At 32.3% G+C, this 230,686-nt stretch carries 230 protein-coding genes, 2 tRNA genes, 2 pseudogenes and 2 riboswitches (2 of these 236 cut by a window edge); of the genes and pseudogenes, 49 read left to right on the top strand and 185 right to left on the bottom strand.

Going from position 1 to position 230,686, the window contains the following annotated elements:
- The 16 genes from FVE72_RS04655 to pheA all read right to left on the bottom strand — a co-directional run.
- Positions 1-717: the 5' portion of an MATE family efflux transporter gene (locus FVE72_RS04655; protein WP_026737438.1), read on the bottom strand. Its footprint begins 651 nt before the window's first position; 717 of the gene's 1,368 nt are visible here — the first part of the coding sequence; it begins with the start codon at positions 715-717; the stop codon falls past the left edge of the window.
- Positions 701-1,144: a MarR family winged helix-turn-helix transcriptional regulator gene (locus FVE72_RS04650; protein WP_051411744.1), complete on the bottom strand. Its 444-nt coding sequence runs from the start codon at positions 1,142-1,144 to the stop codon at positions 701-703. The genes FVE72_RS04655 and FVE72_RS04650 overlap by 17 nt, the downstream gene beginning before the upstream one ends.
- Positions 1,145-1,410: 266 nt before the next feature.
- Positions 1,411-1,932, bottom strand: coding sequence for a GNAT family N-acetyltransferase (locus tag FVE72_RS04645; protein WP_197734927.1), 522 nt, complete (start codon positions 1,930-1,932; stop codon positions 1,411-1,413).
- 31 nt (positions 1,933-1,963) lie between these two features.
- Positions 1,964-3,349, bottom strand: a complete 1,386-nt coding sequence (locus FVE72_RS04640; RefSeq protein ID WP_026737436.1) for a glycogen synthase — start codon at positions 3,347-3,349, stop codon at positions 1,964-1,966.
- Between the two features lie 14 nt (positions 3,350-3,363).
- Positions 3,364-4,617 (bottom strand): glucose-1-phosphate adenylyltransferase, encoded by a 1,254-nt coding sequence (locus FVE72_RS04635; RefSeq protein ID WP_026737435.1) that lies wholly within the window; start codon positions 4,615-4,617, stop codon positions 3,364-3,366.
- An 88-nt stretch (positions 4,618-4,705) separates the two neighbouring features.
- On the bottom strand, positions 4,706-5,641 hold the full coding sequence (locus FVE72_RS04630; RefSeq protein WP_051411743.1) for a CBASS cGAMP-activated phospholipase: 936 nt from the start codon (positions 5,639-5,641) through the stop codon (positions 4,706-4,708).
- Positions 5,642-5,671: 30 nt separating this feature from the next.
- Complete coding sequence (locus FVE72_RS04625; protein WP_026737434.1) at positions 5,672-6,340, bottom strand: HAD family hydrolase; 669 nt, start codon at positions 6,338-6,340, stop codon at positions 5,672-5,674.
- Positions 6,341-6,355: 15 nt separating this feature from the next.
- Entirely contained in the window at positions 6,356-6,805 is a 450-nt protein-coding gene (locus FVE72_RS04620; protein ID WP_006806655.1) for a HutP family protein, read from the bottom strand.
- Positions 6,806-6,817: 12 nt separating this feature from the next.
- Complete coding sequence (gene aroQ, locus FVE72_RS04615) at positions 6,818-7,264, bottom strand: type II 3-dehydroquinate dehydratase (protein ID WP_026737433.1); 447 nt, start codon at positions 7,262-7,264, stop codon at positions 6,818-6,820.
- On the bottom strand, positions 7,261-7,779 hold the full coding sequence (locus tag FVE72_RS04610) for a shikimate kinase (protein ID WP_026737432.1): 519 nt from the start codon (positions 7,777-7,779) through the stop codon (positions 7,261-7,263). The genes aroQ and FVE72_RS04610 overlap by 4 nt, the downstream gene beginning before the upstream one ends.
- Positions 7,780-7,789: 10 nt before the next feature.
- The gene (locus FVE72_RS04605; protein WP_006806667.1) at positions 7,790-7,978 is read right to left on the bottom strand and encodes a DUF4250 domain-containing protein; all 189 of its coding nucleotides are present in this window, start codon (positions 7,976-7,978) and stop codon (positions 7,790-7,792) included.
- 15 nt (positions 7,979-7,993) lie between these two features.
- Positions 7,994-8,695, bottom strand: a complete 702-nt coding sequence (locus FVE72_RS04600) for a hypothetical protein (protein WP_026737431.1) — start codon at positions 8,693-8,695, stop codon at positions 7,994-7,996.
- Positions 8,682-9,548, bottom strand: coding sequence for a hypothetical protein (locus FVE72_RS04595; RefSeq protein ID WP_026737430.1), 867 nt, complete (start codon positions 9,546-9,548; stop codon positions 8,682-8,684). Before FVE72_RS04595 ends, FVE72_RS04600 begins: the two co-directional genes overlap by 14 nt.
- 18 nt (positions 9,549-9,566) lie before the next feature.
- The gene (gene aroE / locus FVE72_RS04590; RefSeq protein ID WP_026737429.1) at positions 9,567-10,382 is read right to left on the bottom strand and encodes a shikimate dehydrogenase; all 816 of its coding nucleotides are present in this window, start codon (positions 10,380-10,382) and stop codon (positions 9,567-9,569) included.
- A gap of 79 nt (positions 10,383-10,461) precedes the next feature.
- Positions 10,462-11,169, bottom strand: coding sequence for a pseudouridine synthase (locus tag FVE72_RS04585; protein ID WP_026737428.1), 708 nt, complete (start codon positions 11,167-11,169; stop codon positions 10,462-10,464).
- Positions 11,170-11,200: 31 nt separating this feature from the next.
- Positions 11,201-12,373, bottom strand: a complete 1,173-nt coding sequence (gene pheA / locus FVE72_RS04580) for a prephenate dehydratase (protein ID WP_026737427.1) — start codon at positions 12,371-12,373, stop codon at positions 11,201-11,203.
- Between the two features lie 146 nt (positions 12,374-12,519).
- Here pheA and FVE72_RS04575 point away from each other — a divergent pair, with 146 nt between their 5' ends.
- Positions 12,520-13,254, top strand: coding sequence for a gamma-glutamyl-gamma-aminobutyrate hydrolase family protein (locus tag FVE72_RS04575; RefSeq protein WP_026737426.1), 735 nt, complete (start codon positions 12,520-12,522; stop codon positions 13,252-13,254).
- A 201-nt stretch (positions 13,255-13,455) separates the two neighbouring features.
- Here FVE72_RS04575 and FVE72_RS04570 read toward each other — a convergent pair whose 3' ends face one another.
- Positions 13,456-13,959, bottom strand: a complete 504-nt coding sequence (locus tag FVE72_RS04570) for a flavin reductase family protein (RefSeq protein WP_026737425.1) — start codon at positions 13,957-13,959, stop codon at positions 13,456-13,458.
- Between the two features lie 135 nt (positions 13,960-14,094).
- On the opposite strand from FVE72_RS04570, the gene FVE72_RS04565 reads away from it, so the two are divergent.
- Together FVE72_RS04565 and FVE72_RS04560 are read left to right on the top strand one after the other, a co-directional pair.
- Positions 14,095-16,200, top strand: coding sequence for a glutamine synthetase III family protein (locus FVE72_RS04565; RefSeq protein WP_026737424.1), 2,106 nt, complete (start codon positions 14,095-14,097; stop codon positions 16,198-16,200).
- A 95-nt stretch (positions 16,201-16,295) separates the two neighbouring features.
- Positions 16,296-16,634: an MliC family protein gene (locus FVE72_RS04560; RefSeq protein ID WP_026737423.1), complete on the top strand. Its 339-nt coding sequence runs from the start codon at positions 16,296-16,298 to the stop codon at positions 16,632-16,634.
- A 154-nt stretch (positions 16,635-16,788) separates the two neighbouring features.
- Here FVE72_RS04560 and FVE72_RS11435 read toward each other — a convergent pair whose 3' ends face one another.
- From FVE72_RS11435 to FVE72_RS04520, 11 genes are all read right to left on the bottom strand, one after another.
- On the bottom strand, positions 16,789-17,616 hold the full coding sequence (locus tag FVE72_RS11435; protein ID WP_232049481.1) for an autotransporter outer membrane beta-barrel domain-containing protein: 828 nt from the start codon (positions 17,614-17,616) through the stop codon (positions 16,789-16,791).
- Positions 17,532-19,841, bottom strand: coding sequence for a S8 family serine peptidase (locus tag FVE72_RS04555; RefSeq protein WP_232049480.1), 2,310 nt, complete (start codon positions 19,839-19,841; stop codon positions 17,532-17,534). Before FVE72_RS04555 ends, FVE72_RS11435 begins: the two co-directional genes overlap by 85 nt.
- Positions 19,842-20,210: 369 nt before the next feature.
- The gene (locus tag FVE72_RS04550; protein WP_026737421.1) at positions 20,211-21,761 is read right to left on the bottom strand and encodes an AbgT family transporter; all 1,551 of its coding nucleotides are present in this window, start codon (positions 21,759-21,761) and stop codon (positions 20,211-20,213) included.
- Positions 21,762-22,031: 270 nt separating this feature from the next.
- Complete coding sequence (locus FVE72_RS04545; protein ID WP_036056080.1) at positions 22,032-23,369, bottom strand: APC family permease; 1,338 nt, start codon at positions 23,367-23,369, stop codon at positions 22,032-22,034.
- 289 nt (positions 23,370-23,658) lie between these two features.
- On the bottom strand, positions 23,659-24,555 hold the full coding sequence (locus FVE72_RS04540) for a hypothetical protein (protein WP_026737419.1): 897 nt from the start codon (positions 24,553-24,555) through the stop codon (positions 23,659-23,661).
- A 27-nt stretch (positions 24,556-24,582) separates the two neighbouring features.
- Entirely contained in the window at positions 24,583-25,068 is a 486-nt protein-coding gene (locus FVE72_RS04535) for a hypothetical protein (protein ID WP_026737418.1), read from the bottom strand.
- A complete protein-coding gene (locus tag FVE72_RS11560) occupies positions 25,058-25,180 on the bottom strand; it encodes a hypothetical protein (protein WP_258454643.1) in 123 nt (40 codons plus the stop codon). The genes FVE72_RS04535 and FVE72_RS11560 overlap by 11 nt, the downstream gene beginning before the upstream one ends.
- A 17-nt stretch (positions 25,181-25,197) precedes the next feature.
- A complete protein-coding gene (locus FVE72_RS04530) occupies positions 25,198-25,677 on the bottom strand; it encodes a hypothetical protein (protein WP_026737417.1) in 480 nt (159 codons plus the stop codon).
- Positions 25,674-26,165: a hypothetical protein gene (locus FVE72_RS04525; RefSeq protein WP_026737416.1), complete on the bottom strand. Its 492-nt coding sequence runs from the start codon at positions 26,163-26,165 to the stop codon at positions 25,674-25,676. Before FVE72_RS04525 ends, FVE72_RS04530 begins: the two co-directional genes overlap by 4 nt.
- Positions 26,162-26,293 carry a hypothetical protein gene (locus FVE72_RS11555; RefSeq protein WP_258454642.1) on the bottom strand — a complete coding sequence of 44 codons (132 nt, stop codon included), beginning with the start codon at positions 26,291-26,293 and terminating at the stop codon, positions 26,162-26,164. Before FVE72_RS11555 ends, FVE72_RS04525 begins: the two co-directional genes overlap by 4 nt.
- A gap of 13 nt (positions 26,294-26,306) precedes the next feature.
- Positions 26,307-26,759 (bottom strand): hypothetical protein, encoded by a 453-nt coding sequence (locus FVE72_RS04520; RefSeq protein WP_026737415.1) that lies wholly within the window; start codon positions 26,757-26,759, stop codon positions 26,307-26,309.
- A 432-nt stretch (positions 26,760-27,191) separates the two neighbouring features.
- On the opposite strand from FVE72_RS04520, the pseudogene FVE72_RS11430 reads away from it, so the two are divergent.
- Both FVE72_RS11430 and FVE72_RS11255 read left to right on the top strand, forming a co-directional pair.
- Positions 27,192-27,467: pseudogene (locus tag FVE72_RS11430) on the top strand (transposase zinc-binding domain-containing protein); the annotation flags it as partial.
- A 68-nt stretch (positions 27,468-27,535) separates the two neighbouring features.
- Positions 27,536-28,339 (top strand): IS91 family transposase, encoded by an 804-nt coding sequence (locus FVE72_RS11255; RefSeq protein WP_232049479.1) that lies wholly within the window; start codon positions 27,536-27,538, stop codon positions 28,337-28,339.
- Between the two features lie 417 nt (positions 28,340-28,756).
- On the opposite strand, the gene FVE72_RS04505 is transcribed toward FVE72_RS11255, so the two are convergent.
- A tRNA-Leu gene (locus FVE72_RS04505) sits at positions 28,757-28,840 on the bottom strand.
- A gap of 176 nt (positions 28,841-29,016) precedes the next feature.
- Here FVE72_RS04505 and FVE72_RS04500 point away from each other — a divergent pair.
- Positions 29,017-29,742, top strand: a complete 726-nt coding sequence (locus FVE72_RS04500) for a vWA domain-containing protein (protein ID WP_026737414.1) — start codon at positions 29,017-29,019, stop codon at positions 29,740-29,742.
- Between the two features lie 124 nt (positions 29,743-29,866).
- On the opposite strand, the gene FVE72_RS04495 is transcribed toward FVE72_RS04500, so the two are convergent.
- Together FVE72_RS04495 and FVE72_RS04490 are read right to left on the bottom strand one after the other, a co-directional pair.
- Entirely contained in the window at positions 29,867-32,086 is a 2,220-nt protein-coding gene (locus FVE72_RS04495) for a heavy metal translocating P-type ATPase (RefSeq protein WP_036056078.1), read from the bottom strand.
- A 47-nt stretch (positions 32,087-32,133) separates the two neighbouring features.
- Positions 32,134-32,619 (bottom strand): CopY/TcrY family copper transport repressor, encoded by a 486-nt coding sequence (locus FVE72_RS04490; RefSeq protein WP_026737413.1) that lies wholly within the window; start codon positions 32,617-32,619, stop codon positions 32,134-32,136.
- Between the two features lie 239 nt (positions 32,620-32,858).
- Between FVE72_RS04490 and FVE72_RS04485 the strand changes: the two genes are divergently transcribed.
- On the top strand, positions 32,859-33,749 hold the full coding sequence (locus tag FVE72_RS04485; RefSeq protein WP_373920379.1) for a hypothetical protein: 891 nt from the start codon (positions 32,859-32,861) through the stop codon (positions 33,747-33,749).
- Positions 33,750-33,844: 95 nt separating this feature from the next.
- Here the strand turns inward: FVE72_RS04485 and FVE72_RS04480 are convergent, their stop codons facing one another.
- The 11 genes from FVE72_RS04480 to FVE72_RS04430 form a co-directional block, all read right to left on the bottom strand.
- On the bottom strand, positions 33,845-34,657 hold the full coding sequence (locus tag FVE72_RS04480; protein WP_026737411.1) for a hypothetical protein: 813 nt from the start codon (positions 34,655-34,657) through the stop codon (positions 33,845-33,847).
- A 29-nt stretch (positions 34,658-34,686) separates the two neighbouring features.
- Positions 34,687-35,196: an MgtC/SapB family protein gene (locus FVE72_RS04475; protein WP_006807460.1), complete on the bottom strand. Its 510-nt coding sequence runs from the start codon at positions 35,194-35,196 to the stop codon at positions 34,687-34,689.
- Positions 35,193-36,515, bottom strand: coding sequence for a hemolysin family protein (locus tag FVE72_RS04470; RefSeq protein ID WP_026737410.1), 1,323 nt, complete (start codon positions 36,513-36,515; stop codon positions 35,193-35,195). The genes FVE72_RS04475 and FVE72_RS04470 overlap by 4 nt, the downstream gene beginning before the upstream one ends.
- 20 nt (positions 36,516-36,535) lie before the next feature.
- Positions 36,536-37,486 carry an ROK family protein gene (locus tag FVE72_RS04465; RefSeq protein ID WP_026737409.1) on the bottom strand — a complete coding sequence of 317 codons (951 nt, stop codon included), beginning with the start codon at positions 37,484-37,486 and terminating at the stop codon, positions 36,536-36,538.
- A gap of 109 nt (positions 37,487-37,595) precedes the next feature.
- Positions 37,596-37,904 (bottom strand): type 1 periplasmic-binding domain-containing protein, encoded by a 309-nt coding sequence (locus tag FVE72_RS04460; RefSeq protein WP_026737408.1) that lies wholly within the window; start codon positions 37,902-37,904, stop codon positions 37,596-37,598.
- Positions 37,905-37,939: 35 nt separating this feature from the next.
- A complete protein-coding gene (locus FVE72_RS04455) occupies positions 37,940-38,527 on the bottom strand; it encodes a glycerophosphodiester phosphodiesterase family protein (RefSeq protein ID WP_258454740.1) in 588 nt (195 codons plus the stop codon).
- A gap of 251 nt (positions 38,528-38,778) precedes the next feature.
- Positions 38,779-39,465: an MBL fold metallo-hydrolase gene (locus tag FVE72_RS04450; RefSeq protein WP_006807506.1), complete on the bottom strand. Its 687-nt coding sequence runs from the start codon at positions 39,463-39,465 to the stop codon at positions 38,779-38,781.
- A gap of 12 nt (positions 39,466-39,477) precedes the next feature.
- On the bottom strand, positions 39,478-40,302 hold the full coding sequence (locus FVE72_RS04445) for a carbohydrate ABC transporter permease (RefSeq protein ID WP_197734922.1): 825 nt from the start codon (positions 40,300-40,302) through the stop codon (positions 39,478-39,480).
- Positions 40,303-40,325: 23 nt separating this feature from the next.
- A complete protein-coding gene (locus tag FVE72_RS04440; RefSeq protein WP_036056075.1) occupies positions 40,326-41,216 on the bottom strand; it encodes a carbohydrate ABC transporter permease in 891 nt (296 codons plus the stop codon).
- A 22-nt stretch (positions 41,217-41,238) separates the two neighbouring features.
- Positions 41,239-42,540 carry an ABC transporter substrate-binding protein gene (locus tag FVE72_RS04435; protein ID WP_026737404.1) on the bottom strand — a complete coding sequence of 434 codons (1,302 nt, stop codon included), beginning with the start codon at positions 42,538-42,540 and terminating at the stop codon, positions 41,239-41,241.
- Positions 42,541-42,645: 105 nt separating this feature from the next.
- On the bottom strand, positions 42,646-43,647 hold the full coding sequence (locus FVE72_RS04430) for a LacI family DNA-binding transcriptional regulator (protein ID WP_026737403.1): 1,002 nt from the start codon (positions 43,645-43,647) through the stop codon (positions 42,646-42,648).
- 350 nt (positions 43,648-43,997) lie between these two features.
- Between FVE72_RS04430 and trpS the strand changes: the two genes are divergently transcribed.
- Positions 43,998-44,966 (top strand): tryptophan--tRNA ligase, encoded by a 969-nt coding sequence (gene trpS / locus FVE72_RS04425; RefSeq protein WP_026737402.1) that lies wholly within the window; start codon positions 43,998-44,000, stop codon positions 44,964-44,966.
- Between the two features lie 25 nt (positions 44,967-44,991).
- A complete protein-coding gene (locus FVE72_RS04420; RefSeq protein WP_026737401.1) occupies positions 44,992-45,789 on the top strand; it encodes a YdcF family protein in 798 nt (265 codons plus the stop codon).
- A gap of 301 nt (positions 45,790-46,090) precedes the next feature.
- Here FVE72_RS04420 and FVE72_RS04415 read toward each other — a convergent pair whose 3' ends face one another.
- The 6 genes from FVE72_RS04415 to FVE72_RS04390 all read right to left on the bottom strand — a co-directional run bounded on the left by FVE72_RS04415 (position 46,091) and on the right by FVE72_RS04390 (position 49,319).
- Positions 46,091-46,321: a hypothetical protein gene (locus tag FVE72_RS04415; protein WP_026737400.1), complete on the bottom strand. Its 231-nt coding sequence runs from the start codon at positions 46,319-46,321 to the stop codon at positions 46,091-46,093.
- Positions 46,322-46,526: 205 nt separating this feature from the next.
- Positions 46,527-47,048 carry a gamma carbonic anhydrase family protein gene (locus FVE72_RS04410; protein WP_026737399.1) on the bottom strand — a complete coding sequence of 174 codons (522 nt, stop codon included), beginning with the start codon at positions 47,046-47,048 and terminating at the stop codon, positions 46,527-46,529.
- Between the two features lie 5 nt (positions 47,049-47,053).
- Complete coding sequence (trmD, locus tag FVE72_RS04405) at positions 47,054-47,797, bottom strand: tRNA (guanosine(37)-N1)-methyltransferase TrmD (protein WP_026737398.1); 744 nt, start codon at positions 47,795-47,797, stop codon at positions 47,054-47,056.
- The gene (gene rimM, locus FVE72_RS04400) at positions 47,798-48,307 is read right to left on the bottom strand and encodes a ribosome maturation factor RimM (protein ID WP_026737397.1); all 510 of its coding nucleotides are present in this window, start codon (positions 48,305-48,307) and stop codon (positions 47,798-47,800) included.
- Positions 48,308-48,316: 9 nt separating this feature from the next.
- Complete coding sequence (locus FVE72_RS04395) at positions 48,317-48,733, bottom strand: PTS-dependent dihydroxyacetone kinase phosphotransferase subunit DhaM (protein ID WP_051411741.1); 417 nt, start codon at positions 48,731-48,733, stop codon at positions 48,317-48,319.
- Between the two features lie 22 nt (positions 48,734-48,755).
- The gene (locus FVE72_RS04390; RefSeq protein WP_026737395.1) at positions 48,756-49,319 is read right to left on the bottom strand and encodes an RNA methyltransferase; all 564 of its coding nucleotides are present in this window, start codon (positions 49,317-49,319) and stop codon (positions 48,756-48,758) included.
- A 175-nt stretch (positions 49,320-49,494) separates the two neighbouring features.
- Between FVE72_RS04390 and FVE72_RS04385 the strand changes: the two genes are divergently transcribed.
- Positions 49,495-50,058, top strand: a complete 564-nt coding sequence (locus FVE72_RS04385; RefSeq protein ID WP_146966392.1) for a hypothetical protein — start codon at positions 49,495-49,497, stop codon at positions 50,056-50,058.
- Between the two features lie 102 nt (positions 50,059-50,160).
- Here the strand turns inward: FVE72_RS04385 and lgt are convergent, their stop codons facing one another.
- The 4 genes from lgt to kdsA are packed head-to-tail and all read right to left on the bottom strand — an operon-like array spanning position 50,161 to position 54,471.
- Positions 50,161-51,042 (bottom strand): prolipoprotein diacylglyceryl transferase, encoded by an 882-nt coding sequence (gene lgt / locus FVE72_RS04380; protein WP_026737393.1) that lies wholly within the window; start codon positions 51,040-51,042, stop codon positions 50,161-50,163.
- A complete protein-coding gene (locus FVE72_RS04375) occupies positions 51,043-52,134 on the bottom strand; it encodes a pyridoxal-phosphate-dependent aminotransferase family protein (RefSeq protein WP_026737392.1) in 1,092 nt (363 codons plus the stop codon). It abuts the gene before it with no gap.
- Between the two features lie 49 nt (positions 52,135-52,183).
- Positions 52,184-53,602 carry an NADP-dependent glyceraldehyde-3-phosphate dehydrogenase gene (locus FVE72_RS04370; RefSeq protein ID WP_026737391.1) on the bottom strand — a complete coding sequence of 473 codons (1,419 nt, stop codon included), beginning with the start codon at positions 53,600-53,602 and terminating at the stop codon, positions 52,184-52,186.
- Positions 53,603-53,634: 32 nt separating this feature from the next.
- Positions 53,635-54,471 carry a 3-deoxy-8-phosphooctulonate synthase gene (gene kdsA, locus FVE72_RS04365; protein WP_006807428.1) on the bottom strand — a complete coding sequence of 279 codons (837 nt, stop codon included), beginning with the start codon at positions 54,469-54,471 and terminating at the stop codon, positions 53,635-53,637.
- A gap of 223 nt (positions 54,472-54,694) precedes the next feature.
- Between kdsA and FVE72_RS04360 the strand changes: the two genes are divergently transcribed.
- Both FVE72_RS04360 and FVE72_RS04355 read left to right on the top strand, forming a co-directional pair.
- Positions 54,695-55,945 (top strand): Glu/Leu/Phe/Val family dehydrogenase, encoded by a 1,251-nt coding sequence (locus FVE72_RS04360; protein ID WP_026737390.1) that lies wholly within the window; start codon positions 54,695-54,697, stop codon positions 55,943-55,945.
- A gap of 35 nt (positions 55,946-55,980) precedes the next feature.
- Positions 55,981-56,277 carry a YciI family protein gene (locus tag FVE72_RS04355; RefSeq protein WP_026737389.1) on the top strand — a complete coding sequence of 99 codons (297 nt, stop codon included), beginning with the start codon at positions 55,981-55,983 and terminating at the stop codon, positions 56,275-56,277.
- Between the two features lie 53 nt (positions 56,278-56,330).
- On the opposite strand, the gene FVE72_RS04350 is transcribed toward FVE72_RS04355, so the two are convergent.
- From FVE72_RS04350 to FVE72_RS04210, 29 genes are all read right to left on the bottom strand, one after another.
- The gene (locus FVE72_RS04350) at positions 56,331-57,155 is read right to left on the bottom strand and encodes an alpha/beta fold hydrolase (RefSeq protein WP_026737388.1); all 825 of its coding nucleotides are present in this window, start codon (positions 57,153-57,155) and stop codon (positions 56,331-56,333) included.
- A 17-nt stretch (positions 57,156-57,172) separates the two neighbouring features.
- Positions 57,173-57,763, bottom strand: coding sequence for an XTP/dITP diphosphatase (locus tag FVE72_RS04345; protein WP_036056073.1), 591 nt, complete (start codon positions 57,761-57,763; stop codon positions 57,173-57,175).
- Positions 57,764-57,781: 18 nt separating this feature from the next.
- Complete coding sequence (locus FVE72_RS04340) at positions 57,782-58,528, bottom strand: lysophospholipid acyltransferase family protein (protein WP_026737387.1); 747 nt, start codon at positions 58,526-58,528, stop codon at positions 57,782-57,784.
- A 13-nt stretch (positions 58,529-58,541) separates the two neighbouring features.
- Positions 58,542-59,129, bottom strand: coding sequence for a regulatory protein RecX (locus FVE72_RS04335; RefSeq protein ID WP_026737386.1), 588 nt, complete (start codon positions 59,127-59,129; stop codon positions 58,542-58,544).
- Complete coding sequence (gene recA / locus FVE72_RS04330) at positions 59,126-60,274, bottom strand: recombinase RecA (RefSeq protein ID WP_006807472.1); 1,149 nt, start codon at positions 60,272-60,274, stop codon at positions 59,126-59,128. The genes FVE72_RS04335 and recA overlap by 4 nt, the downstream gene beginning before the upstream one ends.
- Before the next feature lie 199 nt (positions 60,275-60,473).
- Entirely contained in the window at positions 60,474-61,625 is a 1,152-nt protein-coding gene (locus FVE72_RS04325; RefSeq protein ID WP_006807560.1) for a tetratricopeptide repeat protein, read from the bottom strand.
- A 34-nt stretch (positions 61,626-61,659) separates the two neighbouring features.
- Positions 61,660-62,355: a 2,3,4,5-tetrahydropyridine-2,6-dicarboxylate N-acetyltransferase gene (dapD, locus tag FVE72_RS04320; RefSeq protein ID WP_026737385.1), complete on the bottom strand. Its 696-nt coding sequence runs from the start codon at positions 62,353-62,355 to the stop codon at positions 61,660-61,662.
- Between the two features lie 37 nt (positions 62,356-62,392).
- Positions 62,393-63,121, bottom strand: coding sequence for a 4-hydroxy-tetrahydrodipicolinate reductase (gene dapB, locus FVE72_RS04315; protein WP_026737384.1), 729 nt, complete (start codon positions 63,119-63,121; stop codon positions 62,393-62,395).
- Positions 63,122-63,255: 134 nt separating this feature from the next.
- Positions 63,256-63,807, bottom strand: a complete 552-nt coding sequence (locus tag FVE72_RS04310) for an RNA 2'-phosphotransferase (protein ID WP_026737383.1) — start codon at positions 63,805-63,807, stop codon at positions 63,256-63,258.
- Between the two features lie 169 nt (positions 63,808-63,976).
- Positions 63,977-65,143 (bottom strand): DUF4912 domain-containing protein, encoded by a 1,167-nt coding sequence (locus FVE72_RS04305; protein WP_006807514.1) that lies wholly within the window; start codon positions 65,141-65,143, stop codon positions 63,977-63,979.
- 72 nt (positions 65,144-65,215) lie between these two features.
- Positions 65,216-65,605 carry an ATP synthase F1 subunit epsilon gene (gene atpC, locus FVE72_RS04300; RefSeq protein ID WP_026737382.1) on the bottom strand — a complete coding sequence of 130 codons (390 nt, stop codon included), beginning with the start codon at positions 65,603-65,605 and terminating at the stop codon, positions 65,216-65,218.
- An 18-nt stretch (positions 65,606-65,623) separates the two neighbouring features.
- Positions 65,624-67,021, bottom strand: coding sequence for a F0F1 ATP synthase subunit beta (atpD, locus tag FVE72_RS04295; protein ID WP_026737381.1), 1,398 nt, complete (start codon positions 67,019-67,021; stop codon positions 65,624-65,626).
- 69 nt (positions 67,022-67,090) lie between these two features.
- On the bottom strand, positions 67,091-67,900 hold the full coding sequence (atpG, locus tag FVE72_RS04290; RefSeq protein ID WP_051411740.1) for an ATP synthase F1 subunit gamma: 810 nt from the start codon (positions 67,898-67,900) through the stop codon (positions 67,091-67,093).
- A 13-nt stretch (positions 67,901-67,913) separates the two neighbouring features.
- Complete coding sequence (gene atpA, locus FVE72_RS04285; RefSeq protein WP_006807482.1) at positions 67,914-69,419, bottom strand: F0F1 ATP synthase subunit alpha; 1,506 nt, start codon at positions 69,417-69,419, stop codon at positions 67,914-67,916.
- A gap of 19 nt (positions 69,420-69,438) precedes the next feature.
- Positions 69,439-69,966 carry an ATP synthase F1 subunit delta gene (gene atpH, locus FVE72_RS04280; protein ID WP_006807465.1) on the bottom strand — a complete coding sequence of 176 codons (528 nt, stop codon included), beginning with the start codon at positions 69,964-69,966 and terminating at the stop codon, positions 69,439-69,441.
- 4 nt (positions 69,967-69,970) lie between these two features.
- Complete coding sequence (atpF, locus tag FVE72_RS04275) at positions 69,971-70,465, bottom strand: F0F1 ATP synthase subunit B (protein WP_006807463.1); 495 nt, start codon at positions 70,463-70,465, stop codon at positions 69,971-69,973.
- Between the two features lie 63 nt (positions 70,466-70,528).
- A complete protein-coding gene (gene atpE / locus FVE72_RS04270) occupies positions 70,529-70,765 on the bottom strand; it encodes an ATP synthase F0 subunit C (RefSeq protein WP_006807556.1) in 237 nt (78 codons plus the stop codon).
- 40 nt (positions 70,766-70,805) lie between these two features.
- The gene (atpB, locus tag FVE72_RS04265) at positions 70,806-71,678 is read right to left on the bottom strand and encodes a F0F1 ATP synthase subunit A (RefSeq protein ID WP_026737380.1); all 873 of its coding nucleotides are present in this window, start codon (positions 71,676-71,678) and stop codon (positions 70,806-70,808) included.
- 100 nt (positions 71,679-71,778) lie between these two features.
- On the bottom strand, positions 71,779-72,222 hold the full coding sequence (locus tag FVE72_RS04260; protein ID WP_146966391.1) for an ATP synthase subunit I: 444 nt from the start codon (positions 72,220-72,222) through the stop codon (positions 71,779-71,781).
- Positions 72,186-72,512 (bottom strand): AtpZ/AtpI family protein, encoded by a 327-nt coding sequence (locus FVE72_RS04255; protein ID WP_026737378.1) that lies wholly within the window; start codon positions 72,510-72,512, stop codon positions 72,186-72,188. The genes FVE72_RS04260 and FVE72_RS04255 overlap by 37 nt, the downstream gene beginning before the upstream one ends.
- A gap of 22 nt (positions 72,513-72,534) precedes the next feature.
- Entirely contained in the window at positions 72,535-73,428 is an 894-nt protein-coding gene (locus FVE72_RS04250; RefSeq protein ID WP_026737377.1) for a hypothetical protein, read from the bottom strand.
- A gap of 18 nt (positions 73,429-73,446) precedes the next feature.
- Positions 73,447-74,172 carry a class I SAM-dependent DNA methyltransferase gene (locus FVE72_RS04245; protein WP_026737376.1) on the bottom strand — a complete coding sequence of 242 codons (726 nt, stop codon included), beginning with the start codon at positions 74,170-74,172 and terminating at the stop codon, positions 73,447-73,449.
- A gap of 27 nt (positions 74,173-74,199) precedes the next feature.
- A complete protein-coding gene (gene selA / locus FVE72_RS04240; RefSeq protein ID WP_026737375.1) occupies positions 74,200-75,573 on the bottom strand; it encodes an L-seryl-tRNA(Sec) selenium transferase in 1,374 nt (457 codons plus the stop codon).
- Between the two features lie 16 nt (positions 75,574-75,589).
- A complete protein-coding gene (gene selB / locus FVE72_RS04235) occupies positions 75,590-77,467 on the bottom strand; it encodes a selenocysteine-specific translation elongation factor (RefSeq protein ID WP_026737374.1) in 1,878 nt (625 codons plus the stop codon).
- A 28-nt stretch (positions 77,468-77,495) separates the two neighbouring features.
- Positions 77,496-77,795, bottom strand: coding sequence for a DUF3343 domain-containing protein (locus FVE72_RS04230; protein WP_026737373.1), 300 nt, complete (start codon positions 77,793-77,795; stop codon positions 77,496-77,498).
- Between the two features lie 7 nt (positions 77,796-77,802).
- Positions 77,803-78,390, bottom strand: coding sequence for a sulfurtransferase-like selenium metabolism protein YedF (gene yedF / locus FVE72_RS04225; RefSeq protein ID WP_026737372.1), 588 nt, complete (start codon positions 78,388-78,390; stop codon positions 77,803-77,805).
- A 38-nt stretch (positions 78,391-78,428) separates the two neighbouring features.
- The gene (gene selD, locus FVE72_RS04220; protein ID WP_197734925.1) at positions 78,429-79,403 is read right to left on the bottom strand and encodes a selenide, water dikinase SelD; all 975 of its coding nucleotides are present in this window, start codon (positions 79,401-79,403) and stop codon (positions 78,429-78,431) included.
- Between the two features lie 219 nt (positions 79,404-79,622).
- Positions 79,623-79,719 (bottom strand) — tRNA-Sec (locus FVE72_RS04215).
- A gap of 53 nt (positions 79,720-79,772) precedes the next feature.
- Positions 79,773-80,396 (bottom strand): DUF3841 domain-containing protein, encoded by a 624-nt coding sequence (locus tag FVE72_RS04210; protein ID WP_006807455.1) that lies wholly within the window; start codon positions 80,394-80,396, stop codon positions 79,773-79,775.
- A 176-nt stretch (positions 80,397-80,572) separates the two neighbouring features.
- Between FVE72_RS04210 and FVE72_RS04205 the strand changes: the two genes are divergently transcribed.
- From FVE72_RS04205 to FVE72_RS04185, 6 genes are all read left to right on the top strand, one after another.
- The gene (locus FVE72_RS04205; RefSeq protein WP_232049478.1) at positions 80,573-81,721 is read left to right on the top strand and encodes an MFS transporter; all 1,149 of its coding nucleotides are present in this window, start codon (positions 80,573-80,575) and stop codon (positions 81,719-81,721) included.
- A 272-nt stretch (positions 81,722-81,993) separates the two neighbouring features.
- Entirely contained in the window at positions 81,994-82,575 is a 582-nt protein-coding gene (locus tag FVE72_RS11355) for a substrate-binding domain-containing protein (protein WP_197734921.1), read from the top strand.
- A 9-nt stretch (positions 82,576-82,584) separates the two neighbouring features.
- Positions 82,585-82,914 (top strand): type 2 periplasmic-binding domain-containing protein, encoded by a 330-nt coding sequence (locus FVE72_RS11350; protein ID WP_197734920.1) that lies wholly within the window; start codon positions 82,585-82,587, stop codon positions 82,912-82,914.
- Positions 82,915-82,930: 16 nt separating this feature from the next.
- Entirely contained in the window at positions 82,931-83,794 is an 864-nt protein-coding gene (pstC, locus tag FVE72_RS04195; protein WP_026737370.1) for a phosphate ABC transporter permease subunit PstC, read from the top strand.
- Complete coding sequence (locus tag FVE72_RS04190) at positions 83,784-84,641, top strand: PstA family ABC transporter permease (protein ID WP_197734919.1); 858 nt, start codon at positions 83,784-83,786, stop codon at positions 84,639-84,641. The genes pstC and FVE72_RS04190 overlap by 11 nt, the downstream gene beginning before the upstream one ends.
- On the top strand, positions 84,613-85,263 hold the full coding sequence (locus tag FVE72_RS04185) for a phosphate ABC transporter ATP-binding protein (RefSeq protein ID WP_026737368.1): 651 nt from the start codon (positions 84,613-84,615) through the stop codon (positions 85,261-85,263). The genes FVE72_RS04190 and FVE72_RS04185 overlap by 29 nt, the downstream gene beginning before the upstream one ends.
- Before the next feature lie 122 nt (positions 85,264-85,385).
- On the opposite strand, the gene FVE72_RS11675 is transcribed toward FVE72_RS04185, so the two are convergent.
- Genes FVE72_RS11675 through FVE72_RS04175 form a run of 3 tightly spaced genes read right to left on the bottom strand, consistent with a single transcriptional unit; the run spans position 85,386 to position 87,599 of the window.
- Positions 85,386-85,658: a GNAT family N-acetyltransferase gene (locus FVE72_RS11675; protein WP_332069764.1), complete on the bottom strand. Its 273-nt coding sequence runs from the start codon at positions 85,656-85,658 to the stop codon at positions 85,386-85,388.
- 11 nt (positions 85,659-85,669) lie between these two features.
- Positions 85,670-85,858: a hypothetical protein gene (locus FVE72_RS11670; RefSeq protein WP_232049476.1), complete on the bottom strand. Its 189-nt coding sequence runs from the start codon at positions 85,856-85,858 to the stop codon at positions 85,670-85,672.
- Positions 85,859-85,895: 37 nt separating this feature from the next.
- The gene (locus FVE72_RS04175) at positions 85,896-87,599 is read right to left on the bottom strand and encodes a DUF4091 domain-containing protein (RefSeq protein WP_051411739.1); all 1,704 of its coding nucleotides are present in this window, start codon (positions 87,597-87,599) and stop codon (positions 85,896-85,898) included.
- Positions 87,600-88,201: 602 nt separating this feature from the next.
- On the opposite strand from FVE72_RS04175, the gene FVE72_RS04170 reads away from it, so the two are divergent.
- Genes FVE72_RS04170 through FVE72_RS04155 form a run of 4 tightly spaced genes read left to right on the top strand, consistent with a single transcriptional unit; the run spans position 88,202 to position 91,948 of the window.
- Positions 88,202-89,062 (top strand): carbohydrate ABC transporter permease, encoded by an 861-nt coding sequence (locus FVE72_RS04170; protein ID WP_006807442.1) that lies wholly within the window; start codon positions 88,202-88,204, stop codon positions 89,060-89,062.
- A gap of 14 nt (positions 89,063-89,076) precedes the next feature.
- Positions 89,077-89,922: a carbohydrate ABC transporter permease gene (locus FVE72_RS04165; protein WP_026737367.1), complete on the top strand. Its 846-nt coding sequence runs from the start codon at positions 89,077-89,079 to the stop codon at positions 89,920-89,922.
- 17 nt (positions 89,923-89,939) lie between these two features.
- Positions 89,940-90,647 carry a hypothetical protein gene (locus tag FVE72_RS04160; RefSeq protein ID WP_146966389.1) on the top strand — a complete coding sequence of 236 codons (708 nt, stop codon included), beginning with the start codon at positions 89,940-89,942 and terminating at the stop codon, positions 90,645-90,647.
- A gap of 26 nt (positions 90,648-90,673) precedes the next feature.
- Positions 90,674-91,948, top strand: a complete 1,275-nt coding sequence (locus tag FVE72_RS04155; protein WP_026737365.1) for an ABC transporter substrate-binding protein — start codon at positions 90,674-90,676, stop codon at positions 91,946-91,948.
- Between the two features lie 135 nt (positions 91,949-92,083).
- On the opposite strand, the gene FVE72_RS04150 is transcribed toward FVE72_RS04155, so the two are convergent.
- The 7 genes from FVE72_RS04150 to fdrA form a co-directional block, all read right to left on the bottom strand.
- Positions 92,084-92,530, bottom strand: coding sequence for a DUF2335 domain-containing protein (locus FVE72_RS04150; protein ID WP_026737364.1), 447 nt, complete (start codon positions 92,528-92,530; stop codon positions 92,084-92,086).
- Complete coding sequence (locus FVE72_RS04145) at positions 92,499-92,708, bottom strand: hypothetical protein (RefSeq protein ID WP_006807426.1); 210 nt, start codon at positions 92,706-92,708, stop codon at positions 92,499-92,501. The genes FVE72_RS04150 and FVE72_RS04145 overlap by 32 nt, the downstream gene beginning before the upstream one ends.
- Positions 92,709-92,958: 250 nt before the next feature.
- Complete coding sequence (locus FVE72_RS04140) at positions 92,959-94,218, bottom strand: dicarboxylate/amino acid:cation symporter (protein WP_026737363.1); 1,260 nt, start codon at positions 94,216-94,218, stop codon at positions 92,959-92,961.
- Positions 94,219-94,273: 55 nt separating this feature from the next.
- Positions 94,274-95,341: an ureidoglycolate dehydrogenase gene (allD, locus tag FVE72_RS04135; protein WP_006807464.1), complete on the bottom strand. Its 1,068-nt coding sequence runs from the start codon at positions 95,339-95,341 to the stop codon at positions 94,274-94,276.
- A gap of 57 nt (positions 95,342-95,398) precedes the next feature.
- On the bottom strand, positions 95,399-96,658 hold the full coding sequence (locus FVE72_RS04130) for an MFS transporter (protein ID WP_006807477.1): 1,260 nt from the start codon (positions 96,656-96,658) through the stop codon (positions 95,399-95,401).
- 1 nt (position 96,659) lies between these two features.
- On the bottom strand, positions 96,660-97,439 hold the full coding sequence (locus FVE72_RS04125; protein ID WP_026737361.1) for a DUF2877 domain-containing protein: 780 nt from the start codon (positions 97,437-97,439) through the stop codon (positions 96,660-96,662).
- Positions 97,439-100,438, bottom strand: a complete 3,000-nt coding sequence (gene fdrA / locus FVE72_RS04120) for a bifunctional FdrA/YlbE family protein (protein WP_036056070.1) — start codon at positions 100,436-100,438, stop codon at positions 97,439-97,441. The genes FVE72_RS04125 and fdrA overlap by 1 nt, the downstream gene beginning before the upstream one ends.
- A gap of 331 nt (positions 100,439-100,769) precedes the next feature.
- On the opposite strand from fdrA, the gene FVE72_RS04115 reads away from it, so the two are divergent.
- Together FVE72_RS04115 and FVE72_RS04110 are read left to right on the top strand one after the other, a co-directional pair.
- Complete coding sequence (locus FVE72_RS04115; RefSeq protein ID WP_026737360.1) at positions 100,770-101,432, top strand: GntR family transcriptional regulator; 663 nt, start codon at positions 100,770-100,772, stop codon at positions 101,430-101,432.
- A 40-nt stretch (positions 101,433-101,472) separates the two neighbouring features.
- Positions 101,473-101,964 (top strand): acetyltransferase, encoded by a 492-nt coding sequence (locus FVE72_RS04110; RefSeq protein ID WP_026737359.1) that lies wholly within the window; start codon positions 101,473-101,475, stop codon positions 101,962-101,964.
- Between the two features lie 56 nt (positions 101,965-102,020).
- Here FVE72_RS04110 and FVE72_RS04105 read toward each other — a convergent pair whose 3' ends face one another.
- The 23 genes from FVE72_RS04105 to FVE72_RS03995 all read right to left on the bottom strand — a co-directional run bounded on the left by FVE72_RS04105 (position 102,021) and on the right by FVE72_RS03995 (position 128,966).
- Positions 102,021-102,929: a selenium metabolism-associated LysR family transcriptional regulator gene (locus FVE72_RS04105; protein ID WP_036056341.1), complete on the bottom strand. Its 909-nt coding sequence runs from the start codon at positions 102,927-102,929 to the stop codon at positions 102,021-102,023.
- 185 nt (positions 102,930-103,114) lie between these two features.
- Positions 103,115-103,351: a DUF3343 domain-containing protein gene (locus FVE72_RS04100; RefSeq protein WP_026737358.1), complete on the bottom strand. Its 237-nt coding sequence runs from the start codon at positions 103,349-103,351 to the stop codon at positions 103,115-103,117.
- Positions 103,348-104,442, bottom strand: a complete 1,095-nt coding sequence (gene yedE, locus FVE72_RS04095; RefSeq protein ID WP_026737357.1) for a YedE family putative selenium transporter — start codon at positions 104,440-104,442, stop codon at positions 103,348-103,350. Before yedE ends, FVE72_RS04100 begins: the two co-directional genes overlap by 4 nt.
- A gap of 42 nt (positions 104,443-104,484) precedes the next feature.
- Entirely contained in the window at positions 104,485-105,639 is a 1,155-nt protein-coding gene (locus FVE72_RS04090) for an aminotransferase class V-fold PLP-dependent enzyme (protein WP_026737356.1), read from the bottom strand.
- A 217-nt stretch (positions 105,640-105,856) separates the two neighbouring features.
- Positions 105,857-107,164: a betaine reductase selenoprotein B gene (grdH, locus tag FVE72_RS04085; protein ID WP_081724175.1), complete on the bottom strand. Its 1,308-nt coding sequence runs from the start codon at positions 107,162-107,164 to the stop codon at positions 105,857-105,859.
- Positions 107,165-107,201: 37 nt separating this feature from the next.
- A complete protein-coding gene (locus FVE72_RS04080) occupies positions 107,202-108,530 on the bottom strand; it encodes a glycine/sarcosine/betaine reductase component B subunit (protein ID WP_026737353.1) in 1,329 nt (442 codons plus the stop codon).
- Between the two features lie 15 nt (positions 108,531-108,545).
- The gene (locus FVE72_RS04075) at positions 108,546-110,045 is read right to left on the bottom strand and encodes a BCCT family transporter (RefSeq protein WP_026737352.1); all 1,500 of its coding nucleotides are present in this window, start codon (positions 110,043-110,045) and stop codon (positions 108,546-108,548) included.
- Positions 110,046-110,592: 547 nt separating this feature from the next.
- Entirely contained in the window at positions 110,593-110,982 is a 390-nt protein-coding gene (locus FVE72_RS04070; protein ID WP_026737351.1) for a GrdX family protein, read from the bottom strand.
- Between the two features lie 100 nt (positions 110,983-111,082).
- Positions 111,083-112,216, bottom strand: coding sequence for a YkvI family membrane protein (locus tag FVE72_RS04065; protein WP_006807435.1), 1,134 nt, complete (start codon positions 112,214-112,216; stop codon positions 111,083-111,085).
- A 30-nt stretch (positions 112,217-112,246) separates the two neighbouring features.
- Entirely contained in the window at positions 112,247-113,566 is a 1,320-nt protein-coding gene (gene grdF, locus FVE72_RS04060) for a sarcosine reductase complex component B subunit beta (protein ID WP_081724174.1), read from the bottom strand.
- A gap of 12 nt (positions 113,567-113,578) precedes the next feature.
- Complete coding sequence (gene grdG, locus FVE72_RS04055) at positions 113,579-114,865, bottom strand: sarcosine reductase complex component B subunit alpha (protein WP_026737348.1); 1,287 nt, start codon at positions 114,863-114,865, stop codon at positions 113,579-113,581.
- Between the two features lie 585 nt (positions 114,866-115,450).
- Entirely contained in the window at positions 115,451-116,875 is a 1,425-nt protein-coding gene (locus FVE72_RS04050) for an alanine/glycine:cation symporter family protein (RefSeq protein WP_026737347.1), read from the bottom strand.
- A 313-nt stretch (positions 116,876-117,188) separates the two neighbouring features.
- The gene (grdD, locus tag FVE72_RS04045; protein ID WP_026737346.1) at positions 117,189-118,334 is read right to left on the bottom strand and encodes a glycine/sarcosine/betaine reductase complex component C subunit alpha; all 1,146 of its coding nucleotides are present in this window, start codon (positions 118,332-118,334) and stop codon (positions 117,189-117,191) included.
- Between the two features lie 15 nt (positions 118,335-118,349).
- Positions 118,350-119,876 (bottom strand): glycine/sarcosine/betaine reductase complex component C subunit beta, encoded by a 1,527-nt coding sequence (gene grdC / locus FVE72_RS04040; protein WP_026737345.1) that lies wholly within the window; start codon positions 119,874-119,876, stop codon positions 118,350-118,352.
- Positions 119,877-119,957: 81 nt separating this feature from the next.
- On the bottom strand, positions 119,958-121,268 hold the full coding sequence (grdB, locus tag FVE72_RS04035) for a glycine reductase complex selenoprotein B (RefSeq protein ID WP_081724173.1): 1,311 nt from the start codon (positions 121,266-121,268) through the stop codon (positions 119,958-119,960).
- Between the two features lie 30 nt (positions 121,269-121,298).
- The gene (gene grdA / locus FVE72_RS04030; protein ID WP_081453616.1) at positions 121,299-121,760 is read right to left on the bottom strand and encodes a glycine/sarcosine/betaine reductase complex selenoprotein A; all 462 of its coding nucleotides are present in this window, start codon (positions 121,758-121,760) and stop codon (positions 121,299-121,301) included.
- Between the two features lie 63 nt (positions 121,761-121,823).
- Positions 121,824-123,110, bottom strand: a complete 1,287-nt coding sequence (locus FVE72_RS04025) for a glycine/sarcosine/betaine reductase component B subunit (RefSeq protein WP_006807544.1) — start codon at positions 123,108-123,110, stop codon at positions 121,824-121,826.
- 23 nt (positions 123,111-123,133) lie between these two features.
- On the bottom strand, positions 123,134-123,451 hold the full coding sequence (trxA, locus tag FVE72_RS04020) for a thioredoxin TrxA (RefSeq protein WP_006807450.1): 318 nt from the start codon (positions 123,449-123,451) through the stop codon (positions 123,134-123,136).
- A gap of 74 nt (positions 123,452-123,525) precedes the next feature.
- Positions 123,526-124,695: a M20 metallopeptidase family protein gene (locus FVE72_RS04015; RefSeq protein ID WP_026737342.1), complete on the bottom strand. Its 1,170-nt coding sequence runs from the start codon at positions 124,693-124,695 to the stop codon at positions 123,526-123,528.
- A 15-nt stretch (positions 124,696-124,710) separates the two neighbouring features.
- Complete coding sequence (locus FVE72_RS04010; protein WP_026737341.1) at positions 124,711-126,003, bottom strand: MFS transporter; 1,293 nt, start codon at positions 126,001-126,003, stop codon at positions 124,711-124,713.
- Positions 126,004-126,025: 22 nt separating this feature from the next.
- The gene (gene trxB / locus FVE72_RS04005; RefSeq protein WP_006807431.1) at positions 126,026-126,970 is read right to left on the bottom strand and encodes a thioredoxin-disulfide reductase; all 945 of its coding nucleotides are present in this window, start codon (positions 126,968-126,970) and stop codon (positions 126,026-126,028) included.
- A gap of 29 nt (positions 126,971-126,999) precedes the next feature.
- The gene (locus tag FVE72_RS04000) at positions 127,000-127,371 is read right to left on the bottom strand and encodes a GrdX family protein (RefSeq protein ID WP_006807466.1); all 372 of its coding nucleotides are present in this window, start codon (positions 127,369-127,371) and stop codon (positions 127,000-127,002) included.
- 87 nt (positions 127,372-127,458) lie between these two features.
- Positions 127,459-127,566, bottom strand: a riboswitch (glycine riboswitch).
- 266 nt (positions 127,567-127,832) lie between these two features.
- Positions 127,833-128,966: an acyl-CoA dehydrogenase family protein gene (locus tag FVE72_RS03995; protein ID WP_026737340.1), complete on the bottom strand. Its 1,134-nt coding sequence runs from the start codon at positions 128,964-128,966 to the stop codon at positions 127,833-127,835.
- Positions 128,967-129,226: 260 nt separating this feature from the next.
- On the opposite strand from FVE72_RS03995, the gene FVE72_RS03990 reads away from it, so the two are divergent.
- The 8 genes from FVE72_RS03990 (at position 129,227) to FVE72_RS03960 (ending at position 134,261) form a co-directional block, all read left to right on the top strand.
- Entirely contained in the window at positions 129,227-129,895 is a 669-nt protein-coding gene (locus FVE72_RS03990) for a YeeE/YedE thiosulfate transporter family protein (RefSeq protein WP_026737339.1), read from the top strand.
- A gap of 37 nt (positions 129,896-129,932) precedes the next feature.
- Positions 129,933-130,160, top strand: a complete 228-nt coding sequence (locus FVE72_RS03985; RefSeq protein ID WP_026737338.1) for a sulfurtransferase TusA family protein — start codon at positions 129,933-129,935, stop codon at positions 130,158-130,160.
- 14 nt (positions 130,161-130,174) lie between these two features.
- Positions 130,175-130,381, top strand: a complete 207-nt coding sequence (locus FVE72_RS11415; RefSeq protein ID WP_232049475.1) for a hypothetical protein — start codon at positions 130,175-130,177, stop codon at positions 130,379-130,381.
- A 24-nt stretch (positions 130,382-130,405) separates the two neighbouring features.
- The gene (locus FVE72_RS11410) at positions 130,406-130,729 is read left to right on the top strand and encodes a YeeE/YedE thiosulfate transporter family protein (RefSeq protein ID WP_232049474.1); all 324 of its coding nucleotides are present in this window, start codon (positions 130,406-130,408) and stop codon (positions 130,727-130,729) included.
- Between the two features lie 131 nt (positions 130,730-130,860).
- Positions 130,861-132,258, top strand: a complete 1,398-nt coding sequence (locus tag FVE72_RS03975) for a rhodanese-like domain-containing protein (RefSeq protein ID WP_026737337.1) — start codon at positions 130,861-130,863, stop codon at positions 132,256-132,258.
- Between the two features lie 21 nt (positions 132,259-132,279).
- Positions 132,280-132,834 carry a YeeE/YedE thiosulfate transporter family protein gene (locus FVE72_RS03970; RefSeq protein WP_026737336.1) on the top strand — a complete coding sequence of 185 codons (555 nt, stop codon included), beginning with the start codon at positions 132,280-132,282 and terminating at the stop codon, positions 132,832-132,834.
- Positions 132,835-132,953: 119 nt separating this feature from the next.
- Positions 132,954-133,898: an NAD(P)/FAD-dependent oxidoreductase gene (locus FVE72_RS03965; RefSeq protein ID WP_026737335.1), complete on the top strand. Its 945-nt coding sequence runs from the start codon at positions 132,954-132,956 to the stop codon at positions 133,896-133,898.
- A gap of 147 nt (positions 133,899-134,045) precedes the next feature.
- On the top strand, positions 134,046-134,261 hold the full coding sequence (locus FVE72_RS03960) for a sulfurtransferase TusA family protein (RefSeq protein ID WP_026737334.1): 216 nt from the start codon (positions 134,046-134,048) through the stop codon (positions 134,259-134,261).
- On the opposite strand, the gene FVE72_RS03955 is transcribed toward FVE72_RS03960, so the two are convergent.
- The 8 genes from FVE72_RS03955 to dnaX form a co-directional block, all read right to left on the bottom strand.
- Positions 134,254-135,138, bottom strand: a complete 885-nt coding sequence (locus tag FVE72_RS03955; protein WP_006807427.1) for a LysR family transcriptional regulator — start codon at positions 135,136-135,138, stop codon at positions 134,254-134,256. The genes FVE72_RS03960 and FVE72_RS03955 overlap by 8 nt on opposite strands.
- A gap of 26 nt (positions 135,139-135,164) precedes the next feature.
- Positions 135,165-136,526, bottom strand: a complete 1,362-nt coding sequence (glmM, locus tag FVE72_RS03950) for a phosphoglucosamine mutase (protein ID WP_026737333.1) — start codon at positions 136,524-136,526, stop codon at positions 135,165-135,167.
- Positions 136,527-136,553: 27 nt separating this feature from the next.
- Positions 136,554-138,146: a sensor histidine kinase gene (locus FVE72_RS03945; RefSeq protein WP_006807481.1), complete on the bottom strand. Its 1,593-nt coding sequence runs from the start codon at positions 138,144-138,146 to the stop codon at positions 136,554-136,556.
- 11 nt (positions 138,147-138,157) lie between these two features.
- On the bottom strand, positions 138,158-138,832 hold the full coding sequence (locus FVE72_RS03940; RefSeq protein WP_006807532.1) for a response regulator transcription factor: 675 nt from the start codon (positions 138,830-138,832) through the stop codon (positions 138,158-138,160).
- A 183-nt stretch (positions 138,833-139,015) separates the two neighbouring features.
- Positions 139,016-140,290 (bottom strand): peptidase U32 family protein, encoded by a 1,275-nt coding sequence (locus FVE72_RS03935; protein ID WP_026737332.1) that lies wholly within the window; start codon positions 140,288-140,290, stop codon positions 139,016-139,018.
- Positions 140,291-140,354: 64 nt separating this feature from the next.
- The gene (gene dnaB / locus FVE72_RS03930; protein WP_026737331.1) at positions 140,355-141,806 is read right to left on the bottom strand and encodes a replicative DNA helicase; all 1,452 of its coding nucleotides are present in this window, start codon (positions 141,804-141,806) and stop codon (positions 140,355-140,357) included.
- Between the two features lie 6 nt (positions 141,807-141,812).
- Positions 141,813-142,268, bottom strand: a complete 456-nt coding sequence (gene rplI / locus FVE72_RS03925) for a 50S ribosomal protein L9 (RefSeq protein ID WP_006807522.1) — start codon at positions 142,266-142,268, stop codon at positions 141,813-141,815.
- 38 nt (positions 142,269-142,306) lie between these two features.
- Entirely contained in the window at positions 142,307-143,806 is a 1,500-nt protein-coding gene (dnaX, locus tag FVE72_RS03920) for a DNA polymerase III subunit gamma/tau (protein ID WP_373920387.1), read from the bottom strand.
- A 159-nt stretch (positions 143,807-143,965) separates the two neighbouring features.
- Here dnaX and FVE72_RS03915 point away from each other — a divergent pair, with 159 nt between their 5' ends.
- Complete coding sequence (locus tag FVE72_RS03915) at positions 143,966-144,160, top strand: type II toxin-antitoxin system HicA family toxin (protein ID WP_026737329.1); 195 nt, start codon at positions 143,966-143,968, stop codon at positions 144,158-144,160.
- Positions 144,161-144,200: 40 nt separating this feature from the next.
- Positions 144,201-144,614, top strand: coding sequence for a type II toxin-antitoxin system HicB family antitoxin (locus tag FVE72_RS03910; RefSeq protein WP_026737328.1), 414 nt, complete (start codon positions 144,201-144,203; stop codon positions 144,612-144,614).
- A 140-nt stretch (positions 144,615-144,754) separates the two neighbouring features.
- On the opposite strand, the gene rph is transcribed toward FVE72_RS03910, so the two are convergent.
- The 10 genes from rph to polA all read right to left on the bottom strand — a co-directional run bounded on the left by rph (position 144,755) and on the right by polA (position 154,734).
- Entirely contained in the window at positions 144,755-145,447 is a 693-nt protein-coding gene (gene rph / locus FVE72_RS03905) for a ribonuclease PH (protein ID WP_006807458.1), read from the bottom strand.
- Positions 145,448-145,477: 30 nt separating this feature from the next.
- Positions 145,478-146,710, bottom strand: a complete 1,233-nt coding sequence (glyA, locus tag FVE72_RS03900; RefSeq protein ID WP_026737327.1) for a serine hydroxymethyltransferase — start codon at positions 146,708-146,710, stop codon at positions 145,478-145,480.
- Positions 146,711-146,823: 113 nt separating this feature from the next.
- Entirely contained in the window at positions 146,824-147,597 is a 774-nt protein-coding gene (locus FVE72_RS03895) for a molybdopterin-binding protein (protein ID WP_026737326.1), read from the bottom strand.
- Positions 147,598-147,621: 24 nt separating this feature from the next.
- A complete protein-coding gene (locus tag FVE72_RS03890) occupies positions 147,622-148,062 on the bottom strand; it encodes a VOC family protein (protein ID WP_026737325.1) in 441 nt (146 codons plus the stop codon).
- A 35-nt stretch (positions 148,063-148,097) separates the two neighbouring features.
- Entirely contained in the window at positions 148,098-148,505 is a 408-nt protein-coding gene (locus FVE72_RS03885) for a GNAT family N-acetyltransferase (protein WP_006807480.1), read from the bottom strand.
- 92 nt (positions 148,506-148,597) lie between these two features.
- Complete coding sequence (gene treC, locus FVE72_RS03880; protein ID WP_026737323.1) at positions 148,598-150,298, bottom strand: alpha,alpha-phosphotrehalase; 1,701 nt, start codon at positions 150,296-150,298, stop codon at positions 148,598-148,600.
- A gap of 24 nt (positions 150,299-150,322) precedes the next feature.
- Positions 150,323-150,772, bottom strand: coding sequence for an ASCH domain-containing protein (locus FVE72_RS03875; protein ID WP_026737322.1), 450 nt, complete (start codon positions 150,770-150,772; stop codon positions 150,323-150,325).
- A 21-nt stretch (positions 150,773-150,793) separates the two neighbouring features.
- Entirely contained in the window at positions 150,794-151,123 is a 330-nt protein-coding gene (locus FVE72_RS03870) for an AzlD domain-containing protein (protein ID WP_026737321.1), read from the bottom strand.
- On the bottom strand, positions 151,116-151,808 hold the full coding sequence (locus FVE72_RS03865; protein ID WP_232049473.1) for an AzlC family ABC transporter permease: 693 nt from the start codon (positions 151,806-151,808) through the stop codon (positions 151,116-151,118). The genes FVE72_RS03870 and FVE72_RS03865 overlap by 8 nt, the downstream gene beginning before the upstream one ends.
- A gap of 217 nt (positions 151,809-152,025) precedes the next feature.
- Positions 152,026-154,734, bottom strand: coding sequence for a DNA polymerase I (gene polA / locus FVE72_RS03860; RefSeq protein ID WP_026737319.1), 2,709 nt, complete (start codon positions 154,732-154,734; stop codon positions 152,026-152,028).
- A gap of 321 nt (positions 154,735-155,055) precedes the next feature.
- Here polA and FVE72_RS03855 point away from each other — a divergent pair, with 321 nt between their 5' ends.
- The 6 genes from FVE72_RS03855 (at position 155,056) to FVE72_RS03830 (ending at position 158,752) form a co-directional block, all read left to right on the top strand.
- A complete protein-coding gene (locus tag FVE72_RS03855; protein ID WP_026737318.1) occupies positions 155,056-156,147 on the top strand; it encodes a PfkB family carbohydrate kinase in 1,092 nt (363 codons plus the stop codon).
- On the top strand, positions 156,148-157,071 hold the full coding sequence (locus tag FVE72_RS03850) for a pseudouridine-5'-phosphate glycosidase (protein ID WP_026737317.1): 924 nt from the start codon (positions 156,148-156,150) through the stop codon (positions 157,069-157,071).
- 129 nt (positions 157,072-157,200) lie between these two features.
- A complete protein-coding gene (locus tag FVE72_RS03845) occupies positions 157,201-157,386 on the top strand; it encodes a hypothetical protein (RefSeq protein WP_146966386.1) in 186 nt (61 codons plus the stop codon).
- On the top strand, positions 157,373-157,603 hold the full coding sequence (locus FVE72_RS03840; protein WP_146966384.1) for a hypothetical protein: 231 nt from the start codon (positions 157,373-157,375) through the stop codon (positions 157,601-157,603). The genes FVE72_RS03845 and FVE72_RS03840 overlap by 14 nt, the downstream gene beginning before the upstream one ends.
- A gap of 20 nt (positions 157,604-157,623) precedes the next feature.
- Positions 157,624-157,971: a transposase gene (locus tag FVE72_RS03835; protein ID WP_146966324.1), complete on the top strand. Its 348-nt coding sequence runs from the start codon at positions 157,624-157,626 to the stop codon at positions 157,969-157,971.
- Between the two features lie 544 nt (positions 157,972-158,515).
- Entirely contained in the window at positions 158,516-158,752 is a 237-nt protein-coding gene (locus tag FVE72_RS03830) for a hypothetical protein (RefSeq protein ID WP_146966343.1), read from the top strand.
- Between the two features lie 192 nt (positions 158,753-158,944).
- On the opposite strand, the gene FVE72_RS03825 is transcribed toward FVE72_RS03830, so the two are convergent.
- The 40 genes and pseudogenes from FVE72_RS03825 to FVE72_RS03630 all read right to left on the bottom strand — a co-directional run bounded on the left by FVE72_RS03825 (position 158,945) and on the right by FVE72_RS03630 (position 208,607).
- The gene (locus FVE72_RS03825) at positions 158,945-160,543 is read right to left on the bottom strand and encodes a peptide ABC transporter substrate-binding protein (protein WP_232049472.1); all 1,599 of its coding nucleotides are present in this window, start codon (positions 160,541-160,543) and stop codon (positions 158,945-158,947) included.
- 32 nt (positions 160,544-160,575) lie between these two features.
- On the bottom strand, positions 160,576-161,727 hold the full coding sequence (gene metK, locus FVE72_RS03820) for a methionine adenosyltransferase (RefSeq protein ID WP_026737315.1): 1,152 nt from the start codon (positions 161,725-161,727) through the stop codon (positions 160,576-160,578).
- Positions 161,720-161,902 (bottom strand): hypothetical protein, encoded by a 183-nt coding sequence (locus tag FVE72_RS03815; RefSeq protein WP_026737314.1) that lies wholly within the window; start codon positions 161,900-161,902, stop codon positions 161,720-161,722. Before FVE72_RS03815 ends, metK begins: the two co-directional genes overlap by 8 nt.
- Positions 161,903-161,984: 82 nt before the next feature.
- Positions 161,985-162,090: riboswitch (SAM riboswitch) on the bottom strand.
- 45 nt (positions 162,091-162,135) lie between these two features.
- A complete protein-coding gene (locus FVE72_RS03810; protein ID WP_026737313.1) occupies positions 162,136-163,323 on the bottom strand; it encodes an MFS transporter in 1,188 nt (395 codons plus the stop codon).
- Between the two features lie 45 nt (positions 163,324-163,368).
- Positions 163,369-163,956, bottom strand: a complete 588-nt coding sequence (recR, locus tag FVE72_RS03805; protein WP_026737312.1) for a recombination mediator RecR — start codon at positions 163,954-163,956, stop codon at positions 163,369-163,371.
- Positions 163,957-164,138: 182 nt separating this feature from the next.
- Positions 164,139-165,566 (bottom strand): pyruvate kinase PykF, encoded by a 1,428-nt coding sequence (pykF, locus tag FVE72_RS03800; RefSeq protein WP_146966382.1) that lies wholly within the window; start codon positions 165,564-165,566, stop codon positions 164,139-164,141.
- A 32-nt stretch (positions 165,567-165,598) separates the two neighbouring features.
- Entirely contained in the window at positions 165,599-166,564 is a 966-nt protein-coding gene (gene pfkA / locus FVE72_RS03795; protein ID WP_026737310.1) for a 6-phosphofructokinase, read from the bottom strand.
- Between the two features lie 327 nt (positions 166,565-166,891).
- Positions 166,892-168,145, bottom strand: coding sequence for a dicarboxylate/amino acid:cation symporter (locus FVE72_RS03790; protein WP_026737309.1), 1,254 nt, complete (start codon positions 168,143-168,145; stop codon positions 166,892-166,894).
- A 38-nt stretch (positions 168,146-168,183) separates the two neighbouring features.
- Positions 168,184-169,146 carry an NAD-dependent epimerase/dehydratase family protein gene (locus FVE72_RS03785; RefSeq protein ID WP_006807131.1) on the bottom strand — a complete coding sequence of 321 codons (963 nt, stop codon included), beginning with the start codon at positions 169,144-169,146 and terminating at the stop codon, positions 168,184-168,186.
- Positions 169,147-169,193: 47 nt separating this feature from the next.
- On the bottom strand, positions 169,194-170,384 hold the full coding sequence (locus FVE72_RS03780) for a glycine C-acetyltransferase (protein ID WP_006807128.1): 1,191 nt from the start codon (positions 170,382-170,384) through the stop codon (positions 169,194-169,196).
- A 236-nt stretch (positions 170,385-170,620) separates the two neighbouring features.
- On the bottom strand, positions 170,621-171,595 hold the full coding sequence (locus FVE72_RS03775; protein WP_006807133.1) for an acetyl-CoA carboxylase carboxyltransferase subunit alpha: 975 nt from the start codon (positions 171,593-171,595) through the stop codon (positions 170,621-170,623).
- A 34-nt stretch (positions 171,596-171,629) separates the two neighbouring features.
- Positions 171,630-172,481: an acetyl-CoA carboxylase, carboxyltransferase subunit beta gene (gene accD / locus FVE72_RS03770; protein WP_006807135.1), complete on the bottom strand. Its 852-nt coding sequence runs from the start codon at positions 172,479-172,481 to the stop codon at positions 171,630-171,632.
- A 126-nt stretch (positions 172,482-172,607) separates the two neighbouring features.
- Entirely contained in the window at positions 172,608-173,501 is an 894-nt protein-coding gene (locus FVE72_RS03765) for an RluA family pseudouridine synthase (RefSeq protein ID WP_006807125.1), read from the bottom strand.
- 16 nt (positions 173,502-173,517) lie between these two features.
- Positions 173,518-174,624: a rod shape-determining protein RodA gene (rodA, locus tag FVE72_RS03760; RefSeq protein ID WP_006807136.1), complete on the bottom strand. Its 1,107-nt coding sequence runs from the start codon at positions 174,622-174,624 to the stop codon at positions 173,518-173,520.
- A 1-nt stretch (position 174,625) separates the two neighbouring features.
- Complete coding sequence (locus FVE72_RS03755; RefSeq protein WP_006807123.1) at positions 174,626-175,852, bottom strand: M16 family metallopeptidase; 1,227 nt, start codon at positions 175,850-175,852, stop codon at positions 174,626-174,628.
- A 268-nt stretch (positions 175,853-176,120) separates the two neighbouring features.
- On the bottom strand, positions 176,121-177,197 hold the full coding sequence (locus tag FVE72_RS03750; protein WP_006807132.1) for an LptF/LptG family permease: 1,077 nt from the start codon (positions 177,195-177,197) through the stop codon (positions 176,121-176,123).
- Between the two features lie 4 nt (positions 177,198-177,201).
- Entirely contained in the window at positions 177,202-178,302 is a 1,101-nt protein-coding gene (locus FVE72_RS03745) for an LptF/LptG family permease (protein ID WP_006807141.1), read from the bottom strand.
- Positions 178,286-178,879 (bottom strand): CvpA family protein, encoded by a 594-nt coding sequence (locus tag FVE72_RS03740; RefSeq protein WP_006807140.1) that lies wholly within the window; start codon positions 178,877-178,879, stop codon positions 178,286-178,288. Before FVE72_RS03740 ends, FVE72_RS03745 begins: the two co-directional genes overlap by 17 nt.
- An 18-nt stretch (positions 178,880-178,897) precedes the next feature.
- The gene (alr, locus tag FVE72_RS03735) at positions 178,898-179,989 is read right to left on the bottom strand and encodes an alanine racemase (RefSeq protein ID WP_026737308.1); all 1,092 of its coding nucleotides are present in this window, start codon (positions 179,987-179,989) and stop codon (positions 178,898-178,900) included.
- A gap of 23 nt (positions 179,990-180,012) precedes the next feature.
- Positions 180,013-180,972 carry a protein translocase subunit SecF gene (secF, locus tag FVE72_RS03730; RefSeq protein WP_026737307.1) on the bottom strand — a complete coding sequence of 320 codons (960 nt, stop codon included), beginning with the start codon at positions 180,970-180,972 and terminating at the stop codon, positions 180,013-180,015.
- Entirely contained in the window at positions 180,972-182,174 is a 1,203-nt protein-coding gene (secD, locus tag FVE72_RS03725) for a protein translocase subunit SecD (RefSeq protein WP_026737306.1), read from the bottom strand. Before secD ends, secF begins: the two co-directional genes overlap by 1 nt.
- Positions 182,175-182,227: 53 nt before the next feature.
- Positions 182,228-182,644 (bottom strand): Holliday junction resolvase RuvX, encoded by a 417-nt coding sequence (gene ruvX / locus FVE72_RS03720; protein WP_026737305.1) that lies wholly within the window; start codon positions 182,642-182,644, stop codon positions 182,228-182,230.
- Positions 182,645-182,662: 18 nt separating this feature from the next.
- The gene (gene alaS, locus FVE72_RS03715; protein WP_026737304.1) at positions 182,663-185,275 is read right to left on the bottom strand and encodes an alanine--tRNA ligase; all 2,613 of its coding nucleotides are present in this window, start codon (positions 185,273-185,275) and stop codon (positions 182,663-182,665) included.
- A gap of 211 nt (positions 185,276-185,486) precedes the next feature.
- Entirely contained in the window at positions 185,487-186,221 is a 735-nt protein-coding gene (gene lptB / locus FVE72_RS03710; protein WP_026737303.1) for an LPS export ABC transporter ATP-binding protein, read from the bottom strand.
- A 12-nt stretch (positions 186,222-186,233) separates the two neighbouring features.
- Positions 186,234-188,408, bottom strand: a complete 2,175-nt coding sequence (locus tag FVE72_RS03705) for an LptA/OstA family protein (RefSeq protein WP_026737302.1) — start codon at positions 188,406-188,408, stop codon at positions 186,234-186,236.
- Positions 188,408-191,041 (bottom strand): DNA mismatch repair protein MutS, encoded by a 2,634-nt coding sequence (gene mutS, locus FVE72_RS03700; RefSeq protein ID WP_026737301.1) that lies wholly within the window; start codon positions 191,039-191,041, stop codon positions 188,408-188,410. Before mutS ends, FVE72_RS03705 begins: the two co-directional genes overlap by 1 nt.
- Positions 191,042-191,189: 148 nt before the next feature.
- On the bottom strand, positions 191,190-191,696 hold the full coding sequence (locus FVE72_RS03695) for a hypothetical protein (RefSeq protein WP_146966378.1): 507 nt from the start codon (positions 191,694-191,696) through the stop codon (positions 191,190-191,192).
- A 484-nt stretch (positions 191,697-192,180) separates the two neighbouring features.
- On the bottom strand, positions 192,181-192,681 hold the full coding sequence (locus tag FVE72_RS03690; protein WP_146966376.1) for a hypothetical protein: 501 nt from the start codon (positions 192,679-192,681) through the stop codon (positions 192,181-192,183).
- Positions 192,620-193,648: a hypothetical protein gene (locus tag FVE72_RS03685; RefSeq protein ID WP_026737297.1), complete on the bottom strand. Its 1,029-nt coding sequence runs from the start codon at positions 193,646-193,648 to the stop codon at positions 192,620-192,622. Before FVE72_RS03685 ends, FVE72_RS03690 begins: the two co-directional genes overlap by 62 nt.
- A 100-nt stretch (positions 193,649-193,748) precedes the next feature.
- Complete coding sequence (locus FVE72_RS03680) at positions 193,749-194,513, bottom strand: hypothetical protein (protein ID WP_026737296.1); 765 nt, start codon at positions 194,511-194,513, stop codon at positions 193,749-193,751.
- A 13-nt stretch (positions 194,514-194,526) separates the two neighbouring features.
- The gene (locus FVE72_RS11335; RefSeq protein WP_026737295.1) at positions 194,527-196,824 is read right to left on the bottom strand and encodes a ribonuclease domain-containing protein; all 2,298 of its coding nucleotides are present in this window, start codon (positions 196,822-196,824) and stop codon (positions 194,527-194,529) included.
- 84 nt (positions 196,825-196,908) lie between these two features.
- Positions 196,909-197,034 (bottom strand): hypothetical protein, encoded by a 126-nt coding sequence (locus tag FVE72_RS11550; protein ID WP_269472567.1) that lies wholly within the window; start codon positions 197,032-197,034, stop codon positions 196,909-196,911.
- The gene (locus tag FVE72_RS03670) at positions 197,028-197,603 is read right to left on the bottom strand and encodes a DUF4304 domain-containing protein (protein WP_232049471.1); all 576 of its coding nucleotides are present in this window, start codon (positions 197,601-197,603) and stop codon (positions 197,028-197,030) included. The genes FVE72_RS11550 and FVE72_RS03670 overlap by 7 nt, the downstream gene beginning before the upstream one ends.
- 15 nt (positions 197,604-197,618) lie before the next feature.
- Positions 197,619-197,981, bottom strand: a complete 363-nt coding sequence (locus FVE72_RS03665) for a hypothetical protein (RefSeq protein WP_146966374.1) — start codon at positions 197,979-197,981, stop codon at positions 197,619-197,621.
- A gap of 218 nt (positions 197,982-198,199) precedes the next feature.
- Entirely contained in the window at positions 198,200-198,484 is a 285-nt protein-coding gene (locus FVE72_RS03660; protein ID WP_146966372.1) for a hypothetical protein, read from the bottom strand.
- Between the two features lie 185 nt (positions 198,485-198,669).
- Positions 198,670-205,671, bottom strand: coding sequence for a two-partner secretion domain-containing protein (locus tag FVE72_RS03655; RefSeq protein ID WP_172966386.1), 7,002 nt, complete (start codon positions 205,669-205,671; stop codon positions 198,670-198,672).
- Positions 205,672-205,965: 294 nt separating this feature from the next.
- Positions 205,966-206,933 (bottom strand): annotated as a pseudogene (locus FVE72_RS11405) (ShlB/FhaC/HecB family hemolysin secretion/activation protein).
- A gap of 11 nt (positions 206,934-206,944) precedes the next feature.
- Positions 206,945-207,427, bottom strand: a complete 483-nt coding sequence (locus FVE72_RS11545; protein WP_146966363.1) for a POTRA domain-containing protein — start codon at positions 207,425-207,427, stop codon at positions 206,945-206,947.
- A 2-nt stretch (positions 207,428-207,429) separates the two neighbouring features.
- Complete coding sequence (locus tag FVE72_RS03635; RefSeq protein ID WP_146966361.1) at positions 207,430-207,747, bottom strand: hypothetical protein; 318 nt, start codon at positions 207,745-207,747, stop codon at positions 207,430-207,432.
- Between the two features lie 191 nt (positions 207,748-207,938).
- Positions 207,939-208,607 carry a hypothetical protein gene (locus FVE72_RS03630; RefSeq protein ID WP_026737292.1) on the bottom strand — a complete coding sequence of 223 codons (669 nt, stop codon included), beginning with the start codon at positions 208,605-208,607 and terminating at the stop codon, positions 207,939-207,941.
- 175 nt (positions 208,608-208,782) lie between these two features.
- Here FVE72_RS03630 and FVE72_RS03625 point away from each other — a divergent pair, with 175 nt between their 5' ends.
- The 5 genes from FVE72_RS03625 (at position 208,783) to FVE72_RS03605 (ending at position 213,221) form a co-directional block, all read left to right on the top strand.
- Positions 208,783-210,021, top strand: a complete 1,239-nt coding sequence (locus FVE72_RS03625) for a DUF1576 domain-containing protein (RefSeq protein WP_036056066.1) — start codon at positions 208,783-208,785, stop codon at positions 210,019-210,021.
- Positions 210,018-210,356 carry a hypothetical protein gene (locus tag FVE72_RS03620; protein ID WP_026737291.1) on the top strand — a complete coding sequence of 113 codons (339 nt, stop codon included), beginning with the start codon at positions 210,018-210,020 and terminating at the stop codon, positions 210,354-210,356. The genes FVE72_RS03625 and FVE72_RS03620 overlap by 4 nt, the downstream gene beginning before the upstream one ends.
- A gap of 19 nt (positions 210,357-210,375) precedes the next feature.
- Entirely contained in the window at positions 210,376-211,806 is a 1,431-nt protein-coding gene (locus FVE72_RS03615) for a nicotinate phosphoribosyltransferase (protein ID WP_026737290.1), read from the top strand.
- Positions 211,807-211,995: 189 nt separating this feature from the next.
- The gene (gene ahpC / locus FVE72_RS03610) at positions 211,996-212,562 is read left to right on the top strand and encodes an alkyl hydroperoxide reductase subunit C (RefSeq protein ID WP_026737289.1); all 567 of its coding nucleotides are present in this window, start codon (positions 211,996-211,998) and stop codon (positions 212,560-212,562) included.
- A 26-nt stretch (positions 212,563-212,588) separates the two neighbouring features.
- Positions 212,589-213,221: a thioredoxin family protein gene (locus tag FVE72_RS03605; protein ID WP_026737288.1), complete on the top strand. Its 633-nt coding sequence runs from the start codon at positions 212,589-212,591 to the stop codon at positions 213,219-213,221.
- A 400-nt stretch (positions 213,222-213,621) separates the two neighbouring features.
- Here the strand turns inward: FVE72_RS03605 and FVE72_RS03600 are convergent, their stop codons facing one another.
- From FVE72_RS03600 to FVE72_RS03550, 11 genes are all read right to left on the bottom strand, one after another.
- A complete protein-coding gene (locus tag FVE72_RS03600) occupies positions 213,622-214,698 on the bottom strand; it encodes a MupG family TIM beta-alpha barrel fold protein (RefSeq protein ID WP_026737287.1) in 1,077 nt (358 codons plus the stop codon).
- Between the two features lie 15 nt (positions 214,699-214,713).
- Positions 214,714-216,510, bottom strand: a complete 1,797-nt coding sequence (pbp4b, locus tag FVE72_RS03595) for a penicillin binding protein PBP4B (RefSeq protein ID WP_026737286.1) — start codon at positions 216,508-216,510, stop codon at positions 214,714-214,716.
- Positions 216,511-216,521: 11 nt separating this feature from the next.
- Positions 216,522-217,310, bottom strand: a complete 789-nt coding sequence (locus tag FVE72_RS03590) for an alpha/beta hydrolase (RefSeq protein WP_026737285.1) — start codon at positions 217,308-217,310, stop codon at positions 216,522-216,524.
- A 4-nt stretch (positions 217,311-217,314) separates the two neighbouring features.
- Positions 217,315-218,727, bottom strand: coding sequence for a PTS transporter subunit EIIC (locus FVE72_RS03585; protein ID WP_026737284.1), 1,413 nt, complete (start codon positions 218,725-218,727; stop codon positions 217,315-217,317).
- Positions 218,728-218,745: 18 nt separating this feature from the next.
- A complete protein-coding gene (locus tag FVE72_RS03580; RefSeq protein ID WP_026737283.1) occupies positions 218,746-219,582 on the bottom strand; it encodes a MurR/RpiR family transcriptional regulator in 837 nt (278 codons plus the stop codon).
- Entirely contained in the window at positions 219,551-220,471 is a 921-nt protein-coding gene (murQ, locus tag FVE72_RS03575) for an N-acetylmuramic acid 6-phosphate etherase (RefSeq protein ID WP_036056064.1), read from the bottom strand. The genes FVE72_RS03580 and murQ overlap by 32 nt, the downstream gene beginning before the upstream one ends.
- 181 nt (positions 220,472-220,652) lie before the next feature.
- The gene (locus tag FVE72_RS03570) at positions 220,653-221,420 is read right to left on the bottom strand and encodes a hypothetical protein (RefSeq protein ID WP_006808011.1); all 768 of its coding nucleotides are present in this window, start codon (positions 221,418-221,420) and stop codon (positions 220,653-220,655) included.
- 76 nt (positions 221,421-221,496) lie between these two features.
- Positions 221,497-222,033, bottom strand: a complete 537-nt coding sequence (locus FVE72_RS03565; RefSeq protein ID WP_006807987.1) for a ClbS/DfsB family four-helix bundle protein — start codon at positions 222,031-222,033, stop codon at positions 221,497-221,499.
- A 65-nt stretch (positions 222,034-222,098) separates the two neighbouring features.
- Entirely contained in the window at positions 222,099-222,563 is a 465-nt protein-coding gene (locus FVE72_RS03560; RefSeq protein ID WP_006807988.1) for a GyrI-like domain-containing protein, read from the bottom strand.
- 13 nt (positions 222,564-222,576) lie between these two features.
- Positions 222,577-223,191 carry a DJ-1/PfpI family protein gene (locus FVE72_RS03555; protein WP_036056062.1) on the bottom strand — a complete coding sequence of 205 codons (615 nt, stop codon included), beginning with the start codon at positions 223,189-223,191 and terminating at the stop codon, positions 222,577-222,579.
- Positions 223,192-223,854: 663 nt separating this feature from the next.
- The gene (locus FVE72_RS03550) at positions 223,855-224,745 is read right to left on the bottom strand and encodes a helix-turn-helix transcriptional regulator (protein WP_006808023.1); all 891 of its coding nucleotides are present in this window, start codon (positions 224,743-224,745) and stop codon (positions 223,855-223,857) included.
- A 212-nt stretch (positions 224,746-224,957) separates the two neighbouring features.
- On the opposite strand from FVE72_RS03550, the gene FVE72_RS03545 reads away from it, so the two are divergent.
- From FVE72_RS03545 to FVE72_RS03530, 4 genes are read left to right on the top strand one after another with little or no spacing between them, the layout of a single operon-like run.
- A complete protein-coding gene (locus tag FVE72_RS03545; protein ID WP_006807974.1) occupies positions 224,958-226,688 on the top strand; it encodes an ABC transporter ATP-binding protein in 1,731 nt (576 codons plus the stop codon).
- Complete coding sequence (locus FVE72_RS03540; protein ID WP_026737280.1) at positions 226,682-228,415, top strand: ABC transporter ATP-binding protein; 1,734 nt, start codon at positions 226,682-226,684, stop codon at positions 228,413-228,415. The genes FVE72_RS03545 and FVE72_RS03540 overlap by 7 nt, the downstream gene beginning before the upstream one ends.
- Positions 228,416-228,448: 33 nt before the next feature.
- Positions 228,449-229,024 (top strand): NAD(P)H-dependent oxidoreductase, encoded by a 576-nt coding sequence (locus FVE72_RS03535; protein ID WP_006808007.1) that lies wholly within the window; start codon positions 228,449-228,451, stop codon positions 229,022-229,024.
- 32 nt (positions 229,025-229,056) lie between these two features.
- On the top strand, positions 229,057-229,473 hold the full coding sequence (locus FVE72_RS03530) for a hypothetical protein (RefSeq protein WP_006808024.1): 417 nt from the start codon (positions 229,057-229,059) through the stop codon (positions 229,471-229,473).
- Between the two features lie 151 nt (positions 229,474-229,624).
- Here the strand turns inward: FVE72_RS03530 and FVE72_RS03525 are convergent, their stop codons facing one another.
- Together FVE72_RS03525 and FVE72_RS03520 are read right to left on the bottom strand one after the other, a co-directional pair.
- A complete protein-coding gene (locus FVE72_RS03525; RefSeq protein WP_026737279.1) occupies positions 229,625-230,554 on the bottom strand; it encodes a magnesium transporter CorA family protein in 930 nt (309 codons plus the stop codon).
- A 77-nt stretch (positions 230,555-230,631) separates the two neighbouring features.
- On the bottom strand, positions 230,632-230,686 hold the end of the coding sequence (locus tag FVE72_RS03520) for a DUF6176 family protein (RefSeq protein WP_026737278.1). The gene runs 290 nt beyond the window's last position; the window shows 55 of its 345 coding nt (coding positions 291-345); its start codon lies off the right edge, out of view; the stop codon is at positions 230,632-230,634.

The raw sequence follows: 230,686 nt of genomic DNA, 5'->3' as shown, positions 1-230,686 counted from the left end.
TTTCATTGCACTGAACTGGGGAATAAAGTCTTTCCACTCAAATTTTACCGTCTTAAACTTAGGAAAATATAAAGCCAATACAAGAGCTGAAATAATCTGACTTATTACAGTAGCCCATGCAGCCCCTGCTATTCCCATCCCGAATACAAACATAAATATCGGATCAAGAATTGTATTTAAAACCGCCCCTATTATAATTGACATCATTGAATATTTAGGGCTTCCGTCCGCTCTTACTAAGGGATTTGCACCTATGGAAAACAGTAAAAACGGAACTCCGAATGATGTAATTCCGGTATATTCCATAGCATAATCAAGAATATTGTCTGTAGCCCCGAACGCTATCATCATTGGCTTTAAAAATATCAATATTATAATGCAGAGTAAAACCCCGATAATAACAAGCAGACTTGCCGCCGTCCCTGCAACATGTTTTGCCTTGTCGGGATTTTTTCTTCCCAATTCAAGATTAAAATTTGCAGCAGAACCTACTCCTATCATAAGCCCTATTGCAAGACAAATCGTTACTATGGGAAATGCAATATTCGTAGCGGCATTCCCCAAATATCCTACTCCCTGCCCTATAAAAATCTGATCGACAATATTGTAAAGAGCATTCACAAGATTTGCCACTACCGCCGGAATAGCCAACGAAGCCAGCAACTTTGAAACAGGCTTATATCCCAACGGATTTTGTTCTTTAACAGTATTTTCCATTTAATTTCTCCTTTTGATTTACTAATTTATCCAGTATTTCTAAAAATTTTTTCTTTTCTTTTTCGGATATTTTATTTAAAATCTTCTCTTCTTCTTTTAAAATAATATTCCGATTGTTTTCCACAATTTCTCTTCCCTTTTCAGTTAAATAAAGAGCGTAAACTCTTCTGTCAGTTTTATCCGACTCTCTTTTGACGTACTTTTTTTCTTCCAGTTTATCAATATTTCTACCTACTACATTTTTATCTTTATAGCTGATTTCCGATAATTTCACCTGAGTAATACCCGGATTTTCATAAATATAGCACATAGCCAAATAATTTCCGTATGTCAGCCCCAGATTTTGAAGTCCTTCTTTTGATAACTCGGTTATTTTTTTATGAAACAGCTTTAATTTAAAAGAAACAGAATCTTTTATAGAACACATTTTTCATATACCTCCTATATAGTATATGTAGTATGCTATATTTTTTTCAATTTGTCAAAAGATTTATTTTTTACCTAAAATCGTTAGAACCTGTTACTTCCATATTTCTACTCATATCTTTCAATTTCACATATAAAATGCTCTCTTTCAAAGTAAAAAGTTAATTTCTTATTTACTTATCAGAAAGCACTATATATATTTCATTATATTTAAAATCTGTAAAATTGCATAAAATACGAATTATAATAAAAATACATCCGAATATTTTATATTTCCTTCTCTTCCCATTCTTCTCTTAATACACCGTATTTTATCGAATCAAAATATTCTCCCAAATGATATCTCACTTTTCTTATTTTAGCTTCAAGTTTATATCCCAATTTTTCAGCACATTTCATCATAGGTATATTTCCGCTCCAAGTTGTCAACCCTACATGTTCCAGTTCGAGAAAATCTTTGAAAGTCTTTGTTGTCCACAGCTTTAAAGCTTCACTTCCATAGCCTCCATACCAGTAATCAGAATTATAAATAATAATTCCTACTTCTAACCATCTGGTCTTCTTATTTTCCCAATATCTGCTTACGATACCTATCAAAACTTTGTCAACATATATTCCGTTCACATTATCCGAAAAATAAAAAGATAAATCGGACTTTTCAAATTCCTCATAACTTATAAATTTATAATTATCAAAATAAGGAGCGTCCCACTTTTTCCATCGGGGACTCTCTCCTTGATATTCGGGTGAATAAAGTATTTTTAAATCTTCTTTTTTTAAAGGTTTTATTTCTATTTTTTTCAGCTTAACTCATCTCCGTTTACCAACTTTTTACCAATTCGTATAATTTCAGATATTCTTTTGCAGACCTATCCCATGAAAAGTCAATATCCATATTTCTTTTTACAAGTTTTTCCCATATTTCAGGCTTGTCATAATACATTCCTTCGGCAACTTTAATTGTAAAAAGCATATCATCCGCATTAAAATTAGTAAATGAGAACCCGTTTCCTTCATCGGTATAGATATTATATGGTTTAACAGTATCTTTAAGTCCTCCCGTTTCTCTTACAATAGGTATTGTACCGAATCTCATTGCTATCATTTGACTAAGTCCGCAAGGTTCATATCTCGATGGCATCAGAAACGCATCACTTCCTGCATATAATTCATTAGCAAGATTAGGATTGTATCCCAAATATACTTTAAACTTGTCGGGATATTTCATTGTCAAATAATTGTAATAATCTTCGTAAAACTTATCTCCGCTTCCGAGTATAGCTATTTGAACTGCATCATATTGTAAAAGGTTTTCCAGAACTAAAGATACAAGATCAAGTCCTTTTCCTTCTACAAGCCTTGTTACCATTGATATAAGCATATTATCCGATTTCGGAAGTCCAAGTTTTTCCTGTAACTGATATTTATTTTCTTTTTTCTTTTTAAGTAAATTTTTATTGAAGTGAATAATATCTTCATTAGTTTCAGGATTGAAATAATCTACATCTATACCGTTCAATACACCGTATATATGCTTGCTGTTAGTTATTCCTTCAAGTCCTTCACTGAAATATGGATATTTTATTTCTTCTGCATAAGTAGGACTGACTGTATTTACTATATCTGCATAACCTATTCCTATCTGCATAAAATTCAAATCATATCCGTCTGTAAAATATCCCATTCTTTCAAAAGAATACTTTGAAAACCTTCCCTGATACATAAGATTATGTATTGTGTAAACTGTTCTCATATCCCAGTAAAAAGGATCCTGATTATACCTTACATTCAGAAAATAAGGTACCGGACCTGTCTGCCAATCATTACAATGTAAAATATCAGGCTGTAAATCTATTTCTTTTAAAAATCTTAGAGCCAATTCGGAAAACATTGCATACTGAACATCTTCGTCATTATCTCCGTAAACACGCCCTCTTTCATACAATGCTTTATTTTCAATAAAATAAAAATTTATTTTATCATCAGGATATTTTACAAGATTGAATATATCTCCATGGCTTTCAAGTCTTGCTACCCATTCCATTTTTTCAAGATATTTCAAAGGAACCTTATCATACTTAGGCATTATTATTGAAACTTTATGACCCAACTCCTGCATTTTTTTCGGCAATGCGTACATTACATCTGCCAATCCTCCCGTTTTAAAGAAAGGAAACACTTCAGAAGCTAAATAAACTATTTTCAAATTAATATTCCTCCTTATTTTTCAATTGTTTCTCCACTGTCAACAATTTTATTTCCTTCATTTAATTCAACATTTGCGAAAATTCTTACATTTCTTCCTACAATACTTCCTTCAGGCAAACGGGAGTGTTTTCCTATTACACTTATACCTTTTGAAAGCAAATCAGGTTTTGCTTTATTGGCAGTAAAGTCGTCTCCGTGACCTAATAAAGAATTTTTACCTATATATACTCTCTTATCGAGTATCATTGTATCTAAATGAGTATTTTCATCTATATAACTTCCAGAGAAAATTATACTGTTTTTAATTGTACTTCCTTTTCTCACTGTAACTCCGGGACCTAAAACGGAATTTTCCACTCTACCCTCGATTTTACAACCATTACATATAAGCGAGTTAAGTACACTTCCTGTAACTCCTATTCTGACAGGAGCCAAATCTTCACTTCTTGTATAGATTTTCCAGTCTTTGTCGTATAAATTTATCCCTACTTCTTCAGATTTTTTGATTAAATCAAGGTTTGCTTCCAAATAGGAATCATATGTTCCCACATCCATCCAATAGCTGTCATAAGTATGAACAAAGACTTTTCTGTCATCTTCTATCATAGCCGGTATCACATGATTTCCGAAGTCCAAATCAGGATTTTCAAGGCTTTCAAGATAATCCAACAAAGTATCTGTATTAAAAATATATATTCCCATTGAAGCTAAATTACTCTTAGGCTCTTTCGGTTTTTCTTCAAAATTCAATATTTTTTTATTTTCATCGACTTCAAATATACCGAATCTTCCCGCATCTTCTATAGGAACTTCCTGAACCGCAATAGTCAATTCGGCATTGCTTTTCACATGATCGGCAAGCATCCAGTTGTAATTCATTTTATAAATGTGATCCCCTGACAAAATAAGAACATATTTAGGGTTTTTACTTTTAATAAATTCAATATTCTGTCTTATAGCATCGGCAGTCCCCTGATACCAGTTATTTCCGTCAGGCTTTTCGTGAGGCTGTAACATTGTTATGCTTGAATCTCTCCTGTCAAAATCCCAAGGTTTCCCCGAACCTATATGCTCATTTAATGAAAGCGGCAAATATTGCGTCAATAATGCCACATCGTAAATTCCGGAATTTGAGCAATTACTTAATGCAAAATCTATTATTCTGAATTTACCTGCAAAAGGGACACTCGGTTTAACCCTTTTTTCAGAAAGAATATCCAATCTTGAACCTCTTCCTCCTGCTAAAATCATTGCTAAAATTTCCATAAAACTACCTCCCATTTAATCTCTACATTATAGTATACCTCATTTTTTGAAAATTAAAATAGAATATACAAAATATCAAACATATATTTTATATATTCTTATCTTTCTTTTTAAATATCCTTTGGAATATACTTATTTTTTTTGCCTTTTTTTCAAAAAATTTATCCAATTTTTCTTTATTTTCATTTACAGCTTTTTTACTTTTTTTCTGAACATCTTTATCTACAGTATCTATATCCAAAATACTTTCTGCATGATAATCCAGTCTCACATACTGATCTTCACTCAATAAACCCGAAACAATATTGTGAGTACTTTTACTGTTCAGCTGCAGAACTATTTTAATCAACGGCATTGCCCAATTGACTATTCCCCATTGTTTATTTTCGTACTTATGGTCAAAAATTTCTTCTCCTGTACCTATAGAAAGCATTTTTATATCTTCTATTTTTCTGTTATATCCTGTCTTTGACAAAGCTTCAGATATTGCCGCAAGAGAAGGATTATTTGCCCAAAGTCCTCCGTCTGTAAATATTCTTTTTTCATCCATTACTAAAGGATCGAAAAATACCGGAGCAGCACAGGAAGCAAGTATCGCCTCTACTATTTTTATATTTTTCGTATCTTTATTTTTTATAAGGACAGGCTCTCCGTTCACTATATTTGTAGTAGTTATCATTAAGTCGGTTTTTACATTTTCAAAAGTTTTATTTTTCAAAACTCTTTTTAATACTTTTTCTAAATATTTATTATCGTATTTACTTTGGATAATTCCGTTTTTTAATAAATCTTTTTTGAATATTTTGTCCATTTCTTCAATATACAATTTTTCAACTTCGTCAATATCTATCCCGGAAGAAAGAACAGCAGCAATTATAGAGCCTGTACTTGTTCCTATTATTAAATCAAAATATTCATAATATTTGATATTATAACGTTCTTCTATTTGTTTTAACGTACTTGCAATAAACAGACCTCTTGCTCCACCTCCGTCAAGAGCCAGTATTTTAAAAGAATCATCCATATTTTATCCTCCGATTTTTAAATTCAGACTTTATAACTCAAAATATTTTATCACTTCTGTCAAATCGTTAAATTTTTTATGAAGTATTTTTTTTATTTCCTCATTAGGTTGTATTTTGTCGGGAATCATGATCGGATACATTCCTGCTGAATGAGCTGCTCTTATTCCATTGAAAGAATCTTCAAAAACTGCCGCTTTTTCAGGAGAAATACCCGCTTTATCAGCTGCCAGCAGAAACACTTCGGGATCGGGTTTCCCTTTTTTCACATCATTTGCAGTTATTATATGACTGAAATACTTTTTAAGCCCTTTATTTTCTATTAATGTAGTCGCCATAAGTCTGTCGGCGGAAGTTGCAAGTATAAGAGTTTTCTTATTATTATGTAAACGTTCAAGAAAATCCGCCGCCCCTTTCATAAGAGGAATATTGGCTTTTTCAGCCTGTTCTATTATATATTTGTAAACTTTTCCGCTTATCTCGGCATAAGGAAAATCTTTTCCGAATTCTTCAAAATACATGTTCTTTGCTTCTTCTACAGTCATTCCGGTAGTTTTTTCCACAAATTCATTTGTTATGATATATCCTTTTTCTTCGGATAACTCTCTGCCGTAATTTACATATACAGTTTCCGTATCAAAGAGCAAACCGTCCATATCAAATACGAACAAATCAAGTTCTTCAAATAATTTTCTACTCATATTTATATTTTCTCCTTATTCGATAAAATCGTTTTCATCAGGCAATACCGCAACAGATCTGTGTGCAACAGACGTTATTACTTCGTTAAACTGCAATATTCCCACACTTAAGAAAATAGCTACTCCCAGATGTTCTCCGTTTCTTGCCAAACCTATTTTCCCACCTACACTAAGCCCGTTTATATTCGTTTCTATCTGACTGATAGCTTCTCTCATCGCCCCTATAACCGCTCCGTCATGAACATGCTCGTCCTTTATAATATTATTTCTTTTTGCCGCTACCAATGCACTTTCGATAAACTTAAATCTCGAATTGGGCATTGTACCTCCTACGTCGACAGCTGCGACTCTTATTCCTTTCAACTTATATTCTTTTATAAGTTTTTTTTCTTCTTCCCTTGAAGATATTGCCATTTTTAAGGCAATTCTACAGACATCTACACTTTTATTGTCATAAAATTCCATATTTCTCCCTACTTATTCATTAATTTTATTATTTTCAACTAAAAATTTTATTGCCTCAATATATCCGTCTTTACCTTTTCCATATATTTGTTTTACACATGCAGGAGCTGTAACAGATACTTTCCTGAAATCTTCACGATTGTATATATCACTCAAATGAACTTCCACAGTGGGAATCGAAACCGATTTCAAAGCATCAAAAATCGCATAACTGTAATGAGTATAAGCCCCTGGATTTATTACGATACCGTCTACTTTTTCATAGTAAGCTTTCTGTAAAAAATCTATTATCTGCCCTTCGGAATTTGACTGAAAAATCTCTACTTCAATATTCTTTTCCGAACAGTAATTTTCTATATACTCACACAAACTTTCATAATTTTCACTGCCGTAAACTTCTTTTTCTCTTATACCGAGAAAGTTAAGATTAGGTCCGTTTATTACCGTTATTTTTTTCATTCGGAGTCCCCCTGATATATAAACTTTTTCTCTTTAAGGATTTTTGCAGTTTTATTTACTACATTACTCAACGTGTCATCATTTTCGACCGTAATATCGGCATATTTTCTGTATAATTCTATTCTTTCCCTGTATAATTTATGGATATTTTCTATATTTTGTAAAAGCGGTCTGTATTTATGATTTTCTTTGGCAATATCGTCAACTTTTCTGCTTAAAAAAACTATTATCCCGTTTTTTTTCAATTCTTCCATGTTTTCTTTTCTCTTAACGGCTCCACCACCTGTAGATATTATCACTCCATTTTTTCCCGAAAGTTCTTTCAAATATTTTTCTTCCAAATTTCGGAAATATTCTTCCCCTTTTTCGGAAAAAATCTCTGATATCCGTTTTTCTTCATTTTTTTCTAAATATCTGTCCGCATCGTAATGCTCATAATTTATTTTCTTTGCGAGCAGTTTTCCCACAGTCGTTTTGCCGCTTGCAGGCATTCCGATTAATATTATATTTTTCATACAATCTCCGTTAGATTTTCTTAAACTGATTTATCTCATTATTATAAAAATATCCGTTTTCTTCCATTCTTTTTAATATGACATTTTTATCAGCCGAATAATAATCAGCCAGTCTTTCCAAATCGGAAAACTCATCTCTTAATTTCATATTTAAAAGACTGAGCATCATATTTATATCTCCCTTTTCAAAATCGAACATTCTGTTTCCTTTCTTTTACAATATAAGAATTACTTCGCTTTCATCATCTTCATTGATATTTTTTATAACTACGTTATTTTCCAAAAACAGCGAACGGTATTCCTGACCGTTTTTCTCGATAAAATCTCCGACCTGAAGACCTTTCACCCCTAAATCTCTTTTTACTTCAAAAATTTCGTTATAAATTGTTTCAAGATATTCCAAATCAAATATCGTATATAATTCGGCTTTTCTGTCTATTCTCGTATAAGCATCTTCAGGAACTATAAAATACAATGCCGATTCCAGTCCTATATTCAGTCCGAACATTACAAGTCCATGTTTTTTAAGCTCGTAATTTATCATTGCATACAATATATCAAATAAAGATTCTTTATATTTTTTTTCTTTCGTTTCCATTCCCAACCAGTCTATATCCATTGTCTTAGGGTCTATATCGTGATCTTCAAGAAGTTTTTTGAATTTTTTTGTGAATCCCTTTTCCAAAAAAGTATATAAATAAGTTTTTTCATATTTTGCCAGATAATAATAGAAAAAATCTCCGAAAGTAGCGATTTCTTTCTTGTATTCACTGTCTCCGAAATATTTTTCCACAGCTTCTTCAGGCTCGAAAAAATATTCTTTTCTCACTCTCATATAATTTAATAATCCCTCAGGACTTAAAACTTCCGCACAAAAATTATCCATTTCATCATAAATATCGTTATTGTTGCTCACTTTCTTCTCCTTCCACTTTTTCCAATGATTTTACCATAAATTTCAAACTCGCAATATTCTCAAATTTTACAAGTTTTTTTATTTTTTCTTTATCTTCGTTTTTTAACTCTGAACCGTCTATATACTCTTCAAAACTTTTATCATACTGTCTGTAAAGTTTTTCCAGCTTTTTAAAGCTTGATTTGACACTGTTTCCGCTTTTTTTCTCTGCCTGTGTTCCTTCAGCAATTCTCTTATCCAAAGCATCATTCAGATTCATATACTCTTTATCCACTATAGCAGCCAACTCACGATTAGACATATTCATATAATCTTCCTGGGATTTTTCGTCCCCTTTATAATACAGATAATCAATTACCGTTTTCACATTACTGTCTATTGTTGATGAATTTTTTCTGCCTTCAAGGTAAGTATTCATATTCAAGTTAAAGGCTTCTATGGACAAATAAATATTCGTGTATAAATATGCCTGCAAGTCGTCCTGTTCCTGCAAAAAATTTGAAAAAACATTTCTTGAAAATTTGGAATTTTCCAGTATATAGTCATTAAACTGAACATACATCTTTCTGAATGTAGATTTTCTCTTATGTTCTTTCGCTTCGCCCAATCTGTTAAATTCTTTATCGTAAATTCCTCTGTTTATCCCGTCAAGATTTGTTATTACTTCAGGAAAAACCGAGTTAAGAAGATTACCGTCTTTTCTTGATGTTCCGCTCGGAGTTCTGTTGTAATATTTGTCAAAAATTGCCTTTTGAGTAGCAGCCCCCTGAGCAATAATCTGCTCATTTGTTATTGCAAATCCTGTGCTTGAAACTAACACTGCAAACACAGTCATAATCATTTTTTTTATCATTATTTTGTTCCTTTCTTTTTATTTATATAATTTTTTTACAAGTTTATTATATATTTCCTTTGAAATATTTTCATTATAAATTTTATCATTCCATATTTCTTCGGACTTTATCGCTTGAGAAATAAGCATCATAAAACCGTTTACACATTCTGCTCCTTTTAATCTGTACTTTTTCATCAAGACAGTTTCTTCAGGATTATAAATCAAATCTACCAGATAATCGGTTTGTATCAGATTAACTTCTTCCAAAGGCGACATATTTATCTCCGGATACATTCCCACAGGAGTACAGTTTACTATCAGATTTACACTTTTTATATTTCTTATTTCGGAATAATTCAAGAGTCTGTCGTATTTTCTGACTTTAAAAGGATCATTTTCGGAAATTGTAGCAACATATATATGTTCGGCTCCTTCGTCTATCAAAGCATTGTATACAGACTTTGCAGCTCCTCCCGTTCCTAAAATAAGGACTTTACTGCCTTCGATTTTAATATTTTTTATTTTCAAAGTTTTTATAAATCCGAAATAATCCGTATTATCCCCTATAAGTTTCCCATCTTTAACAGAAACGGTATTTACCGCTCCTATTTCTTTTGCCACGGGAGATATTTCATCAAGATACTGCATAATCTCGACTTTATAAGGAATAGTAACATTTATCCCTTTGTATTCCCCGTTTCTCAATTTTTCAAGAAAATTCGGTATTTCTTCATATTTTTTTTCAATCAGACTGTATTCCGCTTCCTTTTGAATCGTTTTAAAAAAAGCTTTATGTATTTCTTTAGAAAAACTGTGTCCTAATTTTTCTCCGAGCAATCCGAATTTTTCCATATTTCTCCTTTCAATACTTAAAAATTATCAAAGTTTAAAGTTTCTCTCTTTTAAATTTTTATCGGAAAATCCCGATTTTTCAATTATTTTTAAGTATATTTATTTCTTTTTCAGTCAGTTCTCTATATTTTCCTACTTTCAGTTTATCATCCAGTTTCAGATTTCCCATTTGAACTCTTTTCAGATAAAGTACTTTATTATTTACGGCTTTAAACATCCTTTTTACCTGATGATATTTCCCTTCGGTAATTGTAATATAGACTTTATCTTCTGAATTTTCTATAACTTCCACTTTTGCATTTTTTGTAACAAAACCGTTTTCAAGCTCTATCCCATTTTCAAGTTTTTCAATATCGGATTTTAACACGGGATTTTTTAACTCTACATAATATTTTTTATCCACATGTTTGTTGGGAGCTAAAAGATTGTGAGTAAGTATTCCGTCATTAGTGAGTATAAGCAATCCCTCCGTATCAATATCGAGTCTTCCTATAGGAAATACGCTGTAAGTTCTGTATTTATTTTCCAAAAGATCAATTACCGTTCTGTGTTCATCGTCTTCTGTTGCCGATATTACTCCATCAGGTTTATTCATCATTATGTAAATAAAAGGCTTATAAGAAATCTCTTTTTCCTCGTATTTCACGGCATCTTTATTCTCGTCAATATGAATACTTCCGTCTGTTATTATACTATCATTTACTTTAATTTTTCTTTTTTTTAAAATTTCTTTTACTTCTTTTCTTGTTCCCACTCCGGAATTTGCCAAAAATCTGTCTAATCTCATTTTTTCCTCATTTTTAAAAATATTCTTTATATTAAATTTCCGAATTATAAATTTTATAATTTCCCAAAACTTGTAAATATATCGATTTTATTCTTATTTCTTCAAGGGCTTTTTTTACTTTTTCTTCTTTCAGATTTCCTTCAAAATCTATATAAAAATAGTACTCCCAAGGTTTATTCGGCTTAGGTCTGGATTTTAGACTCACCATGTTCAGTCCGTATACGGAAAAAATCTTTAACAGTTCCATTAAAGCTCCCGATTCATTTTTGGTCCCTGTAATAATACTTACTTTTTTACTGTTTTCCGAAATAAGATTTTTATTGGAAATTATAAAAAATCTCGTATAATTTTCTTTTTCATTATTTATATTTTTTTCCAATAGCTCCAAATCGTACATTTCTTTTGCTCTCATATTGGCAATACAGCCGTTTTCCTTACTCTCCGTATCTTTAATATACTTTGCTGCAAGTGCAGTGTTGGCAGTTTTTTCTTTTGTCCAACAGGAATGTTTTTCCAAAAAATCCGAACATTGCATCAGTGCCTGTTCATGAGAATAAATCTTTTTTATATCCTCTATTTTGCTTCCTTTTATTCCGAGAAGATTATGCTCTATTTTGTGGCGTACCTCTCCGACTATATGGATATTCCGCTTATTTATCAAATCTATACTGTCCGTCACTTCTCCCGCTATGGAATTTTCTATGGGTAAAATTCCGAAATCAGCTTTTCCGGCTTCCACAGCTTCTATTAATTCTTTATGAGAATTGAAATTCAGTATATTTTCATCAGCCGTTTTTCCATTTGAGATTTCATTATTTTTCATTAGATTTATCATTACTTCGTAAGCATATGCTCCGGGAACTCCTGTATATCCGAGCTTTTTCCCGTCAAACTCCAAATCGTTTATATATTCTTCGGAAACTCCTATTTTAAACTTCTGATATTCTTTACTCGAGTCCATTATATCCCTTAATATAATTTCCACATAATGTTTCAATTCAGCATTTTTTATATTCAGCAGATTTTTTTCCAATACTTCTTTTTCTCTTTTGCTGTCAAAAATTTTCATATTATTTTCTTTTTTGTAAAGTGCCACTTCTTTTACAATTTCCAGTCTTTTCTCTATTAATTCGACTATTTCTTTATCAATCTTATCTATTTTTTCTCTTATTTCCGACAAATTATATTTTTTTCCGCTATTCACAATAATTTCCCCTTTAGTCTGAATTGTTTATTTTATAGATTATATCATAATTTTTCATATTTATAAATACCATTTGACTAAGAAGATAAATTGTGGTTAAATATAAATACTGGTAAATTTAAAATTTTTTATAAGGAGAATAGCTTATGGACAAAAAGCCTATTATAGGAATATCGGGAAGTATACTTATTGCTGAAGGAGGAGTTTTTACAGGTTATCAGCGTGCATATGTAAATCACGCTTATGTAGAAGCTTTAATAAAAGCCGGAGGGATTCCTTTCATTATCCCTTTCAACACTGACAAAGAGGTTACAAAAGAACAGATTAAATACGTAGACGGATTAATTTTATCAGGAGGACATGATATATTTCCTCAACTTTTCGGAGAAGAGCCTAAACAGCATATAGGAGAAACTTTTTTAGACAGAGATAATTTCGACATTTTACTCTTGAAAACTGCTGTCGATCAGAAAAAACCCGTCTTGGGAATATGCAGAGGACATCAGGTAATAAATGTCGCTTTCGGCGGAACAATGTATCAGGATTTATCGTATAATAAAGATATCTATATAAAACATTCCCAAGTTACAAAATGGGACAGACCTACTCACACTGTCGAAATAAAAGAAAACAGCTTTTTAAGTGAAATTTTCGGAAAAGAAGGACTTGTAAACAGTTTTCATCATCAAGTCGTAAATAAAGTTGCCGACGATTTCAAAGTAACCGCTTTAAGCAAGGACGGTGTCGTTGAAGGAATAGAAAACATTTCCGACGATAAATTTATTTTAGGTGTACAATGGCACCCCGAATCAATGATTCATACTGATGAAAATTCAGCAAAATTATTTAAAAGATTTGTCGAAAGAGTAAAAAAGAATTAGAAAAATATCAAAACTTTTAATTAAAATTTTTCTGCTTTAATATACTTAAAATAAAAACAACCTTCAAATTTTACAACGTGAAAAATGTATCAGTAAGCATTATGAAAATATCCTTTTTATTTTCATAGCGAACGGGCATTTTTGAGTATGTAAAATTTGAGGTTGCAGTGGGGTTTTAGGGGAGAAACTCCCCTAATAACTCTACCCTTTCACATATATCTTTTTAACTCTCCCCGTATAAACTATATGAGCTCCTTCATTATTATACAGTTTTGAAGGTATACTCTCATCTAAAAATTTTTCGGGTTTTATGTCATCTTCGTACAGCTTTTCTGCAACAATTACCAAATCGGCTTCTTCAAAAGCAGGTACTCCGTCAAGAAATACAGGATGAAAATCTACTTCTTTAATTTTATCTCCGTCTCTTCCCGATTTAACTCCCAATGTTCTGAGTGCCGGTCTGTGTTCTTTGCTGAAAAAGCTCAACGAAAAGAATTTCTGCTCATCAACAAACTTTTTAGTATATCTTTCAGGTCTTATATAAACCGAAAGCACCGGTCCGCCCCACAGATAACCCATCATTCCCCAGGTAACAGTCATTGTATTAATACCTTTTTCATCTCCCGCCGTTACCAGACACCATTCTTTTGTGCTTGTAAAAGGATTCAAATTAAAATCCTCTATTTTTATTTCATGAAATTCCATACAACACCTCCATTGATTGAAATTATAACAAATAACGCAAATTTTATCAAATAATATTTGACATATTGAAAAGTTTCATATATTATTACTCTATAATAAATAATAAAAAATTTTTTTTAAGAATGAGAGGAACTTATGGAAAACGCTATGAAAGTTTTCGGTGAAAATGTTTTTACCGAAAGTAATTTAAAAAAAAGAGTGCCTAAATCGGTTTTTAAAGAATTTCAGGCTTCTCAGTTGGGAGAAACGGAATTATCAAAAGAATCTGCCGAAGTTATAGCTAACGCTATGAAAGACTGGGCTACAAAAAGGGGAGCTACTCATTATTGTCACTGGTTTCAGCCTTTGACTGATTTGACTGCCGAAAAACACGAATCATTTTTAGAGCCTACAGGAGATAAAGATATTATTTATAAATTTTCAGGAAGCAGCCTTATAAAAGGCGAATCTGACGCTTCTTCTTTCCCTAACGGCGGATTGAGAAGTACATTTGAAGCAAGAGGTTACACTGTATGGGATACGAGTTCCTATCCTTTTATAAGAGAAAATAAAAACGGCGTTACACTTTATATTCCTACCGCTTTTATTTCTTTTAACGGAGAAGCTCTCGACAAAAAAGTTCCTTTACTAAGAACTATGAAATATATTAATAAACAGTCTTTGAGAATATTGAAAGCCTTAGGAAATGCAGAAGTAAAGCATGTGTTCAACACTTTAGGAATTGAACAGGAATATTTCCTTGTAAATAAAGACTTATTTGAAGCAAGAGATGATTTATTGCTTACAGGAAGAACATTATTCGGAGCTCCTGCACCGAAAGGTCAGGAATTAAGCGACCATTATTACGGAAAAATAAAAGAAAAAGTTATTAATTTTATGAGTGATGTTGATGTAGAATTATGGAAATTGGGAGTTCCCGCTAAAACAAGACATAACGAAGTTGCTCCTAACCAGTTTGAAATAGCACCGCTATTTTCTGTAGCCAATTTAGCTTCAGATCAGAATCAGATAATTATGGAAACCATTGAAAAAATTGCATTAAGACATGGACTTGTAGCTTTACTTCACGAAAAACCTTTCGCCGGAGTAAACGGTTCGGGAAAACATAATAACTGGTCATTAAGTACTGATGACGGAAAAAATCTGTTCAGCCCCGGAAAAGATCCGAAAACAAATAAAAGATTCCTGCTTTTTGTATCTGCAGTAATAGAAGCTATCGACAGATATTATCCGTTATTGAGAGTTACCACTGCCAGTGCCACAAACGATCACAGATTGGGAGGGCATGAAGCTCCGCCGGCTATTATTTCTATTTTTCTCGGCGATGAACTGACATCAATATTTGAAAATATTGCTCTGAAGAAAAAATTACCTGTTTCCGAAATGTCCAAACTTAATTTAGGAGTTGACGTATTGCCTACTCTTAATATGGATTCAGGCGACAGAAACAGAACTTCTCCTTTTGCTTTTACAGGAAACAAATTTGAATTCAGAATGCCGGGTTCGAGTTCCACTCCTGCAACAAGTGCTGCAGCAATCAATGCAGCAGTAGGAAAAGTCTTAAAAGAATATGCCGACAAGCTGGAAAAAGCACAGAAAAAAGATTTGGATAAAACTATTACCGAAATTATAACAAATGCTTACAAAAAACATGGAAGAATTATATTTAACGGAAACGGATACAGTAATGAATGGAAAAAAGAAGCCGAAAAAAGAGGTCTTACAAACGAACTTTCTTCAAATTTGGCTTTAAGAAAACATCTGGATTCGGAAATTCTTCAAATGACAGAAGAAACGGGTATGCTCTCAAAGCAAGAATCTATAGCACGTTACAATGCCTATGCGGAAAGATATGTTACTCATTTGGTAATAGAATCTAAAACTTTGATTGATATTGCAAATAAAGCTATTTTGCCTGCAGGACTGAAGTATGCAAATTTATTGGCTGACAATATCGAAAAAGTTTCAAAATTTGATAAAAACTATGCAAAAGAACAGGAATTCCTTTTAAAAGAAGTTATTCTGAATGTTACGAATCTCAGAAAAGAGATAAAATCTCTTGAAAAGAAAATTGAAAAAGTAAAAACTGAAAAAGATTTAGGCAAAAAAACAGACTTGGCTGCAATGTATCTGGCTACAGGACTTGAATCTTTAAGAGTTCCCTGCGATAATTTGGAAAAAATTATAGATAATTCTATTTGGACTTTGCCTACTTACAAGGATTTGCTGTTCAAACTGTAGCTTCAAATTTTAAATTAAGCAATCTCAAATTTTAAACAAATACAGCAAGAGTATAACTTATTCACAAATATAATTTATAGAAAGAAGGAATACTCATGAAAAAAGCAAAAAGCTTTACTGTTGCATTATCCGTACTTTTATTAACGACAGGGATAAATTCTGTATCTTATACTAAAACAGTTAAAAAAACACAGAAGCAAGTATCTGTAACTGCTTACAACTGTGGAAGTGAAAGTATAAAAGTAACTTATCCTACAAAAAGAACTGCAAAAGTAACTGATAGTGAAGGAAAAGTTTACAATTTAAGACTTGCCAAATCTGCTGGAGGGACAAGATACACAAATGTAAAAGGAATAGAATTTTTTACTGACGGTAGAAATACAGTTTACACAGGATCTTCAGGAATAGAAAATACATGTACTGTTTCTCAATAATTTTTTAAAATAAATACAAATAAAAACGGAGCTTTGATAAGATTAATGAATCTCATCTCAAAAGCTCCTTTTTATTATTTTTTAATACTGTTATAGTTTCCTTCAACTGACAAATCCATGTCATAAATCTGATTACAACAGATTTAAGATCATATTAGAAATTAAATCTGAATCCTGTCGTAAATACATTATTGTTCAATTTATTTTTCTCCATTTTTGCATCATAGTTTACATACCATGCAAATCCAGGATTTACTTCTGTCAATACTCCTATTCCTGCCCATGTACTGTTCTTTGAAAGTCCTATCCCTTCCACTTTAAATCTTGCATTGGACAGTCCGCTATAGGCTGCTTCAAAACTTAAATCCTGTTTCTTAAATCCTATATACTGTGTTACATACCCTTGGAATGTCGTCTTGCTTCCATTGCTCCAGTTTACTGATTTGCCTAATCTCAATCCCAATAACGCTGATGTCTGATTATATCTTTTCTTATCTGCTGTAAGTCCGAACTGACTGTTCTCTTCACTGAACGCTCCTCTTTCCACTGTATCATGACTTAATCCCACATACGGTGTTATTGTCAGACTTCCTATCTTTGCATCATAGCCGCTTTCCAAATATCCCGAGAACACTTTATCTCTATGCTCTATCTTCGCTCTCGATATATCTCCGCTTCCTAACAGTATATCTCTTTCCACATTACTTGTTATAAAGCCTAATCCTATTCTTCCCTGTAAGTAATATGGCACTTCTTTATTTCCAAGTCTTCCGTATAACGATATTCCGAAACCGTCTCCTTTGGATTCTCCTCCGTATCTGTCAAACTTCACATCGGATTTTGAATATGATAATGCCGTTCCCAATATTAAACTGTTTCCGAATGCTTTATCTATTCCTACCTGTCCTCCGTATGTATGTGTTTTCCTACTCCGAAGCCTTCCTGTCTCAATCTTCCGTTTGCTCCTATTCCTGTTACCCATATACCTGCATTATCTCCTACGTTGTCCAATGTTCCAAGCATTACAAGTCTATTGGACAAGTCTTTATTCACTGTTTGTGAATGCTGGAATGTCAATGCCTGTGCAGAAGCATATATTTGACCTGACAAGCTGTCAAGCACTGCTGCAGTATTAGGCAATGAAAGTTTTTGCAGTAATGCCGCACTTTTTGAGAAAGATTTTACATTTTCAGTATTTCCGTTTTCTATTTGACTGTCAAGTTCTTTAAATGATGTTTCAATGTTTTGAGCTACGTTATTTCTCATTGTATCCGATAAACTCAAAGTAGATACATAATCTTCAACATTTTTTCTGCTTACTGTGGAAACTACTTTGTTTCCTTCAACTGTTGCAGAGCCATTTATTAATTCAGGAGTTTCAACTTTATCAAACGTTCCGTTTATTCCTTTTTCCGCCTCAATTACAGTTGAGCTTAAAGGTTTAGCAGTAATATACCCGCTCATAGTTTGTCTTAAAGTATTTCCTCCGTTTAAATTAACTGCACCTTTTACAGTTAATTTTGTTCCGATTTCGGCTTTTGTTACCGAACCGTTTGTTGCTGTATAATTTCCTGTTATAACTGCTCCTGAACCTTTATTTTCAAGAGTTCCTCCGTTATTTTCCACATTTTTCGGTATAACATTTCCATTATAGTTTTTTAATCCTATCATTGTTTTGGGATAAGTGATTAAAGTTCCCTGATTTTTAATAGTTATATTCGAACCGTTATCTCCATATATTTCAAGAGTTCCCTCTTCTATATCGGTGCTTCCCTGATAACTGTTGTTTCCTGTTAAAATCAATTTACCGTTACCGGATTTTTTTAATCCGCCTTCACCATCAATATCATTTTCAAATATAGAAGTCAGGTTATTTGTAATATTGGCATTAAATTGTCCTTTTAATCCTGCATTCACTCCACTTTTTCCTACAAGAAGTTCAGAATTAAATTGAGCAGGTCCTTTCAATGCTTTCTGTTCATCTAAAAGTCCCCAACCGAATATTCCATCTACTCCCGGATCTCCCAAATCTTTAGCTGTTGTCAATAATGTCTGTTTTAATTCATGTCCTGTCATCCAGGGAAATTTTTCTTTTACTTTAGCTGCTGCCGCTGTTACTCTCGGTGCTGCGAAAGATGAGCCGTATTCTGAACATCCCGACAATTCGCAATATCCGTTTGCTGATATTGTCCACATCCTTGCAGCTCCTGCTCTTGCCAAATGAGGTCCGAATTCAGTTCCGTCATCTCTCACTCCTACTACAGCAATCCAACCTTTATAAAGACTTGGTATATATTCCTGTAACCCTGCCTGAATAGTAGGATTATTAAGAGTTACCACATTATTACCTGCTTTTTTTCTGTTTCCTGCTGCCCATACGAACAATGCACCGTCATTTACAGAATCTTTATAAAAATTTATTAATTCATCTGTTTTATGATCTATCTGATCTTGAGTCCAAACTCCAGCAGTTTTTAACGAATTCCATATCTCATTCCGATAATTTATACCCGGCATGTTAAATTCATTCGGTGTTCCAAAAGATTGATTGTATATTTTTACACCTTTATTACGGAGTTCTATATATTTATTAGTATCTATTATTACAGAACCGTTACTTTCTCCGAAACTTGCTCCATAAACTGTAGAGCCTGTAGCTCCTTTTCCACTTTTTCCAGCCATAATTGTAGCAACCATCAAACCGTGATCATCCCGACCAGGAATACCTTGATCTTTAGCTAAAGCTTCAAATCTGTTTCCGAATTCCTGCCTTAAAACTTCATCGAAACGTGTTCCTACAAGAAGAAAAGGATCTTTATAAAATCTTTGCGTAAATGCATCTCCACTGACAAAATCATCATCCAAAACGCCCAGTTTTACTCCTGTACCTGTTGTTTGTCTATTGTCTGTGGGCTTAGGAAATTGATCCGGTACATTAGGATTTTGCGGCATTAATCCTGAACCCGGATTTGAAGGATTTTGAGGATTAATTCCTGAACCCGGATTTTGTCCGTTTCCTATAATTCCACTCCCATTGTTCCCTCCGTTTCCTCCTGAACCGCTATTTCCTCCCGGATTTGTTCCCGGAGAAGGTATTATAGGTGAAGGTCCTCCACTTTGCGGTGCTGCACCTCCTCCACCACCGCCGCCTCCACAGCTTGCCAAGACAGCTATTAATAACGCTAATAATATCGTTTTTTTCTTCATCCCTACTTTCCTTTCATTTTTTAATTTTTTTCATAAATCACAATTTTTCTATCCTACTACGCTGCAGAAAACAAGAAATTTAGATTCTTTTCTTTAAAAATTTCTTTGGCAATTATAACACTTATATAAATAAAATAAAAATATATGTTATATATCGAAAATCCAAATTTCATTTTAATATAAAATTATTACAATAATAAATTATTCAAAAAATATTTCTCAATACATAAAAAACATTAGTTTTTTAATTATTTTATTTTTTCACTAAAAATTTAAAAAGAAGAATTTATTAAATAAAATTATTATGATATTTAATAAAATTTTTATTTATTAATTTATTTCCCGATAAAATTCTATTACTTAACTTAATTATACATGTAAAAAAGCATCCGGACCTATCGGCAATCCTGTAAGATACCATAAAACAAGCATAATAGTCCATCCTATTAAAAAGAACAGTGAATAAGGCAGCATCAAAGAAATTAAATTTCCTACTCCTGCATCTTCGTCATATTTATTCATATAAGCAACAATCAACGGAAAATAGCTCATAAGAGGCATAATTATATTAGTTGATGAATCTCCTATTCTGTATGCAAGCTGAGTCATTGCAGGAGATATATTGAGATTATACATCATAGGAATAAATATAGGTGCCATTATTGCCCATTTTGCAGAAGCAGAAGCCATGAAAAGATTTATAAACGCACATAAAAATACAAAAGTAACTATTAAAGGGAGCCCTGTAAATCCGATATTTCTTAAGAAAATTGCACCCTTAACAGATATTATAAATCCTAATTTTGAATGATTAAAATAACTTATAAATTGTGAAGCGAAAAATACTATAACAAGAAAAACAGACATAGTTTCCATTGATTTATTCATTCCTTTGACTATATCTTTAGTATTTTTTATACTCTTAGTTATCACTCCGTAAATTATACCCGGAATGAGAAAAAATATCATTATTATCGGTACAATTCCGTTATTTAAAAAAGCATTTAATGTATAAGTTGACGTTTTAGGATCCAATGTTTTTAATATTGCATTTTCAGGAAAAATCATGAAACCTAAAGCTATCACGAATATTACCACAACTATTCCTGACCAGAATAATCCTTTATTTTCCAGTTCTGTTAATTGAGAATATTCAAAATTTTGAGTATCTTTTTCATATTTTCCCAATCTCGGTTCAATAATTTTTTCTGTAACTACTGTTCCTATTATTGTTAATAAAATTGTTGAAATTGATAAGAAAAACCAGTTGGCAGTAGGGCTAATTGTTCTATCTATTCCTGCTATTTTAAGTGCTTCATTTGTAATTCCTGATAATTGAGCATCGATAGGTCCTATAAGCAGATTTGCCGAAAATCCTGCAGAAACTCCTGCAAATGCGGCTGCAATACCTGCAAAGGGATGTCTTTTTAAACTTAAAAATATAATCCCTCCTAACGGAATTACTACAAGATATCCAGAATCTGCAGCAATATTCGATATAATACCCACAAATACTATTGTTGCAGTTATATATCTATTTGGTACGGATAATACTATCTTTTTTAAAAAAGCATCGATTAAACCTGAATATTCAGCAACTCCCACTCCAATCATTGCAACAAGGGCTACTCCTAACGGTGCAAAACTCGTAAAGTTTTTAACCATCGAAGTAATCATGTATACAAATCCTTCTCGGTTCATAAGTGAAACCGCACTCACAACTACATTTTCACTTTTCTTGGCATCAAAATAAGATACCGTAATACCCATTCTGTGCACGATCTCTGAAGCAATAATTACAACTACTGCTAAACTTATAAAAATAAATACTGAATTCGGAAGTTTATTCCCTATTTTTTCAATCCAGTCAAAAAAAGATAAAGAATACTTTTTCTTTGATTTTTTCAAATTCGTTTCCATTTTTTACCTCCATATTTTATTTTAAAATTAAATTCACTATATATTTTATTATTCATATTTAATATAACTTATTAAATCTTTATTTTTTTTGTGTTTCAATTACTTTATTTTTCTTAAATTTTTGTATGTAACTTCTATTACTCAAAGTATAGCAAAGATAATTTTAAAAATCAATAAAAAATTTGAATCGTTGTAATATTTTTTTATCAAAAACAAAAAGAGCCAATCCATGAAAAGCTCTTTTCAAATTTTTTATTTTTAAAATTTTCACTATTCTTCTTTTTTCACAAAACGGTTGACTATCATTCCTGAACCTGTTAAAACCAGTCCTATTAATGCCAAATACGTTTGTGTTATTAAAGCACTTAATAAAACTATAATTCCTCCTAAAATAGCAATTATAGGTACCAAAGGATATAACGGAACTTTATACGGTCTTTTTATATCAGGTCTGTCTTTACGGAATTTAATTACAGCTATAAAAGATAAAACATTAAAAATCCACAGACTGAACATTGCCATATCGGATAGTGTATTAAATGAGCCTGACAAAGTCATAATAACTCCTATTACAAACATTAAGAGAAAACTCGCAAAAGAAGTCTTAAACTTCGGATGTAATTTTGCAAATTTTTCACTGTAAGGGATTTCTTTATCAATAGCCATTGTATAAGGTATTCTTGTAGAAATCAGTATTGCTCCGTTCAATGTTCCGAATACTGAAATCAAAATTCCCACTGTTATCAGTTTTGTTCCTATTCCGCTCCCTAATAATGTTAAAGCCACATCTGCCGCAGGAGTTGCCGTTTTCATAAGTACACCTGCAGGCAGTACATATAGATATGCCAGATTAATTATAAAGTAAATAATACATACTCCCGTAATTCCTATTGTTATAGCAAGAGGAAGATCTTTTTCAGGATTTTTCATTTCTCCGGCGACAGTTCCCGCATGCTGCCAGCCGTCATAAGCAAACATACACGATAAGATCGCAGCACCCAATATAGAAAAATTACTCATCGGATTTTCTCCGACAGGCAAAATAGGTGTCAAATTATTGAAAGAGCCTCCTTTAAAGAAAAATGCCGCAATTATTATCACTATTACCGGAATCAATTTAGCAACTGTAAATATATTTGTTATTATTCCCCCTGTTTTTGCACCGAAAAAGTTCATTACAAATAAAAATACTATAAATGTCAATGCAATAATTTTTTGTTGGGATAAATTTATCTGAAACAATTTACATAATTGCAGTGCAATAACATTTGCCTGAGCGGAAATATATGCGGGCCAGAATACAAAAGCATAAGTCCATCCTGCTAAATATCCCGTTTTATTTCCGAAAACTCTTTTCAGCCATATTACCATTCCTCCGGTTTCAGGGATAGCTCCTGAAAGCTCTGCTACTGTAAGCCCTCCGCAAAGATTTATTATCCCTGCAAAAACCCATGCTGCCAAGGCAAATCCCGGCGTTCCTTTAGTGGCTTCCAACACTCCCTGAGCTTTAAAAAATATACCCGAACCGATTATCATGTTAATTACAAGAAACGTAGCTGTAGGTAGCCCCAATACTTTTTTTAATGAATTATCTGCTATTATTTTCATTTTCTGCCTTTCTGAAATACTTATCAAAATTATTAATTTACAAAAAAATGACGGCAAAATTGTCGTCACGTATGCCTTATTTTAAATAATCTATACGCCCCAAAATAGTGAAATAACAATATTAACTTTATCGCTACCCCCTTAAACAATTTTACTGATAAACTGATCAAATTTATTATTCTTAAATATTTTATAATTTATTGAAAAGTAATTTCTTTCTTTTATTTTCAATAATAATATATTTTTTATTCTAATTTGTCAACCTTTTTTCACTTATTTATAGCCTTTTTTATTGAATCGTTCTTTTCATCAATTTTATTACAGATGCAATAATTATTTCTATTACCGAACCAGCTACAACACTATACTCTCTTTCATATTTTATTTCAAAATGACTACTTTCTATTCTGTATACTCTTACTTCCTCTTTTTTATCTCTGTCATCAACGATATAAAGCATAATTTTTTCTTTTTCAGCCCCGACAAGTTTCAAATATCCGATTATTTTTTCCGTCAACAAATTAAGAGAATCATTATCTATGGATGTTTTTAAAGATACAACTATTATTTTATCAGACTTTTCAGAAAACTCTTTTAAATAACTCAAATAATAGCTTACTTCTCCGTAACTTTTTTCAGATTCTCCTTCATTTTCACTTAAATATACCGATGAAACTGCAGGCATTCTTTTTATTATTTCAACCATTTCTTCTTCATCTTTTATCTTTGTTATATGTGTACTGTAAAATATTTTTTTCGATTCCCAATAAAATTTATTTAAAAATTCCAAAAATATCATTCCGATTAAAACAGAAAGTATTATTAATCCTGATATTTTAGTATTTTTCTTTTTTCGATGATAAAAAAACAGGAATATCAAAATCTGAATTATCAAAGATAACATATAAATAAGGATAACTATTCGGTTAAAATTCTTATTTAAATCTCTGTATCCCGAATACTTTGTATAAAATAAAGAAAATCCCAATATCAAGTTTATCACATAAACATTATATCTCTTGGTTTTCAATATTATAAACAGACAGAATATAATACAGGATAATGCATTTGCTAATAAAAGCACCCCTGTCAACTTATTTGAATATCCGTTGGAAAGCAGCTGGATATTTCGCCCTAAAAGTAGTAAGTATATTACATACCATGATTTTCTTATTATTTTTTCCATCTCTTATCTTCCTTTTACTTTATATTTTTAATGTATAATAACTGACATTTGAGTGCTTATTTTCAGCCAGAACAAAATATTTATTATTTCTCCCGAACACAGTAAAAGTAACATATATCCGATTAATATTAGCTTATCTGCTTTACTCATTCTCTCTAAAATCTTTCTTATCACTTTAAATTTAAATTCATATATCAAAATCAACACTGTCATAACTATAAATACTTCTAATTTAAACCCGTTTTCTTTCTTATAAAATGTAAAAAATGAGAAAAATATATTCAAATATGAAAACATCAATATTCCGAAATAATAATAAATCATTTCCTTATTTTTAATTAACTCCACGGCAGCATAAAATACTATGAATATTAGTAATTCCGTTATATAATCATACCTTTTTCCTTTAGTATATATAACCAAAATATCATTCAAAAACTGATTTAAAATAGAAATTGTTTGGAAAATAATTAACATATCAAAAATTTTCAAATATTTTTCACTATTTTTCATATTTCACTATTTCTCCTGTTTTTATAAATATTCTTACTCTTATATAGTTTGCAACGGTTATTAATGTTGAACATATTGCTATTATTAAAATTGTTCTTCTTAATGCTTTCATAATATACTCCTTTTCTGTCATTGATAATTCCCGAAAAACAAAAAATAAACTGCTGTTACAATTCCTGCCAGAACCACTATCTCAATCATTGCAAGTTGGCTCATAACAAACCATATTGCTGTCTCATTCTTTTTCGCTTCCATATCCGATTTTATTATTAATCTGTATTTTAACTCCATAATTATTCCGAGTATAATTAAAATAAATACTTCTTTTTTATATTTAAAATTATAAGAGTAAAAATAAATTTGAATATATCCTATTAGCTTGTAAAATAATGCTCTGTAATAAAATTTCACTATTTCTGTTATGTAAGATTTTTGTTTATAAACAGAGATTATTATAAAATACGATAATACGAATATTATTATTTCCACTATCCCAAATTCTTTAAAACTTTCTAATGATATCAGCATAAATTGATTATATAGTGAAAAAATAGAAATTGTTATAAGACTTTTATCAATTTTGAGTTTATTTTCATACTCCTTTATCATCTTAATATTTCTACTCCTCCCATAGAAAATCTCTGTAACAGCATACCGTAAAATGTGAATATAATCAAAAAAATTCTTAAAAACTGTCCTGTAGCAATCATTAATATAAGTTCCCATTCCGTCGGTTTCATTTTTACCAATATTTTTCGTGTCGGCTTATATTCTATCTCTACTAATAACAACAAAATCAAAATCCCGAAAATCCACGGAACATGTGTATCTCTATCGATAATTTTATAAATTGATACAAATAAATCTCCTGTAATCTGATACACAAGTATTCCATAGTAATAATATACTACCTCGTATTTTTTCCCTGCAATTATTTTCATTATCAAATATAAAAATATATACGTCAATAATAATCCCCATTCGTAAAAATTCTTTCCTGTATCTGAGGGGAAAATTATCTCGTTTAAAAGAATATTTACATAAATTATCATTTGACAAATAATCATCGAAATAATAGATTTTAAATACTTATTCATTTAATCCTCCCCGGATATTCCAATTTCCCTTCGGAAATTTTTCTTTTTGTACTGTAATTATTAAGAAACCCTATTAACAGCACATATATTGTAAGTATAATTATCAATATCTGAAACAACTTCTTCATAACCCTCTCCTCTTTAATTTCCGATTAAATGAAAATGTAACAGTAAAAGAAGTATTATAGTAAATACTATAGATGTTATGATTAATTTTAAAATCAAAATTGTCGATAAAAATGCAAAAAATTCTATTTTTTTTCCTTTGCTGCTTTTTTTCATAAATTTGATTAATTTTTTAAATCTTAATTCCGAAAATATCATAATGATAATTGTTGTAGTAATTTCCCATGTATACTCATATTTGTATGATAATAAATAAATCATTGATAATCCCGAAAATTCATAAAACAAAAAACAGTAATAACAGTACACCATACGTTTATTTTTCAAAATTTCCGAGATTATATAAAAAATCAGAATACCGAATATTGTAACCCAGTTTAAATATCTGTAATCTAAAACAAAAGCTAAAACTGTTTTAATTACTTGAAATATAATTAGCAATTTTATCTGTTCCCCATACTTTTTCATTAAATCTCCTTAATTATTAGTATAATTTATTTCATATATTTTCTCCTCTTCCTAAAACATTATTATTTCTTACTATAAATTTAAAACATTGAATAATTTATCTATTTCAATTTTTATACAATTTAAAATTTTTATTATTATATTAAATTTTACTCTTCTTTCAGAATTTATCAATATTTTTTATTCTTTTCAGCTGTATTTTTTGTTTTTTCTGAAAATTTTCAAATAATATAATTAAAAATTACCCCGCAGGGTTGAGGGAATAAAACTAAAGTAGGAAATATTGTATCAATAAAAACGATACAATAACCCAAAACAATAATTTCATATTCCCTCCTTGTAAAATTGAATTCCAGGCTTGCGACCCGATAAAATAATTATACTAAAAAAAGCCGAATTGAAATTCGGCTGATTTTTTTGTATACTGTATTTATGACTAGTAAACACTTTATACAAAATAAACTGAAAACTATCTTCAGTAATAAAAACATTGTACTAAATTCTTTAAACTTTTGCAAGAAAAATTATCTTAACCCTAAACACCTTCAATATATTAAATTTTCTATCTCTAAATTTCTTGCTTGTAGAGATTTATCCAAAGGCTTTGTTTCTTTCAAATGCCCTAACTGTCCTATTACTTACAAATTCCCTCTTTCCTGTAAATCCAGACTCTGTCCTTCTTGCGGTTACAAATATTCGCAACTTTGGACTGATAATATTCATAAACATATTCTAAACATTCCTCACAGACATGTTCTTTTTACTATTCCTAAAGCATGCAGAATATTTCTAAAAAGAATAAAAGAATTAATAAAATTTCCAAATCTTCTAAATATTACTTCACTGATTCTGATATTCTTCATTATGGTCTTATTTCTGTTATTCATACTTTCGGGCGTGATTTAAAATGGAATCCTCATATTCACGCTATCGTTTCTCTCGGAGGATTTAATAAAAATTTTGATTTTAAAAAACTTGAATACTTTAATGTTGATACTATTGCAGCTCAATGGAAATATCACGTCCTTGATATTATTTCTAAGGGGAACTATCCTAATCAAAAAATTAAAAGATTAGCTAAAATTACTGTCAATAAGCTATATAGTCAAAATGCAAGATTCTTTTTTAATGTCAGAAGCGGTGATGTCAATAACACCAAAGGTATTATCAAATACTTAGGTCGATATCTTGCACGTTCTCCTATTGCTGAGTATAAAATTACTGATATTACTGACAATGAAGTTACTTTCTTTTACAATGATTTAGCTAATGATAAACAAAAAACATTTATTACTATGCCTATTCAAAAATTTATTTCCCAAATTTTAATCCATGTACCTCCTAAAAATTTTAAAATGGTTAATAGATATGGACTATATGCAAGACATATTTCCAATAAGCTAAAAAGAGCTGTTATTCCTTTTAAGAAGAATATTGTCCCTAATAAATTTTCTTTTTATCAAAGACAAACATTTAAAACTTTCGGTATAAATCCTTTCTATTGTCCTATATGTAACATTAGAATGATTGTATGGGAATTTTATCATTATTTATATCCCAAACCTAAAAGATATTATTAAATCTTTTTAATCCAACTATGTTGGATATTTTGTCATACATTTTTTTTGATAAAAAGATAATAAAGAGGCTTACGCCTCTTATATAATTTGCAAAACATATCATTGAATTTGATTTCTAATCATTTATTTAATCATTAAATTTAAATTTACTTTCCTTAGGAATAAAAAAGACTGGAAAATACCAGCCTTCATTCGCAAGTTTTTAATTCAATTCTACAAGTTCCCATTAGGGTTTTACAAAAATATTATAACATAAAACAGAAAAAAGTCAAACGAAAATCAACAATCGAAAACTGCACTATAATTTTGATTACTATATTGACAAAAAAAGAGTATCAATAGACACTGCTTTTTTATTCTTTTCCGAAATTTATTTTCTGTAATTTCAAATTTTTGTATTATATTAGATTTTTAAAGTGGTGCGAGTGACGGGATTTGAACCCGTACAGCTTTTGCCACTACCCCCTCAAGATAGCGTGTCTACCGTTCCACCACACTCGCATTATTTTTATTATTTTACAATATTTAGAATTTTTTTTCAATATAATTTCAAAATTTTTTATTTAAAATATTATTTATATTTTTTCATTTTATTTTAAGTTTTATAGTATATAATGAATTATACAAAAAAACTTAATCAAAATCCCGAAAAACTAAGATAGAATAGGAGGTATATTATGAAAAGAATTTTACCGGGAATTTTTATACTATTAGGAATACTGACTTTTTCAACAGAAATTTTTGCAACTCAAAAAATGAAAGGTGGTGAGAGTATGGAACTTGTATTTATAATGGACAGAAGCGGTTCAATGGGAGGACTCGAATCCGACACTATCGGCGGCTATAATTCAATGCTTAACAGACAGAAAAAAGAAGAAAAAGGAGAAGTTTATGTAACTACTGTTTTATTTGATGATCAGTACGAACTATTACACGACAGAATTTCTATTTCAAAAGTAAAACCGATAACTGATAAAGATTATTATGTAAGAGGCAGCACAGCTCTCTTGGATGCAATAGGAAAAACTGTTGCCAAAGTAAAAGCTGATCAGAATAAGCTAGGAAAAGAAAAATCAAAAAAAGTACTGTTTATAATAATTACCGACGGAATGGAGAATGCAAGTAAAGAATATTCGGTCACTGCAGTAAAAAATTTAATTGAAACTCAAAAAAAGAAAGACAAATGGGAATTTCTGTTTTTAGGTGCCAACATTGATGCCATAGGAACTGCAGAAAGTTTCGGAATAGAATCTTCAAAAGCTGCAAATTACAAATCTGACAGTCAGGGAACGCAGAATAACTATAAAGTTTTAAATGAAGCTATCATGGAAATCCGTTCAGGAAATGAATTAAAAGATACCTGGAAAAAAGAAATTGAAGAAGATTACAATAATAGAAAATAGAAATAATAAATCAGCTGTTTTGATTCAAAATTTACTGCTATTGTTTCAAGTATTATTTTCCTGAAAATTTAAAAAGAGCCGTAGAAATAGAAAAAATTCTGTTTCAAACTGCTCTTTTTTAAATCTATCTTAGTTTCAGTCTCAAAGCATTCAGCAGCACAGATACTGAGCTTAAAGACATTGCAAAAGCCGCAATCATCGGATCAAGTTTAGGTCCATTGAAAAACGCATAGAAAATACCGGCTGCAAAAGGAATTCCTATTATGTTATAGAAAAATGCCCAAAACAGATTTTCTTTAATATTTGTAATCGTTGCTTTACTTAATTCTATTGCTTCGGCTACATCTTTCAAATCACTTCTTATCAATACTATATCTGCTGACTCTATTGCTATATCCGTACCGCTTCCTATTGCAATTCCTACATTTGCCTGTGCCAATGCCGGCGAATCATTTATTCCGTCTCCGACCATTGCCACAAATTTTCCTTGAGATTGGATTTTCTTAATTTCTTCGGACTTCTGAAAAGGAAGAATTTCCGCAATTACTTTATCTATAACTACTTCTTTAGCTATATGCTTCGCCGTTTTTTCATTATCTCCTGTAAGCATTATAACTTCCAGTCCCAATTTATGAAATCTTTCCACTGCTTCTTTACTTGTATCTTTTATTACATCGGCAACTGCCGCCAACCCTGCAAGTTCGTTATTTACGGAAATAAACATTGGAGTTTTTCCTTCGCCTGATAAAATTTCATAATCTTTTTCTGCTTGATGTATATCAATTTTTTTTGAAGCCATTAGTTTTCTGTTTCCTATTTGTATTTCTTTTCCATCTATTTCGGCTCTTATACCGTATCCCGGCATTGCTCTGAATTTTCCACATTTTTCAAATTCTATATTTTTTTCTTCGGATTTATTTACTATAGCTTCAGCCAACGGATGTTCGGACTTATTTTCAGCACTTGCAGCCAATTTTAAAATCTCATTTTCATTATAGTTTCCGTATACTTTCAAATCTGTAAGCATAGGCTTTCCTTTTGTTATCGTCCCCGTTTTATCCAACACTACCGTTTTTATCTTATATACAGTTTCAAGGGCTTCCCCGCTTTTAATAAGAATCCCTTTTTCAGCCCCTTTTCCCGTTCCGACCATTATTGATGTAGGCGTAGCAAGTCCCAATGCACACGGACAGGCTATTACAAGAACAGATATAAAGAAAGTAAGTGCTGTTGTCAATCCTGCTCCACCTATATACCAGACTAACCCTGTTACAACTGCAATAAATATAACCACCGGAACAAAATATCCTGCTACAATATCTGCCATTCTTGAAATAGGAGCTTTTGAGCCTTGTGCTTCTTCCACAAGTCTTATTATTTGAGAAAGAACTGTATCTTTACCTACTTCCGTAGCCTCAAATTCTATACTTCCGTTTTTGTTTATACTTCCTCCTATGACTTTATCCCCTTCGTTTTTAGTCACAGGAATACTCTCTCCCGTAATCACGGACTCGTCTACAGAAGTACTCCCCTTTATTATTCTTCCGTCCACAGGTATTTTCTCTCCGGGTTTTACAATAATTATATTTCCTGTTTTTATATTTTCTATTAACACTTCTTTTTCCTGACCGTTTTCAATAATTTTGGCCTTTTTCGGCTGTAATCCTATTAATTTTTTTATTGCTGAAGAAGTCTGACCTTTTGTTCTTGCTTCAAGGAGTTTCCCAAGTAAAATCAATGTTATAATAGTTCCTGCAGACTCATAATAAAGATTCATATGATATTCGGGATCTGCAGCTATTATCATATATGTAGCATACAGGCTGTAAAGTATTGCCGCCGAAGAGCCTATGGCAATAAGAGAGTCCATAGTCGGAGATTTTCTCAAAAGATTTTTAAATCCGTGAATAAAAAAATCTCTTCCTGCATATACTATGGGTAATGTTACCAATAACTGAACTACTGCATAAATTAAAGCATTTTTCTCAGGATTTACAATATCCGGTAAGGAAATTCCGACCATATGTCCCATAGAAATATAAAATAAAGGAATAATAAATATAACTGACAAAATAAGTCTGTTTCTTAGACTTTTTATTTTATTTTCATATATCTGTATTTTTTCATCTTCACTTAATGTTTCAATTAATCCGTATCCTGAGCTTTCTACTATTTTCTTTATTTTTTCAAAATCATATTTTTTTTCATTATATTTTATATTTACTTTTTCAGTAGCTATATTTACATGAGCTTCTATATCTTCATTTTTATTAAGTGCATTTTCTACAGTTTTTGCACAAGCTGCACAACTCATACCTGTAACACTGTAAATACTTTCTTTCATGTTTTTCCTCCTGTTTTTTATTTTTTACAGTTCTTTTTATAACTCAACTAATTATCCTCACAACAGTTATTTCCCTCATAATGTTTATTTTTTGTATGCTCAGAACAGTTGCACTGTCCTTCAATACACATACATTTTATTTTTTCGGGAGCATTTTTTTTCTTTTCTTTTACGACTTTTTCAATACTTTCCAAATCATTTCGACTTAAAAGATTTTTTTCTATAAGCTCTTTTATCATTTCTCCGAGTTTCGTTTTACAAATTCTGTCAAAAGTTTCGGTAACATATTTTCCGGCTATTTCATGTTCATTGTATTCTGTATAGTAAATATATTTATTACCGTTTTCCCTTTTTTTCAACACATTTTTTTCCAAAAGCCGATTTAATAAAGTCTTTACAGTTGTATGTTTCCACTGCATTTTTCCCCCTAAAATCTGTGAAACAAATTTACTTGTTACTTCTTCATTTGCCCAGACAACTCTCATTATTTCCCATTCTGCTCCTGTTATATGGCAATTATTGTTTTCTTCCATTGTCTTTTCACTCCTTCTGCATAAATAAACTTAATACTTATTTGTTTTCATAGTTTTACTTTCAATAAAAAAACGACTACATTTGTAATTTATATAAATAGTTTACAATAGTAATCGTTTTTTGTCAATAATTTTTTGCATTTTATTTTTTCTTCACAAAAAATTTTTTCTTATTTATACTGAAATTTAATTAATCTATTATATAATAAATTCAAACTTTTTTAAAGGAGGGAAGTACATTGATCGGAAAAATCAAAAAATTTTATATCTTAGTTATTTTATTTATTTCTGTCTTTTCATTATCTTACGGTCAAAAAACAGTTCCGTTATCATCTTATATTTACGGAATTACCGTAGATGACAGCTGGCAAGGAAAAATCAAGACAGAACAGATAATCGAAGCAATTAAAGCAATGTCTGTAAAACCTACAGTCCGTATTGTTATGTCAAAAGACATTTCTCCGCAAGAATATAAAGAACTTTTTTCAAAAATACATAAAGTTGCTTATATTATGGCTACTCCTGTCGATTCTTATGAAATGAAAAAATACAGTGTTTCAAGTTATCTTAAAAGATTTAAAGACTCATATGAAACATTATCAGAATATACCGACATTTGGGAAATAGGAAATGAAGTAAACGGAGAAAACTGGCTCGGAAATAATCCAAAACTGATATCCGAAAAGGTCTATTCTGCTTATAAATATATCCGTAATAACAACGGCAAAACAGCTCTTACAAGTTATTACTTTGCTCCGGGAGAGCAAAAAATCCCTATGAATGATTGGCTTGAAAGATATATTCCGTCAGATATGAAAAACAATCTGGATTATGTTCTCGTCAGCTATTACGAAGACGACAATAACGGCTATCAGCCTGAATGGAAAAAAGTATTTGAAGATTTGGAAGCTATTTTTCCCAATTCCAAATTGGGAATAGGAGAATGCGGAAGCACAAAAAAGGGTGCCGGAATTGTGAGCAAAGTTAAAAAGGCACGTCATTATTATACCATGCCTAAATATGTAAAAAACTATATTGGCGGTTATTTTTGGTGGTACTGGGTTCAGGAAAGTGTTCCTTATAAAAATAACAAAGTTTGGGAAGCCATAAATGACAGTATAAGTAAATGAGGAGGTTAATAGACCTCCTCGCATTTAAAATCTTTAATATTTATCAACATTCAAATTTTATAACATATATAACATAAAAAATACGTCAGTGAGCGTTATGAAAGAATTTCAAGTTTTTTTCGTGCCTCGTTCACTATATATAGCTTATTCCCTTCTCTCACAACTTCCTCGTACAGACTCTTCGCTTCCTTAATTTCTCCTATCCTTTCTTTACACACGGCAAGTTCATGTTTCATTGCTATAACATATCTCTTCACTTTAATTTCTCTTAATATTTTGGAAAGAATTTCTATCATTTTTTCATTATCATCTTTATAAAATAGAAATCCTTCCAAACTGTCGATAAGAGCATTTATTTCATTAATTTTTTTATTATTTGTAAATTTCTTTTTTTCATTCAGAAGATTTTTTTCGTATACTTCTTTTGCTTCCTCTTCTCTTTCCAAACTATCCAGTAATAAAGCCTTATTAAAATAATACATAATCATATCCTGTTTTCTGAAAGCATTTCTTTTTGAAAAATCTATTTCCGAAAGATATTCATAGGCTTTTTCAAATTCTCCCAAAGAAGAATATCCAGCACAAAAATTCATCCTCATATAATTTCTGTAACGTCTGTTTCTATTTTCGCTATATTCTGATTCAGTAAGTTTTATAAATTTTTCAGGATCAAGTTCTTCGTTTAAAACATTCATATATTTACTGTAAAGTCGAAACCACATTTTTTTCTGTATTTTTGTTATGATTCTGTCTATTATTAAAAATACTCCAGCAAATAATAAATAATCAATTATTGAGTATTCTTTTTGCAATACAAAAAACATAATAAATATTACTATACCCAGTAAAATCGAAAGCCCGATTATCATAAAAATATTTATTAATAAAGCTTTTCTTCTTATGCTCATTTATTCTCCTTCCTGTATTTTTACCAAAGTTACTTTTTATCGTCTGTACTGTTATTGGTTTTATCCTCAGAATGATGATTTTCTTCAATTTCCGAAAACAATCCATGTCCCTTTAAGACGTATAAAGCTCCCAACAGAAATATCGCTGTAGGAATTACTATTTCAAAATATCCGAATCCTGCTCCCATTCCCAATCCTGCAGTTATCCATATAGTTGCTGCAGTAGTTATTCCTGATATGGTATTTTTCGAGTGCAATATAACTCCTCCACCTAAAAATCCTACTCCTGAAACGATTTGTGCAGGTATTCTGGCAGTATCGACTTTAAAAGCACCTATTATTTTAGGATTTACCGCAACGGCTTTTAATATATTTTCGTCTATTTTACTTTGTATCATTGCAAGTAAAGCAGCCCCCAGACACACTACACAGTGAGTAGCTATCCCTGCAGGCTTTCCGCTTTTCTTTCTTTCATTTCCTATTAAAGCTCCTATTATCCCCGCCACTAAAATTCTCATAATAATATCTTCTAATGTCATTTTTTCTCTTTATTGAATGTTACCAATATCCTTTCTATTTTTTTATCCTTTACTCTTTGGGGCTTAAATATAATATCATCAATCACTATAGGCTCTATTTCCTGATCATCTTCGGGAATATAACCTAAATGCTCTATAAGTAAACCGCTCAAAGTATCGTAATGCTTGGATTCCAACTCTATATGGAAGTAATCGTTTATATCATTCAAAGACAGTTCTCCACTTATCAGATATTTATTCAAAGCCAGTTTTTTTATTGAATAATCTTCATCGTCAAATTCGTCGGATATATTTCCCATAACTTCCTCTATCAAATCTTCCAGAGTAACTATTCCTGAAAATCCTCCATATTCATCAATAAGTATGGCAATATGTTTTTTTTCTATTTGAAGTTCATTAAAAAGTTCATTTACATTTTTAGTTTCCGGAACAAAGTAAGCCTCCTGAATAATATCCTCTATTTTTATATTTTCAAATCCCTGTTTATAGGCTTCCATCATCAAGTCTTTCATATGAAGTACGCCGACTATATTATCAGCTTCCTTTTCATAGACAGGTATTCTTGAATATTTTCCTGTTTCTTTCTTTTCAAAAAGTTCCTTTACAGAAATATCTTTATCTATTAAAAATACTTTTGTTCTCGGTATCATTATTTCTCTTGCAATTTTTTCATCAAATTCGATTATATTTTCTATCATCTCTTTTTCCGATTCGTTTATAATTCCGTGTTCTCTTCCCACTTCCACAAGGGATCTGATTTCTTCTTTGGATACCTGTTCTTCAAGATTGTCTTCCTTCATTTTCAAAATCGTTAAAACAGAATTTGTAGATAATGTCAAAATTTTTACAAAAGGAGAAAATACTTTGGAAACAAAAACTATCACATTCACTGATGAAAGAGCCATTTTTTCCGATGATCTGAGTGCTATTCTCTTAGGAATAAGTTCTCCGAAAACCAATGTAATATAAGACAATACAAGAGTTATAAGTATCATCGAAAGCTGATTACTGTATGGAATATGCACTTTTTTCATATATAATGACAGATATTGTGCCAATCCCGTAGCTGCCGATGCCGATGCAAAAAATCCCGCAAGAGTGATACCGACCTGTATTGTCGATAAAAATTTACTCGGTTCTTTCAAAAGATTTTCAAGAAGAATGGCCTTTTTATTCCCTTCTTCCACTAACATCTTCAGTTTATTTTTATTAATCGAAACTATTGCCATTTCAGCTCCGGAAAAAAAAGCATTTATTCCAGTCAAAACTATTATTATTAAAAATTGTAAAAATATATTGCTTCCGGTCGTCGTGTCCACGATAAAATTTTCCTCCTAAATTAGTTCATACCTAAATATGCCGCACCTATTATTCCCGCATCATTTCCTAATTGTGCAGGTAATATTTTAAGTCCTTCAATAGTTGAAGACAAAGCATATTTATGAAGTTTTTCATTTATTCTGTCAAAGAGAATATCTCCCGCAAGAGCTACTCCGCCACCGATTACTATTATTTCAGGATCAAGTACATTTAAAAGATTTCCTAATCCCAATGCAATGTATTCAGCTTCGTATTCGACCAGATTTAGCGAAAATTCATCGCCTTCTTTGGCAGCATCAAATATATCTTTTGCTTCCAGTTCTCTTCCCATAGAAGTTATTTTCTCATAAAGTTTATTGTTTTTATGTACTGTCAGCCTGCTTTTTGCTTCTCTTATAAGCCCTGTTGCCGAAGCATAAGCCTCCCAGCAACCGTTTTGTCCGCATCCGCAAAGTTTTCCGTCTTTTTCCACTTTTGTATGTCCGACTTCTCCGCCGCCACCGTTTTTACCGCTCACAAGCCTTGTATCAACAATAATTCCGCCGCCTATTCCTGTTCCTATCGCAAGTCCGAGAACATGTTTATAGCCCTGTGCAGCTCCTTTCCACATTTCTCCTAAAGTTATAACATTGACATCATTATCCACTTTTACTTTTCTGTTTAAGTGTTTTTCAAATTCTCCTGCCAAATCCACTTCTTTCGGCCATGGGAAATTCGCCCACAGTTTTACTACTCTTTCATTGACAACAGGTCCGGGAACTCCCAATCCCACTCCTTTTACATCATCATAGTTAATATTACTTCCTTTAACCTGTTCTATCAATATTTTAGACAGTCTTTCAATAGTTTTTTCAAATCCTTCCATAGATTCTGTTTTAACTATTGTCGTAAATATTATATTTCCCCCTTCATCTACAAGCCCTATCTTTGTATTTGTGCCCCCCAGATCCATTCCTACATAATAATTCATAGAATTATGCCCTCCTTAAATTCCCTTTTTTATTTATTATTATAGTTTACCCCATTTATTCAAAATTTTCAATCAAAAAGAGAAAATTTTCGGGAAAATATATTTTTTATTAAAATGTTTCTTTTTCTTTAACCTCATTTCGATAGTCTTTATCAATTAATTCGTAATTCAAATATCTTTTTTTCTGATATTTTTCCTGATTTATTTTCTTCAAAAGAGTTTCCGCACTTACTTTTCTCATTTCTTCAAAAGGTTGTTTAATATGAATTATATTACCCGAAGACATTTTAAGTAAAGAAGTTCCGTCAAAACTTGCAACATAAATTTTTTTCCCGATTTCATTTGTAATTTTCTTTGCAAACACTGCATAAAAATCACTGTTTAAAATAAGAGCATTTATATTTTGATTTTTTGCCAATGTTCTGCTACTCTTTTTATATCCATAACTTCACCTTATATTTCTTTAATAAACCCGTCATCAAAAAAATCGTCTTTTTCGTCTTTTGCTATAATTTCAAAGCCTACAATATTTACATTATTATATTCCAAAGCCGTTTCTATCTCTTTTTTATCTTTAACTATCAGCATGTACATATATTTTACGTTATGTTTTTCAAAAATATCAAGAAACTCTTTTTTAGGAGAACTTTTTATTACCAATTGTTTTTTTACATTGTATTTATCAAAAAAAGTCAGTAATTCTTCAAAATATTCCCACGCTCTGTCTATATTTATAAGTACATCTTTTCCTTCAAAATATTTCAAAATCGAGTCCAATCTTTCCACTTTATAGCCTGTTCTTTCTCCGATAGAATTAATATACTCTTTTTCTTCTATTTCTTCTGAAGGCATCTCTTTTATATTTTTATCTCTATCAAGGAGTCTTTTTTCATTTCCGTAATGAAAAGCATAATAAATACCGTCTGTAGACTTAATAACATCCACTTCAATCATATCTCCACCCGACTGAACAGAGGCAGTATAATCAGGTATGGTATTTTCAACTATATTTCCTGCCGAAGTACCTCTATGAACTGCTATTAATATTCCTTTTTCATTTATTTTTCTATTTAATAACTCATTTATTTATCCTTTCTTTACATTTCCTTATTTTGATTTTTTATCGGCGTCTCCTTTATAATATATTTTTATCTTAAAATATAATTGATTGCATTTTCTTTCTAAGTGCATTATGCCTCGAAATTTCTGATTTTTAAGAAAAAATTTTATAATTATATCTTTTTAAATATAAATTCCTTTTCTAAATATTTTTAAACTTTATAAGTAACTGTTTAAATATCTTCTATTACACCGAATCCTTTTTCCTGAATTATATCCCGAAAATCTTTATCCAAGTGAATACAGTAAACATTTTTTCTTTTTTCCACAGGAATTATTTCTTCTAAATAAAATATATTTCCGTGAGATGGATTTTCACTGACGTAACTACATGTATCCTGATACATTTCCTTTATTTTTCCCGAAAAATACTTTTGTAATATTTTATCAGGTATTTCAACAGCATCTCCGCTATAGTATACTGTTTCATCAGGAAAAATAATTTCATAAGCATAACATTTCATATCATCCGCATGTTTTACTTCAATTACATCATTTTTTATTTCGGATATTTCAGGCAATTCTTTTTCATATACATAAAATTTTCTTTCTATGCCCACTATATCCAAATATTCTATTATTTTTTTGTTCGGATGGATTACATAAGCAACTTTTCCTAACTTTAAATATAAATATGATATTAGCGAACCTAAACTTCCCACATGATCACAATGGAAATGTGTTATTAAAATAAAAATATTATTACTTTCTGTCATTTCTTTTAAATTCCATATTTTACCAAAAACACTTTCACCGCAATCTATTAAATAAAAATCGTCATTATGAGTAAAATAGGCATTTGTATTACCGAGAATCGGATTGAATGCCGATCCGATTCCCGTAAATTTTAATTTTTTCATCAATTTCACTTCCTATTCCTTTATCCCCGAGCTTATAAAGCTGTTAATAAATCTTTTTTGTAAAATAAAGAATATCACAATTAAAGGGAATACTATTATAAATGTAGCAGCACATACATTTGCCCACTGCATTGTTGCCTCTTTGGATTTTGCAAATAAAGCCAATCCGACTGTTAAAGTTCTGTTTTGTGTAGAATTTGTTACAATTAACGGCCACAAATAATTATTCCAATGATAACTTATAGAAACTACTCCGAATGATAAATATGCAGGTTTTGCACAAGGCATATAAATTTTCCATATTATTTGCCAAGTATTTGCTCCGTCTATTCGTGCAGCTTCCGATAAAGATTTCGGTATAGTTTTAAAATGCTGCCTTAGCAAAAATATTCCGAAAGCCGTTCCTAAAAATGGAATCATAATCCCCAGTTTTGTATTAATCAGATTCAAGTCCTTTAAAGTCATAAAATTAGGTGTTATCAAAACATCATTAGGTATAATTATCTGCATAAATATTATTATAAATACATATTTTGCCCATTTTAAATCCATGACTGCAAGAGCATAGGCAGCCATAGTTGAAGTAAAAATCTGAATTATAAAAGTAACTGTTACTAATATCAATGTATTTATATAGTATGTCTTAAAAGGTACTGCATTCCATACATATATTATATTTTTCAGTGTAAATCCCGTTTTCGGAAATAATGTCATACTGAAAGACGGCTCGGTAAATGCTGTTCCTATCATCCATATTAAAGGAATCAACCATATAAAAGCTATGACAAAAGCTATTACCGTAATAACTGAATCTGTTCCTTTTTTTATTATATTCATTTTTGAACCTTTCCATTCCTGAATTAATTATAATATGCTTCTTTATCTTGCTTGAAAAATCTCGGCAATGAAACAAAAAGAAGTAAAAATAACATTATTACTGTCAATGCCGACGATTTACCGTAATTGAAATTTGTAAATCCCTGCTGATAAATATAATATAATAACATTGTACTCGCATTATTCGGAGCTCCTTCTGTCATTATTACTATATGATCCACAAGTTTGAAACAGTTTGTCAATGCTATTGTCGAAACAAAGATCATTGTAGGTTTCAATAAAGGCAATGTTATATTCTTTAACATTACCCAGAATCCTGCACCGTCTATTCGGGCAGACTCAAATAAATCTTCGGATATTCCCTGTAATCCGGCAAGGAAGAATATCATTAAGTATCCCGATTCTTTCCAGACATACATTATTGCCATAAAAGGTAAAACTGTATTTTTATTTGACAAAACATTTAAAGGTTTAAATCCGAAATGAGACAGCCATTGATCCAGAAGTCCGTTTTTTCCCATATAAATAAACATCCATATACTCGCAACAGCAATCATAGGCATAACAACAGGATAAAAATACACTGTTCTCAATATTCCTACTGCTTTACTTCTTCGATTCACTAAAAAAGCCAAAGCTAAACCTAAAATCATAGACGGCACAACCGTTATTATTGAAAAAAAGATTGTGTTATACATCACTTTCCAAAAAAGTTCACTTTTAAATAGAGCTATATAATTGTTTAATCCTATCAATTTGGGTGATTTCATTCCTAAATTATATTTAGTAAAACTCAAATAAAAACTTTTAAAAACCGGTAAAACTGTAAATCCTGTCATAAATATAATCGAGGGTAGAAGTAAAAGAAAACCTGTTATGTTTTCTTTCACCTTTCTGCTTAATTTTATATTCATTTTTTCTCCTTTTTCAAGAATACTAATTAATATCTTTTAATACTTCCGTTGCCTGATTTTGTGCATTATCCAAAGCATCTTTTGCAGATTTTTCTCCTGTAATTGCAGATTGAATATTATCATTTAATATTCTCCATATTTCCGCTGCATTATAAGTTGTAAGTTCAGGTTTTGCAAATTTTAACTGCTCGAAGGCAACTTTAGCCTGAGGTCTTTCCTGATAATATTTTTTCATTATATCAGTTTCAAATGCACTTTTTCTTGTTGCCACATATCCTGTATCTACGCTCCATTGAGCTGCTCTTTCAGGAGTAGTTAAATATTTTATAAACTTCCATGCAGCTTTTTGTTTTTCTTTGGATATTCCTGATGAGATATAGAAATTTCCTCCGCCTGTGGGTGCACCTTTTCTTTTATGCCCTGGCAAAAAAGCTACTCCGTAATTAAACTTGGCATTTTTAGCTATATTGGATAAATTTCCTGTAGTATGATAAATCATTACAACTTCTCCCGCCAAAAATTGAGTAGGCAAATCTGTCCATTGAACAATACCGTCAGCCATAACTTTGTATTTTTTCTGTAAGTCTATCCAAAATTGTAATGCTTCAATATTTTCAGGAGTGTTAAAGAATACTTTTTTCCCGTCATCACTCATTAAATTTTTACCGTCAACACTGTTTCCCAATGCAAATCCTGTAAATGCCCATTGTGCGGAGCCTGAATTTAATGCTATTCCCACACCTTTTCTTTTATCATTAGTAACTTTTTTGGCAATCTCAACTAATTCTTCCCAAGTTTCAGGTGCTTTTTCAGGATCTAATCCTACTTCTTTAAAAATATCTTTATTGTAATACAAAACCATTGTACTTCTCTGAAACGGTATAGAATATATCTTTCCGTCCACATATGAATCTTCCATAAAACTTTCCAAAAAATCATTTATATATTTTTTACCTTCTTCACCGTCTTCAGCTATCAGTTCATCCAAAGGCATTGCCATTTCACTTGATGCCATTGTAAATCTCTGTGTTGCAAGACTCACAAACAAATCAGGCGGATTTCCTCCTTGAGCTGCAGTTTGAATTTTTATTACCGTATCATCATAGTTTCCTGTATAAACAGCTTCAACTTCTATATCCGGATTCTCTTTATTAAAATCATTTGTCAGTTGCTCTACAATCTTTGCAACAGGACCTCCTACATTTACCGGATAATAAAATACCAGTTTTACTTTTCCGCCTTTCTTTTCTTCTTTATTACCGCTACATCCTGAAATTACTAAGATTAAACTTAAAAATAATAAAACAAAAATCCTCTTTTTCATTTACATCTTCTCCTTTAATAAAATATGATTTTGATAATAAAAACTTTTCTTTTAAAATCTTTGTTCTGAATTTTTTCCTCCTTTCAATTATGAATATTTACTTTACTATTTTCTTACACTTTCTCTTTCCACTATTTCTCCGGGAATTTCTTCAGAATATTCTTTTATCCCGTTAATCATATTAATTAACTTCTCATACACTCTTTCCGATATTTTTTTATAATTTAAAGCTAAAGTAGTCAGACCTGGAGAAAAAAACTCGGAAATCGGAATATTATCCAAACCTAAAACTGAAACTTCATCAGGAATCCTTATTTTCAAATCATTTAAAGCCTTTAAAACAGCTATGGCTTTTTCATCTCCTGAAACAAAAAATGCTTCAGGTAACGACTTTTTATTTTCCAATTCTTTTACTAATTTATATATTTCTTTCTGATTTTTCATTTTTTCCATAACCCTCAAATTCTTCAAGGATTTATTATTATTTCGATAAGCCTCTATAATTCCATTTTTTCTTTCAATATTCATAGGTGTAGGATTGGCTGTAATAAAAACTATATTTTCAATATTTTTCCTGAATAAATATTCAGTAGCTTTAAAAACCGAATTAAAATCATCATTTGACACATAAATATTTTCTTCTGAATAACTTTTTCCCAAAACAATAAAAGGTATCTTTTCTTTTTTCAGAATTTCAATTCTTTTATCTTTTTCCTTTTCATAAAAAATAACCACTCCGTCAATAAATGTGTTAGATGTGTTTAATAAAGAATTTTTTAAATCTTCATCATTATAATATTGTTCCATAAATAACGACACATTCTTATCTTTATTATAAGCAAAGATCTCGCTCACTAATATATTAGTCCATATAGTCGCAGTATGTCCTTTACTTCTTCTTATTGAAACAAGTATATTTTTTGTTTTTCGATTACTTAGATTCTTAGCATATAAATTAGGTTTATATCCCAATTCTTCTATCTTTTTTTTTACAAATTGTCTTGTATTTTCGCTGACATTCTCACTTTCATTTATAACTCTTGAAATAGTTTGAGTTGAAACTCCGCATTTTTCAGCTACATCTTTAATTGTCATATTTTTCTTCATACAATCTTCTCCCTAAAATTTACTATATCCGGTAATCTTTCTATACATTTTAATATTTTCATAATGTTATTATTTATCTTTATATTTACTATTTTTGTTTAATTATCCTTATCAAATCTCATATGTTATCGATAACATTATAATTTTGCCTCGAAATTTCTGATTGTCAAGAGTTGAAAATCTAAAATAAAAGTGTTATAATTTTTTAAAATTTAATAATTACATATATCTTAGAAATATAAAAATAAAATTTCCCGCATTATCGGAATAAACGAAGTCGTTTAAATCGTAGATATCGGGAGTATGTGAGTGGCAATAAGCCCTCATATAATTTATAATGGAGGTTTTTTATGAGAAGTTTATCAGGCATTCAGCCTAGCGGAAATTTACATATAGGAAATTATTTCGGTGCTATAAAACAGTTTGTGGAATTTCAGGACAAATATGAAGGATTTTATTTTTTGGCAAATTATCATGCACTTACTTCTTCACCTAAAGGAGAAGATTTGAAAAAAAATACTGTAAATGCTATTTTGGATTATTTGGCTTTGGGACTTGATCCGGAAAAATCTGTAATTTTTTTACAATCTGATATTCCCGAACATACAGAATTATCGTGGATTCTTGCAAATGTTGCTCCTATGGGATTGCTTGAAAGGGCTCATTCTTACAAAGACAAAACCGCAAAAGGGATAAAACCCAATGTCGGATTATTTACTTATCCCATTTTAATGGCTGCCGATATATTAATGTATGATCCCGATGTTGTGCCTGTGGGAAAAGATCAGAAGCAGCATGTAGAAATTACGAGAGATATTGCGATAAAATTCAACGAAACATACGGAAAAGAAGTTTTTAAACTTCCGGAAGAAAAAATAGTCGAAAATGTTGCCGTAGTTCCGGGAATAGACGGAGATAAAATGAGTAAATCTTATGGAAACGTTATTAATATGTTTATTCCGAAAAAAGAAATCAAAAAGCAGATTATGAGTATTGTTACCGATTCTACACCTCTTGAAGAACCTAAAAATCCTGACAATAACATAACAAAACTGTATTCTCTTTTGGCAACTGAAGCTGAAGTTGAAGAAATGAAAAGAAAGTTTTCCGAAGGAAATTACGGTTACGGACATGCTAAAAACGAATTATTTGAAAAATTTATCGATTATTTCAATCCTTTTATAGAAAAACGTGAAAAACTTGAAAAAAATATCGATTATGTATATGATGTTCTAAAAGAAGGGGCTTCTAAAGCACGTTCCATTGCACAGAAAAAAATGGAAGAAGTGAGAAGCACAGTCGGTCTACTTAAAATTTAAGCTGTCAAAAAACAGGAGAATTATTATGAATAAAAATATTCCGAATTGGATTAATATATTAAATGAGTTTTGCGGGAAAAGAGATATTCCCGCATTAACTTCATATGAACTGAATAAAAAATACGGCTTTTCCCAAGCAGATATTATGGTTCTGTTTGGGGGCACAATTTTATGCGGTGGAGACGTACTCGCTCAGGCAATACAAAATAAAGTCGCCAAAAAATATATTATTGTAGGCGGCATAGGTCACACAACTTCTTTACTGAAAGGAAAAATAAAAGAACTTTTTCCTGAAATTAACACTCAAAGTTTTGAAAATCTTTCCGAAGCTGAAATTTTTTCAAATTATTTAGAACATAGATATAATTTAAAACCCGATCTGCTCGAATGCCGTTCTACAAACTGCGGAAACAATATAACATACATGCTTGATTTGCTTAATGAACATAAAATTCTTTTTAAAAACATTATTATATCCCAGGACGCTACAATGCAACTTCGTATGGATGTCACTCTTCGCAAATATGTTTCAAACAAAATCGAAATTATTAATTTTGCCACTTATTCAGTCAAAGTATCTGAAAAAGACGGCAATTTAACTTACGATAAAAATATACCGGGAATGTGGGATATAAATCATTTTATAACTCTTTTAATGGGAGAAATCCCAAGATTAACCGATGACAAAAACGGCTACGGTCCTAAAGGAAAAAACTATCTCGCTCATATTGATATACCCGATAATGTACAAAATGCCTTTTCTGAATTAAAAAAGATATACGCAAATTCAGTGCGACAGGCTAATCCTTTGTATTCAGGTTAGTAATCTTAGTCTACTTTTTAAAAAAAGTAGCAAAAAATCGGCAATTCAGATTTTACATACTTAAGGTTTTTATTATTATTTTTAATTGTTATTGAAATATTCTATGTATTTTCCATTTACCCGACATTAAAATTTTACTTCGAGAAATATGAAACGGAACGTTATAAAAACAACTGTTTGAGCGAGGATTTTTAATCCGAAGCGAGTTTGTTGTTTTTATAGTAGAGTAAAGCATTTCGAGTTAGTAAAATTTTAGTCGGTCAATTTTTTCACTTCTTTTTTTACAAAAAGGAAGATAATACTAAGCTACTTCTTCTGCCGACTTACTCATTCTTATGTCAATTATTCCTTCATTTTTTGCTATTTTTATATGACTTTGTTTCTTTTTACCTGTACCGTTTGAACTTTTATTTTTTCTTTTCACGATTTTATATTCTTTCTTAAAATTCTCCGAAAGTTCCAATCCTATCATTCCTGCTACCGACAATATAAGTCCTCCTACAGTTACATTAAATAAAAATACTTCCAACATCTTATTTACCTCCATTATATTAATTAATTTTGTCAATTTTTCTTTACACATGGATTTTAACAAAAAAAAACAATATTAACGATGTCGATATAAGACGATGTGAAGTATTTTTAAAACTCTCCCTCTCCGAAATTTTTCCATTTAAAACAATATTTTTAGTTTTTCTTAAAATATCTCGATTTTTCGTTTTTTTATATTTTCCCTTTTACAATACCTTTTTTAAAGTTTTAGCAAACTTTTTCCCATTTTCCACATAATGTGCCGCATTTTTCTTTATGTGTTCGAGTTCTTCTTCAGTCAGTTTTCTTATCACTTTTGCAGGACTTCCTAAAATGAGAACTCCTTCTTCGTAAGGAATCTTATGTGTAACTAGAGAATTTGCACCGATAAGACAGTTAGGAGCTATTTTTGTCCCGTTGAGAACAGTACTTCCCATACCTACTATCACATTATCTCCTATTTCACAACTGTGAAGTATCACATTATGACCTACTGTAACATTTTCTCCTACAATACATGATAATCCGAAATCCGTATGAACTGTGGAATTATCCTGAACATTACTGTTTTTACCTATTGTTATTTTTTCTATATCTCCTCTTAACACTGCCCCGAACCATATATTTACTCCGTCATTAAGCTCGACATTCCCTGCAACATCGGCACTTTCAGCAACAAATACTTCTCCTGTTATTTTCGGCTTAACTCCGTCCAATTCATAAATCATTTTTATCAATCCTTTCCTTTTTCACTTTTCAAAAATTTTTGATAGATTTTTTTAAATTCTTCATCATTTTCCAGTTTTTTTTCCAATAAATCTTTTCTGTTTTCAGAAGTTTTTTCAATAGATTTGAAATATCTGTACTCATTTATTTTAGCATGATTTCCGCTTCTAAGCACTTCCGGTACGCTCATTCCGTCTATTTCCACAGGACGTGTATATTGAGGAAATCCAAGCAATCCGTTATAAAAAGAGTCTGTTTCAAAAGATTCCTTTTTTATGACTCCTTCTTTTATCCTGATTATCGAATCCATGACAATCAAAGCAGGTAAATCTCCGCTACTCAGCACATAGTCTCCGACAGATATTTCCTCATCTACAAACTTATCAATAACTCTCTGATCAAGACCCTCATATCTTCCCGAAATTATTACAATGTTTTCCTTTTCTGTCAGTTCGGTAACTCTCTTGTGAGTGAGAGTTTTCCCTTGGGGCGATACAAATATTACGTAAGGTTTTTCAGTATCGGAACATTTTTTATTGAAAAAATTCCAGTATGCTTCGGGCTTCAGAACCATTCCTGCTCCGCCGCCGAAAGGAATATCATCCATTTGATTATGCTTATTACCGCTATAATCACGAATATTTACAATATCATAATTTACAATTCCCGCATCTGCAGCCCTTTGAATAATCGTTTGAGAAAGGTACATTTCAAAAAGCTCCGGAAACAATGTTAAAACAGTAAATTTCATTTATTCTCTCATTCCTTCTATTAGTTCAACTTCTATTTTATTATTTGCAAAATCAATATTTTTCACAAACTCATCTACTAAAGGAACCATAATTTCCTTTTTATTTACGGCATCCTCTATAATCAGAATATTATGTGCGGCAGTTTCCATAACATCAACAATTTCTCCGATTTTTTCATTTTTTTCAAAAACTTCCACTCCTAAAAGATCCTTTAAGTAAAATTCCTTCTCATTTTTTTCAGGCAGCAAATCTCTTCTTATTTTTATCTGAAATCCGTTTAATTCTTTTGCAGAGTCAATATTATTTATTTCTTCAAATTCCGCAATGACTTTTTTTTCATTCAGACGTTTTATATTTTTTACAGTAAGAATTTTCTTTTTATCTTCTTTTTCAAGTAACACTTTTTCTCCGATTATCAGATCCGTTTCCTGAAAAATAGAATTTATTTTTACATTTCCTGTTAAATGATGTGTTCCTGTTATCGTTCCTATATTTACAAGATTTTCCATTATATCCCCTTATTTATTTTTTATTTTTTTAAAATTTCGGCTTTCTTCGGCTATTTCCTTTAATTCTTTCAATGTCATTCCGTCAAAATTTGCCGCTACGGCAGAAATTACACCTTCAACTAAAGGAGCATCGGCTATTTCAACTTCTATTTCTCCTTTAAGCTCTTCCATTGCTTTCAGTGAATGAAAAAGTGAGCTTCCCATATCTACAAAAATCAAAACTCCATTCCCGTTATCAGCTTTTTTTACAGCTTCTTTTACATTTTCTGCATTTGTTCCGTAAACTTCCTGATTGGCGTTTCCGCCATTTTCAATATTAAATTCTGCCTGTTGCAATACTTTTGAAAAATTTATAACTTCTTCAGCTAACTTATTACTGTGGCTCACTACTACTATTCCCGCCAATCCTTTTTTTCCTTTTCTCATTTTCTTAACAGTTCCTTTCTTTTTAATTTTCTCCGAGTAATCTGTCCAGTATAATAGATACAGCACTTCTTACCGATAAATGATTATATTTTGTTTTGCCTCTTACAGGCTCGAGTATTTTATAGGACATATCCATTATTTCCTCTGTCAGTCCCCAGCCTGTTCCGAATAAAATCAGATACGGACTTTCATCTTCAATGACCTCTTTTCCCAATTCCGCATATGACACGGTGTTCGGAAAGATTTTAGCCGATGTTGTTATAATTTTCGGCATTTTCCCTTCTGCTTTTAAAATCGTTTCGGCAGCCGACTGTACGGAATTCTCCAAATCAGTATTTTCAAAAGCTTCATTTCTGTTTTTATTAAATTCTATTCCGTCGCCTTCGACCCAGTAGTTGATTATTCTGTTCGTTAATTCCTGCTGTGCATCCACAGGAGTTATAATAAAATATTTTTTTATGTCGTATGTTCTGCAAGTTCTCGAAATATCATGTATATCGAAATTTGTAACTGATGTAGCCACAGTTTCGCCATTTCTGTTGTATACAGGATAATGAACAAGCCCGACATAAATATTGTTTCTCATTTAATTTCAAACGCTCCTTTCGGTATTTTCACTTATTTTTATATCATTATACCACTTTTTGTCGGATTTTTTAACCGCCTTGAAAGATATTTCATATTTTTCCCTAATTAAAATAAAAAAATTTCTTTACTATCCCGTAAAATTTATATATAATACTATACAAGAGGTGATAATTGTGAAGATGTCAATAAAGGAGTATATGAAAGAAAAAAACGTGTCAAGGAGAACTATTTACAATCGTATTGAAAAAGGACAACTAGAAGTTATTAAAGAAAAAAATAAAACCTATATTATAAAAGAAAACTTAAATATTAATAATAAAAATGCAAAAATAAATATTCCCGAATTGAAAGAATTAACGGAAATGTTTCAGTTAATACAAAATTCCAATGAGCTTTTAAAAAATTTTGACTATAATTTTTTAAGAGATCGAATTTCTTCTATCGAAAAATCATTGATAAATTTTACTATGGATATAAGCAGAGCAAACATTGATATGAAAGAAAAAATGAACACTTTTTCTGAAAACATCAATGAAAAAACCGAAAATATCCAAAAGAAAAATAACAATTTTATGGAAAATGTTTTACTTATAAATGAACAGAATTCCAATTTTTTCAAGGAAAATATCGAAACTCTTCAAGCAAAAATAGAAAATCTTGAAGCTAAATTTGAAAGTATTGAAAATAAACTTGACGAAATAATAAAAAAACAGGATAAAAAAGGGTTGTTTAGATAACTTGAAAATAAAAGAGGAGCTCAATTAATTTGAAAGCTCCTTTTTCTATTTTTAAAATTTCACAATAAAAATTATATTATAAGCGAATAATTTTCTCAGCTCCTAATTTGTTTTTACTTTATTATTATTCCTATTAAAATACTTAATTCCCGCAAATGCCCCTATCAACATCACGATACTTATAAGATACGGAGCCCTTATCCCGTAAACCATAAGATCTTCCGCTCTGAACATACTCACAAAATATCTGATAACAGCATACATTATAAGATAAATCATACTCAATACTCCCGGATTATATTCCTTTTTTCTGAAATAAAACCAAAGAAGCAAAAACCCTATAAGATTTAAAAATGATTCATAAAGCATTGCCGGATGTAAAGGATAATCAGGAAACTCTATTCCTGCAGCAGTATCTTTAGGAAAAACCAGTCCCCACGGAACAAGTTCTTTAAATTTTGACTGCATTTCAAGGGACATTGACTGATAAGAAGCCCACCATTGTGAGAATTTCCCTGAAAAAATAACACTCCAAGGAGTAAACGTAGGAACTCCATGTATTTCACCGTTTGCCAGATTTCCAAATCTTCCTAAAAACTGTCCGAAAAGCAGAGGTCCTACTCCCATATCGGTCAACACCCATATATTGAGCTTATTTTTCTTTGCGTATAAATATGAGCCTATAAGTCCTCCCAATATTCCGCCGTGTATCGCAAGTCCTCCTTTCCATACTTGGAATATAGAAAGGGGATCTCCTGCATATTCTCCGAATTTAAAGAAAACATAATACAATCTCGCTCCTATAAGTCCTGAAATCATTGCCCAAAAAGCAAAATCTTCTATAATTTTTTTATCTTTTATTCCTCTTTTTTTAGCCACTTCATCTTTTGAAGCTATAAATATTCCCGAAAGGAAAGCTATTATATACATCAGACTGTATATTCTAAGTTCAAACTTTCCTATTTTAAATAAATAAGGTTTCATCTATTCTCCTAACTGTTTTTTTAATTCTTTTTCAAACAGGATAAAGAAATCGTTTATCTGTTCTTTTGTTATTTCTCCTAAGATTCCTATTCTCATCAAACTTTCCCCGTATTTTCCTTTTCCTCCGGTAACTGTATATCCCTGTTCTTCCAATGCGTTTATAATATCTTTTATAATAACGCCTTCTCTATATACCGAAACTAAAGTATTTGTTCTGTTTTTTTCTTCTTTTACAAGTAAATTGAACCCTAAATTTTGAGCTTTTTCTTCAATCAGCTTTCTCAACTCATATTTTTCTTTTATTGTAGTATCAATACCTTTATTTATCAAGTCTTTTAATGACTCATGCAATGCAAGAATCAACGCTATGGCAGGAGTATAAGGTGTTTCCGATGATTCATCGAAATATTTCTGATACTGTTTTATACTGAAATAGTATTTCGGTAAATCGGATTTTTCCATAGCTTTTTTCGCTTTATCGCTTATCGCTATGAAAGATAATCCCGGCGGTATTAAAAAGGCTTTCTGACTTCCCGCAATAGCCACATCCACATGCCATCCGTCAAAATCAAAGTCATTTGCCACAAGTCCGCTTATAGTATCCACAACAAGCAGCATATCCGTATCTTTTGTCAATTCGCCCAATGCTTTTACATCATTAAGTATCCCTACGGAAGTTTCACTGTGAGTTACAAGTATTCCCTTAACATCAGTATTTTCAGCTAATGCTTTTTTCACATCTTCAAGTTTATATCCGTCACCGAATTCATAGCCCAAATTTATTACATTCAGTCCGTATATTTCCGATATTTTTCTGAATCTTTCTCCGAAATATCCCGTATTTATAACTATAACTTTATCTCCTTCGGAAAAAAAGTTCACTATGGCAGCTTCCATAGCCCCTGTTCCCGAAGAAGTTATAACAGCCACATCATTTTTTGTCTTGAATACTTTTTTCAAGTTTTCGTTTGACTCTTTTAATATTCTTCTAAACTCAGGTGTTCTGTGATGAATAATATCCTCTCCGAATATTTTCAAATATCTCTCCGGTATATTTGTAGGTCCCGGAGTAAGTAATAATTTAGAACTCATTTTTCATCCTCCTGCATTATATTTTATTTTTATTATATCCCGAATTTAATTATAAATCAATTACTATGGATTTTACTTTTGTCATACTTTGAATACTGTATTTTATTCCCTGAACTCCTACTCCTGAACCTTTTATTCCCAAGAAAGGAAAATTGTCAGGTCCTCTTTGAGTTTTGTTATTTATCTGAACAGTTCCCACTTCAAGCTTTCCTGCTATATCAAATGCTTTTACTATATCCTTTGTAAATACCGATGTTTGAAGCCCGTATTCCGAACCGTTGCATATTTCTATAGCTTCTTTCATGGATTTTATTCTTATTAACGGCAATACAGGACCGAACGGCTCTTCCCAGGCTATTCTCATATCAAGTGTTACATGGTCAAACAGTACAGGCCATAACAGATTTCTCTCTCTCTTGTATTCTGTGAGCTGTTTCGCTCCTTTTTCTTCCGCATCAATCACCAATCCTTCTATAAAATCTGCAGCCCTGTTATCTATCAATGGTGTTATATCGGCATTATCAAAAGGATCTCCTACTTTCAGTTTTTTTACTTCTTCGGTTATCAGTTCCGCCAGTCTATCTGCAGCATTTTCCATTACAAGAACTCTTTTTATCGCAGTACATCTTTGTCCTGAATAGCTGAATGCTCCGCTCACTATATCTTTTGCCGCTTTTTCCAAATCCGCATCATCCAGTACAATAGCACCGTCTTTTCCTCCCAGTTCAAGCATAATCGGACGCATTCCCGCCAGTTCTCCTATTCTTTTTCCTACAGGGGTACTTCCCGTAAAGTTTATAAAGTCCACTAAAGGATGTCCTATCAGATAATCTCCTATTTCAGAACCTTTTCCTGTTACAGTATTTATAACACCTTCAGGTATTCCTGCCTCATAAAATGCTTTCACAAGAAGAAGTCCGCTTATAGATCCTTGTGTAGGCGGCTTGAATATTACTACATTTCCTCCTATCAGTGCCGGAGCTATTTTCGATGCCGAAAGATTTACAGGGTAGTTAAACGGAGCTATGGCAAGTACAAGTCCCATCGGCTCTTTTCTTACAAGAGCTATCTTATTTTTGCTCGCAGCCTCAAAACTGCCTCCTTCAACTATTTCTCCAACAGTTCTCATTCCTTCTTCTGCAGAATATCTTATTAAATCTGCCGTTCTTGTAACTTCTCCTATTGCAGCTTTTATTCCTTTGGAAACTTCTTTTGCCAATATTTCTCCGATTATTTCTTTATCTCTTTCCAAAATTTCCGCAGCTTTGTACAAATAATTTGCTCTTTCCACTACTGCCATGCTTTTCCATTTGTCCAAAGCGATTTTCGCAGTTTCCATTGCATAATCCACTTCTTCCCTTGTCATTGCGGGAACTGTTCCCAATTTCTCATCATTTATAGGCGAATATATAGTTATCTCTTTTTCAGATTCTTTCCATTCCCCATTCAGTAAATTTTTGTATTTCATTCTTTCTCCTTCTTTATTTATTGTATAATTTTTTAATATCCTTTAGTTAATTCATCGTATTTCAACAAATGTTTCAAGATATTTTCAACATCTTCCAGTTTCAGCATATTCGGTCCGTCAGATTTGGCAACCGAAGGGTCGGGATGGACTTCAGCAAATATTCCGTCTACTCCTACTGCCAGTGCCGCTCTTGCCAAAGGATAAACATAAACGCTGTTTCCTCCGGACGTTTCCCCTTGACCTCCCGGTATCTGTACCGAATGTGTCGCATCGAAAACTACGGGATAACCGAATTTTCTCATTTCAAGCAATCCTCTCATATCCACAACAAGATTATTGTATCCGAACGAAGCTCCTCTTTCACATAACATTATATTTTTATTTCCTATTTCCTCAAACTTTTTCACAACATTTTTCATATCCCAAGGTGCCAAAAACTGACCCTTTTTTATATTGACCGCTTTCCCTGTTTCTCCCGCAGCTATAAGTAGATCCGTCTGTCTTGATAAAAATGCCGGAATTTGAAGCAAATCTATCACTTCCGCAGCCACTTTACAATGCCAAGGTTCATGAATATCGGTAGCCAATGCCACTCCGTATTTTTCTTTTACTCTCGACAATATTTCCAAGCCTTTTTCTATTCCCGGTCCTCTAAACGACGAAATGGAAGATCTGTTTGCCTTATCGAAAGATGCTTTAAACACATACTGTATCCCTAATTTATCGGTTATTTCCTTCATTTTTGCCGCTACTTCATTTACAAGATCCTCCGATTCTATAACGCATGGTCCTGCTATAAGAAACATCTTTCCGTTACCTACTTTAATGTTCTCTGTAATTTTCACTTCATTAACTTTATTTATAATCATATAAAACACCCTTTCTTTAAAAAAATATTGTAATTTTATAAAATAATTTTATCATAATATCGATCGAAAAAAAAGATAAATTTTAAAGTTGACGGGTAGGGAAAAGTTCACTTAAAAAGCACTTTATAGAATATACTTCACAAAAAAACATTGATTTTATAGCTGTTTTGTAGTATAAAATAACTATGGTAAAAATTTTAAAAACTTGAAAGGAGAAACAATTATGCCGAAAGAAACTTTAAACCCTTTTGAAATTGCACAAAAACAAATCAAAACTGCTTGTGACAGATTGAATGCCGATCCTGCAGTATATGAAATTTTAAAAAATCCTATGAGAGTATTGGAAGTATCTTTTTCTGTAAAAATGGATGACGGAACAATAAAATCTTTTACAGGATACCGTTCTCAGCACAACAATGCCGTAGGGCCTTATAAAGGCGGAATCAGATTTCACCAAAATGTAACAAGAGATGAAGTAAAAGCATTATCCACATGGATGACTTTTAAATGTTCTGTAGTCGGGATTCCTTACGGAGGAGGGAAAGGCGGAATAACTATCGATCCTAAAGAATATTCCCAAGCCGAATTGGAAAGAATCTCCAAAGCATATGCAGCAGCTATTTCTCCTTTAATCGGGGAAAAAGTCGACATTCCTGCTCCGGACGTAAACACTAACGGACAAATAATGTCATGGATGATTGATTCTTATGAAAAAATCGCAGGAAAATCCACTCCGGGAGTTTTCACAGGTAAACCTCTGGGATTCGGAGGCTCCCTTGCAAGAACCGAAGCTACAGGTTACGGAGTAAATCTTTCAGCAAAAAAAGCACTTGAAAAAATCGGAAAAAGTATTAAAGGGGCAACTTTTGCAGTACAGGGATTTGGAAACGTAGGTTTTTACACAGCTTATTATGCTCATAAAAGCGGTGCCAAAATAGTCGCTATATCAAATGTTGATACTGCATTTTATAATGAAAACGGAATAGACATGGAAAAAATAATAAAAGAAGTTGAAGAAAAAGAATTTGTTACAAATAACGGATACGGGAAAAAAATCCCTCATAGCGAACTTCTTGAGCTTGAAGTTGACGTACTTGCTCCTTGTGCATTGGAAAATCAGATTACATCTGAAAATGCCGACAGAATTAAAGCGAAAATTGTTGTTGAAGGAGCTAACGGACCTACTACACCTGAGGCTGATGAAGTTTTATTCAAAAAAGGAATTATTGTAGTTCCTGATATTCTTGCAAATTCCGGAGGAGTTGCAGTTTCCTATTTTGAATGGGTACAAAATCTTCAAAATTATTATTGGGAATTTGATGAAGTACAACAAAAAGAAGACGCTTTACTTTCCAAAGCTTTTGAAGAAGTATGGGCTTTATCGGAAAAGTATAAAACTGATTTAAGAAACGCTTCTTACATGAAAAGTATTGAAAGAATTGCAAAAGCAATGAAATTAAGAGGTTGGTACTAATAAAAATATTATTTTGAAAGGAAAAATTCAAAATCATGAAAAATATATTTGTAGCAATATTGACTTATAAAAAACCGTTGGATGAAGTTGTCAAATTTCGTCCGGCACACCTTGATTTTTTAGATGAATACTACAACGCAGGAAAGTTCATTGTTTCAGGTCGTCAAACTCCTCCTGTCGGTGGAGTAATAGTAGCTCACAATGTTACAAAAGACGAATTGGAATCTATTTTAAAAGAAGATCCTTTTTATAAAAATGAATTGGCAGACTTTGAAATAGTTGAATTTACTCCGGCTAAATATGCAGAAAAATTTGAAAATTTTGTAAAATAACGAATACAAAAAGAGGTTGTTTGAAATTTTATTTTCGCAACCTCTTTTTTATTTTAATTTTTTAAGTTTATTTCCACTCTTTTAATCCAGTCCTTAACAAGACACTCAAATATTTCAGGCTGTTCTATCTGCAGATTATGACCTGCTGTATCAATTACCGAATAAGAACCTCTCGGATAATCTTCGGACAATTTTCCTAAATCTCTGTAACCTACAATATTATCCTGTCGTCCTGCAATAAATAAAACAGGATTTTCAAATCTGATTTTCCTCAAAAGTTCATCAGGCTCAAAAGAAAATTTATATTTTTCAAGCAATTTTTTTATAAATTCCATATTTGCAACTTGATTTCCCTCTTTTATATCTTCGACATATCTCTTGTATGTTCTTTCATCAGCAATTACTGCAAGTTCAGAAAATTTTCGTCTTTCTTCTTTATCCAGTTTTTCTAAAAAATTTTCGTCAAAAATCTCAATATTTTTAACAGGTAAATCTCTTTTCCCGTATTCGGGAACTGCTACAGGACAAACTAACAGCATTCCATCTACTCTTTCATGCATTTTAGCAAGAATTCCTCTGGCTATATATCCTCCATATGATTCTCCTACCAATAAAAAATTCTCATCCGTTATAAATTTAATAAACGATATTAAACTTTCCAGAATGAAGTCCGAACTTGGAAAATCCATCTTTACTTCAGATTTTCCCATTTCTGGTAAATCTACATATATTCTTTTATAATTTTTATTTTTAAATACAGGTTCCATACAATTTTCCATAAGTTTCATATGACAGGCTAATCCGTGTAGTAAAATGATCGGTTTACCTTCTCCTATTACTTTATAATGAAGTTTCAGGTTATCTTTTTCATAAAACATTTTTTAATTTCCTTCCTCTACAATTTCTCCAAAATTTCTTTTTTCAGTTTTTGAAAAGCTCTTCCTCTATGACTCACGCTTTTTTTCTCCTCAGGTGTTGCATTTCCAAAAGATTTTTTCAAATCATAAGAGTAAAATATCGGATCATAGCCGAATCCGTTATTTCCTTCTTTTTGAAATAAAATTTCTCCTTCAGTTTCTCCTCTGAAAGATTTCACACTCCCGTCAGGAAAAGCAATACTTACAACAGACACAAAATATGCTTTTCTTTTCTTTTTTTCAGTATTTGATAAATTTTTCAACAGTTTTTCCATATTTGATTCATCAGTTGCGTTTTCTCCCGAATATCTTGCCGAATATATTCCCGGCTCGCCGTTTAATGTGTCAACGCACAATCCCGAATCGTCCGAAACAGTTGTAATCCCTGTATATTCTGCTATTTCTTTCGCTTTTTTTGCCGAATTTTCTTCAAAAGTTTTCCCGTCTTCCACTACATCAGGAAAATCTATATTATCCAAAATCGACAATACTTCTATATTCATTCCTTCTGTCAGTTTTTCAAATTCCTTTATTTTTCCTTCATTTTTTGTTGCCAAAATTATTTTCATTTTACTGCCTCTCCCGATTTATCTGTTTTTATACTCTTCAAAATTATTTTTTATTATGTTATTTACAATTTCATGAACTTCTTTCTGTTCTTCTTTTGACAATTCCTTTAAATCAAGGGGTTTATCTACAATTATTTTTATATCTTTATTAGGTGTGATTTTTAAACTTTTTCTGTTTTGTACGTCATAAGTTCCTACTAAAGTTATAGGCACTATTCTTGCTCCTGTATCTGTTGCCAGTTTAAAGCTCCCTTTTTTAAATTCTCCTATTGTTCCGTCTTTACTTCTGCTCCCTTCAGGAAATATAACATAAGAATGTCCATTTTTTATTTTCGATATGGCTTCTTTCATATCTTTCATTCCCTGACGGACATTTTTTCTGTCCAAAAATATGCAGTCGAAAGATCTCATCCAACGACCTATCATCGGCCATTTTTTCATTTCTTTTTTCGCAATAAAAGAAAATTCCAACGGAAGATAACCTAAAAGAGCAGGAATATCAACATTACTTTGATGATTGGAAATCAAAATCACTGCTTCGCCTGTTTCTCTTATTTTATTTATCTCTTCTTCACTTCCGTTTTTATAAAGAGTTTTTACTTGACTTCCCGAAGCCCAAATAAGATTTTTTCCCCAATTTTTCCCCACTTTACAAACATATCGGTATCTTTTTTCTCCTTTATTCAGTAATAAATACCAATAATGAACAATAGTCCCGTAAATAAACGTTCCTACAATTATAAAATGGTAAAATAATGTTCTCATAATATTCCCCTTTCTATTCTTCAAAGTTTTCAAATCCGTCGAAATCTTTATATTCTTTTAATTTCCTGAATATTTTATCAAGCTCAAATCCCTGTCTTACAAGATATTGAACGAGTTTTTTTTCTTCTTTTTTTATATTTTTCAAAATCGCTTTTTTCAGCTTTTCATCTTCTACATCTTTTTCCGATTCTTCCTGAATGTCCATATATGCCTGTTCTATTTTTTCCTTGCTTATTCCTTTTTGAAGAAGATTGTATGTTATCCTCTGTTTACCGTATTTTCTGCTGTTTATATAAGACACGGCATAATTAAGATCGTCTATATAGCCCAATTCTGCTAACTTTAATACCGCTTTTTCGACCATTTTTTCATTATGGTATTTTTCATTTAATTTCATTTGAAGCTCTTTTTTTGTCCTGTCTTTTAGTGACAATAAAAATATTCCCTTTTCAAGAGAAGCCTCATATGAAATATCATCATAGAGGCTTTCAATATTGTCATTTACTTTTAAACAGTATTTTTGTCTTATTAACGGACTTACGTCCATAATTTCTTCAGTTGATAAATACAATTTATTCTTTTGTATCTTTTCTATTATCATTCTTCAATTTCCACTTCTTCTTTTTCTGCTTTAGCTGCGGATTTTTTAGCGGTTTCCTTTTTCGGTTTTGCTGTTTCTACAACTTCAGGCTCTTTTTCTTCTTCAGTTTTAGGTCTTATAGCATCAAGAACGTCTTTTTCCATTCTTTCGTATAATTCTTTATTTTCCTGCAACATTTTTTCCACGTTTACTCTACCCTGACCGAGTCTTTCATCGCCGTAACTGAACCATGCACCGCTTTTGGAAGCTACTCCCAATTCCAATGCGGCATCAAGTATTTCTCCTATTCTTGATATTCCCATTCCGTACATTACGTTAAATCTCGCTTCTTTAAAAGGAGGAGCTACTTTGTTTTTTGTTACTTTTACAAGAACTTCATTTCCTATAACTTCTTCACCCTGTTTTACCGAACCTACTCTTTTTACCTCCATTCTTACTGTCGAGAAGAATTTCAAAGCTCTTCCCCCTGAAGTAGTAGTTTGAGGTCCCGGAGTAAATGAAAATCCTCCGATTTTCTCTCTTATCTGATTTATGAAAATCATGACCGTACTCGATTTTGAAATATTTGCAGTCAATTTTCTGAGTGCTTTGGACATAAGTCTTGCTTGCAGTCCCATTTGCTGATCTCCCATTTCCCCTTCTATTTCGGCTTTGGGAACAAGTGCTGCAACCGAATCCACAACTATAACGTCCATCGCTCCGCTTCTTACGAGCATATCGGCTATTTCAAGGGCCTGTTCTCCTGTATCAGGTTGTGAAATCAAAAGTTCGTCTATATTTACACCCAACGCTTTGGCATATACAGGATCAAGAGCATGTTCCGCATCTATAAACGCAGCTACTCCCCCTTCTTTTTGAGCTTCGGCTATTACATGAAGTGCCAATGTTGTTTTCCCTGATGACTCGGCACCGTAAATCTCTATAATTCTTCCTCTCGGCACTCCGCCTATACCTAACGCCATATCCAGATTTATACTTCCTGTAGATATGGATTTCACGTTCATTTTCTGATTTTCTCCGAGTTTCATTATAGAACCTTCACCAAATTCTTTTTGAATCTGAGTCAATGCCAAATTCAGAACTCTTTCTTTTTCAGACTGAACTTTATTATCATCTTTTTCTTCTACCGCTTTTTTTCTCGCCATTTCATCTCCTTATTTTATAAATATCCCTTTTATAAATTCGCTTTTCTGTTTTTTAATTATTATCCGATTTAATTAATAAAAACGAACCCCTCAATTAATTTCACCTTCCCTTCTGTTGTATATTATAACAAAATTTTGAAAAAATAAAAAGAGCAAAACCGCCCTTTTTAATTTTTCATTCAGTTATTTTATCTGTTTTTTATTTTCCTGATTCTACCTGTTTTAATACTTCGGCAGCACCTTTTACTTTATTATTTACAGCTTCTTTTAATATTGAAACAGCTTCAGCTTTTTTACCCATTCCGTAATAAACTTGTCCCAATATCAATTTTGATTCGTTATCTTTATCTTCATTTATAGATTTTTTCAAATATTTTTCAGCTGCATTACCGTTTCCTAATTGAGCAAAATAGAATCCGATTTCTTTATTTAATGTCTTTTGATTTATTCCTTTTGTAGATTTTATTTCATTGTACATTGTATTTGCTTTTGCAGTATCATTTTTAGATTCATACAATGCCAATAATAATAATCTTGCATCTGTGTTATCTCTATTTGCTGCAGCCGATTTTTTCAAATAATCTTCAGCTTTAGTCAAATTGTTTACCTGTAAATAATAAGAACCTAACATTCCCAACACTTCAGCATCTTTACTTCCTGTTTTGCTGTTCATTTCCAATAAGATTTTTTCAGCCTGTGCATTGTTTTTTTCAGATAACGCTATTTGTGCCAATAAAAATCCTGCAGGCAATACTGCATTAGGTGATTGATTGTAAGAATCCTGTAAGTATTTTTTAGCTTGTGCAGTATTATTTTTTCCTAAGTAATATTGTCCTATGTTGAAATTCAACTCCGATGTAAATTCTTTATTTGTATTTCTGCTTGCTTCAGCATATTTTGCCTGACCTTTTGATTGCATATTGTTATCAAAATAGAATATTATTAAACTTGAAACAGCATCTACATCTTTTCCGCCTGTTTTATCATTTGCCCAAGTTATATATTTTTCAGCGTCTTTTACATTTTTTTCCTGAAGTGCAACAAGATACAATAATTTTGATGCTTCCAATGCTTCTTCTTTTGCCACGTCATACCCGTTCCATGCCATTGTCAAATATTTTTTTGCATTTGCTTTATTATTATTTTGCAAATAATATGCTCCTAATTGAAAGCTTGCTTTTGCTGAATATGCTTTATCCGAAGAATTTGCAACTCCTTCCAGAACTTTCACAGCTTCATTTATTTTTTTCTGCCCTGCCAATTTCTGTGCATTTTCAAAATCCGATTTTGCATCGGCAAATCCCAACGCACTTATGCTCAAGATTCCTAATACTAATAATAATTTTTTCATTTTATCCTCCTAATTTTTTTTACTTATTTATAAATTATTTTCTTAAATCCTCAACTATTCCCGTTTTGGAAGCCGTCTTATCGTCCACATTTTTTATAATTTTCGCAGGCATTCCCGCTACAACTACTTTTTCAGGAACATTTTCAGTAACTACCGCTCCCGCTGCGACAACCGAGCCTTTTCCGATTTTTACACCTTCCAGTACAACAGCATTTGCTCCTATTACCACATCATCTTCCACAATTACAGGATCTGCCGAAGGCGGCTCTATAACTCCGGCTAACACAGCACCTGCTCCGATATGACAGTTTTTACCGACTTTTGCCCTTCCGCCGAGTACCACGTTCATATCTATCATTGTTCCTTCACCGATTTCAGCTCCGATATTTATTACAGCTCCCATCATAATGACAGCTTTATCTCCTATCGTAACTTTATCCCTTATAATAGCTCCCGGCTCTATTCTTGCATTTATATTTTTTATATCAAGCATAGGAACTCCCGAATTTCTTCTGTCATTTTTCAAATAATAATTTTTCAAATTATTATTTTTAATAACTTCTTCGACATCTTTCCAATCTCCGATTATAAGTTTAAGTCCGTCTTTTCCTATAACTCTGCATAAACCTTTATCTGCTACTTCTTCGTCCGTATAAAGTTCTACCGGTGTTGTTTTTTCGGCACTTGCTATAAATTTTATTATTGCTTCCGACTTTTCAAGCTCAGTCATTATATCCTCCATTATTTATTCTTTCATATATTTTTCTTTATTTTATATTCAACACGTCTTTCATCGTGTATAATCCCGGCTTTTTATCTTTTAAATAAACTGCGGCTCTCACAGCACCTTCTGCAAATATTCTTCTTGATAATGCTTCATGTTTTATTTCTATTATTTCATCATTTTTTGAATATATTACAGTATGTTCTCCTACTATATTTCCTGCTCTTATTGAATGAACACCGATTTCTTTTTCAGTTCTTTTTTTGTGTCCTTCTCTTCCGTAAACAGTTTCATACTTCTCATCAAGATTTTCATTTATAACTTCAATAAGAGTGTTTGCCGTACCGCTCGGAGCATCCAGTTTTCTGTTATGATGTTTTTCTATCACTTCTATGTCAAAGCCTTTTAATAGCCTTGTAGCATAGGCAGTAATTTCGTTCAGAACATTTACTCCTATGGAAGTATTTGTTGCTCTTATTATCGGTATTTTCTCCGATGCTTTTTCTATTTTCTCGATTTGCTCTTTACTGTGACCTGTCGTAGCTATCAAAACAGGCACTCCCTTTTGAATACCCGCTTCCAGTATTTCTTCCAACAAACTGAAATGTGAAAAATCTATAATTGCATCATAATCCCTATTTTCATTTTTCAATGTTTCAAAATTACCTTTTCCCAAAGGATCAACAAATCCCTCAAATTCATTTCCCGAATTTATAATAGCCTCTTTTACATAATTAGCCATTACTCCGGCACCGTAAACAATTATTTTCATATTACTCCCGTTTTTTTATTCGCTTAATTATTATAGAGTTTACCGCTTTGTTTATGCTTTTGTGTCTCTTATAAAAAACTTAGATAACCTATCGTGTGTATTAATTTTATTACTTTTTTTAACATTTCAAATTATTATTCAAATATTAAATATTCACTATTTATGTCCTCACTAAGCCAGACTTTATTTTTTGAAAGATAAAATACATGCCCGTTATCATACATTTTTCCTGACTCGACTTTTATTATATAAGGTTTTCCGTGTCTTTTCCCTACATTGTAAGCAGTTTCATAATCAATAGATAAATGAACATACTGCCTCGATATTTTTCTCAATCCTTCTTTTTTAATAATTTCTACATTTTTCAGAGCAGTACCGTGATAAAGATATTGAGGCGGTTTTACAGGCTTTAAATTCAAATTCACATTTATACTGTGTCCCTGACAAGCCCTTATTTTTTTATAATCATCACTGAACTCATATCTTTTTTTATCGTTGGTTTTTACAATTTCATTCAGTTTAGCAAAATCTATTGCACTACCCGAAAGATTTATCTTATTTATAAGTTCTTCGGTATCTGCCCAGCCATTTTCATCCAACTCCAGATTTACAGCTTCAGGATGATGCCTTAGTATATAACTTATAAATCTTCCTAATTTAACATTTTCATCTTTATGTTTTGCCATTTTTCTCCTAAATATTTTAAATGAGGGCTTTTTTTGCCTCCATAATTTCATTCAACATTCAAATTTTACAACATGAAATGATTTCATTTTCTATTTTTCCGATTTTGAAAAAAGGAAGATGAAATGTTCTTTTCTATTTTTTTCTTAAAAAAGTAAACAATGCAAATAATTAAGAACTTCTTACCCCTGTCATTATAAGTTTTTCAGGCTTTGCTTTTCTTACTTCTCTTTCTATAAGATTTTCCGAAGCTCCTACTTTCAAGAGTCTTTCCAATACTTCTACTGTAAACTCGTCATCATCTGCAACAGGATTTTTCATAAGTTCTATAAACTCACGATTTTCCTCTGTAGGAACAGGGCTATTTACATATTTTATTATCTGATTAGTATTTTTATCTTCTTTAACTGTTCCCCATACCAAATCAAGGTTATTTGACAATTTATCCGACGGAGCTATTGCTTCCGAAGAATGTGCCACTTCAGAGAAATTTCCGTATTTATCTTCATAACCTATAAATACTTCATAATTCTGATTCGTATCCACATCTCCTATATAGTGTGATCCTATTCTTTCATGTCTTATTATTTTTTTATACTCATTTCCGCCTTTGAACAGTTTTATAACAATATTATCAACTATGTCTTTATTTTCTGACAATTTTTCAAAAGTATCATCCCTTATTTCCCAATAAACATAAAGAGTTGTAGGATTTTTAGGCATCAAAACAACTTCGTCTACAAAGTATGCAGCCGGTAAAGGAGCTTTATCAAAATAAATATCTTCTTTGGATTCTCCGTCGTATTCTGCACCTTTAGCAAACTTCAATCTGTTAATTTCAGTTTCTTTTTCTCTTTTTCTTATCTGATCGTCATCTATTCCTTTGTAGTTAAAATCAAACTCTTCCTGAAAATCGCTTTTATATTTTCTGTATTTCTTTCTGAATGTTCTCATTAATTTTTTATTAGGATAATTTCTGTAATAACTTCTTGTTCTGTAATTAAAAATCCCTTCAACTGAAAAATCAATTTCTTCTACTTCACGAATTGCAGTTTCCTCATTTTGACTTTTTCTGTCGATAAATTCTTCTTTAATTTCCTCAAATTTTTCAGCTGCTTTTTCTGCAAATTCCTCTATTTTTTCTACAATGATATTTTTCTTTTCTTCTGTTTCATGATTTTTTTCAATATTTTCACCAAAAGCTTGGCTATATTTATAGCCTTTTTTTTCAAGCTTTTTCATAATTTTTTCTTTATTGAAAGACAACCCCATAAATATTTTCTCTTTTTTAGCACAGTTTATCAATTCTTCCTTTGTCATTTCATCCAAGTATTTCATACACGGCCTCCATTTTTTATTTTTATTTTACTTAATTTAACTGACTGTACTTATGTAAAATTCTGAATTTGATTATTTTCTTCTCAAATTCTCCTGTATTCGTTTTTTAGTTCCTAAAATATCCTGTTCTTCTCTTATTTTATGCTGTTTTGCAAGTTCAATCGCAGCTTTCTTGGCAAGTTTTACAGCTTCGGCTCCGCTTGCCTCCATCATATCTTCACCTAAAATTACGACTTTATCCTGTCTCACTTCTAAAAATCCGCCTTCGAGATAATATGTAGTTTCCACATTGTCTTTTTCCCGAACAAGCATTTCTCCCGCACCTAACGAAGATACAAAATTCGCATGTTTTGCAAGAATTCCTATATCTCCGTTTTCAGTTCTCACTTTTACAAAAAGCACGGGTTTCTCAAAAACAAGACCTTCAGGGGTTACCGCTTTTAATATAAATTCCGTAGCCATATTTTATCTCCTAATAAATTATTCTCCTAATAATTCTCTTGATTTTGCAACAACTTCGTCTATACCGCCTACATACAGGAATGCCTGTTCAGGTAAATCATCATGTAATCCTTCAAGAATTTCCTTAAATCCTCTTATTGTTTCTCTCAAAGGTACATATTTTCCTTTCATACCGGTAAACTGTTCCGCAACAGAGAACGGTTGCGAGAAAAATCTTTGTATTTTTCTGGCTCTGTTTACTATAAGTTTATCTTCGTCGGACAGTTCGTCCATTCCCAATATTGCTATTATATCCTGTAATTCTTTATATCTTTGCAATACTCTCTGAGTTTCCCTTGCAACTTTATAGTGTTCGTTTCCTACTATTTCAGGCTCAAGTATTCTCGATGTGGAATCCAGAGGATCTACTGCCGGATAAATACCTAAAGATGCTATCGATCTTGATAATACCGTTGTCGCATCCAAATGAGCAAAAGTAGTTGCCGGTGCCGGATCTGTCAAGTCATCTGCCGGTACATATACTGCCTGAACAGAAGTTATGGATCCCGAACTTGTGGAAGTTATTCTTTCCTGTAATGTTCCCATTTCAGTAGCAAGGTTAGGCTGATATCCTACTGCCGAAGGCATTCTTCCAAGCAATGCCGACACTTCCGCTCCTGCCTGAGTAAATCTGAATATATTATCTATAAACAATAGAACGTTTTGTCCTTCTTTATCCCTGAAATATTCCGCCATAGTAAGTGCTGTAAGAGCTACTCTAAGTCTTGCTCCCGGCGGCTCGTTCATTTGTCCGTAAACTAATGCAGTTTTATTCAAAACTCCGCTTTCTTTCATTTCGTTATACAAGTCCCGACCTTCTCTCGTTCTTTCTCCGACACCTGCAAATACCGAAAGTCCTCCATGCCCTTTGGCAATATTATTGATAAGTTCCTGTATCAGAACGGTTTTTCCTACTCCCGCTCCTCCAAACAGTCCTATTTTTCCTCCTTTAAGATAAGGAGCCAATAAGTCCACTACTTTTATTCCTGTTTCAAGAATTTCCGAATCAGTTCCCTGACTTTCAAAAGAAGGAGCTTCTTTATGTATGGAATCTACCGCATCAGGAATTAATTCCTCTCCGGCATCCACAGTTTCTCCAAGCACGTTAAATATTCTCCCTAACGTTTTTCTTCCCACAGGCACCTGAATAGGTCCTTCTTTATCTATTACTTCCATACCTCTTCTCAATCCGTCAGTTCCCGACATTGCAATCGCTCTCACAACGTTATTTCCCACGTGAGAATGAACTTCTGCAACAATTTTTTTGCCGTCTTCGGTATGTATTTCCAGTGCATTGTATATATCCGGCAATTTATCCGGAAATCTTACATCTACAACCGGTCCGATTACCTGAACCAGTGTTCCTTTATTTTCCAAGTTATAAACCTCCTTTTTCTACTTTAAGGCTTCAGAGCCTCCGACAATTTCGGACAATTCCTGAGTAATCTATCCCTGTCTTTCTCTGTTATATTGAACTGTCAATTTCTTTATCATTTCGTCGGCATTATCATTTGCCTGTCTCATCGCTCCCATTCTGGCAGAATGTTCACTCGCCGAGCTTTCAAGCAAAGCCTGATACAGTTTTATATTCAAAACTTTAGGAATAAATGCTCTCAACACTTCGTCTTCAGAAGGCTCAAAGATGTATTCCTGTGTAGGAAGCCCTTCTTTTTTCTCTATAGGAAGTATTTTTTCAAGCTGAACATTGTATTCTATTGCCGAAACAAATTTTGAATATAGTAAATACACTTCATCGTAAAAATCATTCAAATAAAATTCAACTATATCTTCACTGATTCTCTTAGCTTTTTCAAACATCGTTTCAGGAATAAGCTGAACATATTCACTGTCTACGGATATATTCTTACTTTTACAGTAATCTCTCGCTTTTTTACCGATAGTTATCACACTGACTTCTTTATTTTCTTTTTTGAAGTCTTTTATCATCTCTTCCATTCTTCTCAGCATATTTGTGTTAAAACTTCCGCAAAGTCCTCTGTCCGAAGTCATTATTACAATTCCTATTCTTTCAACTTCGGGCTTTCCGTCAAATATAACATGCTTTTTCCCCGTCAAACTGGCAACAAGATTGTCAAAGGCTATATCGAGAGTATCCGAATAACTTCTCGATTTCAAAGTCAATTCCTGAAATCTTTTGAATTTCGTAGATGAAACTATATTCATTGCATTGGTAATTTGACTAGTATTTCTTACACTATCGATTCTTTCTTTTATTTCTTTCATATTTGCAGCCATACATCACACCTACTTACCATACATAATCCTGTTTATAGCCTACTATATATTCATCCAGCTCTTTTTTCACTTCATCGTTCAATTTTTCTTCTTCTCTTATTTTATTCAAAATTTCACTGTTTGTTCTCAAACTGTCTATCAAATCATGTTCAAAATTACTTACTTTTTCAGTAGGAACATCATCGAAATATCCGTTAGTTACACAGTAAAACGATACCACTTCTTCTTCGACTTTATATGGATTGTACTGTTTCTGTTTCAACACTTCCATTATTTTCGCTCCTCTGTTTAACTGATCCCTTGTAGCTTTATCAAGATCAGAGCCGAATTGAGCAAAAGCCAGAAGTTCGTTATATTGGGCAAGCTCGATTTTCACTTTTGAAGAAACCTGTTTCATTGCTTTTATTTGTGCACTTCCTCCAACCCTAGACACTGATACTCCCGGATTTATTGCCGGTCTGAATCCTGAATTAAACAAATCCGTTTCAAGGAATATCTGTCCGTCTGTTATAGATATAACATTTGTAGGAATATAAGCGGATATATCTCCCGCTTTTGTTTCAACGATAGGCAATGCAGTAATCGAACCGCCTCCCAATTCATCGCTTAATTTAGCCGCTCTTTCCAATAATCTCGAATGCAGATAGAATACGTCTCCCGGATATGCTTCCCTTCCCGGAGGTCTTCTAAGTAATAACGACATTTCTCTATAAGACACTGCGTGTTTGGATAGATCATCATATACTATCAATACATGTTTTCCCTGTAACATAAAGTATTCAGCCATTGCAACTCCGGCATAAGGTGCCAGGTATTGTAAAGGTGCCGCTTCGGAAGCTGTTGCCGCTACTATTGTAGTATATTCCATAGCCCCTTCTTCTTCAAGCTTTTTATAAATCTGAGCAACAGTAGATCTCTTCTGACCTATCGCAACATAAATACAATATACGTCATTTGATTTCTGATTTATTATTGCATCTATAGCTATTGCCGTTTTTCCTGTCTGTCTGTCGCCTATTATTAACTCCCTCTGTCCTCTACCTATGGGTACCATTCCGTCTATGGCTTTTATACCTGTCTGCAAAGGTTCACTTACAGGTTTTCTGTCAATGATACCGTAAGCAGGACTTTCAATATCCATATATTTTTCGGCAGTTATCGAACCTTTTCCGTCTATAGGTTCTCCCAGTGAGTTTACTACTCTTCCGAGTATTTCTTCTCCTGCGGGAACCTGAGCAATTTTTCCTGTTCCTTTTACAATTCCGCCTTCCTTTATTCCCCTTGTTTCCCCGAAAATCACGGCTCCTATATTATTTTCTTCCAAGTTCAATACCATTCCTGTTGTGCCGTTCTCAAATTCAAGCAACTCTCCCGACATGGCATTATTAAGTCCGTATATTCTTGCTATTCCGTCTCCTACTTCCAGTACTGTTCCTGTATTGGAAATATCAAGAGTTTTTTTATAATTTTCAATTTCTGTACGAATTATTTTACTTACTTCTTCTGGTTTGATCCTCAAGAAAAAGCACCTCCAATTTTTAGATCGTTTTTTTCAAAGCCTCTATCTGATGTTTTATAGAACCGTCTATAACTTCATTTCTTATTTTGACAATCCCGCCTCCTATAAGGCTTTCATCGACTTTAACATTCAAAACTACCTTTTTTTTATATTTTGATTCCAATTTTTTTATTAATTTATCTTTCTGCTCTTCGGACAACTCTTTAGCAAATATTGCAGTTATCGGAAGTTTATCATTTTCAGTATAATATATTTTCAAAAATTCTTCTTTTATATAAGGAATTAAGGATAATCTTCCTTTTTTTACTATGTAATTAACTATTCTCAACGCTTCTTCACTTACAAAATCAAAGGCTCTTTTCAAAAAATCTTCTTTTTCCTCTACTGTTATAACAGGATCGGACAAATATTTTTTAAATTCTTCTTCTTCTTCGTATTTTTCCATCATCAGACTCAAAACTTCACGAATTTCGCTGATTTTATTGGAAGACTTTGCTATATCATAAATAGCCGAAGCATATCTTTTAGCAATTCCGCTTTTGTCCATAATATTAATCTCCTATTTCATCAATAAAATTATCGATTATTTCATCTTCTTTGTCTTTTATATTTTCTTTTATAATTTTTTCTGCAAGCTCAAGTGCCATTTCTCCGACTTCTTTCTGAAGTTCGAATTTAGCATTCTGCCTCATTTTTTCGATATCGGCTTCAGCTTTCATCATCATTCTTTCTCTATTTGTCATTGCAGTGGATATAATCTGCTCTTTTCTCTCATCAGCCTGTCTTTCGGCTTTAATCAGAATTTCATTAGCTCTTCTTTTAGATTCTTTTTTCAATTTTTCCGAAGCGGTTTTTTGCTCTTCAAGTTTCTCTTTTTCCTTTTCTACAATCTCCATTTCGGATAAAGCCAAATGTTTTCTTTCTTCTATTACTTTTTCAATTTTTTTTGCAAAAACTTTCCAAAAAATATACACCAATATTAGAAAATTTATTATTTGGATAGCCATTGTAAAATCTATATTTATTAAGTTTGATCCTTCTGACATCTTTTTCTCCTTAAATATTTTTCGGAATTTCAATTTTTATAATTTTCAATAATTTAATCTTGACTATCCCTTCAAGAATATCAATAAGAACGATATTACTAAAGCATAAATCCCTGTGGACTCTGTAATCGCAAGTCCTATAATCAAAGTCTGCATAATATCCTGTTTTGCTTCAGGCTGTCTTGAAACTGCTTCAACCGCATAAGCTGTAGCCATTCCTTGTCCCAAACCTGCTCCTATTCCCCCTATCGCTGCTATTCCTGCACCTAACAATGCTGCTGCCTGTACTAATCCTTCCATTTTTATCCTCCTAAATTTTAATATTTATTTTTTGTTTTTATTAGTTTTCTTCTTCGACATCTTCGCCTAAAACTTCTCCCACATAAACTGAGGAAAGCACTGTAAATACGAATGCCTGTATCATTCCGACAAAACCGTCAAAATACAATTGTAATATTCCCGGCCAACCTACCGAGAGAGAAAAATGCCCTCTTGCAAGACTGTACATAAGTCCGGCAATTACAAGTCCGGCAAACATATTCCCGAACAATCTCATTGATGTATTAAGCGGTTTTGACAATTCTCCGACTATATTTATCGGAAGCATAAACCATGCGGGGTGCATCAGACTTTTTATATATCCCGTTATTCCGCCTCTTTTTATAGCTATGGACACAAACAAAACTACTACTACAAGAGATAAACCTATTGTCGTATTAGGATCCGCAGTAGGAGTTCTGAAGAAAGGTTTTACGTCAAATCCTCCGTTTTTTCCTTTAGTTACCGTTATAATAAATGGAAATAGGAATAAACTCAAATTGGAAAAAAGTATAAATGCAAACAATGCCGAGAAAAAAGGCATAAATTTTTTCTTATACTTTCCGAACGTTCCCAAAAACATATTTTCTATAAAATGATAATATTCCTCAAGAATAATTTGCAATTTACCCGGATTTGTCGTGCTTAACTTATCCGTTCCTTTCTTTACTATAAATGCAAGTAAAGCCATAATCGCCCACGTATTTAATACTGTCTGACTGATAGATATATTCACGCTTCCTATTACAAAATTGTAATATGTCGGTGCTTCTATTAAACTTTCCGGCATTACAAATTTTACAGGAAGGAAAGTCGAAATTAATGATAATATCAAATTAACGACAAGTGTCAATCCTACCAATAACAATACAAAAACTGTTACTTTTTTAAACATCTTTACCTCCTGTTCCTCTTTAATTTGTCAACAAAATTATAACTCTAAATCTTATTATACTCCAATCATTATCATTTTGCAAATTTTAGTTGGCTGTTTTTTACCGTTTTTTCGTTAAAAAAGCAGATAACAATATAGAAATTTTGAAATTCAAAAAGCCCAATCCTGTAGCTATTATATTTCCTGTAATACGGCTATTGAAATATCTTTTACTTATAAATATAACCAAATACATTCCTGCACAATATATAACTATTCTTTTTAAATATTCAATCATACTTCCTAATCGGCTTTTATTTCTGTGATACACCGCTTTATAGGCTCCTCTGATTGTCAGATAAATATTTACCATGGAAATTACAGAACCTGTAAAAAAACCTAAATACAATTCCGACCTTCTAAATATAATTCCTGCAATTAGAGATATTGCAGTTAAGAATAATGAAGTAACATAAATTTTTTTTATTAATTCGGGTAAATCTTTCAGCATTACTACTCCTAAAATATTTATTTTGTATCCAGTACCTGTCTTATCAGTGTCCAATAACCTGCAAAAGCTCCTAATACCAATAATACAATCAGTACAATCGGCTGCTTATCCTTAAAAACAAATTTTTCAAGCAAAAGGTATAATCCCAACATTAATAATATAGGTCCTGCCAGAGTATAAATCATATTAGTCGCTATAAGAAAATATTTTAACAGCAATCTGTCTTTTTTCTTTTTAGCCTCTTTTTCTTCGTCATGTCTTCCCAACTTTTTTTCCAACTCATAGAGTTTTTTTTCTCTTTCAGTCATTTCCTCCATTTTTTTCTTATTAGATTTATTACTCATAATTTACTCCCGATTTAAAATTTTATTTTACCATTGAATTATACAATGCTTCAAACAACGGAACTCTCGTTATTGCCGTAGTTCTTGACGAAAAAACTGTCTCTTCGTCTTTCGTTTTTATTTCTAAAATTCCTCCATACGTTTTTGATAATTTTACAGGTTGCAGTTTTTCCCATCTGTATGAATTTCCGTTTATTATTAAAGCTTCTTTTTTTATTATTATCCTGTTTTCACTTTCATATAAATTGTTTGCAATTTGCTGAAGTCTTTTAAGAGGAACTGAACCGTTTCTCATTGCACGGTGTACTCTGACCCTGTGTTTTCCGAACACCTCTCTTTTACGATAATCGGCTTTTATATCTTCTTCATCTCTGATATAAAAGACTTCTTCTCCTTCAGAATCTAAATTTCCTTTGGAAACAGGCAATTTATCCATTAAATAATTTTTAAGAAAATTTTTCATCAAACTTGAATTAAAAGCAATCATAGGAATTTTCAGCCAATATCCTTTATAATCTCTGTATGCCAAAAAATCTCCCGAATATGTAGTCAAAATAAAATATTCCAAAGATTTATATTCTCTTTCTTTTTTCTCATCACTGAATATAAAAGTGTGATCTCTAAGTTCTACAGTTTTTATACCGTTAAATAAAATCGTAAGCAATATAGGAATACACATTACTATCGAAAACACTGTAATAAACATACCCCAATCTGTAAAAGGAATCAGAACAAGACCTATCACAATACCTACTATCCACTTAACCATATTTTTATAAGTTACTGTAGAATATTTGACAATTTCTTTTTTACCATCCGAAATATCAACACTGTTTACAATTTCTGTTTCTTCGCTTTTCCATTCGGATTTTTCTCTTTCTTTTTCCAATTCGATATAGCTTTTTTCTTCTTTCATTTTTTAATACACTCCTGTCTATAATTTCTTAAATACAAAAAAGATTCTGCTTTCTCCAAATTCAGGATTTTTCGCTGTATCAAATATTTCAAAGCCTTTTTTCCTTGCAATTTCCACTATCCATTCAGGCTCATATATGTGTTTATTGTGCTGCTCATTATATTTTCTGAATAAATTATCATTTTTATCCTGTCTTATAAATAAATCTATTTCTACAAAATATTTTTTCTCACTTAACTGCTCATATCGCCATATACTTGTATATTCGGGTTCTTCGTCCAAAAATATTCCGTTTTCAAATATTTCCTCAAATACTTCTTCAGTTACAATATCAAATATTAAATATCCATCTTTTTTCAAGTTTTTATTGGACTTTTCAAGAAATTTTTCAAATTCTCTTTCATTTTCCAAATAATTTACAGTATCAAAATTACAAATAATATAATCCGCTTCTGAGTTGTTCTCATAATTCACAATATCTTCTTTTATAAGCTCGTAATTATTATTTTTCAGATTTTTGCTTTCGATTTTTTTCTTGGAAATCCTCAACATATCTTCTGATATATCTACTCCCTTAACAGAAAATCCGTCTTTCAGAAATCTGTAAATAAATTCTCCTGTTCCGCACCCCAAATCAAGAACTTCTCCTTTATTTTTTATATAACTCCTGAGAAATTTGTACCAACCTTTATAATCTACATGTTTCATAAAAACATCATAAATTTCTGCAAATTCTTTATGCATTTTTTCTCCTTTTTTGAAAATGAATTTCTATATTTTATCAAGACTCCCCGCTACCAACCCAAACTCATTTTCTCTCAATGTTCTCATATCCAGAATAATGCTGTTTTCTTTGATACGGGTAATTATCGGAATATCTTCAGAAAGGAGAATCCTTTCTATTTCAGTGGAAGTTTTTTCCCTATGAGTAAGTTTTACCGCAATACTTTCAAGCTGACTTCCAGGATAACTTCCTCCGCCTACTTCAGCCTTATCTTCTATTATTTCCACAACGAATCGGGATCTTTTTATAATTTCCGTAAATTTTTCAGCTTTTTCTCTCAATTTTTCCACAGAAGTCGAAATCATATTCAGCGTAGGTATTTCTTCCAATGCAGTTTTTTCATCAAGATAAAGTTTAAGTGTCGCTTCCAGTGTGGCAATAGTCATTTTATCCACACGCAATGCCCGTGTAAGCTGATTTTTTTTCATTTCTTCTATATATTTCTTTTTCCCTACAATTATTCCCGCCTGAGGTCCTCCGAGAAGTTTATCTCCGCTGAATGTAACTATATCCATACCGCTGTCTAAAACTTCTTTTACAGTAGGCTCATAAGGCAATCCGTAAGGTCGAAAATCCACAAACTGTCCGCTTCCCAGGTCATTTATTGCTATCAGGCCTTTTTCGTGAGCCAAAGCAGCAACTTCCTCGTAAGTTACAGACTTCGTAAATCCTGATATTTTGTAGTTGCTTGTATGCACTTTCAATAATACTCCCGTATTTTCATTAATAGCGTTTTCATAGTCTTTCAAATGTGTTTTATTTGTAGTCCCTATTTCGCAGGAAATTCCTCCGCTTAATTTGATGATCTCGGGAATACGGAAAGCTCCTCCGATTTCCACAAGTTCTCCTCTGGAAACAACAATTTCTTTGCCTTTAGTAAGTGTGTTCAACGTTAAAAGTACAGCAGCCGCGTTATTGTTTACAACAAGTACATCTTCCGCTCCTGTCAGACGTTTTATAATGTCGATTAAATGAGTGTAACGGCTTCCTCTCGCTTTTTCATCAATATTAAATTCCAAATTTGAATAATTAAAAGCTATTTCTGTTAAATTTTCTTTTACATGTTCACTTAAAAGACTACGTCCCAAATTCGTATGCAATATAGTTCCTGTGGCATTTATTACCCGTCTTAAAGAAAGCCTGTCTTTCTTTTTCACTTGAAACGACACTCTTTCAACGATTTCTTCCATTGAGGGAACTTCTTTTATACTTGACATCAAAATGTCATTTTTTATATCTTCCGCTTCTTTTTTTACAATATCTTTTACAAATATTTCAGGATATTCTTCCAATAATTGCTTAAGCTCTTCCGTCAAAAGAATTTTATTTATAGACGGTATTTTTGATAATAATTCGTTCATAATCTTCTCCCGTTTGTTATTTTCCTAAAACCCTGTAATCTTCCACTCTTTTGGTAATTCCCTGTTTATCCATATATTCCAAAATAGGCAGAGAATATTTTCTGCTTGAGCCTGTAAAATCACGAAATTCAGCCAATGTCAATTTTTTATTATTTTCAAAATGCTTTAAGACCTTATTTTTAGCTTCTTCAAAAGTTTTAACATGTATTGCAATATCTTCATTTAATATTATAATTGTATCCCCCGCCAGTGAACTCAGCAGTTCATTAAGTCCTTTATTATTTTTTGTCAGGTCTTTTATATTCGGCGGAGTAAACTTACTTTCCAAAAGTATTTTTTCTATATTATTTTTTTCTTTCAACTGATTCGCGTCATATTTAACTTCAAAATCATATAAAGAAATAAAATTATTTTGAATTTTAAGGACATTATTACTCACAAATAAATCAATTATTACAGCCAATTCTTTTTGATTAATTTTAAATTTTGAAAATAATTCTGCTTTAGATATACCTCTTTTTAATCTGAATTTCTTATGGTAATCTCCTACCAAAGTCGAAACTTTCTCAAGAATATCTTCGTATTTCTTAACATGAATATATCCGGCTTTTGTCTTGTATAATGCTCCGTCCTGAACCAGTTCTGCCAAATCTTTTTCAACATTCTCAAGACTCTGTTCCAGTGTTTTTACGATTTCTTCGGCAGTAATGAGATAAGCATGTCCTGTCAAAATATAATTTGAAATAAGTTCTTTACTATTTCCTTTAGACTGAACTTTAAGTTTATTCAAAATCTCTTCATTAAATCTGCTGTGTTTTTTCGGAGAAACATCCAAAATGACTCCTCCTCCCACAGTAATCATAGGCGAATAAGTCCTTATTATAAATCTGTCGTAATTTTTTACCGAAACTTCCTCTTCCAGACGCAGTTGAGCAAATCCTCCTTTTCCCGATTCAAGTACTTCACTGCCTAACGGCACGATTCTAGCCATTACTTCGGAAGTTCCCGTATAAACACGGACTCTGTCCCATAATTCCAAAGTAAAATCCGAATTATCTATTATTTTTATCTCGGTATCAAGCATATAAGTTTTTGTTAATGTACCGGGAGTCGCCAATGTACGACCTCTCCCGACATCATCTATTTTTACATTTGTCAGACTTATTGCCGTTCTCTGTCCTGTGTGAGCTGTCTTTACGTCCTGTTTATGTACCTGTATATTTCTGACTTTCGTTTTCAGATTTTCAGGATAAATTTCAAGTTCATCTCCTACAGAAACCATACCTTCAGTCAAAGTTCCCGTTACAACAGTTCCGAATCCTTTTACCTGAAAAGCTCTATCTACATTAAGACGTGCATTTTTTCCTTCTTTTATTTCAGCTATATTTTCAATTTTACGATCTATCTCTTTAAGAAGTGTATCTATACCTTTTTTGCTGACAGAGTCCACTTCGATTATAGGACTTCCATCAAGCGGAGTTCCTTTAATATAGCTTTCTATCTCTTCTTTAACGATTTCTCTGTATTCTTTTTCAGCTAAGTCAATCTTTGTCATTACTATTATATAGTTTTCCACTCCCAATAATGACAATATATCCGCATGTTCTTTCGTTTGCGGCATTATTCCCTCACGGGAATCCACTAAAAGCAACACAAGATTAATTCCGCTGACTCCCGCAAGCATATTTTTTATAAATTTTTCATGTCCAGGAACATCTACCACTCCGCATCTTTTTCCACTCGGCAAATCAAAATAAGCAAATCCCAAATTAATGGACATTCCCCTTTCTTTTTCTTCTGCCGTAGTATCCGTTTCTATTCCGCTCAATGCCTTAATCAATGTTGTCTTACCGTGGTCTATGTGTCCCGCAGTCCCTATTATTACATTACTCATAATTTATCTCTTCTCCAGGCAGTATTTTTTATTTTTCTGTCGTTATATCTTCTTTATCTTCATATAACAATTCAACTTCTCTTTTCATACCCCTTTTTTGGGAATAATAAAGAGCCTTGTAATTTATATTTTCATCGTCTAAGGTTTTTATTAAATTACTGAAATCTTTCCATTCGGTTTTCAACATAAAACCGCATCCCAAACTGATAGAAGGATGTACCGGTATCAATCCCGCTTTTATTTGCTTAGACATACATATATTATCAGCTTTTATCGCGTCGTGTGTATTATGAAATACTACTATTCCTTCATCTTTCGTTTTTATCATTTTCCACCTACGGACGCACTACTTTATTTGCATTTCTCATTTCTTCAACTATAAAATACATATTTGAAGGATTTCCCAATGCGAGTTCCACATTATAATAATCTATACATGCTCCGCAGCACATTATTTCCACGCCGTTGTCTTCAAGCTCTTTCAACTCTTCCAATACATGACTTCGGGTTTTATCCACTAATAAAGCCCCTCCGTTATAAAATATAACTTTTTTAGGCAGAACTTTCTGTTCAGTCAAAGTATATAAAAAGGCTTTCATCAGTTTTTTTCCTAATTCTTCGCTTCCGTACCCCATTATCTGTTTATTTATTACAACAATATAACTGTCGTCTTCTGCTTGTGAAGTTTTTTCGGCTTTTTTGCTTTCTTCTTTAGCCGATATTGTTACAACGTATTCTTCTTCACTTACAGTTTTTACATCAATATTATAATCCAACTGTTCAGCCAATTTTGTCAGATTTTGAGTTGCAGTAAAATTATCTACTGTCGTTTCTACTGTATCATATTCTTCCAAAAGTTTTTTAGTTTTTACTACAGGTATGGGACAAGCCAATCCTTTTGCGTTTAATTCATATTTTTTCATTGATGTTTTCTCCTTATCTGTTATTTTTGTCGACAAAATTATACTATTATTATGTCTTTTTCCTGTTTTTTTATTACTTTTCCTACAACGGCACTTTTAATTTCAAGTTTATTAAGTTTTTCAAGTAATTCTTCCGCATATTCTGAAGGTAAACTTATTAAAAGTCCTCCCGATGTTTGCGGATCATACATTATTTCTTCCAAAGGAAAATCCTTAATTTTAAAATCCACTTTATCCTGAAGATAATTTCTGTTCAGCTGTCCGCCTGATGTGATTATAAAATCACCTGCACAACGATAGGCTTCGGGAAGCATGGGAATATCTTTCCCTATAATTTCTGCAGAGTATTTCCCATCCAGCATTTCATACAAATGCCCTAAAAATCCGAATCCTGTTATATCTGTACAGCTGTTTACAGGATAATTTTTCATAATTTCCGCTGCATATTTATTTAACGTCGTCATTTGCTTAATACATTTTGCGAAAGTTTCTTCAGAACATTCACCGATCATATGAGCCGAATTTATAATACTCACTCCCAAAGGTTTCGTAACTATAAGAGCATCTCCTTCTTTACAGTTATTATTCATGAGTATTTTATCGGGATGTATAATTCCCGTAACAGACAGCCCGTATTTCGGTGTAGAATCATGTATAGAATGACCTCCTGCAAGAACTCCTCCCGCTTCATGAACTTTTTCCGCTCCGCCTTTCAATATTTGATGCAATATTTCCATATCCATTTTTTCAGGAAAAGCAACTATATTTAAAGCGGATATTACTTCTCCGCCCATTGCGTAAATATCACTGAGAGCATTAGTTGCAGCTATTTGTCCGTATAAATAAGGATCGTTAATCATCGTTGTAAAGAAGTCCAATGTCTGGATGATTGCTTTATCTTCGGATATTTTGTAAACTGCGGCATCATCCGAAGATTCATATCCCACTATTAAATTTTTATCTTCCTTTTTGGGCAAATCCTTTAATAAACTTGAAAGAGCACCCGGCCCTATTTTCGAGTTTCACCCTCCGCAAACTATCATGTTTAAATCTTTTTTATCCATTCATGTCCTCCTCCCGACTGTACTATAATTTATTTATATTATTATATCATTTATTATCAAAAAATTAAAGTTATGAAATAAAATTTCAGTAAACAAAAAATACCGTTTCAGGCATTAATTATTCCGAAAAACGGTACTATTTATTAAACATTTCTATTTTACGTAATTTGGCGGGAATGTGTGGGAATCGAACCCACCTGAGAGGCTCCTAACCCCTCACGCCGGTTTTGAAGACCGGAGAGAACACCAGAACTCATCCACTCCCATTTACAATGTTATTATTATACACTATAAATCAACGAAAATCAATATATTTTTTTATCTCACATAATATTCTTCAGGCATAGGCTCTCCGGGCTTCAATATACGTTTTACCCACTCTTTTTTTATTTCCCAAAGATTAGCCTGTACCTGTCTTACATTCCAGTTATCTATATCGAAAACTCTTTCCCAGCTGTCTTTTATTTTTCTCTCTTCCATAGGAAACTTTCCGGCATATCTCCCTGTAAGAATTTCATATGTATTAGCAAATCCCTTAGCTTCCATTTCCTGCTCATATTTTTTCAAATCTTCGTTATTTTCAGGCACATAATGATGATTGATTACATAGTCCCATTTATAAGAATTAAAATATATAATTTCTTTATCGGGAACTTCAAGAATGTATACTAACTCAGTTTCAATAGGCTTCATACATACTTCATCTCCTACTGCACACCAAATTTGATACTGCACATCGTCAGGCTTTTTAATCCTTTTACTTGCAGCACTTACAAACCAGTCATAAGATTTCAGTATCATTGGAGCCACATCTTCCAAATGTTCCTGTATATACTCTTTTTTATTTATAAATCTTCCGTCCCGCTCAAGAATGTCGAGCGATTTGGCATTCTGGCAAGTAAAAAGTATGCTTTTTCCGTTTTTTGAATTAGGATTTTTCATAGCTTTGCACCTTCCTTAAATAAATTTTTTTTAAATATATAGAAATAATATCTCAAATCTGTTAAAATTTAATTCTCAAATTCAAAAATAATTTCTATATAATAAAGTATACAAAATATTATAATAAAAAGCAATAAAACGAAAGGAAAAAAATGGATAAAAAAAATATAAACCGAATGGTATTACTAATGTTTCTTTGCATTATAGTTTATAATTTTGCACATCCCGCAACTCCGGGATTGATAGAGTTGAGAAATTGGAAAAAAAGTATTTCGGGAGAATTTCTGGCGGTTATGAGTACTGCAATGTTTATTTCTTCTCCTTACTTAGGAGCCTTGGCTGACAATATCGGAATGAAAAAAATCTTTATATTTATGCCTCTTATGTACGGAACTGCACAACTGTTTTTCGGTTTTGTAAATTACTTGCCGATCATCTTTCTGGCGAGAGCTTTTTCGGGCTTTGCTTCGGGCGGAACCTATGCCGTAGCTTTCGGATATGTAAGCCGATTGTCATCAAAAGAAACAAAAAGTAAAAATATCGCAAAAGTCAGTTCTGCTGCAGTAATAGGCGGAGCAATAGGACAAAAAATCGGAGGAATGGTCGCAAGGATTGATACAAGATACCCTTTTGCACTGCAATTTATATGCGGGACGACTGTTTCCATATTAATACTATTTATTTTGAAAGAAATAGTTACAAAACACGATGAAACAGAGCCAAAAGAAAAGAAAAATCTTAATCCTTTTGCTACATTCAAATATATATTTGAATTGGATAATTATTCCAAATTTTTCTGTTTTATAATATTTTTGTCAAGTGTAGGAATATACTCTTATGCCAGTGCTTTAAATTATTTTTTGAAATTTTACATAAAAGTAAATTCCGATACAATCGGTACATTTGTAATGTTTTCTTCGTTATCGGCATTTTTCGGAACGAGTGTGCTGCTCGTAAGACTTATAGCTAAATACAAAGAAATAACAATTCATAAAACGATGATATTTTTAGGAATTATACTGATGTCCGTTATATTATACAGACTGAATCTCGGAGCAGTGTCTTACGTATTAATGGCTGTTTATACAATGACCTACGAAATAGTCCGTTCTCTCGGAAACAGCATTATCGCCCACAGATATAAAGAAGAACAGGGGAAAATATTGGGAGTAGCTTCAGCTGTAGGATTTTTAGGAAATGCTGTCGGTTCACTATTGTCGGGACATTTGCTCAATGCCGGATCGCATCTGCCTTTTATTGTAAATGTCTGTATAATGTCTGTTGTATTTTTATTGTTGCTGTTAAATTTGAGCAAAAGACTTTAAAGTCCGTTATTTTGATAATTCCGGCGAATATAAAGATTCTATTTACAAAAATTGTGAAATTATTAAAAAAACCGAAAAATCGGAACTCAAATTTCATGAATAATTTGGAGAATTACATTTTAAAAGTATAAATAAGAATAACGATTAATTATTATAACAACTATACTTCTTATAATTATTTTTTTATAAAATAATCAAATAAAACCCTTGCTTTTTTCGATTTATAGAGTAAAATATAAATAATAAACAATTTTTAAGAGGAAGATTTTTAAATGAAAAAAATATTTATGTTAATTGCAGTAGCTGCGTTATTTTTCACAACTGCTATAAGCTGCGGAAACAAAAGTACAGAAGGAAACGGAGGAGAAACCAAGAAAAATTCTGATGTAAATACTCAGATAAGTTTCAGCGGATCATCTACATTAGCCCCTGTTATAAGTAAAATTTCTACAAATTTCATCGAAAAATATACGTCATGGAATAAAGTCGATCCTTCATTACCTGCAGAAAACATCACTATATACGTGTCTTCGGGAGGTTCAGGAGCAGGGGTAAAAGCCGTTATGGACGGTGTCGCAAACTTCGGAATGCTTGCCCGTGATATAAAAGACGGAGAAAAAGAAAAAATAAAAAATTTAAAAGCATTTACATTGGGACTTGACGCATTGACAATTTCAGTAAACCCTCAAAACAAATTCATACAGTTAAAAGGCGGAAATATTACAAAAGAAGAAATTATAAAAATATTTTCAGGAGAATACAAAAAATGGAGCGATTTGGACAAATCTCTGCCTGACGAAGAAATTGTAGTTGTAACTCGTGATTTAAGCGGAGGAGCTCACGAAGTTTTCTAAAAAAATATAATGAAAGACATCAATGTCAGACAGGATACTATTCAGGCACCTACAATGGGAGCATTGGTAGAAAAAATAATTGAAAACAAAAACGCTATAGGATATGCTTCTTTCGGGATAACTAACCAAAATGCCGGAAAACTTACTCCGTTAAAAGTCGACGGTGTTGAACCTACAGAAGCAAACATATTAAATAAATCTTATTATATTTCAAGACCTTTAATAATAATGAAAAAAGGCGAATTGACAAAAACTGAAAAAATTTTCGTTGATTTACTCAAATCCGAAGAAGGAAAAAAAGTTATAAAAAGTATGGGATTCATTCCTGTTTCTGAATAAAATAAAGGGGTAAAAAGTGAAAAACATTTTCAAATACTCGATATATCTTCTGACAACACTGTCTATGTTCATTTTGGCGGTGTTGCTGATATATTTATTTGCGGAAGCTTTGCCTTTCTTTAAAGAAGTCAAAATCCCGGATTTTATATTCGGAAAAGTTTGGAGAGCAAGCGAGCCCAATCAGAGTTTTCAAATATTCAATATTTTATATGCGGGTTTTTATATTTCGATTTTGGCTTGTATAATATCGTTTCCCTTTTCATACGGGATTTCAATGTATATTTGCTTTTATTCCAAAGGTATTTTTAAAAAAATGATTATATGGGCGGTAAATATCCTTTCGGGTATACCGTCCATAGTATACGGATTTTTCGGAATGACGGTTATATTAAAAATACTGGAAAAAACTTTCAGAATGTCCACAGGAGAATCTGTGCTTGCAGGAAGTTTGATTTTATCCGTTATGATAATTCCTTTTTTTGTGGCAAACTGTATAGAACATATTGAAACAATAAAAGAAAAATACGGAAAAGATTCGGATGCAATGGGTATTACAAAGGAGTATTTCATACGAAAAATTGTTTTCAGAGAAACGAGATTTTCTGTATTAACTGCATTTATATTGGCTTTCGCAAGAGCTACAGGGGAAACTATGGCGGTTATGACAGTTATCGGAAACTCTCCGCAATTTCCAAAACTGCTTACCAAAGCGGAAACTGTTCCTGCACTGATAGCATTGGAAATCGGAATGAGCGAGGTGGGAAGTAAACATTACTCGGCATTATTCGCTTCGGCATTTGTCCTGCTTACAACTGTAATGATAATTAATATAATATTTTTTATTTTAAATAAAATGAGGAGAATATATATTGAAAAATAATGACCTGATTATTAAAACATGGATTTATATTTCGACAATTACTGTTATTTCAGTTATTTTCGGTATATTTTATTTTATAATATCTAAAGGTATCGGCAGAGTAAACTTGGATTTTATCTTTAAAAATCCCGAAGGAATGCCTTTGGGAAGTGAGGGCGGAGTTAAAAATGCAATCATCGGATCTATTTTTCTGATGTTTATAGCTATCTTGTTTTCTGTATTATTAGGGGTTGCCTGTGCCATTTACAATACAATTTACTGTAAATCTAAAATAATCGGTACAGTCATAAATCTGACAGTCCAATGTATAGCTTCCATTCCTTCGATAATTATCGGATTGTTTGTATACGGATTTTTCATAGTTACTTTTAATGTGCCGAGAAGTATGCTGACTGCTGGAATTGCACTCGGGATTATGGTTTTTCCTTTTGTAGAAGTGAGGATTGAGAAAGCTGTATTAAACATGGATCGTCAATTTATAAAAGACAGTTATTCTCTAGGAATTGAAAAAGATTATATGTGTCGAAAACTTATACTTCCCGTAATAAAAAAAGAAATCGTTTCTACAGGAATATTGGCAGGAAGTCACGCCATCGGAGCGACAGCACCTCTTCTTTTGACAGGAGCCGTATTTATAGGAGGAACTTCTGATAAATTGCTAAGCCCTGTAATGGCACTGCCTTTTCATCTTCATATGCTTTTGGGACAGACTGCCTTACACGACAAAGCTTATGCGACAGCATTTGTTTTAATATGTATTCTTATTATTTTACATATTTTATCTGAAATTATAATAAGCGGATTGGGAGGAAAGATAATTGAATATATTGGAAATAAAAGATATTAGTATATCTTACGATAATAAAGAAATTTTGAAAAATATAAATATTAATGTCAAAAAGAATGAGATTCTGTGTATTATGGGACAGTCAGGTTGCGGGAAATCTACACTTTTATCGCTTATTAACGGTTTTCTCGAAGAAAATGGCGGAAAATACACAGGAGATGTCTTCCTCAACGGTCAAAATATAAAATCAATAAAACTGCTTAATCTGAGAAGAAAAGTGTCTACTTTATTTCAGGATTCAAAGCCTTTTCCTTTGTCTATAGAAAGTAATATTCTGTATCCTATAGAGTTTTACGAGGGAAAAATAAAAGATAAAAAAGAAAGAGTGGAAAAATATTTAAAAGACGTAAATCTTTACAATGAAGTTAAAGATAATCTTAAAATGTCTGCTGTCAAACTGGCGGGAGGACAGAAACAAAGACTTTGTATAGCAAGAATGCTTACAACAAATCCCGATATTCTTATTTTTGACGAGCCTTGCTCTTCTTTGGACGAAGAAAACTCACTAATAATAGAAAATTTAATAAAAAAACTGTCCGGGAAATATACGATAATCTTAACTACGCATAATCCCGAACAGGCTGAAAGAGTTGCAGACAGAATTTTTATGGTTGGGAAATGATCCTGACAATTTATTTCAACACTCTTATCTATCAACATAATAAAATAGAATATTTCCCGGTACTACTTTTTAATTTTAATCATTTTTTATTTTTAAACTATTTCCGAAAGCCTAATTTTGCACTATAATTCGGCCAACATAATATATTCTTCCTCATTTTCCTTTATAACTTTAAAACCTGCTTTTTTATACATTTTTTGTGCATAATTGTCTTTTTGTACCGATAAGGACACCTTTAGATAACCTCTTATTTTTAATTCCGAAAGTAATTCATTTAAAAGTACCGTTCCGATTCCCAGATTTCTGTATTCTTTAAATAACGACATAGCAAGAGACGGTGTTTCGTTATCAATATGCCCGTAATCGTCCATTATACGAACCCAAGCAGCACCTATAACTTTATCTTTTACATCTGCTGCAAGTGCAATATCATCTTTAAAACTGCCAAAATCTTTATAATATTTTGAAGTTCAGATAAATTTACAATTGACTTATCAGGAATTTTTTCTCCTTCAGGAATATAAATTGCTTCATATAGAAAGTTCTTTAATAAAGGGTACTCATCTTTCTCCATTTCTCTTATCCTATAGTCCATAATTTCACTCCTCAATCTTAAACTTAGCTATATTTAATTATAACAAACTATCCTTAACAATCTCATTTCTTACTTTTCTATATTCATTTATTGCAGAATAAGTTCCCAAATCAATATCTCCACCGTTTCTTTTTATTACCTCATGAATAGCCAATTTTTCTTTTAATTTCCCTTCCAAATTTCCGAATTTTTCTTCCAATTGCTTGAATATATTAAAATCCTGTATTCCGTAAAGCATATTTTTTTCTCTCAAACTATGAACAGGCTTCATATTTTTTCCGGGATAAGCAAAAAACATATCTCCTGCCGACCATTTTTCAGTTTTATAGGAAATATCCGAATAAATATCTTCCACGTATATACCGTAAGCCCAACGTAGCATTCCTTTCATCCTGAACAAATATGTATAAAGTCCTGTTAATCTTGCTTCTATAAGCGGACTTTTTATAAATGTATTGAATGTATCCGGCATACAACAAGCATACCATGTCATTTTCGAGCTGTTTTCTTTATATTTTTTATGAATAATATTTCCGTCTTTGTAAAAATCACTTAAAACAAGTGTAATTACTGAGAAACTCTCAAAATCTCCCTCATATTCTTCAAAAAATTCAGGATGAAGAATAGCATATTTATATTGTAATTTTTCTTCAGTACACGAATTTAAAAAACTCGAATATTCTTCAAATTTTTTTATCGGATTAGGCTCATCGCCTATTATCTTTGTAATCGGCAAATAACCTTTTTCTTTAAAATGTCTAAACAATAATTTTATATAAACCGCCAATTCCTCTTTAGTTCGTATATAATCATTTATTCCTTTATCTTCATCATAAACACTTATTCTTATCGGATCCGAATAATCTGTAAGAGGCGATCCGAAATCAAAGCCATGCCAGTTTCCTATAAGCCCAAAAAGATTAATTTCTTCATTTATTCCCAATTTAAAACAAATATCCACATATCTGTCCAAATATGTAAAATCAAGTTCTAATTCATTGTTTTTTCTATAAACTTTTATAATATTATATTCATAAAGACGGGAAGCATTTTTCTCAACATCAAAACATTTTTGCCCTGCCCATGGGAAATCTGAAACTATAAGGTCTATAACTTTTTGTCCCAGTTTACTCATTGCTTTTAAATAATTTTCTATTACTGTGAAATGTTCTTCGGAAAAATATTTCAGATTATAAACCCTTGCCCAAGAACATGGATGTTGCCATAAATCAAGATAAAAATCATTATTTTTCAAGCAATAATCAATCACATCAATATTTACATTTTTCTCTTCTATTAACTTTTCTTTTTCATAACCATTATTTTTATATAACTTTATATTTATCGAAACACTTTTTCCTTTAAAATCTTCAGGAACGACACCCTGAATAAATACAGGCACCTCTCCCTGAGGATAAACTTTACTTTGTTCCGCCAGTATTATATCAGCTATTTCAGTGCCGTCATCATCTTTCACATAATCTACAAGGCTAGGATAAACACTTGTTAACTGAGAATTTACTTCAAGTCTGTATCTCTTACTTAGCCCCCACCATGGCAAATCCAAATCTTTATTTATATTAAGACAGGATTCACAAGGTAAATCTATCGTAACAAAAAATCCGAATTCTTCGTTTTTGACTACTTCAATTTTTTCAAATTCAGTATTACTATTAAATTTATACAAATTATGTTTTTCATCATCTCTATAAAAATTATGAGTGCTGTTATAAAATTTCATTTTTTACCTCCCAATAAAATATAGTCTTCTTTCCCGATTTTACAAAAGTATAACTTCTAAAATTTAAAAAGTCAATATTGCATTATCCGATTTAATGAGGTATAATTATTGTAAATGTATTTGAAGTATAATTTGAAAAAGGAGGAAAACAATATGAATATCTTGGATTTTAACATAATCTCTTTTAAGAAAAATATAATTGTTTACTTGCTCTGCTCATGATTATCTTATTTTAAAGAGCAGGCTGTTCTTATGAATATAAAGATAAGATATCTGTATTGTTACTCTTTAACTTTTTTAAATCTTTAACTTCTTTCCCTTAATAAAAAGATTTCTGTTCAAAGAGAACTCCAAATTTCTTATCCGAAAACAAATATTTCTTTAAAACTGAAAAATTTTATTTAATTATTTAAAATTAGATTATTTTAAAACACAATTTTTTATATTGTTCTTTCTGAAAATTTTATTTTATCTCATTCTGAGTGCAAAACAAAAAATTTTTAGAAAGGTGTTATTATGATTATAAAAAATAAATGAATTTTTAAAAAACAGATAATAGAGCTTATTGCTCTGAATAATTTATATAGGAGGAAGCAACTCTTATGAAAAAAGACACCAAAGGGATATTTTTATTATTTCCGTCTTTGATTTTATTATTAATCTCGGTAATATTTCCCGTAATTCTGACTTTTCGTTACAGTCTGAAAAATTATAATTTAACGGAGCCTTATAATGAAAAGTTCATTTGGTTTGACAACTACATAAAAATATTTAAAGATGCACATTTTTACAATGCTCTGTATAATAGCGTAATTATACTGATTTTAGTTATGATTATAGGAATGACATTCAGTATAATAATAGGAGTAGTTTTAAATAGAAAATCAAAAATCAATCCTTTACTGACTGCTCTTGTTGTTATTCCTTGGGCTATGCCGCCTATCGTAAACGGAATAATGTGGAAATTCATCTTTTTTCCGGGATACGGATTTATGAATAAAATTTTATTAAAACTACATCTTATAAATACTCCGATTTCATGGACCGACAACAGATATTTATTTTTAATTGTAATATCTATAGTCGTTGCATGGCGTATTATTCCTTTTTCTTCACTTGTTATACTGGCGAATTTACAAAATATTCCTGAAAGTTATTATGACACAGTACAGGTTTTCGGAGGCACTAAATTACAGTCATTCTTTTATGTTACTTTGCCTTTATTGTTACCTTCAATAGGAGTAGTACTTATAAATCTTACAACAACGGCACTCAATATATTTGACGAAGTCATTGCTATATCCGGTTATCAGTTTGAAATTCAGACTTTACTTGTTTATAATTATTCAAATACGTTTAATTTTCTGGATTTTGGATACGGAAGTGCTATTTCTTACGTTATAATGCTTATATCAGGGATTTTCGGATATTTTTATGTAAAAAATATGGCTTATGAAAAATAGGAAAGGATTAATTTATGAAAGAAACAAAAAAAGATAAATTTATTTATTATATTACCGTCTTTTTTATAATTCTTTTTAGTGTAGGACCTATTTTCTGGTGTTTCTTGATAAGTATAACACCCGAAGGGGATCTTCTTAAAAATAATACAAGACTTCTTCCTGAAACAATTACTTTTATTAATTACAAAAATTTGTTCAGTATAGGCAGTAAAGAAAGCGAAACTCTCCTGAACGGGCTTTCCAACAGTATGTATCTGTCTTTTGTTACGGTTTTAATCGGCATGCCGTTATCAGTTATTACAGGCTATACTCTTGCCCGTTATAAGTTTAAATATAAAAATCTGATTATCGGATTTATATTATTAACTATTGTAATTCCGGTATTTACTACAATTATACCTATTTATTCCTTTTTTATGGAGCATTCCATGCTTGACAGTATGTTTTGGACTTCGGTTATATTTATATCGGCTTTCATTCCTCTGAATATTTGGATAATAATGAATTATTTCAGAGAATTGCCCGAAGATTTATGGGAAGCTGCGGCTATCGAAGGAGCAAATGAAAGGCAACTGTTCTTTCAAATTGCTCTTCCTTTAGCAATGCCTATAGTATTGACTTCTTCTCTTATAATATTTCTGATGTCATGGAAACAATATATTATCCCTGTGCTTTTACTGTCCTCTCATAACAATAAAGTCTTAACCCTTATAATGTCCGAATTTATGACAAGAGATGCAGTAAATTACAGTGTTATAGCAATGTCAGGAATAATTGTAATAATCCCGCCGCTACTTGCAAGTATGGTATTCAGAAAATATCTTGTTTCAGGCTTGACAGCAGGCTCCGTAAAAGAATAACTAAAAACGGTGATTTTATGATTAAAACAGAAAATATGAGTGAAAAAGAAATGGATGACTTTGTTTTAAATAAAAGTAAAACTTACACAAAAGAACTTTATAAAAAAGAAAATTTATCAGATGATCTTTATTCGGATAATATGAAAGATATTGATATTTGGACAAATAAATATGAAAATATAAATGGGACTAAAGGACTTTATAAAGAACACTTTAACTGGATAGACAGTATTCTTGAAATGAGAGTTATAAAACTTGATCGATTACAATTTGAATTATTGGATAAAACCGATAAAAATTTTGATTTAATACCTGAAAAACATAAAAAAAATTCTATCTTGGTAAATGTACATATAAGAGAGGACGGAAAATTAACTCCTTCTGCTTGTGAAGCTTCATATAAAACAGCTTGGAATTATTATAAATCAAAAGGACTTTCTTTTGAAGAAATAATTTTTACCTGTTATTCATGGTTATTAAATCCCGATTTGAAGCTTCTCTTACCTGAAAACAGTAATATTATTCAATTTCAGAAAAAATATAAATTTCTTTCTTTTAAAGAAAATGAAGAAAAATCTCAAATTATTGAAAGGGTTTTCGGCTTGGGAAATGAAAAGCTTGAAAATTGCTCTCAAAATACAATTCTGCAAAAAAATTTAAAAAAATTTTGGGAAAAAGGATACAAATTCCCTATGGCAAAAGGATATTTTATTTATAAAATATAAAAATAAATAGAAAAGGAGAAAAAATCATGTTAAAGAAAATGAAATTAATAGCACTGTTAACTTTGATTATGAGTATTTTAATCGGATGTCAGGCTAAAAAAGAAGAAGCAAAAAAGGAAAGCAAGGAAAGTACTGAAATTACTTTGATGATACCTGACTGGGGAGCTCCTACCGAAGAAATGCTTGCCGAGTTCAAAGCTGAAACAGGAATATCCGTAAAAGTATTGCCTACTGCATGGGACGATACTAAAAATAAAATCTCCATTGCAGCAGCAGGAAAAAAAGCAGTAGCCGATGTTGTCGAAGTGGACTGGTCATGGGTAGGAGAATTTCAAAGTGCAGGTTGGCTTGAGCCTCTTGAAGTAGACGATGCCACACAAAAAGATATTCCGTCCATTTCTTATTTTAAAGTTAAAGATAAAATATATGCTGTTCCTTATGCAAACGGACTAAGATTGGCATATATAAACGATGAAATGCTTTCTAAAGCAGGAATTAAGAGAGTTAATGAAGCTTGGAACGGTATAGATGGTATAGAAGAAACTTTTGATAAATTGAAAAAAAGTAAAGTTGTAGATTATCCTATGCTTTTCCCTCTTAATGCTGAAGAAAAAACAACTACATCATTCCTTACTTTAGCATATACAAGAAACGGAAAAATATTCAACGATGATGATACTTTAAATAAAGAAAGTGCCTTGGATGCACTGCAACTTATTAAAAAATTTATTGATAAAGGATATATTAATCCTTCCAGTGTTTCTACTCCGGGAATTGATACATTCAGAGGAATAAATAACGCACAAGGTGCATTTTTAATAGGTCCTACATCATTTATCACAAGTTCAAACGATCCGAAAGTATCTAAAGTTGTAGGAAAAATAACTACTATTCCTGTTCCGGGAAAAGACGGTGCTGCAAAACAGACTATTACATTTACTGAAGCTGTAGGAGTTTCTGCTTATTCTCAAAATAAGGAAGCAGCTAAAAAATTTGTGGAATGGTTCTCAAGACCTGAAACTCAACTAAAATTAAATAAAGCTATCAATAATACACCTACAAGAACAAGCGTTATTGAGCAAATGGTAAAAGAAGGAATTATAAAAACACCGGGTTCAATAGTAGAGCAGTCTAAAATAGTAGCTTCTCCTTTTCCTAACGGTGTTCCTAAATACTATACTAAAATGAGTACGGAAATATTTAACATTATTAATCAGTTAGGACAAGGAAAATTGCCACCTGAAGAAGCTGCAAATAAAATGGAAGAAAAAGTAAACGAATTGGCAAAACAGAATAAATAGTCATAATACAGAAAAAAGATGAGGTTGTTTTAAAATAGAAGTTTTCTATTTCTACAGCCTCTTTTTATTTTATAGTCTTAATTCAATAACAAAAAATCACAATCAAATACTGACTGTGATATATTTATCTCCATATTATTGCTTTTCTTCCTGTTCTTTTTTACTTTTATTATTCCATATAACACTACTTATCCCTAACATAATAGATGCTACAATTGTTCCGTATCCTCCTGCATCTTTTCCAAAAATAATAAGAATAAATCCTCCTATAATCATTGTCAACAATATTACAAATCCTAAAATTTGACCCCTTTTTATATTTTCTACTTCAGATTTTAAAGCTTCTTTTCGACACTCATTTATATTTTCCTGTTCCATTTTAGCCAATTCTTGATTACATTTAAGCTGATTTTCCGTCATAGCCAATATTCTGTCTGTAGCCCCCGGACAATTCCGCTCATACCCTTCGACTATACTCGGATGTGGAATTATCCCTGAATATTGTTCCTGCTTCTGTAATAAAATTTCTCTCATTCCATTATCATTTCGTCTATTTGTTGTCATTTTTGACTTCTTCGGCATATTTATCTATTGCTCCTTTTACGGCTGTTCCGACAGTAATCCAACTATTTTGTAATGCTTCTTTTACATTTTTTCTATGAGTTGTCGGGTACTCTTTAAAAATATTAGATGTATCTACTACTGAAGCACTACTAAAAATACTTGCAACTCCACAAACTATAGCATTTATTTTTTTCATTTTCCCTCTCCTCTCATTTCATTTGTAACAATAGTATACCTTTTTTGAACTAAAAAATCAACAAAAAAATCGAAACAAAGATATTTATCTAAATATGTTTATATCTTATATATAAATAAAATATTTCAAAAAATGTTTAAGTAAAAAAGATATTTTATTTTTGTAATAATTTTAAATCAATAAAATTCTAATAAGATATCTTTTGTTTTTCTCTAAAAAAGAATCTCAGGAGAAATTCTCCCAAGACTCTTTAATATTCAACAACTTTTTTATTGTTATAAACATCTCTGTCAAATTCACCTATTCTGTTAGCTACAAGCATAGCTACAAGAACATCTATATCGACATTATTTAAAGTTCTGAACATTCCTGAAAACCAGTCTATCCCTATGAGTACGACTATACTGTCGAGAGGCAGACCCATTGAAGTCGCAAGGAATGTAAAGACAATAATAGCTCCTCCCGGCACAACTACGCTTCCCATGCACATTAAACAGGAAAGTATAACTGCCATTACCATTTGATAAGGCGTAAGCTGCACTCCTGAAAACTGTGCTATAAAAAATATCGCTGTAACATTACACAAAGCCCAACCTGATGAATTCATAGACATTGTTATAGGACCTGTAAAATCTGATACTTTTCTGCTGACACCGAATTTTATAACTGTATCTTCCATTTTTGTAGGAAGACTTATCGCACTTGAAGTTGTTGTAAGTGCTATAATAGACATTTTTGCAAATTTCTTCGGCATTTTTAAAGGATTCACCTTGCATATAAAAGCTGTTATAAGTCCGTAAATTACTAATTGCAGTATATCTCCTATAATTAATATAATCAAAAATTTTATCATGGGTATTATTACTGTAAAACCTTTACTTCCGGTAACATCGGCAAGTAAACAGAAGATTCCTATAGGTGATACTTTCATTACATTTTTTATTATATTTACAATAATTTCATTTACCGATAAAATCCAGTCTAAAACAATGGTTTTTCCTGTATCTCTTATATGTTGCGACATTGCAATTCCGAAAAACAGAGAAAATATTATACAAGGGACCATTGCACTGCTTGCCATAGATGAGAAAATATTGGTGGTAAAAAAAGCAAGTATAGTATCTTTTAGTGAAGTATCCTGAAGTGCATTGGCAGTTACTGCATTTTTACCGACTTCCGTCATATGAGCAACACCTATTCCGGGTTGGATATAATAAGATAAAACTACTCCCATAAAAGCTGAAGTCAGTGTGAAAAATATAATCCATTTAAATGTATGAAATCCTATTTTTCCTGCATCACCTGTACTCCCTCTGCCGACTGCTACTATAACTGCGGACATTACAAGCATTATAACCGACATTTGTATCAATCTTAGAAAAATATCTCCAAATACTTTTAAATTTGAGGCCCAAGGACCGACAACACCGCCGAATATAATCCCTCCGAAAGTTGCTATTAATATTTGGCTTGTTAATGATAAATTTAATAATTTTTTCTTTTCAGACATCTTCTATCCCTCCTATTCTCTAATTCAGGAGTAAATAACAAATTATTTTCGGCTTTTATTTTTTACTTGCAAAAGCACTTTGTCCTCCGAATTTATCATAATGAACTATATCGCTTACTAAATATTCGTATATTCCTTTTTCTACAGGAATTCCTTCTCTCTGATATTTTTCATAAGTAATCTGACTTACTTCACCCGGATAAAATACCTGTTTAAAACCTTCAGCAGCTTTTATACTATGCAATTCTTTTTTTGTTTTAGTAATATTTTCTTTAAATTTATTTATATCCATAAATCTTGAAGGATCTATTAATATAAATGTGTGCCCTAAATCTCTTCCTTCAGACATTTTATCATACATTGAAGAAACATGTCCTCCGAAAGGCAATCCTAACATCAAGCCTGACAGAATATCCACTATCATCATAAGTCCATAACCTTTAGGCCCTGAAATAGGCAACAATGCCCCTACATCATGAGGATTTGTTGTGGGTACACCTTTTCTGTCCACAGCCCATGTATCGGGAATCTCCATATTTTTAGAACGGGCATCAAGGATTTTACCCCAAGCCTGAACTGACGTTGCCATATCAAATACAATAGGCAATCCTTCCGAAGCGGGAGCTCCGAATCCTATAGGATTTGTTCCGTAATAAGGCTCTCTTCCTCCGAAAGGAACTACCATAGGATCTGATTGACACATTGAAAGTCCTATTAAATCATTTTCAGCTATTTCGTTCAAATAGTACGCCATTGTACCGCTATGACTTAATTTTTCGACTCCCACTATAGCTACTCCATTTTCCTTAGCCATCTCAATCGCATATTTCAATGCTTTTTCAGCCACATATTGTCCTATTCCGTTATCTCCGTGGAAAATCCCTGTACAAGGACCTGTTTTCTCGAAACTCATTTTAGGATCTATCGTAACACCTTTTTTTGCAATTCTTTCGGCATAATAATCTACACGAACCGCTCCATGAGAATGAATACCGCAACTATCTGCAAATACTAAATGTTTTGCCACTTCATCGGCATGCTCGGATTTTAATCCTGCTTTTTCCAATTTATTTTTAATAAGATTATGCAATTTATCAGGAGACACTATGACTACATCATTCATTTGACTCACCTCTCTAAAATTTTAATAAATTATTTATAATATAATTTCTAATTTATACTACACTTTTTTATTTCCATTTTCACTTGCAGCACTGAATATTAACATCCCTACAAGCAATAGAACTGAAGCAAGATAAAATCCTGATTGCATAGAACCGAATTTATCTTTTAACCATCCCGTTATAAATGGAGCCGTAATAGCAGCAGACATACCTATAAAATTATATGCACTTAATGCTGTTCCCAATGCTTCTTTCGGAGAGTTTTTAGTAACATATGCTACCAGTATGGGATCTAATGCTAATTTTCCTGTTAATCCGTATAATATAAGCATAAGTATTAAAACTGTTCTGTTTGTTACATAAGCCATACTGAATGTAGAAATAAGTGCCAAAGGAACTAATGAATATACAAATATTTTCGTTTTTTTCAATTTATCCGATAATCTTGCAAATAACAATGCTCCCGGTATTGAAGACCAAGGAACTAATGAAGCTATAAATCCTACACTTGTTCCTGCAAAACCTCTTTCCTGTTTCAAAAATTCAGGAAGCCATGTTATTATAACAAAATTTGCATAAATTGAACAAAATAGCAGCAAAAATGCACACATTAAGTTTTTATTCTTGAATACGGACAATCCTGAAGTTTTTTCTTTTTTAATTTCTTCTTTTACTTCCTGTATTACTTCTTTTCCTGCATCTTCAGGTTTGATAACTCTTTCTTTCAAAGTCATAAACAGTAATCCTACTATAATTGTAGGTACCGACATGATAAAGAAAGGTAAACTCCAATGATGCCCTTTCTGTAACACAAGGTAACTTGACAGTAAATATCCTCCCGATGTTCCGAAAGCCATACCACTGTTTATAATAGCTGTTCCTAAAGCCAAGCTTTTTTGGGGTATTGCCTCACCCGACAAAGCATATTGAGGTCCGTAATATGCACCTTCTCCTATTCCTGTTATGGCTCTGTATATCATGAATACACCCAATCCGCTCGCTATTCCGCTTAAAAACGTAGTTACTCCGAACAAAACAAATCCGAAAGTAATTACAAGTCTTCTCCCTATTCTATCTCCGACTATTCCAAAAGGTATCTGCATAATTGCATATGTAAGGAAAAATATACTGTTTACAGCTCCCAATTGGGTATTATTTAAATTAAACTGTTCAGCTATATTTCCCATAACAGGTCCTAAAATAGTTCTGTCTGCATACATTAAAATCCATCCTGCAAAACATAATGCTACTACTTTCCACCAGTAACGCTCTGATACATTCATCGCTTTATAACGCTTTTCCAACATACTGCTCATTTTATTTCCTCCATTTTAAAAATTTTTTTATTCCTAAAAATATCCCGAATAGCAAATCATATCCCGAAGTATGTCCTATTTGAGTGATATTACAAATAGATTTTTCAATATTTCCGGAAAATAATTCAATCAAATATTGATTTGTATAGCCTTCATTAAATGCTTTAAAATATTGTCTACTTATATCAGTAGTCAAATCTCCGCATTTAAGTTCAACATTTCCTGTACATAAATGTTGTATTAATGCAAACCCTACTAAAATATCATCACCTGAAGGAGTAAGTCCTTTGCCTCTTCCCGTTAAATATCTTTGACTTTCTTCGGAAATTGCCTCTTGTAAATATTTTATAACTTCCTTATTTTCTATTCCTGTTTTTTCCTCAAAATTTATATTTTTTAAATGTCCAAATATTTCTTCCAATATTTTTTCAGATATTTTTATATTTTCGATTTTTAAATTCACTTTTTTCAATTTTAAAATATCAATTTCCCGAACACCTGAATTTGTATAGAATAAAAGATTATTACCCTTTTTTATTACAATATCGTCTATATCTGCATTTAAAATTATATTCTTTATTTTTTTTCCCGTTATACAACATCCGAAACATGTTAACCCTTTATTATCCCCTGAAATATGAATTAAATTTTCTCCAAATCGGATATTTAAAGAACTTTTAAATATACTGTGAATATAACCGATTTTTTGATTTTTGAGATACAGGAGCATCAATTCACTGATGCTTCCGTCTTCTCCATACTTTTCATGTGATTTATTCATTATTCAACATCCAAACCGATATGTTTTGCATAAGCTACCAGGGCTTTTTCAAAACATGCTAAAGGTGCTCTTACAGTTCCTGCTCCTACCTGCCCTACGCCTGCATTTTTATGAGCTATTCCTGTATTTATAACAGGTGTTATTCCTGTTTCTACTACTTTTCTTATATCTATTCCCAAAGGTGCTCCTTTAAAGTCCCAAGTAGGAATAGCAAAATTAGGATTATGAATTGTACATATTTCAGACATTTCATCACTTACTTTTAAAGCATCTTTAAATCCTCCGGCTCCTACAAATCTTGTTACTCCGGGAGCAGCTATCATAGTCATTCCTCCTACACCTACAGTTTCTGTAATCGCACTGTCTCCTATATCAGGATTGGCATCGTCCTGAGTAAATCCTGTAAAGAACAGTCCTTTCGGCGTATTAACCGGAGCCGTAAACCATTCATCGCCAAGTCCGCTTATACGTATTCCGAAATCTTTACCGTTACGTGTCATCGTTGTAACTATTGTTCCTGCCTTATTTACACGGGCTCCGTCTACTACGGCTTTTCCTGTAGCCATCATAATATTAAGGAAGAACTGATCCGTATTTGCTAAAAATTGAATAACATCTTTTTTCTTTTTATCATCTATATCCAATGTAACTATTATTGGAGTTACTTCTTTTAAGAACAGAAGACTTGCCGCAATATTACGTTGATGAAATTCATCTCCCATAGTAATAGCTTTTGCTATAATTACATTTAAGTTGATTCCTCCCTGAACCTGTTTTGCTGCCTGACCTAACACAGGACCTAATACATCTTTCATCCATTGCAGTCTGTTTACAACTTCTTCGGAATATGCTCCAAAACGTAATACTTTTCCTATACCCTCATTTAATGTACAATAAGAACGATTTCCTGTTAATCTGTTTTCAACTACAAGTACAGGCATGTTTGCAGAAGTTATTCCTCCCATAGGACCTACCGCTTTTACATGATGACAAGGAATAAATTTCACTTCTCCCGTTTCAAGCAACTTACGTGCTTCTTCTTCATTTTCCACCCATCCTTCAAACAATGCAGCTCCTATACATGAACCCTGCATAGGCCCTGTCATTTCAGCATATGTAATAGGCGGTCCCGCATGTAATAATACTTTTCCGTTTATTTCAGGTATAACTGTGTAAGCGGGAACTACATCTATCAAATAAGGTGCTGCATTTTTCATAGCTTCTACGACTAAATTATTTTCTTTTTCAAGAGTTTCAAGATTTTTTAACTGTTGTAAAATCTTAATGAGCTTTTGATTTCCGCCTGCTATCGGCTTCCATTCAAACTGAACGCATTTTCCGCCATACTGTCTTACAGGTTCTGTAAATCCTCCCACTCCTATATTAATTACTCTCGGTTTTGTCAAAAGTAAATCTTTTATTGCCTCACTTACTTCAGGTAAAGGAGTTTTTTCACCTTTGTATTCTTTAAATTCTTTCTCTGTTTCATCAACATCAGTTCCCATTAGATTCAACGCTGTTCTCAATGCACTTGCATTACTTTCTTTTACAAGCATTCCCGCTTCTTCGAGAACTTTTTGAGATTTTTCATAATTTTGCGGATCACCTTTAGTTCCACATACTGTACCTATAATATAAAGTTTTCTTTTTTCAGATTCCGCTTTTTTCAATATTTCTTTTATAACAGGAGCCAATTGTCCCGCCATATCTTCATGAGCACCGTATCCTAATACTACATCAAGTAAAATAACTCCTGTTTTAGGATCTACACCGAATTCACGAAGTTTTTCAATACGTACACTCGGATCTATCATTGGATGAGGTTTCCCTTGAGTATAAATATCATCTCCCAAGTCCATAATTTCAAATCCGTCAGTTTTTAACATATATCCTTCTTCTTTTACCGATGAAGATAATTTTAATGCTTCAGATACAAGCATAGCTGCTTCATAAGCCAATGTTCCTCCGGAATACAATCCTTTAACTGTTTTATCTGAAATTTCACTATCTTTTGAATGAATATCGGATTTATTTTGATAATTTGCTTTTACTTTTTCACCTTTTGCAAGATCTACTGCAATTTTTGCACATTCTTCCAATGTATGAGCAAAATACACATTTCCTTCATGACATTCGGGTTTCTCTCCGAGGAAAATAGCTACAACAGGTTTTCCTAAGCTGTGTAATAATTTTACTACATCATCTTTTACTTCTTTTGCAGGCGGTTTTGAAACTACTACTATTACATCTGTAGTCTCATGATGTGCAAGCCCTGCCAATGCATCTTTTGTAGTTATTGCTCCTACTTCGGTAGACAAGTCACGTCCTCCTGTTCCTATTGCGTGTATAACTCCTCCGCCAAGTTTTTCAACAATTGTAGAAATTTCCTGTATTCCTGTTCCTGAAGCTCCAACTATTCCGATATTTCCCGAACGTACCACATTTGTAAAAGCAAGAGGTACATTACTTACAATTCCTGTTCCACAATCAGGTCCCATTACTAAAAGTCCTTTTTCATGTGCTTTTTTCTTTAATCTTACTTCTTCATCTTTCGGAACATTATCACTGAATACAAAAGCATGCAGTCCGTTATCTATTGCATTTTCTATTTCAAGAGCCGCATAAATTCCCGGTACGGAAATAAGTGCCATATTTGCTTCAGGCATCACTTCTTTTGCCTGTTGCCAGCTTTTAACAAACTGTTGTACTCCTTCATCTTTTTTTACGGATAAATCTGCTAAAAATTTATCAATTGCTTCCATTACTTCTTTCACAACCGATTCATCATTACTGTCTACAACCACTACCATATCACTTGCTTTCGCTGCTTCAGCTTCTTTGGAAAGTAATCCTGCAGTATTGAAAATATCCTTATTGGCATCAGTTCCCATCATAATCTGTACTTTATTTACTCCTTTCATCGTACTGATATGATTTGTCAACAGCATCAAATTAATAGAATCCTGATAACTGTTTTCTTTTAATACAGTATAAAGCATTTCAATTCCTCCTTTGATATTTTTATATATTACATTTGTAAATTATATTTCTTGCTATAATTATAATATGAAATTTCAAATAGTCAATATTAACATCATAATTTATTCTATATTTTTAACATTGTGATATTTCAGTTATTATAAAAATCAATATTTATAATAAATCACGATTTTCATTTTAAACTTTATTTTTTTTAATTTAAAATTATTGACATTATTCTTAACCTGTGGTAACTTATAGTATAAAAATAAATATGTATAAAGAGAGGAGAAAAGATTTGTCTCAAAATTTTCAAAGATAACATAATCGGGGCAATCAAAAATATAAATTATGAAACAGAAATTAGATACATTAGCATATGAATATATAAAAGGCAAAATATTGAACAATGAATTCAAAGCAAAAGATACAATATCCGAAAAACAAATTGCAGAAGAGCTTTCTATAAGTAAAACTCCTGTAAAAGAAGCTTTATCTCAACTGGAAAATGAAAACTTTGTTATTATTAATCCGAGAAAATCCGTATCGGTAACTGAAGTTGATTTAAAATTAATTAGAGATGTTTTTCAGGTCCGTTCGAGAATTGAGCCTCTTTTAGTAGAATTGACTATTTTTTTTCTAAATAAAGATGAACTTAAAACTGCTCTTTCAGAATTTAAAAAAAGATTTGAGAAAATGGGAAAAAAAGAAAAAGTTTCGGGAAAAGAGTTTGATAAATTATATGACGGATACAGATATTTTTTTGCAGGAAACTGCGGAAACTTATTTTTTGCAAGACAAATGAATTTGGTTTATGACCATTTGCATCGAATAAGAAGAGTCTTATACGGAGAAAACAACCGTAGACTCGAAGCTATAGAAGAACATATAAGCATAATTGATCTGATTTTAAATGAAAATCCTCCTATTAAAATTATAAGGGAACTTTGTGAAAAACATGTAGAAGCTGCACAGATGGATTTTTTCAAAAATCTTAATAATCTGAATATATAAATACAACTTAAACCGATTTTATCTTCAGAGGAGAATATTTATGAGTACCCCAAACATTCGCAATGCAGATTTATCCGATTTGAAAGAAATAATGGATATTTATGAATATGCAAGGAAATTTATGAAACAGACAGGAAACAGAAATCAATGGGTAAATAAATTCCCGCCTGAAAGTTTAATCAAAGAAGATATAGAAAAGAAGCAACTTTATATTATTGAAAAATCAGGTTTTATTTGCGGAGTATTTGCATTTATAATAGGAAATGATCCTACTTATTCCATAATAAAAAACGGTGAATGGCTTTCATATGAAAAATACGGAACCGTTCATCGGGTTGCAAGTAACGGGAAATCAAAAGGAATTTTTAATGAGATTATCACATTTTGTGAATCGAAAATCAGTCATTTAAGAATTGATACACACAAAGATAATAAAATAATGCAGCATTTAATAGAAAAAAACGGTTTCTATAAATGCGGTATTATTTATGTGACTGACGGAACTCCACGTTTTGTTTATGAGAAGATATAGTTTTTGTGTGTTTTTTTAGTTTTGCCATCTATTTTCACACTCAAAACACACACTTTCTATTTTGATTTATCCCAAATATCTCCTCTCTTTGCTATTTTTAAAAATTCCTGCACATGTGTCGGCAATGTTATTTTTTTATTCCACACTAAATACAACTGCCGATATTGATGCGGATTTTCTTTTATTTCAATTTCCAAAAGTTCTCCCCTTTTAACCCAGGCTTCTACCGCAATTTTAGAAATAAGCGAAGTTCCCACTCCCCTTGCCACCAGTTGTTTCATAACTTCTATGCCGTTTACCGATGCAACTGTATTAATCGAGGCGGGATTTACATTTTGAGACTGAAAAATCAGTTCAGTGTTTCTTTTTACTCCCGATCCGTCTTCTCTCAAAATAAAAGGCTCTTTAACCAGTTCTTTTAAAGACGGATTACTTTCCTTCAGCTTTCTGTAATAATCGGTATTCGGTGCTATAAATACAAATTCATCCTTATAAATAGGATAAAATTCACAGTTTTCATCATGAATTTTCATTCCAACTATCCCTATGTCCACTTTATAATCGGATACTTTTTTTATAGTTTCGGCACTGTTTTTCTCGGATATATTTACATAAACATCCGGAAACTCCTCATTGAACTTTTTTATTAAAGGAGGCATAATATAATTTGCCGATATTGTAGATACTCCCAATATCATTTCTTTTTTTCGTTTATTTGAAAAGGATTTTACTATGGATTCTTTCTTTTCCAACAGTTCTTTTACCTGTCTGTATAGTTTCTCTCCTGTCAATGTTATTTTCAACTCTCTTGTAGAACGCACAAACAAAGGAGCATCCAGCTCCTCTTCCAACTGCTTTATATGCAGACTTACTGTAGGTTGAGATATTTTAAGCTCATTTGCCGTTGCAGAAAAACTCTTATTTTCAGCAAGCCGAACAAAGACTTCCAATTGTTTAAAATCCATATTTTCTCCGTTTCTTATATTGAATATACATAGATAAAAATGTTTTTTATGAGGGCTCATCGCCGCCCTCATACTCCCGCTACCCGGGACCTTCGCTCCTACGTCGACTACGGTAATGCGGGAGATATGAGATCAAATCTCCAATAAATATTTTTTGCTACTTTTTTTATAAAAAAGAAAAACACTTACATAATAAACTCATGTATTCCTTCCATTTCTATTTTTTTTTCTTCTATAACTTCTATAATCTTTTCTTTTAATTCTATATCCGAACACCATGCAATTCCGCAACCTGCTGAAATTTTTCTCGGAACAGGTATCAGTCTGCCTTCAATTCCGTATTCTTTAAATATTTTTTCAACTCTCATTGATTCAGATGTTGTATGAAAAGTCAGTATTATTTTTTCTTTTTTTTCTCTCATTCAGTCTTTTCCTTTTTAAGTCCTGTTATTGCTACGTAGAACAAGTAAATTATACATACTATAACCATTATTTTTCCGTTAATTCCGGGACCTCCTATTGCTGCCGGAGTTGTTCCTGTTGCTTTTGTAGCAGGTCCTGCTGCCAATTTAAAGTTATGTGCTGCTGCCGCTCCTACAAACATTCCTATTACGGTAATTACTGAATCTGAAGAACCTTGTCCTGCAAGAATTACCTGTCTTAGAGGGCATCCTCCAAGTAATATTCCTGCAAATCCTACTACATACAATCCTAAAATATTCCAAAGTGCTTCTGCATGTGCTACCGGACCGTAAGGTACAAATTTGAACTGTCCTGTTGCGATATTATAAATCATAACTGTAATAAACATACCGAAAATCACTGAGAATACTTCAAAATTTTTCAATAATATAATATTTCTGAAAGCTCCTGTAAAACATACTCTGAATTTTTGAGCTATTGCTCCCACTATAAGTCCTCCCAAAAGAGAAAGAATAAGAGGTGCATGAACACTTCCCGGTCCCTTTGTACTCGCTGCAAACAATCCTGTTGTTACTGCACTTAAAATTAAAAGTATTGCCATAACAATCGGGAAAATATATCCGTTTTCTTTTTTCACTTCCACATTTTTTTCTAATGAATACCCTTTTTTTATAAAGAATGAACCTGTCCCTATTCCTGCCAAAAATCCTACTAATCCTACATAAGAACTCATATCTCCGCTTGCCATACGAAGTATCATTCTTGTAGGACAACCTAAAAATACTAAGGCTCCTATCATCATTGCCATTCCCGAGAAAAATCTTATTACAGGCGAAGATCCTGCTGTAGCCTTGTATTCTTTACTGAAGATAGACATTATAAATGCTCCCAGTACCATTCCTACTATTTCAGGTCTAAAATATTGAACAACTGGTGCAGTATGGAACTTCATCGATCCTGACATATCACGTATAAAACATGCCAAACATATTGCCATATTTTTAGGATTTCCTGCAATAGCAAGCATTACTGCTACTAAACCCATCAAAATACCCATTAATAACCCTTTTTTTGAATTTGTAATTTCCATAGTATCACAATCTCCTTTATATTATAATTTTGTTACCAATTGTTAGAAATCGTATTCGGATATTTCTTTTACGGCCTTTACCGCTTCTTCGATATCTTTTTCACTATTAAAATATGAAAAACTGAATCTAACAGCCCCTGTTTTATCAGTTCCCAATGCTTTGTGCATAAGAGGAGCACAATGTCCTCCGCATCTTGTAACAATACTATATTCGCTATCAAGAATATCGCATATTTCAGATGAATCTATATTATTTAAGTTAATTGTTACAATAGGAGCTCTGTTGACCCTTTTCTCTCCTTCATAAAATTTGCCGTATATTCTGATGCCCTTTATATCCCTAATTCCTTCATAAAATTTCCACATTAATTCCATTTCTTTTTTATGTATATTGTCAATTCCGGTTTTTTCCAAAAAATCAAGTGCGGCATTTAAGCCTGCGATACCGTGTCCGTTTAACGTTCCCGCTTCAAGTCTTTCAGGCATTTCTGAAGGATGATCCTTTTCATAAGTATGAGTTCCGCTGCCTCCGACTTTTGTCTGTATAAGTTCTATTCCTTCTTTTACATATATCCCCCCCGTTCCCTGAGGACCCATAAGACTTTTATGTCCTGTAAAACAAAGAATATCGATATTATTTTCAATAACATCTACAGGAATAACTCCTGCTGTCTGAGAAGCGTCCACAACAAAAATAATATTATTTTTTTTACATATTTCTCCCGCTTTTTTTATATCCATTATATTTCCTGTGAGATTTGAAGCATGTGTACATATAAATGCTTTTGTATTGTCTTTTATATTTTTTTCAATTTCCGAAAAATCACATTCACCGTTTTTATCACATTTGAGAATTGTCAATTCAAGTCCCTTTTTTTTGAGATTATAAAGAGGTCTTAATACCGAATTATGTTCAGCTTCTGTAGTAATAATATGCTCTTTCCCTGTAAATATACCGTTTACAGCTACATTTAAAGCTTCTGTGGAATTTTGCATAAAAGCTATTTGACTTGAATTTTTAACATTAAAAAGTTTAGCTAATTTTTCTCTCGTTTCAAAAATTATCCTCGTCGCAGAAAGAGATGCTTTATTTACTCCTCTTGAACTGTTTCCCATAGTTTTTATTGCATTGTAAACTGCCGTTGCTACTTCTTCAGGTTTATAGTAGGATGTTGCAGCACTGTCAAGATATATCAATCAAATCATCTCCTTTTCTTATCTTAATGTTTAGACATTTATTTATTTTCTTAATATATTTAAAAATTTTTCTATAAATAGAATACCCCACTTTTTTTACTTTGTCAATAGCTGTATTTTCTACTTTTTTATGAAAAATCCGTTAAAGATTTTCCGTTACTTTCAAAAAAAATCCCGGGATCATTCTCTCCCGGGAAATTTTTCTAATTTATATTTTTTATACTCTGAATACTGTCTGACCGTCTACATCTTTTGTCAATGCATCCAATGCCACAGCTACTCTGTGTTCTCTCAATTCATACTGTTCTTCTTTCGGTGTAGCAGGATCTCCTAAAGGATAAGGTATTGATATAGTAGGAACTATTTTATTAACTCCTACTGTTAAGGCTACCGGTACCAAGTTACACATTTGAACTATAGGTATTCCCGCTTTTTCTATTTCTTTAACGATCGTTGCACCGCAACGTGTACAAGTACCTCAAGTGGAAACCATTATAACGCCGTCTACATTATCGGCTTTTAAATGTTCCAGCATTTCTTTACCCATTCTTGATGCTTCGGCCTGAGTAGTTCCTGTACCTACTGTACTGTAGAAATAATCATGAAGTTTTCCGTAAACACCTTTTTTCAATAAGTTTCTCATTGCATCCAAAGGAACGATTACGTTAGGGTCATTGTCTGCAGCTGCAGGATCAAATCCTGCGTGAATTGTTTTAAATTCTCCGCCTTTTAATCTGTCCATTTTGGATATATCATATCTTCCCCATCTTGTTGCAGATGCTGACTGTATTCTGTCAGGGTTATCCACAGGAACGATACCTCCTGTAGTTAAAATAGCAATTTTTGCATTTTTCAAGTTTTTTATAGGTGTAGCTACAGGTACTGAATCTTTTTTAGGTATAGGTAATTCAGTTTCAAATTTTTCTCCGTTAAGTTTTTTAACAAGCATATCTACACCACGTTTTGCTGCACTTACTTTTGAATCAAGCCATACCTGATGTCTTACTCCTCTCGGGAAGTATCCGTTTTCTTCGGCTCCGCCCAAAGTTTCATTTTTAGCTATTTTATCTATATATTTAGCCATAAGTTCTGCATCGTTTTTCGTTGCAGCTGCCGAATGTCCGCCTTCAAAAACGGGCATTTCTTTTTTAAACATTTCTACTCCCGGATTTTCCACGTTCATAGAAGTTACCACAGGAATATGATATTTATCTTTAATAGCCTTACATATGTTACCGCATGCTACTCCGTATCTTCCTGCCTGAAATGCAGGTCCCGCTATAAAGAAATCAAAGTCCAAATCTTTTATTAAATTCATGATTTCCGATATAGCTTCATCTTTATTAGATCCCATGTAGTTATCTCCACAAATGATTGTATGAGTTATCTGCACTTCTTTCATTAATGAATTAAGAGCCATTCCAGGACCTACGACTCCTTCCTTTAACTCAGGTTTAAAGTCAGCCTTGTCTTCTCCCCCGATTCCTCCAAAAAATTGATTTATATAATGAATTGCTTTTTTCATATTTTCCTCCTGTATAATGAATTTTTATATTTTCATTTTAAAATTCTTTCATTGTTTTTATAGACCATCCCGCTATAGCATCTCCGCAGAACATCGCATTATTTTCCATTATAATTGAACCGTCTTCTCTTACACTCGGACCTAATATCTCATCGTGAGCCCATCCTCCCGACAATCCGTCTCTTGCCAATGACTGAAGTTCTCCTATAACTTTTTTAGCTGCAGGAAGTTCTATCATTTCTGATACATTTCCTGTAGACACTAACGCATCTGCTTTTTCATCCAGCACAACTAACGGCTGACTTGCTCCGTCTCTACCTGTACACTCGTTACTTATTCCTACTACTTTAACTCCTACATCTTCCAATGCAACTATACATCTTATATAGTCAGTATCAGGGTTTCCGTAACCTTCTTCTGTAACTATCGCTCCGTCAGCTCCCAATGCTTTTGCAAGATTTGCAACAAAGATTGCGGATCTTTCTTTCTGTTCCAATGAAACGTTCAGATTGGAAAGGATAACTCCCAAGAAATTAACTGTCTTACCGTGTTCTTTATACAATTCTTTTATAATAGGGAAATTTTGCATATCGTATGTAGACCATTTTGATGAAGCAGGCATAAATGAACCGGATATAATAGCTCCGTCAAGTATTTCATTAGGATTTACAAATGTAGGAACATAGTGGTTTAAATCCCATCCGTATATTAAATCGTTATATCCCATTTCTTCCATTTGAGATTGAGGTTGCATTACCAATACTACACTCGGAAGTTTTTCTACATCTGCTTTTCTGTTTCTTACAGATTCAAAATCGTATTCTTCTATATCGTTTGAAGTCTGTTCCAACACTGCTTTAGCCAAATATTCGGAAAATTTATGACTTGCCCATCTGATTGCTCTGTTTTTCTTTTGTTGTTCATGTCTTTCAAATTCTTCATCAGTATCAGCAACAAGACATATATTTATAAGTTCTCCGTATATTGTATATTTCTGTCCTTCTCCCGACATATCGATAAGTCCGTCTCCGAAAGACCCCCAGTGCATACCTACACCGAGTACCGAAACTCCTTTAAGAGCATACAAATCTCCTTCTCCGCAAGGAGCAAGATCTCCTGTTACTCCCGGAAATGCAGCTCTTCCGTCTTTTCTCGCACGAGGCTCTATTGCCTCTTTAACAGGTACGATACGTATATCTTCTCCCGGTTTTGCAATTTCTATATCTGCACTTGTAATATGCTTATCTTCTTTTATAAAATTTAGTGCTTCTTCTTTGTTTATATACAAAACTCCATTTTCATATTTTGTCTTTTCACCGAATACAACATCTTTTACGTGAAAATTGTGAATTCTTAACTTTTTCATATATTCCTCCCAGTTTTATTTTAATTGATTGTATTGATCATCTTCTTTTAGAGCTTTCATTATAGAAACTATAGTCAGTAACATTATAAACGCAAAAGGAAATGCCGCTACGATAGATACTGTCTGTAACATTTTCAATCCGTTTGCCGAACCTATCATCAACGATAAAGCCAATGCCGATTGTATAATTCCCCATACGAGTTTTTTCGAGTTAGGCGGATTTAAATCTCCTTCATGAGACAACATACCTAAAACAAATGTTGCCGAGTTTGCCGAAGTAATAAAGAAAGTAAACAGCAAAGCTATTGCTATTACAGATATAACATTTCCCAATGTTATATTATTAATAACCATGAAAAATGCAGTTGAAGCATTTTTGGAAGCCTCTACCAATACTTCTTTTGCTACTGCAAAATCTATTGCTCCGAATATTGAAAACCAGAAAAACGATACTAACGACGGCACAATAAGCACACCGCTTATAAATTCTCTTATTGTACGTCCTTTGGAAATTCTCGCTATAAAAGTTCCTGTAAAAGGTGCCCACGCAATCCACCATGCCCAGTAAAATAATGTCCACGCTCCATACCAGTCGGTTTTGCTGAAAGCTCCTATTTCAAATGTATTGGATAACAAACTTTGCAAATAATTTCCTGTACTTTCACCGAAAATATTAAGAATATCAATAGTCGGTCCGAATATAATTGATAAACCTAATAAAGCCACAACCAAAATCATATTCAAATTTGAAATAAATTTTATTCCTTTATCAATTCCCGTTACAGCTGTCCAAGTATATATAATAGTAATAACAACAACTATTATTATTTGTATAAGAGTTGTTTCGGGAATTTTAAACATAAAGTTCAATCCGCTGCTGATTTGATATGTTCCCAATCCTAATGATGTAGCCATTCCCGCAGCAGTAGCAAATATTGCCAATATATCAATAAGTTTTCCGATATACCCTTTTGCTTTTTCTTCGCCTATCAACGGTATAAATAAACTGCTTATTAAGCCCGGTTTATTTCTTCTGAACTGCATATAAGCTAATCCCAATCCCAATATACTGTAATTAGCCCACGGATGCAATCCCCAATGAAGAAACGACTTCGTCATAGCAAATTTAGCGGCATCAACGGACATTGATTCGGCTCCTATAGGATTTACATAATGATATAGAGGCTCATATATTCCGTAAAAAACAAGTCCTATTCCCATTCCCGCAGAAAACAGCATTGCAAACCATGATAAATTGCTGTATTCAGGTTTAGAATCATCGGGTCCCAATTTCATGTTTTTATATTTACTAAAATAGGCTATCCAGATAGCAAATCCTACAAAACAGGTCATTGCAAATGTATAAAACCATCCAAAATTATGAACAATTCCTTTTAACAAAATATTTGCCGATAACTCAAATCCTTTAGGAAATATAAGACCGCATAAAACAACCAGAGTTATAATAGACACTGAAATTAAATAAACCGAATTGTCTTTTGTTTTTTCGCTCATATTTTTGTTGTATGATTGTTATCAATCACACTTCTCCTTTCTTTTATTTTTCAGTACCCTGATACTTTAACAAAAACAAATCTCTTTGTTCATTTTATAAACTGTTTCTTTAATTCACCTCCTTATTTCCAGATTTATATATCCAACGTTTATAAACTATAGTAAAATACAAAAAGCATTCTTATACTCCAACTCAAAAATTTAGAGCATAAAAATGCCTTGTGCATAAAAAATTATTCATATTCTGTAATTTCATTGCACCGCAATGATTACATACTTCTCAGCTTCAAAAGCATATATTTTCCATTTTTTTTACTATATTAAAAACTTTTTCATTATGATTAACTAACATTTCCATATTTGTTCTCCTTTGTATGCAATTTATTTGTTATGAATATTATTAATCTGTTGCTGCATTTCTTAAATTCTGTTCTGTTTTTAAAATAGACGATCAAATAAAAACTTTTAAGTTTCCGTTACTTATAGTATAACCCGATTTTTTGATTTGTCAATCTCTATTTTGATATTTTTTTAACTTGTCTAATTCTCAATATATACGAGGTATTATATTGTCTATTACAGATAAATCAATTATTTTAAAATCATCCGATATTTTTGGCTGATAATTTTCAGGTGTTTTGGCTATTTGCTGCCATTGTCTGAATGTTTCCAGACATTTTTCTATAAGAAGAATATCTTTCGTATTATCTTCTTTTTCTTTAGGATAAACCATTACAGATCTGTACGGTGTCTGATTAGGTTTTAAACTTGATGCCTGCGGATGAGTTAATAATATATGTCTGTCATAAACCAAATCTCTTACTTTTATTAAGACATCTTCATATTTTTCTACAAAAATACATTGCAGTTCACCTTTATATTTAGTATAAACTTTATCATTATTAGTAACAAGTATAGCTTTTTCTAAATTCCACATACGGTTTTTCCTTTCATTTTTCAAATCAGAAATTATAAAGAAAATACGAGGGCTTGATAAGCCCTCATTTAAGAATTTTCTCCTACTTCCTTTTATATTCCTATTTTTTCTTATCTTTTAAAACTTTAATATCCTTCCAAAGCATAAATACTATAAGTACCGCACCTACATAACCGTTCAAAACATATATTATGTTTACCAATGTTCTGAAATCAAGGAACAGACCTACAACCAATCCTATCAATGCCAAAGATATTGTAAGTATTTTAAATTGTAATGTTCCTTCTTTTGAAAAACATACAGCCGGATTGTAAAGTAAAGGTACAGCTGTTGTATAAATTCCTGCAAACACAACTAATGCAAATATAGCAGAGAAAGGCTTCCAAATTTTTGCAGCAAGTATAAGATTCGGTATCGGAGCATTCCACACATATTGTCCTTCACTTCCTAAATTAATATTTGCAATTTGCCCGAAAGAAACCAAAACTATAGCTACACAAACTGCAAGTGTTCCTCCGATTATACCGTATTTTAAATTTTTCTTACTGTTTTTTCCTGCAAGTGCAGTAGTGAAACTCGCAAACCACAAAAGTACGAATCCTGCATATGATAATCCTGATATAAGCCAGTTTGCTCCTGCATTTTTGATAGTTTCTCCTGCTTTTGCACCTTCATAAGCAGAAGTTTTTATAATTTCCAAGCCTTGAGGGATATTTACTCCGTCTCTAATACATGTTATTAAACCTATTGCTATACACAGTACAACTATTAAAGGTCCGACTATTCCTATAGCATCAACCAGAGAGTTGAGTCCTCCTATAACAGTAACTACAGTTATTACTGTCAATATAACTGCTCCTGCCCAAAGCGGCAATCCGTATCCCTGATTTAAAGTTGATGCAGCTCCTCCGACCATTACCCAAAATGACATATAACAGAATATTGTTGAATAATAATCAAAAAATGTTCCTATATATTTTCCGCAATAATATTTATAAATATCATTAGGTCTGTCAAAATTTTCTTCAGCTCCAGCTTTTGCAAAACTGAAATTATAATAAAGAAATGTTATTGCAAATACTGCGACAACTAAAAGTCCGCTCATACCGTAAGCAGTATAATATTGAACTATTTCCTGTCCTGTTGCAAATCCTGAACCGATAGTAAATGCAATAATTGCTCCTGCAAGTATTAAAACTCTTTTCCAGTTAATTATATTGCTGTCTTCTCCCATGTGTATCAGTTCCTCTCCTAATGGTTTTAATTAAAAATCGTCTTTTTCAAAAACTGTTTGTTCTGTAACAGGTGTTTGCAACGCTTTAAGTGCTCTTCTTACCATTCTTTTACGTATTTTTTTGGAATCTACTTCACCTTGAGTAGGATCTCCTAAAGGATATGGTATACCTACTCCCGGTATAATTCTGTTAGCTCCTATTGTTAATGATATAGGAACTACTGTAGCCATATGAACTACAGGAATGCCGTATTTTTCAATACCTTTTACCATCGTTGCACCGCAACGTGTACAAGTACCTCAAGTACTTACAAGGATAACAGCATCTACATGTTCATCTATAAGTTTTTGTCCTATTTCAGTACCGAATTTAGCTGCTGAACCTGTAGCTGTACCTGTACCTGTAGTAGCAAAGAATGTATTATAAAGTTCTCCGAATTCTCCGTCTTTTTCCATTTCTCTTAATACGTCCAAAGGTACTACAAGATTCGGATTTGCCATAACAAACTGTCTGTCATATCCTCCGTGAATTGTTGTAAAATCATTAGGTGAAAGTTCACTCATTCCTTCTATTGAATAAGAACCGTATTTTGTAGCATTGGAAGACTCTATATGATCAGGGTTTCCTGTAGGAACAACTCCTCCTGAAGTTACTACTGCAATTTTTGCCTTCTTAATATCTTTAATAGGTTCTGCCGGATCTACTCTATCAAATTTAGGCATAGGAAGATCTGTTTCAAATTCTTCTCCTTTTAATTTTTTCAACATCATTTTTATAGCTCTTTCAGATGCTCTTTCTTCAGCAAAATAGTTTACCCTTATACCTCTTTCATGATATCCTTCTATTGCAGGTCCAAGTATTTCTTCGCCTTTTGCAAGTTTTTTTACTATATTTGAAATACTTTTTACCACTTTTCTCATGTCTGCTGCAGAATTTCCGGTTTTCATTATGATAACGTCTTTTCTGAACATATCTACACCCGGATTCTCTTCGTATTCTGCCGTAACTGAAGGAACTCCCAATCTTTCTTCTACAGCTTTACACACTGTTCCGCATGCCACTCCGTAACGTCCTGCGTTAAAAGCAGGTCCTGCTACAAATACATCAGGATTATATTTTTTAACCATTTCAAGAACTGTATCTGTTGCAACTTCAAGATTTTCACCGAAATAGTTATCTCCGCATATAATTGTAGCAACTATTTCAAATTCTTCTCCCAATGCTTCTTGAAGAGCCTGTCCCGGACCCACAGATCCTTCTCTTAATTCAGGTTTATGATCCGCTTTTTCTTCTCCCCCTATACCGGCGAAGAATTGATTTATATAATGAACTACTTTATATTTTTTCATTTTTATCCCTCCTTAATATCCTCTCGCAGCTAATTTATTAAATCCGTTTGCTATAGTAGAAGCTATTATAATTTGAATTTCAGCTTCAAATGAACCGTCTTCGTTGACACAACCTGCCCAACCTCCGATTTGACTTTCTATATATTCCATAGTTCCTATTATTTTGTCCATAACCGGGAATTGTAAAGTCGCATTACCTTGTCCGCATGAAGCAAGTGCAGTTGCTTCTTCACAAGTATCTGCAAGTGATTGTGATTTACCGTCTTTTCCAGGAAATTCATCTGTTATAAGAACAACTTTAACGCCTTTTCTTTCTACTTTACGACAGTTCATCATAAGATCCGTATCAGGATTTCCGTATCCTTCCTCAGTTATAAGAACTCCGTCCAATTGCATCCATTCAGCAAGTTTTGCAACCATATCCGAATGACGTTCTTTATCCGCAAGGAATACATTTTCATTAGTAAGGATAACTCCCATAAAGTTAATGTCTTTTCCGTGATGTTTATAACAATCCTCAATAACAGGATTATGGAAGTGATGATAAGTAGTAACTTTATCACAAGGAGCAACACAGTTTCCTGAAACTATAGCACCATCCATAATTTCAGTCGGATACATAAATGTAGGAACAAATTGTTTAGCATCTACTCCATAGTAATAAGTATCATGTAAAAGTCCTTGTGATTGAAGCATATGAACATATCCTATTTTAGGGAGATCAGGATACATTGCAGCCTGTTCAAATATAGGTTTTGTTTCAAATACTTCTAAAGTATCAGGCTCAAGATTTCTTGCTGTTTCTCCAAGAAATGCCGCTACTTTTAGTCCTGCCATACGTCCTGCTTTTTCATATACATGTGTTTCAAGTCCTTCTTTAGGTTCAATAACTACACAAAGATTTACTGTTCCCGAGAAAGGACAATATTCAGCAGCAGGTCCGCTCATATCAATTACACCTTCCTGAAATCCTACTATACGTCCTACAGTAATTACACAACAACCGTCAAGTGCATGAGTTCTTCCGCCTCCTACTGTAGGGCTTACTTTACCTATAACTCCGGGAAACATTTCTCCTCCGCTTACTTTAACACGAGGTTCTATTACGTCCTTAACAGGAGTTATTCTTGTTTTTTCGCCGGGTCTTGCTATATCAAGACTGCATCCTATCAATTTGTCATCTTCCAAAACAAGTTTTTCTACTTCTTCTTTATTAACATAAAGAATGTGATTTTCGACATAAGTTTTATCGGAAAACTGTATATCGTTGATTTTAATTTTTCCTAATTCTAATTTCATAAGATGTTACCTCCTTCAATATTTTATAACCATTTTTAGAATTTTATCAAAATTATATTTTTATACGCCACCTCCTTATTTCCAGATTTATATATCTAATGTTTATAAACTATAATAAAATACAAAAAGCATTCTTATACTCCAACTCAAAAATTTAGAGCATAAAAATGCCTTGTGCATAAAAAGTTATTCATATTCTGTAATTTCATTGCACCGCAATGATTACATACTTCTCAGCTTCAAAAGTACATATTATTCAAATTATCATTCTTTATTTTTGTATTAAAGTTATTAACTACTATTTTCACAATAATTCTCCTTTCAATCTTCATTAATTTAAAAAGCTGATAACTTAAATTAAATTACTGTTTATTAATTTCTCACCTATCTTATGTTTATAGTATAACCTCATTTTTTGATTTGTCAAGTCAGTTTACGATTTTTTAATTTTCTGTTAGAATCTTTATTTTTCAAATATAAAAATATGTACCTCCAAACATGCAATTTTTACATTCCCGTTCTTCGGTACATTTTTAACTTCTTTCAATTTCAATTTTAAAATCGCTTCTTTTCAATTTTGTCTAATTACTTATCTTCATAATCATAATAGACATCATTTTTTTCATATTTTTTATTATAATCTGCCAGTAACTCTTTTGCTTCTCCTGATAACCATACGATTGCTATCAAGTTCGGAATAACCATTAAACTGTTAAATATATCAGCCAATGACCATACTATATCAACTTCCTGTAATGCTCCTACAATTATACAAACTATTACTATTATTCTGTAAGGAAGCAAAGCCGATTTACCGAACAGATATTTAATATTTGATTCTCCGAAATAATACCATCCTACTATAGTTGTAAATGCGAAAAATGCAAGACAGATAGCAAGTAAAATTGCTCCCGGCTCTCCAAAGGCATTTTTAAATGCACCTTGAGTAAGCTGTGCTCCTCTTAAATATTTATCGCCTGCATCTTTAAGGTTATATGCTCCTGTAACCAAGATAGATAAAGCTGTAGCTGAGCAAACAAGTATAGTATCTATAAATACTCCTACCATAGCTGATAATCCCTGTTCTGCCGGATGATTTACATGTGCTACGGCATGAGCGTGAGGAGTAGATCCCATTCCTGCCTCATTCGAAAACAATCCTCTTGCGATACCTTTCTGAACTGCTACTTTAACTATTGAACCTGCAATTCCTCCGACTGCTGCATGAGGTGTAAAGGCACTTTCAAATATCCAAATTACTGTAGGTATTATTTCTTTATGAAATATAATTAAAACTATAATACTTGCCAATATATAAACTGCCGCCATAATAGGAACTACGAGTTCTGCAAATTTTGCTATTCTTTGCATTCCTCCCCAGAATATCAAGGCTGCCAAAACTGCCACTATAACACCGATTATTCCTGCATTTATATTTTCCAGTCCACTTATTCCTTTAATTCCCGATGCTATAGAATTTGACTGTACGGCATTTCCCATAAAACCGAGAGCTAAAATAATAGACACTGCAAAAAATCCTGCTAAAAATTTACTTAAAATTCCTGCTTTTTTTAATCCGTAAGAAATATAATAAGCCGGTCCTCCTACAAGTTCTCCATGAATTTTTTTTCTGTACTTTTGTGCCAAAGTTGCTTCTGTAAAAATTGTTCCCATTCCTAAAAATGCTGAAACCCACATCCAAAAAATAGCTCCCGGTCCTCCTGCAGTTATGGCAGTGGCAACTCCGGCTACGTTACCTGTTCCCACTTGTGCCGCAATAGCTGTAGCAAGTGCTTGAAATGAAGACATAGAACCTTCTTTTGAATTTGCTTTTTTCTTAAACAGCCCTCCAAATACCATTCCAAATGCTCTTGACATTTTAGTTATCTGTGGAAATCCTAAAAAAAGAGTAAGAAATGCTCCCGCTCCCAATAATCCCCACATCAAAATATTACTTGCAATAAAACTATTTATTGTGTTTATTAAATCTACTAATTTTTCATAACCCATTTTTTTCACTCCCTGCATATTGAAATTTAATACACAAGCAAATAATAATTACCGTCTTCATAAAAATCCTATTTTATTCTTTAAATAATTTACATATTAATCAGAATATTTACAAAGTACCCAAAATCACTATTATTGTACTTCCGTATAGTAATAACTATATAATTTATAAAAACTTCCTATATCTTGTTAAAAAATTAACAAAGTATAATATAAATTTAAAATAGCAATATTATAATTATAATCCAAAAATAACAGCCTATAAATATTCCGAATAAAATTTATAGGCCTTATTTATATGGAATATTATTTTTTATTCTGATAAAAAACCGTCCGCTTTCAATATTTCTTTGGCTTTTTCTTTATTTGCTTTACTTACAAGAATAATCGGTCCTGTACATCCCATTCCGCTTTCAGCATATATACCGTGTTTCCAGATAGCTTTTGCAGCATCTTCCAGATCCATAATATCTACACCTGCTATTTGAGATGTTACCGCTTCTTTTTCAGGAACTTTTACTTCTTCCGAAGGTTTACTTTCCTGTTTTTTATTTTTCAATTCGGCAAAAATTTTATCCAATCCTGCCGCTTGAGCTTTTTTGTATTCTTCTCTGGCTTTTTCGTTTACTTCTCCTGTAGCCACTTCATAAGCATATTTCAATGCCTTTGCAACCACAGGTGAACCCGATGCTCTTGAAAGAATCAATATTCTTCTGTCATAATTTTCTCCCACTCCCGGACCGTATCCGTATCCTTGGGCTTCGTAATCTCCTCCTGTAGTAAATGACGAGAATATTTTCATAAGTAAATTTCCTGTTAATGAATCTGTTACCATCACATCAGGCGTACCCATCAACAAGTCATTTCCTCTCATTACCGCTCCGCCGTCGGCTCTTTGAGATTCTGTAAATTCAAAATCATATCCGTTTTTTTGAAGTTCGGACAATAATTTTTCTGTTTGTCTTGCACCTTCTATATTTATTATACCTACTGTCGGTTTTTTAATGCCTACTGATTTTGCAGCTGCTATACCGTATATCGCATTTCTGACCATAGCTTCCACTCTGTCAGTTGCCGACGTTCCGGTAGTCGTAGCTATAAACATTTCGTTTCCTTTTCCGGGAGTTACTACTCTTCCTACTGTGGAAACTCCTATAGGAAAATTATAGTGCATAGTAACACATGAAGCTATTTCGCCTTTATCCAATAATTCTTCCATTATTTTGTGAGCTTCATCTTCAGATTCTGTTTCATAACTTTCAAAATCCTCATGCCCTTTTCCTATAAGAACTATATCAAACAAATCATTTTTAGCTGCTATTGCACCTTTTATGATATTTTCACTACCGTGTTCACTTCCTAAAGTTGTTACTCCTACTTTTATTTTTTTCCCGAAATTTCCTGTTTCAATAGCATCGGCTAACTCAAGTAATACTTCGGAAATTATTTTTTTACTCATTATAGCATACACCCCCTACTCTTCTGCATCTGCGATATTTTGAGCAAGTTTTTTAATTGATTCTGCTATTATTTTTCTTATTTCTTCTTTAGAAACTGCTCCTTCTTCAGAAGATTTTTCTCCTGTATTTCTTTCAGCAACGAACGAAACACCGTCAAATAAGTTTGTCATTCTTCCTAAGAACAAGCTTCCTTTACCTACAATCATCGCTCTGTTTTTATTTCCTGTAGTCAAATCCTCACGCAAGAATCCTACATAAGGTACTCCTGAAGGAATATGACCTTGTGTCGGAGCCCATCCAGGCAATCCTTTTTCTTCTATAAACGATTTCAAACCGGCTTTTGCTATGTCTCCACGCATTACAGCCAATGCACCGATCATTTTATAGTTAGCCTCAGGTACATTCCCTGCTCCTGCAGCCATTGTGATGTCAGGATTCTGCATTTCTACAGAGAATACATCAATATCGGTAATTTTCAATCCTGCTTTATCCAAGCCCGGTGTTACCAATGCAGAAATAACTTTTTGAGGTGAAGAACCTGTTCCTACATTATGTTTTCCGACCAAGTCGGTTCTTATTACAGGGTTTACTCCGTCATTTTCAGAAATAAGTACTGCAAATCCTCCCAACACATCTTCCAATACAGGAATTCCTTTTTTAACGTGATCTTTTGCATTCATTCCCAATTTTGCAGTTGCTCCTCCGGCAACTACCATTACGTTTTTATAGATTCCCGCTTTAACCAATGATGCACCGCTTATTAACGCATGAGTAGGTGCAGCACAGAATCCACGTAAATCCGATCCTGTAGCATTTGTCAATCCTGCGATTTCAGCTATAGATTTTGCAAAGTTTCCTCCTCCACGTTGGTTTATATCTCCGCACGCTTCTTCAGAACATTCTATTACATAATCTATTTCTTCAGGATTGATTTTTGCATTTCTTAATAATTGCAATGCAGAAATAACTCCTGACGCTTTAACTACAAGATTTTCAGCCATTACGTGAGCATTTAAGTTAGGGTCTACGTCATGTGCTCTTTTTACATATCCTACAACTTTTCCTTCATGAATTAATTTTTGATCTTTAGGATCGATTTCGCTTATATCGGAACCTTTCAACTGTCCAAAAAACGGAGCCAATTCTTTATAGTTTTCCTCTATTTTCGGACGTACTGATGCTACAAATTCTTCGGATAATTTTACTAAATCAAAAGCATCCGATATTTGCATTATTCCCAAAAATTCATCCTGAGGAACTATTTCTCCGAATTTACCGTGACGATCACCTTTCTGATCTTTTATATTGTACCAAGGCATAGGGAATGTATTTAACTCTTCGGGAGTTTTTCTTCCTATATAAACCTGGTTCGGCAAGTAATTCACTACTTCTTCGTATGATCTTATATGATTTTTTATTTCTTTTAAAAATTCAGAATCAGGATTTGTTTCTCTTTCTATAGAACATGTAGAACCGTTTTCAATCATGTCAGGTGTATGAACCAGAACATATCCTGCTCCTTTAAATACTGGATAATTCATATTTTTATTTGGAGCAGTCTTAAAAAGACTGTTTTCTCTAATCAAGACCGCTCCGTCTCCTTTCTGAATTAACTAAGTTAATTATTCAAATACTGTTTGACCGTCTACTTCTGTCGTTAATGCTTTTAACGCCTTATCTATTAATTTTCTTCTTATTTTTCTTTCTTCTTCTATGCTGTCCAATTTAGGATTTCCTAACGGATGAGGTATTGCTATAGTCGGAACGATTCTGTTTGCTCCAACTGTAAGAGATATAGGTACTACTGTACACATATGTACTACAGGGATTCCTGCTCTCTCAATTTCTTTAACCATCGTTGCACCGCAACGTGTACAAGTTCCTCAAGTAGATGTTAAGATAACTGCATCTACCCCGTCAGCTTTTAATTTTTGTGCATACTCTGCTGCAAATCCTTTTGCACTCGCTACCGCTGTACCGTTACCTACTGTAGTGTAGAATTTATCGTGTAATTTACCGATTTTTCCTGCTTTTTCCAATTCTCTCATTATATCTACAGGTAACACACGGTCTGCATCTTCATTTGCGTACACAGGGTCGTATCCTCCATGAGCTGTTTCAAATGTATCAGCTGTCAAGTCATTAACTCCTGCTATACTGTATTCTCCATATTTTGATGCTGAAGATGATTCAATGTGATCAGGGTTTCCTTTAGGTACTATTCCTCCTGATGTAACCAATGCGATTGTTGCTTTAGTTAAATCTTTAACTGCCGGATTAGGATCTACACGATCGAAATTAGGCATAGGATATTCAGTTTCAAAAGGCTCACCTTTAATTTTTTTGATTAACATATCTACAGCACGTTTGGATCCTGTTTCTTTATGGAAGAAGTTTACCCTTACTCCTTTAGGGATATATCCTTCTTCTGCAGGAGAAAGTATTTCTTCTCCTTTAGCCAATTTTGTTGCTAATTTAGCTAATTTAGGTAAAACTTTTCTCATTCCTGCTGCACTGTCGGATGCTTCTACTATATATACATCTTTTCTGTACATATCTACACCCGGATTTTCAATATACATAGCTGTTACAGCCGGTATATGTAACTCATCTTGAATTAATTTTGTAATTGTTCCCGCAGCAACTCCGTAACGTCCTGCATTAAATGCCGGTCCTGCTATAAATAATTGAGGTTCTAAACCTTTAATCATTTTCAATAAAGTTGCCTGTGCTTTTTCCAGATTTTCATTGAAATAGCTGTCTCCGCATACTACTGCAGCCACTATTTCAAATTCGTCTCCTAATTGTGCTTGTAATTGCTGTGATATTGGCGGCAATTCTTTTCTTAATTCAGGCTCTATATGAGCTTTTTCTTCCCCTCCAACTCCAGCAAAAAACTGATTAATATAATGCACTGCTCTTATTTTAGACATTTTTTACCTCCTAGTTATCTGTAAGTTGGATTAGTCTCCACGTACTTCTTTCATTTCTTCAGAGATTGCATCTACATCCAATACCATTTCCATCATTCCAACCTGTTCTTCATAAACAGCCGGATCAACCTGTTCTTTTACTGCTTCTTCTACTATATGATATACTGCAAGATTTAATGCCACTCCTGCCAACGGCCCTGCAAAAGTCGGATCTCCTACAGTAACTGTTTCAGCTGCTAGACCAGCAGCTTCGGCTTCTGACGCACCTAATAAAACCGCAACGTTTTCATTACCGAATTTTTCGGCAGCTTCTTTAACACGTTTTTGATTTTCTAAGTCCATCGCACCTGCAGCCGTTCAGACAAAGCATTCAGTAGATGAAAATACTACTTCTGTTCCTTCAATAGTTTTTACACACTCTTCGATAGCAAGTCCGGGTATACCGTCTCTATCTCCGATAATGATTACTTTTTTATTTTTTAAACTACTCATTATCTTTCCTCCATTTATTATTTTTTTATTTGAAAATCAACTTATTTTTATTCTGTTAAATCTTTAGTAAGTTTTTGCACTTAAATAACCGAATCCTGTTTCATTTGTTGCTCCTGTGATTGCCTGAATTTCCAACACGATACTTCCGTCTGCTTGTAACGAATCATGATTTCCTCCTGCAATTACATTAACTACATCTATATGTCCGATTACTTTATCTAATTTAGGCAATGTAATTAATTGGTTAGCGTTTCCTCCTGTTACAACTGCATCAGCTTTAGGATCGGCATCTGCCAAGCTTTGGCTCGCTCCGTTTTGTCCTGCATATTCATCAGTAACGATAACAGTTTTAACACCTTCATTTTCAATTTTTTTACAGTTCATTATCAAGTCAGTATCAGGGTTTCCGAATCCTTCCTGAGAAACGATAGCTGCATCAAGTCCTAAATATTTAGTGAATTTTGCTGTCCAGTTTGAAGATCTTTCTTTGTCAGCCAAATATACATTTTCATTTGTTATGATTACACCTAAGAAGTTGATTTCTTTTCCGTGTTTTTCATACAATTCTTCTATTACTCCGTTGTTCAAATGAACGTAAGTAGGGTTTTTATCACATGCAGACACGCAGTTTCCGCTTACTATTGCTCCATCCATTATTTCAGTTGGATAAAGAAGTGTAGGAACTATTTGTTTAGCATCTACTCCGTAAACATAAGTATCATGTAACAATCCTTGAGTTTGTAACATATACACATATCCTACTTTAGGTAAATCAGGATATTGAGCTATTTGTTCAAGCAACGGTTTCGTTTCGTATACTTTTGTTTCTTCAGGTTTTAAGTCTTTAGCCAATTCTCCTATATATTTAGCCGCTTTAAATCCTATATAACGAACCGCTTTTTCATGCTCATGCTGTTTAATACCTTCAGCAGGTTCAGCAATTATTACTAAATTGTTTAATTTAGAAAAAGGTGTATATTCTGCTCCCGGTCCTGTCATATCTATGATTCCTTCCTGGAATCCTACGATTTTTCCTGTAGTTACTACAGCTATACCTTTCAATGCTATTGTTTTTCCTTCTCCTACTGTGTCAACTTTCGATAAAATTCCCGGAAAAATTCCTCCTCTTCCTTCTACCTTAACACGAGGTTCTATTACATCTTTTACCGGTGTAATACGAACACTCTCTCCCGGCTTCGCTATATCAAGGTCTACCGATACTATCGCTTCATCATCCCAAATTGCTTTGATTAACTCTTCTTTGTTAACATACAATACATTATTTTCAATCTTTGATTCTGAAGCAAACTGAATGTCCTTTATGAAAATCTTGCCTAACTCAAGACGCATAATGACTCCTCCTTTGCTTTAATTTAGATATATTTTTTGATTAATGCTTCTACATTTTCTACAGTTGCATCTTCTTTTGTTACTTCGTCAATTTTTTCTCCGCCTTTGTAAACAGCTAATGTAGGTAATCCCAATACTCTTTGTTTAATAGCAAGACGTCTTGCTGTTGTAGTATCCAAAGAAGTAAATTTCATTTTACCTTCATATTTTTCAGCTAATTTATGAACATCAGGCATTAATGCTTTACAAGGTTCGCATCCTTGACTCCAGAAATCTACAAATACATACCCGTCAGCTTGCAATACTTCAGCTTCAAAGTTATCTTTATTTAATTCTAACATTTTTCTCCCTCCTTTCTTTTTCAAAGATTTTTTAAATAATATATATATAATTATTATTTAATAAATTTATCGATCTATAAATTACTTTTTAAATAATCAAGAGCAAATTCTACAAATATTGCTGCCCCATATTTGAAATAGTCTTCATCAAGTTTAAATTTTTCATGATGCGGGAAATAAATACTTCCTTTTTCTTCATTTTTATATCCGATAAAAATGTATACACCTTTGGCATGTTCAAAGTAATAAGACATATCTTCCGATGCCATAGGTCTCGGTATTGGAACATTACAATTTTCTCCCAGTATTTCCGTAGCGACCTTTTTTGCAAGTTCCACCATTTCAGGCGAATTATAAAGGCTAAGTGTACTTTCTTCTATACGAACATCCACTTTTATCTCATAGGCTTCTGCAATAGATTTTGTATGTCTTATTATTGCTTCATGAACTGTTTTTCTTGCTTCAGGATTAAAATATCTCATCGATATTTCCAATTCAGTATATTTTGAAATAATATTGGCTTTAGTTCCACCGTTGAATTTTCCTACAGAAACAACTACTGCTTCTTGAGGATTCAAGTTTTTCGTAATTATTGACTGAAGGTCCGTCACAAAAAGGCATGCAGGATGAATTGTATCTTTTGCAAGATGCGGAGCCGAACCATGTCCTGAAACTCCTTCAAAATTCACATATATTGTATCACATCCTGAAAGTCTGTACCCTGATTCAATATTCACAGTCCCTGTAGGTATAGGCATTCCGTGCATACCGAAACATGCATCTACACCTTTCATTCCGCCTGCTTCTATAATCTTTTTCGCTCCTGCAAAAATTTCTTCACCTTCCTGAAAGAAAAATCTTATTTCTCCGTTTATTTCTTCTTTCATTTCGGACAGAATATTTGCCGCTCCTAAAAGCATTGCAGTATGTCCGTCATGACCGCACGCATGCATAACTCCATGATTTTTTGAAATAAATTCTACATCGGACTGTTCTATAATAGGCAAAGCATCAAAATCTGCTCTTAAAGCTATAGTTTTACCCGGCTTGCCGCCTTTCAGTACAGCTATAAGACTTGTACCGCTTGTTTCTTTTATTTCAAGACCTAATTTTTTTAATTCTTCAACTATCAATTTTTTCGTTTCAAATTCCTGACAACTGAGTTCTGGATTTTCATGTAATTTACGTCTTATTTTTATTATATAATCTTCGTATTTTTTAGCTTTATCAAGTACATTCGACATAATTCTCCGCCTCCTTTATTCTTTTTCTTTGTATACATTAGTAGCGTAAGTTTCAGTTGAAAAAAACGAGAATACAGTACTTAATCCAACCAGAATAATCAGTACAAAATAAGCTTTTTTATACCCTATTTCAGGCATATTTTTATAAGTATCAAGTACTTTTCCCATAATCACAGGAATCACCGCTGCTCCTAAAAATCCTATACAGTTTACTACTCCTGTAGACATTCCTGACAATCTTCTGTCATTTACTTCATTACCTACTGTCCAGCAGAGAGTAAATGCCGTCATTAAAAATCCGAATACAAACAGATATGAAGTTAATAAACCTAAAGGAAGTTTCACATAAATTAAAACTATCCAAAGAATCAAAGTGGCAATTGAAGAAAATATAAGAATAGATTTTCTTCTTTTAATTTTATCGGATAAATATCCTATCACAAGACCGCTCACCGCAGAACCGATTACAGTTGCAATAATATAATTTGCAGCCTGTATTTTTGTAATAGAATAATTGCTCATAAGAAAAGAAACTCCGAAAGTTCCTAAAAATACCGTATACCCTGTATAAAGCCCTATGTATACTAGAGATATTGTCCATGTCTTAGGATTTGACAATATAGAACCTAAGGCTTTCATAACATTTATATTTGAAGTTGCAATCGGTCTATTTTCAATCTCATCCATTCCTGGTAGTCCCATTTCTGTCGGATCATCTCTTACAAATAATAAAGTTAAAATTGCAAATATTACCATTATGATACCCATATATATGAAAGTTCTACGCCATCCAAAAGTTTCAACTGCTATAACTAAAGGCGTTTGTGCAATTATAGCCCCAAGATTTGCAGCTAATCCTGCAAAACCGATCATTAATGCAAAATTTCTTGAATAAAACCAACGTGACTGTATTTTAATCAAACAAACAAAAACTACAGATACTCCGATTCCTACGAAAAACCTTGAAATATAAGCTACTCCTAAAGCAGGTGCAAGTCCAAAACATATAGAACCTAATGCAGCTATTATCGAAAATATAAAAACTGTTTTTTTAGGTCCGATTTTATCTGCAAGTATACCTGACGGTATTTGCATTATAAAATATGCATAAAAATACATCGATCCTATATTGGCAAATTGTGCCGCACCTATCTTGAATGCTTCTTCCAAATCACTTCTTACTACACCCGCACTCATTCTGTGAAAGGTAACAAATACATAAGTTGCTGCAAGTATCAGCCACACTATCCATCTGTAACTTTCCACTTTTTTTATTTGCCTGCTCTTTTCAATATCATTCGTATTCATTCAGCCCTCCAAGTATTTTATATTATTCAAATTCTTTACTGATATATTTTTCAGCAGCTATCGCCGATACAGCACCGTCAGCAGCAGCTGTAATTACCTGACGTACTTCTTTGACTCTGCAGTCTCCTGCTACAAATACTCCCGGTACGCTTGTTTCTGTATTTTCTCCGGCTACTATATATCCGTATTGGTTTATTTCAACTTTTCCTTTAAACAATTCTGTTTGAGGCTGATATCCTATAAATACAAACAATCCCATAGTTCCGTCTTCTTCGTCGGCTTCAACTTCATATACTTCATTTGTATCAAGATTTTTAAATACTATTGATTCAAGTATTCCGTCTCCTTTTACTTCCTGAACTACTGTTCTCAATCTGATGTCAAGATTAGGAACACTCTTAGCTTTTTCCAATGTAATATTTTCACATTGGAAATTATCTAACATATGAACTATATGAACCTGTCTTGCAAATTTTGTAAGATAAATAGCTTCTTCTACAGCACTGTTTCCTCCACCTACTACGTAAACTTCCAATCCTTTAAAGAAATCAGCATCACAAGTTGCACAATAGGATATTCCTTTTCCTGAAAGTTCTTTGATTCCCGGAGCATCAAGTTTTCTAGGAGTAGCTCCTGTAGCTATTACTACAGCTTTTGCAGTATACTCGTTATCTTTACATTTGATAACTTTTTCTTTACCTGAAAAATCTACTTCCACTACTTCTTCTTTTCTAACTTCTGTACCGAAATTTTTAGCCTGCTCCAACATTCTTTGAGTAAGTTTCGGACCTGTCGGATCTTCAATAGCACCCGGATAATTTTCTATTAAGTGAGTAATCGCAGCCTGTCCTCCGTTTTGTCCTTTCTCAAGAACAAGTGTCTTAAGTTTACCTCTTGAAGCATATAGTGCCGATGACAAACCTGCAGGTCCCGACCCTATAATTACTAAATCAAAATGCTCTGCCATAATTATTATCCTCCTTATTTTTTAATATACTATTTTATAATTCTTTCTATAGCGTTAGTAATCAAATCATAGTCTATCACTCCGAAATCTTCTTTTACAGTATCTGTCCATAAAGGAGTTTCCTTATTTTTTCTGAACTTTACAAAAGTTTCTATTGCTTCGGATATCATTACAACAGAATTATGATCAAGATTATCGTTTGATTTCAAAACTATTGATCTGTATATGGTTTCATTGGGCTTTACACTTCCATACAAAGGATGAGTAAGCAACTCATAATTTACATGTATGTAGTCCCTCGCAATCTCCAATATTTTGAGATAATCGACATCTCTGTAATCCACTTCTATATCTTTCTTTTTATAATTCAAAAAATTCGGATTGTTTGTTATTAGTTTCACTTTGTAATTCTCCTTTAAAATTTAATTTATAAATAAAAAACAGGAAAAATGCCCTGCACTTATCCCTGTCATAAAATTTCAGAGTTTTGTCCAAATACGTTCTGTTTACCTGAGAATTTCATCAATAATTGCAGATTATCAACTTGTCCCTTCGGTGCTCTGATAATATCTAAGAGGCTCTCACGCATTTTTCATCCAAATATTTTAAATATTCTTTATTTTTGATTACTGCTATTTTCTATTTTAATTATACCTCGATTTTATATAAAAAGCAAATAAAAAATAATATTTTCATTTTACTTTACAAATCCTTAAAAATCAAGGAACACAAGTCAGAAAATAATTTCCGTCCGAAAAAATAATATTTTTTTAATTTTAAATATTTCTCTCAAATATAAATTTATTAAAAGCTTGAAGCCCCCCTTTTTAAGTTTTAATAATTTTTCAAATATTAATTATTACTACACCAAACTTTTTCCTGTAATTACTTTAGCAATCCAGTTACGTAAAACGTCTACACTCGGGAACATAACAGGAGCAGCAAAAGCGTCACGTAAAAGTCTTGCAAGAGGTCCTTTATTATTATAAGCCTGTCCTCCACCTATTCTCATTCCTAATGTTGCAGAATCCACACAATTTAATGATGACACTACTCTGGCAGACATAATTTTTTCAAATCCGTCTTTTTCTTCATTTTCTATTGCTCTTGTAGCGGCATCTATCATACTTTCACCTGCAAAAGCATTGCTGTAAAGTTGACCTAAATGTAATTGTACAGTTTCAATATCCGCCAATGATTTATCTCCCGGATATTTTCTGTTTAAAGCATGTTCTTTGGCAGCTTCATATATAGTTTTACTTAATCCTGCATATACTGAAGCAAGTCCCGCCATAAAGAATATAACATCTATATTTACAGGGTATTTTTGATTTGCTTTTTGTCTATCTATATAAATAGCATATTTATTGTCAAGTTTCATTTTTTCCATGAACATAGGACAAGAGTTATTTCCTCTCATTCCTAATCCGTTCCAGTCGCTTTCTTTAAACGAAAGTCCTTCAGCACCGTAAGGTATCAACCAATTTACAGGTCCTCTTTTTTCGTCAGCAGGAACTGAAATCAAGTAATAAGAAGCATAATTAGCAGAAGTAATCATACTTTTTGCTCCTGTTATAACGCTGTAATCATCATGATTTTCTACTTCCAGCTGAGAATTGAACACGTGAACTCCTGTACCGAATTCACTTCTTGCCAAAGTCATAAATTTATTATTTTCAATTATATCTTTTACTACCTGTTGTTTTATTTCTTCACGTCCGAAAGTAAGAGTAAACTTCAACGCAACATTGTGCATTGTATAACAAAGCCCTGCCGTTGCACAAGCTTCAGCGAATGCTTGAGTAACTTTTGCGTGAGCATATATCCCCTGTCCTTCTCCTCCTAACTCTTCCGGTATTACAATCTTAAAGAATCCCTCTTGAGAAATCTTTTTAAAAATTTCTTCAGGAAATTTACCTGTTCTGTCAATCTCTTCAGCATAAGGTGCTATGTTTTTATCAGCAAATTCCTTCGCCCATTTGTAATAATCTTTCATTAATTACCTCCTAAAGTTGTATGTGAAAATTTTCTATAATCTTACGTTTTTTTATAATAAAAGTCAATATATGAGTAATTTTTTGTTTTTGACTGAAAAATTTTTGCTTTTAGTTTATTTTACTGTATTAAGAGTTTAATTTCTTTTTTCGTTATTCAAATTTTGAATATTGTATTCTTTTTTTATTCTTCATTTATATTTTTTTTTAGAGGTATACTTTGTATTGAAAACATTTTTATTTTAGTTTAAGGAGGATACATATGAACACAGAAACAAAAATAAAAACACGAACACAAAGGAAACCTTTCAAATCACAAATTCCTTTTGCATTGGCTTTAACTGCATTAGTAGTAGTATTCGGTTTTTATTTGAAAGATGTGAAATTAGTAACATTCTGGATTTTCGGTCTTGCTTTCGGAATCATTTTGCAGCGTTCAAGATTTTGCTTTACAGCAGCGTTTCGGGATCCGATTTTAACAGGCAGCACTTCCCTTACAAGAGGTGTTTTACTCGCCATTTCTATAGGAACAATAGGATTTACAGCTATCAGTTTCGGATCCGTTCTTTCCGGAGGAAAATTTATCGGAGTGGATTCTGTCGAACCTTTATCTTTATTAACTATTGCAGGAGGAATTATCTTCGGAATAGGTATGGTTATGGCAGGAGGTTGTGCTTCTGGAACTCTGATGAGATTCGGTGAAGGATTTGAATTACAATGGGTTTCATTTATATTTTTTATGTTGGGATCTGTTGCAGGAGCATGGGCAATGGGATTTCTGGAACCTGTTTTCAGTAACAAAAAATTTGCAATATATTTACCTGAGCATTTAGGTTGGATTGGTGCTCTGGTTTTCCAATTTTCTATTATATTGATTCTCTATATTATTGCCCTCAAGTGGCAAAAGAAAAAAATAGGTTCAGATAAATAAAATAAATTTAAAAAACTAAAAATTTGGAGGTAAAAAAATGAAAGAATATACTTTAGACTGTTTAGGAGAAGCTTGTCCTATCCCTTTAATAAAAACTCAAAAAAAATTTGAAACTATGGAAACAGGAGATGTACTTATAATAAACGTAGATCATTCCTGTGCTATAAAAAACATTCCGGAATGGGCTCAGGAAGTGGGATATAACTGCGAAGTTGAAGAAGTCTCCGAAGGAGAATGGAATATCATCGTAGAAAAAAGTAAATAATCGGAGGCAAACAAATGGAATTTTTTAATAAACTCAGTCAAAACGAAACTTATAAAAGAATAATGAAAACACCTCTTTCTTACGGTGCAGGAGCTATGCTCCTCGGTATTGCCGTAACAGCTTATCTTGTAATATTTAAAAAAGCATGGGGAGTTACAGGCTCTATTACTGTCTGGGGAGCAAAATTATTTAACCTTGCAGGTATTGACACTGCAAAATGAGCGTACTTTATTGCTCACAAAGGATTGGGAAAATCTATTGCTACTCCTATCCTGAAAGACGGAGGATCATTAAGAAATATCGGAATTATAGTCGGTGCAACTTTGGCTACTCTTTATGCTTCAGAATTTAAGATTAAAAAGATTAAAGGAAAAAGGCAACTTATAGGAGCTGTTATCGGAGGATTTCTTATGGGATTCGGTGCCAGACTTGCAGCAGGCTGTAATATTGCCGCTTTATTTTCGGCATTATCGGCATTATCATTGACAGGATGGTTCTTTGCAGCTTCACTTTTAATAGGAGCTATTATCGGAAGCAAAATATTGGTAGGCTACATTATGAACGAATAACAATATTAAATAATACTTTCATATTCCCGTTAATCCCGATTTTGTAACTATGCAGACTCGAATAACACGGGAAACTTTTATGAAATAGCAAAACTGTCAAACATTATATTAAAAACAAGGAGAAATATCTGATGAAAACAAAATCAAAATCAATTTTACTTATATTAATTATTATTTTAGGGATTTTTACCGCTTGTAACAATAATTCCGTCAAAGAAATTAAAACAGAGGAACTTATTAAAAACCTTGATAATCCTGAATACGTTATTATAGATACGCGTGAAGACAGCTTATATAACGGATTTAAAGACGGAAAAGCTGAAAGAGGCGGACATATTAAAAATGCAATTCAATTCAGCTGTTCATGGATGAATTATATACAGGATGATAAATTTGAAAGTTTTGCCGCAGGCAAAGGAATTACTAAAAAGAAAACTCTTGTATTTTATGATACAAATTTGGATAATCTTAACTGTGTGAGTGCAGAATTTGCATCAAGAGGTTATAAAGTAAGAACATATACCGACTTTATAAATTATGCAAATAATAAAAACAATCCCATGGAATCTTTCCCGAACTTTGAACTCAGTGTTTCACCTCAATGGTTGAATACTCTTCTTCAAGGAGGAAAACCTGAAACTTATAATAACGATAAATTTATGTTATTTGAAGTTTCATGGGGTCCTTTAGAAAAAAGTAAAGGATATGTTCAACACATTACAGGTGCTTATCACTTTGACACAGACTGGATAGAAAACGGTCCGGTATGGAATTTAAGTGACCCTAAAGTTATCGAACAGAATTTATTGAAAAACGGAATTACAAAAGATAAAACTGTCATACTTTATTCGGCAGAAAATCAGCTTGCCGCTTACCGTGTATTTTGGGCTTTGAAATGGGCAGGAGTACAGGATATAAGAGTACTTGACGGTAATCTTGTTACATGGATGGATGCAGGTCTTCCTACTGAAACTAAAGTTAATACTCCGAAACCTGAAACAAACTTCGGAACTCAAATTCCTGCAGATACAAGTGTTACAATAACTACTCCTGAACAGGCTATGGAAATGCAGCAAAAAGAAGGATTGAAACTCATAAGTAACCGTTCATGGGATGAATATACAGGAAAAGTCAGCGGTTATGATTACATCCCGGGAAAAGGTGAACCTCAAGGTGCAATTTGGGGATTTGCAGGGACAGATTCTTCAAACGTTGCAGATTACTATGATCCTGACGGAACTTTACGTAATCCTAAAGAAATATTTGAATTATGGGCAACTCAAAATATTCATCAAAATGATAAACTTGCATTTTACTGCGGAACAGGTTGGCGTGCTACAGTACCTTGGTTTATGACTCAAATGGCAGGATGGAAAAACAGCTATATTTATGACGGAGGATGGAATGCCTGGCAAATGGATTCTAAGTTTCCTGTACAAAAAGGAGCACCGAATAATATGAAAAAACCTGATGCTAAAAACGATTACGGAAAAGCAAACAAAAAATCAGGCGGATCTTGTAAAGCCTAATTATAAAAGGAGAATTTGCAAATGACTTTTTTTAATAAACTCAGTCAAAACGAAATTTATAAAAGAATAATGAAAACTCCCCTTTCATACAGTGCAGGTGCTGCATTATTAGGTATTACAGCTACTGCACACTTAATGATTTTTAAAGAAGCTTGGGGCGTTACAGGTCCCATTACTGTATGGGGAGCAAAAATATTTCAATTAATAGGAATAAATACTACCCGATGGAGTTATTTTATAGCTCATCCCGGTTTAAAAAGAGCAATAATGACACCTATTTTAAGAAGCGGAGGCTCAATAAGAAATATCGGAATTATAGTCGGTGCAACTTTGGCTACTCTTTATGCTTCAGAATTTAAGATTAAGAAGATTAAAGGAAAAAGGCAACTTATAGGAGCTGTTATCGGCGGATTTCTTATGGGATTTGGTGCCAGACTTGCAGCAGGCTGTAACATTGCCGCCCTATTTTCGGCATTATCGGCATTATCGTTGACAGGATGGTTCTTCGCAGCTTCACTTTTAATAGGAGCTATTATCGGAAGTAAGATACTGGTAACTTATATAATAAATGAATAAAATACATGAGGGCTCATTGCCGCCCTCATACTCCCGCTACCCGCGTTCTTCGCGACTACGTCGACTACGAAAATGCGGGGGAGGGTAATTTTTTTAAATCATATATTGGAATGTGAAAAATGGAAAAAATAAAAGAATTTTACGATGTTATAATTATAGGCGGAGGAAGTGCCGGACTTACTGCCGGAATTTACTGCGGACGGTCCAAACTGAATACTCTTATTCTCGAAAAATCTCTAATCGGAGGTTTGGCAACATATACAAACGAGATAGAAAATTATCCCGGTTTTCCCGAAGGAATTACAGGACTTGATTTAATGAATCTATTTCATAAACAGGCTAAAAAATTCGGAGTTAAATTTAAACAAGTTCCTGTAAAATCTGTCAGTTTAAGTAACGAGAAAAAAGTTATTGAAACTTTCAGAAATATATATGAAGCTAAAGCTGTAATAATCGCGACAGGCGGAAACCCCAAACTGACAAATTCACTCAATGAAGAGAAATTTTTATACGGAAAAGGGATTTCTTTTTGTGCTACATGTGATGCAGCTGCAAATATTGATAAAACTGTCATGGTTGTCGGAAATGGTGATTCGGCTATTGAAGAAGGAATTTTTTTAACTAAATTTGCTAAAAAGGTCATCGTTTCGGTAACTCGTGATACAGGAAATCTGAAATGTCATAAAGCCGCAAGAGAACAGGCTCTCAACAATAGAAAAATGGAATTTATATGGAATACATGTGTACATTCTTTTGAGAGCGAGGGCGAATTATTGGAAAAAGTTATATTGAAAAATACGAAAACCGAAGAATTGATACCTTTTAATATAGATACATGTTTTCTTTTTATCGGATATAATCCCGATACGGAAATTTTTAAAAACTCTGTAAATATGAATTCGGGCGGATATATAATAACAAATGAAAAAATGGAAACAAATATAAATGGTGTATTTTGTGCAGGAGATGTTCGGGATAAGCCTTTAAGACAAGTCACTACTGCTGTCGGTGACGGTGCTGTTGCTGCTTATTATGCAGAAAAATATATCAGCGAATCGGAATAACAGATTTCGTTATTAAGTATTTAAAAATATCTCCTGTATTATCAGGAGATATTCTGTGTATTTATATAGACTATTTGAATATTCTGTTGTATAATAACTTTATTAACAGATTATCGAATAGTCTTCTATTTATGAAAGGAAATTTTTATGATTAAAATAAACTGTATGGGTTATAATTGTCCCTTGCCAGTAATAATGCTGAGAGAAAAATATCCTCTGATCATGAGCGGAAAAAAAATTCTTCTCGTAACCGATCACAATCTGGCAGTCCAAAATATTGAATATTACTGTTCTTTAAATAACCTTGAATATAAATCCGAAGAAGTTCTTAAAGGTGTGTGGGAAATTACTGTTTCTAAATAAATTTGGAAACATGCTTTTCTATATAGGAAATAATTTTTTTCAATCCGTCAGTTTCCGAAACTCTTTTTACCAAACTGATATTTTGAACGATTGACAAATTATCAATATTAATAATTTTCATTTCTTTATTATAAAGTTCCTTTTTTATTGTAGAATAAGGCAAAAAAGCCAATCCATAGCCGTTTACCACACAAGACTTTATTGCATCTATGCTTTCAAGATTATATGTAATTTTATAACTTTCAAAATCATTTATATATCTGGAAACTGTTCTTGTAATTTCGTTTTCAGTAGCCATATTTATCAAGTCATATCGGCTTAATTCCCTTTCAGTTATAAAATCGGGATAATTGATAGATATATTTGAAGCGACAAGCAAAATTTCTTCTTCAAATATTTTTTTACTTGTAAGAACAAGATCATTTTTAATGTCTTCGGCAACAAAGCCTATATCACATCTTTCGCTTACCAGCTCCTCTTCGATTTTAAAGCTGTCACTTCTGCTGTAAAGCTCTACCGATGTATTAGGATAGTGCTGCTTCAAATGATAAATCATACAAGGCAGCGAATAATTACACATTGTAGGGACCGCAGAAATCCTTATCTTTTTTACATTATTTTTCTTATCCCTTATTTCTTTTTTCATCTCCTGCAAAAGTTTTTCCGACATGGAAAAGTATTTGTAAACGATTTTCCCTTCTCCGGTTAATTCTATTCCCTTATTACTTCTTATAAATAAAGAAGCATCAAGTTCTTTTTCAAGATTTTTTAATTGCTGAGATAAAGCAGGTTGGGAAATATATAATTTATCCGCAGCTTTGGAAATACTTCCCATTTCAGACACTTTAAGAAAAAATTCGTAAATTTCATTAAGCATACATCCCTCCTGTTTTATCTTTTTAATTATAATAATTCTTCTTTAACTTTATTTACCAATTCATTTACATATTTATCGACTATTTCTTCAGTTTCCGCTTCAACCATAACTCTTATTAAAGGTTCTGTTCCCGATGCTCTGACAAGTATACGACCTTTTCCGTTTATTTCCTGTTCTTTTTCTTTAATAAACTCTGTCAATGCCTTATTATTTTTCCAATCGGCTTTTTTCTCTTTGGAAACTGTAATATTTTTCATATCCTGAGGCCATAATTTTATATCTTTTACGAGTTCACTCAATGTTTTTCCGCTTTCTATCATTGCCGAAACAAGCTGAATAGACGATAGCACTCCATCTCCTGTAGTATTGTAATCAAGCATTAAAATGTGCCCTGACTGTTCTCCTCCAAGATTTAATCCGAATTCTTTCATTTTTTCAAGAACATATCTGTCTCCTACGTTGGCTCTTATCAAGCCTATTCCGTTTTCTTCCAGATATTTCTCAAATCCCATATTACTCAAAACCGTAGTTACCACTTTATTGTTATTTAAAAGCCCTTTACTTTTAAAGTTTTTGGCAATTATTCCGATTATAAGGTCTCCGTCTATTATTTTTCCTGTATGGTCTACAGCTATGAGTCTATCGGCATCTCCGTCATAAGCGAGTCCCAAATCGGCTTTATAAACCTGTACTATCTCCTGCAACAATTCAGGATGAGTAGAACCGCAGTCTACATTTATATTTTTACCGTTAGGTATGTTATTTATAACTATTATATCGGCACCAAGTCTTTGGAAGATTTTCGATGCAACTCTGTAAGCAGCACCGTTTGCCGCATCAATGACAATTTTTGTACCTTTAAAACTTTTTTTCACTGTTGAACTCAAAAAGTCCAAATATATTCTCATATCGTCTTCAACATATTTGAATCTTCCCAAATCATCACCTGAAACCTGATGCTTCAAAAGCTCGTCAGTATTTTCCATAAGTGTTTCCAATTCTTCTTCTACACTGTCAGGTAATTTATATCCGTTTTGGCTGAAAATTTTTATTCCGTTATCTTTTACAGGATTATGTGATGCAGATATCATTATTCCGGCATCGGCATTTAATTTTCTTGTCAAATAAGAAACTCCCGGAGTAGGCAAAACTCCTACAAAATCTATATGAACTCCCATAGAAGTAAGTCCCGCAGACAATGCTGATCTTATCATATATCCCGATATTCTTGTGTCTGTACCGAGAATAATCTTAGGCTTTACAGTACCTTCTTTATTTTTTTTCAAATAATATCCCAATGCCAGTCCTAAATTTGTAACAAGCTCAATTGTTAAATCTTTATTTGCTTCTCCACGCATTCCGTCAGTTCCGAAATATTTTCTTGCCATTTTTCCTCCCGATATTTTTTTACATTTTTATTTATTTTTATTATTTCCTATTTTTAATATTGATTTACCGCTTTTCGGTTTTTCTTCGGTTTTTTCCTTTACTAAAGGTAATATAATCGATATTTCCGTTCCTTTACCGAGTTCCGAATTTACTTCTATTTTACCGTTATGTATTTCCACTATTCTTTTTACAATAGCAAGACCGAGTCCCGTACCTCCTGTAGCTTTAGTTCTCGACACATCCACACGGTAAAATCTTTCAAATACTCTTTTGGAGTCTTCGGGAGTCATTCCCACGCCTTCATCTTTTACGGTTATCCTTCCGAAATCTCCCTCTTTTTGGGAAATAAGATATATATTAGTATTTTTATCCGAATATTTTGTCGCATTTTCTATTAATGCTCTTATTGCCTGCTGTAACAATGTCGTATCGGCTTTAATTTTGTATTCTTCGGATTTTTCAAGATTGAATACATGATCTTTTACTGAAACTACAGTATCTGTATATATCTGATGAACCAGTTCTCCTGCGTCTATTTCACTGAAATTCGTATTTATTTTTGTAATTTCACCTTTTGCAAGGAAAAGAAGTTTCTGAACCAGACTTTTCATATTTTCCGCTTCATTAATTATAGAGTCTATCGACTCTTCAAAGATCTCTTCATCAGTAAGCCTTCTTTTCTTTATAATCTCGGCATATCCTTTTATTATTGCCAAAGGTGTTCTCAACTCATGAGAAGCATCCGACACGAATTTTGACTGATTATCAAAGGAAAACTCAAGTCTGTCAAGCATTTCATTTATTATCAGTGTCAGATTCTGAAGTTCATCTTCGGTTTTCGGAACGTCTATTCTTTTACTCAAATCATCGGTATTAATCGTTTTTGCAGTTTTTATTATACTGTTTACCGGTCTTAAGATTCTTTTACTTAAAAAGCTCGATACAAGCACAGTTACGATTACTCCGATTAATGAAAACAGTACTATCAGCCATTGAAGACGACTGTATATTTTCGTTTCCTGACTTATGTTTTTCAGCACATAAATCTCGACTTTATAATCTCTTGCTCTTGATTTTATTGTTCTGCTGACTTTAAACACATGATAAATATCGTTAGTCTTCTCATTTTCCGAGGTTTTATCTTCGAGTTTAATATCTTTTCCTTTAATGCTATTATCCTTGATATTATTTTTCTCAACAACATCTATAATTTCTTTTCCTTTGGTTACCATATTTTCTCTGTCAATACCTGTTTCCAGTATTTCTACAGGAGTTATACTGTTTATAAGAATCTGCCTTGAATCTTCAGAGCTTACCTGCATCAAATAGAGATATTCGTTATCTCCGGGATTAAAAGGTTTTCTGAGATATACAATTCTTTCTCCCTGAAGTTGTCCTGCAGGAGATTCCCACTGGAACTGATCTGATCTCGAATAAATCTCCCACTTATCCAGATATTCATTAAGTTCTTCCTCTTTAGCTGTAGCCGCCATTTGAATCGATTTTGTATTCTCTTTTTTCAAGATATAAACCAGCACAAAATTGGAAATCAGTATTAATGCTAAAAATAGAAGAACGTAACTTATTGAAATACGATCTTCTAATTTTACTTTTTTCATAGGTTATCTCCTTATTTAAAAATGAATCCTATTCCTCTTACAGTTTGGATAAATTTTCTTTCATAAGGTTTATCTACCTTATCTCTCAAGTACTTGATATACAAGTCCAGGATGTTGTCATTTCCTATATAGTCAAATCCCCAAACTTCTTCCAGTATTTTATCTCTCGATAAAACTATTCCTTTATTTAACACAAGGAAATCCAATAATTCAAATTCTCTTTTGGAAAGAGATATCAAAGTTTCTCCTCTGAATACTTCGTATGTAGAATAATTAATTTTTAAATCTTCAAATTCAAATATTCCTTTATGATCTACTGTTTTTTTCGTTCTTCTCAAAAGTGCTTTTATTCTCGCAAGAAGTTCTTCATTTGAGAACGGTTTTGTCATATAATCATCTGCACCGTAGTCAAATCCAACTATTTTATCACTTATCTCATCTTTAGCAGTAAGCATAATAATAGGTACCTGAGAACCTTCTCTTATTCTTTTACAAACTTCCATTCCGCTCATTTTAGGCAGCATTACATCAAGCAAAATCAAATCATATGAACCGTATTTTGCCATGTTAAGACCTTCTTTTCCGTCATAAGCGAAAAATACGTCAAATCCTTCAAATTTTAATTCGATTTCCAATAATCTTGAAATCTTAGGATCATCTTCAATTACTAATATTTTCTCTCTCATCATATCACCAACTTATTTTATATTTTTTTTATTATACTACACTTTATGAAAAAATAGTAGAGTCTAACACTCTACTATTTAAAAATCGTGTATTTACCTCTTCAACTTAGAGTATATGTTATGAGGCTTTGATTTATTTTTAGATTAACTTTGAAAAAACTTAAATTCTTTATAAAATTCACTTTAAAGGGTATTTTCTCCCATTTCCATGTCACTGTCCGACTTTCCTTCGGGAAGTTTTACCCTTATCAGATCCATCGGCTCCATTTCTACATCAGTTTCTATTATTGCTACAGTATTCGGATGAGCAACATCTATGTATTCATTATTTTTTGTATTCAAAAAATTCTTTATTTTAAACTTCACAGGATCCTGATGAGGTCTCACCAATTCCAGTTCATTACTTGCAAAAACACGGTTTCTTATTTGCCACACATATTTGTTATCATCCAGTTTTTCAGCTACTTTGGCTACAAGCTGATAAGTCTGACTGTAAGACGAACCTGTATTATAGTTCTGATCCTCTTCAGTAGTTACTCCGAGATAAAATCCTTTGGAATAAAGTCTGTGACTTATAGTTTGAAGCTCGTACAACCATTTCGGATCATATTTGTAATTCCCCGAATAATATGAGTCGAGAGCCTGTCTGTATTGTTTTACTACTGTGGAATTGTAATAGATACTTTTCATTCTTCCTTCTATTTTTAAGGAATCTACTCCAGTTTCAAGGACTTTATCTATAAATTCTATAGTACATAAGTCTTTCGCATTAAAGATAAACGTACTTCCGTGCTCTTCGATAATATCGTGAGCTCCTGTTTCCTCATGCCCTTCTGCGATTACTTTATAATTCCATCTGCAATCCTGTGCACATATACCTCTGTTGGCATCACGTGAAGTAAAATAATTACTTAAAAGACATCTTCCCGAAATAGCCATACACATTGCACCGTGTATAAAGACTTCTATTTCCACATCAGGAACTTTCTCTTTAATAGTCTTTATTTCCTTTAAAGACATTTCCCTTGCCAAAATTACTCTTTTAGCCCCCATATCTCTCCATGTTTTTACACTCATCCAGTTGACATTATTCGCCTGTGTACTCACGTGAATAGGTAAATTCGGAGCGTGTTCTCTTACAAGCTGAAACACTCCCAAATCAGCTACTATTACCGCATCGGCTCCATATTCATCAAGTAACTTTATAAATCTCGGCATATATTCTATTTCCGAGTTATGTGCAAATATATTCAATGTTACGAATATTTTTTTTCCTAAACTGTGAACATAATCTATAGCTTGTCTTAATTCGCTATTTTTAAAATTCGAGGACATTCCTCTTAAATTAAAAGCACTGCCGCCGACAAAGCAGGCATCTGCTCCGAAATGAAAAGCTGTTTTGAGTTTTTCCATATTACCCGCAGGTGCAAGTAACTCAACTTTTCTTTTTTGCTGCATTTTCCCTCCTTGAGTTTATATTAATTAATTATTTATACAATTTTTTGTATACAGATTTAAAATTTTATTCAGGATACTGATTTACACGGGCATCGCTTATTATATTTACAAATTGCTGATAACTCGGTCTGAATCCCAATCTTATCGTACCTGTAGGTCCGCTTCTGTGTTTTCCTATTATTACTTCTACTTCTTCCAGTTCAGGTGTAGAACTTACTGTCGGTTGGCTTGTATACTGCTGAGGCATATTCGACTCATTAGGATTTTGACCGTTCGGCTGCATTCCGACTTTTGACGCATAATAAGCCTCTCTATACAGGAACATTACCATATCGGCATCCTGTTCTATGGCTCCCGATTCTCTTAAGTCTGAAAGTATAGGTCTTTTATCATTTCTCGACTCTACACCCCTCGATAATTGTGATAATGTTATAACAGGTATATCCAGTTCTTTGGCAATAATTTTAAGTGATCTGGAAATTTCCGAGATTTCCTGTTCTCTGCTCTTTTTAGAGCCTTCTGAAGGGGTTATTAACTGCAAATAGTCAATCAACAGAAAATCAAGTTTTCCTTCGGCTTTCAATCTTCTTGCTACTGCCTTTATCTCAAGTATATTCACACTTGACGAATCCGAAATATATAAAGGCAACTCCGACAGTCTACCCATGCTGTTTCCCAAAAGAGTATAGTCATCATCGGCTAAAGTTCCGTCTTTTATAGACTTTAACTTTATTTTTGAGTCTATGGAAAGAAGTCTTTCAAAAAGCTGCTCATTTCCCATTTCCAGACTGAATATCAATACGTGTTTCCCTCTTTTTGCCACATTCAATGCCAAATTCAGGGCAAAAGCCGTTTTCCCCATAGCAGGTCTGGCTGCGAGTATTATCAGATCTGAGCCGTGAAATCCGCTTGTAAGAGAATCATAATCGGTAAATCCCGAACTTAATCCTCTCAATCCGCCTTTATATTTAGACATTTCATCCAAACTGGAAATTTTCAATCCTGCCAGTTCCTTTAAAGAAACTACATCTTTTTTCTGTTTTGACTCGGCGATTTTAAATATCATACTTTCAGCTTTATCGAGCATTTTTTCCACATCATCATAGCCCCGATAAGCCATTCTCGTGATTCTTTCTCCTGTTTCTATCAGTTGTCGCTGAACCGAACGTTCTTTAATAATTTGAGCATAAGTTACAGCATTTGCAGCGGTAGGCACTACATCAGTCAATCCGTAAAGTATATCTTCTCCGCCTATTTCGTCAAGCAAATTCTGATATTCAAGAGAATCCTTGATTACAAGAGCATCTACGATTTTTCCTGTATTGTAAACATTCAGCATTTCACCGAATATTATCCGATAATTGTTTTTATAAAAATCATTCGGCGTTATAATTTCCACAATATCTCCGATAACGTCCGGCTTTATAAAAATCGAACCTAACAATGCCTCTTCAGCCTCAATACTGTAAGGTATTTTTAAATCATTTTCACTTTTACTTTCATCAAATAATGCCATGATTTTTTATTCCTGTCCTTCCAATTTTACTTTTATAACGGCTTTTACTTCAGGATGTAATTTTATTTCTATAAAGTGTTCTCCCAATTCTTTCATTCTAGCATCTGTAGACACTTTCTTTTTATCCACTTCAAGATTTAACTGCTCTTTTATGGCATCGGCTATTTCTTTTCCTCCTACCGAACCGAATACTTTTCCGTTATTTCCCGCTTTTACTTTTAACAGTATTTCTTTTGAACTTAACAGTTCTTTTAATTCATTGGCTTTTTTCACATCATTATCGTGAGTCTTTTTTATCTTTTCATTTTTACTTTTCAATTTATTTATATTTTCAGGTGTTGCAGGTATTCCCTTATTTTGAGCAAATAAAAAGTTATTTGCATATCCGTCTTTCACTTCCACTATCTCGTCTTTTTTCCCTACACCTTTTATATTTTCTTTTAATATTACTTTTACTTTCATTTCTGCCTCCCGTTTTTATATTAATTTTCTAAATATGACTATTTACTATCAATTATTGTTCCTTCGAAAAAATCTATTACTTTATTTACAAATTCGTCTTCGGAACTGTTTCCGTCATTTCCTCCGAAAGTCGTATTTATAAGGATGTACGAATTACAAAGTTTATTTATAATTTTTTCGATTTTTAACTTATTCTCCGTTTCCATAATTCTGCTGCTGTGGAACTTATGACCCTCGGGAAATCTTATTGTCAAAGTATTTCCTTCAAGTTTTTCAGGATATGTGTCTGCCATTAATGCTTCTATCATGACGCTTTCCTTTTTTATCCCCTTTTTTATCTCTTTCCATTTACTTTCAAACAATGAAATATCATGATTCTGCTGTTCTGTAATAACATTTTCAGACTTTTTCTCTGAAATTTTTTCGCTTTTATCAGACATTACAGGATTAATTGAAGAAATCGACTCCGATTTTTGCACAGGTTGTTCTGTATAAACCGTTTTCTTTACTTTATCTTTATAAAACTCATGTACAAGAACATATCCCAAAAGCCTTTTATCTTCTTCATATTTAAATTCATTCAGTATAAAAAATATGGAACTTACAGTATTCAGTATAAAATCTATCGACAATCCTCTGTCTTTCTTAAACTGCTCTTTCAGATAATAAGCAAAATCCTTCAAAAAAGTTTCTATAACAAGACCTTCTTCCCATATTTTGTCCATAAAATCAAGTAATTCTTCTTTATTTCCTTTTTGAATAAGCTCCAAAAACTGGTTTAATACAATATCGGGAACTACTCCCAACGCTTTCTGCGTCTTGGAAATATCAATATCTTCTCCGTTAAAATTGGAAATAACCTGCTCAAATATAGAAAAACTATCCCTTGCACTTCCTTCGGATTTTCTGTAAATCAAATCCAGACTTTCATCATCTATCGTTATATTTTCCTTTTCTGCCACTTCTTTTAATAATTTCGTAATATCTTTTTCGTCAATGGGCAAAAAATCATATCTCTGACAACGGGAAATTACCGTATCCGGTATTTTATCTATTTCCGTTGTCGCCAATATAAATATTACATGTGCAGGCGGCTCTTCCAAAGTTTTCAGAAGGGCATTAAAAGCTTCTTTGGTAAGCATATGTACTTCGTCTATTATATATATTTTTCTTCTGCCTTTTACAGGCTGATAATTTATTTTCTCTTTAAGCTCTCTTATTTCATCAATACCTCTGTTTGATGCGGCATCAATTTCAATCATATCCATTGAGATCCCCTGAGCAATTTCGCGACAGTTGTCGCACACGCCGCAAGGATTATCAGTAATACCGTTATTCAGACAGTTTACTCCTTTGGCAATCAGTCTGGCAATAGTAGTTTTCCCTACTCCTCTAGGCCCTGTAAATAAATAGGCATGAGAAAGTTTATCTTCTCTCAATGAATTTTTTATAGCTCTCGTTACAAATTCCTGTCCCGCAATCTCATCAAAATTTTGCGGTCTGTATTTTCTGTACAGTGTTATATTCAATATTCTCACCTTCATATATAAATAAATCTTATTTTACGGGCTTTGATTTATTTAATAACAAAATTAGTATAAAATTATATCATTTTTTTGACTATTTCTCAATTGTCTTTTTTTATTTTTTGTTGATTTTATACTTAATATTATGTATAATACTGTTGAGGTGGTTAAATGCCAATGAAACCAAAAGAAATGATCCGATTTCTTTTAAAAAACGGTTTTGTAGAGATAAAAGGCGGTAAAGGCTCACACAGACGTTTTTTTAATCCTACAAATGGTAGAATTACCGAAGTAGCCACTCATTCCAAAGAGTTGAAAAAATTCACGGAACAGACTATTTTAAAACAGGCAGGATTAAAAAAATAATCTTGCTTGTCCTCAAAACTAAAATTAGAGGTGATTTTATATGTTAGTTATTTATCCCGCCATATTTCATAAAGCTATTGAAGGTGGTTATGTCGTTGAATTTCCCGATTTAAATAATGGAGCAACTCAAGGTGAAACATTAGAAGAGGCTGTTGAGGCAGCACAAGATTATATCGGTACATGGCTTTATGATGATTTCGTTAAAGGTAATGCAATACCTAAAGCAACAGATATATCTGAAATTCAAATAACTGACAATGATTTTATAATTAAAGGTGAAAGTTTCAAATCATTAGTAAGTTTAGATATGAAAAAATATGTAAATGAATCTAAAAAACAGGTTGTTAGAAAAAATGTATCCATTCCAAGTTGGTTAAATGAAATAGCTATGAACAATAATATAAATTTTTCAAATGTTCTTCAAAAAGCATTAAAAAAAGAATTAAATCTGTAGTTTAAAAACTGAATTTAAAAGATTATATGAAAAGAGCAGCAATCAAGCTGCTCTAATTTTATTACTATTTATACTTTCAAAAACTCTATTACTTCTTGAACTTCATCTTTAATAAAACAGGACACTACTTAATTTTTCAATTATAAATTAAATAATTTCTCAAATCCTTTTTTTGAAATTTCGATAAATTTTAAAAGCTCTTCCTGTGTAAATGTAGCTTCTTCACCTGTTCCCTGTAATTCTATAAATTCACCTTTATCGTTCATTATTATATTCATATCCACATCTGCACGAAAATCTTCCTCATATTCTAAATCAAGAAGTATTTCATTCTTTATTTTTCCCACACTCACTGCCGCAACTCTTGAATTAATCGGTATTTCATTTAATTTCCCTTTATCAATAAGCTTTTCAATAGCAAGTTCCAAAGCCAGATATCCTCCTGTAATAGAAGCTGTTCTTGTTCCTCCGTCTGCCTGTATCACATCACAGTCGATAATTACAGTTCTTTCTCCCAATTTTTCCAAATTTACTGCTGCTCTCAATGCTCTTCCGATCAATCGCTGAATTTCCATAGTTCTTCCCGAAAGTCTTCCTTTGTTTGCTTCTCTTTGCACTCTGTTATTCGTGGCTCTCGGAAGCATACTGTACTCTGCTGTAATCCAACCCGAGTTAGTTCCTCTCAAAAAAGGCGGAACTTTTTCTTCAACTGTGGCATTACAGATTACTTTTGTATTTCCGAACTCTATTAAAACCGAGCCTTCAGGATGCATAATATAATTTTTTGTTACTTTTACTTCTCTCATTTCATCGTTTTTTCTATTTACTCTCACTTGTACTCTCCTTTTAACTATTCAGCTTCTCTATAAGGGAAATTTTTTTGTCAATTCGTAAACTTCATTTTTTACTTCTTTTATTTTTTCTTTATCATTTACATTCTCAAGAACTTTTAATATCATTCGTGCTATTTCGGCAGTTTCCTTTTCTTTCATTCCTCTTGCTGTAATTGCAGGTGTTCCCAGTCTTATACCGCTTGTAATAAAAGGTTTTTCGGGATCGTTCGGAATAGCATTTTTATTACATGTAATTCCCGCCTCTTCAAGTTTCTCTTCGGCTAATTTACCCGTAACTCCTTTCGGTCTCAAATCCACAAGCATCAAATGATTGTCAGTACCTCCGCTGACTATTCTAAGTCCGCCTTTTACAAGTTCTTCAGATAATACTTCGGCATTTTTCACTACCTGCCTTTGATATTCTTTAAATTCGGGACTTAAGGCTTCTTTAAATGCAACAGCTTTAGCAGCAATTATGTGCATTAAAGGTCCTCCCTGTATTCCCGGAAATATAACCTTGTCGATTTTTTGAGCTATTTCCTCGTTATTTGTCAATATTATTCCTCCACGAGGACCTTTTAACGTTTTATGAGTTGTAGAAGTTACAACATCTGCATATTTCAGTGGATTAGGATGTTCTCCTGCCGCTACAAGTCCGGCAATATGTGCCATATCTACCATTAAATACGCTCCGACTTCATCGGCTATTTCTTTGAATTTCTTAAAATCTATTATTCTCGAATAGGCACTTGCCCCTGCAACTATTATTTTCGGTTTATTTTCCAACGCAAGATTTCTGACCGCTTCATAGTCTATCATTTCAGTTTCGGGATGTAATCCGTATTCTATTCCTTTATAGTTTTTACCTGAAAAATTAACTTTATAGCCATGAGTTAAATGTCCTCCCGAACTTAACCCCATTCCTAAAATTGTATCTCCCGGTTCAAGCAGTGCAACATACACTCCCATATTTGCCTGAGAACCTGAATGAGGCTGAACATTTGCATACTTTGCACCGAATATTTCTTTAAGTCTGTTTATTGCCAACTGCTCAACCGTATCGGCATTTCTGCAACCGCCGTAATATCTCTTTTCAGGATAACCTTCTGCATATTTATTTGTAAAAACCGAACCTGCCGCTTCCATTACAGCTTTTGACACAAAGTTTTCCGAAGCTATGAGTTCTATCCCTTCTTCCTGTCTCTTTTCTTCACTGACTATTGCATTGTAAACTTCCGAATCAAATTCCTTTATATAGCTCATTCATGACCTCCCGATTACTTCACTTTGTTTTTATTATATAAAAAATATACACATAAGTCCAGTATGATTTAATATTTTTATAAATACTTTAAATTAAGTTCAGCAATCATTCTTTATAACTTCTGTTTATCAATTTCAACAGCTTGAGGATAAATTTCTTTTATTTCCTCTGCTATTCTCTCAATTTCTTTTTTAATATTTTCAGTGTCAGTTCTCGAACCTTTCATTGCGATTCTTAAATGGACACATTTATCTTTAGCATAAGGAGCTACTGTCGGATTGGACATTTCACAATATTCTTTCAATCTGTCATCTATTTTCCCTTCGGGAACTCCTGATATTTCCAGTGTTTTCATTAACAGTACACTATCCGAACACTTACTTAACAGAGGTAAAACTTCATTATCCACCATCCATGTCAATTCTTTCGGAGGTCCGGGAAGTACAATTATTTTCTTATTTTCTTTTTCATAGAAAAATCCCGGTGCAAGACCGTTTTCATTTTCAAGAAGTTTGGAATTTATTAATATCGATGCCTCTTTTTCTCCTCCCGTAGAAACTTCATAACCTCTGTCTTTATACCTTTTAGCTATTTCTTTATAATGCTTTTCTGAAACTTCCAATTTTTCATTAAAATATTCCGCAATAACTTCTTTTGTAATATCGTCACCTGTAGGTCCCAATCCTCCCGTAGTTATTACGAGATCTACTCTGTTAAAAGCTGCTTCTATACAGTTCTTCAATCTTTCAAAATTATCTCCTACAGTTGTCTGATAATATAAGTCCACTCCTATACTTGTCAATTTTTCCGAAATATACTGAGCATTGGTATTTACAATATCTCCTACCAGCAATTCAGTTCCTACACATATAATTTCTGCTTTCATTTTGTCCACTCTTTCTTTGTCAGTTTAATCCTTTTGAATTACTAAAAGACCATTTTCATCAAATTCAAAATTCGATCCCCACACCACTTCCCAGTAGTATCCGTCCAAATCTGAGAAATATGCATGATAACCGCCCCAAAATACTTCTTGAGGTTCTTTAACTATTGTTCCTCCGGCTTTTCTCACAAGTTCAATTGTTAAATCTACATCTTCTTTATTCGGAACATTATAAGCCAATGTAAATCCTCCGAAACCCTTTTTTATTTTAATATCATTCGCTTCCGAAATATCCGTTACCAATAAATCAAGCGGATAAAGCTCAAACTTTGTTCCAGGTGTATTGAAAAATATTACAGGAGGATAGTCAGATTTTTCTTCTGTTTGAAATCCTAATTTATCTCTATAGAATTTTACAGCTTTTTCCATATCTCTTACACCTAAACAAATACACGTTATTTTATTCATATTTACTTCCTTTCATAAATTTCTGTTTTATCGTCTTACCTGAAATAAGAAATCATTCCGCCTTTTTCAAGTTTTTTCATATTAAGTGACTGATAAAAATGATTGGCAGCTTCATCGGCAATATCTGTAATAAGAACAAGCATTCTTACATCCTTGTATTTTTTATAAATTCTTCTAAAAAGTTCCGAACCTGTTCCCTGTTTCCGATACTCATTATCTATAATCAAATCCTGTATTAGAACAACATGTTCGCCGTCACCTACACAACGGATAAATCCAATTAATCGGTTTCCGTCAAAAGCTCCTAATTTATATAAAGAATTATCAAATGCCCGTTTGAGCTTCAAATCATTACCTAAATAAGCACTCCATTCCTCTTTTTCATATATCTGCTTCACATTTTCATGAAAATCATCATAAGAAAACTCTTTAAAAATAATCATAAAACTCCTTTTCTAACCCCATCTTTTAATCTTTTTTAAATTTGTTAATACAAATTAAAACGATTTATTAAAAATTTAAAAATTATCTGAACCTAAAACACTTTCTTAAAAATAATACTTTCATAAGGTTTCAAAACAATTTTTCCGTCTTTAAATTCAGGATTCGTTTCATAATTCGATAATAATATTTCAGTTTTTTCCAAATCACCAATTTCGTTATTTTCCAACTCAAACGGAACTTCATTTTCATAAAAGTTACTTATTACGATTAGCTCTCCGTTATCTCCTACTCTTTTGTATGCATATACACTTTTATTTTCCAAATCAATATCTTCGTATTTTCCAGTTACTAATAAATCTTCATTTTTTCTAAGTTCTATCAGTTTTTTATAATGATAAAATATCGAATTTTTATCTTTTAAAGCCGTTTCGGCATTAATAAATTTGTAATTTCCAGGTATTCCAATCCAAGGAGTTCCTTCACTAAATCCTGCATTTTTACTGTCATTCCATTGCATCGGAGTTCTCGAATTATCTCTTGATTTCTGCATCAATATATCGAGTATTTCTTTATCCGAAAGTCCTTCTTTTTCCTTGATTTTATAAATATTATGAGATTCCACATCACGATATTTATTAATATTATCAAAGTAAGGATTAGTCATTCCGAATTCCTCTCCCTGATATACATAAGGTGTTCCCTGCAATCCGTGAAGAACAGTAGCAAGCATTTTTCCCGACTCATTGTGATACTTCCCGTCATTTCCGAATCTCGATATTGCTCTCGGCTGATCATGATTATTCCAGAATGTAGCATTCCATCCATTTCCGTCATACATTCCTTTTTGCCATTTAGAAAATATTTTCTTCAATTCAACAAAATCAAAAGGAGCTTTTACCCATTTTTCGCCGTTAGGATAATCTACTTTCAAATGATGGAATGAAAATGCCATGGACAATTCTTTTTCATCAGGATTTGAATATCTTATACAATTATCAATGCTTGTAGACGACATTTCTCCCACAGTAATAAGTTCCCCTCCGCCGAATGCTTCTTTATTCAGTTCTTTCAAAAATTCGTGAATTCTCGGACCGTCCGTGTAAAATCTTCTTCCGTCGGGAACAAATCTTTTATCACTTCCGTCATCATTTAAAAATCTCTGATCTTTGGAAATAAGATTTATAACATCCAGTCTGAATCCGTCTACTCCCTTATTCAGCCAAAATCTTATCATCTCGTACACTTTTTTTCTGACATTTTCATTTTCCCAGTTCAAATCTGCCTGTGTTACATCAAACAAATGTAAATAGTATTGTCCTCTTTTTTCACTGTATTTCCAAGCGTTTCCGCCAAATTTGGACTGCCAGTTTGTAGGCTCTTTACCGTCTACAGCATCTTTCCAAATATAGAAATCCTTATATTCAGGATCTCCCGCTTCGGACTTTTTAAACCATTCATTTTCCGTGGAAGAATGATTTACAACTATGTCCATTACTATTTTTAATCCTCTTTTATGGGCTTCCTCCAGTAGTTTTTCAAAATCCTCCATTGTTCCGTAATTTTCGTCTATATTATAGTAATCACTTATATCGTAACCGTTATCAGCCTGAGGAGATTTGTACATCGGTGTAAGCCACAGCACTTCCACACCCAACTCTTTTAAATAATCAAGCTTTTCAATAATCCCTTTAATATCCCCTTGTCCGTTTCCTGTAGTGTCATTAAAACTTTTAGGATAAATCTGATACACTGTCGATTTATGCCACCATTGTTCTCTAAAATCTTTTTTCATACATTTTCTGCCTTTCGTTTATTTTTATTTTAATAATTCAAATTCCTCACACAATACTTCCATACTTTCATTAAAATTTCCTTCAGCTTCTTTTATGAAAAAGTCTTTATGAACTTTTTTCCAGTATTCAAGACTTTTATCTCCTTCTCCTTCTTTGTAAGCATATTCTTCAGATATATCTTTAAAAGGAAGACTATAAACTTTTGTATTTACAGTTACACAAACCTCGTTACTGTTACCATCCAAAATTACATTAATATCTCCAACTTGGGGTATTCTTTCATTTTCAAAGTCATACAGAGAATACAACGAAGTCGTTGCAGTCTTTTCTCCTTTCAATACAAGTTGTGCCAAATCATTCTGCATTTGAATATCATTTTCATCTCCGAAGCTGAACTTGGATATATAAATATTTTTTCTTTCTTCTTCTGTTAATGTTTCTATATATTTTTCTATAATTTTATTTATATTCATTTTTTCGATTTTCTCCACCTGTTATTTAATAAACAGCTTTACTATATCAAACATAAATATTGCCGCAATCGACACGGGAACAACTATTCCCAAACTGAATTTTTTCAGTGAAAGCCAAACTATTATAACTATTCCTGCCAAAACCTTTATCAGATTGAAAGTTCCCGTTCCTGTAGATGTAAAGATATCGGGAAAAATCAGTATTGTTAAAACCGTGTAAGGCAATGCCTCAAAAAATTTATTTATTATCGGATTATCATCAGGAATTTTTATAAATAACGGAGCCAGTTTAATAAAAGCCGTTATTAAAGCTGTAACCAGAATCAAAAGCACTATTGTAAAATTATTCATTTTCCTTCACTCCTTCTTTATAAGTCATAAGAGCATATACCAAACTCGATAAAAACATAATAAAAATCATGGCCCATCCGTTACTTACGGGTATATATTCAAATATTTTTTTAAATACTATAACTATCAGTACGACTTTTATATATTTAAAATTCGCTTTCAGGGCACTTACAAGAAGGCTTAAAAATGCTGCATACAATATAAAATTCATGCTTGCAGAAAAGATTTCCGGTATTAAATCTCCGAATAAACTTCCTATTACCGATCCGGCACCGAAAAGTAAATAGGGAAGAGTGTTTACTCCCTTTATATAATAAGGATTTTTAGCCTTTCTTATTCTCAAATAAGCTACAGTTTCATCTGTAAGTCCCAATCCTACGAAGATTCTTTCTCCCAATGTAGTATGATTTTTGATTTCTCTGTATATTATTAAGTTCAGCAAAGAATATCTCAAATTAATCATAAATACAGAAACTGCTATTTCTATAAAAGTCGATTTTGATATATACAATGCTTTCAACAATATCGTCTGAGCACTTCCCGCATACAAAGTCAATGACATCAATGCCATTAATATCGATTTCATTCCGAAACTGTTTGAAATCAGTCCTAATGTCATCCCTGACGGAATATAGGCTATACCTATCCCCAATCCGTCTTTTACTCCTTTTAAATAATTTTCCAATTTTCCTTTATGTCCCACTTTAAAATTTATTCCTTTCCATAATTATAATTGCTGTCTGCCAATTCCGATTTTAACTTCTTACCCGACTTTTGAATTTTACAACTAAAAAATGTGTCAGTGAGTAAAAATATCCCCTTACTATATTTTCCCAGTCAACAAAGTCGCGTAAAATGCTGTCAACAAGAGTATTAGAATGTCAACGATCCCTCAACAAACATTATTTCAATGCCCCCCAATCCTTCGCCACAGATCCGTTTGCACTTAATTTTATGTCTTCAAAATTTACAGTATTTTCCATTATTTCTTTGATTTTATCTGTATATTTTTCTATTGCATCGTCTTTCACTTCAAAAATAAGTTCATCGTGTACTTGAAGCAACATTTTTATATCATCCTTATTTTTAAACTCATCATACAGTTTTATCATTACTTTTTTTATAATGTTTGCAGCTGTTCCTTGAACAACAGTGTTTACAGCCATTCTGTTTGCCTGTGCCTGTAAATTTTTATTACTTGAATTTATTCCTTTTATATATCTTCTTGTCCCGTATAGTGTTTCCACAAATCCGTTCAATTTTGCATTTTCCAAAATATTTTCGAGGAATCTTTTTACTTTCGGATACTGCTCAAAATAAGTTTTTATATATAACGAAGCATCTGCCACAGGTATTTTCAGCTCTTTCGACAATCCGAAAGGAGTTTTTCCGTATAAAATACTGAAATTTATAACCTTTGCTATGCTTCTTTCTTCTCTCGTAACCTGTTCTTCATCAGCTTTAAAAAATATTTTTCTCGCTGTCAAATCATGCAAATCTTTGTCTTTTTTATATGCAAGTACCAAATTCTCATCTTTAGACAATTCTGCCAAAACTCTCAATTCTATTTGTGAATAATCAAAAGATACAAGGCTCCAACCCTCTTCCGAAATAAATCCTTTTCTTATTTTTATCCCTTCATCTGTTCTCACGGGAATATTTTGAATATTCGGATTTGTTGAAGAAAGTCTTCCTGTAGATGTACCGTTCTGATTAAATGTAGTGTGTATTCTGTCTTTTTCGTCTGCCAACTTCGGCAACGGCTCTACATAAGTGGAAAGCAGTTTTGTAAATCCTCTGTATTCAAGAAGTTTTTCCGCTATTTCTATTCCTCTTAAAGCCAGTTCTTCCAATACTTCCACATCTGTAGAATATCCCGTTTTCGTTTTTTTCACAGGCTCTATCCCCATTTTATCGAATAATATTTCTGCCAACTGTTTAGGCGATCCTATATTAAAAGCCTCTCCCGAAAGAGAATATATCTCTCCTTCAAGTTTTTCAATATTTTCCTGCAATTCTTTTTTATAATTTTCAAAATATTCTTTATTAATTTTTATTCCATACATTTCCATACTTGCCAATACGGGCACAAGTTTATTTTCAAGATTTTCAAAAACATTTGTCAGGTCTTCACTTTTCAATCTATTTTCCAATATTTCTTTCAGTTCTTTTACATAAAAGGCTCTTTCCCATAAAAATTGAGTTTTCTCTTCTTCACTTATTTCTTCAGGTTTTCGCTTTTTAAACTGCTCTTCAAATTTTTCAAGATTTACTCCCAATTCGGAAAAAATGATATTTTCCAAATCTTGAGAGCTTTCAGTCCCTAAAACATACCAGGCAAGCATTATATCAAAATACTGTCTATATCCCATACCTTTTTTCAGGTATTCTTTTATATTATAACCTATTACGGACTTTTCTTTTAATTTTTCATACACTTTATTTATCGAGCCGTAATCGGTATTTTCATGATTCAGCAATACAATATTTCTTTCACCGTCGCATATTGCAAATCCGAATTCATTTCCGAAAATCGATACTTCCTCTTTCATTCCGTTTAAAACATTTTCCGCGTCAGACCATTCAATCTTTTCTCTGGTTGTTTTATCTTCAGTTTGTCTATTTTCATTAGAAATCTTGTTATCAGAGGCATCGGGATGATTAACTATTCCTCCGAAAAGAGAAATTTTACCGTTACTTTCATCATTTACGGCTTTCCCCTGTTTTTTCATTTCATTTTCGATTGTTGCTGCAAATTTTTTAAATTCCATTGTTCTATATATTGAAAGCAGTTTCTCCGTATCTTTACTTTCCATTTTCAGTTTATCTTTATCATATTCCATTTCGATATTTCTGTGTACTGTTGCGAGTTTTCTGCTGAGAAAAGCTTTTTCCTTATCTTCTATAAGTTTTTCTTTTCTTTTCCCTTTTATCTCGTCAATATTTTCATAAAGACTTTCCAAATTACCGTATTTTAAAATAAGTTCTACCCCTGTTTTAGGACCTATTCCCGAAACTCCCGGTATTCCGTCGGAACTATCCCCCATTAATCCGAATAAATCCGGTATTTTATCGGGAGTAACCCCTAAATACTCTATAACATCATTATCATTTCTTATATATCTGAATAAAGATTTTTTATCTCCTTTTCCCAATAAAGCTATATTTATCTTACCGTTTACGAGCTGTGCCAAATCTTTATCTCCGGTCACTATATATACTTCTATTTCCTCTTCTTTATCTTCGGAAAATTTTGTAGCAAGAGTAGCTATTACATCATCGGCTTCATAGCCGTTTATTTTATATTTAGGTATTTTATAGCTGTCAAGAACGGACATAATCATATCCTGCTGAGCTACCAAATCATCGGGCATACTTTCTCTGTGAGCCTTATATGTTTCAAGTTCCTCAGATCTTTTAAGTTCACTTCTTTTTATATCAAGACATGCAACCAGATAATCGGGATTAAACTCTTTTATTATTCCTTCAAGAGTGTTCACAAAACCGTAAGTTGCCCCTGTCGCCATTCCTTTGGAATTTCTCATTCCCATAAGTGCAAAATGTGTTCTGTACATAACAGCACTCGTATCAAGTATTACCGCTTTTTTCATATATTTCCTCTCATTTTTAAATCTTTCTCTATTTTTTGTATTATATCATATTTAAAGGGGGACTGTTATACTTATTTTTCTTTTTCAACTTTTTTTAAAAAAAATTCGAAAATATTGCTTCAAATCTCTTGACAACTGACATTAATAAGGTATAATTTATTTAAAAGTGAAAAAAGTTGTTTAGAAATATTGACTTTTGCAGTTTTATATAGTATTATTCAAGTATCGGTAAACATAATTAAAGTTGCTTTATTTAAGTTTAAGAAAATAGGTTTTTATTGAAATAGATTTTAATTTTATGAAAAGAAAGGAAAAACAAAAATGACAGAACGTGAAAAGCAGATTATTAATTTAATCAAAGAAAATCCCCTCATTACTCAGGAAGAAATCGCAGCTACGTTAAATTGTGCGAGAACTTCCATCGCCGTTCACATAAGTAATCTTATGAAAAAAGGTATTATTTTGGGAAAAAAATACATCATTAATGAAGATCCTTACATTCTTACTATCGGGGGAACGAATGTGGATATTCAGGGTAAATCTTACAGTACTGTTGTACGTTACGATTCAAATCCCGGTTCGGTCACTATTTCTTTCGGCGGTGTTGGAAAAAATATTGCGGAAAATATAAATAAATTGGGGATAAATTCAAAATTTGTAACAGCTTTGGGAGATGACATATACGGAAAAAACATTAAAGAATATTTGAATAATCAAAATCTTGATATTTCCGATTCGTTATTTTTGAAAAATCAGCAGACATCAATGTATGTATCTATCTTAAACGACGATAAAGAAATGGAAATGGCAGTTTCATCTACAGATATATGTAAAAATATTACTCCTGAATTTTTGGAAACAATAAGAAAAAAAATAACTAATGCAAAACTTCTTGTGTTGGATACAAATTTGGAAGAAGAAGCATTGAGATACATTGCTTTCTTAAGAAGAAAACCTAACCTTATACTTGATACGGTCTCTACAAAAAAATCGTTAAAAGCAAAAGAATTTATAGGAAGATTCCATACTATAAAGCCTAATAAACTTGAAGCGGAAATTTTATCAGGTATCACAATTTACAGTAATGACGATCTTGAAAGAGCAGGAGAATACTTCCTTCACAAAGGAGTTAAAAAAGTCCTTATTTCTTTAGGAGCAAAAGGAGTATTTTATATGACTCAGGATAAACAGGGAATTATAAAAATACCGAGAATAAATACTGTAAGCTCCACAGGAGCGGGAGATGCCTTTGTTGCTGGACTGGCATACGGAGAATACAATGATTATGATATAGAAGAAGCTTCAAAATTCGGTTTGGGAGCTGCTATCCTTACTTCATTGAATGAAAAAACAGTAAGCGATCATATAAGTGTTAAAAATGTAGAAAATATTATTAAGGAGATGGAAATATAAATGTTTGAAAAATATCTTGAAATAAGCGAAGAAGTACAAAATGCCCTGAAAAATAATCAACCTGTAGTAGCTTTGGAATCTACTATCATTTCTCACGGAATGCCTTATCCTCAAAATGCCAAAACTGCATTAAAAGTTGAGAGTATCGTGAGAGAAAACGGAGGAATTCCTGCAACTATTGCTATTATAGGCGGAAAACTCAAAGTAGGATTATCTCCTCAGGAAATCAAGCTTCTAGGAAAAGAAGGGGAAAAAGTTATTAAAGTCAGCAGAAGAGATATTCCGTACATTGTGGCAAATAAATTAAACGGTGCAACAACTGTTGCTTCTACTATGATCATAGCAAATATGGCAGGAATCAAAATCTTTGCAACAGGAGGAATCGGAGGAGTTCACAGAGGTGCTGAACATACTATGGACATTTCTGCCGATTTACAGGAACTTTCCAATACAAATGTAGCGGTTATCTGTGCAGGAGCAAAATCTATCCTTGATTTAGGATTGACACTGGAATATTTAGAAACTAACGGAGTTCCCGTTTTAGGATATAAAACTAAAGAATTGCCGGCTTTTTATACGAGAAACAGCGGATTTAATCTTGACTATGCTATTGATACCCCTAAAGAATTTGCAGAAATACTTAATACAAAATGGAAATTAGGCTTAAAAGGAGGAGTAGTTATAGCAAATCCTATTCCTGAAGAATATTCAATGGATAATAATGTTATTTCCAAAGTTATCAATGATGCTGTTGAAGAAGCTGAAAAATTAGGAATAAAAGGAAAAGCATCTACACCTTTCTTACTCGATAAAATTCAGAAATTAACAGGCGGATCAAGTTTGGAAGCAAACATTAAACTTGTATTCAATAATACAAAACTTGCTACTGAAATCGCAAAAGAATTGTCTAATTTAGGAAAATAGATATAACCTAAATTTCCGAAGAAATAAACATATGAAGTAGAAAAAAGATTAATTTTATTGCTTTTTTCTACATTTTTTTCTTGACTTTTTCTTTATTTCTATGTATAATTATACATAGGTGATAATCTTATGGCTTCTTTAGTTTTTCTATATAATAAAAAATACAATAAAACTTATGTTTATGAATCTATTAACTATTGGGATAAATCTGAAAAAAAATCTAAATCTAAAAGAAAATTAATCGGTATTAAGGACCCTCTTACTGGACAAATTGTACCTACTTCCACTCAAAAAAAAGAAATTGGAAGAAAATAAAGCTCAAAATGATAAGCGTAAATTTTATGGTGCTAATCTGCTTTTAAATCTTATTGCTAAAAAATTGGGACTGACTTCTAATCTTAAAGAATGTTTTCCTGATTTGTACAAAGAAATTTTATCTGTTGCACAATATCTGATATTAGAAAAGATAGTCCTATATCAAGATATGAAAAATGGAGTAAAATTCATAAAACATTTAACAGAAGTGAACTAACTTCTCAAAGAATAAGTGAAATGTTTTCAGAAATAAATGAAAGCGGAAAAAACAATTTCTTTAAATTACAGGCTGAACAGTTGAAAGAAGATGAGTATTGGGCTTATGATACAACAAGCATATCATCTTATTCAAAAGCTATTAATCAAATGAGATACGGATATAATAAGGAAAATGATACATTAGCACAAATCAATCTTGCAATTTTGTATGGAGAAAAGTCAAGATTGCCTTTTTACTATAGAGTTTTACCAGGAAACATTGTTGATGTGTCAACAGTTAGAAGATTAATAAAAGATGTTCAGTATATAGGAGTTAAGAAACCTAAATTAGTGATGGATAGAGGATTCTACAGTAAAACAATATAGATGAACTCATGAATAATAAATTTAAATTTATTGTAGGAACAAAGTCATCATCAAAAATAATAAAAGAAAAGAATAGAAAAAAGTAAAAGATATTAAGAAATTTACTAATTATATAGCTGAATATAATATATATGGTAAAAAAGAAATACTTATGTGGGACGATACAGACAAGGAAAATAAGAAGTATCTTTACTTGTATGTGTTTTTGATGATGAAAAAGCTTTAAAAGAAGATAAAGATTTTACAGAATACCTGATTAAATTAAAACAGATATAGAAAATAATGTAGAAAATGAAAAAAGAGTCGAAGACTATAGGAAATATTTCGATATTAAAGTTGAAAAGAAAATATAATTGCTGTAGCAAAGATGATATTATAGAAAACATATGAAAAAATATGGTTATTTCAGTTTGATAAGTAATGAAAATCTTGAAGCAAGAGAAATATTAAGTATATATAGACAAAAGATGTAGCAGAGAAAGCATTTCATAATATAAAAGACCGACTTGATGCAAGAAGATTAAGAGTATCATCAAAACCTACAATGGATGGAAAAATATTTGTAACATTCGTGTCATTAGTAATGCTATCGTATATAAAAAATAAGATGAGTGAAAAAGAATTATATAAGAAATACACAACACAGGAACTTCTTGATGAATTGGACTTGATAGAAAGTTATGAAAGAGGTAATGAAAAACTTAAATTGGGAGAAGTAACAAAGAAACAGAAAGAAATATTTAAATATATGGATATTAAATTTCCTGAAGAATTATTATAGAAAAAGACTAATTCTATGTCCTTTTTTCATATGTATAATTCTTCGGAAATTTAGGATATAAGTTATGAGGGCTTTTGCCCTCTTTTTTATATTTTAAAATCTGAAAGTAACAAAAAAGACCGTTAAAATAAAGTTTTCTTTATCTTACAGTCTTTTTTAAGTTTTTCTTTCGTATTTTGAAAAATCCCAATCTTACTTTTTCAAATATCCGTAATTAAATGTTGCTATTCCGGTAATCGGTCTTCTTATAATTCCTTTTATTGCAGAATCTCTATAATGATTTTCCACAGAAAAATATAAAGGAGATATTACAGCCTCATCGATTAATATACGCTCTGCTTCATTTATTTTTCTGTCTCTTTCTTTCGCATATCCCATAGATGCTATTTCATTTACCAGTAAATTATATTTTCTTTTTGACCATATATCCTCATTTTTTCCGTCCTCTTTTTTCCACCTTTCTAAATATGACAGAGAGTCATCATATTTAGGTGACCATGTATTCAAAACTATATCATAATTTCCTTCTCTTGTCTTTGTGAGTCTTTCTTTAAAAGGAACTATGGTTACTTCCGTTTCCAATCCTAGCTTGACCCTTAACTCTTCCTGTAAAAACTGTATTTCAAGTCTTTCAGGATCGGAGTTTCCCGACAAAAGTCTTAAATTTATTTTTTCTACTCCTAATTCTTTCAGTCCTTCTTCATAAAGCTTTTTAGCTTTTTCAACATCTCCGTCCTTGAAATAATAAGTATCAGGATAATTTTTTCTGTAATTTCCGTTATATCCGCTGATTATACTGCTTATAGCTGATTTTGCAACAACAGAACCGTCTTTTTTGATTTCTTTTACATACTTATCTCTGTCAATCACAAGGGAAATCGCCTGTCTTATTTTTCTGTTTTTGAGATATGAGTTATCCAAATTAAAGTCAAGATACCATACTCTCCCGTTTGAAAAAGTGTCTAATGTACCGTTTTTCTTATACTGCTTCAAATTATAATTTTCCACTCTTGACATATCCAGCTCTTTATTTTTTATAAGATCGTCTACTGTTTTAAAATTTTTGGATACAACATATTTTATGCGGGAAATTTTTATTTTATCAGCATTCCAATAATAAGGATTTTTTTCGAGCAGGATTTCCTCTTTTTTCAAACTGCTTATTTTATAAGGTCCGTTAAAAAGAAAATCTTCAAGTTTTACCGCATATTTGTTTTCTCTCGATTTATAAAATTCCTCTTTCAAAGGAACTGCAATCGGCAATGTAAGTATATATTTAAAATAAGGGGCAGGATGTTCAAGCTCTATTTCGAGTATATTATCAGTTATTGATTTTATTCCGAGTTCATCTTCTGTTACTTTACCTTCATAATATTTCTCGGCATTTTTTACAGGAAACAGCATTTCCGAAAATTGAGCTGCCGTCTTAGGATTAAGAACTCTTTTAAATGCAAACACAAAATCCTTTGCAGTTATTTTACTTCCGTCACTCCATTTTGCATTATCTCTGATTTTAAAAATCATTTTATTTCCTGTTTCGGTAAAACTTTCGGCTACTCCTCCTGTATAATTATCTTTCTCATCAAGTATCAGCAACCCCTCATAAATAGTGGAATCTACCTGTGCAGCTATCATTTCTGTAAACAAATGGGGATCTAAAGTATTATAATCACTCCCCAGATTAAATACTATCGGAGCATGACTGTCGCTCTTCTTCTTATTTGTGAAATAATAGAACAATATCGAAAATATTGCAATTATTCCGACCAGAAGCAACAACTTTTTTTTCATATTTTTTTCCATTGTCTTATCCTTTTTCCCAATTATAAATATTTTTTTATTTCTTCTACTTTATTTAATCTTTCCCAAGGCAAGTCTATATCAGTTCTTCCGATATGTCCGAATGCCGCCAGATCCTGATATCTGAATTTTGGATTTCTTAATTCGAGTTCTTTTTCAATTCCTCTAGGAGTAAGATCAAATATTTTTTCAACAATTTCTTCTATTTTGCTTTCTTCGACTTTTGACGTTCCGAATGTTTCCACTCTCACAGACACAGGCTCTATTACACCTATAGCATAAGAAAGCTGAACTTCACATTTATCGGCAATTCCCGAAGCTACGATATTTTTAGCTATCCATCTTGCAGCATATGCAGCCGATCTGTCCACTTTAGAAGGATCTTTTCCTGAAAATGCTCCTCCTCCGTGTCTGAAATATCCTCCGTAAGTGTCTATTATTATTTTTCTTCCTGTAAGTCCCGAATCTCCGTGAGGTCCCCCTATCACAAATCTTCCTGTAGGGTTTATATGATATTTTTCAACTTCATCAGGATTCAAATTGTACTTTTCAAGCACAGGTTTTATAACAAGTTTTTTTAAATCCTTTTCGATTTTCTCTCTTGTTATGTCTTCATCATGCTGAACTGAAAGTACTACCGTATCCACATTTAACACTTTTTTCCCTGTTTCATCGTAAGCCAGTGTTACCTGTGCTTTTGCATCGGGTCTTGCCCAAGTGAGAGTTTTATTTCTTGTCAGCTTTGTGAGCTGTATTATAATTTCACGTGCCAAAGTCATAGCTAAAGGCATTAATTCTTCGGTTTCATTGACAGCACCTCCAAACATTATTCCCTGATCTCCTGCTCCTCCTGTATCCACTCCCATTGAAATATCAGGCGATTGAGAATGAACTGTATTCATTACTCCGCAATCCGAATCAAATCCCATTCCCGGTCTGTATCCGATTTCTTCTATTTTACTTCTCACTATACTTTGTATATCCACATAAGTCGTTGTTGTAATTTCTCCCCCTACTATTACAAGCCCTGTTGTAGCAAATGTTTCACAAGCCACTCTTGCATTAGGATCCTCTTTTAAACACGCATCAAGCACGGCATCTGAAATCTGATCACATATTTTGTCGGGATGTCCCGGAGATACAAATTCCGATGTAAAATAAATTTTTTTAGACATTTTTTCCTCCCTGATTTTTGTTTTCATCTTCTGATTTCTCTCTATTTTTAAGCCGTTTTTTAACGGCCTCTTCCGTCTTTCGTCTTACAATGATCGCAATATAAACCGCAAGTCCTATTCCACATAAAGTACCTGCTATTCCTGCGATTGATACCAATACTTCCTCTAAATCCATTTTTTCCTCCTTCATTTTAAATTTACAATTCCGAAGTTTTTCACGATAAATAAAAAACTCTTCGGCAAAGAAGAGAAATTAATTCTTATCTTCGCATTTAATATGCCGGGAATTGGCACCTTGTATTTTTATACAGGTTGCCGGGTACTAATAACGAGCCGCGTCTCTCATACCTCTCTTGATAAGTTGCATATTTAATTGTTAATTTATTATAATACATTTTTTTTATTTTGTCAAAAATTCTTATCATTTTTGTGTATTTTTAGTAACCAAATTATCGAAATTAAAGTAGATACTAGAGCAATTATCCATCCTGTATTATATCCCAAATCCTGTATTACTTTTCCCAAGAATACCGACATAATAAAACCTGAAAAAGCCCGTACAGAATTTAATGCTGATGAATATGTCGCTCTGACTTCTTCAGGGATGTAATCATATACCCAAGTAAAATATGAAGTATTAGCTATGCCTAAGCTAAATTCAAATATTACAAACCCCAATATAAATAAATATATATTTTTACTATATATAAAAATTATCAATCCAAAGCTTATAAAAAATAATCCTAATATCGTAACTGTTATTTTATTTAATTTTTTCATTAAGTATCTTGAAAAAAAACTTGATAAACTCATGAGTAACAACATTGCTGTATAAAAATATCCAAGTTTACTGTGAGATAGCCCGATAACTTTTGTAGTAAAAATTTGCCATAACAGTATAAAAATTGTAAACATTATAGTTTTTAACACTTCAAATACTGATAATATTCTCATTTTTGAATTTCTGAAAAAATTCACTGAATTTTTATTAATAGTTTTTATTAAATTTCCTTCTCTATTTCCGTAATTTTCTACAAATAATATTCCGATAATTACTCCGGAAACTATCATTATAATTCCTCCGATATATATTGGAAGTGAAATATTAATTTCCGATACTTTTCCTGCCATTATACCGCTAACCGAACCGAAAAACAACCCTATTCCCCTTATAATAGGTAAAAACTTATCTTTATAAGAAAATTTATTAATTTTAGAAAGTTCGCCAAGATACCATGCTTCAGGTGTTCCGCTAATTAAGGAACTTCCGAAAGCTCTTACAATACCTGAAATTAAAAAGAGAGCAAAATTATTTGAAAATCCAAAGACTATTAATCCTATACCGTATATTATAAAACCTGAACTGCATATCTTTTTTCTACCGTATTTATCCGCTATATTTCCTGAAGGATAATCAAAAAGCATTATTGCAAAATTTGTTAAACCCATTAATAATCCTATTTTAGCCAAATTTATCCCTTTTTTAAATATAAATGACGTAAAACCGTATCCGAAAAAACCTTCACAAATAACATAGCATATAATTATAAAACTATACATTAAATTTATTTTTTTATAATCTTTTTCTTTATTCATCAAAAATTACTCCTTAATCACTACATTAGAAAATCAAAAATCCCACTACTCCACTTCGACTCTTCCTTCCAGAGATTTTCCCAATGTAGCCATATCCGTATATTCGATATTTCCACCCATAGGTATTCCGCTCGCGATTTTGGAAATTTTTATATTTTTTCCTTTCAGTATTTTAGTCAAATACAGATTTGTAGTTTCTCCCTCCAAATCAGGATTTAAAGCGAGTATTATTTCAGACACCGTTCCGTCAAGTCTTTCCGTTAATTTTTCGATATTCAGATCATCAATAGTAACCCCGTTCAACGGATCTATTTTTCCTCCCAAAACATGATAAAGTCCGTTGTATGTTTCGGATTTTTCAAAAGCTATTATATCTCTTACTCCTTCTACTACACATATCACATTTTTGTTTCTTTTTTCATCGATGCAGATTTCGCATACATCCTTTTCGGATAAATTCCCGCAAACAGAACAGTGCTTTATATTGTCATAAGAATCTTTTATTGTATGAAGAATATCATCTATTTCTTTTTCATCTTTTTCAAGAATATCAAAGGCTATCCTCATTGCACTTTTTCTGCCTATTCCCGGCAATTTTGCAAAAACATTTACCAAATCATCCAATTTTTTCATTTTTAACTTTTTCTCCTGTTCTATAAAAAAAGCGGAAAGTTCAATGAGAGCTTATTTCAGCCCTCATACTCCCGCTACCTGCTTTTTTAGTCAAAACAAATCAACTCAAAATGCAGGTTCTGTCTTAAAGTATCTGATAACAGATTAACAAAGGAACACAATGAACCCTCATAATCATATAATTAATAATCTTCACCTATTCTTGCTACTTTAAATGTATTAGTTGTTCCTGTTTCAGAAATTCCTGTTACTAGGACAACCAGTTCTCCTCTTTTTACTTCTTCGTGTTTAGAAGCTACTTCTTTAGCTTTTCTAAAGAAATCGTCAGTTTTATCAAGATTTTTCTCAACATAAGCTCTGACACCTCTTACCAATGCCAACTGTCTCGCTGTCTGTTCACTGTCTGTAAGAGCTATTATAGGTACAGTAGGTCCGTATTTTCTAAGCATTCTTGCAGCTCTTCCTGTTTTTGTCCAGCAAATTATCATTTTCGCATCTAATAACTGAGTAGATTCAACAGCTCCCAAAGATATAGCTTCTGTAACTGTTACTGATCCTACTTGAGGAACTACTATATTTTTAAATTTCTTAAATTCATCTGTTCTTTTAGAAATACTTGCCATCATTTGTACTGCTTCTACAGGATATTTACCTTTTGCAGATTCTCCCGATAACATAACCGCATCAGTTCCGTCCAATATTGCATTGGCAACGTCTCCCGCTTCGGCTCTTGTAGGTCTCGGATTTCTAATCATTGAATCCAACATTTGTGTAGCTGTAATTACAGGCTTTCCTGCAGCATTACATTTTCTGATCATCATTTTCTGTACGAAAGGAACTTCTTCAGCAGGAATTTCCACTCCCAAATCTCCTCTGGCAACCATTATTCCGTCACTTAATTCCAATATCTCGTCAAAATTATCTACACCTTCCTGATTTTCTATTTTAGGAATGATTTTTATATTTGCTCCTCCGTTTTCATCCAACACTTTTCTTACTTCTGCAACGTCCGAAGCCTTTCTTATAAATGAGGCAGCAACAAAGTCTACACCCTGTTCGCATCCGAATTTCAAATCAGCAATATCTTTTTCCGATAATGCAGGCAATCCTACTGAAACTCCAGGCAAATTAACTCCTTTAGTTTCTCCGAGTTCCCCTGTATTTATTACTTTACATATTATTTCATTTCCTTTTATTTCCGTAACTTCAAGTCCTACAAGTCCGTCATCAAGCAAAACTGTATTTCCCGGCTTCAAGTCATCAACTATTCCAGGGTAGGAAACCGATATTTTATCTTTATTTCCTACATGAGAATAATCAGTAGTTATTGCTATAGTATTACCCGCTTCAAGTAATATATCTTTTCCGCCTTCCAATTTTCCTGTTCTTATTTCAGGTCCTTTAGTATCAAGTAATATTCCTATATTTTTACCTGTTTTTTCCATTACTTCTCTTATTCTTTTAATTCTTGTTCCATGTTCCTCAAAATCTCCGTGTGAGAAATTCAATCTCATTACATTCATTCCGCTTTCAACTAACTTTGTCAGCATTTCCACACTCTCAGTTTTTGGTCCTATTGTACAGACAACTTTCGTCATTTTTATTTTCATATTTATCCTCCTTTAAAATATTCCTTAATTTATTATAATGAAAGCATATTAGCTATAGCATAATCGTTAAAAGAAGTCTTAGTATAGTAATTTTCCCACGCATAAGACAAAGGATGAGTAGTAACTTTTTCACTTTGAAGTCCTACCATAAGTCCTCCTTTTCCTTCTACAAGAAGCTCTACAGCCTTAACTCCCAATCTTGTCGCAAGTATTCTGTCAAACGCAGTAGGTGCTCCTCCTCTTTGTACATGCCCCAATATTGTTACTCTTATACTTGTATCTACTTTTTTAGCAAGTTCTTTCTGTATTTCCATTACATTTCCTACACCTTCGGCAACTACTATTATATCATACAGTTTTCCTTCGGATCTTCTGTATTTTATTACTTCCGCAATATCATCTATGGAATTTTCAACTTCAGGTATAAGAACTCCGCTCGCTCCTCCGGCTATTGCTGAATACAGAGCCAAATCTCCGCAATTTCTTCCCATAACTTCCAATAAATAAGTTCTTTCATGGGAAATCGCAGTATCTTTTATTCTTGATATAGCATCAAGTATTATATTCAAAGCTGTATCATATCCTATTGTATAATCAGTTCCCGCTACGTCGTTATCTATTGTTCCCGGTATTCCTATTGTCTTTATTCCATGTTCCTCATACAAATAATGTGCCCCGTGAAAAGAACCGTCTCCGCCTATTACAACAAGACCGTCTATTCCTCTTTTTTTCAAATTATCTGCAGCAACAGCTCTTACAGCCGGATCTTTAAATTCGGGTAATCTTGCAGAAAGAAGTATTGTTCCTCCCTGATCGGCTATTCCGCTCACACTTAAAGGACTCATCTCAAATATCTGGTCTTCAAGCATCCCCTTATATCCTCTTTTAATACCGAAAACATCTATTCCTTTAGTCATAGCTGTTTTCGCAACAGCTCTCACAGCAGTATTCATCCCTTGAGAGTCTCCTCCACTTGTTAAAACTGCAATTCTTCTCATCATCTTTTCTCCTACCTTCTCTTCTTTCTAATTCTTTAACGACTAAATAGTACCATTTTTTCGGATTTTTTTCAATGGATATTTTGATATTTATATTAAAGTTATAAGGATTAGCACTTTTGCTCTCTTTTCAGCAACAAAGAATTTTACTTTTATTATTGAACAACAAAAAGAAGTTTTTAAAAATATTCATACAAGAGCTCGTATTCTTTTTACTCTCTCTCTTTCAAATTAAGAGCAATGAATAATTTTTTTAAACTTCTTTTTTATGATCGATTATTAAAACTGCTATTTTCTGATAATTAAAAATCTTCTCTTTATTAAATTTCAGATAACTTCATTTATCTGAACCTTTTCTATTTGAGTCGCTTTTTCTTTTTCTTTTTCTTCTTCATTTTTCACAAACACTGCAGTTACTGCAGCTATTGCTCCGTCTCCTGTGACGTTACACGCTGTTCCCAGCGAATCCTGAGCAATATAAAGAGCTATCATAAGAGAAAGCATTGCTTCATCAAATCCCAATACAGAACTCAAAATTCCCAAAGCGGCCACAACTGCACCTCCCGGAACACCCGGAGCAGCTACCATCGTTACTCCTAACAACAAAATAAATTTAATCATCAATCCCCAGCTTGGAAGCATTCCATGCTGCATAAAGAACACAGCTGTTGAACATGAGACCAAAGTTATCGTACTTCCCGACAAGTGAATAGTCGCACACAAGGGAATAGCAAAATTGGCAACTTCTTCTTTTACACCCATTTTTTTAGCTGATTTCAATGTCACCGGTATCGTAGAAGCTGATGATTGAGTTCCTAATGCCGTAAAATAAGCAGGCAACATAATTTTAATCATTTTAAACGGATTTTGTTTCGTCATTATTCCTGCTACTGTATATTGGAAAATAAGTATAGTCAAATGGAGAATAAGAATCATTACAAATACTTTTATAAATACATTTATTATCCCTGTTATCTGACCTGCAGCGGTCATATTGGCAAATACACCAAGAATATAAAAAGGCAAAATCGGAACTATAACTTTTTCAAGCATATTCTCAATAATTATCCTGAATTCATCCATAACTTTAAATAAAGCGTCTGTTTTTAAAACGGACATTCCCAAGCCCAAGACAAACGATAAAACCAATGCTGACATGACTTGCATAGGTGCCGGAATTTCTATTATAAAATAACCTTTCAAAAGAGCCTCTTCGGGATTTCCGAAATTTGCTATTGATTGTCCCTGCAATATAATCGGATATAAAACCGAAGCCGTAATAAAAGCAGTTAATCCTGAAATGACTGTAGAACCGTAAGAAAATGCTGTAGTAATACCTAAAAGTTTTCCTGCACCTTTTGCCAAAGCACCTATACCGGGAGCTATAAAAGCCAAGATAATCAAAGGTATTAAAAATTTAAGTAACTGTCCGAATATATCTGAAAAAGTAACCAGAATTCTGACAAAATTTATACTGAACGCTTTACTGATAACCAAATCCTTAGATGCAAATTTTCCGAGTATAATACCTAAAAGAATTGCTATAATTATTTGAATTAATAACGGAATTTTTTTTAACATAATACTCTCCTCATCTCTTAATTTGTTTTTATTTATATTTATAAATTCAAGTTTACTTTAACATCCAGTTTTTTGGATAATTCTTTTAACATAGTTTCAGTCATTCTGTTTAAATCATATTTAGGAGAGAAATGCCACTCTTCTCTTGCACATGTGTCATCCAAAGAATTAGGCCATGAATCTGCAATTTTTTGTCTTACAGGATCCACATCATATTTTAATTTGAATTCCGGTATATATTTTTTAATAGTAGCCGCCAACTGTTCAGGCTCAAAACTCGTTGCCGTAATATTAAAACTGTTTCTATGTTTAAGTTGTGAAGGATCGGCATTTAAAATATTGATAATAGCATCAATGGCATCATCCATATACATCATGTCCATATAAGTTCCTTTATCTATAAAACTTGTATACTCCCCTTTGGTCAATGCATCATAATAAATATGAACTGCATAATCGGTAGTTCCACCTCCTGGAAGAGTTTTATGAGAAATCAATCCCGGAAATCTTACGGACCTTGTATCTACACCGAATTTAGTATAATAATAATCACATAATAATTCTCCTGAAACTTTTGTTACTCCGTATATTGTGTTTGGGTGCATTAATGTGTCTTGAGGTGTATGATCTTTTGGAGTATCATCTCCGAATGCTGCAATAGACGAAGGTGCAAATAATTGAGCATGACATTCTTTTGCAGTTTCCAAAGCATTTACAAGTCCGTCCATATTTAATCTCCATGCACCTAAAGGATTTTTTTCAGCCGTTGCCGAAAGTATAGATGCTAAATGTATAATAGTGTCTACTTTATTATTTTTAGCCAATTTTAAAAACTTATCATAATCTTTTACATCTAATATTTCAAAAATTCCTTCATCGGCTATTTCTCCCGTTTTTATGTCTGTTGCTATAACGTTTTCTATTCCCAAATCTTTTCTAAGTCTGATTGTAAGTTCCGTACCTATTTGCCCCGTTGCACCTGTAATTAAAACCTTTTTCATAATAAAATTCCTCCCTGAATTTTTTATTTTTATTAATCATATAAAATTTAAATTACTTTAAGTTCTTTTCCTACTTTTTCATAAATTCTCACAACTTCATCAAGCATCTCTTTTGTGTGACTTGCTTGAGGCATATTTCTTACACGTCCTGTTCCTAAAGGTACTGTAGGATATGTAATAGATTTTGCATATACTCCTTCTTCTATAAGTCTTTTAGAAAATAATTGAGTTTTATTTTCATCTCCAATAATAACAGGAGTTATAGGAGTTACCGATACACCTGTATCATAACCTATTTTTTTCAATTCCTGTTTTAAATATCTACTGTTTTCCCAAAGTTTTTTAACTAAATCTTTTTCAGTTGAAATTATTTCTATAGATTTTTTTGCTGCTGCCGCTGCTCCCGGTGTAAGAGATGTCGAAAATAAAAATGGACGTCCTCTAACTTTTAACCAATCGATTAATTCCTTACTTCCGGCAACATAACCTCCAACAGCTCCGACAGCTTTTGAAAGCGTTCCTACCTGTATATCTATATCAGCAGAGCATCCAAATTCTTTAACTGTACCTGCTCCTTCACCCATTACTCCCGAACCGTGAGCATCATCAATATAAGTTATTAATCCGAATTCTTTTGCCACTTCAACTATTTCTTTTATTTTTGCTACATCTCCGTCCATAGAAAATACTCCGTCGGAAATATACATTATTTTATTATAAAGTCCACTTTCTATAGCTTCTTTCGCCTTCAATCTTAAATCATTCATATCTTGATGTTTGCAACGGATTATTTTTGCACCTGACAGTCTGCATCCGTCAATAATAGAAGCGTGATTTAACTCATCTGATAAAATCGCATCCTGTTTATCCATAATAGCCGATACTGCAGCCATATTACAGTTAAATCCCGATTGAAATGCAATAGCAGCTTCAGTATGCTTAAACTTGGCTATAGTTTCTTCCAATTCTTTGTGAATAACCATTGTTCCGTTAATAGTTCTGACAGCACCGGCTCCGGCTCCGTATTTTTTGGAAGCTTCTATTTCAGCCTGTTTAACATCTTCTCTTGTAGCCAATCCCAAGTAGTTATTTGAAGAAAGATTAATCAATTTTCTTCCGTTAATAAAAATTTCAGGCCCGTTTGCACCGTCAAGGACATCTATCTCATTATAAAGTCCTTTTTCTTTTAATTCCCTAAGTTTGGGAGACAAAAATTTTTTTAATACACCATTACTCATTTCTATACCTCCATTATGTTTTGTAGAAAATTTAAATATTTCCGTTAAAAATTTAGTCAGTATAATAATTTTTTATACTGATAATTTTCAACAATATGTTATACCTCAAAATAAATAAAAGTCAAGTATATAAAAAATCAATCCTAAAGCTGCTTTATCAAATTTTTTATATATTCAAAATAAAAAATACCACTTATCTATATATAAAGACAAAGCAGTATTTTAAAATTTTAAATTTATTTCTCATTTTCTTCAATATTTTCTTCATTTTCAAAATATTCGCCCATTTTTCTGAACTTTTCGTATCTTCTTTCAAGCAATTCTTCTACTGTCAGTTTATCTATTTTCTTAAACTCTTTCAAAACAGCAGCTTTTAAATTTTGAGCAGTCTTTTCAAGATTTCTGTGAGCACCTCCGAGAGGCTCTTCAATTATTTCATCTATTATTTTCAAACCTTTTAAGTTTATAGCATCCATTTTCAGACTTTTGGCAGCTTCGGCAGCTCTTGTTGCATCATTAAAAAGTATAGATGCACAACCTTCAGGAGAAATAACGGAATAGACACTGTTTTCAAGCATCAGAACAGAATCGGCAACTCCTATTCCCAAAGCTCCTCCGCTTCCTCCTTCTCCAATAACTACAGAAACAACAGGAACTCTTAAACTGAACATTTCAGACAGATTTTTTGCTATAGCTTCTCCCTGACCTTTTTCTTCAGCTTCTATTCCCGGATATGCTCCCGAAGTATCAATAAGAGTAAGTATAGGCAACTCAAATCTTTCAGCCATTCTCATAAGTCTTAATGCTTTTCTGTATCCTTCAGGACTTGCCATGCCGAAATTTCTGTACATATTCGATTCCAGATCCCTACCTTTCTGATGCCCGATTATCATTATATTATAACCGTCTACAGAAGCCAATCCTCCGATTATCGCATGATCATCTTTGGACAGTCTGTCTCCATGCAGTTCTACAAAATCCTGAGTAAGTTCATTTATATAGTCAAGAGTATAAGGTCTTTTGGGATTTCTCGAAATTTGAATTCTCGCCCATGAATCCATTTCTTTTTCACTAAATTCTAAATATTTTTCTTCAAGATTTTTTTCCAATTCCCCTATCTGTTTTGAGAAATCAATTTTCTGTTCAGCGGAAAAGCGTCTCAATTCTTCTATTTTATCTTCTAATTCTTTTATTTCCTCTTTAACACTCATTTTTCCTCCAAAATTGTAAAATATATAAATAATCTTATATAAGTTTTTCAAGTATACGATAAATTGTCATTTTTAAATCTTTTCTTTCACTTATGACATCTACCATACCGTGTTCAAGCAAAAATTCAGCTCTTTGAAATCCTTTAGGTAACTTCTGATTTACCGTCTGTTCTATAACTCTCGGACCGGCAAACGCTATTAAAGCATTAGGCTCGGTTACTATAATATCTCCAAGCATTGCAAAAGATGCAGTTACACCTCCCGTTGTAGGATCTACCGGAACCGATATAAAAGGTAATCCCGCTTCATTAAGTCTTTTAACGGCTCCCGAAGTCTTTGCCATTTGCATAAGAGAAACTATTCCTTCCTGCATTCTTGCTCCCCCCGAGCTTGAAACTATAACAACAGGAATCTTTTTCTCTATCCCTCTTTCCAAAGCCCTCGTTACTTTCTCACCGACAACGGATCCCATACTTCCTCCCATGAAGCTGAATTCCATAGCGGCAATACTTACTTCAATTCCGTTAATCTTTCCTATTCCGCTTATTATCCCGTCGAGCATTCTGCTTTTTTCTCTTGAGTTTTCAAGTTTTTCTTCATATCCCGGGAACTTTAAAAAATCTTTTGAATTTAAAGTCATATCTTCTTCAATAAAAGTATCTTCATCAACAAGAAGCTCTATTCTCTCAAAAGCTGTTAATCTGAAGTAGTTTCCACATTTAGGGCAGATATTCAGATTATTTTTTAAATCTTCGTTGTATATTATTTCATTACATCTGCTGCATTTTTTCCATTTGTTATCGTCTACAACATCCATCGTCAACTTTGATTTTGAAGTAACTGTTGCATATTTATTTTTTGATTTTTTACTTGAAAAAAGTCCCATTTTCTCTCACCTTTCCGAAAATTACAGTTTGTTTTACAATTTATATAATTTTTATTTAATAAATAACTTACGTTATTTCAAAGTTTACTCTATTAGTATTAGATTTCACTTTGAAATTTACTTATCTTACTTAAAATACTCATTTTCATTTTCCAGTTTAAATTTATAATCGTCAAAAGATACAGAATAACAACACAAATATAACTTGTTTTCTTCTTTCTTTTTCCCGTACTTTCTGTCTCCGATTACAGGATTTCCTATACTCGAAAGCTGTACTCTTATTTGATGCTTTCTTCCTGTTACCAAATCAATATCAAGTAAAGTTACTTTTTCTTTTTTAATATTATTTAAAATTTTATCAAAAAATCTGTTATTTATCTTTTTATATTTTGTAATACTTCTTTTTGCATCTTTATCTGAAACATACGACTGTATAACTCCGTTTTCAGTAATTTTTAAATAATTCTCTATTATAAATTTGTCTTTTTCGATTTCTCCGTCAACCGCTGCCACATATTTTTTTTGAACTTCGTTATTTCTTATTTTTTCAGAGATGTACCTCAAAAACTTCAGATTTTTACATCCTATTACCAGTCCGGAAGTTTCATAATCCAACCTGTTTGCAAAATTTATATTATCATTTTCATAGATTTTTTTGAAAATTTCAGAAAGACCGTGTTTATGTCCTGTTCCTTTGTGCATAGGAACGTTTCCCGGCTTGTTTATTATAAAAAAATCGTTATTTTCAAAAATTATCATATTTTTATATTTTTTTTCATCGAAATCAAATGTTTTTTTTGTTTTTTCTTCTTTTTCCGAATACAAATATTTGACAGTTATTTTATCGCCCAAGCAAAGTCTATAATTTTCTTTTGATTTTTTCCCGTTTATTTTCACATCTCCTTTACGGAGAGCCTGAAAAATTTTACTCAAAGACTCATTTTTGAAAGTTTTCTTTAAATATCTGTCCAATCTCATTCCTTCGGACTCACTGTCAACAATATATTCAAAAGTTTCCATTTTTTCTCCGTAATTCTTAATCTTCAATATTTATTTTTATACTTTCGACCAGTCCTATCATAATAAAAGATGATAAAAATGAACTTCCTCCATAACTCAGAAATAAAAGAGGTTTTCCTGTTACCGGTACAAGTCCTATAGTCATTCCTATATTTACTATTACATGCATAAAAAATATTCCCGATATTCCGTATAAAATAAGTCTTGCAAATCTGTCCTGAGTGAGTCTGCTTATCCTCATTATATTAAATATAAGCAGAAAATAAAGTAAAATTACCGTTGTAGATCCTATAAATCCCGACTCTTCGGAAATTACCGAAAATATAAAGTCCGTTTGAGGCTCAGGTAAAAATTCAAGTCTGCTTTGACTTCCTTGCAATACTCCTTTTCCGTAAAGTCCGCCCGCTCCCACGGAAATTTTTGACTGAGTTACGTGCCAACCGCTTCCTTTTCTGTCTTTTTCAGGATCGAGAAATGTTTCCACTCTCGTTCTCTGATAATCACTTAAAACAAATCTGTAAACAGGATATGCCGATAAAATGACAATTATAGCTATAACCCATATAGGCTTCATATCCGCTCCGTATAAAAATATCATAAATACAAAAGAACACACAGTTATAAGAGTTGTCCCCAAATCCGGCTGAAGCAGAATAAGCAATATTAAAGGGATAGCAGGTAAAAAAGAACCTATTATATCTTTAAGATTATTTATCCCTTTGGCATATTTTTCCACAATCCAGAAAGCTATAATGACTATTATCGCTATTTTTACAAACTCTGAAGGCTGCAGCTGAAACGGTCCCAATTTTATCCATCTTTGAGCTCCCAATGTTTTCTTCCCTGCAAATCTTACTAAAAGTAACAGAGCTGCACTTAATCCGTAAATTTTCCATATATGTTTTTTCATATCTCTATAATCGATAAAAGATATTCCTATCCAAAGAAGTGTTCCGATACTTATCCATATGAGATTCTGCACTACAAACTTAGTTGACCTTGTGGCACTGTATACAAAAACTGTACTTATCATCACAAGAGCATAAACAAATAACAACAGCATTTTATCCATTTTTACTATATTACTTTTTATTATTTCAGTCAATCTCTGATTTTGAAACATATTATTTATCTCCTTTTATATTTCCCAAAACGGTTATATTCGGTTTTAAATACTGACTTTTCAAAAATTCATTTATATTTTCGGATTTTACTTCGTGAATTTCTTTTTTCATTTTGTCTATATCTATAATTTCTCCTCTTCTCACGAAATAATTTCCGAGAATGCTCATTCTCGATCTCGGATTTTCCATCGAAAAAGCAATTTTACTTAAATATTTGTTTTTCGCTTTTTGTAATTCCGTTTCCGTAATTCCTTCTTTACGCATTTTACTAAATTCTTTAAGTGTAATATCTATTGCTTCTTTGTAACTTTCTATGTTCGTTCCTATATAAGTAGTTACAACTCCGCCTTCTCTATAATACTGATTATAAGTATATACAGAATAAGCAAGTCCTTTCTTTTCCCTTATTTCCTGAAAAAGTCTCGAACTCATAGAGCCTCCCATAATATTTGCAAGAATGTCTGTGTATATTCTTTCACTGCTGTTATAGGATTTTCCTTCAAAAGAAATACAAATATTTACCTGATTTATATCTTTTTCATGAGTTTCTCTGCCCTCTTTGAATTCAAAACTTATATTTTCCCTTCTGTCAACTTTATTTTCCTGTAATTTTGAAAAATATTCGTCTATTTTTTCTATTATTTCTTTTTTGTCAAAATTTCCCGAAACAACAATCAAAATATTATCTTTAGTATATCTTTCTTTATAATATTTTTTTATCATTTCCGAAGTAAAACTTCTGACACTTTCTTCTGTTCCTATAATAGGCTTACTGTACTGCCCTTTTATGCAGTCGGCATAATTAAGCTCAAAAACAAGGTCATCAGGACTGTCCTGATACATTTTTATTTCTTCTACTATTACATCTTTTTCTTTTTTCAGTTCATCTTCAGGAATCAAAGAATTTGTTACGATATCAAACAAAATATCTACTGATTTCCCTAAAAATTCAGTCAAAGCATTTATATAAAATACTGTTTCCTCTTTTGTAGTATGTGCATTTATACTCGCTCCCAAATAATCCACTTCTTCGGATATCTGAAAATAATCTCTTTTAGATGTACCTTTAAATATCATATGTTCCAACACATGTGAAATTCCTTCTTCCTGATCGCTTTCATCTTTTGAGCCTGTTTTCACAAAAACTCCCACAGAACATGTGGATATATTTTCAAGTCTATCAAATATTACTCTTATTCCTCTATTTGTAATTATTTCTTCCGGCATTTTTCCTCCCTTATTTTTTGAGGGCATGTTACTTCCCTCATCCTCCTGCTACTATATTTTACATTCCTTAAGTTGTATATTTAAAATCTATTTCCTGATTTTCTCCGACATTAAAATTTTACTTCGAGAAATACGATACGAAACGTTATAAAAACAACTGTTTGAGCGTAGCGAGTTTGTTGTTTTTATAGTGCAGTGAGTTATTTCGAGTTAGTAAAATTTTAGTCGGAAATTTTTTGCTACTTTTTTCTAAAAAAGTAGTATCAAGTTAGTATTCCGCCTCCATAAACAGCTTAATACCCACTCCCAAATAAATCAGAAGCGGCAAAAAACAGGCTATATACACAGGTATAGTTCCCGTAGAAGCAAGAGATTTCATTATGGTACTGAATCCGTAATAAGAATATCCTATTATTACCGATAAACCTATATTTACAGCTGCTCCCCCTCTCACGTAACGGCTTCCCAGTGAAAGTCCTATGAAACACATCACAAATGACGCAAGAGCAAAAGAGATTCTGTAATAAAAATCTATAAGCAAATCTATAGAATCCGCCCCTACCCGAGTAAAATATACTATTTTTTCTCTTAATTCAGGCATAGTAAGATTTTTCGCTTTCACAGGATCTGCCAAAATATCGTCTATAGGAATTTTAAGTTTGAAAACTCCCGGATCAATATTTTTGGAAACATTGGTCATTATATTATGCTCTTTCAGATTCGTAAAAGTCCAATTATCAGTTCCTTTTTCCAAAGCACCTTCAGATGCAGTGTAAACTGTTTTTACATTCTTAAATTCATCCGCCATTTCTATTATTTCCACTTCTCTCATAATTCCGTCTTTTTTATTTACATATCCACTGTAAAGTATTCTATTTTTGTCGATTTTTACAAGTATAAAGTTTTTTTCCACTTTTACAGGTTCCGCCTGTTCCAGTTTAAGAAGTTTCATGTTACTTTTTTTACTGTTTGATTTTCCCAGTATGTCCACATTTACATATAACACTGACAAACTCACAAAAAATGAAAAAATTAAAGGAAATTTAGCTATTCTTAAAAAACTTATTCCGCCTGTTTTCATCGCTGTTATCTCGAGCTGCTTAGCCATTTTGCTTATTGCCAGAAGGCTTCCCAAAAGGATACCTAATGGAGCAGTATTCGTTACTATTTCAGGTATTCCGTAAGACAGGTATTTCACTGCTTCTCCTAAAGTAAACTTACCGTCCATTATCCAGCCTGTCAGATTTATACTTTCAGCAAGAATAAATATAAGAAAAAACATCATCATTCCGAGAAAAAAACTTTTTATATAATTCAAAATTATATATTTATCCAATTTATTCATTAAATTAATGTCTCCTATATTTTTTTATTGAGAAATAAACGCAAAGTAAAAATAATATAAAATTAGGTATCCACATTGCTATTGAAACAGGAACATTATTTTTAAGTATCATAATTTTTGCATAATTGACAATGGCAATATATCCGAATATTACTATCAAACTTATTCCGAAGCTTATCCCTTTACCGCTTCTTCTGTTCCCTACCGACAGCAAAACTCCCAACCAGCATAAAAACACACTTGCAAGAGGTCCTATTACTCTTTGATAGGATTCTATAAGGGCTTTCAATGCAGCCTCCTTCATTTCAGGATTACCTATATTATTATTGTAAAATTCTCTCAATTCTTTCAGATTCATTTCGCTACGTTTTTTTTGTCTTTGCTCTCCTTCTTCAGAAGTAAAAAATGTAGAAACAGGAACATTCTGTTCCTTATATTCAGCTGCTACCTGACTGTTTCCTTCTTTATCAAAGGAATAGCCTTTCACATCACTTAAAACAATAACTCCCGGATCAAATCTTGCACTTTTCGCAAGAAATATAACCGGATAAGGATTGTTCCCCTGTTTATTAAGCAGTAAAAACTGACTGGCAGTGGCTTTTTTATTGTCGACTTTATCTATATAAAATCCGAATCCTTTCTCAGGATTTGTCAAAAATATTTTTTCTTCAGTCAAAGAGTTAGGTCTTGTAGCTAAAAGCATCTTTGTCTGTTTATTTATATTTTCCAACGCTCTCGGATTTACATATATTTCCAGTCCTAATCCAATAAAAGTCAATATAAGCCCGAATATAAATGCCGGTCTTATAATTCTGAAAAGACTTATTCCTGAACCTTCCATAGCAATTATTTCATTTGTTTCGGAAAGCCCTCCGTAAACAAGCATTACTCCCAAAAAAGCTCCCATCGGTATAGTCTGCACCAAAATTCCCGGAACTACATAAAAGAAATAATCTACTACCGATAAAAACGGCAAATCGCTTGCAAACAGCCTTTCCATAGCCTCAATAAGAACATTCAGCATCAGAATAAACGTAAATATACTGATTCCGAATACTGACGGTAATATCAGTGAATTATAAATATATTTATCTATTATTTTCATTATTTTTTATTCCTTCATTCAAGTTATTTTCCTTAAGCTCGTTTAATACATTTCTCTTCAGTTTTTCTTCCGCTCTTTTTTTTCTGTATCTGTTTACATCATTTTTTATAAAATCCGGAAATACTTCCGAATACACGTATAAATATTGGGTTATACCTTTCACCGCAAGACTCTGATGTTTTATTTCTTCCAGTCTTTTGCTGTGAGTAGAACCTATTAACACTATTATATATATTATAAAAATTACAAAAGTCGTTTTTATTATTCCTAATATCCCTCCAAAAAACTCGTTAAGTCTTTTCAACTTTATACTTTTTAAAAAGTTGGCACTTAATTTTAATATGATTGTAAGCGAAATATATAATATTGCAAATGCAATGATATATATTTTCAGCTGATCTCTCGAGTCTTTTTCTGCCAATTTGAACAAAACCTTTACAGCTCCGTAAGTGTATTTCATAAAATACAGTATCAGCAGGTACTTGAATACATTGAAAAATTCCAGTGTAAATCCTCTTTTTCTTCCTAACAGAAATGACAAAATCAACAATATTAAAAATCCTATATCCAATATCATTTTTTTCTCCCGTCAACTTTATTCATTTTCATTGATGTATATTCTCGGAACTCTCTGACTTATTCCGCATAAAATTTCATAGGATATTGTATTACAAAGGTTTGCGACATCAACTACATTTATATTTTCTCCGAAAAACTCTACTTTATCTCCTTTTTCGGCTTCTTTTACCAGTTCTTCAGGCAGTTTAATCACAAGCTGATCCATACAGACTCTTCCTACTATATTGCATTTATGCCCTTTATAATATACATAACCTTTATTGGACAAATCCCTTCTTACCCCGTCGGCATATCCTATAGACACTGTAGCCAGTGTTTCTCCCTTTTTTGCAAGATAAGTATTTCCGTAACTTATATAACTGTCCTCATACAATGTCTTTATGTAACTTATTTTTGCATAAAGGGACATTACCGGCTTAAATTTATAAGGCTTCGTTTCTTCTTCGGTAACACCGCCGTATATTATTATCCCCGCTCTTATAAAATCATATTTACTTTTTTGAAATCTCAAACTCCCGAAACTGTTAAGCAAATGTCTGTACTTAACAGTCGGTAGTTCTCTTTTCAGATTATCCGATACTTCTTCAAATCTTTTTATTTGCAAATCGGTATAATTTACATCCGAATCCGAAGAAGAAAAATGAGAGAAAACGCCTATCGGCTTCACATATTTACATCTTTTCAGAGTTTCTGCAAGTTTTTCAATTTCCTGCAACTGAAATCCTACTCTGCCCATTCCTGTATCTATTTTAATAAACACATCTGTATTACATTCATTTTTCTCAAGATAATCTATCTCCTGAAAATCGGTTATCATAAAATAAATATTTTTTTCTGAAACAGAATTTGCATGATCATTTTCAATAGGACCCAAAATAAGGATATTTACGCTGTCGTCTATTTCCCTTATTTTATGTGCTTCTTCACTTGTCGCTACTGCAAAATTTTTAATACCTGTCTTTATAAGTGCTTCACATATTTTTTCCATTCCGTGTCCGTAACCGTCAGCTTTTATAACTGCCATTATATGATCTTTGGAAGTTATTTTTTCGATTTCTTTAATATTATCATACAGATTTTTTATGTTTATTTCAGCCCAACAACGCATCTCTCTTCACCTTTCGGAGTTTTTTATACTAATACTTTTTCATCTTCATCGTAACCGTTAATCGTTTTTTGTCTGTGTTTTCTCGATTTATCTTTATTATCCGTATCTTTTCTTTTCTTTCTGTATTTTCTCATCAGATAAACAAGAGGACTCGCTACAAATATCGAAGAATAAGTTCCGAATATCATTCCTATAAACAATGCGGTATTAAATGTTCTCAAAGAATCTCCTCCGAATAACAGCAATACAGTTATAGAAAGTAATGTAGTCAAAGAAGTAAACAGTGATCTCATATAAACCTGATTTGCACTTTCTTCGATTATTTCCGCAAAATCTTTTGTTTTACCTTCTTTAGCATCATTTTCCCTTATTCTGTCAAATACTACAATCGTGTCGTTCATTGAATATCCGAGTATTGTCAATATTGCCGCAATAAAAGGAGTATTTATCTCATATTTCAGAAATGCTATAAGTCCCATCGCTATTATTACATCGTGCAATACCGCTGCCACACCTGCAACTGCATAAACAAACTCAAATCTTATAGTAATATAAATGATTATAAGTAAACTTCCTATAAGCAGTGCTGTAAGAGCGTTTGAAGTCAATTCTTTTCCGATCGTAGGTCCTACAGTATCGTATTTTACTAATTCATATTTTCCCGTTTTTTCAGTTAACTGTTTCAAAACAACATTTTTCTGAGCATCTGTAAGCTGCTCTGTTCTTAAAACTATCGTATTATCTTCGGAATACTGCAACCTTCTGTTTTTAAGCTGGGGAACTTCACTTATAATTCCGTCCAAAGTACCGTTTAAAGTATCCTTATTTATCGCCTGACTGTAATGAAGCTGCAACAAATCTCCACCTTTAAAATCTACTCCCAAATTAAGTTTTATAGTTAGGAAGAAAATAATTGAAATTACAACCATTATTGCCGAAAATCCTAAATAATATTTTTTCAGTTGTATAACTCTTAAATTCATTATTTTACTCCTTTCCAGAACAGCTGTTCTTTTTTTACTTTAAATGTGGATATTACAAGTTTAAATAATACTTTTGTTATAAATAAAGCCGTAACTATCGTTATCAACACTCCCAATGTAAGAGTTACTGCAAATCCTTTTACAGGTCCTGTACCGAAAAAGAATAGCACCGATGCTACAAGCAATGTTGTTATATTTCCGTCAAGTATTGCCGGAAGTCCGTTTTTAAATCCGTTTTCCACTGCATCTTCAAGAGAATATCCTTTTCTCAGTTCTTCTTTTATTCTTTCAAAAGTAATAACGTTGGCATCCACTGCCATTCCTAACGTAAGGATAAATCCTGCTATTCCCGGTAACGTCAATGTTGCCCCTATCATACTGAAAGATGCCAATACTAAGAATCCGTATATTGCCAATACTATATCGGCTATAAGTCCCGGTATTTTATAAACTGCAAACATAAATAAGGAAATTGCTATCATCGCTATTACTCCTGCCATTTTTGTCTGCTGAATGGATTCATTTCCCAATGTTGCTCCTACAGTTCTTGTTTCCATTATTTTTATACTCACAGGCAACGCTCCCGACTTAAGCAGGTTTGTCAATGCCTGAGCATCTTCAGGATCATTCGTAGTTATTACTCCTCTTCCTCCCGGTATTTCAGTATTTATTACCGGTGCCGACTGCTCTTTTCCGTCAAGCATTATCGCCAACTGTTTGTGTACATTTTCTCTCGTTATTTTCGCAAATGTTTCCGCTCCTTTTGTATCCAACTCGAAAGCTACTTCAGGCTGTCCGAACTGTCCCTGAACAAGAGTCGCATTTTTTATAGCCGATCCTTCCAGTAAAGTCGGTCCGTATGTCCCGTCCTGATTTTTAATCTTAAATTCAAGTTTTGCAGTAGTACCTATTAAATCTATGGCTTTTTGAGGATCTTTAATTCCTGCCAGTTCGACTATCAGTCTGTCTTTTCCGTTTATCTGAAGGACAGGTTCGGAAACTCCCAGACTGTCTATCCTTCTTTCCACTATATCCCTTACCTTATCCATAGTATCATTCTCTATTTTACCCTGAGCCTGCAATACTACATATGTTCCGCCTCTCAAATCAAGTCCCAATTTTATTTTGTTACGATATAATATTGCTCCCGGAATAACAATTATTGCCAATAACAAAATATAATGTATTGTTTTATTCTTCATTACTAACCTTTCCACAAATATAAATTTGTTAATTTTATTTATAAATTTATTTTTTATTTTATTCTGTCCAGATATTTTTGAAGTATTATTGATGCAGCTACCATATCTACCACTTTTCGTCTTTCTTTCCCGTTTTTCTTTGAATAATTTTTTAAATAATGTTCAGCTTCGGTAGTTGTGTATCTCTCATCTACCATAATCACTTCTATATCGGGGATACTTTCTTTTAATTCCGCAACAAACTCCTCCACTTTTTCAGCCTGACGTTTTTTCGTCCCATCAAGACTTTTAGGAAGACCTGCAACTATTTTTTTCGTTCCTTCATCAGAAAGTATTTCTTTTATTCTCTCTACAGGATTTACAGTATTTCTGTCTATTACTTCAAGACCTGTAGCCAAAATACCCAAAGGATCGGACTTTGCTACTCCTATACGTACATCTCCTATATCAAGTCCTATAAATTTTTTCATATTTGTCCTCTTTGTTTATTATGAAAGTTGTGAAACAATATATTCTTTACTTTTTTCCATAGCTTCTTTTACAGCACTTCCGTTTTTACCGCCTGCCTGTGCAAAGTCGGGTCGTCCTCCGCCGTTTCCGTCAGCAGTTTGTGCTGCGACTTTTACTATATCTCCTGCTTTGATTTTGGAAATCAGATCTTTTGTAACTCCTGCCACAAATATTGCTTTTTCATTATTTGAACCGAGTATTATTATTCCGCTTTGAAGCTTTTCTTTTCCTCTGTCGACTATTTCTTTCAGCTCGTCAATATTTTTATTTTCAAAAGTTTTCGCAAGAACTTTTACTCCCGAAATTTCTTCCACTCCTTCAAATATTTCATTTATTTCATATTTCAAAAGTCTGCTTTGAAGCTGCATATATGCTTTTTCCAAATCTTTAAACTCGTTTTTGTATTTTTTCAGTACTTCAACAATATTATTTTCATCAGATTTCATAGTTGCCGATATTTCAGCAAGTTTTTCCTCTATTCCGTTTACATACTCAAGACTTTTATGCCCTGTTGTAGCGATTATTCTTCTTACTCCTGAAGATATTCCCGTTTCCGACTCTATATTGAAAAATCCTATTTCTCCTGTGGATTTTACATGAGCTCCTCCACATAACTCTATAGAGAATCCCGGAATTTCCACTACTCTTACTATATCTCCGTATTTATCCGAGAATAATGCCATTGCTCCTCTGTTTTTCGCTTCCTGTATATTTTCATAATCTATTTTCGTTTTTATATTTGAAAGTATTACGTTATTTACTTCATACTCGATTTCTTCTATCATTTCTTTGGATATCGGCTCATAATGAGAAAAATCGAATCTGAGTCTGTCACTTTCCACAAGGGATCCCGACTGCTCTACGTGTGTCCCAAGTTTTTCTCTTAACACTTTATGAAGAATATGCGTAGCAGTGTGATTTCTCTGAATATCTTTTCTTCTTTCAACATCAATTTCAAGTTCTACAGTTGTATTTTCTGCAGGTATAATTCCTTTTATCACTTCTACCTGATGAATAAATACATCTCTTTTCTTGACAACATCCACTACTCTTCCTTCAAACTCTCCTGCGGTTATTTTCCCTGTATCCGAAACCTGTCCTCCCGACTCGGCATAAAAAGGTGTTTTATCGAATATCATTTCATATCCGCTCATTCCCTCGCTTTTAGCCGCATACAGTATTTTCCCTTTATCTGCAAAATTTTCATATCCTGTAAATTCTGTCTTTCCGTGTTTTTCAAAAAATTCGTCGATAAAATCATCTTTTATCATATCGGAAATAGTGACTCTGCTTCTTTGAGATCTTGTTATCTGTTCTTCCAGTCTTTTTTCAAAGTCTTCTTCGGATACTTCTATTCCCTCGTTATTAAGTATCAATCTCGTAAGCTCGAAAGGAAATCCGAATGTATCATACAATTTAAACGATATTTCCGATGACAATTTTTTCTTATTCTGTTTTTTCAGTTTTGCTATTTCTTCAGAAAGCATTTCCGTTCCATTTTTCAATGTTGTTGAAAATCTTTCTTCTTCTATTTTTATTACTTTTTCAATATATTCACTTTTTTCAACTAAATCAGGATATCCGTCTTTCATAGTTTCCACAACATAAGACACAAGCTTATGAAGGAATATATCCTCTTTTTCAAAAACTTTTTCTTTAGCTACACTTCCCACTCCGAAAGCTCTTCTTATTATTTTTCTTAATATGTAACCTCTTCCCTCGTTGGACGGCAGCACTCCGTCACCTATTAAAAATACTGACGCTCTTATATGATCTGCTATTATTTTAACGGCTTCGTCATGTTCTTCTTTTTTTATATCCAGAACTTTTTCAATCCCTTTAATAATAGGCATAAACAAGTCTGTTTCAAAATTACTTTTCTTATTTTGGATAACCGAAGCTATTCTTTCAATACCCGCTCCCGTATCTATATTTTTTTCAGGCAGAGGAACAAGTGTTCCGTCTTTCAGTCTGTTCCATTCTGTAAACACAAGATTCCATATTTCAAGGAATCGGTCTCCTTCATCTCCCGGCTTGCAGTTTATTTCTTCGTTATTTTTTCCCATATTTTGAGTATCATAATAAATCTCGCTGCACGGACCGCATGAACCTACAGGACCTGCTGCCCACCAGTTATCATCTTCTCCCAGTCTTACCATTCTTTCTGCAGGAACTCCGATTTCTTCGTTCCATATTTTATAAGCTTCATCATCTGTTTCAAAGACAGATACCCAAAGTCTTTCTTTATCAAGTTTCAAAACTTTTGTTATATATTCCCATGACCATTCAATGGCTTCTTTTTTAAAATAATCCCCGAAAGAAAAATTTCCCAACATTTCAAAAAATGTATGATGTCTCGGTGTCTTTCCTACATTTTCCAAATCATTTGTTCTTATGCACTTCTGATAAGTAGTTATTCTTTTAAAAGGAGCTTCTTTTTCTCCTAAAAAAAACGGTTTAAACGGTACCATCCCCGCCACTGTCAGCAATAAACTTTTATCGTCGGGTATTAACGAAGCACTTTCAAAATGCTTATGTTCTTTTGATTTAAAGAAATCGACGAAACTTTTTCTTAACTCATTCCCTGTCATTTATTTTCTCCTTTTTTGATTTTCCCTAATTTTATTTTTAGTCTAATATATATTATATCTAATTGAGTAAATTAATACAACTGAAATTTTTATTTTTTTGAATAAAATTTTTCGTTGATTAATAACATATCTGCATAACAACTGTTTCAAAGTCTGTAAATAAAAATCATCGGACCTTTAATGCCTCTTTTATCCTGCACCGGCAGATTCTTTAATCCAGCTTAAAGTTATCTCCCAAATACACTTTTCTTGCAGTTTCATTGTTGGCTATTTCTTCGCCCGTTCCCGATATAAGTATCGTTCCCTCAGCCATAATATACGCTCTTTCAGTAATTCTCAAAGTTTCTCTTACGTTATGGTCTGTTATAAGAATACCGAGCCCTCTCTTTTTCAGCTGCATAATAATATTCTGAATATCTTCTACCGCAATAGGGTCTACTCCTGCAAAAGGTTCATCAAGAAGTATAAAATCAGGATTTGTGGAAATTGTTCTTGCTATTTCCACACGCCGTCTTTCCCCTCCTGAAAGAGCATATCCCAAACTTTTTGCCACGTGAGTAAGCTTAAATTCTTCTATAAGACTGCTCATTTTTGCTGTTCTTTCTTTTTTCGGTATTCCTCTCATTTCAAGTACCGAAATAATATTTTCTTCTACAGTCAGATTTCTGAAAACCGAGGCTTCCTGTGGAAGATAACCCAGACCAAGTCTGGCTCTTTTATACATAGGAAAATTTGTAATATCTTCGCCGTTATAAGTTACTCTCCCGTTATTCGGCTTTATAATTCCTGTTATCATATAAAAAGTAGTTGTTTTTCCTGCTCCGTTAGGCCCTAAAAGACCTACAACCTCACCTTTTTCCATACTTAAGCTGACATTTTTTACTACTTCTCTGTTTTTATATATTTTCTTTAAATTGTCGGCTTCTATGCTGATTTTTCTACCCATTGTTTCTCCCGTTTAAAATTGTTTTTTATATTCAACTCCCTGATATCTTAGCGTCGCTACAAGACCTTTTTCTTTAGATCCGCTTCTTTCCCAAGTAACAGGTATATCCAGAGTCCCTTTTGCCACATTGACTTTTACGGTACTCGGTAAATTATTTTGAGATTCAGGCACATAAATATTTTTTGCAGCTCTTTCAAGCATTTCTCCTACTGTTTCCACAGGAATATTTACATTGAAAGTTTTTTCTTTTTCTTCGGAACCTGCTCTTAAAAGAGCCTTCAACGTAACATTTCTTCTGTTTCCTCCTAAAAATTCCTTGTTTACTTTTCCTGTAACAGGCAAAAATCCCGAATTTGAAGAACTCCATTTTATATTCACATTCGTTCCGTTTGAAGCTGTCATTGCTCTTGGAAGCTCTATTTTATCCCTATTATTTATATCGTTTTGTGATACGGACAGTTTTTTCAAGATTTCATCCACAGCCTGAACATCCGTAGCATTGGTTTTACCCGTAGAAACGGCACTGTTCTGAACAAAGTATTCCATTTTGATATTTCCGTCATTTTCCAGTATTTTTTTATTAATATCGTACACTGCTTTTTTAGACGATATTTTTGTTTTTCCCTGATAACTTACTACATTTCCCAATAAAGTTACTTTCTTTTCTTTCATATTTACAGTCGCTTTATCGGAACTCGTATTAAGGTTTACAAGCTGAGGCAACTTACTTACTATTTTTACGTTATTTTGTGCATTTCCGATTTCCTGATTTAAGTCAAGATAAAGAAAATTCGATGTCATCTGAGTTTCATTTCTGAAATCCAGTATTACTCTGTCTCTGGCTAAAACAAGGTTTTTCGATGTATCTATTTCATTGTATTGGGAATCAAGATTCAGCTCTTTATATATCATATGAACATTTTCTTTAATTTCACTTCTTGTAATACTCATATCGTTATTACTGTGAGAAAGAAAATACACTTTTGCAGTATTTCCTCTAAAATGAACAGCTTCCGAATCCACAAGTTTTGTCGGATTGGTTACAAAGTTTTTTACATTTCCTCTTATTTTCCCGTTTATATTTCCGTCAAATCTGAATTCTTTCTTTTCAAAACTTCCCTCTCCCGTTCTGGAACTTATTCTGTCTCCCTGAACACTTGTCATCAGCATATTGTTTGCAAATATATTTTTTACAATAGTATTCATCGTTCCGTCTGACCCACTGACTGTGAAATTCTGCTTTGTTACCGAGAAATTGCTCTTTAATGTGGCATCTCCCGTTTTAAAAAGATAAACAAGTCCGGTTCCTTTCATCTTATAGTCATCATAATTCATCGTATAATACTGATCCGTTGTCAAGATTTCATTTACAAGGTCATAAACTCCGCTTTGGAAAGTCCCCGTGGACTTTCTCGGGAAATAACTGAAAGTCCCGTTTCCGTCAGCATTGGCTATCTGTTTAATTTCATCATAAAATACATGATTTGCTTTCACATTTAGGTCTTTATTTCTGTAATTGACATTTCCCGTAGCGTCTACCTGTTTTTTCTCAATAAAATAAACTCCTCTGTTTGCAGCAATATCACTTTTTTCATCTTTATATTTTACGTTACCTTCGGCTTCCGCCTGTTTGTTCACATCGTTATACTTTATTTTATCGGCTTTAAGTTCTTTCCCCTCTTTTTTGTATACGACATTTCCTGTTCCCGTTATTTCCTCAAATTTTACAGTTGTTTGGACTTTATCGGCTTGAAGCTCGGTTTTATCTTCGTTATTTATGATTTTTGTTCTCGTATCGGAAATTATCAGATCTCCCTCTTTTTTATAGTCCACATGTTCTGTAAATATATTCCATTTATTGTCTTTGGTTCTTCCTTCTACGGTATTTTTCAAAGTAATATCCGAAGTTTTTGTATTTACTTCGGCTTCTTTTGCCGATATGAGCATATCTTTTTTCAACAGATCTATAACAACTCCCTTAAACTTTATAATTCCGTCTGTCTGCGTTCCTATCTGCTCGTCGGCTTTTATAATCGCATCATCTTTCAATTTATAAGTAACATTTTTTGCGTTCATTTCCTGTTTCATTTTTTCCACAGGAGATGTATCTATTTTTTTTAAAAATACTGAATACAGAAAATATCCCGCTATAACGATTAAAACTCCGTAGGCTGTTTTTTTCCACATTATTTTTTCTCCTCTAATTTGGCTTTTATTTCGGATAAGAATTTCAAGGCTTCCATAGGTGTCATATTATTTACATCTTTACTTTCAATATCATAAATAATCTCTTCGGCAACTTTATCCGTTTTATCTTCGGTATAAAAATCGGGATTATATCCCTGATAAGATTCCTGTGCTTCTATAACCTGACCGAAAAGTGATAACTGATGCACATCTATGGTCTTTTCTATCAGTTCTTTTTTCTGCTCAAGTCTGTGAAGTATTTTTTTGCTCTCGTGAAGTATTTCTTTGGGAAGTCCTGCGAGTTTTACCACTTCTATCCCGTAGGATTTATCCGCACCGCCTTTGACTATATTTCTCAAAAACATTACTTTTCCGGCTTTTTCTTCTACTTCTATCCGATAATTCACAATGTTTTCATATCTGTTTTCCAGTTCCGTAAGCTCGTGATAATGTGTAGCAAAGATTGTTTTCGCTTTTATTTTTTCGTGTATATATTCGGAAATTGCCGTAGCTATGGAAACTCCATCGAAAGTCGATGTTCCTCTTCCTACTTCATCAAGGATAATAAGGCTTCTTTCGGTAGCATTGTTTATAATATTGGAAACTTCGCTCATTTCTACCATAAATGTACTTTGTCCCGTAAGAATATCATCCGAAGCCCCTATTCTCGTCAAATATTTATCCACAATAGACAATTTCGCACTCGAAGCGGGAACATAAGAACCTGTCTGAGCCATTATCGATATTAATGCAACCTGCTTCATATAAGTGGATTTCCCCGACATATTCGGTCCTGTCAATACTGTAAACCGCTCTTTTTCAGTGAGCAAAGTATCATTCGACACAAAGTCCGATCTTCCTATAAGTTTTTCCACTACAGGATGTCTTCCGTCTTTTATATCTATGGAAAAATCATTTGTAATCTCGGGTCTTATATAATCATTTTCTATTGCAACCGTTGAAAAAGATACGATCACATCAAGATAAGCCAGTTTTTCCGCAAGTTTCACAAGATCAGTTTTACATTCTTTCACTTTTGTGCTGACTTCCTTAAATAAATAATACTCCATATCTTCTATTTTTGCCTTAGAATTTATAATAGTATCTTCATATTTTTTAAGCTCCGGTGTTACAAACCTTTCGGCATTGGTCAATGTCTGCTTTCTTATATAAGTATCAGGAACCATGTCCAAATTGGATTTTGTAACTTCTATAAAATATCCGAATACTTTATTATACTTTATTTTCATATTTTTTATTCCGGTAGCTTCTTTTTCCTTTTTCTCTATTTCCAAAAGAAAATCTTTTCCCGAATTCATTATCTTGTGTATTTCGTCAAGTTCGGCATTATATCCTCTTTTTATTATATTCCCCTCTCTCACAGTAAAAGGGGCATTTTCGTCTATACTTTCGTCTATCAGCCTGTAAATACCGATCAAGACATTTATATTTATATCATTAAAAAAAGACGTATCTTTCAATATCTGAATTATTTCTATCGAAGCTTTTACTGTATTTTTCAAAGCTGTCAGATCTTTCCCGTTTTCACTTCCGAATGTAACTTTTCCTAAAAGACGTTCCAAATCGTAAATATTTTCAAGTTTTTCTTTCAAATCCTCACGAACAAGTATATTATCAATAAAATACTGAACATCGTTCTGTCTTTTTGTTATTTCTTCTATGTCCAGTAAAGGATTATTAATATATCTTTTTAAAAGCCTCGTTCCCATAGAAGATTTACATTTATCAAGAACCCACAAAAGAGAGCCGTAGACTGTTTTCTCCCTCTGACTTTTAGTAAGCTCCAGATTCTTTCTCGTTATCGAGTTTATATCCGCATAATTGGAAACATTCAGAAATTCTATTTTTTCAACTGTAAGATCATTTTCCAACTGCATTGTCATCGCATAATCTAAAGCAATGGCAGCAGCCTCTATTACCGACTTTTTACCTTTTATCCCGTAACTTTCAAGGGAAACTATCCCGAAATAATCAGTCAGCAGTTTTTCCGAATCTCTCACTTTATTTACAATGCTTATTGTAGCATCATTTTTCTGCACAAAATCATCAATTTTATCTTTTATTGTTTCATAAAAAGAGCTTGTCAGCAGCACTTCTTTAGGCTCTATTTTATTCAGCTCACTGAAAAGCTGCATATATTCCGTATCTTCATCTATTTCAGTTACTTTAAATTCTCCTGTGGTAATGTCTATATATGCTATTCCTATTTTATTTTCGGTTACTTTTATACTCATCAGATAGTTGTTGCTTTTGGAATCGAGAGAGTCCACGTCAATAATAGTACCGGGTGTAATAATCTTGACTACTTCTCTTTTTACTATCCCTTTTGCCGCCTTCGGATCTTCTGTCTGCTCGCAAATAGCGACTTTATATCCTTTGGAAACTAATTTTGCTATATATGAATTTGCAGAATGATACGGTACTCCTGCCAAAGGAACATCCTGCTCTCTTTCTTTATTTCTCGATGTCAATGTAAGTCCCAATTCTTTTGAGGCTTTTATTGCATCTTCAAAAAACATCTCGTAAAAATCACCAAGTCTGAAAAACAATATAGAATCCTTATAATCGGATTTTATATCTTTATACTGCTTCATTAACGGTGTTTCTGCCATTATTTATACCTCTATTCCCAACTTATATTTTGTATATAAGTATAGCATAAATCGGCTATTATTTCCACTTTAAAAAAATGAAAATAATCAATCTTGCAAATTTTCCGACAAATAAAAAAGCCGAGTTTTAAGTTCGACTTTTTTAAATTCAGGCAAATTTCCATTCTGTCATAAGAATACATATAAATACCATCCGTATAACAAATAAATAACAGCTTTCAAGAATAAAATCATTTTTCTTTTTCTTCAAATAATAAATAATATTTAATATAAGGTGTATTAAGCTGTACCCTATCCAGATATAAAGACTTGCTTTGGAAAAAGTGACTTTATAAGCTCCCATTCCTAAATATTCCGATGTTTTTACAAATCTTCCGTTCGGCTTAAAAAGATAGTTAGTTATAAATATTCCGGACAATAACTCACACATAAGAAATACAACAGTTTTTATTCTCATTCTTTTTCCCCCTGAAATTAAGATTCCAACCATTAACATTCTTATTACTAAAGCATATATTAATAATTCAAAACTCAAATTACTGTAATAATTATCAGATTTCATAATTTTAAAAAAAACAAGTATCTGACAAATTATAAATAAAATAATAATGATTTTCTCAATAACTTCATATATTTTTTTGATTTTTTCCTTCATATCCATCACTTCCTGAAAAGAGTTATTAAAAATTCGCAATATTTTATGAAGACTATCATTTGCAGAATGAAAAACATCTTATAATCTTTTTTTATATATTTTATCTTTTTTATGTATCTCAATATAAATGCCAACGAAAGCAGAAAGTAAAATAAAAGAGGCATAAACAGTAAAATAAAATCATAACTTTCCAGTCTAAATTGAAACGGAAGGAATAATATATAATTTAGAGTTAACATAATAATTTGAGGAAACATCAATGCTGACATTGAGTATCTAAAGAATTTTGCTATATTTATTTTTTTCATTTTTCCTCCTATAAGAGTATTTTAGGTAATTTATAGTATGGTTTTATTGTTTCCAATCTTCTAGGCTTCAAAAAATAATCCGGATTTTCAGTTTTCATATAATTATTAAGTCTCCAAATTCTATCTCTTATTTCTTTTTCCGATACAATTTTTTCCCAAATAATTTTCTTCCAGCATTATAAGCCTTTATTTTTTTGAGAACTTATTCCATCTTCAAATATTTCTAAATCAGTTTTTTCTTTCACATAAATATCATGAGCTGCTTGCATTCTTTTATTTTCAATTATTGCTACAGCTGTTAAATATACTTCTTTAATTGCTTCTTCGCTATTTTTTGGTTTTTTGTCAATCATATGATCTTTTATAAACATAAAAGCCTCAAATGCTCCTAATGGTATTGACATACGACCGGCAACGTATGCTTCTCCAAAATCTATAGATGTACCTATAACCTCCTCTTTGTTCTTCATACCAGTTGCTTTTCCATCTGTTTTAATACTATCTCCTAATCCATATAAATTAGAAAGGCAGTGTATATTATTATTACATTTATTCTTTAAAGTGGATTCAGCCCTTCCATAAAATGGTGTATACTTAACTCTATCTATATATAACTTACCTAATACATCCCCCGCTAACCTCACTGTCAGGATCAAATTGTGCATATTCAAAGTCATATGGATTTACTTTCTTATCGCCCTTTCCTTTTGTTCTGTCTTCTATTTCCTTATACGCTATCTCTCCTGCGACTGTTCCTTTTTCCTGTCCTTCTCCGTTAGATTTCATTCTTCCTCTGTCAAACTCGTCTCTTATCCCCCACTCTCTTCCTATTCCTGCTCTTATCTCATCTTCATCTGCATTCTCATTTATATAAATTTTTCCTGTTACTTTGTCATAGAAGTAATTTATCTCCTGCCCCTGTTCTCTTACCTGAGCTATTCTGTCTTTTATCTTTTCAGGTAAGTTAGGATCATCTGGATTAAATCTTCCTCCTATCCCAAGCCGTTTCTGTACTTCAGGGTCACTTAAATCTCCTTCTGCTATTAACTTCATATCTGGAGCTGTCTTTACCCTTATTATATTTTCCTTTATCTCTTCATATCTTCTCTTTTCTGATTGGGATATGTCGCTGTTATCATCTCCTCTTAGGATATTGTCTATTTTCTTTAAGGCTCCTTCTACTGTTGCACTTCCTTCAAGTACTGCTATCCCTACATCTTCTTTAAACTTTCCAGGATGCAATGCATAATCTATCGTCTGACTTTCTACATATACATTTGTACTGCTATGGTCATCTCTTGTTGTTTCATTGGCTTTACTTCTATCTCTGTTTATAGGACTTCCCGTTGCACTTCCTATTTCTACATTTCCTATTACTGTATGTCGTGTTATTCCTTCTTTTCTATGGTTTTCATTACTTATTCCTGCTCCGCTTGTTCCTATTGAGCCACCTGTTGTTGTTAAACTGTCATGATTGTATAAATCTTTTCCTTTGTATTCATTTATCTTTAGTTTTCCGTTTCCTTCCACTCCTATTATTCCTGCCGTATTTTCCACTTTCCCTATTGTAAGGTTACTTCCTTCTCCCAAGATAAATGTTGTCTGATTATCTACATAGGCTCTGCTTCCATTTGAAAAGTTCATGAGGGCTCATTGCCGCCCTCATACTCCCGCTACCAGCATTCTTCGCTCCTTACGTCGACTTCGAAAATGCGGGGGTTATTTATTTTCTAACTATACAAACTTAAAATATATCATTTTTGAAGATTAGATAAATTTTCACTTCTTTTCCTTCTTCATATTTTCTTATTAGTATATTTTCTACTATATCTATTAAGATACTCCTTTCATATACAAAATAAAGATTTTCTGGATTTAACAGCAAAACTTTTATTCTTCTATCAATAATTTTTTTTACCTCTTTTTTAAGTTTTTCTAAAAAAATTTTACTTTCCATTCCTAAAGAAGCAGATAATTTTATCAATTTATAATCTTTAAATTTATTACCTATTTCTTCTTTATCTTCTTCTATTCCTATTATTAATTCATTTTTGAAATCAGGGCGTTTTTTGAATAAATTATCATCTATTAAAATATACATTTCTATATCTATTGTCGGTTTTTCCTGTTTATATACTATTCTCAAATCTCTATACCACTCCAGCAATAAGGTAAAAATTGTATCATAATATATATATCCTTTTTCTTCTTCTGATACTTCTTTAAATTTCTTAGTATAATTTAATATCATTACCATACCTTTTGCATTTCTTTTCTTTACTTCATTAAATAATGCTATATCTGTTGCAAAATCATCATAAGTATGCCCACCTCTACCAAACTTACTATTGTAATTCAATACATCTATCTCTTTTTGCATTATATCGTAAAAATCATTCCAATCATTTATTTTATCTCCATCTAACTCTATAACCCATTTATCTTCTGAAATTTTATAAATGTTTTCTTTATCATTTTTACTTGTTACTATTAGCTTATTTTGTAACATATTAGCCTCCTTATTATTTTACCCTTGTAAACGTCATATAATGGTCATCTGTATAATATACCGAGCCGTCACTTCCTTTTACAAATCTATAGCCGTCTCTAAATTCTCCTGTTTTAACATTAATATCAAACTCCTTATAAGTTATTGTCCCTTTAGTGTTTTCTTTTGGTAATATCTCTCCTCCTAATCTTCCATCGTTTTTATATTCTCTTCCTGCATTAGCAGGTCCTCCCGACACTTGTCCTTTCCAACCGTTTTTTTCATATTTTTCAAACATCGCTTTCTCATTCTCTGATAAATTATTAAAATTTCTTTCTATATTTGAATTATTATTTAAGTCAGATTGAGGCTGATTTTGTTCTGAAATATTTTGATTTTTAGATATTTCATTATTTCTATTATTACTATTTTGTTCCTTATTACTTTTATTTTCATTATTAGATTTCCCTTTATTTTCAGTTTTTTTACTTTCCGTTTCTTTTTTGGATTTCTTTTGATTACCATTTTCCTGTTGCTTAGACTCTACTTCTTTTTTAGGCTCAGAGGATTTTTCCTGTTTAGGCTTCTCATCTTTATTTCCCGACTCGGCACCTGATGTCAACTCTGTTGGCGGACTAGATAATATTTTCCCTATAGTAATTGTTGCTTGTACTGTTGAATAACTTCCTACTGCTACCGAATAACCTTTTACTGCCTCGCCTACCACTACTCCAGTTAATGAAACCCCTGCTGTTTCAGGTGCTCCTGCTACCGCTGCACCTTCTATAAGATTTCCACCTATTTCTCCCGAAAGTCCTGCTCCTGCCATCTGTATATGCCCTATTGCTTGTCCCATCAAATAACTCTTGTTATTTATTTCGACAGGAGCAAGTGTTTTCGGATCTCTATACTTTACAATACCAAGAGACATATCTTCACTTATTGCTCCGCTATAACCCGCAATTAAAAACATTCCATCTTTTACTGTATCTTTTATGATACTTCCTGTTATTTTTATTGCTCCTACTCCAAAATCAGCAATAGTTTTCAATATCGGCTTCTTATAATCTAATTTAACTCTATCTCTATGTCCTGTTTTTCTGAATAATTCATTATACTTAAAAAACTCTGCTTCATCATTGAAAACATATACTCCTTTTTCTTCTTTACATTTTCCTGATTTCTTACAGTAATTTTCTAATTGTTTGTGTAATTTAGAAAATTCATTGTTCTTATTATTCAGATTCTTTGATGTACTTAAAGGTATTGATTGTCCTGGACGATCTCCTTCAAAACATAAATTAGTTACACATTTATCCCCACTAACCTCACTATCAGGATCAAACTTAGCATATTCAAAATCATAAGGATTTACTTTCTTATCGCTCTTTCCTTTTGTTCTGTCTTCTATTTCCTTATACGCTATCTCTCCTGCAACGGTTCCTTTTTCCTGTCCTTCTCCGTTAGGTTTTGTTCTTCCTCTGTCAAACTCGTCTCTTATCCCCCACTCTCTTCCTATTCCTGCTCTTATTTCATCCTCATCTGCATTCTCATTTATGTATATCTTTCCTGTTACCTTATCGTAAAAGTAATTTATCTCCTGTCCCTGTTCTCTTACCTGAGCTATTCTGTCTTTTATCTTTTCAGGTAAGTTAGGGTCATCAGGATTAAATCTTCCTCCTATACCAAGTCGCTTCTGTACGTCAGGGTCACTTAAATCTCCTTCTGCTATTAACTTCATATCTGGAGCTGTCTTTACCCTTATTATATTTTCCTTTATCTCTTCATATCTTCTCTTTTCTGATTGTGATATGTCGCTATTATCATCTCCTCTTAATATATTATCTATTTTCTTTAAGGCTCCTTCTACCGTTGCACTTCCTTCAAGTATTGCTATCCCTACATCTTCTTTAAACTTTGCAGGGTGTAATGCATAATCTATAGTTTGACTTTCTACATATACATTTGTACTGCTATGGTCATCTCTTGTTGTTTCATTGGCTTTACTTCTGTCTCTGTTTATAGGGCTTCCTGTTGCACTTCCTATTTCCACATTTCCTATTACTGTATGTCTTGTTATGCCTTCTTTTCTGTGGTTTTCATTACTTATCCCTGCTCCGCTTGTTCCTATTGAACCGCCTGTTGTTGTTAAATTATCATGATTGTATAAATCTTTTCCTTTGTATTCATTTATCTTTAGCTTTCCGTTTCCTTCTACTCCTATTATTCCTGCTGTGTTTTCTGCTTTCCCTATTGTAAGGTTACTTCCTTCTCCTAAGATAAATGTTGTCTGATTATCTACATAGGCTCTGCTGCCGTTTTGGAAGTTCATGAGGGCTCATTGCCGCCCTCATACTCCCGCTACCCGCGTTCTCCGCTCCTTACGTCGACTCCGAAAATGCGGGGAATCTTTTTATTATTTAATTAACTTTTCTAATCCTAATTCAATCAATGATTGTTTTTCTCTTTCTATAATATATTGATCTATATTTTCTTTACCTTCCTTTAATTTTCTTTCAAGCAATAAAGCTTCGTCTAACACTTTTTTAACCACTCCTTCTTTTGTCTCTCTTCTTCTGACCAACTTTCCATATATTCTTTTTTCACTTTTTCTACATATTGTAAAATTTCATCATATCTTTTAAATTTTGCCATACTCGCTGCTTGAGTTATATATCTATTTATAATTGTTTGATATGATATTGAAATATATTTCAATATCTCTTTCTCATTATCCATTTTATTAAACCAATTATACAAATCTGTTTGTATTACATTTAACATTTCCTGCATATTTTTTTCCATACTTTCATCGTCTTTTATATCCCACCAATAAGTATAACGGGTATTCATAAATTTTCCTAATCTTAATCCTATCGTTATAGATTCTTTTGTAGCCCCACAGTATATTGGAAGAATAGCACAATTTACATTTAATTCTTCTCGATGTTTCTGAAAATTTAATGTTTCAATCATACCCAGCTTATTTATTCTATAAAAATTTATTGTGCCTTTCTTATAAAATCCATCTTTCTTTAAAGGTTTATCAAAATATTCCCTAAAATTTCTTTTGTATAAGTCATTAAACTCTTTTGTTGTTAATTCTCTCATCTTTATCCTCCTATTTTATTCCATAAATATTATATTTTCTTTTTTTATTATTTTATTTGATTTTCTAATTATATCCTCTGTTATTTTTTGTCTTATTTCAGGTGTAATTTTTTGACCTCTTGTATCTATTACAATTTTTTGTGTCGCAGTTTCAGGTAATTCTTCTGCTCTTTTAATTGCCTGTTTTCCTATATTTGAGGTCATACTGTTATAATTTTCTTGATTATAATTCTTTATTTCATATGTTTCCTTTACAATACCGTTTTCTACTACAGAATTTTCAGGTCTTACTGAACCTTTTATTCCATATTTCACATTCTCTCCACCCTTATATGACTCTTGAGTTTCTATCGTTGTATTCGGTTTATCTTTATACATTTCTTTTAAACGGGTAGTGAGTTCAGCTTCTGATTCACTTGCTGTATATCTTTTATTTGGATTACTCTTAGAACTTGCATAATCATTAAGATTTTTACCAATTTCTTCACTATGACCTTTTTCAAATAATGATTTTGAACTGCTACTGTAATATTTTACTCCTGTATTAATTACAGTATTTGCAGCACCTCTACCTGCTTCAAACCCTACTATACTTCCTAAAATTTGCCAAATTCATTAGCATTTTCTTCGTCTTTTCCATAAAATTTTGTCGCCGATACATCTACTGCTTTTTTATTAAATTCTTTTATTTTGGGATTAATACTTCCCTTTATTTCAGGATACATTTCAGGATAATTATTCTTTATATATTCTGCATCTTTAGTTGAATATTGAGGCTTTCTAATCCCATGAAGCAATTGTTCTTCATTTGTATTTACAGGGGTAGATGTCGCAAAAAATAATGCTGCAACCGGATTAAGTTTTTCAGCGACTCCTATCACTATGCCTAATGGTGTACTTTCTTTTGTTTCCTCCTTAAATCCTGAAATAAAACTTGAAAAATTCTTATTTTTTCCCTTCTAATTTATCCAAACGTTTTTTCAAAGCCGCTTTTTCTTCGGGTGTTTTAGATTCTTCTATTTTCTTTTCTACCTTTGATATCTCTCGAATTTTTTGAAGTTTGTTTTTATCTCTTTTTTAGATGTTCTTGATCTAATATTCTAAAATCAGCCATAGTAGGAGGCACTTTACAATTAATTAATATTCTTCCACCTTTATAACAAGCTCCTTTTTCATCCCCCACATGTTCACCAAAATCAGCTTTACTGTAATCTTTTCCGTCTGATTTTGTCTGTATCGGTATATTTCCTTCCTCATACGTCTTGTTAAAGAAGTCATTCGTTGCTCTTCCTGTACTTTCCAGTCCTTTTTCTTCCGAACCTTCAGGTACCTTTCTTTGTCTTCCTTCTACTTTCCCTATTACATGACTTCCTTCTTCTGTTATCGTTCCTATCAGTCCTGCTCTATCTTGGTTTTCTTTTGCTTCTGTGTTTATTATTATCGTATGTTTTCCGTCTTTTCCTACATACGCTGTTCCTGCCTTTATTTTTCCTTTCTCATCTATTAGTTGCGGTGCTTTATCAGGTGTTGTGAATATTATTTCTATGTCATATCCCAAATCCTTATACGTATCTTTTAATGTCTTTGATATATCTTCCTGAGTCGTTGATTTTCTTAATCTTTCTCCCCCTATATTTTCTATCGTTCTTTGGAGTCTTCCTTCACTTAACTGTCCTAAGAAGTTTCTGTTATCGTCTCCTCTGTCATTTAATGATTCTTTTATTGCTCTTCCTATATCTTTTATCTCATCTTTTGCCTTCCCTAAATCTTCTTTAAACTTTCCAGGATTTAATGCATATTCTATTGTTTGACTCTCTATATTTATGTTTGTACTTTTATGTGTATCTTTCGTTGTTTCATTTGCTTTACTTAAGTCTCTATTTATAGGAGAACCTGTTGCACTTCCTATTTCTACATTTCCTATTACTGTATGTCTTGTTATTCCTTCTTTTCTATGATTTTCATTATTTACGCCTATTCCGTTGACTTTTGCTCCGCCTTTTCCAAAGTCCACTCCTATTGAGCCGCCTGTTGTTGTCAGATTATCGTGATTGTATAAGTCTGTTCCTTTATACTCATTTATCTTCAGTTTTCCGTTTCCTTCTACTCCTATTATTCCTGCTGTGTTTTCTGCTTTCCCTATTGTAAGGTTACTTCCTTCTCCCAAGATAAATGTTGTCTGATTATCTACATAGGCTCTGTTTCCGTTTGTTCTGCTTCCACTTATTGAAGCTGAACTCGGTACTCCGTTTGAGCCTACTCCTATTGTTACTCCACTGCTACTTCCTGTTGTTTTACTTATGTTCTGTTTACTTTCTTCTACAAGGTTTTCTATTGTTCCTGTTACTTTGCCACCTTCCTGATTAAAACCTGATAATCTCATGTTCTTTGTGTTGTTATGGACTTCATCTACATTAGTAAATCTTCCGTTTTGATAGAGTGTTTCTTCTGTATTCATATTACTTCTTGTTACCGATACACTTCCACCGTTTCCTGTCGTTTGTATTTTATGTCCATATCCTACTGTTGCTCCTGCACTTATTCCGAAACCTTTTGAATTACTGCTGTAACTGTTATGTAACTCTACTGCTTCTTTATTGATATTTTCTACATCATTATAGATGAATTTTGTATCTTTTGCCTGTGCTCCCATATAGTTTATGTTTTTAACATTGTTGTATGTTATGCTTGAATCTCCGTCAATTCCTTTTATTGTTGTTACTACTGCACTTTCTTCATGAGATTTTGTTTCACTTTTTGATGTATTAAAGCCTACATCCAATCCTATATTTGCATAGAAGTTGTTATTTGCCGAAGCATCTTTTACTCCCTGTTTTCCTACACTTCCATTTTTATCATAATTTCTTTGTCTGTTTCCTTGATTTCCTGCAAGACCATGCACAGTTCCTGTAACAAAGTTTACAGCATTTACTGCTCCTCCTACTGTATCTCCTTTTTTTATCTGATCTACTGCTTCTTTTGCCTGTTTTACTCTGTCAAGGGCTGGACTTTTTACACTTGCTGTTACTCCTATATAGCTGCTCTTTGAGCTTGTACTTACATCTCTTGTATCTTTTCTTGCTCCGTATGTTACATCTCCGTTATTTATTTCTATTTTCCCATGCTCAAAGTCTGTTGCCGTTATACTTGCTCCGTTATTAAGTACTGTATTGTTTCCTACATGCAGACTTGATTTTGCATTTATTGTGCTTTTTTCATCATATGTATTTTTACTCTTTCCGTATCCTGCACTTACACTCGTTCCCTTTGCACTTGCACTGAAGCCGCTTTTCTTTTCTTCATTGTAGTAAGTATTATGTAACTCTCTTGAGTCTGTCGTTACTTTTCCTCCTACATAGCTGTTATCTCCTATATAGATATTACTTCCTATGCCTGTTACTGTTCCTTTTATATCCGCATTTTCACCTATCTTGAAGTTACTTGATACATTTTCTTCTGTATGACTTTGAGTAAGGCTTTCTCTTTTGCTTAATATTCCTTTTTCCTTTGTTCTTTTCTCTACATCGTATTCGTTTACTAATGATTCTGCTTTTACATTACCTACCTTTAGTCCTTTTCCGTCTTCTACGACAAAAGCTGACCCTTTAAGGTTTATATCTCCTACTTTTCCTGTTGCTTTTTCTGCTACTATTCCTGAGCCTACATATTCTTTTGCTTTGTATTTCTGATAATTTTTATCATCTCCGAATCTGTCACTTCCCTTCAGTTCAAGGGCATTTTCATTTATATTGCCTGTTAACTGCAACTCAAGATTTTTTGTCGCTAATGCTCCTCCTGTACTGTTGTAGTTATTTGTTTCCAGTCTTACACTTTCTGCTGATATTTCTCCTATATTACTTACTGTTTCATATTCTGTATGATTTTTTGAGTCAAGATAGTAACCTTCCTTTATTTTCTTTCCGTCATTTATTATATCTCCGTTTTTAGCTGTCAATTCTACTTTTTCTACTGCTACTATCTTTCCGCCTACATTTTCTATATTTCCTGTTAATGCTTCTACTTTTACTTTCTTTCCTACTATTTCCGCTCTTTCGTTTGTTACCGTTTCATTTTTTATTCTGTCTCCTGTTACTTCTGTTATTCCTGTCTTACTTCCTATTTTTATTCCTGTGTTTTCAAAGTCTTGCGATGCCTTTATTATTGTCTTTTCTGTCCCGTATATCTTACTTCTTCCGTCTACTTCCAGTTTTTCTATTGTTGCTTTTGATAAATATATTTTCGGTACTAATGTCTTTTTACCGTTTACTGTCTCATATTCATACCATATTATATCATTTTTTAAGTTATTTATCTGGTCTCTTGTTAAGGCTACTCCCTGTCTTAACTGTAGGTCTTTTTTGGCTGTCGTTGCATTATCTATCAGTTGTTTGGTAAGTTCTTCTCCTGACAGTCCGTTTATATATCTTGTTCCCAGTTTTTCTGTTAATGTCTGTTCTATGAGCATATTATCATAATACGCATCTCCCAACAGTTTTACTCTGTCCCAGTCTTCCACATAACCCATTCTGCTTAGGAAGTAATCTCCTCCATAGTAGTTTCCTCTTGTTATGAACTCTGTTCTGTTTTCTATTACATATCTTGAACTCGGATCTGTTGAAGGTACATAAAGACTTCCTATATTTATTCCGTTTCTGTTGTTTATTCCTGTATTTACATTAACTCCGTTTATTCCTGATATTGACCCTATATTTACCGATATTATTCCTGTATTTTTTATATCCTGTATTCCTGATACATTTTTTACTATTTCTATATTTTTTCCTGTTACATTATTTTGCGTGCCTGCATTTTTTATTATTTGACCTTTTGCCGAATCAAATCTTTCGGACACTATTTTTGTTTTATCTATTAATACTTCTTTTCCTTCTATTATGCTTGGCTGTCCTGCTACATAACCCACTCTTGAACTTGGTACAAGATATCTTTCATAATTTACAGGATATCTTGATTTTCCATGATGACTTGTTTTCCACCATATCAATTTTTCAGCTCCGTCTGTCAATGATATCGGATTATTCTCATCTATTGTTACTTTATGAACTATTTTAGGAGCATCTATTTTATTTATTTCGCTTGCCGATATTATTCCGTCTGTATTGTTTAATTCTTCTCCTGCATTTAGCGTTATATTTTTTCCAGATATTACGGCATGATTTGTTTTTGCTTCACTTTCTATTTTGTTCATTAAAGGTACAACAGGATATTCTGTGGAATTTACTGCTATTGTTCCTTGCTGTGTATATTTTTTCTGTCTGACTACTTTATCCAGTTCTTTAAATATATATGAAACTCCGTCTGCTCCTCCGAAGTTGTTTAAAAAATATTCAAATGTTGATTCCTTATCTCCTGTACTTCCTGAAAGTGTTTCTCTCGGAATTATGGTCCAGCCTTTTTCAGGTGTCGCTACATCGGCATAACTGTCAAATCTTTTTCCGTTCCAAGTCTCCCAATACAGCTTATACTTTGTTAGATCTCCTACTTCTCCTACATTTTCTATCTTTCTTCCTGTTAATTTTACATCTCCCGTTCCTTTTATTTTTCCTACGGTATTATCTATTATATCTGCTTTTAAGTCTATTTCATTTTGGGATAATATTTCTGCTTTCTTATTTACTACATTGCCTGTCATATCCGCTTCCAGTTTATTTGTTGCGAATATTGTTTTTCCTTCACTGTTTAATAAGTTTCTTCCTTTAAACTTTAAATTATTTCCTGCTAATAAATCCTTATTTTCTATATCTTCTGTTGTTGTAAATGTTCCTGTTCCCACTTCTATCTTTTTTTCATTTACAAGACTTCTCGAATTTGTTGTAAGTTCATTGGCATTTATCTTATTCTCATTCTTTATTACATTATTTGCCGTTATTGTCCCTTTATCTACAGATATTTCATTCTTATTTATGAAATTATCACTGCTTACTGTCAGATTATTTGATAATATCTGTCCACTGTTTTCAGTATTTCCTCTTGTTTTTATATTAAGACTCTCTGTCTCTATTTTATTTGTGTTCACAACACTTCCTGCATTTACAGTCACATTATTTGCTGTTATTGTTCCTGTATTTACAGTATTTTCATTTGTTGTTATATTTAGATTATTTGTTCTTATATCCTTCTTATTTTCAAGGCTTTTTGCATTTACATCAAGTTTTCCTATGTTTACCGTATCATTATTTATGACTTTTTCTTTTACGGATATATTTGCACTTCCCGACAGTATTTTCCCGTCATTTACAACATTATTTGATTTTACTGTAAGTTTGTCTGTAGATACTGTTCCTTTTGTTGTAAAATCATTTTGTAAGTTAAAATCGGCAGAAGTTGCATCTACCTTGTCATTATTTAAAAATGTATTTCCTGTTACTTTTAAATCATTTGATGTTATTTTATTACTCTTTATATCAGTAGCATTTATTGTAGCTTTTGCTGCCCTTATATTGTTACTGTCTATATTTTGTCCTGTATTTATGTTTAGTTCGCTTGCATTTATTTCATTATTTATTAAGTTTGAAGAATTTATTTTCAATTTTCCCGCTGTTATATTTTGTGTATTATGTATGTTGTTGTTTACAGTTAAATCTACATTTTTTCCTTCTATTACATTTGTTTTTAAATTATTTCCTTTTATTTCAACTTCATTTCCTGTTATTTTATTACTTTGAATATTATTTCCCTGCAGTTTTAATATTCCAGTTTCTATTTCATTACTTATTATATCCTGTCCTTTTATATTTGAAGTATTTGAATTTATTTTATTACTTTGTATTTTACCTGATGTATTCAAATTCAGATTATTTGCAACTATTTCCTTATTGTCAAAATCTTTTGCTGAAACATTTAATGTTCCTGCAACTATATTTCCTGTATTATTTATGTTATTACTTATTGCAAGACTTATATTCTGTCCTTCCATTACATTTGTTTTCAGGTTATTCCCCGTTATATTTACACTGTTTGCGGATATTTTGTTACTTTCTGCATTTCCTGTATTAAGTGTAAGGTTTCCTGCAGTAAGTTCGTTATTTTTAAAGTTTGTCGATGATATATTTACATTTTGAGCTGTTATTTCTTTTCTGTTTTCATAGTCTTTTGCTGTTATATTCAGATTATTTGCATTTATTTTGTCTGTTTTCAGGTCTTCTGTTTGTATTTCCGCGTTTTTTGATATGATTTCTTTTACATCTGCATTACCGTTTATTTTCATTCTTATGTCATTTTCAGATAATACACTTGATTTTAAGTTTACTCCTACCCCTTTTTCTGTCGATATGATATTTACCTGTCCGTTTGAATAGATTGAGCCTAACGCTCCTCCGTTTAATGATAATGCAGGTTTATTGTCTGCTGTTATTATGGGTGTTACTATTCCTGCGAGATTTACTTCATTTTGCCCCAGTATTATATTTACATCTTTCTGTCCTACTATTTTTCCTGCCAGTTCCTGTGTTCTTGTTATTATATCTACTCTTTCTACATTTGATATATCGAGTCCTTTTTCTCCTATTATTACTTTTCCGTCTCTTGTTGTAAAAGATACAACATCTCCGTCCTGTATATTTATCTTTCCTGTTACAAGGGCTGCTCTATTTACATTTATGAATCCTCCTCCGTTTACATATATTCCGTTCTCATTTGCAATAAAAAGATTTATCGGTCTTGGTGATAATGCCGATATGTAGCCTTCTATTTCACTTCTGTTTGCTCCTGTCACTTTAAATACTACTGTTCTTGCTTCCTGTCCTGGTCTTAGGTTAGGATTTGGATTTACTATTCCTGATAAGTGTCCTCTTCCCACTCCTGTATTGTTTAATATTTCGACTCCCCTTTGGTCTACATTAAATTCTTTAAAGGAGTTTATAGAAGTTCCTTTATCTGTAGGTGTAGATATATTTATTACAGGCACTCCGTTTGGTGCTTTATCCACATTTACATTTTGAGGAACATTAGGATCTACTTCTATTCCTGCCCCGAATATATTAAAGGACATAAAAAGACTTAATAGAAGTGCTGCTATTACTCTATTTAATTCCTTTCTTATTTCTTTCATAATTTTCTCCTTTCGTATTTCATGAGGGCTCATTGCCGCCCTCACACTCCCGCTACCCGCGTTCTTCGCTCCTTCGTCGACTCCGAAAATGCGGGAAGTTTATTTTAGAATTATATTTTTATATGATATTAAACATTTATTTTTCTCAACATTCAAATTTTACAACATAAAAAATGTGTTAGTGAGCGTTATGAAAACATCCTTTTTGTTTTCATAGCGAACGGGCATTTTTGAGTATGTAAAATTTGAGTTGATTATTTTTTGCTACTTTTTTCTTAAAAAAGTAGATCTATATTAAAAAGAATATTTTACAGTCATACTCGCATAAACCTCATGATTTTTAGGTTTCACATACTCACTTTGACTGAATGCCTTTGCATAAGATACATCTATATCAAAATATGTACTTGAAAATCTTATCCCTATACTTCCTCCTTTTACTTTCCCAAGTCTGTATTCGGATTCATCATGATTATTCTTTGTTTCTCCTATTCCGTATGATATATACGGTATCAGTCTCTGTTTTTCATATCTGAATGTATATGATAGTTCTGCCAATACTGAATATCCGCTGTCTCCCGATATATTATCATATTGATATCCGGGTATACTTCCTATTCCCCCTATACTTATCTTTTCACTTCCGTAATTTACATCTCTTGACTTCTGCATTTCCGCTGTCAGTCTGAATGCTGCATTCTTTATAGGCTTATACCAGTAAAAACTTGCATTGTATCTTGTTGCTTCAGCTTTCGGTGCTGTTTCTCCTTTTTCTATATCTTTTTCTCCATGGAATATTCTCATTCCTTTACTGTATGATACAGATAAGCCGCTTACTCCCTTAAACAATGCAAAGTCATAATTTACTCCCAATGTTCCTATTGTTAAGTTTCTGTTTGTCAGTTCCACATCTTCAAAATATGACTTACTGTTTTTCTTTTTATTTCTATATTTCCTGTAAGTTTACTTTTATTATCTCGATACAATATTTTTGATAAATTTGCCATCAGTGATGTACTTGATCCTGATAAATCATATATTGTGTTATACGCATAAGTTGACCTTCTGTATACACTCTTATTTCCGCTTAATACTAACGAGTAACTTCTGAAAGGTATTCTGTATGTTATATTCCACAGTAAAGTCTGTCTTTGAGGGGGAAGTAATCCGTGTATCTTAGGATCGTATCCCGGTACAGGTCCGCTCGGTGCTATTTGTCCCGGTAAAAGTTGTGATTCAGGTATCTTCCAGCTTCTATCCACTTTCTTTCTTTTTACTCCTGTATATTCATACTTAAAAGGTCATTTACTCCTAAGGGACTTTCTATATCAAGTCCTATCTTAAGTCTGTTTTTTCCTCCCTGTTCATCTCCGTAATTATTATATCCTACACTTACTGTTGTTTTTCCTTTTATTTCGTTTTTTGCAATTATATTAGAAAAGCCTTCTTTATCAGAGGGCTCTATGTTTACTGCAAAATTATTTGATGCATTTTTATTAAAATTATCTGTCATTGTATCTATATCTCTTATATTCAGCACATTACCTTTAGTTTTGGGCTTATTAAAAAATATTTTTAATTTATCTGCAAAACTGTTGTTATTCAGTTTTATTTTATCTATTCTTCCCGTTATTACTTCAAAAGTAATTTCCCCTTGCTGTATATTGTCGGTATTAACATTAATTCTGCTTGTAACATATCCCTTTTTTACGAGTATTGCATTAGCTTCATTCAATAATATATTTAATTCTTTCACACCTATTTCTTTATATTTGTATTTTTACTTAACTGAAATTTATCTCCCTCAGATAAAAGTTTATCTTTATCTATTATTTGAAGGTCTTTTAATAGAAAAGTCGTTACATTTTCTTCTTCTACAGATTTAACTTCTATGTCAGGAGTAAATTTACTGCCTTCAATTTCTTTTCTTCTGTTTTCCTGTTCATTAAGTTGCCTTTCCTGTTCAAGTCTTTGCTGCTCTTTATCAAGAAGCCTGTTTGCCTCATCTTTGGGAGCTGCATTAACAACAGCCGAACACAAAAGAAGAAAAAAAGAAAGATTTTTTATTTTCTTCATTAAAACTCCTTTCTTTAGTTTTATTAAATTTTCAAATTTCATTATATCTTCCTTAGAAGAATACCTTTATTTTCAATAAAAGTCAATACTATTTTTCATATTATTTTTTAATACTTAAATTTGTTTTATTTATGTTTTAGGTTTTACAGTGTATTGAACTATATATCTCAATTTCCACTTTCTCTCCTGTTTCACTCCTCATCCCTATTCCCTCTAAACACTGCCACTCCTAAAATTCCCAATCCTAATCCTATAACTCCTAAAAGCATTCTGATTTTCTTTTTTTGAATAAAGGTTTTTTCTATATTTTCTTCTCCGTAAAGTGCTGCCAGTTTCTTATTCAGAGCTTCCGAAGCCAAGTCTTTTTTATACCCGAATTTTTTTACATAATAAGTCGGAGTATCTTTAAATTCTATTTCTCTTACTTTCAGATATTCTACAACCTCTTCCAAACTCATTCCAAACTGCTCCACACCTTCTCCTATAATAAAATACCCTTTATATTTTTTCAGTCTGTCCTTAAACATATCGAAATAAATTCCTGCATTATCGTGCTGATAAGTAAAAATCTTTTTATCCGACTCTTCATAAGACAAAATATGACCTACCCAAAGATCTCCGATTTTCTTCAACTTATCCACTTGCCCGTATTCATTTGTCAAGTACATTTCATTATAAAAATAGTCTTCTCTGCATAAAATTATTCCGACTTCGGTATAGCTCACTTTTTCTCTCACATAAAACTTTTTGGACAAATTCAATGCGTAATTTCTTGATGCCTCATCTATATAATTGACTGTTAAAAAACATATTGAAAAAAATAATGCTATTTTTGAAAATAATAAGAAAAATCTTTTCACTGTTTTCCGCCTTTCACTTTAAATTACAGATTTTTTATAAAAATTTTATCTATTCTTATTTTATCCTATCAAAATATATTTGTCCAACGATTTTTATAAATTTTTTATCTCAAAATTTCAAAAAAATGTTATACTAAAGTAATAATCTATTTAACGAAAGGAGAAATTAAAATTTATGACAAAAGAAAAAAAACAGGAATATCTGATTATTTCACTTTTACCTTTTATTTTACTGATTTATTCGATTATTTTATCAACTCCTTACAAACTTTTGGAAGGAATGAAAAATATTCTTTTATCCGACGGTATTCTAATAACTGATTATTTCTTTATCGGAGGCAAAGAAGCGGCTATTTTCAATGCTTCGATTATAACTTTAATCAACATTTATCTTTTATATAAAATGGATATGAAAATCAACGGACTTATCATATCGGGAATATTTTTAATGCTCGGATTTTCATTTATGGGGAAAAATCTGCTGAATATAATTCCTTTTTATATGGGAGCATGGCTTTATGCAAAAGTAAGTGGTAAAAAGTTTAAAACTGTAATAATCGTCTGTATGTTTTCCACATCACTTTCTCCTTTTGTAAGTGTTATTGCGGAGTTCTTCGGATATTCTCCTTTAGGTATAGGAATCGCTCTTATTTCGGGAACAGTTTTAGGATTCATTATGCCTCTTATTTCTGCACAGGTTTTACCTATACATGGCGGTTACAGTCTTTATAATACGGGCTTTGCGGCGGGACTTGTTGCAATAGTATCCTATTCGATTTTAAAAGCTGCAAAAGTTACAGTTTCCTTTAAGAAAGACTTTATTCAAACAATAGATTACAGGCTTTTAGCTTTATTCATAGCAGTTTTTTCTTTCTACATAGTATACGGATTTATAAAAAACGGATATTCCTTTAACGGATTGAAAAATCTGCTTTCTCATTCGGGAAAGCTTGTAAGCGATTTTACTGTTACGGAAGGATTTCCTTTAGTCATCATAAATATGGGGTTACTCGGATTTTTCTGTTTGGGACTGATTTTTCTTTTATTTCCTATGCTTAACGGTCCTATCCTCTCGGGAATGATTACTGTTGTAGCTTTTGCAGGATTCGGGAAACATATTAAAAACATATTTCCCGTAATAATCGGTGTTATAATTGCTTATTATTTGTTCGGGCAAAATACTTCGATAACTGCTTTTGCAGTTACGCTGTTTTTTTCCACTACTCTTGCCCCTATAAGCGGCAAATTCGGCATTTTTGCAGGTATACTTGCAGGATTTCTGAATTACTGTCTGGTTTTAAATATAGGCTCTGCTCACGGAGGGCTTAATCTCTATAATACAGGACTTGCCGCAGGTATTGTCGCAAGTGTGGGTGTCCCTGTACTTCAAACTTTTCAAGGAGGAAATAAATGAAAAATATTAAAATTGTATCGAAAATCGTAAACGAAATAACTTCATTCTATCTAGAAAAAAATTCTGAAAATTTTCAAATTAAAATTGAAAAAAACCCTCTAAAAGACGGGTATATAATTTTTACTCAAGGATTTACAGTATTATCCGATAAAGAAATAAAAGAAACCGAAAAACTGTTAAGCATTCATCACGATGCCGAATACGATGAATACTGGGAATTAATGGGAGAAGGAGATGCTTCCAACAAACTTTTGCTTGTCGCAAGAATTTGTGATTCAATTAAAATGGATTATAATGACGGTATACTTAAATTAGCTTTAAAGAAAAATATATAATTTAAAAAGGAGAGTTCATATGAAAAACCTTATTTTAGCGACAGATTCTTATAAAATGACACATCCGAAGCAATATCCTGCAGGCATTACCTATATGCACGATTATATTGAAAGTCGAGGCGGACTTTACGGATACACAAAATTTTTCGGTTTACAGTATTACCTGAAAGAATATCTGACTAAACCGATTACAAAAGAAATGATTGAAGAAGCTGAAGAAATATGTACATTACATGGACTACCGTTTTTTAAAGAAGGTTGGAATTATATTGTAGAAAAGTTGGATGGAAAACTTCCTCTAAGAATAAGAGCTGTTCCCGAAGGTGCAGTTGTTAAAAATCATAATGTTCTTGTAACTGTGGAGTCTACCGATCCTAATGTTCCGTGGATTGTCGGTTGGGTTGAAACGCTGTTACTGAAAATATGGTACCCTATTACAGTTGCTACTTTTTCGTTTAAAGTAAAGCAAATTATAGAGCACTTTTTAAAAGAAACAAGTGATAACGTAAAAGAAGAGATCCCTTTTAAGTTCCATGATTTCGGATATAGAGGAGTTTCAAGTGAAGAAAGTGCGGGAATAGGAGGACTTGCCCATTTAACAAATTTTTCGGGTACGGATACCCTTTATTCCCTTTTATTCGCAAGAAAATATTATCACGACAAAATGGCAGGGTTCAGTATACCTGCTTCCGAGCACAGTACAATGACTTCGTGGACAAAAAAACATGAAAAAGACGCTTATGAAAATATGCTCGACTCTTTTCCTACAGGAACGATAGCAATAGTCCTTGACAGTTACAACTATTTCAACGCTGTAGAAAATATTATCGGGAAAGAACTTCACGACAAAATTTCAGAACGTAACGGTACTCTGGTCATAAGACCCGACAGCGGCGATGCCATTACAAATATACTGTTTGCACTCGAAAGCCTTGAACATAATTTCGGATGCACTGTTAATTCCAAAGAATATAAAGTCATCAATAAAGTCAGAGTTATTCAGGGAGACGGCATTAATGAAAACACTGTTTGGGATATATACAAGGCTCTTAAAGATAACGGCTATTCTGCAGAAAATGTTTCTTTAGGCTGCGGCGGTGCTTTATTACAGGGAAATTCCAAATCAAGCATAAACAGAGATACTCATAAATTTGCAATGAAATGCAGCTGCATAAAAATCGGAGATAAAATAATAGACGTTTTTAAAAATCCTGTTACAGACAGAGGGAAAGTAAGCAAAAAAGGACGTCTTGACCTGATAAAGACCGATAACGGAGATTACAGAACTGTCAATATTTCCCATTTAAAAGAAAATGAATACCATAAAAATTCTGTTTTAGAGCTTGTTTACGAAAACGGAGAAATCAAAAAAGACTATACTTTATCAGAAGTAAAAAATAATGAAAATTTATTATTTTCTCCGGAATTAATAAGAGATTGCATCAAATAAAAATACAACAATATTTTTGATCTGAATAATATCCGTGTAATTCATAATCTTTTAAAATTTTCCTTTGAAGATAAAAATAATATTTTCCGTAAAATTTATTGACAAAACATTTTGTTTTATATATAATGTACTCGAAAGATTTTTGTAATGATTTTAAATTAAAAACAATAACACATAGGAGGAATAATAATGTCATTAATCGGAAAAAAATTAGAAAACTTTACTGCACAGGCTTATCAAAACGAGGAATTCAGAGAAGTATCTTTTGAAAAAGACATGTTGGGAAAATGGAATATCTTTATGTTCTATCCTGCAGACTTTACATTTGTATGTCCTACAGAATTGGAAGACTTGGAAGATCACCACGAAGAACTTAAAAAATTAGGATTTAACGTTTACTCTGTAAGTACAGATACTCATTTTACTCATAAAGCATGGCACGATCATTCGGATGCTATTAAAAAAGTTACTTATGCAATGATCGGAGATCCTACAATGACTGTTTCAAGAATTTTTGAAGTATTGAACGAAGAAACAGGATTGGCATTCAGAGGGACTTTCATCGTAAATCCTGAAGGAAAAATAGTTGCTTACGAAGTAAATGACGAAGGAATCGGAAGAGATGCTTCAGAGTTGGTAAGAAGAGCAAAAGCTGCAAAATTTGTTGCTGAAAATCCGGGATTAGTTTGTCCTGCTAAATGGAAAGAAGGAGAAGCTACATTGAAACCGGGATTGGATTTAGTAGGAAAAATATAATTATTCACTCAATTAAGGAGAAAACCATGGCATTTTTGGATACAAATATAATTGAACAGTTAAAAGGATATTTTAACAAAATTTCAGAACCGATAGAAATCGTTTCATTTTTGGATAGCAGTCAAAAATCTGTTGAACTTCAGGCTTTTTTAACCGAAATAGACGAAATATCCGATAAAGTAAATTATACAAAAAAATCTTTCGGTGAAGATACTTCATTGGAAGAAAAACTCGAAATAACAAGACCTGTTTCATTCAGTTTACTTAAAAACGGAGAAAAAACAGGGATTAATTTTTGCGGAATACCGGGCGGACATGAGTTCAACAGTTTCATCCTTGCAGTTTTAGGACTTGCAGGATTGGGAAGAAAACTGGAAGGAGATCAGTTAAATAAAATTTCGTCTGTAAACAAACATTTGAATATTGAAACTTTTATTTCTCTTTCATGTACAAAGTGTCCTGAAGTAGTCCAGGCTCTAAATCTTATTGCCTCAAGTAACCCTAATATTACATCTTCACTTGTAGACGGAGGAGTTTATCCTGAAGAAGTGGCTGAAAAAAATATTCAGGGAGTTCCTGTCGTTTATATAAACGGAAAACAGTCAGCTATAGGAGAACAGACTCTTGAGCAGCTTATAAGTTTGGTTGTGAGTGCTTAAAATCTTAACTGCTTTTTTTGAAAAAAGTAGCAAAAAATAACCGACTAAAATTTTACTAACTCGAAATAACTCACTGCACTATAAAAATAACAAACTCCCTATACTCGAACAGTTGTTTTTATAACGTTTCGTTTCGTATTTCTCGAAGTAAAATTTCAACGTCGGAGAAAATATATAAAAACTCCCGTTAATCATAGTTCGTGAAACAATGCGGGAGTTTATTTATATACACTCTAACTTTTAAAACTAACCTCAACATTCTAATTTTACAATGTAAAAAATGTGGTAGTGAGCGTTATGAAAACATCTTTTTTGTTTTCATAGCAAACGGGCATTTTTGAGTATGTAAAATTAGAGTTGAGTTATTTTTTCGCTTCCTTTTTTTGAAAAAGGAAGATAACTATTTTTTGTCACTTTTTTCAAAAAGGAACCTATCCACCACTCTCACATAATCAAGTAACTCCATATCCTCATCTATTATTTTAGAAACAACACATCTTTTTTCATCTATTCCCAAATCCTGTAAAGCAATTTCAAGCTCACCTTCATATCTTAAGTATTTTTCATTACTTACAAGTATATCTCCTTTTTTTATAGGACCGTTACAGGAAATTTCTTTCAGATTTATTCTGTTTTTTTCGAGTTCTTTTGTTATGTATTCGCAAAAACTTTTTCTGCTTTCACCTATATTTACATCAACAACAGCTCTTATTATATATTCGGAAAAATCTATTCTGTCCTTAAATACCCTGTCTGTAAGTATATTATCAAAGTTTCTCAAAGGAACTATTCCTTTATTGAGATATTTGAAGTCTTTCATATTTTTATCCGATATATCAATGTCTCCCACTAAAACTATATCTGTATCCAATAACAGTAAATCAAGACACGATGTAAGAAATCTTTTATTTCTATGCTTTTCCACAGTGGGAAGCCCCTCGTAAACAGGACCTCTCAATTCATCACCTTTTACAAATGCCATCGTTTTTATCCCGTATTTTTTATATTTCAGATTCTGCTTTTGCAAATATTCCCGGGAAATACCCGTAAATCTTTTAGGATAAAAATTGTGTAAACTTAAAACCTTTGAAAAGTCCATTCCTTTTTTCTGAAAATAATCCAAATTTTCTTCCGTTATCATACTCGCATTCAAAACTATTTTATTTTTTCCGGAAAGCTCCAAAATTTCGTCCAATGTCAATCCGTCATCTATCCTAAAATAAACATTTCCGTCATTTATATTTATTATATTTTTCGTTGTGCTGTTTATATCGACTATCAAATTCAGGTTTTTTTCCGAACAGAATTTGATAATTTTCTTCAATTCGGAATTTTTATTCACTTTTTCTTCGGATATATTTAAAGAAGTAAATACATATTTTGCACCGGAATTTTCAAATTTACTTATAATATTTTTATTTTTTTCAATATCCGTACTTAAGTAAACAGAAAATCCGGTTTCAAATTTTTTTTTCATACTTATTTTCCTATCTTACTGCATTTTCTGAAGTTCTTCTCTCATTTTCTGATATTCAGAATTTAATTTCCCTGTTCTTTTTTCCAACAAATTTATTAACTCTGCAGTATCTTTTATATCGGCAGAATTTTTATAATCGGAATCGCTTTTTATCAAATTGTATTTTCCGTTTATTAAATCTTCTAAAATACCGTTCATTCTCAAATTTGTATCTTTTTTATTATTCATATTGGAATAAGCATCTATTATTATCGAACTTATTACACCGTAATTTGTAGTGTAATAATGATTTCCGTAAAAATCGTTAGGCTTTTTAGCAGGATCTATAACTCTCGAATTTTTTGCATTGGTCAATAAAACTATAACGAGATTTTGTGACGGCTCTATAACTGTAAGCGTTCCTGTCCAACCTGTATGCCCTACAGTTTCTTTCGAAGCTAATCCCGAAAATGCCCATTTATAGTTAAAATCTCCCTGTCTTCTCCAACCGAGTCCGTAACTTGCATTTATATCTTTTGGTTTTATAAAATTATCCAACGTTGTTTTATCAAAAAACTTAATATTGTCATATCCGCCTTCATTTACAATAATCTGTGCTAATTTCGCCAATTCATAAGCATTGGAAAACAATCCTGCATGTCCCGACACTCCGCCCATTGAATAATAGGCTTTTTCATCGTGAACTTCCCCTTGAATAGTATATTTTCTCGCATTCACAAAATCGATAGTGTTATCTCTGGTATTACCGTTCAATTCCGTTGCTGCCGCAACGTTTTTAGCTATACCGTATTTCAAAGGATTGAAAGTCGTTTTTTTCAAATTAAGCTTATTGTAAAAATTCTCTTTCAAATAAGTATCCAGGTCTTTTGAAGTAACTTTTTCAACAATAAGTCCTAAAAGCATATAATCCACATCCGAATATTTTGTAGAAGTTTTAGGCTCATATATCAAAGGTGTTTTCATAATAGCTTTTCTGACATTTTCTTTACCTATGGCATACAAATCGTTTTTCCCGTTAGGTATGCCGTCATCTTTATCGTATTTATCATTAAAATACTGAGGATCCGGAGGAAATCCCGCCTGATGTTTTAATAAATCGCTTATTTGAACTTTTTCTTTATTATTTCCTGTAAATTCGGGATAAAATTTATAAACATAATCATCCAGATTCAATTTTTTCTCTGAAACAAGTTTCATTATAGCGTAGTTTGTAGCGTACATTTTTGTATTACTTGCCAAATCATAAACCGTTTCATCGGTAACTTTTATTTTATCCTTTATTTCGCTTCCATCCTGATTATAATTATTTACATATCCGTAACTCGACAAAATTTCCAGATTTCCGTCTTTTATTACCGCTATTTGTGCCGAAGGCAATCCCGCTTTAATTTCCGCCTGCACAAACTCATCCAAAAATTTTATTGTTTCACTGTTATAAGATTTTATTTTTTTATTTTCAGTAACTGTCGGATAAGGTATTTTTACATTTACTTTTCCTTCCAGGTTACTAATCTGAAAGATATTTTTATCATTTTTCGTCATTTTTGAAATATCTATTTTTGCCGTACCTTTTCCTTTTAAATCATCAGTTTTCAGCTTTACTCCGTTTATATAAATATCTGCATGATTCAGTCCTTCATAATCCAAAATGATATATCCCTGATTTTTAAAGGCTTTAAACTCAAGCATGTCATTTGTCAATATTGAATCATCAAAACTGTCTTTATCCACAGGAAAACTTTTCTCTATCTGATAGGAAAATACATTTAAAAATATTAACATATTAAGTAAAATCAATAATGTCTTTTTCATTATCCGCCTCCTTACTTACCGTTAAATTTCTGATTAAAGAAAAATGTCTGGTATTTTATGGAATTATCCCAGTAAGCCCAGCTGTGTGCTCCGTCCCTTTCAATATAATCGTGTTTTATATTCAAATCAAGAAGTTTTTTATGTAACTCTCTGTTAGGCTGTATAAAGAAATCATCCACTCCGCAATCTATTATTATGTTTGATTTTGTTCCTATAAGCTGATGAGCTATGTCTTTTATATTGTATTCGAACCAGTTGCTGTTAAGAACTTTGTCTATTCCCCAGTTTCCCTTATACTGCTCAGGATCCATTCCGCCACTCATGCTTCCAATATTTCCGAAAACATTCTGATTTTTTATCCCGATGTAAAAGGCTCCGAATCCTCCCATGCTCAATCCTGTTATTGCTCTGTGCTCTTTTTCTTTATAAACGGAATAATTGTTGTCTACATATTCCACCAGTTCTTTCGACACGAAAGTATAATATTTCGAGTCTTTTTTCAAAGGACTGTCTATATACCAGCTGTCGTAATTTCCGTCAGGAGAAATATAGACAATACCAAACTCATCGGATAATTTTCCTATGGAAGTTTTTTCGGGATAATTTTTGTTTGACCCCGACCATCCATGTAAAACGTAGATTGTATTATATTTTTTGCTGTTTGAATATCCGTTCGGCAGAACTACCGTTATCGGAACATCTTTTTTCATGGCTTTACTGTATACTTTTGTATTTACTTCGGTAAAAGGGAAAGTTATAAAAGAACAGATACCAAATAATACTAATAATATTTTTTTCATAATATCACTCTCCGTATATTTCTTCTATTCTTTCGTCATCCACTCCAAAGAAATATGTTAATACAAATCCTCCTGCATATGCTCCCAACATTGCTATTATAAAGAAAATCCATGTTCCCGGAACAACTATTAATAATCCGAACAATCCCGAAACTCCTTGAGATATAGTACCCAAGTGGAATAATGCTGCTAAAAATCCTCCTAATCCTGAACCTAAACATGCTGTAATAAAAGGTTTCCCTAAAGGTAAAGTTACCGCATACATTAAAGGTTCTCCTATTCCTAATATTCCTACAGGAAGAGCATTTCTTACCATAGTTCTAAGTTTTTCATTTTTTGTTTTTACATATATAGCAAGTCCTGCACCGACCTGTCCTCCTCCTGCCATCATTAATATAGGCAATAAATAGTTAATACCTTTTGTCGGACCGTCAGGATTGTTAAGCAATACGTGTATAGGAGTCAATGCCTGGTGTAATCCTACAGAAACTAAAGGAAGGAATCCTGCTGCCAAAATATATCCGCCTAATAATCCCAATTTATTATATACAAAGTCAAGAATAACATATATTCCTTTTGTTATACCTGTTCCTAACGGTTGTATTATAAGTAAAGCTATAAATACACTTATTATCAGTGTCAATAGCGGTGTTAAAAATGTATCAAGCATAGAAGGTATTATTTTTCTTATCTGTTTTTCCAAATATGCCACTATCATTCCCATGAACAGTGCCGCAAGTAATCCTCCTATACCGGGAGTAAAAGGTTTATTTGTAATAGGTAATATAATCCCCGCATCTCCTGTTTTTGCAAGTAAAGGAAGTTTATCATTTGCAATAAATAAAGCACCGATTATTCCTCCAAGTACCGCAGTACCGCCAAATTCTTTTGCGGCATTCATACCTACATATATAGCAAGATAACCGAACATTACAAATCCCAAACTTTTTATTGCAGCAAACCACCACATTGTATTATAAGCATTTTTAGTAGTAACATTTATTACATTGGTAATTCCCATTATAAGCCCTGCCGCTATTATTCCCGGTAACAGAGGAACAAATATATTTGCTATTTTTTGAAGAAATCTCTGAACAGGTCCGTCATGTTTCTGCTTATTAACCTTTTTATTTTCTTTCGCCACGTCTTCCACGTTGTCGTCCGAGAATCCTAAAGAAATCCCTGTCAATTTTGAAAATTCCTGACCTACGGAATTTACTTTTCCTGGTCCCAAAACTATTTGCAAAGTATCTGCTTCTACTACATTCAATACACCTTCAACTTTTTTCAATTCTGCTAAATCAGGATCTTTTCTGACTTTTACTCTTAATCTCGTCATACACACTGCATTTGAAACGATATTTTCTCTACCGCCTAAAATATCATAAATTTCTTTCGCCGTTTTTTTAGCATCCATAATCTTCTTCTCCTTTTCTTAAATTTTATTTATTTTAGTTTTTATTATTTTTTCTGAAACATAATCATAATTTTTATTGTAATACACGAAATAAAGTACATCTATCAAATTCAACATTGATATTCTCGAATAAATAGCTGCACTTCTGATTAATGCTTCTCTTGAAGTAACATACAAATTATATTTACATTTCTTTACAAGTTTGTTATTTCCGTATCCTGTTATGGAAACGGTTTCTATTTCTTTTTCCTGAAGTATTTCGGCTATATCCAGAATTTCCTTTGTCAATCCCGAATATGAAATCAATATTGCCAAATGTTTTAAATTGCTGTTTACCGCCTGAACATGTTGCAAATCAGAGCCTTCAAATGTATTTACAATCTTTCCTGCTCTCATAAATTTATACTGTGCATCAAGACAAACTATATGAGAAGCTCCTATTCCGTAAAAATCAATAACTTCTTTTTCGGTAATCAGATCCACTACACTGTCTATCATTGAAACTTCCTGTAAAAGCTTTGTTTCCTGTAAAGAACTTATACTTAACTTATTCAGTTTCTCGATAATTATTGTCGTACTGTCCTTTTTGTCAATATCACTGTTCTCAAAATTAATTTCCTGATTTTCAAGGCTGACGACTTCCTCAATCATTTTCATTTTAAAATCCTGAAAACCGTTAAATCCTATTTTCTTGCACATTCTCGTAACACTGGCATTGCTTGTATAGGTTTTCGCAGCAATAATATTTGTATCCAGTTCCCTTATATTTCTGAAATTTTTTATTATATATTTTGCAATATCTTCTTCATTTGCCGTAAAATCTTTATTTTCTCTCAATTTTATGAGAATACTCATGTATTAACCTCGCTACGTTATTATTATATTCTTTCAGTTTTTCTTTCGCCGTTTCTTTATCCAGACTCAAAAGTATCATAGCTATGGCTGTTTTCACTTCATTTGATGCTTTAGCTAAAACCCGACTCGTCGTTTCGTAATCGCTACCTGTAGTATTCATTATTATTCTTTTGGCTCTCTCGACCAGTTTCTGATTGGAAGTTTTAACATCTACCATATATCCTGAAAATACTTTTCCTATCTTTATCATAACCGTTGTGGAAATCATATTAAGTATCATTTTTTGTGCAGTTCCGGCTTTCATCCTCGTAGATCCCGTAACAATTTCAGGTCCCACAGTAACTTCTATCGGATATTGACTTACTTTTGACAGTTCCGAATTTTCAGAACAAGTAATACTGCCTGTTACCGCTCCTATACTATTCGCATATTCTATGGCTCCCAGTACGTAAGGAGTTCTGCCCGAAGCTGCCAATCCTATGACTACATCATTTTCAGTCAGATTTATATTTATCAGATCCTGTTTTCCCTCTTCTTTGCTATCTTCGGCATTTTCACGGGCTTTAAATATAGCTTCATTTCCTCCCGCTATTATTCCCTGAACTTTTTCAAAAGAAACGCCGTATGTTGGCGGACATTCGGAAGCATCAAGTATTCCGAGCCTTCCCGATGTTCCCGCTCCTACATACACTATTCTTGTTTCTTCCTTATACCTTGACATTATGGCATCTATCAGTTTTGAAATATTCGGAAGCTCTTTTTCCACACAAAACGCGACCTTTTTATCTTCTTCATTTATCCTTTTTACAATTTCGTAACTGTCCTGTAGCTCAATATTCTTGCTGTTCGGATTGTTCTGTTCTGTCGATAATTTGCTTAAATCTATCATTTCTTAATCACTCCCTCTGTTATAATTATAACCTATTTTTTAATAAATGGAAGTATTTTTGAAAATGATTTTCAGAAATTGAAAACAAAAAAGAGGAGTAAAATTAGTTATACTCCTCATTACCATATTAGCTATATAAATAATTAGCACAAAAAACCAGATTTTTTATATGATTTATATTTTATTTCTCCTCATTATTACTATTTTCTTCAACAATTTCAACTTCTTCAACTGCAACAGTTTTATCAGTTTCTTCGGAATTTTCATTTTTCTTTTTGGATTTTGAAAGTACATTTTTTCCTATCAATCCCAATATTGCCAGTATTACTAATCCGAGAACTATTTTTACAGCATTCTCGAACAATCCTCCGCCTGTTTTATATTTAAAATGTACCTGATCGCCCTGATAAAAAGTTATTTCTTTTTTGGATTCGGACACAGTTCCCGACTGATTTTCCTCAGGAATTATTTTTCCGTCTACTTTTACAGTAAGTCTTGCAATCTTCGATGTGCCCATATCTACGATTACTTCGCCTTTTTCCTTTGTAAATATTTTAGCCGGTTCTGTTTCGGCTTTTTTGTTTGTATCTGTTCCCTGTTTACCCGCCGAGCTTTCTGCAGTGCTTAAGTCCATTCCTCCTGATCCGATAAATTTCAGTATTTTTTTCAAATCTTCTTCAGTTTTCCAGTTTATATCCACACTGTATCTATCTGTCTGCTCATCGCTGCTTTTCTCTTTTTTCAATGTATATTTTTCAATTCCCAATTTGGAAATTTCAATTTTCAGTTGCTCTTCAGTTATTACACCTTTGACTATTGCTATTTTTGAATTTGTACTCCCCGAAAAGTCCGAATTTACTTTCATATCAGTTTCTACTGTTATACAACTTTGAACAATAAAAATAATCAACGTAACCAATGATAATTTTAAAATTTTTCTAAAATTCATATTTTTTCCTTTCTTTATGCTTTTCTTTGATTATATCAAATAAAAGCTGTTATATAAAGAAAAAATTTAATTTGTTTCACAAAACCTCTATTCTTTCATTTTTTTCAATCCTGAACATTTTAATATGTTTTTTCAGTTTTTTCATCGCCCAGTTGTAATGACTCGAAGTCGAACTCACGAAATATGCTCCGAGTGTACTTCCTTTCGTCCATTTGTATATACCCTTTGAAAACAGTTCTTCATTTGTCCGAGTTTCTATTAATTTCATTATCTTTTTATGAGTCTTTTTTAACATTTCTTTTGCTTTCTCCAAAGGAGTACTCTGATGTTTTTCCCAAAATTCCACATTTAATTTCGGATATGTTTTCCAATTGTACGGCTCTGGGAAAAATCCTTTTTCTTTTCCTCTCATATTGGATTCTACAAAATTTATAACAAGATTGTGCCATTCATACAGATGTATCAGTACATCCCGCAAATTTTTATCTCTATCCTCAAATAAAAATGTTCCTTTTTGCTCTTCTTCACTCATTCCGTCTATGAGATTTTCCAGTTTTTGAAACTGCGTTTCAGCCGCTTCACATAAATCTTTTTTCGTCGTCGGTCTTGCCATTTTAGCACCTCTCAAGCATAATTTTCATTTATTCAAGTTTACACAACAAATTCTCACAAATTTTCTTACTTTATTGAAATATAAATATTTATCTCCGTATTCTCGTAATCATTTCCCGTCACATATTCCTCAAAATCATAAGTATATGCTCTTATTTCAGATGTTTCTTTTCCGAATTCTTTCCAAAATTCCTGCCAAAATTTGGGAACTTCTCTTTTCGGGTTTCCGAAAATCTTAAATTTTGCATATTTCCCTTTTGATATTTCCAATTTTGTCATATTTTCAGGAATTTTATCATTACCGCTTTCTACTTCATTTCCTATGAAAAAATCATATTCAAAACCGTTTTTATTATTATAATTATAATAAACTGCAACAGCATTATCATTTATTTTATCCTGAACATTATCCTGTGAATAAAAATCTTTCCATAAATTTCCTATTTTCTCATACATTGTTTTATCATCTTTTACTCTCATCTTTAATCCGACCAATGTTTTCCCTTCCAATTCGACTATTTCATAATTCATAATTTTTTTCCTTTCATTTTATTTCATTATATTTTTCAAATGCTTTAGTAAATCCTTCAGTATACATGTCCTTTAAAAAATTTATATTTTTCTCGGAAATATCTTCCAATACTTTTAATACATTTACTGCAAAGCCAAACGGTGCAGTTCCCGAAGCAGTTACTGTTTTACCGTCAGTTACAGCCGTAATCTCATCTGTTTGAATATAATTTTCTCTATTTTTATAATTTTTATTATTTTCTATTTCTTCCAAGCTGTTCGCTGTATGTTTGCAGTCATTTAACAAACCGTTTACAGCGAGATAATACACAGCATCACAAATAGCACCTACTACTTTTCCGTTCTTTTTAAATCTTTGAACAAGATTCATTATTTTATCATTCATTTCATTATTCAAATTTCTCCATGAGCCGTCAGCTCCTATTAAAACTATTCCTTTTATATCGTCAGAAATTTCATCTATAGTCATATCCGGCAAGACTTTTAAATTTCCCATAGAAGTTTTTATTTCTTTATCTGTTGAAGCATATTTGACAATATAATCACGTGCAACTCTTTTATTATTTAAAGTTGTAGATAAAAATACTACTTCCCAATCTGCAAATTTATCCAAAATTACAAAAACTATTTATTCATTACTTCCCTCCTGTATTTTAAATTTTATAAATTTATTATACAATACATAATATGACTACAGTACGTCATATTAAAATTTATTTTAAAATTAATTTCTGGGACCGAATTGAAAATATAGTATAAAATCTAACTGGGATACACATTCAAATTTATTATAAAGCTTTCTATAAAATAAAATCATTCTGTTAAAACTTAAATAAAAATTATGACAAAAAAGCTGGACATTTTCAGCTTTTTTTGTTAAAATGAATATAGAAACAAACTTGTTGTGTGAAATAAAAAAATTTGGACAAAAAAAGCTGAATGTTTTCGGCTTTTTTTGTTTCAATAATTATAAAATAAAATCATATGTTATCATGTTTAAAGATTTAGTTAAAATTTAACTTGATTTTTATTATAATATAATTAATGAAAGAGTTCCAAAAACTCTTTCAACACAACAAGGAGGTTTTACGATGAAGATTCTTTTTCTCTGCATTATTTTATTTCTGATAATGCAAAGGACAGTTTTCTGATTGAAAACCTCAAGCCCCTGAAACATGGGGCTTTTTATATATTTATAAAATCTTCGGCAAAACCGTTCCTGATATCAAACAATATCTATAATTGCCAAAATTTTCATATTCATTTTGATTCAATCTCTTCGCTGTAATCTTTAATAATTCTTTTTCATTTTTTCTACTTTTCCCTCAAGAATTTTTTTCAGTCGAGTCGGTCCTATTATTTTTATATATTCTCCAAACGACAATAAATATCCGTAAAGATATTCATTTTCAATCAATTCCGATATGATTTCAAAATCTCCGTTTTCAGATACTTTTATATCTTTTTCGGAAAATTCGTCATAAACTCTGTATGCCTGTGATTTATCTATTGTCATCGTTATTTTTACTTTTGGAGCTTTAGTTTCATTATCAGGAATCTCTATATTTTCAGAAGTTCTTTCAAAAATTTCTTCTGTTACCGACAATCTCTTAATTCTTCTAATCTTAAAAAATCTCATTTCATTGCTTTTACGACAGAAAGCAGATAAATACCATGCCCTTACTTTAAATTTTAATTTTAAAGGTTCTGCACTTCTTTCAGATTTTATTCCCTGACTGTTATAATATTCAAATCTAATAACTTTTTTATTTATTATTGCATTTTTTATATTTTCAAATAATTCTTTCTGTTCATTTCCGTATTCTGAAAAATCTACTTCTATCCAGTTGCCTGATGTTTTGTTAAAAATTACGCTCAATTTTTCCAAAGTTTCTTCAACTTCAGGATAATTAGCTGCTTTCAGGCTTTGTAAAGCATAAAGTATATCATTTTGCTCATCTTTGGAAATTATCGATTTATCCAACACATATTCATCAAGTAATTTTATCCCTCCGTTTTTTCCTCTTGTAGAATAAACGGGTATTCCAGCAAAAGTAAGTGTTTCAATATCTCTATATACAGTTCTTATGGAAACTTCAAAATGTTCCGCCAATTCACGGGCAGTCATACTTTTTTTATTTAAAAGCATATGGACCGTTTCAAATAATCTGTTTATTTGCATATTTTTTCTCCTAAGTTCTTATTTTATAATAATTATACCATATTATTTTTTATATTGACAAATTTCTTTCTTCTTTTATTTATAAAACAATATATGACAAAAAAATGTATACTTTAAAAATCAGTAATTTACTCTATGGAATTTTTGAAAAATATGAGGTATAATTTAATGGAATTACTTTGATAATCAAAATTTTTTGAAAGGAGCTTTTTATGAATAATTTGAAATTTTTATTAAAACTGTCGGGACAGCATAAGATAAAACTTATTTTTTCGGCTTTATTCAGCATAATAAGTACAACACTTTCGGCAGTTCCTTATATTCTGATATATAATATCATTCTGGAGCTTTTTAAAGAAGCCGTTGATTATAACAAAATTCAGAATTTAGTTTTTATTACAATAATATTTATAATTATAAGAGTTGTAACTTTTGTTTTATCAGGTATATTTTCTCATGTTTCGGCATTTAATATCCTTTATAAAATAAGAATAGATTTAATTAAACATATGTCAAAACTGAATATGGGATTTTTCAAAAAAAACACATCAGGGAAATTGAAAAAAATTATTAATGAAGATGTGGAAAAGCTTGAAAATTTTATTGCTCATCAAATTCCTGATTTATCTTCGGCTTTTGCCACTCCCCTTATTTTTTTAGGAATTATGATTTATTATAATTGGAAATTATCATTAGTACTGTTTATTCCTGTCATTTTAGGAATAATCGCTCAAACGGGTATGATGAAAAGTTTTATGAGCAGAGTTGATCATTTTTATAAACTTGTGGCAAAACTTAATTCGACTATTATGGAATATATAAATGCCATGAATGTTATGAAAGCCTTTAATCTCAGTGCAAAATCTTTTAAAGACTACAGAGATAACACTCAGGAATATGCAGATTACTGGATTGAACTTACTGAACTTTCAGTGCCTTATTATTCTGCATTTTTGTGTCTTGTAGACGGAGGATTATTTTTTATCATTCCTGCAGGCGGAATAATGCTTTTAAATCATCAAATATCAATTCCCGTTTATATCCTTTTTCTTTTAATGAGTACGATTTTCCTTAATTCGTTAAAATCACTCTTTGAGCTTTCGGAAAAATTTTCATTTCTTTTAAAAGGAATGGAAAAAATAATTGAGATTTTTGATGAAAAAGAACAAATATCAGGAAATATAGAATTTCCTCAAAACTTTTCCCAAAGTTTAAAATACGAAAATATAACTTTTGCTTATAATAAAACTAAAGTTATAAATAATTTTTCTTTAGATATTAAAGTGGGAAGTACCGTTGCTCTTGTAGGACCTTCAGGTTCAGGAAAAACGACTATAGGACTTTTAGCAGGAAGATTTTGGGATATCAGCGAAGGAAAAATAACTGTTGACGGCATTGATATAAAAGACATTTCCTACGATAGCCTTATGGATAAAATATCTTTTGTTTTTCAGGATACTTTTATGCTCCATGACACAATTTATGAAAATATAAAAATGGGAAAAAACTATAATTCCGAGCAGATAGAAGATGCTGCCAAAAAAGCTCAAATACATGATTTTATAATGTCTTTGCCTGATAAATACGAAACTAAAATAGGTGAAGGGGGAGTTAAATTAAGCGGGGGAGAACAACAGAGAATTTCCATTGCCCGTGCTATTTTAAAAGACACTCCTATTGTTATTCTTGACGAAGTTACTTCCTATTCGGACATTGAAAATGAAACAAAAATTCAGGCTGCTTTAAAAACTTTGTTAAAGGGAAAAACTGCATTAATTATAGCTCATAGACTTTACACTATTAAAAATGCAGATAACATTGTTTTTATGAATAAGGGAAAAATCGTCGAACAGGGAACTCATGAAGAACTCTTAAAAAATAAGGCAGACTACTGGCACTTATGGTCTTTGTACAATGAAGAAACGGAGGGACAAAAATGTTAAAGGATATAAAAACTCTTTCGGGAAAAGAATTCAAACTTTTGAAAAAACCCGTATTTTTTCTTGTCATTGATTCATTGTTTTATATGATGAATTATATGATGTTTTATTTTACAATAATCGATCTCATAACAAATACTTTCACATTGAAAAAAATTATAATTTACAGTGTTATTATGCTTATTGCCAACATATTAAGATACTCTTTCAACCGTATCGGATATACAGGAGTTCAAACTCAGGGAGCAAGAATTATTCAGGATTTGAGACTTCGCATGGGAGATCATTTGAGAAACCTCAATTTAGGATATTTCAATAAGCACAATATCGGAAACATTATCAATATTATGACTAACGATTTACAGGACTTTGAGCATGTATTAACTCACAGTACATCGGAAATTATAAAACTGAGTATATTATCAGCATATTTATTGTTAATCACATTTGTTATTTCTCCCCTTTTAGGAATTTTGCAGATTGTTATTGCAGGATTGGGAATAATATTTATAATTGCGGGAATGAAAAAAAGTTCGAAAATAGCTTTAAAGAAAAAACATACAATGGATAATGTCGTTTCACGTATGGTCGAATATATTTCAGGAATGGAACTTTTTAAGTCATATAATCTTGTGGGCGAAAAATTTAAAAGGCTGAAAGACAGTTTTCATAATTTGAAAAAAGAAAGTATTAACACGGAAATAGCCCTTGCTCCTTATGTTCTTATTTTTCAGCTTACTGTGGATATTTCCTTTGCTTTGCTGCTCTTACTTTCCACAAAACTGTTTATAACTCATTCTATAAACAAAATAGAATTTTTTTCCTATATTATTATAAGTCTTTCTCTTTCCAATGTTTTGAAAGCTTTTTCATCCCAGTATGTACTTTTTCAATACATGAAACTTGCTACAGATAAGCTCATTAACGTATATAAAGAAAAAGAAATATCCTACGAATTTGAAAGTATGCCTTTTGAAAATTACAATATAAAATTTGACAATGTAAGTTTTTATTATGAAGAAGATAAACCTGTTCTGAAAAATATAAGTTTCGAAGCAAAACAGGGAACAGCTACTGCTCTTGTAGGTTCTTCAGGCTCGGGAAAAACAACTGTAACAAACCTCATAGCAAGATTTTGGGATTCTCAGTCGGGAAATGTTACTATCGGTGGAATTGATATAAGAAAAATATATCCTGAAGAACTTCTTACAAATATAAGTATGATTTTTCAGGATGTCTATCTTGTAAATGATACAGTCGAAAACAATATAAAATTAGGGAATCCCGATGCTTCCCGTGAAGAAGTCATTGAGGCTGCTAAAAATGCTCACTGTCATGATTTTATTACAGAGCTTGAAAACGGCTACGATACGATTATAGGAGAAGGCGGATCAACTTTGTCAGGAGGAGAAAAACAGAGAATTTCCATTGCCAGAGCATTATTGAAAAACACTCCGATTATACTGCTTGATGAGGCTACTGCTTCTCTTGATGCTGACAATGAGCATGAAATCAGAAATTCTCTTGACAAATTGACAAAAAATAAAACGGTAATTACTATTGCTCACAAACTTAATACTATAAAAAATTACGATCAGATAATCGTTATGTCTGACGGAATAATAGAAGAAATCGGAAACCATGAAAAATTAATGAAAAACAAAGGCAGATATTATATAATGTACACAGAAATGAGAAAAGCTCAAAGTGAAGGTTGCAGCCTTATTTAAGTATAATCGACTTTGAGAAAATCGGAGGGAAAAATGAAAACAGTTATATTTGCTCATCCATGGCATGGGAGCTTTAATAAAGCCATTTTAGACAGTGTAACAAAAAAATTTGAGGAAATGAAAGAATCTTACACAATTATAGATCTTCATAAAGACAATTTCGATCCTGTTATGAGGGAAGAAGATTTGAAATTATATTCAGAGGGAAAATTCAATGACCCTTTAGTAGGAAAGTATCAGGAAATCCTTAAAAAAAGTGACGGACTTGTGTTTATATTTCCGATTTGGTGGTCAACAATGCCTGCTATCCTGAAAGGATTTTTAGATAAAGTCTTTCTTTTGAACTTTGCTTATAATCACGGTAATACAGGGATAACAGGACATCTCAAAAATATTAAATCGGTAAAAATCATTACTACTGCCGGAAGTCCGAAATTTTTAATAAAACTTTTTCTGGGGAATCCTATCGGTTGGACATTCGGAACAGGAACTCTTAGAGCTACGGGAATGAAAGGAGTGAAATGGCTTCACTGTTATATTTCCAAAAAAGATTCCAAAGAAAAACTCGAAAAATTTCTTCAAAAAACTGAAACTTTTGTCGGAAAATAATAATATTATAAAAATCAAACAGGAGAGTGTAAATGAAAAAAATAATCTTAATATGCTTATTTGCAATAACAATAATCGGTTTTTCCAAACCTGAAAGAGACAACAGGGGAATACTTACTATGAATGAAAATGAATGGTATCAGATGTTCGGGGATAATACCAAAACAAACGGGAAATGTTCTTTTATAGGAGCATCAATTATGCAACTGGCTTATATAAACGACGGAAAAAAACTTGAAACTACTCAGGAAAATGCTCTTTCATCTTTAGAAGCACTAAACAGACAGATTTATTCCGAAGGACTTCGTCACCCTTCAAACGATAACAGTCTGCTTTTTGAATATTACTATGTAAAAAACTGTCGTAAACTCACAAACAAAGACTTTGATTTAGTAGGATCACCTAGTTTCAAAACAGTGTTTGAGGAGATTTATAACACCTACAAATAAATAAAATAATAACTTTTTTAATTAAAAATTTATAAATTATATTCTTCATTAGAGATTATCAAAAATATCCCCGCATTTTCGGAGTCGATGAAGTCGCGTAGAACGCGGGTAGCGAGAGTATGAGGGCGGCAATGAGCCCTCATAAATTTTTTTATTTCAAAAACCTTTTTTTCCAAAGACCTAAAGTAAACATTGTACAAATTATTCCCGTAATTAATACAACGTATATCCAACCGTCTTTCATATTTTGGAAAGGAACGTTTGTATTTATTCCGAAAAATCCGAAAATCATACTCGGTATTTCGAGCAGAATAGTGAAAACAGTTAAAAATTTCATAGTTGTATTCAGATTATTATCAATAACCGTAGAATAAGTAGTCTTTTCTTTTTCGGCAATTGTAGTGATTATTTCGGTCATTTCCATTGCCTGATCTATTTCAATCATTACATCTTCCAATTTTTCCTCTTCCACTTCGGACAATTTTTTAATGTTGACATTCCAATGTCTTTTTAATGTATTCAATGCAAGTCTGTTAGCTTTTAAAGAAGTAGACAAGTAAGTCAGTCCCTGTTCAATATTTAGGAGTTTGTAAATATCCGTATTTTTTACAGATTTTCTGAAAGATTTTTTTATATCCGCTCTTTCTTTATTTATAACTTTCAACTTATCATGATAAATCAGACAGAACTTATACACTACCGAAAATAAAAGATGATACATACTGTCATATACTTTTTCAGTTACTGTATTTTCAAGCAAACTGTTTAAATATTCATAATCCTCGTTTTTTTCGATAAATGTATATAGAGTATTTTCTCTGATAATAAACACTAAAGGCACCGTAGCCAAACTTTCCATAATCCTGTCATAATAAGGTACGTCAAAGCATAATAACTTTATTCTGTTCAAGTCATCATATTCCGAACGGGGACTTTCATCGGCATCTGTTGCATACTCCAAAAACTCCGTTGAAAGTTTATCTTTTTCATTTAATACTTTCTTATTTTCAGCAGTTATATTTACCGTATTTACCCATTCCATACTTCCGTTTTCCAACTGTATAATGTTTCTGTTTATCATATTTCTCCTTTTCCCCTAAATCTTATATTTAAAACAAAAATTGCGACATCTCTATATTTTGCCGCATTTTTCAAATTTTATTTCATCATTTCCTGTATTCTTTCAGGTATCATAACTACCTGTACATCCAGA

The sequence above is a fragment of the Pseudoleptotrichia goodfellowii genome, assembly GCF_007990505.1.
GTDB classification, from domain to species: Bacteria; Fusobacteriota; Fusobacteriia; order Fusobacteriales; family Leptotrichiaceae; genus Pseudoleptotrichia; species Pseudoleptotrichia goodfellowii.
The sequence above is the reverse complement of the archived record's forward strand: the minus strand, read 5'-3'. Positions and strand labels throughout refer to the sequence as shown.

What these genes read in the sequence shown, in the direction of transcription:
- FVE72_RS04395 (WP_051411741.1), bottom strand. Translation starts at nt 48,733, where the DNA reads ATGAGAAAAGGAAAAAAAGGATTGGCGGGAATAGTAGTAGTGAGCCAC.
- FVE72_RS04610 (WP_026737432.1), bottom strand. Translation starts at nt 7,779, where the DNA reads ATGAAAAATATAATATTAATCGGAATGCCTGCAAGCGGCAAAACGACT.
- FVE72_RS03655 (WP_172966386.1), bottom strand. Translation starts at nt 205,671, where the DNA reads ATGAAAGAAATAAGAAAGGAATTAAATAGAGTAATAGCAGCACTTCTA.
- glmM (WP_026737333.1), bottom strand. Translation starts at nt 136,526, where the DNA reads ATGGCAAGAAAATATTTCGGAACTGACGGAATGCGTGGAGAAGCAAAT.
- murQ (WP_036056064.1), bottom strand. Translation starts at nt 220,471, where the DNA reads ATGATAGATTTAAGCAAATTATCGACAGAACAGAACAATCCGAACAGC.
- atpF (WP_006807463.1), bottom strand. Translation starts at nt 70,465, where the DNA reads ATGTCAGAAGGATCAAACTTAATAAATATAGATTTTACAATGGCTATC.
- FVE72_RS03580 (WP_026737283.1), bottom strand. Translation starts at nt 219,582, where the DNA reads ATGAGTATTCTCATAAAATTGAGAGAAAATAAAGATTTTACGGCAAAT.
- FVE72_RS03965 (WP_026737335.1), top strand. Translation starts at nt 132,954, where the DNA reads ATGGAAAAAATAAAAGAATTTTACGATGTTATAATTATAGGCGGAGGA.
- FVE72_RS03605 (WP_026737288.1), top strand. Translation starts at nt 212,589, where the DNA reads ATGGCATTTTTGGATACAAATATAATTGAACAGTTAAAAGGATATTTT.
- FVE72_RS04465 (WP_026737409.1), bottom strand. Translation starts at nt 37,486, where the DNA reads ATGAATTATTATGTAGGAATGGATCTGGGGGGCACAAATACAAAGATA.
- FVE72_RS11415 (WP_232049475.1), top strand. Translation starts at nt 130,175, where the DNA reads ATGGAATTTTTTAATAAACTCAGTCAAAACGAAACTTATAAAAGAATA.
- FVE72_RS03705 (WP_026737302.1), bottom strand. Translation starts at nt 188,408, where the DNA reads ATGTGGAAAAAAACAGCCTACGGAGTTTTAATCGTTATAGCGGGATAT.
- FVE72_RS03845 (WP_146966386.1), top strand. Translation starts at nt 157,201, where the DNA reads ATGGCTTCTTTAGTTTTTCTATATAATAAAAAATACAATAAAACTTAT.
- FVE72_RS03830 (WP_146966343.1), top strand. Translation starts at nt 158,516, where the DNA reads ATGGATGGAAAAATATTTGTAACATTCGTGTCATTAGTAATGCTATCG.
- FVE72_RS03750 (WP_006807132.1), bottom strand. Translation starts at nt 177,197, where the DNA reads ATGAATAAATTGGATAAATATATAATTTTGAATTATATAAAAAGTTTT.
- FVE72_RS04555 (WP_232049480.1), bottom strand. Translation starts at nt 19,841, where the DNA reads ATGAAGAAAAAAACGATATTATTAGCGTTATTAATAGCTGTCTTGGCA.
- lptB (WP_026737303.1), bottom strand. Translation starts at nt 186,221, where the DNA reads ATGGGTAGAAAAATCAGCATAGAAGCCGACAATTTAAAGAAAATATAT.
- FVE72_RS04545 (WP_036056080.1), bottom strand. Translation starts at nt 23,369, where the DNA reads ATGAAAATAATAGCAGATAATTCATTAAAAAAAGTATTGGGGCTACCT.
- pykF (WP_146966382.1), bottom strand. Translation starts at nt 165,566, where the DNA reads ATGAAAATAAAAATGACGAAAGTTGTCTGTACAATAGGACCAAAAACT.
- grdG (WP_026737348.1), bottom strand. Translation starts at nt 114,865, where the DNA reads ATGAAATTAGAATTAGGAAAAATTAAAATCAACGATATACAGTTTTCC.
- mutS (WP_026737301.1), bottom strand. Translation starts at nt 191,041, where the DNA reads ATGGCAGAAACACCGTTAATGAAGCAGTATAAAGATATAAAATCCGAT.
- atpG (WP_051411740.1), bottom strand. Translation starts at nt 67,900, where the DNA reads ATGGCTGCAAATATGAAAGAAATAAAAGAAAGAATCGATAGTGTAAGA.
- FVE72_RS04025 (WP_006807544.1), bottom strand. Translation starts at nt 123,110, where the DNA reads ATGCGTCTTGAGTTAGGCAAGATTTTCATAAAGGACATTCAGTTTGCT.
- FVE72_RS04125 (WP_026737361.1), bottom strand. Translation starts at nt 97,439, where the DNA reads ATGAATAAATCACATGAAAAGTATGGAGAAGACGGAAGCATCAGTGAA.
- FVE72_RS04175 (WP_051411739.1), bottom strand. Translation starts at nt 87,599, where the DNA reads ATGAAATTTTATAACAGCACTCATAATTTTTATAGAGATGATGAAAAA.
- atpB (WP_026737380.1), bottom strand. Translation starts at nt 71,678, where the DNA reads ATGTTTAAAAAAGTAACAGTTTTTGTATTGTTATTGGTAGGATTGACA.
- FVE72_RS04375 (WP_026737392.1), bottom strand. Translation starts at nt 52,134, where the DNA reads ATGAGTTCTAAATTATTACTTACTCCGGGACCTACAAATATACCGGAG.
- atpH (WP_006807465.1), bottom strand. Translation starts at nt 69,966, where the DNA reads ATGGACAAAAGCGGAATTGCTAAAAGATATGCTTCGGCTATTTATGAT.
- FVE72_RS04350 (WP_026737388.1), bottom strand. Translation starts at nt 57,155, where the DNA reads ATGTTTTATGAAAAAGATAACCTGAAACTTCATTATAAAGTAATAGGA.
- FVE72_RS04345 (WP_036056073.1), bottom strand. Translation starts at nt 57,763, where the DNA reads ATGAAAATAATTTTGGCAACAAAAAATGAAGGAAAAATAAAGGAATTT.
- FVE72_RS03870 (WP_026737321.1), bottom strand. Translation starts at nt 151,123, where the DNA reads ATGAATAATTTTACAATAGTGCTTTTGATTCTGGTTACAGCTTTAATA.
- fdrA (WP_036056070.1), bottom strand. Translation starts at nt 100,438, where the DNA reads ATGCTTTATACTGTATTAAAAGAAAACAGTTATCAGGATTCTATTAAT.
- FVE72_RS04570 (WP_026737425.1), bottom strand. Translation starts at nt 13,959, where the DNA reads ATGGAATTTCATGAAATAAAAATAGAGGATTTTAATTTGAATCCTTTT.
- FVE72_RS03955 (WP_006807427.1), bottom strand. Translation starts at nt 135,138, where the DNA reads ATGCTTAATGAAATTTACGAATTTTTTCTTAAAGTGTCTGAAATGGGA.
- FVE72_RS03740 (WP_006807140.1), bottom strand. Translation starts at nt 178,879, where the DNA reads ATGATATTGGATATAGGATTTTTAATATTGTTGATTTTGTCATTTCTG.
- secF (WP_026737307.1), bottom strand. Translation starts at nt 180,972, where the DNA reads ATGAATTTAAGAGTTATACAACTGAAAAAATATTATTTAGGATTTTCG.
- metK (WP_026737315.1), bottom strand. Translation starts at nt 161,727, where the DNA reads ATGTCTAAAAAAATTTATTTTACATCGGAATTTGTATCTCCGGGACAT.
- yedE (WP_026737357.1), bottom strand. Translation starts at nt 104,442, where the DNA reads ATGGAAATTACAAATTCAAAAAAAGGGTTATTAATGGGTATTTTGATG.
- FVE72_RS04155 (WP_026737365.1), top strand. Translation starts at nt 90,674, where the DNA reads ATGTTAAAGAAAATGAAATTAATAGCACTGTTAACTTTGATTATGAGT.
- FVE72_RS11335 (WP_026737295.1), bottom strand. Translation starts at nt 196,824, where the DNA reads ATGAACTTCCAAAACGGCAGCAGAGCCTATGTAGATAATCAGACAACA.
- FVE72_RS04050 (WP_026737347.1), bottom strand. Translation starts at nt 116,875, where the DNA reads ATGGGTTATGAAAAATTAGTAGATTTAATAAACACAATAAATAGTTTT.
- FVE72_RS03850 (WP_026737317.1), top strand. Translation starts at nt 156,148, where the DNA reads ATGTTTGAAAAATATCTTGAAATAAGCGAAGAAGTACAAAATGCCCTG.
- FVE72_RS03690 (WP_146966376.1), bottom strand. Translation starts at nt 192,681, where the DNA reads ATGACTTTGAATATGCACAATTTGATCCTGACAGTGAGGTTAGCGGGG.
- FVE72_RS03625 (WP_036056066.1), top strand. Translation starts at nt 208,783, where the DNA reads ATGACAAAAGAAAAAAAACAGGAATATCTGATTATTTCACTTTTACCT.
- polA (WP_026737319.1), bottom strand. Translation starts at nt 154,734, where the DNA reads ATGAAAAAAGCGGTAATACTTGATACGAGTGCTGTTATGTACAGAACA.
- FVE72_RS04445 (WP_197734922.1), bottom strand. Translation starts at nt 40,302, where the DNA reads ATGAATATAATAAAAAAAGGAACAGATTCAGTTATTACGGTAATAGCT.
- trmD (WP_026737398.1), bottom strand. Translation starts at nt 47,797, where the DNA reads ATGAAATTTACTGTTTTAACATTGTTTCCGGAGCTTTTTGAAATGTAC.
- FVE72_RS04560 (WP_026737423.1), top strand. Translation starts at nt 16,296, where the DNA reads ATGAAAAAAGCAAAAAGCTTTACTGTTGCATTATCCGTACTTTTATTA.
- FVE72_RS11555 (WP_258454642.1), bottom strand. Translation starts at nt 26,293, where the DNA reads ATGAAGAAGTTGTTTCAGATATTGATAATTATACTTACAATATATGTG.
- FVE72_RS03975 (WP_026737337.1), top strand. Translation starts at nt 130,861, where the DNA reads ATGAAAACAAAATCAAAATCAATTTTACTTATATTAATTATTATTTTA.
- FVE72_RS04550 (WP_026737421.1), bottom strand. Translation starts at nt 21,761, where the DNA reads ATGGAAACGAATTTGAAAAAATCAAAGAAAAAGTATTCTTTATCTTTT.
- FVE72_RS03755 (WP_006807123.1), bottom strand. Translation starts at nt 175,852, where the DNA reads ATGCCGGAAGAAATAATTACAAATAGAGGAATAAGAGTAATATTTGAT.
- alr (WP_026737308.1), bottom strand. Translation starts at nt 179,989, where the DNA reads ATGCGTTGTTGGGCTGAAATAAACATAAAAAATCTGTATGATAATATT.
- FVE72_RS04605 (WP_006806667.1), bottom strand. Translation starts at nt 7,978, where the DNA reads ATGTTCGATTTTGAAAAGGGAGATATAAATATGATGCTCAGTCTTTTA.
- FVE72_RS03835 (WP_146966324.1), top strand. Translation starts at nt 157,624, where the DNA reads ATGTTTTCAGAAATAAATGAAAGCGGAAAAAACAATTTCTTTAAATTA.
- FVE72_RS03535 (WP_006808007.1), top strand. Translation starts at nt 228,449, where the DNA reads ATGAAAACAGTTATATTTGCTCATCCATGGCATGGGAGCTTTAATAAA.
- FVE72_RS04520 (WP_026737415.1), bottom strand. Translation starts at nt 26,759, where the DNA reads ATGAAAAAGTATGGGGAACAGATAAAATTGCTAATTATATTTCAAGTA.
- FVE72_RS04210 (WP_006807455.1), bottom strand. Translation starts at nt 80,396, where the DNA reads ATGAAAAATCCTAATTCAAAAAACGGAAAAAGCATACTTTTTACTTGC.
- FVE72_RS03810 (WP_026737313.1), bottom strand. Translation starts at nt 163,323, where the DNA reads ATGAATAAAGAAAAAGATTATAAAAAAATAAATTTAATGTATAGTTTT.
- FVE72_RS11350 (WP_197734920.1), top strand. Translation starts at nt 82,585, where the DNA reads ATGAAAGACATCAATGTCAGACAGGATACTATTCAGGCACCTACAATG.
- FVE72_RS03935 (WP_026737332.1), bottom strand. Translation starts at nt 140,290, where the DNA reads ATGCAGCAAAAAAGAAAAGTTGAGTTACTTGCACCTGCGGGTAATATG.
- FVE72_RS04575 (WP_026737426.1), top strand. Translation starts at nt 12,520, where the DNA reads ATGGACAAAAAGCCTATTATAGGAATATCGGGAAGTATACTTATTGCT.
- FVE72_RS03635 (WP_146966361.1), bottom strand. Translation starts at nt 207,747, where the DNA reads ATGAAGAAAATAAAAAATCTTTCTTTTTTTCTTCTTTTGTGTTCGGCT.
- FVE72_RS03775 (WP_006807133.1), bottom strand. Translation starts at nt 171,595, where the DNA reads ATGAGTGTTAAAGAGGAAATAAAAGAATTAGAAGATAAAATAGAAGAA.
- FVE72_RS03945 (WP_006807481.1), bottom strand. Translation starts at nt 138,146, where the DNA reads ATGAAAAAAGTAAAATTAGAAGATCGTATTTCAATAAGTTACGTTCTT.
- selA (WP_026737375.1), bottom strand. Translation starts at nt 75,573, where the DNA reads ATGAACGAATTATTATCAAAAATACCGTCTATAAATAAAATTCTTTTG.
- FVE72_RS04420 (WP_026737401.1), top strand. Translation starts at nt 44,992, where the DNA reads ATGAATAAAAATATTCCGAATTGGATTAATATATTAAATGAGTTTTGC.
- FVE72_RS03995 (WP_026737340.1), bottom strand. Translation starts at nt 128,966, where the DNA reads ATGAAAGATTATTACAAATGGGCGAAGGAATTTGCTGATAAAAACATA.
- rimM (WP_026737397.1), bottom strand. Translation starts at nt 48,307, where the DNA reads ATGGAAAATCTTGTAAATATAGGAACGATAACAGGAACACATCATTTA.
- FVE72_RS04205 (WP_232049478.1), top strand. Translation starts at nt 80,573, where the DNA reads ATGGTATTACTAATGTTTCTTTGCATTATAGTTTATAATTTTGCACAT.
- FVE72_RS04010 (WP_026737341.1), bottom strand. Translation starts at nt 126,003, where the DNA reads ATGAATACGAATGATATTGAAAAGAGCAGGCAAATAAAAAAAGTGGAA.
- dnaB (WP_026737331.1), bottom strand. Translation starts at nt 141,806, where the DNA reads ATGGCATTATTTGATGAAAGTAAAAGTGAAAATGATTTAAAAATACCT.
- alaS (WP_026737304.1), bottom strand. Translation starts at nt 185,275, where the DNA reads ATGACAGGGAATGAGTTAAGAAAAAGTTTCGTCGATTTCTTTAAATCA.
- FVE72_RS04535 (WP_026737418.1), bottom strand. Translation starts at nt 25,068, where the DNA reads ATGAAAAATAGTGAAAAATATTTGAAAATTTTTGATATGTTAATTATT.
- FVE72_RS03790 (WP_026737309.1), bottom strand. Translation starts at nt 168,145, where the DNA reads ATGTTAAAAAAAATTCCGTTATTAATTCAAATAATTATAGCAATTCTT.
- treC (WP_026737323.1), bottom strand. Translation starts at nt 150,298, where the DNA reads ATGAAAAAAGATTTTAGAGAACAATGGTGGCATAAATCGACAGTGTAT.
- FVE72_RS03680 (WP_026737296.1), bottom strand. Translation starts at nt 194,513, where the DNA reads ATGTTACAAAATAAGCTAATAGTAACAAGTAAAAATGATAAAGAAAAC.
- FVE72_RS04160 (WP_146966389.1), top strand. Translation starts at nt 89,940, where the DNA reads ATGATTAAAACAGAAAATATGAGTGAAAAAGAAATGGATGACTTTGTT.
- rplI (WP_006807522.1), bottom strand. Translation starts at nt 142,268, where the DNA reads ATGAAAGTAAAAGTAATATTAAAAGAAAATATAAAAGGTGTAGGGAAA.
- FVE72_RS04110 (WP_026737359.1), top strand. Translation starts at nt 101,473, where the DNA reads ATGAGTACCCCAAACATTCGCAATGCAGATTTATCCGATTTGAAAGAA.
- FVE72_RS03545 (WP_006807974.1), top strand. Translation starts at nt 224,958, where the DNA reads ATGAATAATTTGAAATTTTTATTAAAACTGTCGGGACAGCATAAGATA.
- FVE72_RS03960 (WP_026737334.1), top strand. Translation starts at nt 134,046, where the DNA reads ATGATTAAAATAAACTGTATGGGTTATAATTGTCCCTTGCCAGTAATA.
- FVE72_RS04630 (WP_051411743.1), bottom strand. Translation starts at nt 5,641, where the DNA reads ATGGATGATTCTTTTAAAATACTGGCTCTTGACGGAGGTGGAGCAAGA.
- FVE72_RS03540 (WP_026737280.1), top strand. Translation starts at nt 226,682, where the DNA reads ATGTTAAAGGATATAAAAACTCTTTCGGGAAAAGAATTCAAACTTTTG.
- FVE72_RS03585 (WP_026737284.1), bottom strand. Translation starts at nt 218,727, where the DNA reads ATGGATGCTAAAAAAACGGCGAAAGAAATTTATGATATTTTAGGCGGT.
- accD (WP_006807135.1), bottom strand. Translation starts at nt 172,481, where the DNA reads ATGGGACTTTTTTCAAGTAAAAAATCAAAAAATAAATATGCAACAGTT.
- FVE72_RS11255 (WP_232049479.1), top strand. Translation starts at nt 27,536, where the DNA reads ATGCAGAATATTTCTAAAAAGAATAAAAGAATTAATAAAATTTCCAAA.
- FVE72_RS04080 (WP_026737353.1), bottom strand. Translation starts at nt 108,530, where the DNA reads ATGAAAAAGTTAAGAATTCACAATTTTCACGTAAAAGATGTTGTATTC.
- FVE72_RS03985 (WP_026737338.1), top strand. Translation starts at nt 129,933, where the DNA reads ATGAAAGAATATACTTTAGACTGTTTAGGAGAAGCTTGTCCTATCCCT.
- FVE72_RS04430 (WP_026737403.1), bottom strand. Translation starts at nt 43,647, where the DNA reads ATGAAGAAAAATATGACAATTAAAGATGTAGCTGAAAAATGCGGAGTT.
- FVE72_RS04410 (WP_026737399.1), bottom strand. Translation starts at nt 47,048, where the DNA reads ATGATTTATGAATTGGACGGAGTTAAGCCGAAAATAACAGGAGAAGTA.
- FVE72_RS04440 (WP_036056075.1), bottom strand. Translation starts at nt 41,216, where the DNA reads ATGAATATAAAATTAAGCAGAAAGGTGAAAGAAAACATAACAGGTTTT.
- FVE72_RS04310 (WP_026737383.1), bottom strand. Translation starts at nt 63,807, where the DNA reads ATGGCAAAACATAAAGATGAAAATGTTAAATTAGGAAGATTTATAAGT.
- FVE72_RS04230 (WP_026737373.1), bottom strand. Translation starts at nt 77,795, where the DNA reads ATGATAAAAACGAAAGATGAAGGAATAGTAGTATTTCATAATACACAC.
- FVE72_RS03765 (WP_006807125.1), bottom strand. Translation starts at nt 173,501, where the DNA reads ATGGAAACTTTTGAATATATTGTTGACAGTGAGTCCGAAGGAATGAGA.
- FVE72_RS04115 (WP_026737360.1), top strand. Translation starts at nt 100,770, where the DNA reads ATGAAACAGAAATTAGATACATTAGCATATGAATATATAAAAGGCAAA.
- FVE72_RS03620 (WP_026737291.1), top strand. Translation starts at nt 210,018, where the DNA reads ATGAAAAATATTAAAATTGTATCGAAAATCGTAAACGAAATAACTTCA.
- FVE72_RS03915 (WP_026737329.1), top strand. Translation starts at nt 143,966, where the DNA reads ATGCCAATGAAACCAAAAGAAATGATCCGATTTCTTTTAAAAAACGGT.
- grdC (WP_026737345.1), bottom strand. Translation starts at nt 119,876, where the DNA reads ATGAATTATCCAGTATTTAAAGGAGCAGGATATGTTCTGGTTCATACA.
- FVE72_RS03910 (WP_026737328.1), top strand. Translation starts at nt 144,201, where the DNA reads ATGTTAGTTATTTATCCCGCCATATTTCATAAAGCTATTGAAGGTGGT.
- FVE72_RS03685 (WP_026737297.1), bottom strand. Translation starts at nt 193,648, where the DNA reads ATGAACTTTTCAAATGGAAGCAGAGCCTATGTAGATAATCAGACAACA.
- FVE72_RS04105 (WP_036056341.1), bottom strand. Translation starts at nt 102,929, where the DNA reads ATGGATTTTAAACAATTGGAAGTCTTTGTTCGGCTTGCTGAAAATAAG.
- FVE72_RS04245 (WP_026737376.1), bottom strand. Translation starts at nt 74,172, where the DNA reads ATGCATAAAGAATTTGCAGAAATTTATGATGTTTTTATGAAACATGTA.
- FVE72_RS03855 (WP_026737318.1), top strand. Translation starts at nt 155,056, where the DNA reads ATGACAGAACGTGAAAAGCAGATTATTAATTTAATCAAAGAAAATCCC.
- pbp4b (WP_026737286.1), bottom strand. Translation starts at nt 216,510, where the DNA reads ATGAAAAAGACATTATTGATTTTACTTAATATGTTAATATTTTTAAAT.
- FVE72_RS03875 (WP_026737322.1), bottom strand. Translation starts at nt 150,772, where the DNA reads ATGAATATAAATAAAATTATAGAAAAATATATAGAAACATTAACAGAA.
- trxA (WP_006807450.1), bottom strand. Translation starts at nt 123,451, where the DNA reads ATGTTAGAATTAAATAAAGATAACTTTGAAGCTGAAGTATTGCAAGCT.
- FVE72_RS03565 (WP_006807987.1), bottom strand. Translation starts at nt 222,033, where the DNA reads ATGGCAAGACCGACGACGAAAAAAGATTTATGTGAAGCGGCTGAAACG.
- FVE72_RS11435 (WP_232049481.1), bottom strand. Translation starts at nt 17,616, where the DNA reads ATGGGTAACAGGAATAGGAGCAAACGGAAGATTGAGACAGGAAGGCTT.
- FVE72_RS04620 (WP_006806655.1), bottom strand. Translation starts at nt 6,805, where the DNA reads ATGGAATTTTATGACAATAAAAGTGTAGATGTCTGTAGAATTGCCTTA.
- pfkA (WP_026737310.1), bottom strand. Translation starts at nt 166,564, where the DNA reads ATGAGAAGAATTGCAGTTTTAACAAGTGGAGGAGACTCTCAAGGGATG.
- FVE72_RS04540 (WP_026737419.1), bottom strand. Translation starts at nt 24,555, where the DNA reads ATGGAAAAAATAATAAGAAAATCATGGTATGTAATATACTTACTACTT.
- FVE72_RS03890 (WP_026737325.1), bottom strand. Translation starts at nt 148,062, where the DNA reads ATGAATAAAATAACGTGTATTTGTTTAGGTGTAAGAGATATGGAAAAA.
- atpC (WP_026737382.1), bottom strand. Translation starts at nt 65,605, where the DNA reads ATGGCTACGGAATTTATATTAAAAGCGGTAACCCCTGAAGGTCTTGTT.
- FVE72_RS03615 (WP_026737290.1), top strand. Translation starts at nt 210,376, where the DNA reads ATGAAAAACCTTATTTTAGCGACAGATTCTTATAAAATGACACATCCG.
- FVE72_RS04530 (WP_026737417.1), bottom strand. Translation starts at nt 25,677, where the DNA reads ATGATAAAGGAGTATGAAAATAAACTCAAAATTGATAAAAGTCTTATA.
- FVE72_RS03550 (WP_006808023.1), bottom strand. Translation starts at nt 224,745, where the DNA reads ATGCAAATAAACAGATTATTTGAAACGGTCCATATGCTTTTAAATAAA.
- FVE72_RS03670 (WP_232049471.1), bottom strand. Translation starts at nt 197,603, where the DNA reads ATGAGAGAATTAACAACAAAAGAGTTTAATGACTTATACAAAAGAAAT.
- FVE72_RS03815 (WP_026737314.1), bottom strand. Translation starts at nt 161,902, where the DNA reads ATGGATTTAGAGGAAGTATTGGTATCAATCGCAGGAATAGCAGGTACT.
- FVE72_RS11355 (WP_197734921.1), top strand. Translation starts at nt 81,994, where the DNA reads ATGAAAAAAATATTTATGTTAATTGCAGTAGCTGCGTTATTTTTCACA.
- FVE72_RS04305 (WP_006807514.1), bottom strand. Translation starts at nt 65,143, where the DNA reads ATGAAATACTTGGATGAAATGACAAAGGAAGAATTGATAAACTGTGCT.
- FVE72_RS04595 (WP_026737430.1), bottom strand. Translation starts at nt 9,548, where the DNA reads ATGATAAAAAAAATGATTATGACTGTGTTTGCAGTGTTAGTTTCAAGC.
- recA (WP_006807472.1), bottom strand. Translation starts at nt 60,274, where the DNA reads ATGGCGAGAAAAAAAGCGGTAGAAGAAAAAGATGATAATAAAGTTCAG.
- FVE72_RS03990 (WP_026737339.1), top strand. Translation starts at nt 129,227, where the DNA reads ATGAACACAGAAACAAAAATAAAAACACGAACACAAAGGAAACCTTTC.
- FVE72_RS03525 (WP_026737279.1), bottom strand. Translation starts at nt 230,554, where the DNA reads ATGATAAACAGAAACATTATACAGTTGGAAAACGGAAGTATGGAATGG.
- glyA (WP_026737327.1), bottom strand. Translation starts at nt 146,710, where the DNA reads ATGAGCTATATAAAGGAATTTGATTCGGAAGTTTACAATGCAATAGTC.
- FVE72_RS03940 (WP_006807532.1), bottom strand. Translation starts at nt 138,832, where the DNA reads ATGAGAGAGAAAATATTAGTAATTGAAGATGATCCTAAGATTTCAAGA.
- FVE72_RS11560 (WP_258454643.1), bottom strand. Translation starts at nt 25,180, where the DNA reads ATGAAAGCATTAAGAAGAACAATTTTAATAATAGCAATATGTTCAACA.
- FVE72_RS03825 (WP_232049472.1), bottom strand. Translation starts at nt 160,543, where the DNA reads ATGAAAAAAAAGTTGTTGCTTCTGGTCGGAATAATTGCAATATTTTCG.
- FVE72_RS03895 (WP_026737326.1), bottom strand. Translation starts at nt 147,597, where the DNA reads ATGAAAGCAGAAATTATATGTGTAGGAACTGAATTGCTGGTAGGAGAT.
- FVE72_RS04170 (WP_006807442.1), top strand. Translation starts at nt 88,202, where the DNA reads ATGAAAAAAGACACCAAAGGGATATTTTTATTATTTCCGTCTTTGATT.
- FVE72_RS04390 (WP_026737395.1), bottom strand. Translation starts at nt 49,319, where the DNA reads ATGAGAAACAATATTTATGTCGGGCTTGTTCATTATCCTGTATACAAC.
- FVE72_RS04435 (WP_026737404.1), bottom strand. Translation starts at nt 42,540, where the DNA reads ATGAAAAAGAGGATTTTTGTTTTATTATTTTTAAGTTTAATCTTAGTA.
- FVE72_RS04150 (WP_026737364.1), bottom strand. Translation starts at nt 92,530, where the DNA reads ATGCCGAAGAAGTCAAAAATGACAACAAATAGACGAAATGATAATGGA.
- FVE72_RS04635 (WP_026737435.1), bottom strand. Translation starts at nt 4,617, where the DNA reads ATGGAAATTTTAGCAATGATTTTAGCAGGAGGAAGAGGTTCAAGATTG.
- FVE72_RS04255 (WP_026737378.1), bottom strand. Translation starts at nt 72,512, where the DNA reads ATGAGTAATAAATCTAATAAGAAAAAAATGGAGGAAATGACTGAAAGA.
- FVE72_RS04415 (WP_026737400.1), bottom strand. Translation starts at nt 46,321, where the DNA reads ATGTTGGAAGTATTTTTATTTAATGTAACTGTAGGAGGACTTATATTG.
- kdsA (WP_006807428.1), bottom strand. Translation starts at nt 54,471, where the DNA reads ATGATTATAAATAAAGTTAATGAAGTGAAAATTACAGAGAACATTAAA.
- aroQ (WP_026737433.1), bottom strand. Translation starts at nt 7,264, where the DNA reads ATGAAAAAAATAACGGTAATAAACGGACCTAATCTTAACTTTCTCGGT.
- FVE72_RS04565 (WP_026737424.1), top strand. Translation starts at nt 14,095, where the DNA reads ATGGAAAACGCTATGAAAGTTTTCGGTGAAAATGTTTTTACCGAAAGT.
- atpE (WP_006807556.1), bottom strand. Translation starts at nt 70,765, where the DNA reads ATGGAAGGATTAGTACAGGCAGCAGCATTGTTAGGTGCAGGAATAGCA.
- ruvX (WP_026737305.1), bottom strand. Translation starts at nt 182,644, where the DNA reads ATGAAAAAATTTATAGGACTTGATATAGGAGATGTACGTATAGGAGTA.
- FVE72_RS04165 (WP_026737367.1), top strand. Translation starts at nt 89,077, where the DNA reads ATGAAAGAAACAAAAAAAGATAAATTTATTTATTATATTACCGTCTTT.
- FVE72_RS03530 (WP_006808024.1), top strand. Translation starts at nt 229,057, where the DNA reads ATGAAAAAAATAATCTTAATATGCTTATTTGCAATAACAATAATCGGT.
- allD (WP_006807464.1), bottom strand. Translation starts at nt 95,341, where the DNA reads ATGAATGATGTAGTCATAGTGTCTCCTGATAAATTGCATAATCTTATT.
- lgt (WP_026737393.1), bottom strand. Translation starts at nt 51,042, where the DNA reads ATGAAACCTTATTTATTTAAAATAGGAAAGTTTGAACTTAGAATATAC.
- dapD (WP_026737385.1), bottom strand. Translation starts at nt 62,355, where the DNA reads ATGACTGAGCTTGAAAAGTCGGAAGCAATAATAAAATTTATAGCAAGT.
- FVE72_RS04145 (WP_006807426.1), bottom strand. Translation starts at nt 92,708, where the DNA reads ATGAAAAAAATAAATGCTATAGTTTGTGGAGTTGCAAGTATTTTTAGT.
- FVE72_RS04065 (WP_006807435.1), bottom strand. Translation starts at nt 112,216, where the DNA reads ATGGGAGAAGACAGCAATATAATTAACTGGAAAAGAGTTTTAATACTT.
- FVE72_RS04585 (WP_026737428.1), bottom strand. Translation starts at nt 11,169, where the DNA reads ATGAGATTAGACAGATTTTTGGCAAATTCCGGAGTGGGAACAAGAAAA.
- yedF (WP_026737372.1), bottom strand. Translation starts at nt 78,390, where the DNA reads ATGAAAAAATATGAATTAAACGCAAAAGGATTGGCTTGTCCCATACCT.
- FVE72_RS04495 (WP_036056078.1), bottom strand. Translation starts at nt 32,086, where the DNA reads ATGAAAGAAAGTATTTACAGTGTTACAGGTATGAGTTGTGCAGCTTGT.
- FVE72_RS03600 (WP_026737287.1), bottom strand. Translation starts at nt 214,698, where the DNA reads ATGAAAAAAAAATTTGAAACCGGATTTTCTGTTTACTTAAGTACGGAT.
- grdD (WP_026737346.1), bottom strand. Translation starts at nt 118,334, where the DNA reads ATGAGTAAAAAAATAATTTCCGAAGTATTACTTGAGTTAGCCGATGCT.
- selB (WP_026737374.1), bottom strand. Translation starts at nt 77,467, where the DNA reads ATGAGTAATGTAATAATAGGGACTGCGGGACACATAGACCACGGTAAG.
- FVE72_RS03665 (WP_146966374.1), bottom strand. Translation starts at nt 197,981, where the DNA reads ATGTATAAAGATAAACCGAATACAACGATAGAAACTCAAGAGTCATAT.
- FVE72_RS04130 (WP_006807477.1), bottom strand. Translation starts at nt 96,658, where the DNA reads ATGAGCAGTATGTTGGAAAAGCGTTATAAAGCGATGAATGTATCAGAG.
- FVE72_RS11670 (WP_232049476.1), bottom strand. Translation starts at nt 85,858, where the DNA reads ATGGACTATAGGATAAGAGAAATGGAGAAAGATGAGTACCCTTTATTA.
- FVE72_RS04500 (WP_026737414.1), top strand. Translation starts at nt 29,017, where the DNA reads ATGAAAAGAATTTTACCGGGAATTTTTATACTATTAGGAATACTGACT.
- FVE72_RS04340 (WP_026737387.1), bottom strand. Translation starts at nt 58,528, where the DNA reads ATGAGAACATTATTTTACCATTTTATAATTGTAGGAACGTTTATTTAC.
- recR (WP_026737312.1), bottom strand. Translation starts at nt 163,956, where the DNA reads ATGAAAAAATTGGATGATTTGGTAAATGTTTTTGCAAAATTGCCGGGA.
- FVE72_RS03590 (WP_026737285.1), bottom strand. Translation starts at nt 217,310, where the DNA reads ATGAAAAAAATATTATTAGTATTATTTGGTATCTGTTCTTTTATAACT.
- FVE72_RS04525 (WP_026737416.1), bottom strand. Translation starts at nt 26,165, where the DNA reads ATGAATAAGTATTTAAAATCTATTATTTCGATGATTATTTGTCAAATG.
- FVE72_RS03560 (WP_006807988.1), bottom strand. Translation starts at nt 222,563, where the DNA reads ATGAATTATGAAATAGTCGAATTGGAAGGGAAAACATTGGTCGGATTA.
- FVE72_RS03695 (WP_146966378.1), bottom strand. Translation starts at nt 191,696, where the DNA reads ATGAAGGAAAAAATCAAAAAAATATATGAAGTTATTGAGAAAATCATT.
- FVE72_RS03970 (WP_026737336.1), top strand. Translation starts at nt 132,280, where the DNA reads ATGACTTTTTTTAATAAACTCAGTCAAAACGAAATTTATAAAAGAATA.
- FVE72_RS04650 (WP_051411744.1), bottom strand. Translation starts at nt 1,144, where the DNA reads ATGTGTTCTATAAAAGATTCTGTTTCTTTTAAATTAAAGCTGTTTCAT.
- ahpC (WP_026737289.1), top strand. Translation starts at nt 211,996, where the DNA reads ATGTCATTAATCGGAAAAAAATTAGAAAACTTTACTGCACAGGCTTAT.
- FVE72_RS04625 (WP_026737434.1), bottom strand. Translation starts at nt 6,340, where the DNA reads ATGAGTAGAAAATTATTTGAAGAACTTGATTTGTTCGTATTTGATATG.
- FVE72_RS04450 (WP_006807506.1), bottom strand. Translation starts at nt 39,465, where the DNA reads ATGAAAAAATTAAAATTTACGGGAATCGGATCGGCATTCAATCCGATT.
- trxB (WP_006807431.1), bottom strand. Translation starts at nt 126,970, where the DNA reads ATGGCAGAGCATTTTGATTTAGTAATTATAGGGTCGGGACCTGCAGGT.
- FVE72_RS04140 (WP_026737363.1), bottom strand. Translation starts at nt 94,218, where the DNA reads ATGTCTGAAAAGAAAAAATTATTAAATTTATCATTAACAAGCCAAATA.
- FVE72_RS04335 (WP_026737386.1), bottom strand. Translation starts at nt 59,129, where the DNA reads ATGATAATAGAAAAGATACAAAAGAATAAATTGTATTTATCAACTGAA.
- aroE (WP_026737429.1), bottom strand. Translation starts at nt 10,382, where the DNA reads ATGGAAAAATTCGGATTGCTCGGAGAAAAATTAGGACACAGTTTTTCT.
- FVE72_RS04015 (WP_026737342.1), bottom strand. Translation starts at nt 124,695, where the DNA reads ATGTCGAATGTACTTGATAAAGCTAAAAAATACGAAGATTATATAATA.
- rodA (WP_006807136.1), bottom strand. Translation starts at nt 174,624, where the DNA reads ATGTTTCAAAATCAGAGATTGACTGAAATAATAAAAAGTAATATAGTA.
- FVE72_RS04475 (WP_006807460.1), bottom strand. Translation starts at nt 35,196, where the DNA reads ATGACATTAGAAGATATTATTATGAGAATTTTAGTGGCGGGGATAATA.
- dapB (WP_026737384.1), bottom strand. Translation starts at nt 63,121, where the DNA reads ATGAAAATAATTGTTTACGGTGCCGGAGTAATGGCTAATTATGTAAAA.
- FVE72_RS04370 (WP_026737391.1), bottom strand. Translation starts at nt 53,602, where the DNA reads ATGAAATACAAAAATTTACTGAATGGGGAATGGAAAGAATCTGAAAAA.
- secD (WP_026737306.1), bottom strand. Translation starts at nt 182,174, where the DNA reads ATGAAGAATAAAACAATACATTATATTTTGTTATTGGCAATAATTGTT.
- FVE72_RS04360 (WP_026737390.1), top strand. Translation starts at nt 54,695, where the DNA reads ATGCCGAAAGAAACTTTAAACCCTTTTGAAATTGCACAAAAACAAATC.
- trpS (WP_026737402.1), top strand. Translation starts at nt 43,998, where the DNA reads ATGAGAAGTTTATCAGGCATTCAGCCTAGCGGAAATTTACATATAGGA.
- FVE72_RS04070 (WP_026737351.1), bottom strand. Translation starts at nt 110,982, where the DNA reads ATGTGGAATTTAGAAAAAGCTATACTTGTTACTAATAATGATAAAGTT.
- FVE72_RS03885 (WP_006807480.1), bottom strand. Translation starts at nt 148,505, where the DNA reads ATGATTATTTTTAAAGAGTTTTCTTATGATGATTTTCATGAAAATGTG.
- FVE72_RS04480 (WP_026737411.1), bottom strand. Translation starts at nt 34,657, where the DNA reads ATGAGCATAAGAAGAAAAGCTTTATTAATAAATATTTTTATGATAATC.
- FVE72_RS04250 (WP_026737377.1), bottom strand. Translation starts at nt 73,428, where the DNA reads ATGAAAGAAGAAAAAAGCTATATCGAATTGGAAAAAGAAAGAGAAAAA.
- FVE72_RS04100 (WP_026737358.1), bottom strand. Translation starts at nt 103,351, where the DNA reads ATGAGAGAAAAAAAAGAAAAAATAATACTGACTTTTCATACAACATCT.
- FVE72_RS04075 (WP_026737352.1), bottom strand. Translation starts at nt 110,045, where the DNA reads ATGAGCGAAAAAACAAAAGACAATTCGGTTTATTTAATTTCAGTGTCT.
- FVE72_RS04355 (WP_026737389.1), top strand. Translation starts at nt 55,981, where the DNA reads ATGAAAAATATATTTGTAGCAATATTGACTTATAAAAAACCGTTGGAT.
- FVE72_RS03785 (WP_006807131.1), bottom strand. Translation starts at nt 169,146, where the DNA reads ATGAAAAAGGTTTTAATTACAGGTGCAACGGGGCAAATAGGTACGGAA.
- FVE72_RS03745 (WP_006807141.1), bottom strand. Translation starts at nt 178,302, where the DNA reads ATGAAAATAATAGATAAATATATTTATAATTCACTGATATTACCGTCA.
- FVE72_RS04490 (WP_026737413.1), bottom strand. Translation starts at nt 32,619, where the DNA reads ATGGAAGAAAACAATAATTGCCATATAACAGGAGCAGAATGGGAAATA.
- FVE72_RS03570 (WP_006808011.1), bottom strand. Translation starts at nt 221,420, where the DNA reads ATGAATTTTAGAAAAATTTTAAAATTATCATTGGTTACGTTGATTATT.
- FVE72_RS03780 (WP_006807128.1), bottom strand. Translation starts at nt 170,384, where the DNA reads ATGAGTAATGGTGTATTAAAAAAATTTTTGTCTCCCAAACTTAGGGAA.
- FVE72_RS04325 (WP_006807560.1), bottom strand. Translation starts at nt 61,625, where the DNA reads ATGAAAAAATTATTATTAGTATTAGGAATCTTGAGCATAAGTGCGTTG.